General features: G+C 45.2%; 203 protein-coding genes, 26 tRNA genes, 5 rRNA genes, 2 pseudogenes, 1 riboswitch and 1 other annotated feature (2 of these 238 only partly in view). Of the genes and pseudogenes, 48 read left to right on the top strand and 188 right to left on the bottom strand.

The features are described from left to right. From urtD to gerQ, 4 genes are all read left to right on the top strand, one after another. On the top strand, positions 1–603 hold the 3' portion of the coding sequence (gene urtD, locus QFZ78_RS29885) for an urea ABC transporter ATP-binding protein UrtD (protein ID WP_307552954.1). Its footprint begins 189 nt before the window's first position; the window shows 603 of its 792 coding nt (coding positions 190–792); its start codon lies off the left edge, out of view; the stop codon is at positions 601–603. Next, positions 596–1,291, top strand: a complete 696-nt coding sequence (urtE, locus tag QFZ78_RS29880; protein ID WP_307552952.1) for an urea ABC transporter ATP-binding subunit UrtE — start codon at positions 596–598, stop codon at positions 1,289–1,291. The genes urtD and urtE overlap by 8 nt, the downstream gene beginning before the upstream one ends. A 227-nt stretch (positions 1,292–1,518) precedes the next feature. After that, a complete protein-coding gene (locus tag QFZ78_RS29875) occupies positions 1,519–2,205 on the top strand; it encodes a response regulator transcription factor (RefSeq protein ID WP_307552950.1) in 687 nt (228 codons plus the stop codon). Positions 2,206–2,374: 169 nt separating this feature from the next. Beyond that, the gene (gerQ, locus tag QFZ78_RS29870) at positions 2,375–2,923 is read left to right on the top strand and encodes a spore coat protein GerQ (protein ID WP_307552948.1); all 549 of its coding nucleotides are present in this window, start codon (positions 2,375–2,377) and stop codon (positions 2,921–2,923) included. 58 nt (positions 2,924–2,981) lie between these two features. On the opposite strand, the gene QFZ78_RS29865 is transcribed toward gerQ, so the two are convergent. Further along, positions 2,982–3,278 (bottom strand): hypothetical protein, encoded by a 297-nt coding sequence (locus tag QFZ78_RS29865; RefSeq protein WP_307552946.1) that lies wholly within the window; start codon positions 3,276–3,278, stop codon positions 2,982–2,984. Between the two features lie 157 nt (positions 3,279–3,435). Here QFZ78_RS29865 and QFZ78_RS29860 point away from each other — a divergent pair, with 157 nt between their 5' ends. Beyond that, positions 3,436–4,419, top strand: coding sequence for a metal-dependent hydrolase (locus QFZ78_RS29860; RefSeq protein ID WP_307552944.1), 984 nt, complete (start codon positions 3,436–3,438; stop codon positions 4,417–4,419). 129 nt (positions 4,420–4,548) lie between these two features. On the opposite strand, the gene QFZ78_RS29855 is transcribed toward QFZ78_RS29860, so the two are convergent. Next, entirely contained in the window at positions 4,549–4,776 is a 228-nt protein-coding gene (locus QFZ78_RS29855) for an alpha/beta-type small acid-soluble spore protein (protein ID WP_056829533.1), read from the bottom strand. A 154-nt stretch (positions 4,777–4,930) separates the two neighbouring features. Here QFZ78_RS29855 and QFZ78_RS29850 point away from each other — a divergent pair, with 154 nt between their 5' ends. Beyond that, positions 4,931–5,113: a DUF5325 family protein gene (locus tag QFZ78_RS29850; protein ID WP_029194821.1), complete on the top strand. Its 183-nt coding sequence runs from the start codon at positions 4,931–4,933 to the stop codon at positions 5,111–5,113. Positions 5,114–5,190: 77 nt separating this feature from the next. On the opposite strand, the gene trpS is transcribed toward QFZ78_RS29850, so the two are convergent. Next, positions 5,191–6,174 (bottom strand): tryptophan--tRNA ligase, encoded by a 984-nt coding sequence (trpS, locus tag QFZ78_RS29845; protein ID WP_307552941.1) that lies wholly within the window; start codon positions 6,172–6,174, stop codon positions 5,191–5,193. Between the two features lie 64 nt (positions 6,175–6,238). Continuing rightward, positions 6,239–6,504, bottom strand: a binding site (T-box leader). 159 nt (positions 6,505–6,663) lie between these two features. Here trpS and QFZ78_RS29840 point away from each other — a divergent pair. Beyond that, the gene (locus QFZ78_RS29840; protein WP_307552939.1) at positions 6,664–7,809 is read left to right on the top strand and encodes a permease; all 1,146 of its coding nucleotides are present in this window, start codon (positions 6,664–6,666) and stop codon (positions 7,807–7,809) included. Between the two features lie 373 nt (positions 7,810–8,182). Here the strand turns inward: QFZ78_RS29840 and ilvD are convergent, their stop codons facing one another. The 6 genes from ilvD to QFZ78_RS29810 form a co-directional block, all read right to left on the bottom strand. Continuing rightward, entirely contained in the window at positions 8,183–9,868 is a 1,686-nt protein-coding gene (ilvD, locus tag QFZ78_RS29835) for a dihydroxy-acid dehydratase (protein WP_173188842.1), read from the bottom strand. A 121-nt stretch (positions 9,869–9,989) separates the two neighbouring features. After that, positions 9,990–10,976, bottom strand: a complete 987-nt coding sequence (locus QFZ78_RS29830) for an ABC transporter permease (protein WP_307552935.1) — start codon at positions 10,974–10,976, stop codon at positions 9,990–9,992. A gap of 1 nt (position 10,977) precedes the next feature. Continuing rightward, positions 10,978–12,486: a sugar ABC transporter ATP-binding protein gene (locus tag QFZ78_RS29825; RefSeq protein WP_307555950.1), complete on the bottom strand. Its 1,509-nt coding sequence runs from the start codon at positions 12,484–12,486 to the stop codon at positions 10,978–10,980. 70 nt (positions 12,487–12,556) lie between these two features. Next, the gene (locus QFZ78_RS29820) at positions 12,557–13,651 is read right to left on the bottom strand and encodes a sugar ABC transporter substrate-binding protein (RefSeq protein ID WP_307552933.1); all 1,095 of its coding nucleotides are present in this window, start codon (positions 13,649–13,651) and stop codon (positions 12,557–12,559) included. Positions 13,652–13,804: 153 nt separating this feature from the next. Further along, entirely contained in the window at positions 13,805–14,452 is a 648-nt protein-coding gene (gene rnhA, locus QFZ78_RS29815; RefSeq protein ID WP_307552932.1) for a ribonuclease H, read from the bottom strand. 1 nt (position 14,453) lies between these two features. Then, a complete protein-coding gene (locus QFZ78_RS29810; RefSeq protein WP_307552930.1) occupies positions 14,454–14,951 on the bottom strand; it encodes a hypothetical protein in 498 nt (165 codons plus the stop codon). Between the two features lie 158 nt (positions 14,952–15,109). Here QFZ78_RS29810 and QFZ78_RS29805 point away from each other — a divergent pair, with 158 nt between their 5' ends. Beyond that, complete coding sequence (locus QFZ78_RS29805; RefSeq protein WP_307447511.1) at positions 15,110–15,349, top strand: alpha/beta-type small acid-soluble spore protein; 240 nt, start codon at positions 15,110–15,112, stop codon at positions 15,347–15,349. Positions 15,350–15,544: 195 nt separating this feature from the next. Here the strand turns inward: QFZ78_RS29805 and QFZ78_RS29800 are convergent, their stop codons facing one another. The 6 genes from QFZ78_RS29800 to QFZ78_RS29775 all read right to left on the bottom strand — a co-directional run bounded on the left by QFZ78_RS29800 (position 15,545) and on the right by QFZ78_RS29775 (position 22,302). After that, positions 15,545–16,705: a trans-sulfuration enzyme family protein gene (locus QFZ78_RS29800; protein ID WP_307552928.1), complete on the bottom strand. Its 1,161-nt coding sequence runs from the start codon at positions 16,703–16,705 to the stop codon at positions 15,545–15,547. A 31-nt stretch (positions 16,706–16,736) separates the two neighbouring features. Then, the gene (locus QFZ78_RS29795; RefSeq protein ID WP_307552926.1) at positions 16,737–17,570 is read right to left on the bottom strand and encodes a carbohydrate ABC transporter permease; all 834 of its coding nucleotides are present in this window, start codon (positions 17,568–17,570) and stop codon (positions 16,737–16,739) included. A gap of 2 nt (positions 17,571–17,572) precedes the next feature. Next, on the bottom strand, positions 17,573–18,454 hold the full coding sequence (locus tag QFZ78_RS29790) for a carbohydrate ABC transporter permease (RefSeq protein WP_307552924.1): 882 nt from the start codon (positions 18,452–18,454) through the stop codon (positions 17,573–17,575). Between the two features lie 69 nt (positions 18,455–18,523). Continuing rightward, positions 18,524–19,879: an ABC transporter substrate-binding protein gene (locus QFZ78_RS29785; RefSeq protein WP_307552922.1), complete on the bottom strand. Its 1,356-nt coding sequence runs from the start codon at positions 19,877–19,879 to the stop codon at positions 18,524–18,526. Between the two features lie 119 nt (positions 19,880–19,998). Next, the gene (locus tag QFZ78_RS29780) at positions 19,999–20,676 is read right to left on the bottom strand and encodes a FadR/GntR family transcriptional regulator (RefSeq protein ID WP_307552921.1); all 678 of its coding nucleotides are present in this window, start codon (positions 20,674–20,676) and stop codon (positions 19,999–20,001) included. A gap of 627 nt (positions 20,677–21,303) precedes the next feature. Further along, complete coding sequence (locus QFZ78_RS29775; RefSeq protein WP_307552920.1) at positions 21,304–22,302, bottom strand: ABC transporter substrate-binding protein; 999 nt, start codon at positions 22,300–22,302, stop codon at positions 21,304–21,306. 179 nt (positions 22,303–22,481) lie between these two features. Between QFZ78_RS29775 and QFZ78_RS29770 the strand changes: the two genes are divergently transcribed. Genes QFZ78_RS29770 through QFZ78_RS29760 form a run of 3 tightly spaced genes read left to right on the top strand, consistent with a single transcriptional unit; the run spans position 22,482 to position 25,411 of the window. Further along, positions 22,482–23,513, top strand: coding sequence for a FecCD family ABC transporter permease (locus tag QFZ78_RS29770; RefSeq protein ID WP_307552917.1), 1,032 nt, complete (start codon positions 22,482–22,484; stop codon positions 23,511–23,513). After that, on the top strand, positions 23,510–24,559 hold the full coding sequence (locus tag QFZ78_RS29765) for a FecCD family ABC transporter permease (protein WP_307552915.1): 1,050 nt from the start codon (positions 23,510–23,512) through the stop codon (positions 24,557–24,559). The genes QFZ78_RS29770 and QFZ78_RS29765 overlap by 4 nt, the downstream gene beginning before the upstream one ends. Before the next feature lie 33 nt (positions 24,560–24,592). After that, the gene (locus QFZ78_RS29760; RefSeq protein ID WP_307552914.1) at positions 24,593–25,411 is read left to right on the top strand and encodes an ABC transporter ATP-binding protein; all 819 of its coding nucleotides are present in this window, start codon (positions 24,593–24,595) and stop codon (positions 25,409–25,411) included. A gap of 55 nt (positions 25,412–25,466) precedes the next feature. Here QFZ78_RS29760 and QFZ78_RS29755 read toward each other — a convergent pair whose 3' ends face one another. Next, positions 25,467–25,835, bottom strand: coding sequence for a hypothetical protein (locus QFZ78_RS29755; protein WP_047681433.1), 369 nt, complete (start codon positions 25,833–25,835; stop codon positions 25,467–25,469). Positions 25,836–26,118: 283 nt separating this feature from the next. On the opposite strand from QFZ78_RS29755, the gene QFZ78_RS29750 reads away from it, so the two are divergent. Beyond that, positions 26,119–27,378 (top strand): methyl-accepting chemotaxis protein, encoded by a 1,260-nt coding sequence (locus QFZ78_RS29750; protein WP_307552910.1) that lies wholly within the window; start codon positions 26,119–26,121, stop codon positions 27,376–27,378. Between the two features lie 56 nt (positions 27,379–27,434). Here the strand turns inward: QFZ78_RS29750 and QFZ78_RS29745 are convergent, their stop codons facing one another. Then, positions 27,435–29,243 (bottom strand): M3 family oligoendopeptidase, encoded by a 1,809-nt coding sequence (locus QFZ78_RS29745; RefSeq protein WP_307552908.1) that lies wholly within the window; start codon positions 29,241–29,243, stop codon positions 27,435–27,437. 156 nt (positions 29,244–29,399) lie between these two features. Here QFZ78_RS29745 and QFZ78_RS29740 point away from each other — a divergent pair, with 156 nt between their 5' ends. Genes QFZ78_RS29740 through QFZ78_RS29730 form a run of 3 tightly spaced genes read left to right on the top strand, consistent with a single transcriptional unit; the run spans position 29,400 to position 30,961 of the window. Continuing rightward, on the top strand, positions 29,400–29,564 hold the full coding sequence (locus tag QFZ78_RS29740; protein ID WP_307552906.1) for a YycC family protein: 165 nt from the start codon (positions 29,400–29,402) through the stop codon (positions 29,562–29,564). A 3-nt stretch (positions 29,565–29,567) separates the two neighbouring features. Further along, positions 29,568–29,801, top strand: coding sequence for a hypothetical protein (locus tag QFZ78_RS29735; RefSeq protein WP_082562640.1), 234 nt, complete (start codon positions 29,568–29,570; stop codon positions 29,799–29,801). Positions 29,802–29,839: 38 nt separating this feature from the next. Next, positions 29,840–30,961 (top strand): diguanylate cyclase, encoded by a 1,122-nt coding sequence (locus tag QFZ78_RS29730; protein WP_307552904.1) that lies wholly within the window; start codon positions 29,840–29,842, stop codon positions 30,959–30,961. 167 nt (positions 30,962–31,128) lie between these two features. Here QFZ78_RS29730 and QFZ78_RS29725 read toward each other — a convergent pair whose 3' ends face one another. Further along, complete coding sequence (locus tag QFZ78_RS29725; protein WP_307552902.1) at positions 31,129–31,833, bottom strand: DUF2225 domain-containing protein; 705 nt, start codon at positions 31,831–31,833, stop codon at positions 31,129–31,131. A 42-nt stretch (positions 31,834–31,875) separates the two neighbouring features. Continuing rightward, on the bottom strand, positions 31,876–32,268 hold the full coding sequence (locus QFZ78_RS29720) for a globin domain-containing protein (protein WP_307552900.1): 393 nt from the start codon (positions 32,266–32,268) through the stop codon (positions 31,876–31,878). Positions 32,269–32,549: 281 nt separating this feature from the next. On the opposite strand from QFZ78_RS29720, the gene ylbJ reads away from it, so the two are divergent. From ylbJ to QFZ78_RS29700, 4 genes are all read left to right on the top strand, one after another. Then, positions 32,550–33,788: a sporulation integral membrane protein YlbJ gene (gene ylbJ, locus QFZ78_RS29715; protein WP_307552898.1), complete on the top strand. Its 1,239-nt coding sequence runs from the start codon at positions 32,550–32,552 to the stop codon at positions 33,786–33,788. Between the two features lies 1 nt (position 33,789). Next, the gene (gene glgP / locus QFZ78_RS29710) at positions 33,790–36,390 is read left to right on the top strand and encodes an alpha-glucan family phosphorylase (protein WP_307552896.1); all 2,601 of its coding nucleotides are present in this window, start codon (positions 33,790–33,792) and stop codon (positions 36,388–36,390) included. 127 nt (positions 36,391–36,517) lie between these two features. Next, complete coding sequence (locus QFZ78_RS29705) at positions 36,518–37,192, top strand: flagellar brake protein (protein WP_307552894.1); 675 nt, start codon at positions 36,518–36,520, stop codon at positions 37,190–37,192. A gap of 87 nt (positions 37,193–37,279) precedes the next feature. Beyond that, complete coding sequence (locus QFZ78_RS29700) at positions 37,280–38,092, top strand: NAD kinase (protein WP_307552892.1); 813 nt, start codon at positions 37,280–37,282, stop codon at positions 38,090–38,092. Positions 38,093–38,151: 59 nt separating this feature from the next. Here QFZ78_RS29700 and QFZ78_RS29695 read toward each other — a convergent pair whose 3' ends face one another. After that, positions 38,152–38,469, bottom strand: a complete 318-nt coding sequence (locus tag QFZ78_RS29695) for a YutD family protein (RefSeq protein ID WP_307552890.1) — start codon at positions 38,467–38,469, stop codon at positions 38,152–38,154. 40 nt (positions 38,470–38,509) lie between these two features. After that, positions 38,510–39,386 (bottom strand): annotated as a pseudogene (lipA, locus tag QFZ78_RS29690) (lipoyl synthase). A gap of 155 nt (positions 39,387–39,541) precedes the next feature. Between lipA and larE the strand changes: the two are divergent. Genes larE through larC form a run of 3 tightly spaced genes read left to right on the top strand, consistent with a single transcriptional unit; the run spans position 39,542 to position 42,021 of the window. After that, the gene (gene larE / locus QFZ78_RS29685) at positions 39,542–40,390 is read left to right on the top strand and encodes an ATP-dependent sacrificial sulfur transferase LarE (RefSeq protein WP_307552888.1); all 849 of its coding nucleotides are present in this window, start codon (positions 39,542–39,544) and stop codon (positions 40,388–40,390) included. Further along, positions 40,387–41,163, top strand: a complete 777-nt coding sequence (gene larB, locus QFZ78_RS29680) for a nickel pincer cofactor biosynthesis protein LarB (RefSeq protein WP_307552886.1) — start codon at positions 40,387–40,389, stop codon at positions 41,161–41,163. Before larE ends, larB begins: the two co-directional genes overlap by 4 nt. A 9-nt stretch (positions 41,164–41,172) precedes the next feature. Next, the gene (gene larC, locus QFZ78_RS29675) at positions 41,173–42,021 is read left to right on the top strand and encodes a nickel pincer cofactor biosynthesis protein LarC (protein ID WP_307552885.1); all 849 of its coding nucleotides are present in this window, start codon (positions 41,173–41,175) and stop codon (positions 42,019–42,021) included. A 50-nt stretch (positions 42,022–42,071) separates the two neighbouring features. Here larC and larC2 read toward each other — a convergent pair whose 3' ends face one another. Further along, complete coding sequence (larC2, locus tag QFZ78_RS29670; RefSeq protein WP_307552883.1) at positions 42,072–42,560, bottom strand: nickel pincer cofactor biosynthesis protein LarC2; 489 nt, start codon at positions 42,558–42,560, stop codon at positions 42,072–42,074. A 116-nt stretch (positions 42,561–42,676) separates the two neighbouring features. Between larC2 and QFZ78_RS29665 the strand changes: the two genes are divergently transcribed. Continuing rightward, on the top strand, positions 42,677–43,726 hold the full coding sequence (locus QFZ78_RS29665; RefSeq protein ID WP_373461077.1) for a M23 family metallopeptidase: 1,050 nt from the start codon (positions 42,677–42,679) through the stop codon (positions 43,724–43,726). Positions 43,727–43,736: 10 nt separating this feature from the next. Here the strand turns inward: QFZ78_RS29665 and yunB are convergent, their stop codons facing one another. Beyond that, positions 43,737–44,534 carry a sporulation protein YunB gene (yunB, locus tag QFZ78_RS29660; protein ID WP_307552879.1) on the bottom strand — a complete coding sequence of 266 codons (798 nt, stop codon included), beginning with the start codon at positions 44,532–44,534 and terminating at the stop codon, positions 43,737–43,739. Between the two features lie 714 nt (positions 44,535–45,248). On the opposite strand from yunB, the gene QFZ78_RS29655 reads away from it, so the two are divergent. Further along, positions 45,249–46,097: a transposase gene (locus tag QFZ78_RS29655; protein WP_307552877.1), complete on the top strand. Its 849-nt coding sequence runs from the start codon at positions 45,249–45,251 to the stop codon at positions 46,095–46,097. A gap of 352 nt (positions 46,098–46,449) precedes the next feature. Here QFZ78_RS29655 and QFZ78_RS29650 read toward each other — a convergent pair whose 3' ends face one another. From QFZ78_RS29650 to QFZ78_RS29530, 25 genes are all read right to left on the bottom strand, one after another. Next, positions 46,450–47,010, bottom strand: coding sequence for a 5' nucleotidase, NT5C type (locus QFZ78_RS29650; protein ID WP_307552875.1), 561 nt, complete (start codon positions 47,008–47,010; stop codon positions 46,450–46,452). Positions 47,011–47,074: 64 nt separating this feature from the next. Next, positions 47,075–47,719 carry a pentapeptide repeat-containing protein gene (locus QFZ78_RS29645; RefSeq protein ID WP_307552873.1) on the bottom strand — a complete coding sequence of 215 codons (645 nt, stop codon included), beginning with the start codon at positions 47,717–47,719 and terminating at the stop codon, positions 47,075–47,077. Positions 47,720–47,811: 92 nt separating this feature from the next. After that, positions 47,812–48,384 (bottom strand): hypothetical protein, encoded by a 573-nt coding sequence (locus tag QFZ78_RS29640; RefSeq protein WP_307552871.1) that lies wholly within the window; start codon positions 48,382–48,384, stop codon positions 47,812–47,814. Between the two features lie 255 nt (positions 48,385–48,639). Beyond that, positions 48,640–49,662, bottom strand: a complete 1,023-nt coding sequence (locus QFZ78_RS29635) for an ATP-grasp domain-containing protein (protein WP_307552870.1) — start codon at positions 49,660–49,662, stop codon at positions 48,640–48,642. Continuing rightward, positions 49,659–50,495, bottom strand: a complete 837-nt coding sequence (locus QFZ78_RS29630; RefSeq protein ID WP_307552868.1) for an HAD family hydrolase — start codon at positions 50,493–50,495, stop codon at positions 49,659–49,661. Before QFZ78_RS29630 ends, QFZ78_RS29635 begins: the two co-directional genes overlap by 4 nt. Then, positions 50,492–51,625: a cysteine protease StiP family protein gene (locus tag QFZ78_RS29625; protein WP_307552866.1), complete on the bottom strand. Its 1,134-nt coding sequence runs from the start codon at positions 51,623–51,625 to the stop codon at positions 50,492–50,494. Before QFZ78_RS29625 ends, QFZ78_RS29630 begins: the two co-directional genes overlap by 4 nt. Next, on the bottom strand, positions 51,598–53,013 hold the full coding sequence (locus QFZ78_RS29620) for a phosphoribosyltransferase family protein (RefSeq protein ID WP_307552864.1): 1,416 nt from the start codon (positions 53,011–53,013) through the stop codon (positions 51,598–51,600). The genes QFZ78_RS29625 and QFZ78_RS29620 overlap by 28 nt, the downstream gene beginning before the upstream one ends. Then, positions 52,958–54,061 (bottom strand): HpcH/HpaI aldolase/citrate lyase family protein, encoded by a 1,104-nt coding sequence (locus QFZ78_RS29615; protein ID WP_307552862.1) that lies wholly within the window; start codon positions 54,059–54,061, stop codon positions 52,958–52,960. The genes QFZ78_RS29620 and QFZ78_RS29615 overlap by 56 nt, the downstream gene beginning before the upstream one ends. Before the next feature lie 74 nt (positions 54,062–54,135). Continuing rightward, complete coding sequence (locus tag QFZ78_RS29610; RefSeq protein WP_307552860.1) at positions 54,136–54,879, bottom strand: TerC family protein; 744 nt, start codon at positions 54,877–54,879, stop codon at positions 54,136–54,138. A gap of 32 nt (positions 54,880–54,911) precedes the next feature. Further along, complete coding sequence (locus QFZ78_RS29605; protein WP_307552858.1) at positions 54,912–56,168, bottom strand: TerD family protein; 1,257 nt, start codon at positions 56,166–56,168, stop codon at positions 54,912–54,914. Positions 56,169–56,240: 72 nt separating this feature from the next. After that, positions 56,241–56,828, bottom strand: coding sequence for a TerD family protein (locus QFZ78_RS29600; protein ID WP_307447598.1), 588 nt, complete (start codon positions 56,826–56,828; stop codon positions 56,241–56,243). A gap of 52 nt (positions 56,829–56,880) precedes the next feature. Continuing rightward, positions 56,881–57,462, bottom strand: coding sequence for a TerD family protein (locus QFZ78_RS29595; protein WP_307552857.1), 582 nt, complete (start codon positions 57,460–57,462; stop codon positions 56,881–56,883). Positions 57,463–57,501: 39 nt separating this feature from the next. Next, complete coding sequence (locus QFZ78_RS29590; protein WP_307552855.1) at positions 57,502–58,101, bottom strand: TerD family protein; 600 nt, start codon at positions 58,099–58,101, stop codon at positions 57,502–57,504. A gap of 106 nt (positions 58,102–58,207) precedes the next feature. Further along, positions 58,208–58,654 carry a tellurite resistance TerB family protein gene (locus QFZ78_RS29585; protein WP_307552853.1) on the bottom strand — a complete coding sequence of 149 codons (447 nt, stop codon included), beginning with the start codon at positions 58,652–58,654 and terminating at the stop codon, positions 58,208–58,210. 358 nt (positions 58,655–59,012) lie between these two features. Next, complete coding sequence (locus QFZ78_RS29580) at positions 59,013–59,291, bottom strand: hypothetical protein (protein ID WP_307552852.1); 279 nt, start codon at positions 59,289–59,291, stop codon at positions 59,013–59,015. Between the two features lie 211 nt (positions 59,292–59,502). Then, positions 59,503–60,342 carry a hypothetical protein gene (locus QFZ78_RS29575; protein WP_307552850.1) on the bottom strand — a complete coding sequence of 280 codons (840 nt, stop codon included), beginning with the start codon at positions 60,340–60,342 and terminating at the stop codon, positions 59,503–59,505. A gap of 286 nt (positions 60,343–60,628) precedes the next feature. Beyond that, positions 60,629–60,799: a hypothetical protein gene (locus QFZ78_RS29570; protein ID WP_307552849.1), complete on the bottom strand. Its 171-nt coding sequence runs from the start codon at positions 60,797–60,799 to the stop codon at positions 60,629–60,631. Positions 60,800–60,824: 25 nt separating this feature from the next. After that, the gene (locus QFZ78_RS29565; protein WP_307552847.1) at positions 60,825–61,661 is read right to left on the bottom strand and encodes an AAA family ATPase; all 837 of its coding nucleotides are present in this window, start codon (positions 61,659–61,661) and stop codon (positions 60,825–60,827) included. A gap of 37 nt (positions 61,662–61,698) precedes the next feature. Next, entirely contained in the window at positions 61,699–62,163 is a 465-nt protein-coding gene (locus QFZ78_RS29560) for a hypothetical protein (RefSeq protein ID WP_307555949.1), read from the bottom strand. An 81-nt stretch (positions 62,164–62,244) separates the two neighbouring features. Then, the gene (rpmG, locus tag QFZ78_RS29555) at positions 62,245–62,394 is read right to left on the bottom strand and encodes a 50S ribosomal protein L33 (protein WP_029195131.1); all 150 of its coding nucleotides are present in this window, start codon (positions 62,392–62,394) and stop codon (positions 62,245–62,247) included. 34 nt (positions 62,395–62,428) lie between these two features. Next, a complete protein-coding gene (locus tag QFZ78_RS29550; protein WP_307552845.1) occupies positions 62,429–63,655 on the bottom strand; it encodes a GTP-binding protein in 1,227 nt (408 codons plus the stop codon). A gap of 61 nt (positions 63,656–63,716) precedes the next feature. Continuing rightward, positions 63,717–64,682 carry a metal ABC transporter substrate-binding protein gene (locus QFZ78_RS29545; RefSeq protein WP_307552843.1) on the bottom strand — a complete coding sequence of 322 codons (966 nt, stop codon included), beginning with the start codon at positions 64,680–64,682 and terminating at the stop codon, positions 63,717–63,719. 3 nt (positions 64,683–64,685) lie between these two features. Next, the gene (locus QFZ78_RS29540; RefSeq protein WP_307552842.1) at positions 64,686–65,582 is read right to left on the bottom strand and encodes a metal ABC transporter permease; all 897 of its coding nucleotides are present in this window, start codon (positions 65,580–65,582) and stop codon (positions 64,686–64,688) included. Next, a complete protein-coding gene (locus tag QFZ78_RS29535) occupies positions 65,528–66,235 on the bottom strand; it encodes a metal ABC transporter ATP-binding protein (RefSeq protein WP_307552840.1) in 708 nt (235 codons plus the stop codon). The genes QFZ78_RS29540 and QFZ78_RS29535 overlap by 55 nt, the downstream gene beginning before the upstream one ends. Before the next feature lie 276 nt (positions 66,236–66,511). Then, a complete protein-coding gene (locus QFZ78_RS29530) occupies positions 66,512–67,093 on the bottom strand; it encodes a TetR/AcrR family transcriptional regulator (protein ID WP_307552838.1) in 582 nt (193 codons plus the stop codon). A gap of 145 nt (positions 67,094–67,238) precedes the next feature. Between QFZ78_RS29530 and QFZ78_RS29525 the strand changes: the two genes are divergently transcribed. After that, the gene (locus QFZ78_RS29525) at positions 67,239–67,457 is read left to right on the top strand and encodes an alpha/beta-type small acid-soluble spore protein (RefSeq protein WP_029195127.1); all 219 of its coding nucleotides are present in this window, start codon (positions 67,239–67,241) and stop codon (positions 67,455–67,457) included. Positions 67,458–67,537: 80 nt separating this feature from the next. Here QFZ78_RS29525 and QFZ78_RS29520 read toward each other — a convergent pair whose 3' ends face one another. The 10 genes from QFZ78_RS29520 to QFZ78_RS29480 form a co-directional block, all read right to left on the bottom strand. Then, positions 67,538–68,383, bottom strand: coding sequence for an ATP-dependent DNA ligase (locus QFZ78_RS29520; protein WP_307552835.1), 846 nt, complete (start codon positions 68,381–68,383; stop codon positions 67,538–67,540). Between the two features lie 823 nt (positions 68,384–69,206). Continuing rightward, on the bottom strand, positions 69,207–70,217 hold the full coding sequence (locus QFZ78_RS29515) for an NADP-dependent oxidoreductase (RefSeq protein WP_307552833.1): 1,011 nt from the start codon (positions 70,215–70,217) through the stop codon (positions 69,207–69,209). 291 nt (positions 70,218–70,508) lie between these two features. Next, on the bottom strand, positions 70,509–71,291 hold the full coding sequence (locus QFZ78_RS29510; protein ID WP_307552831.1) for an SDR family NAD(P)-dependent oxidoreductase: 783 nt from the start codon (positions 71,289–71,291) through the stop codon (positions 70,509–70,511). 291 nt (positions 71,292–71,582) lie between these two features. Further along, positions 71,583–72,581 (bottom strand): NADP-dependent oxidoreductase, encoded by a 999-nt coding sequence (locus tag QFZ78_RS29505; protein WP_307552829.1) that lies wholly within the window; start codon positions 72,579–72,581, stop codon positions 71,583–71,585. Between the two features lie 91 nt (positions 72,582–72,672). After that, on the bottom strand, positions 72,673–73,752 hold the full coding sequence (locus QFZ78_RS29500) for an alkene reductase (protein WP_307552827.1): 1,080 nt from the start codon (positions 73,750–73,752) through the stop codon (positions 72,673–72,675). Positions 73,753–73,802: 50 nt separating this feature from the next. Next, positions 73,803–74,555, bottom strand: a complete 753-nt coding sequence (locus QFZ78_RS29495) for an SDR family NAD(P)-dependent oxidoreductase (RefSeq protein ID WP_307552824.1) — start codon at positions 74,553–74,555, stop codon at positions 73,803–73,805. Positions 74,556–74,907: 352 nt separating this feature from the next. Further along, entirely contained in the window at positions 74,908–75,480 is a 573-nt protein-coding gene (locus tag QFZ78_RS29490) for a TetR/AcrR family transcriptional regulator (RefSeq protein ID WP_307552822.1), read from the bottom strand. Between the two features lie 308 nt (positions 75,481–75,788). Beyond that, positions 75,789–75,929, bottom strand: a complete 141-nt coding sequence (locus tag QFZ78_RS38660; RefSeq protein WP_373461147.1) for a helix-turn-helix domain-containing protein — start codon at positions 75,927–75,929, stop codon at positions 75,789–75,791. A gap of 198 nt (positions 75,930–76,127) precedes the next feature. Continuing rightward, the gene (locus tag QFZ78_RS29485) at positions 76,128–76,934 is read right to left on the bottom strand and encodes a TrmH family RNA methyltransferase (protein ID WP_307552820.1); all 807 of its coding nucleotides are present in this window, start codon (positions 76,932–76,934) and stop codon (positions 76,128–76,130) included. A 10-nt stretch (positions 76,935–76,944) separates the two neighbouring features. Next, entirely contained in the window at positions 76,945–77,604 is a 660-nt protein-coding gene (locus QFZ78_RS29480) for a potassium channel family protein (RefSeq protein ID WP_307552818.1), read from the bottom strand. Between the two features lie 153 nt (positions 77,605–77,757). On the opposite strand from QFZ78_RS29480, the gene sspI reads away from it, so the two are divergent. Continuing rightward, positions 77,758–77,961 (top strand): small acid-soluble spore protein SspI, encoded by a 204-nt coding sequence (gene sspI / locus QFZ78_RS29475; RefSeq protein WP_307552816.1) that lies wholly within the window; start codon positions 77,758–77,760, stop codon positions 77,959–77,961. Positions 77,962–78,020: 59 nt separating this feature from the next. Here sspI and QFZ78_RS29470 read toward each other — a convergent pair whose 3' ends face one another. From QFZ78_RS29470 to QFZ78_RS29450, 5 genes are all read right to left on the bottom strand, one after another. Beyond that, positions 78,021–78,746 (bottom strand): MtnX-like HAD-IB family phosphatase, encoded by a 726-nt coding sequence (locus QFZ78_RS29470; RefSeq protein WP_307552814.1) that lies wholly within the window; start codon positions 78,744–78,746, stop codon positions 78,021–78,023. 84 nt (positions 78,747–78,830) lie between these two features. Continuing rightward, complete coding sequence (locus QFZ78_RS29465) at positions 78,831–79,925, bottom strand: Gfo/Idh/MocA family protein (protein WP_307552812.1); 1,095 nt, start codon at positions 79,923–79,925, stop codon at positions 78,831–78,833. A gap of 20 nt (positions 79,926–79,945) precedes the next feature. Beyond that, on the bottom strand, positions 79,946–80,575 hold the full coding sequence (locus QFZ78_RS29460; protein WP_307552810.1) for a ThuA domain-containing protein: 630 nt from the start codon (positions 80,573–80,575) through the stop codon (positions 79,946–79,948). 32 nt (positions 80,576–80,607) lie between these two features. Next, positions 80,608–81,768 (bottom strand): Gfo/Idh/MocA family protein, encoded by a 1,161-nt coding sequence (locus QFZ78_RS29455; protein ID WP_307552808.1) that lies wholly within the window; start codon positions 81,766–81,768, stop codon positions 80,608–80,610. An 85-nt stretch (positions 81,769–81,853) separates the two neighbouring features. Continuing rightward, the gene (locus QFZ78_RS29450; RefSeq protein ID WP_307552805.1) at positions 81,854–82,885 is read right to left on the bottom strand and encodes a LacI family DNA-binding transcriptional regulator; all 1,032 of its coding nucleotides are present in this window, start codon (positions 82,883–82,885) and stop codon (positions 81,854–81,856) included. A gap of 263 nt (positions 82,886–83,148) precedes the next feature. Here QFZ78_RS29450 and QFZ78_RS29445 point away from each other — a divergent pair, with 263 nt between their 5' ends. Further along, positions 83,149–84,513, top strand: a complete 1,365-nt coding sequence (locus QFZ78_RS29445) for a putative bifunctional diguanylate cyclase/phosphodiesterase (RefSeq protein ID WP_307552803.1) — start codon at positions 83,149–83,151, stop codon at positions 84,511–84,513. Here the strand turns inward: QFZ78_RS29445 and QFZ78_RS29440 are convergent. The 5 genes from QFZ78_RS29440 to zwf form a co-directional block, all read right to left on the bottom strand. Next, positions 84,508–85,296, bottom strand: coding sequence for a YheC/YheD family protein (locus tag QFZ78_RS29440; protein ID WP_307552801.1), 789 nt, complete (start codon positions 85,294–85,296; stop codon positions 84,508–84,510). The two genes, QFZ78_RS29445 and QFZ78_RS29440, sit on opposite strands and share 6 nt — an antisense overlap. Further along, positions 85,262–86,425, bottom strand: coding sequence for a glycosyltransferase family 4 protein (locus QFZ78_RS29435; protein WP_307552798.1), 1,164 nt, complete (start codon positions 86,423–86,425; stop codon positions 85,262–85,264). The genes QFZ78_RS29440 and QFZ78_RS29435 overlap by 35 nt, the downstream gene beginning before the upstream one ends. A gap of 151 nt (positions 86,426–86,576) precedes the next feature. Beyond that, positions 86,577–88,160 (bottom strand): peptide chain release factor 3, encoded by a 1,584-nt coding sequence (locus tag QFZ78_RS29430; protein ID WP_307552797.1) that lies wholly within the window; start codon positions 88,158–88,160, stop codon positions 86,577–86,579. Positions 88,161–88,206: 46 nt separating this feature from the next. Beyond that, on the bottom strand, positions 88,207–89,277 hold the full coding sequence (locus QFZ78_RS29425) for a metallophosphoesterase family protein (protein ID WP_307552795.1): 1,071 nt from the start codon (positions 89,275–89,277) through the stop codon (positions 88,207–88,209). A 196-nt stretch (positions 89,278–89,473) separates the two neighbouring features. Beyond that, positions 89,474–91,009: a glucose-6-phosphate dehydrogenase gene (gene zwf / locus QFZ78_RS29420; protein ID WP_307552793.1), complete on the bottom strand. Its 1,536-nt coding sequence runs from the start codon at positions 91,007–91,009 to the stop codon at positions 89,474–89,476. 191 nt (positions 91,010–91,200) lie between these two features. On the opposite strand from zwf, the gene QFZ78_RS29415 reads away from it, so the two are divergent. After that, positions 91,201–91,581, top strand: coding sequence for a hypothetical protein (locus QFZ78_RS29415; RefSeq protein WP_307552791.1), 381 nt, complete (start codon positions 91,201–91,203; stop codon positions 91,579–91,581). Between the two features lie 42 nt (positions 91,582–91,623). On the opposite strand, the gene QFZ78_RS29410 is transcribed toward QFZ78_RS29415, so the two are convergent. Further along, entirely contained in the window at positions 91,624–92,070 is a 447-nt protein-coding gene (locus QFZ78_RS29410; protein ID WP_307552790.1) for a GNAT family N-acetyltransferase, read from the bottom strand. 166 nt (positions 92,071–92,236) lie between these two features. Here QFZ78_RS29410 and QFZ78_RS29405 point away from each other — a divergent pair, with 166 nt between their 5' ends. After that, entirely contained in the window at positions 92,237–92,956 is a 720-nt protein-coding gene (locus QFZ78_RS29405; RefSeq protein WP_307552789.1) for a hypothetical protein, read from the top strand. 97 nt (positions 92,957–93,053) lie between these two features. On the opposite strand, the gene lepB is transcribed toward QFZ78_RS29405, so the two are convergent. The 6 genes from lepB to QFZ78_RS29375 all read right to left on the bottom strand — a co-directional run bounded on the left by lepB (position 93,054) and on the right by QFZ78_RS29375 (position 97,222). Then, positions 93,054–93,602 carry a signal peptidase I gene (lepB, locus tag QFZ78_RS29400; RefSeq protein WP_307552787.1) on the bottom strand — a complete coding sequence of 183 codons (549 nt, stop codon included), beginning with the start codon at positions 93,600–93,602 and terminating at the stop codon, positions 93,054–93,056. 26 nt (positions 93,603–93,628) lie between these two features. Further along, positions 93,629–94,276 carry a response regulator gene (locus QFZ78_RS29395; RefSeq protein WP_307552785.1) on the bottom strand — a complete coding sequence of 216 codons (648 nt, stop codon included), beginning with the start codon at positions 94,274–94,276 and terminating at the stop codon, positions 93,629–93,631. A gap of 54 nt (positions 94,277–94,330) precedes the next feature. After that, a complete protein-coding gene (locus QFZ78_RS29390) occupies positions 94,331–95,395 on the bottom strand; it encodes a sensor histidine kinase (RefSeq protein WP_307552783.1) in 1,065 nt (354 codons plus the stop codon). A 49-nt stretch (positions 95,396–95,444) separates the two neighbouring features. Beyond that, positions 95,445–96,107: a cell wall-active antibiotics response protein LiaF gene (liaF, locus tag QFZ78_RS29385; RefSeq protein ID WP_307552781.1), complete on the bottom strand. Its 663-nt coding sequence runs from the start codon at positions 96,105–96,107 to the stop codon at positions 95,445–95,447. 171 nt (positions 96,108–96,278) lie between these two features. After that, positions 96,279–96,905: a PspA/IM30 family protein gene (locus tag QFZ78_RS29380; protein WP_307552779.1), complete on the bottom strand. Its 627-nt coding sequence runs from the start codon at positions 96,903–96,905 to the stop codon at positions 96,279–96,281. 26 nt (positions 96,906–96,931) lie between these two features. Further along, entirely contained in the window at positions 96,932–97,222 is a 291-nt protein-coding gene (locus tag QFZ78_RS29375; protein WP_307552777.1) for a LiaF transmembrane domain-containing protein, read from the bottom strand. A gap of 162 nt (positions 97,223–97,384) precedes the next feature. Beyond that, a riboswitch (cyclic di-AMP (ydaO/yuaA leader) is annotated at positions 97,385–97,536 on the top strand. A gap of 4 nt (positions 97,537–97,540) precedes the next feature. On the opposite strand from QFZ78_RS29375, the gene QFZ78_RS29370 reads away from it, so the two are divergent. Further along, positions 97,541–98,332 (top strand): stalk domain-containing protein, encoded by a 792-nt coding sequence (locus tag QFZ78_RS29370; protein ID WP_307552775.1) that lies wholly within the window; start codon positions 97,541–97,543, stop codon positions 98,330–98,332. A 128-nt stretch (positions 98,333–98,460) separates the two neighbouring features. On the opposite strand, the gene QFZ78_RS29365 is transcribed toward QFZ78_RS29370, so the two are convergent. From QFZ78_RS29365 to QFZ78_RS29355, 3 genes are all read right to left on the bottom strand, one after another. Beyond that, positions 98,461–98,631: a hypothetical protein gene (locus QFZ78_RS29365; RefSeq protein ID WP_164826793.1), complete on the bottom strand. Its 171-nt coding sequence runs from the start codon at positions 98,629–98,631 to the stop codon at positions 98,461–98,463. Positions 98,632–98,713: 82 nt separating this feature from the next. Next, complete coding sequence (locus QFZ78_RS29360) at positions 98,714–99,922, bottom strand: DHH family phosphoesterase (protein ID WP_307552774.1); 1,209 nt, start codon at positions 99,920–99,922, stop codon at positions 98,714–98,716. A 147-nt stretch (positions 99,923–100,069) separates the two neighbouring features. Then, positions 100,070–101,260 (bottom strand): GNAT family N-acetyltransferase, encoded by a 1,191-nt coding sequence (locus QFZ78_RS29355; RefSeq protein ID WP_307552773.1) that lies wholly within the window; start codon positions 101,258–101,260, stop codon positions 100,070–100,072. Between the two features lie 404 nt (positions 101,261–101,664). Here QFZ78_RS29355 and QFZ78_RS29350 point away from each other — a divergent pair, with 404 nt between their 5' ends. Beyond that, on the top strand, positions 101,665–101,769 hold the full coding sequence (locus QFZ78_RS29350) for a YjcZ family sporulation protein (RefSeq protein ID WP_307552772.1): 105 nt from the start codon (positions 101,665–101,667) through the stop codon (positions 101,767–101,769). Between the two features lie 90 nt (positions 101,770–101,859). Here QFZ78_RS29350 and QFZ78_RS29345 read toward each other — a convergent pair whose 3' ends face one another. The 10 genes from QFZ78_RS29345 to QFZ78_RS29300 all read right to left on the bottom strand — a co-directional run bounded on the left by QFZ78_RS29345 (position 101,860) and on the right by QFZ78_RS29300 (position 112,285). Next, positions 101,860–103,122: a molybdopterin molybdotransferase MoeA gene (locus QFZ78_RS29345; RefSeq protein ID WP_307552771.1), complete on the bottom strand. Its 1,263-nt coding sequence runs from the start codon at positions 103,120–103,122 to the stop codon at positions 101,860–101,862. A gap of 21 nt (positions 103,123–103,143) precedes the next feature. Beyond that, a complete protein-coding gene (gene moaA / locus QFZ78_RS29340) occupies positions 103,144–104,148 on the bottom strand; it encodes a GTP 3',8-cyclase MoaA (RefSeq protein ID WP_307552770.1) in 1,005 nt (334 codons plus the stop codon). Positions 104,149–104,237: 89 nt separating this feature from the next. Then, on the bottom strand, positions 104,238–104,849 hold the full coding sequence (gene mobA / locus QFZ78_RS29335; RefSeq protein ID WP_307552769.1) for a molybdenum cofactor guanylyltransferase: 612 nt from the start codon (positions 104,847–104,849) through the stop codon (positions 104,238–104,240). After that, entirely contained in the window at positions 104,846–105,490 is a 645-nt protein-coding gene (locus tag QFZ78_RS29330) for an MOSC domain-containing protein (RefSeq protein ID WP_307552768.1), read from the bottom strand. Before QFZ78_RS29330 ends, mobA begins: the two co-directional genes overlap by 4 nt. Positions 105,491–105,585: 95 nt before the next feature. After that, positions 105,586–106,941, bottom strand: a complete 1,356-nt coding sequence (locus QFZ78_RS29325) for a molybdopterin-dependent oxidoreductase (RefSeq protein WP_307552767.1) — start codon at positions 106,939–106,941, stop codon at positions 105,586–105,588. A 212-nt stretch (positions 106,942–107,153) separates the two neighbouring features. Then, positions 107,154–107,621 (bottom strand): DUF2269 family protein, encoded by a 468-nt coding sequence (locus QFZ78_RS29320; protein ID WP_307552766.1) that lies wholly within the window; start codon positions 107,619–107,621, stop codon positions 107,154–107,156. Between the two features lie 1,057 nt (positions 107,622–108,678). After that, positions 108,679–109,722 (bottom strand): sensor histidine kinase, encoded by a 1,044-nt coding sequence (locus tag QFZ78_RS29315; RefSeq protein WP_307552765.1) that lies wholly within the window; start codon positions 109,720–109,722, stop codon positions 108,679–108,681. After that, entirely contained in the window at positions 109,719–110,441 is a 723-nt protein-coding gene (locus QFZ78_RS29310) for a response regulator transcription factor (protein WP_307552764.1), read from the bottom strand. The genes QFZ78_RS29315 and QFZ78_RS29310 overlap by 4 nt, the downstream gene beginning before the upstream one ends. 113 nt (positions 110,442–110,554) lie before the next feature. Continuing rightward, complete coding sequence (locus tag QFZ78_RS29305; protein ID WP_307552762.1) at positions 110,555–111,790, bottom strand: MDR family MFS transporter; 1,236 nt, start codon at positions 111,788–111,790, stop codon at positions 110,555–110,557. Between the two features lie 111 nt (positions 111,791–111,901). Further along, positions 111,902–112,285, bottom strand: a complete 384-nt coding sequence (locus QFZ78_RS29300) for a hypothetical protein (protein WP_307552760.1) — start codon at positions 112,283–112,285, stop codon at positions 111,902–111,904. Positions 112,286–112,521: 236 nt separating this feature from the next. Here QFZ78_RS29300 and QFZ78_RS29295 point away from each other — a divergent pair, with 236 nt between their 5' ends. Continuing rightward, complete coding sequence (locus QFZ78_RS29295) at positions 112,522–113,316, top strand: alpha/beta fold hydrolase (RefSeq protein WP_307552759.1); 795 nt, start codon at positions 112,522–112,524, stop codon at positions 113,314–113,316. Here the strand turns inward: QFZ78_RS29295 and QFZ78_RS29290 are convergent. Both QFZ78_RS29290 and QFZ78_RS29285 read right to left on the bottom strand, forming a co-directional pair. Continuing rightward, positions 113,306–114,520, bottom strand: a complete 1,215-nt coding sequence (locus QFZ78_RS29290) for an ROK family protein (protein WP_307552758.1) — start codon at positions 114,518–114,520, stop codon at positions 113,306–113,308. The genes QFZ78_RS29295 and QFZ78_RS29290 overlap by 11 nt on opposite strands. A gap of 74 nt (positions 114,521–114,594) precedes the next feature. Further along, positions 114,595–115,365 (bottom strand): class I SAM-dependent methyltransferase, encoded by a 771-nt coding sequence (locus QFZ78_RS29285; protein ID WP_307552757.1) that lies wholly within the window; start codon positions 115,363–115,365, stop codon positions 114,595–114,597. A gap of 182 nt (positions 115,366–115,547) precedes the next feature. Here QFZ78_RS29285 and QFZ78_RS29280 point away from each other — a divergent pair, with 182 nt between their 5' ends. Continuing rightward, positions 115,548–115,661, top strand: a complete 114-nt coding sequence (locus tag QFZ78_RS29280) for a YjcZ family sporulation protein (RefSeq protein ID WP_307552756.1) — start codon at positions 115,548–115,550, stop codon at positions 115,659–115,661. A gap of 117 nt (positions 115,662–115,778) precedes the next feature. Here QFZ78_RS29280 and QFZ78_RS29275 read toward each other — a convergent pair whose 3' ends face one another. From QFZ78_RS29275 to QFZ78_RS29160, 24 genes are all read right to left on the bottom strand, one after another. Further along, positions 115,779–117,308 carry an ABC transporter substrate-binding protein gene (locus QFZ78_RS29275; protein ID WP_307552754.1) on the bottom strand — a complete coding sequence of 510 codons (1,530 nt, stop codon included), beginning with the start codon at positions 117,306–117,308 and terminating at the stop codon, positions 115,779–115,781. Positions 117,309–117,358: 50 nt separating this feature from the next. Then, complete coding sequence (locus QFZ78_RS29270) at positions 117,359–118,249, bottom strand: carbohydrate ABC transporter permease (RefSeq protein ID WP_307552752.1); 891 nt, start codon at positions 118,247–118,249, stop codon at positions 117,359–117,361. A 33-nt stretch (positions 118,250–118,282) separates the two neighbouring features. Next, a complete protein-coding gene (locus QFZ78_RS29265; RefSeq protein ID WP_307552751.1) occupies positions 118,283–119,260 on the bottom strand; it encodes an ABC transporter permease in 978 nt (325 codons plus the stop codon). Positions 119,261–119,437: 177 nt separating this feature from the next. Next, entirely contained in the window at positions 119,438–120,733 is a 1,296-nt protein-coding gene (locus QFZ78_RS29260; RefSeq protein ID WP_307552748.1) for a response regulator transcription factor, read from the bottom strand. Continuing rightward, positions 120,726–122,480, bottom strand: coding sequence for a sensor histidine kinase (locus QFZ78_RS29255; RefSeq protein WP_307552747.1), 1,755 nt, complete (start codon positions 122,478–122,480; stop codon positions 120,726–120,728). Before QFZ78_RS29255 ends, QFZ78_RS29260 begins: the two co-directional genes overlap by 8 nt. A gap of 151 nt (positions 122,481–122,631) precedes the next feature. Next, positions 122,632–122,710, bottom strand: a tRNA-Leu gene (locus tag QFZ78_RS29250). A gap of 20 nt (positions 122,711–122,730) precedes the next feature. Continuing rightward, a tRNA-Leu gene (locus tag QFZ78_RS29245) sits at positions 122,731–122,819 on the bottom strand. Between the two features lie 9 nt (positions 122,820–122,828). Next, positions 122,829–122,902 (bottom strand) — tRNA-Cys (locus QFZ78_RS29240). 10 nt (positions 122,903–122,912) lie between these two features. After that, positions 122,913–122,987: transfer RNA gene (locus QFZ78_RS29235), tRNA-Gly, on the bottom strand. Positions 122,988–122,995: 8 nt separating this feature from the next. Continuing rightward, positions 122,996–123,067: transfer RNA gene (locus QFZ78_RS29230), tRNA-Gln, on the bottom strand. Between the two features lie 22 nt (positions 123,068–123,089). After that, positions 123,090–123,162 (bottom strand) — tRNA-His (locus QFZ78_RS29225). A gap of 25 nt (positions 123,163–123,187) precedes the next feature. Continuing rightward, a tRNA-Trp gene (locus tag QFZ78_RS29220) sits at positions 123,188–123,261 on the bottom strand. A gap of 12 nt (positions 123,262–123,273) precedes the next feature. After that, positions 123,274–123,355: transfer RNA gene (locus QFZ78_RS29215), tRNA-Tyr, on the bottom strand. Positions 123,356–123,364: 9 nt separating this feature from the next. Continuing rightward, a tRNA-Thr gene (locus QFZ78_RS29210) sits at positions 123,365–123,440 on the bottom strand. Positions 123,441–123,458: 18 nt separating this feature from the next. Continuing rightward, a tRNA-Phe gene (locus tag QFZ78_RS29205) sits at positions 123,459–123,534 on the bottom strand. Between the two features lie 19 nt (positions 123,535–123,553). After that, positions 123,554–123,630 (bottom strand) — tRNA-Asp (locus tag QFZ78_RS29200). A 34-nt stretch (positions 123,631–123,664) separates the two neighbouring features. Continuing rightward, positions 123,665–123,741, bottom strand: a tRNA-Met gene (locus QFZ78_RS29195). A gap of 53 nt (positions 123,742–123,794) precedes the next feature. Further along, positions 123,795–123,870 (bottom strand) — tRNA-Val (locus tag QFZ78_RS29190). Positions 123,871–123,883: 13 nt separating this feature from the next. Beyond that, a tRNA-Glu gene (locus tag QFZ78_RS29185) sits at positions 123,884–123,958 on the bottom strand. Between the two features lie 15 nt (positions 123,959–123,973). Continuing rightward, positions 123,974–124,065 (bottom strand) — tRNA-Ser (locus tag QFZ78_RS29180). A gap of 3 nt (positions 124,066–124,068) precedes the next feature. After that, a tRNA-Asn gene (locus tag QFZ78_RS29175) sits at positions 124,069–124,144 on the bottom strand. Between the two features lie 80 nt (positions 124,145–124,224). Continuing rightward, positions 124,225–127,142 (bottom strand): 23S ribosomal RNA (locus QFZ78_RS29170). A 240-nt stretch (positions 127,143–127,382) separates the two neighbouring features. Beyond that, positions 127,383–128,924 (bottom strand): 16S ribosomal RNA (locus QFZ78_RS29165). The 16S and 23S rRNA genes sit together here with 16 tRNA genes alongside, the layout of an rRNA operon. A gap of 388 nt (positions 128,925–129,312) precedes the next feature. Further along, positions 129,313–130,182: a nucleotidyltransferase-like protein gene (locus tag QFZ78_RS29160; protein ID WP_307552745.1), complete on the bottom strand. Its 870-nt coding sequence runs from the start codon at positions 130,180–130,182 to the stop codon at positions 129,313–129,315. A 124-nt stretch (positions 130,183–130,306) separates the two neighbouring features. On the opposite strand from QFZ78_RS29160, the gene QFZ78_RS29155 reads away from it, so the two are divergent. Further along, complete coding sequence (locus tag QFZ78_RS29155; protein ID WP_307552743.1) at positions 130,307–130,711, top strand: DUF2614 family zinc ribbon-containing protein; 405 nt, start codon at positions 130,307–130,309, stop codon at positions 130,709–130,711. 154 nt (positions 130,712–130,865) lie between these two features. Here QFZ78_RS29155 and QFZ78_RS29150 read toward each other — a convergent pair whose 3' ends face one another. The 15 genes from QFZ78_RS29150 to QFZ78_RS29080 all read right to left on the bottom strand — a co-directional run bounded on the left by QFZ78_RS29150 (position 130,866) and on the right by QFZ78_RS29080 (position 144,564). Next, positions 130,866–132,602: a glycosyl hydrolase family 18 protein gene (locus tag QFZ78_RS29150; RefSeq protein ID WP_307552741.1), complete on the bottom strand. Its 1,737-nt coding sequence runs from the start codon at positions 132,600–132,602 to the stop codon at positions 130,866–130,868. A 123-nt stretch (positions 132,603–132,725) separates the two neighbouring features. After that, entirely contained in the window at positions 132,726–133,160 is a 435-nt protein-coding gene (gene perR, locus QFZ78_RS29145) for a peroxide-responsive transcriptional repressor PerR (protein ID WP_307552739.1), read from the bottom strand. Positions 133,161–133,260: 100 nt separating this feature from the next. Beyond that, the gene (locus QFZ78_RS29140) at positions 133,261–133,839 is read right to left on the bottom strand and encodes a DUF6677 family protein (RefSeq protein ID WP_307552736.1); all 579 of its coding nucleotides are present in this window, start codon (positions 133,837–133,839) and stop codon (positions 133,261–133,263) included. Between the two features lie 20 nt (positions 133,840–133,859). After that, positions 133,860–134,168 (bottom strand): hypothetical protein, encoded by a 309-nt coding sequence (locus QFZ78_RS29135; RefSeq protein ID WP_307552734.1) that lies wholly within the window; start codon positions 134,166–134,168, stop codon positions 133,860–133,862. Next, positions 134,119–134,721, bottom strand: coding sequence for an RNA polymerase sigma factor (locus QFZ78_RS29130; protein ID WP_307552732.1), 603 nt, complete (start codon positions 134,719–134,721; stop codon positions 134,119–134,121). Before QFZ78_RS29130 ends, QFZ78_RS29135 begins: the two co-directional genes overlap by 50 nt. Positions 134,722–134,781: 60 nt before the next feature. After that, positions 134,782–135,489 (bottom strand): MgtC/SapB family protein, encoded by a 708-nt coding sequence (locus QFZ78_RS29125; RefSeq protein WP_307552730.1) that lies wholly within the window; start codon positions 135,487–135,489, stop codon positions 134,782–134,784. Positions 135,490–135,564: 75 nt separating this feature from the next. Next, positions 135,565–136,047, bottom strand: coding sequence for a GNAT family N-acetyltransferase (locus QFZ78_RS29120; protein WP_307552728.1), 483 nt, complete (start codon positions 136,045–136,047; stop codon positions 135,565–135,567). A gap of 86 nt (positions 136,048–136,133) precedes the next feature. Next, positions 136,134–137,585 (bottom strand): Asp-tRNA(Asn)/Glu-tRNA(Gln) amidotransferase subunit GatB, encoded by a 1,452-nt coding sequence (gene gatB / locus QFZ78_RS29115; protein WP_307555948.1) that lies wholly within the window; start codon positions 137,583–137,585, stop codon positions 136,134–136,136. A 33-nt stretch (positions 137,586–137,618) separates the two neighbouring features. Beyond that, positions 137,619–139,076, bottom strand: coding sequence for an Asp-tRNA(Asn)/Glu-tRNA(Gln) amidotransferase subunit GatA (gene gatA / locus QFZ78_RS29110; RefSeq protein ID WP_307552726.1), 1,458 nt, complete (start codon positions 139,074–139,076; stop codon positions 137,619–137,621). Positions 139,077–139,104: 28 nt separating this feature from the next. Then, the gene (gene gatC, locus QFZ78_RS29105) at positions 139,105–139,392 is read right to left on the bottom strand and encodes an Asp-tRNA(Asn)/Glu-tRNA(Gln) amidotransferase subunit GatC (protein WP_057305138.1); all 288 of its coding nucleotides are present in this window, start codon (positions 139,390–139,392) and stop codon (positions 139,105–139,107) included. Between the two features lie 172 nt (positions 139,393–139,564). Beyond that, a complete protein-coding gene (locus QFZ78_RS29100) occupies positions 139,565–140,860 on the bottom strand; it encodes a TolC family protein (protein ID WP_307552722.1) in 1,296 nt (431 codons plus the stop codon). Positions 140,861–140,884: 24 nt separating this feature from the next. After that, positions 140,885–142,102, bottom strand: coding sequence for an ABC transporter permease (locus QFZ78_RS29095; protein ID WP_307552719.1), 1,218 nt, complete (start codon positions 142,100–142,102; stop codon positions 140,885–140,887). Between the two features lie 8 nt (positions 142,103–142,110). Next, positions 142,111–143,385, bottom strand: coding sequence for an HlyD family secretion protein (locus QFZ78_RS29090; protein WP_307552717.1), 1,275 nt, complete (start codon positions 143,383–143,385; stop codon positions 142,111–142,113). A 33-nt stretch (positions 143,386–143,418) separates the two neighbouring features. After that, positions 143,419–143,994, bottom strand: coding sequence for a TetR/AcrR family transcriptional regulator (locus tag QFZ78_RS29085; protein WP_307552715.1), 576 nt, complete (start codon positions 143,992–143,994; stop codon positions 143,419–143,421). 189 nt (positions 143,995–144,183) lie between these two features. Beyond that, positions 144,184–144,564 carry an ATPase gene (locus tag QFZ78_RS29080; protein WP_307552713.1) on the bottom strand — a complete coding sequence of 127 codons (381 nt, stop codon included), beginning with the start codon at positions 144,562–144,564 and terminating at the stop codon, positions 144,184–144,186. A gap of 217 nt (positions 144,565–144,781) precedes the next feature. Here QFZ78_RS29080 and QFZ78_RS29075 point away from each other — a divergent pair, with 217 nt between their 5' ends. Continuing rightward, positions 144,782–146,173, top strand: coding sequence for an MATE family efflux transporter (locus tag QFZ78_RS29075; RefSeq protein WP_307552711.1), 1,392 nt, complete (start codon positions 144,782–144,784; stop codon positions 146,171–146,173). 60 nt (positions 146,174–146,233) lie between these two features. Here QFZ78_RS29075 and QFZ78_RS29070 read toward each other — a convergent pair whose 3' ends face one another. The 11 genes from QFZ78_RS29070 to tkt form a co-directional block, all read right to left on the bottom strand. After that, complete coding sequence (locus QFZ78_RS29070) at positions 146,234–147,487, bottom strand: alpha-L-fucosidase (protein ID WP_307552709.1); 1,254 nt, start codon at positions 147,485–147,487, stop codon at positions 146,234–146,236. Positions 147,488–147,762: 275 nt separating this feature from the next. Next, positions 147,763–150,600: a glycoside hydrolase family 3 protein gene (locus QFZ78_RS29065; RefSeq protein ID WP_307552707.1), complete on the bottom strand. Its 2,838-nt coding sequence runs from the start codon at positions 150,598–150,600 to the stop codon at positions 147,763–147,765. Positions 150,601–150,624: 24 nt separating this feature from the next. Further along, a complete protein-coding gene (locus QFZ78_RS29060; protein WP_307552705.1) occupies positions 150,625–152,322 on the bottom strand; it encodes a glycoside hydrolase family 2 protein in 1,698 nt (565 codons plus the stop codon). 69 nt (positions 152,323–152,391) lie between these two features. Beyond that, positions 152,392–154,080, bottom strand: coding sequence for an ABC transporter substrate-binding protein (locus QFZ78_RS29055; protein ID WP_307552703.1), 1,689 nt, complete (start codon positions 154,078–154,080; stop codon positions 152,392–152,394). A 69-nt stretch (positions 154,081–154,149) separates the two neighbouring features. Further along, the gene (locus QFZ78_RS29050) at positions 154,150–155,043 is read right to left on the bottom strand and encodes a carbohydrate ABC transporter permease (RefSeq protein ID WP_307552702.1); all 894 of its coding nucleotides are present in this window, start codon (positions 155,041–155,043) and stop codon (positions 154,150–154,152) included. A gap of 75 nt (positions 155,044–155,118) precedes the next feature. Continuing rightward, positions 155,119–156,006: an ABC transporter permease gene (locus QFZ78_RS29045; RefSeq protein WP_307555947.1), complete on the bottom strand. Its 888-nt coding sequence runs from the start codon at positions 156,004–156,006 to the stop codon at positions 155,119–155,121. A 346-nt stretch (positions 156,007–156,352) separates the two neighbouring features. After that, positions 156,353–157,891: a response regulator gene (locus tag QFZ78_RS29040; RefSeq protein WP_307552700.1), complete on the bottom strand. Its 1,539-nt coding sequence runs from the start codon at positions 157,889–157,891 to the stop codon at positions 156,353–156,355. A gap of 5 nt (positions 157,892–157,896) precedes the next feature. Beyond that, positions 157,897–159,681 (bottom strand): sensor histidine kinase, encoded by a 1,785-nt coding sequence (locus QFZ78_RS29035; RefSeq protein WP_307552698.1) that lies wholly within the window; start codon positions 159,679–159,681, stop codon positions 157,897–157,899. A gap of 160 nt (positions 159,682–159,841) precedes the next feature. Continuing rightward, positions 159,842–160,333 carry a NanQ anomerase/TabA/YiaL family protein gene (locus QFZ78_RS29030; protein WP_307552696.1) on the bottom strand — a complete coding sequence of 164 codons (492 nt, stop codon included), beginning with the start codon at positions 160,331–160,333 and terminating at the stop codon, positions 159,842–159,844. Positions 160,334–160,426: 93 nt separating this feature from the next. Beyond that, entirely contained in the window at positions 160,427–161,083 is a 657-nt protein-coding gene (gene fsa, locus QFZ78_RS29025) for a fructose-6-phosphate aldolase (RefSeq protein ID WP_307552695.1), read from the bottom strand. 35 nt (positions 161,084–161,118) lie between these two features. Next, on the bottom strand, positions 161,119–163,146 hold the full coding sequence (tkt, locus tag QFZ78_RS29020) for a transketolase (RefSeq protein ID WP_307552693.1): 2,028 nt from the start codon (positions 163,144–163,146) through the stop codon (positions 161,119–161,121). Positions 163,147–163,261: 115 nt separating this feature from the next. Between tkt and QFZ78_RS29015 the strand changes: the two genes are divergently transcribed. After that, positions 163,262–164,149, top strand: coding sequence for a LysR family transcriptional regulator (locus QFZ78_RS29015; RefSeq protein WP_307552692.1), 888 nt, complete (start codon positions 163,262–163,264; stop codon positions 164,147–164,149). Positions 164,150–164,324: 175 nt separating this feature from the next. Here the strand turns inward: QFZ78_RS29015 and QFZ78_RS29010 are convergent, their stop codons facing one another. Genes QFZ78_RS29010 through QFZ78_RS29000 form a run of 3 tightly spaced genes read right to left on the bottom strand, consistent with a single transcriptional unit; the run spans position 164,325 to position 167,131 of the window. Next, the gene (locus tag QFZ78_RS29010; RefSeq protein WP_307552690.1) at positions 164,325–165,338 is read right to left on the bottom strand and encodes a zinc-binding alcohol dehydrogenase family protein; all 1,014 of its coding nucleotides are present in this window, start codon (positions 165,336–165,338) and stop codon (positions 164,325–164,327) included. Positions 165,339–165,359: 21 nt separating this feature from the next. Next, positions 165,360–166,304 (bottom strand): aldo/keto reductase, encoded by a 945-nt coding sequence (locus tag QFZ78_RS29005; RefSeq protein ID WP_307552688.1) that lies wholly within the window; start codon positions 166,302–166,304, stop codon positions 165,360–165,362. Continuing rightward, complete coding sequence (locus QFZ78_RS29000; protein WP_307552686.1) at positions 166,301–167,131, bottom strand: amidohydrolase family protein; 831 nt, start codon at positions 167,129–167,131, stop codon at positions 166,301–166,303. The genes QFZ78_RS29005 and QFZ78_RS29000 overlap by 4 nt, the downstream gene beginning before the upstream one ends. 145 nt (positions 167,132–167,276) lie before the next feature. Here QFZ78_RS29000 and QFZ78_RS28995 point away from each other — a divergent pair, with 145 nt between their 5' ends. After that, positions 167,277–168,140, top strand: coding sequence for an AraC family transcriptional regulator (locus QFZ78_RS28995; protein ID WP_307552684.1), 864 nt, complete (start codon positions 167,277–167,279; stop codon positions 168,138–168,140). 44 nt (positions 168,141–168,184) lie between these two features. On the opposite strand, the gene pelG is transcribed toward QFZ78_RS28995, so the two are convergent. The 6 genes from pelG to QFZ78_RS28965 are packed head-to-tail and all read right to left on the bottom strand — an operon-like array spanning position 168,185 to position 175,570. Next, on the bottom strand, positions 168,185–169,642 hold the full coding sequence (pelG, locus tag QFZ78_RS28990) for an exopolysaccharide Pel transporter PelG (protein WP_307552682.1): 1,458 nt from the start codon (positions 169,640–169,642) through the stop codon (positions 168,185–168,187). Beyond that, positions 169,642–171,054: a GT4 family glycosyltransferase PelF gene (pelF, locus tag QFZ78_RS28985; RefSeq protein ID WP_307552681.1), complete on the bottom strand. Its 1,413-nt coding sequence runs from the start codon at positions 171,052–171,054 to the stop codon at positions 169,642–169,644. Before pelF ends, pelG begins: the two co-directional genes overlap by 1 nt. After that, positions 171,051–172,895, bottom strand: a complete 1,845-nt coding sequence (locus tag QFZ78_RS28980; protein ID WP_307552679.1) for a DUF2194 domain-containing protein — start codon at positions 172,893–172,895, stop codon at positions 171,051–171,053. Before QFZ78_RS28980 ends, pelF begins: the two co-directional genes overlap by 4 nt. Continuing rightward, the gene (locus QFZ78_RS28975; protein ID WP_307552677.1) at positions 172,855–173,919 is read right to left on the bottom strand and encodes a tetratricopeptide repeat protein; all 1,065 of its coding nucleotides are present in this window, start codon (positions 173,917–173,919) and stop codon (positions 172,855–172,857) included. Before QFZ78_RS28975 ends, QFZ78_RS28980 begins: the two co-directional genes overlap by 41 nt. Beyond that, the gene (locus QFZ78_RS28970) at positions 173,916–175,151 is read right to left on the bottom strand and encodes a hypothetical protein (protein WP_307552675.1); all 1,236 of its coding nucleotides are present in this window, start codon (positions 175,149–175,151) and stop codon (positions 173,916–173,918) included. The genes QFZ78_RS28975 and QFZ78_RS28970 overlap by 4 nt, the downstream gene beginning before the upstream one ends. Before the next feature lie 17 nt (positions 175,152–175,168). Further along, on the bottom strand, positions 175,169–175,570 hold the full coding sequence (locus QFZ78_RS28965) for a response regulator (RefSeq protein WP_307552673.1): 402 nt from the start codon (positions 175,568–175,570) through the stop codon (positions 175,169–175,171). A 139-nt stretch (positions 175,571–175,709) separates the two neighbouring features. On the opposite strand from QFZ78_RS28965, the gene QFZ78_RS28960 reads away from it, so the two are divergent. Beyond that, positions 175,710–176,540 (top strand): glycoside hydrolase family 191 protein, encoded by an 831-nt coding sequence (locus QFZ78_RS28960; RefSeq protein ID WP_307552671.1) that lies wholly within the window; start codon positions 175,710–175,712, stop codon positions 176,538–176,540. Here the strand turns inward: QFZ78_RS28960 and QFZ78_RS28955 are convergent, their stop codons facing one another. The 3 genes from QFZ78_RS28955 to QFZ78_RS28945 all read right to left on the bottom strand — a co-directional run bounded on the left by QFZ78_RS28955 (position 176,541) and on the right by QFZ78_RS28945 (position 180,390). Beyond that, positions 176,541–177,464 carry an NAD-dependent epimerase/dehydratase family protein gene (locus QFZ78_RS28955; protein ID WP_307552669.1) on the bottom strand — a complete coding sequence of 308 codons (924 nt, stop codon included), beginning with the start codon at positions 177,462–177,464 and terminating at the stop codon, positions 176,541–176,543. It abuts the gene before it with no gap. A 183-nt stretch (positions 177,465–177,647) separates the two neighbouring features. Next, positions 177,648–178,982 carry a (Fe-S)-binding protein gene (locus QFZ78_RS28950; RefSeq protein WP_373461076.1) on the bottom strand — a complete coding sequence of 445 codons (1,335 nt, stop codon included), beginning with the start codon at positions 178,980–178,982 and terminating at the stop codon, positions 177,648–177,650. Further along, on the bottom strand, positions 178,975–180,390 hold the full coding sequence (locus QFZ78_RS28945) for an FAD-linked oxidase C-terminal domain-containing protein (RefSeq protein ID WP_307552668.1): 1,416 nt from the start codon (positions 180,388–180,390) through the stop codon (positions 178,975–178,977). Before QFZ78_RS28945 ends, QFZ78_RS28950 begins: the two co-directional genes overlap by 8 nt. Before the next feature lie 119 nt (positions 180,391–180,509). Here QFZ78_RS28945 and QFZ78_RS28940 point away from each other — a divergent pair, with 119 nt between their 5' ends. Next, positions 180,510–181,223, top strand: a complete 714-nt coding sequence (locus QFZ78_RS28940) for a FadR/GntR family transcriptional regulator (protein ID WP_307552665.1) — start codon at positions 180,510–180,512, stop codon at positions 181,221–181,223. A gap of 13 nt (positions 181,224–181,236) precedes the next feature. Here the strand turns inward: QFZ78_RS28940 and QFZ78_RS28935 are convergent, their stop codons facing one another. The 19 genes from QFZ78_RS28935 to QFZ78_RS28845 all read right to left on the bottom strand — a co-directional run bounded on the left by QFZ78_RS28935 (position 181,237) and on the right by QFZ78_RS28845 (position 194,268). Then, positions 181,237–181,782 (bottom strand): D-lyxose/D-mannose family sugar isomerase, encoded by a 546-nt coding sequence (locus QFZ78_RS28935; RefSeq protein WP_307552664.1) that lies wholly within the window; start codon positions 181,780–181,782, stop codon positions 181,237–181,239. Positions 181,783–181,823: 41 nt separating this feature from the next. Continuing rightward, positions 181,824–184,664, bottom strand: a complete 2,841-nt coding sequence (locus tag QFZ78_RS28930) for an anhydro-N-acetylmuramic acid kinase (protein WP_307552662.1) — start codon at positions 184,662–184,664, stop codon at positions 181,824–181,826. 206 nt (positions 184,665–184,870) lie between these two features. Next, positions 184,871–185,191, bottom strand: coding sequence for an Hpt domain-containing protein (locus QFZ78_RS28925; protein ID WP_307552660.1), 321 nt, complete (start codon positions 185,189–185,191; stop codon positions 184,871–184,873). Continuing rightward, positions 185,178–185,438 carry a response regulator gene (locus tag QFZ78_RS28920; RefSeq protein WP_307552658.1) on the bottom strand — a complete coding sequence of 87 codons (261 nt, stop codon included), beginning with the start codon at positions 185,436–185,438 and terminating at the stop codon, positions 185,178–185,180. Before QFZ78_RS28920 ends, QFZ78_RS28925 begins: the two co-directional genes overlap by 14 nt. Positions 185,439–185,761: 323 nt before the next feature. Continuing rightward, a tRNA-Leu gene (locus QFZ78_RS28915) sits at positions 185,762–185,840 on the bottom strand. A gap of 51 nt (positions 185,841–185,891) precedes the next feature. Further along, positions 185,892–185,977, bottom strand: a tRNA-Leu gene (locus tag QFZ78_RS28910). Positions 185,978–186,036: 59 nt separating this feature from the next. After that, positions 186,037–186,116, bottom strand: a tRNA-Leu gene (locus tag QFZ78_RS28905). Between the two features lie 19 nt (positions 186,117–186,135). Continuing rightward, positions 186,136–186,208: transfer RNA gene (locus tag QFZ78_RS28900), tRNA-Lys, on the bottom strand. 27 nt (positions 186,209–186,235) lie between these two features. Continuing rightward, positions 186,236–186,308 (bottom strand) — tRNA-His (locus QFZ78_RS28895). Positions 186,309–186,379: 71 nt separating this feature from the next. After that, positions 186,380–186,455, bottom strand: a tRNA-Thr gene (locus QFZ78_RS28890). A gap of 66 nt (positions 186,456–186,521) precedes the next feature. Continuing rightward, positions 186,522–186,597 (bottom strand) — tRNA-Phe (locus tag QFZ78_RS28885). Between the two features lie 28 nt (positions 186,598–186,625). Beyond that, a tRNA-Asp gene (locus tag QFZ78_RS28880) sits at positions 186,626–186,702 on the bottom strand. Between the two features lie 15 nt (positions 186,703–186,717). After that, positions 186,718–186,793: transfer RNA gene (locus tag QFZ78_RS28875), tRNA-Val, on the bottom strand. Between the two features lie 31 nt (positions 186,794–186,824). Beyond that, positions 186,825–186,896 (bottom strand) — tRNA-Glu (locus QFZ78_RS28870). A 51-nt stretch (positions 186,897–186,947) separates the two neighbouring features. Further along, positions 186,948–187,064 (bottom strand): 5S ribosomal RNA (gene rrf / locus QFZ78_RS28865). Positions 187,065–187,132: 68 nt separating this feature from the next. Next, positions 187,133–190,050, bottom strand: a 23S ribosomal RNA gene (locus QFZ78_RS28860). A 281-nt stretch (positions 190,051–190,331) separates the two neighbouring features. Continuing rightward, positions 190,332–191,873 (bottom strand): 16S ribosomal RNA (locus QFZ78_RS28855). 389 nt (positions 191,874–192,262) lie between these two features. Beyond that, positions 192,263–193,051 carry a DUF2935 domain-containing protein gene (locus QFZ78_RS28850; protein WP_307555942.1) on the bottom strand — a complete coding sequence of 263 codons (789 nt, stop codon included), beginning with the start codon at positions 193,049–193,051 and terminating at the stop codon, positions 192,263–192,265. Between the two features lie 266 nt (positions 193,052–193,317). Continuing rightward, the gene (locus QFZ78_RS28845) at positions 193,318–194,268 is read right to left on the bottom strand and encodes a DMT family transporter (RefSeq protein ID WP_307552657.1); all 951 of its coding nucleotides are present in this window, start codon (positions 194,266–194,268) and stop codon (positions 193,318–193,320) included. Between the two features lie 148 nt (positions 194,269–194,416). Here QFZ78_RS28845 and QFZ78_RS28840 point away from each other — a divergent pair, with 148 nt between their 5' ends. Then, on the top strand, positions 194,417–195,757 hold the full coding sequence (locus QFZ78_RS28840) for an aminotransferase-like domain-containing protein (RefSeq protein ID WP_307552655.1): 1,341 nt from the start codon (positions 194,417–194,419) through the stop codon (positions 195,755–195,757). 103 nt (positions 195,758–195,860) lie between these two features. On the opposite strand, the gene QFZ78_RS28835 is transcribed toward QFZ78_RS28840, so the two are convergent. Next, positions 195,861–196,448 (bottom strand): TetR/AcrR family transcriptional regulator, encoded by a 588-nt coding sequence (locus QFZ78_RS28835; RefSeq protein WP_307552654.1) that lies wholly within the window; start codon positions 196,446–196,448, stop codon positions 195,861–195,863. Between the two features lie 374 nt (positions 196,449–196,822). On the opposite strand from QFZ78_RS28835, the gene QFZ78_RS28830 reads away from it, so the two are divergent. Next, positions 196,823–198,019, top strand: coding sequence for an asparaginase domain-containing protein (locus tag QFZ78_RS28830; RefSeq protein ID WP_307552653.1), 1,197 nt, complete (start codon positions 196,823–196,825; stop codon positions 198,017–198,019). Positions 198,020–198,084: 65 nt separating this feature from the next. Beyond that, positions 198,085–199,815 (top strand): asparaginase domain-containing protein, encoded by a 1,731-nt coding sequence (locus QFZ78_RS28825; RefSeq protein ID WP_307552651.1) that lies wholly within the window; start codon positions 198,085–198,087, stop codon positions 199,813–199,815. 56 nt (positions 199,816–199,871) lie between these two features. Here QFZ78_RS28825 and QFZ78_RS28820 read toward each other — a convergent pair whose 3' ends face one another. Continuing rightward, positions 199,872–200,921: an NAD(P)/FAD-dependent oxidoreductase gene (locus QFZ78_RS28820; RefSeq protein ID WP_307552650.1), complete on the bottom strand. Its 1,050-nt coding sequence runs from the start codon at positions 200,919–200,921 to the stop codon at positions 199,872–199,874. Positions 200,922–201,116: 195 nt separating this feature from the next. Here QFZ78_RS28820 and QFZ78_RS28815 point away from each other — a divergent pair, with 195 nt between their 5' ends. The 3 genes from QFZ78_RS28815 to QFZ78_RS28805 are packed head-to-tail and all read left to right on the top strand — an operon-like array spanning position 201,117 to position 204,096. Then, positions 201,117–202,082: an ATP-binding cassette domain-containing protein gene (locus tag QFZ78_RS28815; RefSeq protein WP_307552649.1), complete on the top strand. Its 966-nt coding sequence runs from the start codon at positions 201,117–201,119 to the stop codon at positions 202,080–202,082. Then, a complete protein-coding gene (locus QFZ78_RS28810; protein ID WP_307552648.1) occupies positions 202,079–203,086 on the top strand; it encodes a FecCD family ABC transporter permease in 1,008 nt (335 codons plus the stop codon). The genes QFZ78_RS28815 and QFZ78_RS28810 overlap by 4 nt, the downstream gene beginning before the upstream one ends. Continuing rightward, entirely contained in the window at positions 203,086–204,096 is a 1,011-nt protein-coding gene (locus QFZ78_RS28805; protein ID WP_307552646.1) for a FecCD family ABC transporter permease, read from the top strand. The genes QFZ78_RS28810 and QFZ78_RS28805 overlap by 1 nt, the downstream gene beginning before the upstream one ends. A gap of 102 nt (positions 204,097–204,198) precedes the next feature. On the opposite strand, the gene QFZ78_RS28800 is transcribed toward QFZ78_RS28805, so the two are convergent. The 13 genes from QFZ78_RS28800 to QFZ78_RS28740 form a co-directional block, all read right to left on the bottom strand. Next, positions 204,199–207,174, bottom strand: coding sequence for a galactose-binding domain-containing protein (locus QFZ78_RS28800; RefSeq protein ID WP_307552645.1), 2,976 nt, complete (start codon positions 207,172–207,174; stop codon positions 204,199–204,201). A gap of 20 nt (positions 207,175–207,194) precedes the next feature. Beyond that, complete coding sequence (locus tag QFZ78_RS28795; protein WP_307552644.1) at positions 207,195–209,030, bottom strand: hypothetical protein; 1,836 nt, start codon at positions 209,028–209,030, stop codon at positions 207,195–207,197. A gap of 176 nt (positions 209,031–209,206) precedes the next feature. Continuing rightward, positions 209,207–211,498 (bottom strand): polysaccharide lyase 6 family protein, encoded by a 2,292-nt coding sequence (locus QFZ78_RS28790; protein WP_307552642.1) that lies wholly within the window; start codon positions 211,496–211,498, stop codon positions 209,207–209,209. Positions 211,499–211,518: 20 nt separating this feature from the next. Next, positions 211,519–213,894: a helix-turn-helix domain-containing protein gene (locus QFZ78_RS28785; RefSeq protein WP_307552640.1), complete on the bottom strand. Its 2,376-nt coding sequence runs from the start codon at positions 213,892–213,894 to the stop codon at positions 211,519–211,521. A 75-nt stretch (positions 213,895–213,969) separates the two neighbouring features. Beyond that, complete coding sequence (locus tag QFZ78_RS28780) at positions 213,970–214,845, bottom strand: carbohydrate ABC transporter permease (RefSeq protein ID WP_307552638.1); 876 nt, start codon at positions 214,843–214,845, stop codon at positions 213,970–213,972. Positions 214,846–214,858: 13 nt separating this feature from the next. Then, positions 214,859–215,827 (bottom strand): ABC transporter permease, encoded by a 969-nt coding sequence (locus tag QFZ78_RS28775; protein ID WP_307552637.1) that lies wholly within the window; start codon positions 215,825–215,827, stop codon positions 214,859–214,861. Between the two features lie 30 nt (positions 215,828–215,857). After that, positions 215,858–217,480: a type 2 periplasmic-binding domain-containing protein gene (locus QFZ78_RS28770; protein ID WP_307552636.1), complete on the bottom strand. Its 1,623-nt coding sequence runs from the start codon at positions 217,478–217,480 to the stop codon at positions 215,858–215,860. A 320-nt stretch (positions 217,481–217,800) separates the two neighbouring features. Beyond that, positions 217,801–219,351: an extracellular solute-binding protein gene (locus QFZ78_RS28765; RefSeq protein WP_307552634.1), complete on the bottom strand. Its 1,551-nt coding sequence runs from the start codon at positions 219,349–219,351 to the stop codon at positions 217,801–217,803. A gap of 77 nt (positions 219,352–219,428) precedes the next feature. Then, positions 219,429–220,304 carry a carbohydrate ABC transporter permease gene (locus QFZ78_RS28760; protein ID WP_307552631.1) on the bottom strand — a complete coding sequence of 292 codons (876 nt, stop codon included), beginning with the start codon at positions 220,302–220,304 and terminating at the stop codon, positions 219,429–219,431. A 10-nt stretch (positions 220,305–220,314) separates the two neighbouring features. Then, positions 220,315–221,280, bottom strand: coding sequence for an ABC transporter permease (locus tag QFZ78_RS28755; protein WP_307552629.1), 966 nt, complete (start codon positions 221,278–221,280; stop codon positions 220,315–220,317). Between the two features lie 128 nt (positions 221,281–221,408). After that, positions 221,409–223,235 (bottom strand): sensor histidine kinase, encoded by a 1,827-nt coding sequence (locus tag QFZ78_RS28750; RefSeq protein ID WP_307552628.1) that lies wholly within the window; start codon positions 223,233–223,235, stop codon positions 221,409–221,411. A 24-nt stretch (positions 223,236–223,259) separates the two neighbouring features. Next, positions 223,260–224,876 carry a response regulator gene (locus QFZ78_RS28745; protein ID WP_307552626.1) on the bottom strand — a complete coding sequence of 539 codons (1,617 nt, stop codon included), beginning with the start codon at positions 224,874–224,876 and terminating at the stop codon, positions 223,260–223,262. Positions 224,877–224,969: 93 nt separating this feature from the next. Further along, a complete protein-coding gene (locus tag QFZ78_RS28740; RefSeq protein ID WP_307552624.1) occupies positions 224,970–226,034 on the bottom strand; it encodes a LacI family DNA-binding transcriptional regulator in 1,065 nt (354 codons plus the stop codon). A gap of 160 nt (positions 226,035–226,194) precedes the next feature. Here QFZ78_RS28740 and QFZ78_RS28735 point away from each other — a divergent pair, with 160 nt between their 5' ends. Together QFZ78_RS28735 and QFZ78_RS28730 are read left to right on the top strand one after the other, a co-directional pair. After that, positions 226,195–227,601, top strand: a complete 1,407-nt coding sequence (locus tag QFZ78_RS28735) for an FAD-dependent oxidoreductase (protein WP_307552623.1) — start codon at positions 226,195–226,197, stop codon at positions 227,599–227,601. Positions 227,602–227,618: 17 nt separating this feature from the next. Beyond that, on the top strand, positions 227,619–228,230 hold the full coding sequence (locus tag QFZ78_RS28730; RefSeq protein WP_307552621.1) for an SGNH/GDSL hydrolase family protein: 612 nt from the start codon (positions 227,619–227,621) through the stop codon (positions 228,228–228,230). A gap of 373 nt (positions 228,231–228,603) precedes the next feature. On the opposite strand, the pseudogene QFZ78_RS28725 reads toward QFZ78_RS28730, so the two are convergent. Together QFZ78_RS28725 and QFZ78_RS28720 are read right to left on the bottom strand one after the other, a co-directional pair. After that, positions 228,604–229,158: pseudogene (locus QFZ78_RS28725) on the bottom strand (cupin domain-containing protein); the annotation flags it as partial. A 198-nt stretch (positions 229,159–229,356) separates the two neighbouring features. Continuing rightward, on the bottom strand, positions 229,357–229,953 hold the full coding sequence (locus QFZ78_RS28720) for a TetR/AcrR family transcriptional regulator (RefSeq protein WP_307552619.1): 597 nt from the start codon (positions 229,951–229,953) through the stop codon (positions 229,357–229,359). Positions 229,954–230,153: 200 nt separating this feature from the next. Between QFZ78_RS28720 and QFZ78_RS28715 the strand changes: the two genes are divergently transcribed. After that, positions 230,154–230,686 carry the 5' portion of an MBL fold metallo-hydrolase gene (locus QFZ78_RS28715; protein ID WP_307552617.1) on the top strand. The gene runs 226 nt beyond the window's last position, so 533 of the gene's 759 nt are visible here — the first part of the coding sequence; the start codon lies at positions 230,154–230,156; the stop codon falls past the right edge of the window.

The following is a 230,686-nucleotide window of genomic DNA, read 5'->3' as shown; positions in this document are numbered from 1 at the left end:
GGGAAAGTGAAGCCTTCGCAAGGTCATGTTTATTTCAAAGAATCGATTGATCTCACCAAGCACCAAGAACACCAAATTGCACAGCTCGGCATTGGACGTAAGTTCCAAGCACCTTCCGTCTTCTCAACATTAACCGTTTTTGAAAATTTGGCTCTTTCTATGAAACAGCAGCGCGGCCTCCTTAGCGCACTATGGACCAAGACGACGAGTGATCAGCGAGACCGCTTGTATCTCCGACTCGAGATGATTGGCCTGCAAAGCAAAGTCAAAGAGCGCGCGGGATCACTCTCTCACGGTGAAAAACAATGGCTTGAAATCGGGATGCTCCTCATGCAGGAGCCCGATCTACTGCTGCTTGACGAGCCTGCCGCCGGCATGACAGATAGCGAAACCGAGAAAACTGGCGAGCTTCTACACGAAATAGCAGCTAATCAGACGATCATCGTAGTTGAGCACGATATGGAGTTTGTTCGCCAATTCGCTAGAACGGTCACGGTACTTCATGAAGGGACCGTACTTCGAGAAGGCACGATGCAGGATATTCAGAATGATGATAAGGTTGCTGAGGTTTATCTAGGAAGGAGAGTGGAGCGCGGTGCTTAACCTTCAGAATATAGAAGCCGGTTACGGCGAGAGTATGGTTGTACGCAGTGTGAACCTTCAGGTGAAACCAGGACAAATCGTTTGTCTAATGGGACGCAACGGTGTAGGGAAATCCACACTAATGAAGAGCATTATGGGACTCATTCAGCCGAAGTTCGGCACGATCCATTATAATAAACGGAACATAACATCATTCCCACCGGATCGACGAGCCAAATTAGGGATCGGCTACGTGCCGCAAGGCCGTGAGATTTTCCCACAGCTTACTGTCGAGGAGAATCTGCTGCTTGGTCTTGAAGCTGCGATAGATGGAAGAAAAAAGCTCCCTGATTCTCTCTTCGACACCTTCCCCGTGCTTCGTCAAATGCTTCACCGCAAAGGAGGCGACCTCAGTGGAGGGCAGCAGCAGCAATTAGCAATAGCTCGCGCCTTAGCCCCTGGCCCCAAGCTGCTGCTTCTAGATGAGCCGATGGAGGGTATCCAGCCTTCTATTGTCATGGAGATTGAAGCCATCATTGAATCTATCAAACGCAATCGAGAAATTGCCGTATTGCTGGTCGAACAAAGCTTAGAGTTCGCTACGAGCATTGCCGATTACTATTATGTATTGGACCGAGGGACAATAGCTGCCGAAGGTTATACCGAGCATTTGACCGAAGAACAAGTCCGAAAGCACTTAACGGTATGATTCTGCTTACATGGACCCACCCTACAGAAGGAAGCTGGATTACTTGACCTATGCAATTAGGCGTCAAGTACCGTCCAGCTTCTTTTTTTTCATACGAAGGAACTAATTATAAAGATAAGCTGGACGTCACAAAATGTATAATGATAACATGCATATAGAGGATCGAATGTTGCGTCCGGCATATCGAGTACCAAACCTTTTGAAGGAAAAGGAGGGGGGGAACGTTTATGTCTAAAATTTTAATTATTGAAGATGATTTAAGCATCGGTGAAATGATGTCAATTTATTTGTACGAAGAAGGTTATCAAGTCATGCGTGCGGAAACAGGACGTCAAGGCGAAGTGTTATTCCGAGATTTCGAACCTGATGTCATCGTGCTTGATATTATGCTGCCTGATGTTGACGGGATTCAGCTATGCACAGACTTCCGAAATTCGTCAACAATCCCCATTCTTATGGTATCCGCCAAAAATGAAGTCTCCGATCGCGTTAAAGGCTTGCAGACCGGCGCTGATGATTACCTATGTAAACCATTCTCAATGAGGGAACTATCAGCAAGAATACAAGCTTTACTGCGACGTTCAAATGCCTTTCCTCCGCTAGTTCAATTTACCGATTCGACTGAGCAAGTCGTTCATTTGGATCTAGAGAAGCGTTCCCTTTTTGTACATAGAAAAATAATAGAGACCACTTTCTCTGAATTTGAAATTATGAAACTTTTTTGGCAGAATCAAGGACGAGTATACAGCCGGGAGGAGCTTTTAAACCGGGTCCGTGGATTCGATTCCTATGTAACTGAACGTGCAATCGATGTACATATCGCAAACCTTCGCAAAAAAATAGAAGCTGACCCGAAAGAACCAAAATATATTAAGACGGTTTGGGGTGTCGGTTATAAATTTCTACTTACGTGAGCTCCCTATGGGGCTTTTTTTGTTTGGGATAATTAAGCAAAAAGCCAGTCACCAAATAGGCAGATGCACAATATGATGATTATGGATAATGACACGTACTAAGAATTTGTTTTACATTTCAATTATGAAGAAAGCTTTCTCAAGGAAAGCTCAAGGAGGAAATACGATCATGTTGAACAGCCCTTACAGAATCGGTAACCTAGGAAACCCTGCCATGACCACGCAAGTCCCTTACGGATATCCATATCCGGCCTATCCCGTTCCAACAACGAGTGCGAATAAACCTGCTGGAGCTGGATTTCCACCTGCTGGAACTGCTTTTCCACCTGCCGGAACTGCTTTTCCACCTGCCGGAACTGCTTTTCCACCTGCAGGCACTGCTTTTCCACCTGCTGGCCTGCAAACTGGCGGTTTGCAAACTGGTGTAAATGTGCCTGGTCAACTCCCCATGGAAGAATCCTATATCGAAAATATTCTTCGTTTGAACCTTGGCAAGATGGCTACAATCTACATGACATACGAAAATAACTCGCAATGGAATGCCAAAATTTTCAAAGGCAAACTGGAGGCAGCTGGCCGCGATCATATTATCATCAGCGATCCAGCTACCGGTATGCGTTTCTTATTGCTCATGGTGAATCTAGATTACATTACATTCGACGAGGAACTTCAGTATCTCTATCCATACTCTGGCGGCGTACCTGGCCAACAGAGATAATAACAAGATCACGTATAAAATAAAGCCGCCTGCTCTTTTATTGAGCAGCGGCTTTTTCTTATGAAGAAGTCGATTCTGTGAAATGCCACATATGCAGTTTGCGCAGGCCGCCTTCAATCCACTCTTCCCATTTGGCTTGCTGTGAAGCATTTTCGGTTTCATGCAAACGTTCTTGTTTCAAAGAAAGATACTCCTCATAGCTAACTTCCTTCCAAATTTCCACAAAAAGCCCTTCTTGATCCGTTCCCTCCAGGAGCTCAAACCGCCCTTCCCGCCGCTGCCATTCCTGCATATAGATGAGAAAAGAGTCCCGAAAAGCGGGTTTTATGGCATACTCTACAAAAACTTTGGACATTTTTAGATCTCCCTCTGATTTATTTTTTGCTCCAAAATGGTAAACTAATAAAAAGACGGATAAATGACCATGCTTATGAAGTAAGTTTTCCTAAGGAAAACTCGGCCCATGCTTACGAAGAAAATTTTCTACGGAAAATTCTTAGGAGGAAACCCATTTGGACACAGGCACTCATCTCGTAATTGGTTTAGGGTTAGCGGGACTGTCTCAAATTGACCCTAGCGTTTCTGCGGACACAGCGGCAACCACTGCGGTCTTCATAGGAACTGTTATTGGCTCACAGATTCCGGATGTGGACGGGCTGCTCCGTTTTAAAGGGAACGCCACTTACATTCGAAATCACCGCGGTCGTTCTCACTCTCTGCCAGCTTTACTTTTATGGACGCTGCTGATCACTGGAGCTCTTGCTCTTTTCTTCCATGGAATCCCCTTATTGCACCTTGGTATGTGGGTAGGAATCGCCGTTTGCTTTCACGTCTTCACAGATTGTTTCAACACATATGGTACACAAGCGTTCCGGCCATTCTCTGAAAAGTGGGTGTCATGGAACATTATACACATCTTTGATCCCTTTATCTTTTCAAGCCACATCGCAGCTATTTTCATGTGGTCTTTCAACGTCGCTAGTCCAAAACTGGTATTCCCGACTTTGTACGGGGTTATCGCCCTATATTACATCTGGCGCTCTCTTGACCATTACATCGTAGAAAAAGGGCTTTATCGCAAAGACCCAACCCATATGCCCGGGGATAAATACACACTTATTGTAACATTCAACCTCTATGTGTGGAACGTAGTGAAACGAAGAACAGACGGTACCTTCCAGTTGGGTGAACTGAAGAATTCGAAGCTTAGGTGGATCGACACCGTCAAATGTGAGGACCATCCAGCCATCGAGGTGTCCAAAAGTCACGAAGACATCCAAGCCTTACTCTACTTCTCATCCTTCACATGTGCTGAAGTGAAAGAACATCGTTGGGGCTACGAAGTAAGATGGGCTGATGTGCGTTATCGTCACCGCAAGCAGTATCCTTTCGTAGGTGTTATCCGGATGGATCACAATTTCCAAACACTCGATTCTTATGTGGGCTGGGTAAGTGAAACTAGGCTTGAAAAGAAGCTGAAAGTTGAGCTTTATTAGAAAAGAGGCGCGTTAACCAAACGCGTCTTTTTTTACATTTAAAAAAAGACAAACAAAAAGCCCAGAGGGTTTTAGGCCCCTGAGCTTTATTGTTACACAAAACGGGAAAGCTATGAACGAAGTTAGGTTCTAGCTACGGAAGCCAGATTGTCCTGCTAGCGTTTGCTCAGCAATTTGCACCAAGCGACGAGTAATGTTACCCCCGATTGCACCAGCATCGCGAGTAGCCATATAACCCATGTAACCATCTTGAGGAATTTGGATGCCCAGCTCTTGAGCTACCTCATATTTCAATTGATCTAAAGCTTGGTTGGCTTGTGGAACTACCAATGTGTTACTGCTACGATTTTGTGCCATAAGGATTCAGACTCCTTTCAGTCAGCTATAATCTTTGATGTATTTGCAAGCTTGCAAAGATAGTATGTGGAGGAAATGAATTTATATGCACAGCGATCAAAAAAGTTTAAAATAAGAAGACACTGTTCAATCTTCTAGAAAGTAGGTCACGTTCATGAGCAAACCACTAGCTCTTCTTTTCGCTGTTGTTGGCACCCTGCTGCTCGCCTCCATCAGCTTATTCATTGCCCTCAGGCAGCCTTGGATGATCCTTGCCTGTTCCATCATCTCGTTAGGCTTTATTGGATATGGATTTGCGGTTAAAGCTAAGATTCGCAAGAAAAATACGCGGTCTTAACGAAGGAATCTACAACTATTGTCAAAAAGAGAAAGAGCCCAAACAGCTATATTAGCTGTTTGAGCTCTTTTTGCTTTTTATATAACAACGAAACCCATCCGCTTCTTCACTTCGAGCAGGGTTTGATCAGCCACTTCAGCGGCTTCCTGCGCACCTTTTTTCAAGATGTCGAAAATTTCACCTGAGCTGCGAATTTCACGATAGCGTTGTTGGATCGGCTCGAGAACAGCTACGAGGTGCTCAGCTAGATCCTTTTTGAAAGGACCATAGCCTTGCCCATCGTATTTGGCTTCAATCTCAGCTACACTCATCTCAGCAAAGTGTGAGTAGATCGACATCAAATTACTGACCTCAGGCTTGTTCTGTGGATCATACTTCACCTCACGGCCTGAATCAGTGACCGCACGGCTCAGCTTCTTCCGGATTACATCCGGCTCATCCAGCATGGCGATGTAACTACCTGCATTCGGACTGCTTTTGCTCATCTTTTTGGTTGCATCATCCAAAGACATGATTCTCGCACCAATCTCAGGCATATAAGGCTGCGGCATGACGAACATTTCACCAAACCGGTTATTGAAGCGGTTCGCCAAATCGCGCGTCAGCTCCAAATGCTGCTTCTGATCATCTCCAACTGGAATAAGGTCCGCATTGTATAACAAGATGTCTGCTGCCATCAGGGATGGATACGTAAATAGGCCAGCACCGACGGAATCCTTGCCTTCGGATTTGTCCTTAAACTGTGTCATACGCTCCAGCTCTCCCATATGCGTCAGCGTCGTCATGATCCAGCCGAGCTCTGCGTGCGCATGGACATGGGATTGCAGGAAAATGGATGCCTTACTTGGATCTAGCCCCGAAGCAACATAAAGCGAAGCTATAGACTCTGTTTGCTCCTTCAGAGCTGCCGGATCCTGCGGAACCGTGATGGCGTGCATATCTACGACCATAAAATAACAGCGATGCAGATGCTGCAGCTTCACATAATTGCGAAGTGCGCCAATATAGTTGCCAATCGTCAGCTGTCCGCTGGATTGCATACCGGATAATACTCGTTTCATTGGATAATCCCTCCAGAATTCTTAACTATTTATGGTTTAAAAAACAACAAAAAGGCCTCTCCCCGCAAGGGACGAGAGACCGTGGTACCACCCTAATTTGTCCTTGAACAATTGTTCAATAAGACCTTCAGGCTCTGATAACGGGGAGCTGCCGTTTGGCATACTTAGACAGATGAGGATGTTCTCCGGCCTAGGTTCCGGCAACCTGCATGCTGTGTTCAGCCTCATGCTCAAGGATCCATTCAGTTTGCTTGTTTCACCGGTTCACACCAACCACCGGCTCTCTGAGAAACGGAAAACAAACTTACTTGTTCCTATCATCGCGAATTGATTTTATATAATTATACACCCTAACAATCGATTGTCAATCAAGGACGTTGTCCTATCTGGACCTGCATGTACATAGGATAGATCATACTAGCCTTTCCATGGATAAAATAACTCCGCGTCCTTCGGGGACGCATCAACGGACAAAGGGGTGTCATTGAATTGCCATCGACTCTATATCGCTGGAGCCTTCCTATCTCCACGATGATTTGCGCGTTTCTCCTAATCTTAATCGTGACAACGAGAGAGCTTCCTCCTATGGGTTTGGTCATTTATGAAATCAAGCACGTCTTTACAGCCTTCATGGATATTTTTCTCGACGCTTTGCCTTTTATGTTACTAGGCGTCCTTCTATCCACGGTTGTTGAAAACTTCATTCCTGAAGCGTTCATCAGACGCATGACACCGCGGCACCCGCTAGGAGGTATCTTATTTGCCTGCGTTCTTGGCATCATGTTCCCGCTCTGTGAATGCGGAATGATTCCTTTCGTTCGTCGGCTCATGCGGAAAGGAATGCCTGTGTACATAGCCGTCATCTTCATTCTCGTCGGTCCGATTCTGAATCCTATTGTCTTCGCCTCGACGTTCATGGCTTTTCGTGGGGAGCCTTCAATGGCATATTCGCGAATGGGGCTTACATTTGGCGTTGCGCTCACCGTAGGATTGCTGCTGACTCGTTTCCTGAAAAGCAGTCCTTTGCGTCATCCTATCGACAATGAGGCAAATACGCTGCACCACCACGGGGGTTCCAGCCTTGAACATCACGCTGATCACATTCACGATCATGACCATGACCATCACCATAACCATAACCATAACCATAACCATAACCATCATAATCATCATGAACATGAACACAATCACGATCATCACCACGGTCACAACCACTCGCACGGCGGTGGTCGCGCGATGACTATGTTCAGCCACGGTACGACCGAGCTGTTCGAAATGAGTAAGTACTTGATGCTAGGCGCCTTTTTGACCGCTCTTATCCAAACATTCGTTGCCCAAGACAGCTTATCTGCGATCGGTCAGGGACCTTTCATTTCACATGTGTTCATGATGGGCTTTGCCTACCTGCTCTCCCTGTGCTCCACTACAGATGCTTTCGTGGCTGCCTCCTTCGCCAATTCCTTCTCTCCAGGCTCCTTATTGGCTTTCCTTGTGTTCGGCCCGATGATCGACGTCAAAAGCACGCTGATGATGCTCTCCATCTTTAAAGCCCGCTTCGTGCTGACTCTCTCCATCGTCGTCGCTGTTACGGTATTGGGGGGCTCATTGCTTGTTATGAATTTCTTTTTTGCTTAAAAGGAGATGTTGAAGCCCCTCGACAGGAGTAGGATTTTTTGTTGGATGTAAAAAGTACAGCAAATTCCTGCCAAATCGACGTTCTCAGGCGAGACACAGACCATCCTGCGCGTTCGTTCTGAATAAGCGCGGAAAACGCGCTTATAGCGAGAGCTCTGCGAGCCGAAGCTCGTTGACAGAGTCTGAGAAGCCGGAAATCGGCTTCTCAGGCGGTCTCGCGAGCCTGTGCAGATTAAGCTCGGAAAACGAGCTTATCTGCACGCACGAATAAAAAAGAAGTAAACTTGCTTACCCCAAACCCCAAAACATATAAATTCTAGCATATAAAAAAGGAGTTCGCATCAATCGCGAGACTCCTTTTTTATATAAATAATTAAAACTTCAGAATGGCGCCTGCACTAGCATTTGTCACCATTTTTGTATAACGCGCCAGATATCCGGTTTGGATTTTCGGTTGGAACTCTGTCCAGCTCTCGCGGCGTTTCGCGAATTCTTCATCGCTGATTTGCAATTCGATTTTACGGCCGTCCATGTCCACATCAATGATGTCACCGTCGTGTACGAAAGCTAGTGGTCCGCCTTCAGCCGCTTCAGGAGAAATATGACCGATGGAGATACCACGGGATGCCCCGGAGAAACGTCCATCAGTAATCAATGCAACCTTCGCGCCAAGACCCATACCTACGATTTGGGAAGTAGGAGCCAGCATTTCCGGCATACCAGGTCCACCCTTCGGTCCTTCGTAGCGGATAACAACGACATGGCCTTCTTTAACATGACCGTTCGCAATACCGTACAAAGCTTCGTCTTGCGAGTTGAAGCAAATGGCTGGACCAACGTGACGACCGCCAACGGATTTATCAACGGCACCGACTTTAACGATACTACCCTCAGGAGCAAGGTTACCGAACAATACAGCTAGTCCGCCTCTTTCACTGTGCGGGTTCGTAATTGGACGCAGCACTTCATGGTTCACAATTTCACAGCCTGCCACATTTTCACGCAGGGTTTTAGCAGTTACTGTCATACGGTCACCGTCAAATGCACCCGGCTTTTTGAGCAGCTCGTTAATAATTGCACTCACACCACCAGCTAGATGCACATCTTCAATGTGATAATCGGAAGCTGGAGCGATTTTTGCTAAGTGAGGTACACGTTCTGCCACTTCATTAATGCGTGAAATCGGGTACTCGATGCCCGCTTCTGCCGCGATAGCCAATGTGTGAAGAACCGTGTTCGTCGAACCACCCATCGCCATGTCGAGAGCAAATGCGTTATCGATCGCTTCGATCGTAACGATATCACGAGGTTTGATGTCTTTTTCAATCAGGACCATCAATTGTTTCGCACAATCTTTCACGAATTGCTTACGCTCTTCTGCAACAGCCAGAATTGTACCGTTACCCGGCATAGCCAAACCAAGGCCTTCCGCCAAACAGTTCATGGAGTTCGCTGTAAACATACCGGAACAAGATCCACATGTCGGACAACCGTATTGCTCTAGCTCTTCTAAACCAGCTTCATCTAATTTACCAGCTTGGAAAGCACCTACGCCTTCAAATACGGAGGATAGGGAAATGGATTTACCGTTTTTATCTTTACCGGCTTTCATCGGGCCGCCACTTACTAACATCGTAGGGATGTTAACGCGGAGAGCACCCATGATCATACCGGGTGTAATTTTATCACAGTTAGGAATACAGATAAGGCCATCGAACCAGTGGGCATTAACAACCGTTTCCAAGGAATCGGCAATAATCTCACGGCTTGGCAAGGAATAACGCATTCCAATATGCCCCATTGCAATACCGTCGTCAACACCAATTGTGTTGAATTCGAAAGGAACACCGCCTGCTTCACGGATCGCTTCCTTCACGAGTTTACCGAATTCTTGCAAATGAACATGTCCAGGAATAATGTCTATATAAGAGTTACAAACCGCGATAAACGGCTTGCCGAAATCTTCCTCTTTAACGCCGGCTGCACGCAGCAAACTGCGATGCGGAGCGCGGTCGAATCCTTTTTTAATCATATCGCTGCGCTGTTTTGGATGAGCCATTCTCAATTCCTCCTAGATTTCTTTTCTTTTGAGAAAAACAATGAATCTATCATACCACACTTCTCGTAAAATTTCTGCCTTTAGTATGATAACGCGTCAAAGTAACACCAAACATTCCACCTTAGGCTTTGCGTCGATTCAAATGGACGAAAGTAATGGCTAGTGCCAGCACCAAAACCCCACCTTTTACAATATCAAATCCGAAATAAGGCACATTTAGCATCGTAAGTCCATTGAGCAATACGCCAATCAATACAGCGCCAAAGAAAGTCCCAATGACATTAGGTTTCCCTGCACCAAGCACGGAATACCCGACGAATACCGAGGCAACAGCTTCCATCAGAAGTGGAGCACCGGCATCAATTTGTCCTGAACCGACACGAGAAGCATACAGAATACCTCCGAACGCTGCGAAAATGCCGGACAGCACATAGGCCGCTAAGCGGATCTTGTTAACCGAAATCCCAGAGAGACGTGCTGCCTCCCGATTGCCTCCCGTAATATAGAGCTGGCGCCCCCAGCGAGTATACGTCAGAAAGACATGCACAGCAATAACAGCTACAATCATAAGTATAACAGGCACAGGAACGCCAAGAAGCTTGCCTTGTCCGATCCAGAGAAATTCCGGCGTAAACTTCCCTTTGGCCACTGTGCCGTCTTGGAATCTCATATTATTATAGATGGAAAAGCCTTTCGTATACGTTTTTTGCACGCCACCGATGATGTACATTACCGCTAAAGTAGCAAGTAGATCCGGAATGCGAATTTTTACGATAAGCCAAGAATTTATGAGACCGATGATAGCTCCAATAATAAGAGGAACAATGATGACCACAATGAGTGGCTGTTGGTACCACACCATCAAAGCCGCCGCAGCCACAGTGGATAATGAAACCGTTGACCCCACGGATAAATCAAAGCCGTCTACAATCTGCGATAACGTGACCCCAATAGCGACAAACATCACTATAGATATGGACCTTAAAATGTCCGCGATATTGTCATAAGTCATAAAATTCTCATTGATGATCGAAAAGACGAGAACCACCAATGCTATGATGAACAAAGCGCCGTATTTAAACGTAAAATCCAAACTTCTTTCCTTCATGCTATTCAGCCTCCCCCGCACTCGCATACGTTAAAATGAGATCCTGCGTCGCTTCCGCGCGGGAGAGCTCCTTCACTACAGAACCATAGCTCATTACTAAAATGCGATCGGCAATTCCTATAATTTCATTCAGCTCACAGGATAAATAAATAATGCCTTTACCTTCCGAGGCCAACTGACCGATCAAGCGGAAAATATCGCTTTTCGCGCCAACATCGACCCCTTTGGTCGGCTCGTCAAACAAATAGACATCAGCACCCGTCGGCAGCCATTTGCCCACGGCCACCTTCTGTTGATTCCCGCCGCTTAGATGCTTCAGGGCGCGATTCGGATCACTAGGCTGCACGCCCAGCTGCTCCACCATCTTCGCAGCGTGTGCACTCTCTGCGCCGCGCTGCACGAAGCCGAGCGAGCTCAGCTTGCGCAATATCGGAAGCGACAGATTGTGCTTCACAGTCTCCTCCACGAGGACGCCCTGCTTGCGGCGCTCCTCGGGCACGAGCGCGATGCCGGCGCGCACGGCATCCTCCGGATGGCGCAGCGCGAGCTTGCGCCCGGCGAGCCACACCTCGCCGCCGTCCGCGGCGTCGGCGCCGAAGATCAGTCGGCTCAGCTCCGTCTTCCCGGCGCCGACCAACCCCACGACGCCGAGGATTTCACCTCGGCGGAGGGCAAAGCTAACGCCGCGTACCTTGGTGCCGCGGCGCAGCCCTTTCACCTCGAGGAGGGTATCGCCGATTGGAACATCGGCTTTGGGGAACTCCTCGGTGAAGGTCTTGCCCAGCATCGCCTCAATGACCCCGGCGATGTCCATGTCTGCGGCCGCCTGCATGAGCACGTGGCGGCCGTCGCGCATGATCGTGATCCGGTCAGCGACGCGGAACACTTCCTGCAAGCGGTGGGAGATGAAGATAATCCCCACCCCTTCACGTTTCAGGCTGTCCATGATCTGGAACAGCCGCTCTGACTCCTCCAGACTGAGCGGCGCTGTCGGCTCGTCGAAAATGATGATCTTGGCCTTGTGCGCCATCGCTCTAGCGATAAGTACGAGCTGCTTCTGGGAGATGCTCAGCTCGTCCACTTTGCTGCGAACAGAGAACGCAGCCCCGATCTTTGCTAGAATCGCTTCGGCTTCGCGATGCAGCTTTCTCCAACTGACCCAAGCCCCGCCTTGAACCATTTTATCCATCATGACATTTTCGGTTACCGTAAGCCCAGCTACTAAGGCTGTGTCCACTTCTTGATAGACGCAATAGATGCCTTGGTCCATTGCTTCCTTAGGCGTCTGTATGTTGAGAGACTGGCCGTTTATAGAAATTTGCCCCTTATCAGGGGTATAAGCGCCTGATAAAATCTTCATCAAGGTACTCTTTCCAGCACCGTTAGCCCCGAGCAAGGCATGAATTTCTCTGTTTTGCAGGTCAAAATCAACCTCCTGCAGCGCCTTCACGCCGGGGAAAGATTTGGTGATGCCTCTCATATGCAGCAAAGATCCATTGTTTACCGACATCATCATTCACCTCTCATCTCAATCTGAAAGTCCCATCGCATAATGACGATGGGACCCTATTTGGATTACATTATTTTTTTTCTGCAGCTTTCAACCAGTCCGTATAGCCTTGTTGGCTTCCGCCCCAGCCTTTGACGTATTCGCTAAGCTGTGTTGTATTTATTTGCTTGTCCTTCGGCAGTTGGTCTCTGGATACATAAACAGGCTCCAATACCACTTTCTCAGGCGTTTGATCACCATGCAGCTTTTGATACAGGTAACGCACCTGCACGCGACCGATATCTTTCGGATCTACCGCTGCTGATGCCACCCAAGGGCTTTTCGGATCTTGCAGCAATTGCAAGTCTTCATCACTAAGGTCGATCCCGTATACTTTAATTTCTGTACGACCTGCTTGTTGAATCGCACGGGAAGCGCCCTTCGCAAACTCATCCCATGCTGCCCATACCGCTGTGATGTCACCTTTGTTCGGGTATTTCTTCAGAATCGCTTCCATTTGCGTTTGTGTATCTAACGCTGGATCTTTGGCTGTCCCGAATGCAGCCACTTCTTTAATGTCTGGATATTTCTTTTGGAAAGATTGGTAAGCCAATTGTCTGCGTTCCATCGGGGCAAAGCCGGCTACCCATACTTTCACGATGTTCCCTTTACCGCCGGCATCCTTCGCAAGCTGTTCTAGCGTGGCTTCAGCCATCTTCTCATCGCCCTGCTCTAAGGACGTAACGCCCGGAACTGAAAGAATCGAATCGAAACTTACAACTGGAATTTTCTTTTCTAGTGCTTTCTTCACGCCTGCTTCCAACGCTTCAGCTGTTCCGTGATCAATGAGAATACCATCGAATTTCTGATTAATCGCTGCATCCAGATTGGATGACATTTTCGCCAGGTCCGTATCAGCAACGAATACCGTTACCTTACCGCCAAGCTTCTCTACTTGTTCCTTCACACCTTCTACATACTGAGATGAAAATGTACCTGTATTGAATTGCATCACGAGTGCAATTTTCTTTCCGCTTAAATCTGCTGCTTTAGCTGCGTCAGTCGCACTCGCGCTTGCTGCAGGTGTTGCCGAAGCGCTGCTGCTCTCTTTTTGTCCGCAGGCCGCAAGCAAGCTTCCTATTAAAGCCAAGATGATAAATAAACCGCTTAATTTCGTTCTTTTCATGAGTTACCCTCCCGATCTAATGCTTTACTCTATTTCCTATCAACTCTATCGAAAATTATGCCGAGTAATTTAATAGGAATTACTGTATATTAGCATTGGGAGGATTTCCCGTCAATATGTTTGAAGATATTTTCTCTTACATTTCGACTTTTTTTATTTCCTTCCGAAATCAGCCTTGATTTCTCCCCATTTCCGCGTATCCCACTTCATAATTTTATTGGTATAGGTGTTCGTTTTGAGCCATTTCAACGCCCGATCAACTAATGTCCAAATTTCTTCTGTGGAAGCATCCCTAACTAGATTAGTGGAAACCTCTTTTTTACGTATCCAGCTCAAAGCTGTGACTGAGTCGGTATAAATGGTTTTATTACTGCCTTGCTTCTGCAAATAAGCAAGCCCGTGAACGATTGCAAGAAACTCACCTAAATTATTCGTGCCTTTGGAGATAGGGCCTTGATAGAAAATAATCTCGCCCGTCTTCGTGTCGACACCTTTGTATTCAACAATTCCTGGATTCCCGGAACAGCCAACATCCACAGAGATACTATTATAGTCAACTTCAGGAGCCGTCTCAGGGGTTGCTGACTTGCCCGTGGAAGTCACAGTTGTCCCCCCTTTTCCAGAGAAATTGAGCGACTTCTGCCACCCCTTCTCTAGTGCTTGACGTGCTTCCAGCTCCGATTCATACGATTTAAATCTAGCTTGCGGATAACCTTTGGTCTGAGCCTGACAATCAGCCCACGTACGGTAGATCCCTGGTTGATGCCCCACCCAAACCACATAATATTTCACTGCTGCCATCTTATTCACTCCGTAATTGTTGATGTATTTGATGTACAAGATCTTCGACAACTTTCACTGTATCACCGAAATAAGGCCGATAGTCCAAATCTTTAATAAACGCAAGATAAGATTCTCCTACCGCCAAAACCTTCTTGCTGTACTCCAAGCTAGGGATTATATGCGTTTCAAGCTCGCGGTACGTTCCATTAGAGCGTTCCTCAACAGATGCGAGTTCCACTTGTTCATCCGCCAAATGACGGACAACGAACGAAAAACCTCTGCATTCCGGATCTCCGCAGCCGCATACAAAGAACGGCATACGCTCCCATTCATCCGCTGGCGCAAAACGATTCGGCGCGGTATCATGCAGGGTACTGTACAAGAACGCTGGAAGCCCCACATCTACACAGAGAGGCTCTTCAATAATAATACTATCGTCCACCGCCATGAGGACATCTGCCTGAATAATTTGCAAATCCTTATCTAGGGACCAGCCCTTTATGGATATATCAAACATAACTCCTGCCTCCGCTCTCCCCTTTATTCGGTTTTCTCATTATAGCAAAGACTGTGCATTCCTGCTTTTAAGGTTTTTTTGTGGTGAAAATTTCCAATTTAAGTTATGAGTATAATTCCTAAAAAAGATTATACTACCATTACTGGAGGTGATATCAGATGGCATCAGGACAATCTCGTAGCAGCAACCAACTAGTTGTTCCACAAGCTACACAAGCTCTAGACCAATTGAAGTTTGAAGTTGCTCAAGAATTAGGCATCCAAATTCCTCAAGACGGCTACTACGGCTATATGGCTTCTCGTGATACAGGAGCAATCGGTGGTAACATCACTCGTCGTCTCGTTCAAATTGCTGAACAGCAACTTGCTGGCGGCGCAGCCGGTAAATTCAGCAGATAACAGTTCCCCCTATACTTACGTTTAAAAAGGGCTTTCTTTTAAGTAGCAAACTACTTGGAAGAAAGCTCTTCTATTTTTATGCTGACGAATAAATAAAGGAAGCCCATGCACAAGTGCTGCATAGGCCTCTTACAGAACCGTATTTGCGAGTTGCCGCATACGCTTCTCCGAGCTTATCCCCTCGGGGGATGATGTTCATACTAATGTAGCCGCAGCCGCTTCGTCTATATCCCGAATCAGATCCTGCGGATCCTCAAGGCCCACGTAAAGGCGGACAATGTGCCGCTCAGTATTTCCGCTCCGCACCACATTTACGTTGACTAGACTTTCAAAACCGCCCCAGCTAACGCCAATTTTGAAATACTGGAGCTTTGTTGCCCAAGCCTTCAGCTTCTCCAACGATTCGAACGATTCGAACGAGAATAAGCTGCTGAACCCTATTAGCTGCTGAAGGGCCAAGTCATGTTGAGGATGCGTAGAGAGTCCTGGATGGTGGACGTGAACGGCGTAAGGTTGTTTGCTAATATGCTCGGCTATGAGCATCCCACTGCGCTGATGGCGTTCCATTCTAAGAGGAAGTGTCCGCAATCCACGCATCACTAGCGCCGCTGTTTGTGGCGTCATGATCCCACCGAATAGCATATACTCCGAATTGCTAAGTCGAGTCATGAGTTCCAGTGAACCGATGACAACCCCACCCAAGCAATCACTATGTCCGGATATATATTTCGTTATAGAATGGACAACCAGATCGATACCTAACGTAATTGGCATTAGGTGACATGGTGTAGCCCATGTGTTGTCGATGATGGTCTTGATTCCCTTGCTCGCGGCAAGCTGAGCACACGCACGCAAGTCTTGAAGCTCGAACGTCATCGTTGTCGGACTTTCCAAATACATCAACTTCGTATTTGGCTTGATGGCTTCTTCCCAATTACTGAGTTCGGTCCCGTCAACGAAAGTCGTCTCTATACCAAACTTGACCAGGTATAATCCGAGAAACTCGCGTGTCGGACCGTAAGCGTGATTCACGCAGACAATATGATCGCCTTGCTGGACAACAGAAAGAACTGCCGCTGTAATGGCAGCCATCCCCGAAGCGAAGCACTTCGCGTCCTCGCCACCCTCCATTTGGGCAAGCTTCTCCTCCAGATTGCGAACGGTCGGATTGTTGCCGCGCGAATAGACATGATGCCCTAACACATTTTGCATGGCCAAATCGAATTGTTCGTGAGTTTCGAAGGCGAATAAACTGTTTTGATAGACGGGGACGTTAATCGCCCCATGGTGTCGAGTATCGTACGGGTCATGCGCCGCCTTGGTGTAAAGCGAATCCCCCGATTGATCTTTATTCATAGATGTTTCTCTCCAATCCGAAATTTGCTGCTTAGCCCTTCACTGCGCCTTGCGTGAGGCCTTCTACGATAAAACGCTGCGCGAACGCGAACAGAAAGACGGTTGGAATGACGGACAAGACGGTGCCTGCCGACATGGCGCCCCAATCGACGTCATATTTGAGAATAAGTGAGTTCAATGCCACAGGCATCGTCTTAAGTAGGTCGTGATCGATGAACATGACCGCCATAAACAACTCGTTCCAGTTCTGCACGAATGCGAAAATAAAAGTCGATGCGATCCCTGGCATCATGATTGGCACGATAATCCGGATTAGGGCAACTAGCCGTGAGCAACCGTCGATCATTGCCGCCTCTTCCAGACTGGCAGGAATGCGTTGAAAGAAGCCCCGTAAAATAATGGTCGAGAATGGTATCAACCCCACCGTGTACATGAGTACGAGAGCGATTCTGGAATTAATTAAATCCAATTGCGTCATCATGAGGTAAAGTGGCCCGAGCGAAATGAATCCTGGCAGCATCTGTGTCGCAAAAAACGCCAACATAATTTGCCGATGTCCGCGAAATTGAAAACGGGCAAGGACATAAGCGCTCAAAACGGAGATCACAATAACAATCAGTGCTGATGAGATAGCTACCAACAAGCTATTACCGATGTAGACATGAAATTTGGATATTTTAAAAATGTTGATATAATTGTCGAACGTAATATTCGTCGGCCAATATTTAAGCGGATATGTGAAAATTTCATTCTGAGGTTTTAATGAAGTAATCAAAATCCAATATAGCGGGAACACCATGATCACTAGATGAAGCGCTAGAAAAAACACCTTGAATGGACCTATGAATTGTAAGCGCGTCTTCATGGTTAGAAATCCCCCATCTTTTCAGATTTGGTTACGGATAAGTAAAACAACGTGTAAAGCAATAGAAGCACGATCATGACAACCCCGATTGCGGATGCCGCGCCGTAATCACCGGCGTAAATGATTTTATCCAGCATTAATGATGATAAAATGTGCGTACTTCCTGCTGGTCCACCGTTCGTCATGCCGTAGATGATCGTAGGATCATTAAAGATCCAGATGACCCGAAGGAGAGTAGTCGTAATGATCGTCGGCAAAATGTAGGGCAGCGTAACGCTAATCAGCTTGCGTGCCTCGCTCGCTCCATCCATCTCGGCTGCTTCGTACAGCTCGGATGGTACTGATTGCAGCGCTGCGAGCAGCATAATTGCGAAAAATGCGATACCATACCATACGTTCGCGATAATGACAGAGATCATAGCCCACTTTGGATCCGATAAGAATCCGATTCGCGTTTCGATTATTCCGGTTTTGAGCAAAAGATCGTTGATGACGCCGATTTGTGAGTTGAACATCCACTTCCAAATCATCCCAATCAGAAACCCTGAGAGCGCCCATGAGTAAAACACTAAACCTTGGTAAATCCCTCTACCCCGGAATTTTTTGTTCATTAACAGCGCAAGCGTCAGCCCGATGAGAAATTGAAATACTAAGGAAAAAAACACCCAGTACGCACTGTTCTGCAAAGCAGTCAAAAACTTTGGATCCTTGAATGCATCCCGAAAATTTTGCAGACCGACAAAATGGACATTTCTAAGATCGAACAGCTTGTATTCTTGAAACGCCATGATGCCGCCCTTTAGGAACGGATAATACGTGAAAATAAGGACCAGTAATAGAGCGGGGAGCAAACCAAATAAGATGAACGGCTGCCGACTCTTCATTAGATGCACCACCTCATATAGAAAAATGGTAATGGGCAGCGAATCGCCACCCATTACGAAGGTTAAACGCTATTTTTTCTTCGACTTTTGATCCATCCAATAAGCGTCCCATTTCTTCAGAACGTCGACGACAGTGAACTTACCGAGCAAATACGCTTGGCCAGACTCCATGCTCGCTTGATTCCATTGTCCCGTGCCTGGATATTGGAACGGCGGCTTGTAGTTCATGAATACGTCCGGCTTGTTGGACATATCCAGCAACGTTTTGTAAGGACCTGTTTTGAAGTACTCATCGTTTGCCGCTGTGGTGTGAATTGGTACTAAGCCGTACTTTTTACCAAACTCAGTATTCTGCTCGGGATTAGACAAGAAGGCGATCAACTTGAAGGCCGCTTCTTTGTTCTTGGATTGGGATGCGATACCCCAACCAGCTCCACCTGCTTGAATGAGGGCCTTGCCGTTTGGTCCCGTTGGCATCGGTGCCGTTGCCCATTGCTCCGGCTTCATTTTCTCTTGTATGGTTTGAATGACGTCCGGATCTTGCAGCAGCATGCCGGTTACACCAGAAGTGAACGCTTGTACCTGCTCTTGGAAGCCCCAGTTGACAGCATCCGAAGGTGAAGCTTCTTTATAAATTTTCATATACAATTCAATGGCTTCCTTAGCTTCTGGTGAAGAGTAAATCGTATTGCCGCTCTTTAAGAACTGCGCATCTTCCAAATTCACCTGATCCCCGTTATAAGCGAGTACCATCTGATCGGTGATGCCTGCAGACCCCATACCGCCTCGGAATGAGAACCCGTACCGGTTCTTAGCAGAATCAGTTAGCTTCTTGCCCGTTTCATATAGTTCTTGGTAGGAAACCGGCGGTTTCAAGCCTTTCTCCTCGAACCAGTCTTTACGATAGAACAATTGACGCTGGTACAAGCCGTTCGGAATGAAATAGAGTTTATTGTTATTCGTTGCTATTGACTTGGCCACAGCTGTTACTGTACTGAAGTCTTTCCAAGTACCTGTGTAAGTATCGAGCGGATCAATGTACCCGTTGTTCACGTACTCCGCGATGTTCAAATCTCTTACTTCTAGAACATCTAGTTCTTGTTTAGCTGCAAGCATAGTTCTAATCTTGTTATCCGCTTGATCGAACGGAGGCGAGATGAGATCGACCTTAATGTTCGGATTCTCTTTCTCGAATTGGGAAATCATCGCTTTGAGAATGTCGGTCCGTTTCGGGCTCGTCAAGCTCTCGATCATATGAACGGTAACCACTTTTCCAGAACTTGCTCCGGCACCTGCTTGATCGCTATTGCCTTTCGCATCACTTTTTGCAGTGTCTGTATTGCTGCCGCAAGCTGCGAGCAACCCCATTAGCATCGTAGATGCAACTACTGTTGGCCATACTTTACGCTTTTTCTTTTCCCACATAAGAAGATACCCCTCCTCGGTTGCGATTAGATTATGATGTATCATCCAGTCATCCTGTCTGATAGGTTGATCATAATTGATACCGCTTTCTCCGTCAAGTAAAAAAATCGACATTTTTTTTAGTAGGTTTTGATCAGTTTCTCGATACAATCCATCATTTGATGAAACTCGCCTGTCGCTCTTTCTGGATCATGCTGGGAAATCCCCTCGTAAATCGTATGATGGAAAGGATAGGTCTCATCAAATAAGCGCTTCTCTCCAAGCGGATCGTTGAAAAACTTTTGATAAAGGCCGCTCATAGAGTTAATGACGCTTTCCAAGATCGGATTACCTGAAGATTTAATAATGTGTTGGTGAAAAGCAAGGTCTATTTGCGAGGTATCTTTCCCGCTTTCTTTTAGCCTTTTATATTCATGTAAAATTTTTTCCAACTCTTTCAATTGATTCGCATTGATATTCCGTGCGGATAGCTCCACCGCTTTGCCCTCGAGTGCACGACGCACATCAAGAATTGAAAGTAAGAACTTCTTCTCGTTCTCCACCTTCACTTTGCCGGTGAAACGAAACGTATCAACATCACGCACAAAAATACCCTTACCGTTCTCTACACGAACAATATCAACGGCTTCCAAATAACGCAGAGCTTCCCGCAAGGACGAACGGCCAACACCAAACATCGCGGTCAGTTCTCCGGCGGAAGGCAGCTTGTCTCCCTCTTTCAAAGCATTTTCCTCAATATATCGTTGAATTTCTTGTGCTACTAGTTCATGAACATTGTATTTCTGAATTTTCGGCATCGATTTTTCCCCTTATCTTCGAACCTGTGTACCTATCAGACAGGTGAATCATAGTATGAATTCTATGCAGTTGTCAAGCCAAACGAACGAAGTTTTCACCTTTGAACGTTTAAATTCGTACTGTTTCGGGAGCACAAAATGAACGGCTTACGCAGTCCTTGGGAGAGTGATTGTATGATTGCCTACAAAGCAAGCTACGCCACAAGAAAGACGTAAAGCTTTTGCTTTCTTATCCGTGTAAAGTTGTACTTTGTACAACAATAGGTAAGCTAATCCGTGTTATCCACGACAATGTTGCAAAAAATACAACAATTTCAGCCTAAAGTAGCTCTAAAGCCTAAAAAAAAGCTAAATTGTAGTACACCATACAACATTCATAGCTTTTCAAGTAGAAATCAAGGAAATTGTTGTATGCTGTACAACTTGCCTTTCTAATTCTCCATTTCTTCAAAAAACCAGCAAACAAAAAGTTAGGCAAACACATTTACTTACCGAATGATTATCCATATCCACTCTCTCTTAGCTAACTATCTTAAGTAAGAATAGGCTTAATCATTCCCCCCCTAACCTAAGAAAAGGGGCTGTCCTCAAATAGATTTTATCTACTTTTAGGACAGCCCCTTAGATTTAAGGCTTCACTTGATATAGGTTATACAAATCATCCAGCATAATGTTAGCCGCTTTGACACCGCCGGCTGTATTCCATGTCGCATCATTCACTTTGATAAGCTTATTTTCTTTGACCACTTTAAGATTTTTCCAGAGCGGGTCATTCATCCATTCCTGTTCTTGCTTGGTCCCTTTGCCATCTCCGGTCTCATAGGTAAAATAAAACACTTTATCCGCAGCATCAAGCTCCGTTAGACGCTCCTTGGTAATGTCTTCAAATGATTTCTCATCACTCTTAGCATCCGAACGAACCATGCCGATTTGTTTAAAAATAACACCCGTGAACATGTTGCCGTAATAGTATCTAGTTTTGCCACCCATAAAACGGACGACAGCCACTTTCTCTTTCAGCTTATCACCTGCTTTGCTTTTGAAATCCTCAATGCGTTTATCGAAAGCTGCGATGATTTTATCGCCTTCGGCTTTCTTATTTAACGTATCGGCATATAAGCTGAAGTTACTTTTCCACTCACCACGCAGCGTCTCCGAATAGACCGTTGGAGCTATGGCTTTTAATTGATCGTAGACTTTCTCATGACGCATCTTATTGCCAATGATTAAATCGGGTTTAAGCGATGCAATCAACTCCAAATTCGGCTGTGATTCACCGCCGATTGTCGTCACACCCTGCATATCAGCTTTAATATGATCAAACCATGGGCTACCATAGTAAGATTCAACGGCACCTACCGGTTTAATGCCTAACGCTATAAGTGCTTCCGTTCCTTCATTGGTCAAAATGACAACACGCTTTGGATTCGCTGGTACAGCCGATTCCCCCATGGCATGTTTAATGGTTCGAGGACTATCCGCCTTCGCTGATTCTTGAGGTGCTGCAGATGCCGAAGACTGTGTACTTGGCTTATCTCCACAAGCTGTTAAAACAACCGACAAAATAAACATAAGTGCAATAAGAGCCCAAGCTCTTCCTTGTTGATGATTACTTTTTCCAAACATATAAATGAGTTCCCTCCACGCTGTCATTTGATGATAACGATTATCATTATCTATCATATATTACTAATTTATCACCTGCCTGTCAATATATATTGATAATGATTATCATATTCGTTGACTTCGCTAGTCATACTCATTAAAATAAATGAAGCAGCATTTAAGGAAGCAGGCACTCATTCATGAACAATTCAAGTTATTCAAGCAAAGTACGTCTCCACCATTTCTATAAAAGTATTGGATTACTCGCAGCTTGCTGCTTGTTGGCTGCAATGATGCTCAGCAGCGTCATGTTCGGCCTACATACGTATTCATGGGATCACATTATGACCTCCTTTGATCAAGCCGCCAAACCAACAAACGAGGCTATTATCATCCAAACCGTACGCATCCCAAGAGCCTTGATAGCTGCTCTCGTAGGAGGAAGCTTGGCTGTTGCAGGAGCTCTTATGCAAGCTATTACACGGAATCCGCTCGCTTCTCCAAGCATATTCGGCATTAATTCAGGCGCAGCCTTTGCCATTGTGTTATCCGTTGGATTTTTTAATGTTTCCAGCCTTACGCAATTTACTTGGATTGCATTTCTCGGTGCTGCATTCAGCTCTGCCCTTGTCTATGGACTCGGTTCCCTAGGCCGCGACGGTTTAACGCCTATGAAAATTACACTCGCTGGTTCAGCAATGACGGCATTTTTCGCTTCACTAACTCAAGGCATTTTGCTTGGAAACGGTAAAGCGTTTGACCAGGTCTTATACTGGCTTGTCGGATCTGTCGAAGGACGGACTATGGCCATGCTCCAATCCGTTTACCCTTATATATTAATCGCTTGGATTGGTGCGATATTTCTATCACCGCACATCAACATATTATCTATGGGGGATGATGTAGCCAAAGGGCTTGGACAACGCACCGTATACGTGAAATTCATTTCCGCAGTAGTGATTGTCATTCTTGCCGGGGGCTCTGTTGCTGTTGCGGGTCCGATTGTTTTCATAGGGATTATCATTCCGCATATCGTTCGCTTTCTTGTTGGAATCGATTATCGCTGGGTCATTCCGTATTGTGCGGTTCTAGGCGGCATTCTTTTAGTTGGAGCTGACATTATAGCTCGTTTCATTGTTATGCCTAAGGAAGTACATGTCGGTGTAGCGACAGCCATTCTCGGAGTACCCTTCTTCATCTACATCGCTCGCAAAGGGGGACTTCTGAAATGAGCCATTCCCATCGTTATGTTACCATTCGAAAAAGAGGCTTCTCTTATCTGATCAGTAAGAAATCTCTGATTGTTTCTCTTTTTCTACTCCTAGCTGTCATCGTCGTGATGATTCTGAGTACAGGAATAGGAAGCATCTATATTAAACCTGCTGAAGTCGTTCGCGCTGTTTTTGGTTACGGGACTGATCCAAGCACGATGATCGTTAGAACTTTGCGTCTACCTAGAGTCATTGTTGCTGTCTTGATTGGTGCATCGCTAGGTGTAGCCGGAGCCATCCTGCAAGGCATTGTACGAAATCCGCTAACCTCGCCGGATACGATTGGCACAACGGGCGGGGCTACACTTGGAGCAGTTTCTTTTTTCTTTTTTTTCTCAGATAAAGTCAGTATTCACTGGCTGCCAGTTGCAGCTATTATTGGTGCTTTCGTCGCTACCTTACTGGTCTATTCACTCTCATGGAAAAATGGAATCACACCTCTGCGGCTTGTTCTGATTGGGACGGGACTTACAGCTGCGATGAGCGCACTCTCCTATCTCATGCTGCTTTCCGGTCCGATTATTCTGGCTAATCAATCTCTGACCTTTATGACAGGCAGTATTTATGGAGTTTCCTGGAAAAAAGCGGTTTACCCGCTCTTACCATGGGTCGTGCTGTTAATTCCCATCATTTTCTTGTATGCGCGGCACATTACCATACAATCCTTGGGCGAAGATATCGCCCGTAGTGTTGGAAGCAACGTTCAACGTCAACGCTTCCTATTGATCATCCTAAGCGTTGCACTATCAGGGGCTGCAGTTGCCTTCGGAGGTGCGATCAATTTCATTGGTCTCATGGCTCCGCACATTTCCCGCAAGCTCGTAGGTGCTAGCTTCGGTGCGCTTATCCCTGTGTCCGCATTGACTGGTTCCCTGCTTTTGCTGTTGGCTGATTTAGCTGGACGCTTCTTGTTCAAACCGCTCGATATTCCGGCAGGTGTATTCACAGCAGCTATCGGCGCCCCTATCTTCATCTATGTGCTATATCGCAGTAGAAATCGCGGTTAACAACAGCGGTTTTACTTAAAGGAGAATCGACCTATGCCCACCCTTGAAAAAGAAAAAGCACTAGAAGCACAATCGCTTCAGTTGACATACGGAGAGACGACCATCTTTCACAGCTTGAATTTACAAATACCTAAAGGCAAAATTACCGTGTTTATTGGCAGCAATGGCTGTGGGAAATCAACACTTCTACGATCGCTTGCTAGACTGCTGAAGCCGAAATCAGGTGCAATCCTCCTGGATAGCACGGAAATCGCCAAACTCTCCACAAAAGAGGTAGCCCGGAAAATGGCCATTCTCCCACAAGGACCTTCCGCGCCCGAAGGGCTTACCGTACGACAGCTCGTGAAGCAAGGACGCTACCCTTATCAAAGTTGGCTGCAGCAGTGGTCATCTGAAGATGAGAGCAAAGTCATGCATGCTCTCCAGCTTACGAATATGCTCACTTACGCGGATCGCAGTGTGGATTCCTTATCTGGCGGGCAGCGCCAACGAGCATGGATCGCTATGACACTGGCTCAGGACACCCCTACACTGCTCCTTGATGAGCCTACTACTTATCTGGACTTAACCCATCAGATTGAGGTATTGGATTTATTGTTTGAGCTGAATGAGAACGAACAACGCACGATCGTGATGGTGCTGCATGACATCAATCTGGCCTGCCGTTATGCCCATCACATCGTCGCCATTAAGGATAGTTCTGTGTATGCAGAAGGTAAGCCGGAAGACATCGTGAACGAGCAGCTGCTTCTAGATGTGTTCGATATGAAATGCAGCGTTGCGCCCGATCCTATCTTCCGAACACCTATGTGTATCCCTTACGGAAAGGGTCGCGTTCTTCCCCATAAATAATGACAACCCCGGTCATCTAAGTGACCGGGGCTGTTTACGATTAAAGGTATAAGTGCTAAATCGTTCTTGCAAAATTAGCCATATTATAATTGCTCTCGAACATAATACTTGCAGATACCAGGTTTTGCCTAATTGTGAAATCGAACAAAATTTCACCATGGGTCCAGCTTTTCTTCCGTTTCAATGATTCAATGGCCATCTGCCGAAAGGATTGATACTGCAGCTCCGTCAAACCTTTGGTCGTAGTTGCAGGCAATACCCCGTCTTTGCTCTCAAATGGAAGGTGCTTAATGCCGAATTTACCAATTTCATTGTTGCGAATGTGAACAAACACAGTACCGGAATTCACATGTGATAATTCTTCTTTGATCTTTCTAAACACCAAATCGATTTGTCTAGCGAGTGGTATCTGATCCAAATTCATTACTTTCCTCCTTAAGTTTTATTTTTTTACTTATTATGTAATTTATGTGACTGTAGACCTATTATACTCACACTATTTACATTATTCAACAGTTTATTTACATTATTCAAACAATTCTTACTATTTTTTATGTAATGTTAATAAAATTCCCATTTCAAATGTAAGAAACGAACGATATTTGTCGAAATGATGTAGAATATTTCCAGATTCAATGTTATAATTTGCAAGCATACATCATGGATTCCAACACAAATAAACAAATTTCGCAGAGGAGTCGGTCGGATTGGATAAAGTATCAACCTTATCGTTCAGAAAGAAACTACAACTTGGTTGTTATGCACTTATTGGTTTGAATTCAATCTTCATGTTGATTGTGACATTTGCTTCAGATTGGAATCGCTTACTTGGTATCATATTCCTACTTATTATTCTTGGAGGCGGCTACCCGTTCATTCGATGGTTCGAGAATCAGCTAACGGAACCCATTGCCGATTTATCCCGAATAGCGCTCAACATTTCCAAAGGGGACTTCTCTCAAAAAGTAACCGTAACCTCAGATGATACACTTGGGCAGCTTGGCCAATCCTTTAACAAAATGATAGATAAACTACGCGAAATTCTTCGCGACACAGGAACAATTTCGAAGCAGGTTTTTCAAACAAGCCGTGATATTTATGTTAAAAATGAAAGCTTCCGTACAGTCCTAGAACAAGTGAGTATTTCGGCCCACGAGCTGGCCTCGGGTGCCGGGCAAATTTCAGAAGAAGTTTCTGGTGTTTCGATTACCTCCAAAGACATTGAAGTGAGAATCGTCAATTATGCCGGGTCTGCGAAAGAAATGAAAGATCGCTCGGATCAGATGATGACCCTTGTAGAAAAAGGACGCACGTCCGTTGAAAGCCAAGGCATCGGTATGAAACGAAATGTAGAAGTTACACAGCAGGTATCTGATACAATCGATATGCTGGCTCGTCAAGCTGAAGGCATCAGCAGCGTTACTCGTTCCATTTCCGAGATTGCTGAGCAAACGAACCTTTTGTCCCTCAACGCTTCCATCGAAGCTGCTAGAGCTGGCGAACATGGCCGGGGCTTTGCAGTCGTCGCTCAGGAAGTGCGCAAGCTAGCTGAAGAGTCAACCTCTCTTACACGTGAAGTATTCGGTTTCGTGAAAAGCATCGAGCAAGGTATTCAAGAAGCCATTCGCAGCATTCAAGTGAACGAAGATGTCGTGAAGAAACAAACCGTGTTAATCGAGCAAACCGAAATTGTTTTTGCTGAGATTGTCGGAAGCGTAGGCTTTATTTCGGAAGAAATTACCCGCTTCGCGGAAGAAAGCGAGCAAATGCTGACAAGCTCCGAACAAATCGCCGCGGCGATGGAGAACATATCGGCGATCACGGAGGAATCAGCGGCTGGCACACAAGAGGTTTCCGCTTCTATGAATGAGCAGATCACTACGGTACAAGGGATCGTTACACAAGCCGAAGAGATGACGCGTGTTGTCACACAATTACAACAGACGATTCAGGTCTTCAAGTTATAAGCTTTATTCGTACAAAAAAGGCTTTCCCACTTCGGTCATGGGAAAGCCTTTTTTGTTCACGCTTGGACTTTAGCTTCTGTCAGTTCCATGAACTGCTTCACATCTTGAACTGCCATATCGACAGCGCTTTGCCAGAAATCCGGTTCTGTAAGATCAACGCCGAGATGCTTCTGAGCAAGCTCCTCCACGTTCATGCTGCCTGTGTCTCTAAGCAAAGAGATATACTTTTCTTCAAAGGCAGCACCCTCCTGCACCGCTCTTGCGTAAATACCTGCACTAAAGAGGTAACCGAACGTGTATGGGAAATTATAAAAAGGAACATCCGTCGCATAGAAATGCAGCTTAGCCGCCCAGAAATGCGGATGATAGCTGCTTAAAGCATCTTTGTAAGCTAGCTTCTGTGCATCCACCATGAGTTCATTCAAACGTTCAACGCTAACTAAACCTTGACTTCGTGCTTCGTAAAAGTTCGTTTCGAAGATGAATCTCGCATGGATGTTCATGAAGAAAGCGATTGCCCGTTGGATCTTATCCTCGAGTAAAACGATGCGTTCTTCATCTGTTGAGGCACTCTTTACAACGGCGTCCGCTACAATCATTTCAGCGAAGGTAGAGGCTGTCTCTGCGACGTTCATCGCGTACTCCTGCGCTAACGCAGGCATATCCGTCATGACATGCTGATGGTAGCCGTGACCTAACTCATGAGCTAATGTAGAAACGTTATTTAACGTTCCGCCGTAGGTCATGAAGATACGCGTCTCACCCGCTATCGGGAAAGATGTACAGAAGCCCCCAGGCCGCTTCCCTGCTCGATCCTCAGCTTCGATCCAGCGCTTCTCAAAGGCTTCTTCCGAAAAGGCTGCCAGCTTCGGACTGAACTGTTTAAATTGATCGACAATCAGACTAGCACCATCGTCATAAGAAATTTTCTTCGAGGAATCGCCCAGTGGCGCATCCACGTCAACCCAAGCCAACTTATCAACGCCAAGCAGTTTCGCTTTTCGGTTCAAATACGCAACGAAAATGTCTTTATTGCGGTCGATCACTTCCCACATGACATTCAACGTTTTCTCTTCCATACGATTGATAGCAAGCGGCTCTTTATGTATGTTTTTCCAACCTCTGTATTTATAAACCTGAAGACGGAAACCTGCCAAATGGTTTAATGCTTCGGCACAATATTCCTCTTTATCCGTCCATGCTTGTTCCCATTTTTCAAACAGGTCCAGTCGTTCTTCACGATTCTCTGTATGTAGTTTATTAAACGCTTGACCGGCGGATAGCTCCACCTGTTCACCGTCAACCTCTACAGCCATGCGGAATTGACCAACGGTCGTATTATACAGATCTCCCCACCCATGATAGCCATCTACAGCCAAATCATTAATTAAGGCTTCCTGCTCAGGCGGCAGCTTCTCTTGGGCCAAAGCACGTCGCTCATGGAGCGGAAAAGCTACAGCTTTGAACGGCTCTTTCTGCAGTAGAGCTGACCATACATCATCTGGAATCCCCGTCAGAACTTGATCAAAATGGGTGAGCGAAGACAAATGCTCTGCAAACAAGCTTTTGACCTGTCCGCTAAGTACAGGCGCTTTCTTATCCTTCTGATTATCCGCTAGCAAGCAGCCTACGAAAGAATCCGCCTCATGGATATGCTTCAAATTATGCTGAAACAGTTCTATCAGTCTTTCTAGCGAAGCTGTATCTTCTGCCTGTTGTGGTGAGGGGGTATTTCGTACTTGTTCTTGAAAAGCAGCAATCGATGCTTGAAGCTCCTTTAGGTGCGCTGCGAATGCAGGAGACTCGCTTCCCCCAGGAAAAAAGGTTTCTAAATTCCATGTTTGATTAAGAGGTAAATTAAGCAAAGCTATCACCTTTCCTTTCCATCTTTTATTAAATCATAATCGCCACCTGATCGCCAATAATACTCATCTTGATCATTGCTTATAGGTAAAAAGTATGATTCAATTATAGATAGTTCCCACATCATATATTCGGAACAGGATGGGTGATTTTCAATTATGAAACCGTTACAAATTTCTCCAGAAACAGCCGTTAAGCTAGCTGAACAACTTAAGGTGCCTTTAGAACATCTCATGCATATGCCACAACATATTTTACTGCAAAAATTAGCGGAGCTCGCTAAAGCTTCCTCACCGGAAAATAGCGATCCAGAATCGAAGTAAGCGTTGATCCCTTTCGCTAACACTTGGCCTTATGACATTATTATGAAGGACATTTATGTGGCCCAATGTCCCTTTTGCCATAGCCCCAATGTGCTGCTGCCATTGAAAATCCACGAACTGACATCCATTCACGAAGGTAAAAAAAAGCTGCTTGTGTTTCCTTGCTGCCATAATAAGCTAACGCTCGTCGACACAGATCGCGATTATTTATTGGCGGACACCGCAATACGCAAATGAATCGTAGCTTCAAAGCGCAAGGAGTAGAAAGAGTCCCTATGAATGAGTACCTCGTTCCTTTGACAAGCGCATGTACGTTAGTTACGTTAAATTACATGGCAATGAAACTTCGCAGCAAGATGCTTATCGATTCATATGAGCACTTGCTTGCACCATTGCTCACTGGACTAGCCAGCATCATCATGATGCTGGTACCCCTACCAGAGCTATTTGGCCTGGTTGATTTACGTTCAGTCCCCATCTTTATGGCCGGTTTGCGTTATGGACTGCCTGTTGCCTTATTATCAACAATATTACCTTCGGGATTTACTTTCTTCACACAAGAAAACCAAGCATGGTTCATCATTGTACAAGAACTAATTGCCCCAGCATTGATTAGCCCCTTATTTCACAACAAAGAATACCGCAGTGGTTTCTTGGACATTCCTATTCGACATGGGCTGCAAATATGCTCATTTGTCTTCCTCCTACGGTTACTAATACAAGAGCTTCTAGAGAGCAACTTATCATGGCCATACGCCCTAGATCAGTTGTTTATGCTGGCTATCATGTCAGCTACTTTCATCATCATTATCGTCATGGTCAATGATGAGAATAAAAGTTGGCGGCTGCAGCGCCAATTAGAGTTGCAAGCCAATCAAGACGGCTTAACCAAACTACCGAATTTGCGCAGCTTTATGCCGATTGCCATCAATGCGCTACACAAACGCAGAGTATCCATCATGATGATTGATTTAGATAATTTCAAGCAATACAATGATCAGTTTGGACATTTGGAAGGTGATCAGCTGCTTCGCGAAATCAGCAGTGTTCTACGACAGCATATCCATGAACAGGATTATTTGGCTAGATACGGGGGAGAAGAATTTATTCTTCTCAGCTCAGAGATTGATCCCCTGCGGCTTAGCAAATATGCTGAGTTGCTATGCGCCATTGTTGCGGATACGTTTCTCCATAAGAACCCTACAGATTCTGTACCAATAACAATCTCAATAGGAATTTCAACCGCGGAAGAACCTCAGGTGGAACTGAAACGAGTTATCTCTGAAGCAGATCATGCGCTTTATGAATCCAAGCACCGCGGCAAAAACCGTTCTACCCTTTACAAGCATATACAACTAAAAAATGAGAAAACCTCTATCGAGGCCATTCAAAGATGAGCGACCGCGTTTAGAGGTAGGTTTTATCGCCAATAAGAAAGCGGTTTTCGGGAGCCGAAAACTTATACTTTCTTATGTGGTCAAAAAATGAACGCTTAGCCATTCAAGGGATTGAAGTCAACTCCTTGAATAGATAAGCGTTCATTTGATTTATACGGCAATATTCATTATGTAGCTTGTTTCATTTCGTCTGGCAGCTCCATACGAATCGCAAGCATATCTTCACGGGTTGCTATCCATTGTTCACGACTTGCTCTAATCATACCAGCATCCATAATCTTGCGGTCATTGATAATGCGTGAAAACCATTTGACCGCCTCATTGAAGCGGCTTAATCTGCGATTGAGCTCTCCTATTAAATACATGAGTCGTGCATTATTGAGGTCCAAACCTTCTGTTTCATACACACTGACATAAGCGTCCAAGGCAAACGTTAGGAAACGCTCCTCCTGCTCCCAGTCTCCTTTGGAACGGTACAACCATGCCAAATGGTGTAGAAGACCTGCTACAACACGTGATTTCTCATCTCTAATCTGCGCACTGAGAAGGGCCAATTTGTAACTAAGAAGTGTATCTTCCCAAGTTCTATCTCCGCAATAATTGCGCATTGACCAGTTTTGAGCCACTCTCTCGTAAAAGACTTCCCTCTGCGCTGGTTTCCATTTATCCGAAAAGTTTTCTGTATGCGCATATCCACAAAATGGACAGACCCTCACTACATAGAAGTCGGGGTTGATGTCTTTATAATGAACACAGAAATCCGTATCTGTTTTGCTAGCTTTCTTGAAACTCGGACGAACCTTCATCGTTTTGTAAGAATTCTCGCAATATGTGCACTTCACTGAAATTTCATATAAAGGTTCGACCATCATTGAAACCCCGCCTTCACTTAAGTTGTATGTAGGAAAGAAGAACTATTCTTCTTTTGATGTGTTAATAAAATGATAGGCAGAGCCTTTCAGGCGTTCAAGTAAAAAATCCCGCAAATCAGATGGTAGTCCTACTTCCACCATAGCTTCCGACATACAGCTTAACCAGGCATCTGCACGTTCTACTGTAATTGGAAATGCCATGTGTCTTGCTCTCATCATTGGATGTCCATGCGTATCTGAATACAAGGTTGGTCCACCAAAAAACTGACTTAAAAACATAAACTGTTTATCTATAACCGGTCCTATATCGGAAGGGAACAGAGGCGATAACAATGGATTCTGCTGAACTTTTGGATAAAAGGCTTCCACGAGTCGGCGTACCGTCTCCGCTCCCCCCATCAATTCGTACAACGTGCTGCGATCACTTTCTGACATTAGGGTAAACCTCGCTATTCATAATCACTTTAATAGTTTTCTAAATCCTCATCCCCTGCATGCATGAGCGTTTCTCGAATGACAAATACGAACATACATACAACCAAACCAGCAATTACACCTGTCATTTGAATCACTCCCGCTGCCTAGGATATAAGACTTTACTAGTTCTATTTTACCATAAAACCGAGCTCTGAACAGTACCAAAGTCTAAGTATTTTAGGACGGCATGTATGTCCCATCCTGTTCATATAGTTGAGTAGGAGGAGGTATCCAATCTCATGCAGAAACGAAATTTCACAGCTGCGTTACTCATGGCTTTTTCTGTTACTGCTATTATTCTATGCTTATTTGCGTTCCCTCATGACGGCCTTCAAGCAGCCTTACGCGGCGTTTCCATTTGGTGGGATGTGCTCTTTCCCGCACTTTTCCCTTTCTTCGTCATCTCCGAAATTATGCTTGGCTTTGGTATCGTTCATTTCTTCGGTATGCTGCTCGATCCGATGATGCGTCCCGTCTTCCGTATCCCTGGCATCGGTGGCTTCGTAATGGCTATGGGCTTCGCTGCAGGTTACCCGGTCGGAGCTAAGTTGACCTCCCAGCTGTGGGAGCAGAAGCTCGTCAATCGTGAGGAAGGTGAACGACTCGTTGCATTCACAACAAGCTCCGATCCGATATTCTTAATCGGAGCCGTTTCGATAGGCTTCTTTCACGATGCTTCTTTGGCTATGATCTTAGCTGTTGCTCATTACGGAGGCTCCGTGCTTATAGGTTTAATGATGCGATTTCATGGCAGGAAGAGCCTGCCCACAGAGCAGGAGATTAAGAGCAAGGGCGGGGTCTTGAAGCGTGCTTTTGAAGCGATGCACAGCGCTCGAATCAACGACGGCAGACCCATAGGCACACTACTGAGTCAATCCATCCTACAGTCGCTCAGCTTAATTTTCGTAGTAGGTGGACTAGTTGTGTTCTTCTCTGTTGTTTTAGAAGTCTTAACAGCAGCTAAGGTCATGAATGCGATCTACCTACTCATTGCCTCCCTCCTGCAAATCACAGGACTCCCCCATGAGTTATCACAAGCAGTAATGAATGGTTTGTTTGAAGTAACACTCGGGGCGAAGGCTGCCGGGAATGCTCCCGTATCGTTAGCGCTCTCCAGCAAAGTGGCTATCGGTGCTTTCATTTTGTCATGGGGCGGCATGTCCGTTCATGCTCAAATTGTTAGCCTATTAAGCCATACGAATCTGCGTTACTTGCCATTTGTCACCGCTCGCTTCATCCATGCCTTGCTCTCCGCTGCTATTGTTCTCTTTTTTTGGGAGCCTATGCAAATTTTCCGAGAATCCAAAGCCGTTTTCTTACCTCAATATGATTCGGCTTCTCCTGTTCTCAGCTATCTAAGGCTAATGCTGCCAATTAGCGGAACGGTCTTCCTTGGTGCTTTTTGTGTCATTGCCGGACTCTTTGCTGCATATTCCTTATTTAAACTCGTGTATGAAAAGGTTGGTGGAACAAGATAATATGGGTAATCACGATCATGATCATAAAGGGAGAGAACATCCAGATATGCAAGCAGCCTTCCCCCAAGAAGCTAAACATTTGCCTACTGCAATTGAGCGTTTGACTGAGCTATCATTTAACTTATGGTTCAGTTGGAACCATGACGCCTTGCAGCTTTTTACACAAATGGATCCTGTAAAATGGGATCAATCCGGCCATAATCCTGTTCGTTTACTTCACCTATTGGACAATTCACAGATCGAGGCCCTCAGCGGAAACCAAGATTTTGTAGCAAACTATCAACAAGTAATGGCCAAGTTCGATGCTTATATGAACGGCACGACTTGGTTTCAAGAGCAGCATACGGACAAGGGTTATGTACAAATTGCTTACTTCTCCGCGGAGTTCGGCTTTCATGAATCATTGCCGATTTATTCAGGAGGACTGGGAATCTTAGCTGGTGACCATACGAAATCTGCAAGTGATTTGGGTATCCCTTTAATCGGTGTTGGACTTCTTTATAAAAAAGGCTATTTCACGCAGAAAATCGATGCCTCCGGCGGTCAGCAGAGTGAATTATACCCCTATGACTTCACCAAACTTCCGATCGAACGTGTACTGCAGAATGGCCAGCAGCTCGTCGTTTCCATTGATATGCCTGGTCGCGCCATCACCTTACAGGTTTGGCGTGTGCGTGTCGGCCGTAATTCGATCTATTTGCTGGATGCCGATCATGAAGCCAACAATTCAGCGGACAAAGAGCTGACCGCTCAGCTGTATGGGGGCAATCAAGATACGCGGATTGCTCAGGAAATGGTTCTTGGCATTGGGGGCGTTAAGGCGCTTCGACGGCTTAACATCTATCCCAACGTGTACCATATCAACGAAGGTCATGCGGCTTTCCTCACGCTAGAGCGACTGAAGGAGCTTCTGCATCTAGGTCTTCCCTTTCATGTGGCAGTTGAAACCGTTCGGTCAGCCACTGTATTTACTACCCATACGCCTGTACCTGCGGGGCATGACACGTTCTCCATCGAGATGGTGGAACACTATCTCGGGCCTCTCCTAAGTGATCTATCGCGGCACAAACAGGACATTGTAGCACTAGGGCTCGATCACCATACGGGTCAATTCAATATGACCCATTTGGCTATGAATACAGCCGGACTGCGTAATGGGGTCAGTAAGCTGCACGGTCAAGTATCCCGAGAAATGTTCAAAGAATTTCACGGTCATATCGATGCGAGCGAAGTTCCCATTAGCTCCATTACGAATGGCGTACATCTGGATACGTGGACAGCGCCGCAATGGAAAGAACTTCTTGATCGTTTCCTGCCCGGTTCATGGCGGGAAGAACAAGCCAATAAGCACCAGTGGGCGCAAATCGAGGTCATTCCAGACGAATCCATCTGGAAAGTGCATCAACAACTGAAAGAAGATTTAGTTCGCTACGCCAGGCGAAATTTGTTCGAGCAGCGCAAGCGCAACGGAGAAACAGAAGAGCGGATCGAGGAAGTCAGACAGTATTTGAATCCCAAGGCATTAACCATTGGATTTGCCAGAAGATTTGCGACCTACAAGCGAGCTAATCTCATTTTTAATGATTTATACCGGCTTAAGAAGTTAATCAATGATCCCGAGAGACCCGTCCAATTTATTTTTGCCGGCAAAGCTCACCCTGCTGATTACCCTGGTCAAGAGCTTATCCGTGAAATTTACCGTGTTTCGCAGATGAAAGAATTCGTAGGCAAAATCGTTATTCTCGAGAACTATGACATGAATATGGCCCGTTACCTCGTACAAGGCGTAGACGTCTGGTTAAATAACCCCCGTAGACCTCTTGAGGCCAGTGGAACGAGCGGCCAAAAGGCCGCCATGAACGGGGTGCTTAATTTTAGTGTACTCGATGGCTGGTGGGAGGAAGGCTATAACGGTTCGAACGGCTGGGCTATCGGTTCCACAGGAGCGGCCGACTGGGCTGCGCAAGAGAAAGAAAATACACAAGCCATCTATCACATTTTAGAGAAAGAAATTATTCCACTGTACTACAATCAAGGAGCACTCCCGCATCAATGGATCAGCCGCATGAAGCGATCTATTCAATCGCTAAGCCCGGTTTATAACACGCATCGCATGGTGCAGGACTACACAGAGCTTACCTATTTGCCGACAGCTCAGCGAGCCCTGCTCTTTGTTTCTAATCACTATGATGTTGCAACGAAGGTTGCCGATTACAAACAGTTCATCCGTTCGAACTGGTATCACGTGAAAATCATTGGGATCGATGACCGCTCTGCCAAATTATCTACGGAAGTGCCGTTAAACGAGATTAAACCATCAACGAAAGAAATTACGACACAAATTCACTTCGGCCCCATTTGGCCGCAAGATACGGCAGTAGAAGTCATTTATTACGAAGAAAATGGCGAAACATGGGAGCAAAAAATTATTCCAATGGAACCAATTGGCGAACTGATTGAACAGATGCAGAGCTATAAAGCGACCATTCCATCGCATCTCATTCATGGGCCCCACTTCTCTATTCGTGTGCGCCCCATCTCATCTAACTTCGCACATTCCTTTGAACTTTCCTTAGTCACCAGCACATTATCGTGGCAGTAAATACGTGAATTCCTAGATAAAGCCCCGTTTGGGGCTTTTCTTATTTTCTTTTATAAATTATTATGAATAGAGAACTTACGGTATGTGCATGCGTTCATGAATGCAAATCTAACCACTTGGTGATGCTATGGATTGGAATAAGGCACTGGAATTGGCATATATCGGACCGAATACGGATTGTCATTTGATCATTGTCGGAGAATGTAAAGATGGGCAGCCTTTTTGCTATGAAGAAAATTTCTCCATTGATAAAATAGGTGAAGCTTCATTCACCGTTTGTTTAGAGCTATCCGGAATTTTCCCATTCGACAAATTAGAGCATATTTCTTTTATTGAGTTTTCTTTTAAAGACCGTGGTATTTTATATTACGCCTATGTCGATTTAATTCAACTTGAATTAAAGAAGACGATATGTTACCTTTCGTTATCCATTCCCGAAGAGATTCATCATCATCAGAACAGAAGGTACAGTAGAGCCAAGCTCTCCCTTCGAACACCGATCACACTGCGTATTGTAGGCATTCGCGGCTTATCCGCAAGCAAGGGAGTCGCCTTTTCCGGACAACTGCTTGATATTAGTGCGAGCGGTCTTTCTTTCGTTACGACGAATCGGCTTTTCTTTCCCTTATTTCTGGAATTCAGCTTCATTCTCCCCGGGTATCCCCATCCCATTACCGCCTATGGTGAAATTATTAGGGTGACGAATTTCAGTAATGATTCTTATCGGGTCGCCGCCGAGTTCCGACATACACCTGAATCAATACTTCAGGACATTGATAAATATTGCTCGATTACTAGCTAATCTTTACGAAGAAAGTTTTGCTAAAGCAAAACTCAGCTTATGCTTACGATGCAAGTTTTCTTACGAAAACTTTTAGGAGGAAACCAATTGAAATACAACGTCATTGAACGAGGCGATGACATCTCCAAGGGGCTGACAGAGCGGTTCCATCAACTCGCCGCACAGCAAGGCATGCCGAGGGATGAAGAAAATCCTGACATTGTCCTTTCTATTGGCGGAGATGGCACGATGCTGCAAGCTTTTCATAAATATGTGCATCAGCTTGATCACATCGCTTTCGTTGGTATCCATACAGGTCACTTAGGTTTCTTCGCAGATTGGAAACCAGATGAGCTGGACCATCTAGCTTCATTGATGTTCAGCGTCACCACCCCCGAGGAGCTGCGTGTTGTGCAGTACCCCGTCGTCGAGATTGAAATTACGACAGAAAAGGGCTCAGAGACGCATCTGGCTCTCAACGAATTTACAATACGAGGAATCGAAGTATCGCTAGTCGCTCGGCTTCACGTTAACGATGAAATGTTCGAGATGTTCCGTGGAGACGGAATCTGCATTTCCTCGCCTGCTGGCAGCACTGCTTACAACAAAAGCTTAGGCGGAGCAATGGTCCACCCTTCGCTCGAAGCGATTCAAATTGCAGAGATTGCTTCGATTAACAATAGGGTCTACCGCACACTCGGCTCTTCCATGATTTTACCGAAGCATCATCACTGTGACATTTATCCTAAAGCGCAGCAGAATATGCTTTTATCACTTGATCACTTATACTTGCAGCGAGACGACGTTATTTCTATCCGCTGCCGTGTAGCTGCCAACGTGAAAGTTAAGTTTGCCAGGTTCCGCCCATTTCCTTTCTGGAATAGAGTTCGCGAAGCTTTCGTTGGGTTAGAAGTAAAATAAACAGTAAAGACGCCTCTCACTCCGTTGGAGAATGAGAGGCGTCTTTTGGTTTCACTACATTAAGGAGTAGTTGTAATCACTTCAGAAGGCACTTGCTGCTTTGTGCCATTCACTTTTTCGATAATGAAATACGCGCAGCCGAAGTTGCAGTACTCATTCAAGTAATCTTGAAGAGCGGCAATGGATGATTCCTTTGTTGCTTTAGGATGGATTTCTTTAAAAAATCCTCTCAACCTTAGCTGGCTGTAACCCCAATCGCCGACAATATAGTCGTATCGTTCCAATACTTCGCTAAAACGTTCTTTAAACACTTCAAAATTCCAGCCATTCTTATGGTCTGTAACGAGCTCGTATGTTTTATTTGCAATATGAATCATGATGGTAGGAAGCTCTCCTTTCTATGATCCGTTCGTTAATTTAAACGTTTGATGCGGCTTGAACCTGTTCATGGGCATGGTACGAGCTGCGTACCAATGGTCCCGACTCAACGTGCTTAAAGCCACGTTTCATGCCCTCTTCTTTGAGCATACCAAACTGCTCAGGCGTATAGTACTTGGCTACAGCCAAATGCGTTGTAGACGGCTGCAGGTACTGCCCAATCGTCATAATGTCGCAGCCAACTGCACGTAAATCCTCCATCGTTTGCAGCAGCTCGTCCCACTCCTCGCCTACGCCAATCATGACGCTGGATTTGGTTGGGATGTTCGGAGCAATACGCTTCGAACGCTCCAGCAGTTCTAGAGAACGGCGATATTTCGCCTTCGAGCGGACGCGATCTGACATGCGTTCAACAGTCTCCATATTATGGTTCAAGATATCAGGCTTAGCCTCTAGAACTACGGCCAGTGACTCTTCCCTGCCCAAGAAATCCGGGATCAGCACTTCGACTGTGCACATTGGCATTTTGCGACGAATCGCTTTGATGGTCTCAGCGAATATCATCGCGCCCGCCATCTGCCAAATCATCGCGAGCAACGGAAGTGACGACACAGTGGCGCAGTCCCATTTGTAAAGCGGCATCAGCTACACGTTCTGGTTCTTCAAGATCCAGCTCGGTAGGCAGCCCTGTTTTGACTGCACAGAAACGGCATGCTCGGGTACAAATATCGCCCAAAATCATAAAAGTGGCTGTACGATTCGCCCAGCACTCATGAATGTTTGGACATTTGGCTTCTTCGCAAACCGTATGCAGCGTCTTGGAACGCATCATTGACTTTATTTCTTTGAAATTCTCATCTGTCTTGAGATTGATTTTTAACCAGTCTGGTTTTCTCTCTAATGGCTTTGGAGGCACTATAATTCCCGCCTTTTATTTGGTTTCTCGTTCTTGTTATTATAACATGAATGACTGACAAAACAATCCACTTTGCCAGTCAGTTGTGATACACTTATCAAGATGGCCAAAACAGCTTAACCTATCATGTAAAGGCTGTATGGGAGGGAAGAAACATGAGCATACAAGAAGTAACACGAGAGAAAGACCGCAAGCTTGGAGAAATTATAAGAGGTATGGGCCGAGTATTAATCGCCTTCTCCGGAGGGGTTGACAGTACATTCGTCCTTAAACGTGCGCAGCAGGAGCTAGGAGATCAAGTCTTAGCCGTCACTGCAGCATCCGAAACGTTCCCTTCTCGGGAATTCGATGCAGCCGTTGAACTAGCAGAACAAATCGGTGTCCCACTGTACAAAACAGAGGTCAAAGAATTGGAAAATGCGAATTTCGTCGCTAACAATCCAGATCGCTGTTACCATTGTAAGACGGGACTTTATTCACATTTGAAGCAACTAGCCAAAGAGTTAGGGTACCCCTACATTCTGGATGGATCGAACATGGACGATCTCGGTGACTATAGACCGGGTCTACAAGCCAAGAACGAGCAAGGCGTCCGTAGTACTTTACAGGAGTCTGGCATGACCAAGGACGAGATCAGACAGCTTTCCAAAGAGCTAGGACTGCGTACTTGGAATAAACCGTCTTTTGCTTGCTTGTCTTCTCGTATCCCTTACGGGACACAAATTGAGAAGTGGAAAATCGACCAACTGGACGAAGGCGAATACTTCTTGTCCCAGCTTGGATTGTATCAGGTGCGCGTGCGTCACCATGAAAAAATTGCCCGGATCGAGGTTATGCCGGATGAGATTCATAAAGTCGTTGAACACCGTGATGCGATCTATGAAAAGTTCAGCAAGCTCGGGTTCACTTACGTAACCCTCGATTTACAAGGTTACCGAACGGGCAGCATGAACGAAGTGCTGTCCAAGGAGACCAAAGACAAGGTGAAAGAAGCATCCTTATGATGGACTTAGAGAAGATCTTAAAGCTCGTCCAGGCGGGCGATCTGGACGTAGAAGAAGCCAAAAAGCAAATCATCAAGGAAGGCAGCGCCGCAGGCCCAGCTAACCTTGATCTTGGATTTGCTCAGCTCGACATCGATCGCGAGAAGCGTACGGGCTTCCCCGAGGTCATTTTCGGGGAAGGCAAGACCGCTGAGCAGATCGAGGCGATTTTCCGGCGGCTGATGGAGCACACCGACCGCGTGCTCGCTACGCGCGTAGACGCGGCCAAAGCCGCCCATGTTACCGCTGCCGTGGAAGGTGTCACCTACCACGAAACGGCAAGGTCGCTGACCTGGTTCAAGCGGCCCATGCTTAAAGTCCACGACGGCTATATCGCCGTCGTGTGCGCAGGCACCTCCGACCTCCCCGTGGCGGAGGAGGCGGCTCTTACGGCAGAATGCCTGGGCAGCCACGTTGAACGCGTGTTCGACGTGGGTGTAGCTGGCATTCACCGGCTCTTCCGCCGGCTGGAGCTCATTCGCGGTGCAAACGCGATTGTGGTCGTTGCCGGCATGGAAGGCGCGCTCGCCAGCGTCGTCGGCGGGCTAGTAGCCAAACCGATCGTGGCTGTGCCGACAAGCATCGGTTATGGCGCGAACCTTGCAGGTATCGCTCCCTTGTTGTCGATGCTAAATAGCTGCTCACCAGGAATCTCAGTAGTGAACATTGACAACGGCTTCGGAGCCGGTTACTATGCAGGGCTCATTAACAAAAATATGTCGAAACGAGCGTGAGATCCTACAATGCGCATTTTATATTTAGACTGCTTCTCCGGAATCAGCGGCGATATGACCCTGGGTGCTTTAGTAGATGCGGGAGCAGATCGAGCTTACATTGAAGAAGAGCTTACCAAAATCAAACTAGAGCCGTACATGTTGGAATGGAAGCGCGTCGTTAAGCGCGGTATTTCCGCCTTAAAGCTAGATGTCATTCTAGACCCACAGCATCCACCGAAACATCATCGTCATTACTCAGAAATCGTACAAGTCATTCAACAGGCAGGATTCAATGAGCGTGTAACAGCTATCAGCTTAGCTATTTTTGAAAAGATCGGTATTGCTGAAGCAAAAATCCATGGCATTCCCGTTGAAAAAGTACACTTCCACGAAGTCGGAGCCATAGACTCCATTGTCGATATCGTAGGTGTGGCCTTAGCCATTGACTCCCTACAAGTCGAGCGCATCTTTGCCTCTCCAGTACCTCTAGGTTCAGGGACTATACATATCGATCATGGTATATATCCCGTACCAGCTCCGGCAACACTGGAAATGATGCGTGGGTTACCCATTGCTTCAACCAACTATAATATAGAGATGACCACGCCAACTGGTGCCGGAATTATTTCCGGAATCGTGGACGAGTTCTCTAAAAGCTTTCCTCCTATGATCGTTGACACCATCGGTTACGGTGCAGGTACAAGAGATTTACCTAATCAACCCAATGTGCTTCGCGTCGTAGTCGGTAAAGTTGATCCTTATATTGGAAAATGGCAAGTAAGCCACGAGCACCTTGCACATGAGCATGGACATACACATGATGATCATCATCACCACCAACATGAGCATTCACATACACACCCTCACCATACATGAGTCTCCACGGAGACCATTTATAAATTGCCAAAAACGCCTCTTCCTTCAAATCAGGAGGAGACGTTTTTTTGTTTTTGCTGGATAAACTGCATCCTAACTTCCTCGTATACCTGCTTCAAAGGTACTTGATGCTCCTTAGCAATTTGTTCGCATTCTTTGAACTCTGGTGCATACTGTACCAATTTTCCCTGGTGATAACCGACTTTTACCGTTAAAAGTCCCCATCGTGTTAGCACTTGCTCGAATTCTCTAGCCAATCTATGGCAGGAAGCGTGCATGTACCTGATGCCGAGTGTCGTTGTCTCGCTAAAAATAACTTCCTCTACAACAGAGAGCCGTTCATCTTCAACCAGCACATTCAGCATAATCCCAGGTCTGCCTTTCTTCATAATTATCGGTACTACAAATACATCGTTCGCACCTACTTCAAAAAGCTTATCCATTATATAAGAAACCCACTCCGGGTTCATATCGTCTAAATTTGCCTGAATTAACAGCATACTATCGTCCACATGCTCATCCCTATGATTAAAACTCACGATCCTCACCTCATACAGGCATCATAGCAAAAATCGGATAACAACGAAAGATGCAGGGATAAACATTCGTAGAAGAGTACATCCTAAGAACTAACATTTCAGGAAGGATGATAGAGATGAAAAGCAGACCGTTTTGGTCGCGGGTTCTTGTTCTTAGCCTCCTCCTATCAGCAACCGAATCCGGGACTCTTTCAAGCAATGCTGAATCCCACGCCGCTGCATCTGACCAATTGTTTGCCGCAGCTCCGTCTAAAGTTAACCCGAACTTGAACGCTGAGCGGAAAGAGCTATTTGAAAAAACAAGCATCTTGTCAGGCATTCCATGGGCATACCTTGCCGCAGTTGATCAGTACGAAAGAACAATGAATATCGCGAAAAAAAGACCCGTACATCAAGGAATTACCAGCATTTACTTCCCTGAAACAGATTGGGTCGGCTTATTGAATCCAGACCAGCAAGATACGAATCCAAGAAGCATCTCCTTCTTTCATGGTTACGGGCGAGATGGTTCAGGTGACGGCATTGCCGATCGAAACAACGATTTAGACGTACTGGCGGCTATGGCCACACTAATGAGTAATAATGGCAACCAAGAAGAAAATTTACAAATCAACTTATGGAATTATTATCAAAACTCGCGCAGTGTTGAACGTATCAAACAATTCGCTACAATCTATGCCACACTAGGTACCCTTGATGTTAGTGAGCATGCTTTTCCACTGCCGGTGAACGCAGACTACTCCTACCGCAGCACATGGGGGGACAGTCGCGGATGGGGCGGGCATCGTTCCCATGAAGGAACAGACTTATTTGCGGGTTATGGTGTTCCTGTACGAAGCACTTGCTATGGCATTGTGGAAATTAAAGGCTGGAATCCCTACGGAGGCTGGCGGATTGGTATTCGAGATGTGAACAATATATATCACTACTACGCGCACCTTTCTGGTTTTCAAAAAGGAATCAAAGAAAACGATATTGTAAAACCTGGACAAACCATCGGCTGGGTGGGTAGTTCAGGTTATGGTAAGCCGGGAACATCAGGTAAATTTCCACCGCATCTCCATTTTGGACTTTATCGTGATAATGGGCTGACCGAATGGAGCTTCGATCCTTACCCCTCCCTTCGCAAATGGGAACGTGAAGATCGGATGAAAAAGAAAAAATAAAACCGCTCCATTATTGGGGCGGTTCTTTTTGTGTATTGCTTTCTTGCGTTGAAACTCCCTCTGACTTTGGTGTTGTTGTAGTTCCGGCATTCGGTATACTAGGCAGCGATAAACTCGGTGGACTCGCATCCTTATTACTGCCCACAGGTTTACCCTTGTTATCATAATAATACGTAGGGACATCCCCAACAACGAGTGAATAGGAAATAGGAATTTCGGTTTCCACAATTTCAGTATCGGAATCAAAGGGAATAATCACAGATACTTCTGCAATAATACGGACATACACTTCAAACATAACCATATTGATTCCCGCATTTTGAGAACGTGTATTTAGATCAACCTTCACATTACCTACTGGCAGCAGACGAATCGGAATATCAGGGCCAAATGAGGAGAGAATCGCACTATTCATCGCTTGCCCTACCGGAATATGCTCTGATATACTTTGCAAATCCTTCAGTTCACCTTGCACTGTTTTAATCGTATCTGCAGTTATACGCATATGTTCATTATAATTAAGCATAAATCCTGTTATTTTACCGTTTTTATCCATCTTCCAATCAATTAATTGCTCCGCACTCGTACTTCCAGCCACATGATCCGCAATGGCACTATTAATCGCTTGTGTTGCTATCTGCTTTATGCGTACTTTTGCCAAATTCATCAGTGGAGGTCTAAGATTACGTTCTACGAAAATAAAAAACTGCACGCTAAATAGGACAAAGATGAGAAGACCGATCAACAGCACCTTTTTGCGGTTTGTTTTACCTGTAGGTCTGCTTCTCCAGCGTCGCCTTAGCAGCATCCCATTCCCTCCCCTAGCCACTCAAATCAATTAGTACTACCTTATGCGGACATGGAGTGAAAAAGAAGACACGTTCCCCACAGCAAGTCCACTCAACCGGTCATACATTCATCTCCATTGTTATTCTAACTTTCCCCATTCCCATTCCATTTGTATCCCGTCTTATTCGTTATCGAGTCTGAACCCAATGGGTCTAACTGGATTACGCCTGCAGATTTCCCCATCCCTTCTGTAACCTCTCTCGTCTGGGTTCCTACGTATACGTTCTTCTCACTAAGACACAACCCATCCGTACATCCGTATCTTCTCGCTTCTGCGTCCCATCATCAATGCAACTTCCTACGTGAGTCTCATCCATTCAGGGCAACTCATGTCAGCACCATATCGACCCCGCATTACCTTGACTATGCCACCACATCCTTCAGCCGACACAATTTGTCCCATCCTATCCTGTCCTATCCTATCCTGTCCTGTCCTGTCCTGTCCACGTACCTGTATCTCATCCCATTGACATCTTCCATCCAACGTCACCTCACTTTGCGTCCAACCCAACTTTTCACCACCTCTATGGACACTATCCCCATCACTCAGAAATTAGAAAAACATTCGATTTCTAATTAAATTTTTCCATTTTCCCTTGAAATAAGATCATATGTTTGGTATATTATTAATAGGAACATATATTCTCATTTCTGGACAAACGGAGAGATGCATATGAATTTTGCAAGTATGTCACTTGAGCAATTTCAAAATCATTTTTCCACTGACAGTGCTTGCATTGAGTATATTTTTCATACTAAGTGGCCTGAAGGTTTTAGCTGCCCGCGTTGTAAACATAGCCATGCTTATGTGACAACTACCCGTCGTCTTCCGCTTTACGAATGCAGTCACTGTTGCCATCAAACGTCTCTTATATCCGGGACAATTATGGAGGGAAGTCGAACTGGACTGAGTAAATGGATGCTGGCTCTTTTTCTTTTCTCCCGTACAAATAAAGGTACGACCGCAATCGAACTTTCTAAATTTATCAAGGTTACTTATAAAACAGCTTGGCTAATCTTGTATAAAATCCGTTCTATGATTCATAGCTCCGATGATCAAACTCCGCTTTCGGGCTCAGTTTGTATTAATTCGGCTATCTACGGACGACCTTATAATCCTTCTGTTCACAAACACCAGCAAGAGCATCTTCTTCTTATAGGCTCATCAGTTAATGAATGGAATGAATCTACCTACCTCAAAATCAAGCATGTTCTTCTTACGAATCCAAAAGAAAGACATATTCCTCGATTTGAAACAAAAGCCTTTCAACAACTGCACATAGAATCAGATATCCAAAATATTGAGATAGTTACAGGTTTTTATACCCACACACGACTTCGACCATTGCTCGTATTCGCTAAACAAGCTAGTAAATGGATAAATAACACCTTCCATGGCCTCGGACCCAAACATTTACAAAAGTACTTAGACGAATTTAGTTATCGACTAAACCTTTCTTCAAAAAACAAACCTATTTTTGCCCATTTAGTTCAACTCTGCTTCAAACCCGCTAGCTACTAATAAGACAAATAGTAGTATTAAATTTGGTCATTCAATTTTCAATTTCTGTAATTATAGAAATAAAACTAATGATCAATTGACGAAAAACTTGATCACGTATACATACATTCATACATTCATACATTCATTCATTCTTTCGTTCGTATATTCATTCGTTCATTCTTAATGAATTCTTTCATTCTGAGTTAAAGGGATAGTGGACATAGGGGATTGGAAGTGAAAGACCATCTTTGTTGAAAGCTTGGTCAAGTATTGGATTCATAGTTTGGAGTTGGGTGCTTGGTGCTTGGTTCTGGGTTCTTAAATGGAGTAAAAAGCTGAACCCCTTAACATCTAGGAGTTCAGCTTTGTTTCATTTTATAATTTCTCGGAGTTCGTCCCAAGATACAATCCTAGGTAGGTTCAAGTGCTGATTATACGATCTATCTTTCACATATAAGTTCAATGGGAGGTGGGTCAAGGTTTCCAGAACGGCCGGTTTATCATCGAAATAATAATCCAAGTTCAGTTTTTCAATAATATGTACTTTCTCGGAATCACTCATCCCACAATAAAAATGTCCCTCAACTACCGGGAAACCGTTGGCAATTAACCAGTTTTTTGTTCGTTCTGTATGCTCTTGGGCTCTTGCCGTAATATAGTAGACCTCATGACCTTGTTGTACTAATTCCTGCAAGATATCTACGGCATAAGGAAAAGAAGGACACTGCGAATAATAAATGTCGTCGCGGAGGCTAAACCAGAGCTTGCCTCCTTCTTCTTTCGTCAAACCGAAGGCACTGTGAATTTCCATCGTCGTTAAGGCATGGAACGCATCCAACCCAATATTTTGCTTTAGCTTCTGGTTATAAATATGAAAGGCATGTTCTCTTAAATTAATAAGTGTATCATCGATATCAAAGCCGAATTTCAAGGTTAACTCCTCATTTCACGGATATACTAGGCTGCCGGAGCATTTTCCTTTTTATATTTCCCCCTTATTCCTTCAATATAAGTCCGAAAAGACTTGCAAAAACAGAGGCTTGTCCCCTCGAAATGATGCAGCCGCGCAAATCCTCTATACTCACACCTAAACTTGTAAATTCACAGCTGCTGATATCAATACCCGCAAGCTTAACACCCGTGAATTGTGCCCTGTCCAGCTGACAATTATCGAAATACACTTTTTGCAGCATGGATTCGTAGAAATCGGCATTTAAAAGCGAGCACTCCTGAAAAACAGTCTGCTTGAAATTAGCCATTCGAAAGGTCGTATAATCGGCTAAGCATGTATGAAATAAGACATTTCGGACGGTTGCTTCTGTCAGGTCAATGCCAATGATTTTGCAATTTCTAAATTCAGTCCGATGGATTGTAGCTTGACCAAAATCAACGTTGGATAGATCGCATTTCTCGAAAATAACATCTGTTAGCTCTATGTCTTTCATCGATATCCGAGTGAAGGTGACATTACGAAATATCACTTTATCAAACGCGACTTTATATGCGGACTGATTGTCAATGATACAATCACTTATAATACCCGTATGAAAGCTATCTTCTGGCTGCATTTCCTCGTTGGGCAGTGTAATGGCTGGTATTTCTTTGGGGATTTTCGGTGTTTCAATTTTGGGAATGCTCATCTGGTACTCCTTTATAATCAAATGATAGGCAAAAAAATAAGCCTTACGGCTTTTTGAACATTTACTCTTTGGTATTTAAATCTCCCTTTATATTACCATCTCTTCTTCCCACCGGACAAATCTTGATCGCTTAACCCGTTCAATTTCTCATACGATTCTTTCCACATCACATAGATGGATTGAATCTGGATAAATTCCTGGTCCTTCGGTCCCGCTCCTTGCATGAACATGGCCTCTAACATTTGTTTGTAAAAAGTCATTCGTTTATGAATAATTTGTTTCTCCATATCAATAATTTCATCCAAGGTATGATAATCCATAAATGACTTTATATCGTCGGGAAGCTCTTCATCCAGTTCTTCTCTAGGTGAAGGAGTAGGTCTAGATGTAGACATGCTCGTTCTATTACTTAAATCAACAGTCGTCCGCAGCTCTGACAATTGGATATTCTCTTTCGCGCACATGACATGAAAATATTTATTTTTGAGCAGCTCATTAATCACAAGCTGACACATATCTTTATTCCGTATTAACATACCATCAAAGGGATGAAGTGTCCAAACATGATCTTTCTCATATATGTTGAAAGTGAACCATTCGTTGGCATACAAAATTCTGGTATTAATTGTAGACTCGTCAACAATCTCAAATGTAAAATCCAGCAACGTACAGCCCCCTCCCCAGCCTCACAGATCTTTTCTTATATTCTACCAAATCATAGCAAAAAAAAGAAACCTTTTCAGGTTTCATAGATGACTATTTTTCAATGAATTTGGACACATATTCTGCTTTTTCAGCGCTAGCTACGACAATGAGCACAATGATTATTCCTGAAAGTATAATCCCGCTTATTATCATCCTGTGCACCTTCTTTGACAGATTTGTTCATCTATATTCAAAGATATGATGCACGGTTTCTTTTATTCACCTAAATCCATAATAATGTATTTCTCAATATGACTGGCCAGAATGCCATAATTAGGCTTTTGGTTGTCCACATGTTTACCCAAAATTGATTTCACTGCTAAATAAGGGAAATTAATGCCAGATAGACAAGTCACATGCAGTCCGCCAGACATTCTCGGATTAATCTCAAGTAATTTAGGCACACCTTGATTGTACTTCACTTGAATGTTGTAATTAAACGGGATTTTGTAGGTGGCAGCCACCTGATGTGCGATTTCGATTAGCTCAGGCACTTCCTCAAGCAGTCTTAGCCGTCCGTCCGCTTTACGACGCGGCACAGCGGCAAGTAATTCCCCAGAAGCCGATGCTAAGCAATCGATGCTGTACTCAAAGCCGTTTAATAATTCCATCACCATCAAGTCCTCGAAACGATCTACGGATGATAAGGTCTTGTATACCTGTTCCGTAGAGAGATATGGAGTAACTGTGCCGAACAGGTCACTTAATGTATCCCGCTCATTGCTGATGATTCTGAAGCCCATACCGCCCTCGGCATTCGTTGGCTTCATACAAACCTGATGACCTTCACTTATGAGCGCCTCATAGGCCGTCATAAATTCATCTGCCGTATTGACCACATGATAATCAGGAATTGAAATAATGTTCGTTCCTCTGATGGCTTCATAAAACTTTTGTTTCTCCAGTAAGTTCTCTAATAGCTCAAGGTCACGACAAACCGTTACTTTCGTACCTACCTTTTCGAACGAATCAATATGCTTCGCTATCGCGTACATATGTAATCTGGGAATGAAGACATCAATGCCATGCTTTTTACAGAAATCCAAGGCAAACTCCACATAATCATCATCACCTAAAACAGGTTCGGTATCCGCGTAATCAGCCGCCTGTAGAGCCATATGGGTACGGTCCGGATGTGTGGCGTACATTTTGAATTGGACGCCATCCTCATTATTGCGAATGCTATTCATGTAATGAAAGGCTACTGAAAACCAGCGGTTAAACCATACTTTTTTCATGAGGACTCCTTTATGATACATAGATTCGTTTGCTCGATGTTTACGGATTCAACATACTTAAGTATTTCGTCCGAAGCGAAAATCCCGGATTCCTCGGTAAATGAGTAGTTCCCCGTCGATTGAAGCTGCTCTTGTCGAAATAATTCTCCGTGCCTAGGAGCGATCGAGAAATCAGCGAAATCAATTAAAATCTGATCCAAGAGGGAATCTCCAGATGCCACAACTTGGCGCTCCTCTGTTAACTGTTTGAGATGCTGAACGGCATCTCTTTTATTAACCACTTGGGGAACGACATAGACTTTTCTTCCCTGAATGGAAGTGCTCCAACCCATGCGCTGAAGTTCTGCACTCATCTGAGCAACTTCCTCAAGCGGTATCTTTGCCCGGTCAATGATATGTGAAAAAAATAGCTCGTCGCAGTAGCTGGAACTGAGGACCCATTCCGGACTAAGGACACGATCTAGCAGTATCCTGACATCCTGCACATGCTCACTTGTTTCACTAACGCGAGCAACTACAGAGGCTTGCCATTCCAAGTCGGTATGTCCATCTATCAGAATATTCCCGCCGTTGCTCGTAACGGCATAGGCGGGCTTCAACATTTGACTAATTAAATGGATACGATTGTACTGCTGCATGGTTCGTGTCGTTACTGGGATGAAAATGAGCTCCGTCATCAACTTCTGAAGCAGCTGGTAGGAACTAGAGGACATATATGATCTCACTTTACCGTCAATGAGCTCTGCTGTAATAATCCGATCGCCTAATTCTTCGGCACGCTCTAAAGGCTGGGAGTAGATTAACGTTTGATCTAAATCGCTTGCAAATATCATTCGGCATCTCCTTTCACGGATTTTATAATACCACAACAGGAATAAGTGAGACCTGGGTACACTTCTATTGGTACTTCCCTAGCTTTAGCTAAAAGGAGGATATGACGAATATTTGGATTATCTAATCGGTCTACTAATATCCGCCATGGCACTCTACGGAGCAGTACACGGGTCGTTTCTCCAACACCGGGTTTAATCAAGTTAATATCCGCAATCTGATACTCACTCTGAATCGCCTGGATATCTCGCAAACCTTTCCATGAAATCGTCGGAGGATGTTGGAGTAATTCCCGGGCACTATGCTGTGCTTCTTTCACTACCTCACCAAAAAAGGGCACAATCTCCGCAATAAAATGATTGGAGAGATCCTGGTCCAACCACTCCTTATAATATTTGGAACCATGAAAGTCATGCGGCCTAATGAGATCCTCGCGCAGCACCGTTCGACTCATTAAACCGGATACCACCGCATTCAAGCAGGCACTCGGAATCAAGAAGTCTTCCCTTGTTCCAAACATATCCGTACAATGGCCAGGATCAGCAAGTACAGCTAGATCGTCGTCCAGCTTGATCCCGTAATCTCGTTCCAGCTTGCTGCAAGCCTCTATAAGCACTTTACGGATTGCTCCCTTGCCGGTCCACCCGTCGACAAATTGTAGATTCGCTTCTGGATGCTTTTGCTTGATATAAAACAAAGCGTTCTCGTCAATCCCTTTACCTCGAATTATCGAGATGCTGTAATGGGGTATGTCCAACTGATGCACGTCTTGCAGGTAACGTCTTATTAGTATACCGACCGGCGTGCCCGCTCTCGCAAGAGAGACCAGCACCGTGTTCGGTCCTTTTTTATTTCGAATAAGCTCTGCCGTAGTACCGACTGCTAATGCAACCTTCTTGGCTGACATCTGCAGTGTCTCTCGGTACAATTTTAAATAATCAGACGTTGGTAGATGCTCTTGCGGTAGCATTTCTGAATAATGAGTTCCCGATTGAATGGCTAGTTCTCTCGCATCCATCGACTTTTCCAGCTTAACCTCGCTCAAATCTTTAAGCAGGAATGTCACATCGGAAGCTGGATAGCTGCCCAAGTGCACAGGCTCCTCTATTGGTTTGACTCGCCAATCTTCCATACTGCATTCTCCTTCCATTCAACCGTTTGAGGAGAGAAAATGACAATATGAATCCTTTTCAGCTCTCGCGTTTGAAGAATTTGAAGTAATGGCTGCATCGAAGCTGGATCTGCTTCTCGTTCCATAAATAAATAGAGATCGTCATACATGCCTACCGGTACATTATATAAGAAATGAGTGACATCTGGATCCTCCGGAGATGAGTACGGATAACCTACCTTGACGGCGTAATCCTCTTTATCAATGGTATGAATTGGACTCCTCGTCGTCGATTGGTAAGACAAACCTTCTCCCATTTCAGCGGCAATTCGCATGGGGATATACATAAACTCACCTGTGCCTACGCACAACGTCTTCTTACCTATACGAGTAAGTTTCAACAGCTTGGCGGCTTGAGATATCGAATGACCAGATTGTTCGCTTTCCTCCGGTGTAAGACCAAATCTTCCACTATGCTGTAAATAAGGATGTTGGCTCACATAAGGAGCATGAGCGAATAGATGATCTATATACATGAAGTGAATGGGTCCCATTTGATTTGGAATAGGAAGGACAGGCACTTGGGGGGTCAAGCTTTCAGATGAACCAGTTACTTTTACCTCACCTTTGACTAAGGAAAGCACGTGGATGGAGATACCTAACTCCAGTTCTAGCTTCAAAAACTGCTGCTGATCCTCTGGGGTTCTCCAATCAAGCAGAGCAAGGATGTAGTAGGTTTTCTTTGGAAATTTCCCCTGCATATCTCGAATAATGTTCAACGAGGTCTTACCTGTCGTAATTTCATCATCAACAAGGACAACAATCTCAGGATTTGTAAGCATTTGAGGATCCTTCGCGTAACAATAATGTGCCACCGCATGGGAATGCTCCTCACTGAAATTAATGATGGATGCCGATCCTTCGATCACTTCTCGCGTGGTATGAATATAGCTGCCCCCCTGACCAAAGGTTTCATAAACAGCATGTCCGATGGCTGTGGCAGTTTCAGCAAACCCTATAAAAGCAACTGATTGCGGCAAGCTTAAACGATAGGACATAATTTCTTTATAGGCCGTTTCGGCCTGAGAAGGATCTATAATGCCCTGAATGGCTTGAGGGATTAACTTCTGTGGCAAAGTACCTTTTAAGGCTTGTTGTAAAAGTAGTGCCAATGAAGCCCCGCTTAATAAGGAGGAATACGGATTCACAGGGATATGTTTCCCCAGCACTTTGCTAACAAACAGGAACGATCGTTTCTTATTGATTCTTGCCGCCATGGCGAACAGAGAGTCGAGGGGAATCTCAAATGGATTAGAGGTCAATGTCACTTGAAGCTCTAAATCACCTGCGATCTTATACGTATGCTCGATTATGCTTGAGCAATAATCCTTCATATTGTTGTTGTTCATGCAGCACCCCATAAATTTGTGATCGTAAGAGAATACGTCTAGCCCAGCTTAAATGAGGTTTGATTTCATTCATTTTATTGGCATATGCGCTCTTAATAACGCCATGATCGCCATTATTGTTCTTAATAATGCTTGTAGCATCCGTATACTCTTCATGAGTCACCGCGTATATCGATTGAACGGGTTTAATATGAGTAGGATGAATAATCGTCTTACCAATCATGCCGTTCTCTTTATCCATTATCACTTCGCGAACCAAACCTTTTTGGGGAAAATATTCCCATACAGGTCCGGAAATAACGTAAGATGCATCAACACGTCCAAATATATTAATAATGTCAGCAACACAATCTCGAATCGGTGTTATGTCATAAATGGTCATCTCTGGACTGCGTCTCAAACCAAATAAGCTGGAGAAATCCGTAGCCCCAATTCTTACATTAAGGACCAAATCCTTATACTTCTCTAGGATTTCTTTAATCATTTGAAGCGTATAGGTACGGCTTTCCTTATAAATCACAGGTCCAGACTCTAGAATTGGCAGACCATATAGCATAGGTGCAGAAGACGGTTTCTCGTCATTATAATTTTCTAGTATTTGAAAATAAGCCTCGCCATTGTCTGCAGTAAATTTCGGGAATACAAATCCCGTTAAAAGGGCTACGTTCTCTTCTAATCTTTCGATCAAATAGTTTAACTGATTCACACTTCTTACACGTACGAATAAAAGCGGAAGATTGTCCGTATGAAGAATTCCGACTTCAATGAAGGTGGCTAGCTGATTCATTTGATTCACCAATGATTCTTCTGCGGCATGAACCTCATTTTCACCAACGGCATCTTCCAAATCAAGAATAACAGAAACAAGACCTTCAATTTTACCAAAAGCGATATCTTCCGCGAACGTGGGACGTGTAGCAGGCATATAAAGTGCAGCACCAATGGAATAAGCTAGGATTTCTTTGCGCGAATGATTATGGAAGGAAGTCGGAGGTAAATAAAATAGAGCTTTCTCTTCATCCGCTGTTAAATAATTAAAATATCTCAATCCCGATTCCTCCCTCTTTCGTTTAAGAAACAATCCCCCCGTAAAGGAGGGATTGTCATTGTATAGTCGGTATATTAGCTAGCTGATTCCTGCTTGTCCTTTTTGCGAAGCAAGCTAAGAACAATCGTGCCTCCAAATAGAGCAATGATGACTGAGAAGAAGAGAATATGTGAGATATGGTAACCAAATGCACCTGCAATCATCTTAATACCGATAACGATAATAAGTATGAACGCTGTTTTCTCCAATTCCGGTATCTTGTCAATGAGCTTTAAGAAGACTTGAGCTACACCTCTCATCATAAGAACTCCCAAGATGCCTCCAAGGAATAACACCCATACCTTTTCACTGACGCCAAATGCAGCTAGAACACTATCGACACTAAAAGCAATATCCATAACTTCTACTGCTAATACCGTACGCCAGAAGGAAAGTCCTTTATTCTTAACTTCACCTTCACCATCCACTTCATGTTTCTTGAAGAAGAGATTACTGATGGCAATCCAGAGAAGATACGCACCGCCAAGCACTTTAATCCACGTAATTTGAACTAGGAAAGTACCTACCCCAATAGCTATAAATCTGAAAACGTAGGCACCTAGAAGCCCATAGAATAAGGCTCTTTTCTGCTGTTCCTTAGGTAAATGCTTAACCATAACAGCGAGTACTAATGCGTTATCAGCAGATAGTAAACCCTCTAGAAGAACAAGTGTACCGATAATTCCCCAGTTAACGGGATCGGTAAGTGTTTCTGAGAGCACTTCCCAACTAAAAAAGTTAAGAAAATTGTTAACAAAGCTTTGAAAAAAATCTGACATCCCTTGACCCTCCTGTATATTTCGCTAATTGTTTACTTATTTCCTGCAACCCATCTCATTCCCCATCCAAAGGCTTCATCTAGCACCTTATGACCGGAGAAATATTGAACAAGCCGCTCAATGCTAAATGTTTCATTATTTTGGTTACGAATTAATGCAATGGCACACATGCCCTGACGATTATCATGCTCGTTCAATTTCACTTCGATATCGGGTCCGCCATCCTGCTTAATGGAGACTACGCCATCAGCTTCAGACCAAGTTGTTGCACCCTCGTAGATAAAAGTGAAAATAAGGATGCGTTCAAATTCAGAGAGCTTATTTCCATTGATTCGAATGTTCTCACCTGTCGTTACGGATCCTGTACGATCATCACCGTCTAAGGCGATATATGGTTCTCTATGAAGTGAACCAAACCGGTTACCAAGCGCTTGAATAACGCCCTTCTCACCATTCTTTAATTCATATAAACAAGCTAGATCCAGATCGATCCCTTTGGTTTTACCGAAAAATCCACTGGGTTTCTTCTTCTGATTCCAGTTTAAATTAATGACAATTTCCCCGAGATTGCCTGTTGTCTTCTTCTCAAGACTAATGCGATCGCCCTTCTTCTTCAATTCAATCTTATTCAGATTAATTGGAGACGGAGGGATAAGAGGTGGTTTACTTGTTGGAGCTGGAGTTGAGACTGGGGGAGGCGTCGGTGTTGGATTAGGTACTGGGTTAGGTGTAGGTTCATCCTTAACCTCGATTCCGAAATTACCACACAGCGCTTTCAGCCCACCGGAAAAGCCAGATCCAATCGCACTGAATTTCCATTCCGTTCCATATCTATATAGTTCCCCTACAACAATAGCTGTCTCAACGGAGAATTGATTTCCTAATTCATATCGCAACATATCTTGCCCTGTGCTAGGATGAAAAATCCGTAAATAAGCTTGAGTTACTTGGCTGAATTGCTGCTTTAACTTCTCACCCTCATGAATGGTTAGTGTGATAGCAACTTTCTCAACATTGGCTGGAACGTTGGAAAATTGAATAGAAAATTGCTTCTTATCGGTCCCTTGAGAGGGCCGATCGATAAAATTCACACCGCTTTTTGTTGGATTGTTGTAGAATACCAGCTGTTCGTCATTGTCTACCTTCCCATTAGCGCCTAACAAGAATGCTGAGGTATCCAGATCTATGTTCGCAGGAGAGTTCCATCCGAGTCCAATACCAATCTGTGAGAGCCCCGGATTTGTTTTTGTAACATCCGTCTTTTGGCCTTTGACAAGAGATATATGCATAAGGGCTGTCCCTTCCGTACTCAATAATTGAAGGGTGATGCCTTGCTCGCACCACCCCACCTGTTTCTGAATTTACTGGGCATCAAGTCCGTAGTTTTTACAAAGGGCTTGAAGACCACCTTGAAAGCCACTTCCTACTGCTTGGAACTTCCATTCTTGACCTTGGCTGTCTCGGTACAATTCACAAATGACAACGGCAGTTTCTACTGAAAAGTCCTCGCCCAAGTCATAACGTAAAATCTCCCGATTCGTTACCTCATCAACAAGACGAACGAACGCATTCGATACTTGTCCGAAATTTTGGTTGCGATTCGATCCATCATGAATCGTAACAGCTATTCCTACTCGGTGAATATGCGCAGGGATTTTGGAGAAATCAACTCGGATTTGCTCGTCATCCCCATCACCATCACCTGTACGATTATCGCCGGTGTGCTCAACGCAGCCATTGACACCAACCAAGTTGTTGTAAAAAATGAAGTCCTCAAGCCCTTTGGCTTTACCTTCAGCATGAAGCAGAAAGGCTGACGCATCCAAATCGAATGAATGCCCACCACTATATTTGTTCGTATCCCAACCTAATCCGATAATCGCCTTACTCAGGCCAGGGTTCGTCTTGGTTAAGTCAATTCTTTGACCTTTGGACAAGCTGATTGTCATTGCTGCATCTCCTTAGAGTTTTCGCAAGAAAACTAGCATGATAAGTAAAATCTTAGGAAGTTTGCAAGCCGTAATCGCGAGCTAAACCTGCAAGACCGTCTTTGTAGCCACTACCGATTGCGCTGAATTTCCATTCGCCAGCGTTACGGTACAATTCACCGATAACTACGCCTGTTTCAATGGAGAAGTCTTCTCCTAGATCAAAACGAATCAATTCTGCGCCTGAACCTTCGTTAAGAATACGAACGTAAGCATTGGAAACTTGTCCAAAGTTTTGCGCTCTTGCTTCAGCATCATGAATTGTGATGCAGAAAGCAATCTTCTCAGTTTCAGCTGGTACTGCGCTTAGATCAACACTTACTTGCTCATCGTCGCCATCGCCAGCACCTGTACGGTTGTCGCCGTTATGTACGATGGACCCATTCGAATTCTTCGGGTTGTTGTAGAAGATGAAATCTGAATCAGATCCTACTTTACCGGAAGCATTTACAGCGAAAATGGAAGCGTCTAGATCGAAGTCTTTACCGCCATCATATTTGTTCGTGTCCCAACCTAAACCAACAACAACTTTAGTTAGACCTGGGTTTGTTTTCGTTAAATCTACTTTTTGACCTTTGGATAGTGAAATTGCCATTGAATATGACCTCGCTTTATAGGGGATTTGGTGTTGCTATTATTGATAACGTTTAACTAATTGTCCAACCGTTGTATCCGTGCTGCCTTCACCAATCGCGTTGAATTTCCATTCGCCGCTATGACGATAAATTTCACCAACAATCAGGGATGTTTTACCTGAATAATCTTCGGTCAGATTAAACTTGATCAATTCTTGTTTATTCGAATCATTCACCAACCGGATGTAGGCGGATTGAACGAGACCGAAATCTTGCTTTCTATTCACGCAGTCGTAGATATTAACAACGAAAACGATCTTACTAACATCCGCAGGAACTTGTCCTAAATTAACAGATACTTGCTCATCATCGCCATCGCCTTCCCCTGTGCGGTTATCACCGGAGTGAACAACTGAACCATCAGGGCTTTGCAAGTTAGCGAAGAAAACAACATTCTTCTCTTTAGTTAATTTCCCATTCTCATCTAATAAGATGACGGAAGCGTCGCAATCAATTTCAACAGCTGTTTTCTTGGATCCGAAGAAACCTTTCTTCTCCACAACCGCAGGATCCCAACCTAGTCCAACTACAACTTTGGAAAGACCCGCATTACCTTTTGTTAAATCAATTTTCTGACCTTTGACCAAACTAATTGTCAACGAGGTCACCTCCCTTCATATCCTGTATTAGTACACTCTTTCATTTGATACGGATAAAGTTCAAACACGTTTCATTTTTTCAATTAAATTATTTGTAAATTGACGATCACAGACTAAATTCGCTAGGATTGAGGTTCAGCGCTGTACAAATATCTTTGACAACCTTCTTCTCTTGATCATCAAAATCTCCGTCTGCAGCACCAATTGCGCAGCATACCGCAATGATGATTCGTCCAACTTCCGGCTTATTGTTAAACTTGGAAATAACTTTAAGCGCCTCTTGCTTGCCTACAATGCCTGAGAACTCAAAGTTGCCAGCAAAGTGGTTAAAGCGAGCGATGACATTACTGACATCAAATACTTTAAGTTCTTCGCTGCGGCTGATGTAACCAATCATCTTTTCTTTTTCTGAATTACCAATGCTGCCATCCGCGGCTGCTACAATCGCACAACCTGCTACAACGGCATCCAGAAAATCTTTGTTCTGAAATTTTTTGACTTGCTCTGACAAGCCCGTTTTCGCGCTTGAAAACCATGATTTAAACGTACTCATTTCAGCACCACCTATATGATTTAGTAACACATTTTGACTATAGGCTACATTTTTCTCCACAATAGTCTATGTTCACAGTTTATACGATTACACATTTGTTTTCAAATATTGGAATTTCGAAGCGGCTATGGGGAATAATTCAACCTAAACGTCATAAAACCGCCCAAAGCGGACGGTTAATTAGACTAAGTAAATGAAATAGAAATGAGTACCAACAAAAACTGACTTTTAGATAGCAGCCTCTACTTTCGTGTAGCGATTTGCAGGATTCGGTACACCTAGGTTTCCCCGCAATGTGTCAGATTCATACTCTTTTCGGTATATACCGCGCAGACGAACGCTTCTATATTCTCAATATTCATAGCAGTGCCCCTCCTAGCTCATGCCGCATATTATTACGGGTGATCCAATTCCGCCCTTTTCCTTTGGCAAAATAGAGCGCTTGATCCGCATGCTCAAGCACTTCATGTGCCGACATTCCGTCTAGTGGGAATGAGGAGACTCCCAATGTATTCACGATTTTCTCCTTGCCGCTTTGACCACTAATGAGCTTAGCTACTACTGGATTAGCACTCACATTCTGACCTAAACGATTGTGCTCTGGATTATAAATAAGATTACCGGCTCCATCGACCACATAGATATATGAACCCGATGGAGAGTAGCTGTTAGAACCGAATATATCATTTAATACATTGTTTTCTCGTAAATAAATAGTGCCCCCTAAAGAGCCCAGATACTGGCTTGTTGAATTAAATAGGGGGTTTGTCAAAACCTAAACAATGAAAAGCACGAAATTCGTGAATGCGGCCTTCCGCCAATTAGTAAATTAAAAGGTTTCGTGGTAACTAAACCTTCCAGTTCAATACGGTTTCCAGCATGGATTTCAGATGTTTCACTCGGTGCAGCTCAGGTTTTGCTTTTACTATATTAAATTCATCCCTTATATGCTGGATGAAATCAATCCGTAAGTGTTCTAGCTGCTCCCCTGTTAAGACGTACGAATAATCTACGACTGATTCGTAGGTATGGTACCATTCGCTATTTTCCAAGAACGTAAAGGATGAACGTTCGTACCATTCTTTTACATGACTCTTCAATGCAGCTGTAATGGTAACATCGTTCCCCGACATTGCGTAGAGTCTATCAGAAGAAATTAGGTTTCTGTACTTGATCATGTTGTCATCCGGGAACGAATTGGGAAGTGCATAAAACTGGATGACAGAGTCCAAAATCTCCATATAGGCTTGTGGTCCAGCCTGTTTCGGATTAAATTGACACTTAACCGCGGCATGGGCGATGCTCTTAAGCAAACTTAGAGCTTCTGCGGCTTCCTTTTTATCAGGCGAACCTTGAAAAAACAACCCTTGCTTTCCCGCACGAATTTCAGCCCGGTCAATCGCATCATGGATCGCATCTTCAAATTGATCTTTGCTGTACGGTGCCCACTGATCGATATGATCGGTAAGTTCCACGCTCATGCCAAACTCCCTACGGATAATGCTCAGCAGGTTAATCCCGCCACTGCCGTTTACTACAGCAAATATATCGTGTAAAAACCTTTCCATGTTTTTTGCCTTTTTCGTGGCCCCCATAATTTCACTAGGAATTGTATAAATGGTCTCAGCCTTTTTTTGTTCGAGATCGGTAATAAGCTGCTTCAATTCTGAGAGTAATGGATGCTCCATTCTTCAATCCTCCACGTCTTTTTACTACTAGATAGTTCCCCCTCCAACTCGTTTTTATCAAGTTCAGACCATTTATGAAAAACAAAAAAGGCTTGCTCCGACATGTAGGAGAAAACCTAATTTCCTTTCCAGGGCATGATCTGGATGGTTCATTAGAATGCACTCGGTACAATAACCATAGACATCAAGCTTGTAGCTAATGGGCTTGAAACTGTTGGTTAGTGTGGGGAGCCCGAAACGCTCCGTCACTAAATCAAGAAATCGTGCCGTAACTCAGTCCTATAAATTATTTTTCCATCTTCTGATAGATATCGATGGCAGATAATGGCTTTGCGGAATTTAGAATAAGATCTATCATGGCTTTGCGCTGTTCAGTTAATCGCATGCCCTTGCTAGCTAATTTCTTAAACTGTTCCTGCAAGTCATGATGGTCATCTATTGGATGCTGTCCCTTCATTCGAAGTGCTCTCCTTCTACTTCAGCTATGATACAGCTCCAGCTGGTGCTGCATCTCTAGGTAAGGTTCTTGGATTGTAAGCTGCATAACCGTGAGCGATTTTCTCGTAACTCATTTCACTATCTTCAATGATCATTTTGCGCTTGGCCTTCAAAATAATTTGTTCAATGTCAGCAAAGCTGCAGCCTTGCAGCAGTTCCTTCGACTGCTCGATGAGCTTCCTATTTTCCTGCGAATCCCCAAGTAATTTAGTCAAAAACACATCAAGCTCCGCTTTGCCAGGCAATTCATACGTCATTCGCGTATCAAACCGACGCCACACGGCCGTATCCAATTCTTCTTCCAAATTCGTCGCGGCAATAAATGTGCTATTACTATGGAATTCATCTAGACATTGCAGCAAAGTATTGACCACTCGCGCCATCTCTTTCACTTCATCAATAGAATCTCTAGCCCTTGCAATAGCATCGAATTCATCGAGAAACAGCACACATGGTGCAAGCTTGGCGAATTCGAATATTTTTCGAATATTCGATCCCGTTTCACCGAGATGACTATGAATAATCGCATCCAATCGAACGACAATGAGTGGAAGCTCCAAACGAGACGCCAGATAATAGGCCGTTAATGTTTTCCCCGTTCCCGGCGGGCCAAACATAACGATTTTATTCGGAACAGACACTTCGGCTTCTTCGAACTTTTGTTTCATATTCTGAATGGTTATAAATTCTTCCACGATTTGCTGATTATTTTCTTGCAGGACGATATGTTTGATTTTCTTCAGACACTCATCAGGTGTATAAACAGTTGCCGTTTCAATCCCTTTGGATTTGGGCAGCCTGATATTCTTTTTAGTGGTCATATCTTTAATTGCTCCTCATTTTGTACGTATTCGCTGCCTAAACCTCATTCTCAAAGGATTCAGCGCATTGCTGGATCATCTGACAAAAGGAACGGTTGTGGCCTATGTAAAAGGATGAAAGATCGTATCGGTTCCTCGCGGGTTCAAAGGAAATCAACAAGCGATGTCTCATGCGCTTCATGGTCAATTGGACAAATTTCTCAGCTCGCTCAGAGGCTATGATCGTGAGATAAGCATACAGGGAATGGTCTTCTGGTTCGTCAAGTGGGCTTACACCTGCACAAGAGAATTCAGTCGCTATTTGCTTCTGCTGAAGTAATATCAAGGCTGGAAACAATTCCGTATCCACGTGGATATGTCCGAGAAGTGTAGTCTTCTTAGCATGCTTGCGCTGTTTCTCACGTGCCGCCCATTGCAATAATTCTTGCTCGCGGCGACGCCACTGAGCATTCGTGTGATGACTTAGAATGACTTCTTTTTCCTCATTGGTATTCAAACTCATCAAGCCCATCAGCCTCCTCTTGGATAATCCCCTTCACAAAGCAGAAAACCCGGACAAGTAAGCCCGGACTTTCTTGGTTTATTACCGTGTTTCGCGATGAAGAGTGTGACGCTTCAGACGTGGACAATACTTTTTCAGCTCCAAACGAGAGGTTTGTGTTCTTTTATTCTTCGTCGTTGTATAGTTTCTGTCACCTGTTTCCGTACACGCCAATGTAATAATGACTCTCATGCTGTTCACCTCCTATCATACATCATTGCTGAATTTATTGTGGCAAAGGGCAGGATTCTTCCAACTCCATCATGGAATTCGGCAGCTCATCCTCGAAACGATTCCAATCGCTAAGCATTTCAGCATCTGTTAACAAGCAGGCATCCAAAGAAGCGACGATATTAACTCGGTCTATCTCCATGCCGATAAATACAACCTTGTTAATGCGATCTCCATAGGTATCATCCCAATGCTTGATTTGATCCGCGTCTTCTTCAAGAACAGCTTCTCTTTCACCATCTGGCAGCGCCGACACCCAATACCCAGCTGGACCGAAGCGAATAGAAGGACCCGCTTGACTTAAGTTCTGAGCGTGATCGTTGCGCGTTGCAAGCCACATGATCCCTTTAGCTCGGATGATCTCCGCTGGCCAATCTTCCATCCAACTCATTAGCCGCGAAGGTTCGAACGGACGAATTCTTTCATAGACGAAAGAGGAAATGCCATATTCTTCGGTTTCTGGTGTATGTGTTTCCTTCTCCATCTCCCGCATCCAACCTGCGGACGTACTTGCTTCATCAAAATTAAATAAATGGGTGTTCAAAATATCTGTTGGAGCAACCTTCCCGTGAACTGAGCGAATGAATTTGGCTCTAGGTTGTAATGCGCGTAGTACTTCCTCTAGCTCAATCAGCTCATCTTCTTCCAGCATGTCACATTTGTTCAAGATCAGGACATCACAAAACTCAATTTGATCAATCAGAAGATCTACAACTTCGCGTGTATCGTCTTCACCCACAGCTTGACTGCGTTCAAGGAGCGTTTCTCCAGAGGAATAATCCGTCCAGAAACGGTAGGCGTCTACGACAGTTACCATCGTGTCGAGACGGCAAAATTGCGTAAGATCAATCCCCTGCTCTTCATCCATATAAGTGAATGTTTGCGCAACCGGTAAAGGTTCACCTACACCCGTAGATTCAATAAGGATATAGTCAAATTTATTCACTTTAGCAAGCCGCTCTACTTCCTTCAAAAGGTCGTCACGTAGTGTACAGCAGATGCAGCCATTCGACATTTCTACCAGGCTCTCATTCGTGCGGGAAAGTCCGTTGCCTTCTCTAATCAGATCAGCATCGATGTTGACCTCACTTAAATCGTTCACAATAACCGCAACTTTTAAGCCATCGCGATTATGCAGCACGTGGTTTAATAGCGTTGTTTTGCCTGCTCCCAAATAACCGCTTAAGACGGTCACAGGTATTTTATGATCCACCAATGTCATAACCTCTTTTTATTCGTAATATTTACGTATTTACATCAAAAAAAACAATCTCAACTTCGATTTATTCATTTAACGCTTTTTTCAATGCTTCTAGGTTATTCGTCATAACACCGATGTAATCAAGGTTTTTCTTTTTTTCATCATCCGTTAATCCCTCTAATGGATTCAGCACATCCGTTTTCGCACCGACTTCTTTTGCAATTGTATTCGCCACCTTTGGATCTACAAGCGTTTCAAAGAAAATCGTTTGTACGTTATTATCTTTCGCAAATTTAATAATTTCTGCCATTTTATCTGGGGCTGGCTCTTCCTCAGGGGAAAGTCCGGCAATAGGAACCTGTGTCAGCCCGTATTCTTTGGCCAAATAGCCAAAAGCAGCATGCTGCGTAACGAATTCTTTACGCTTTACATTTTTAAGGCCCGTTTTGAATGACTCGTCCAAAGCTTTAAGCTTTCCGATATAGGCATCCGCATTTTTACGATAATCTTCTTTGTGAGCTGGATCAGCTTGCGTTAATCCTATTACAATGGCCTCAATCTCTTTTTGAGCAAGAACCGGTGTTAACCAAACATGAGGATCTAGGATTTCGTCCCCATGCGCTTCTTCTTTATGATCTTTATCTTCTTCCTTGTGATCTTCTGCATGCTCGTCTTCCGGTAAGCCTTCCATCAATTCAATTCCTTTAATAGCTTCAACAACAACACGATTCTTATTTTCAGCGCTCTTAAGTGCCTGCTCCGCCCATCCTTCTACGATACCGTTGTAAACGAACAGATTGGCGTTCTTCAATTGTGTCATATCTTTCGCACTAGGCTCCCAATCATGGGGTTCAGTCCCCGACGGGACTAGAGAGATAACATTGGCATGATCACCTGCAACCTGTTTCGTGAATTCATACATGGGATAGAAGCTTGTAACGACATTTAATTTGCCATCGCTTGAAGCGGTGTTGGATGCACAGCCCGATAAGAGAGCAGCTGATAGTACGGTAAATGTAAGTGATTTTGTTACCCCTATTTTTTTCATTGGTTATTCCTCCTGATATTTGTTAAATGATGAAATTGTCGTTTCTTTGGACATCCGAGGGATGGTGTCAACTGAATTTCTTGCTTTGCTTTTGCTAAATGTCAGAACGACCTTTTTCAAACCCATGCCAGCAATAAGAATAACTAAGAGAAGCAGTGCTATCGTTCCTCCCGGAGGTGTACTAAGCTGATAAGAAGCGGTGAGTCCGGAAATGACACCAAGTAAACCAATGCTCATAGCTATAAAAAGTGCGGATGTAAAACTAGGTGCAATCCGAATGGCAAGTGCCGCGGGCAGTACAATTAGTGCCGATACGAGAAGAACGCCCACGATAGGCATAGCCGCGGAAACTATCATTCCTGTTATAACGCTAAATCCAAGTGAGATCCATTTCACAGGGAGCCCATTCGTCTTAGCCGTATCTTCGTCGAATGTTATCTGATAAAGCGGACGACGGAATATATAGAAAAAGATACCCCCCATCATCGCTACCGCAAACATTAGCAGAAGCTCGGTTTCATTCACAGCAACTATAGAGCCGAATAAATAAGCGGAGAAGCCTTTATTAAGACTTTGATTAAGACTCATAATGATCACTGTTGTAGATAATCCACCCACCATGATGATGGCAACCGAAATTTCACTATAGGTTTTATATGACCTCCTTACATATTCAACAACTATGGCTCCCAGCGTAGCTACGACGAATCCAGTCAAGGTTGGATTAATTTTTAGATATGCACCTCCTGCAACCCCTGCCAAAGAAACATGGGAGAGCATGTCAGCCATCAGAGCTTGTCTGCGAAGCATGAGATAGACACCCAGAATCGAAGCTAGGATCGCAATTAACCCACCGGCACAAAATGCCCGCTGCATGAAGTCGTAGTGCAGCATTTCCATCCGCCATCCTCCTTCCTCTCCAGCTCAATAATACGATCCAGATAGGGAGCGACCTCGGATAAGCCATGGGTCACTATAACAACGGTTCGCCCGAGAGCTTTCACTTGATGGTGCATCATCTCATAGAAGCCAAAGCGGCTATCCTGATCCATCCCTGTCGTCGGTTCATCGAGAACAAGCATATCGGGCTCCTGTGCAAGCGCTCTGGCAATGCAAATACGCTGCTTTTGGCCGCCAGAGAGTTCACCGATCTTGCGCTTGCGCAAATCCCACATCCCAACCTGACGAAGTGCTTTCTCCGTCTGCACCTCATCTTCTTTGTCGAGTTTACGAAACCATGAGCGGCTTGCATACCTGCCTGATTGGACAAACTCCAATATCGTGCTAGGGAATCCACTGTTGAAGGCGGAGATTTGCTGAGACACGTAGCCCACTTTCAGCCTTTTTCCTTCTTTATTAATAGAAGACAAGAAAATGGTCCCTTTCCAAGGATCAAGCAAGCCAAGAAGCAATTTCAGCAAGGTCGACTTGGCTGCACCATTGGGGCCCGTTATTGCTACAAATTCACCCGATTGGATCTCTACACTTGCGTCTTGAATACATGGGACGTCATTGTAGCCGAATTCTACCTCATCCATGGAGGCTACCAGCATAAGAACAAATCCTTTCCGACTTTATATGTAATAATTACGATTTTACATGATGACTATCCTTCATTTATATGTCGAAGCCCAAGCTATAAGTCATTTATTTGGTTACGGCCGATAAATCGTAATAATTACTTATTACACTGAAGAATATATCTTTTTCCAGAGGTTGTGTCAACAAGAAATCTTTGCTGGTGATATGCGCTGCTTGAGGTACCACATAGAAAAACGACGTTCCCCCATGGAGAGAACGCCGTAAATGATATCGAAAAGTGCACGGTATTATTTTTTTATTAAACCAAACGAGGTATTTAGAATGGTTTCGATTTGTTCCACAGGTACCCCTGTTTTCTCAAGAATACGGGTACCACGCAAGGCATTCGCCAAGAAGGCTCCTAATTCTTTGCTTGTGAAATGAGTCGTAATCTCTCCAGTGGCTTGCCCTCTACTAATCACTTCCTCAAGCACAAGCTGGACGTCACTAAACATTCTTTCAACTTCATTGGTTACTTCCTCATCGCTCATTCCAAATTCCAACGCTGTGTTGACCATCAGACATCCGTTGCGGCTATCCTCTTTTTTCGAACAAAGTGAAGCGGATTTAACGGCGTCTAGAATTTCCGTTGGCGAACTGCCTTGATCGACCATTTCTTGAAGTGAATCGAGATTTTGCGCTCGATACAGGGCAAGTGCTTTTAGAAAGAGTGAGCGTTTGTCTTCAAAGACGCCATACAGACTTTGTTTTTTGACCTGAGTCTTCGTGGTGAGATCTTCGAATGAGGTTGCTTTGTAACCTTTTGCCCAAAAAACTTCCATCGACTGATTCAATACTTTATCAACATCAAATTCTCTTGGTCTGCTCATAAGTGGATCATACACATAGTTGACTATGAAGTCAAGAATACGAGGGGATGATTTTCTGAGTTTCGCGAAAATAATTTTAGTAAGATGAATAAAAATCCATTTAATCCACAAAATACTCCTACACCACAAAAAAGGAGTGAATCAAATGGCTAGAAGAAACAGCAATACATTAGTCGTGCAACAAGCAAGAGCAGCTCTTGACCAAATGAAATATGAAGTCGCGCAAGAATTAGGTATTCAAATTCCGCAAGATGGTTATTACGGCTACATGGCTACTCGTGATACTGGCGCAATCGGTGGTAACATAACAAGAAGATTAGTTCAACTTGCCGAACAACAACTAACCGGCGGAATTAGACGTTAATTCCTTTGGCGATGTGCAAGCAAAACGAAAAGACTGTAACCACCACTTCCTCCTTTGGTGATTTCAGTCTTTTTTTATGCTCAGGTAACGAATTCCATGAATACTGGGGACCGAAGTTTTCCGTTTCGGGTCCAATTTCTCGTCTTAATCCTCGCCATAATGCGTGGTTCCATATAGGCAAAATTCTTGTCTTCCTTGAATACTAAGCGATTCTTCACACTGACTAAGGCTTTCTGGTGAATTGGTGTTACACCTGACTCTATAACCCCGACTGGGAACTTAGAGCCATCAGCTGCATCAATAGACGCCAATAAGGCAAAATTATTTTTTCTGTAACCGGATATGTATACATCCGCATAAGTCCAATTAATCACCTTTTGCCACTGTTTGGAGCGTTTTTCTACTTCATATCTGGAATTCGCTTTTTTAGATTTAATGATGATGCCCTCAAGTCCCCGCCCACGAACCTGCTCAAAATATTCAACTGCATTTCCCTCAAACACTTTAACCTTTTTATAATTCTCATTTTCAATGAAAGCCTTGTCCAACAGTTCTTTGCGCCGCAGTAAAGTTAGACCCGTGACGTCAATTCCTTTGTATCTCAAGATGTCAAATGCGCAGAATATCACAGGTGTTTTGTTTTTACTTGATAAAAACCTAACCGACATGGCTTCAAAGTCTGATTTCCCTTGATCATCAATAACCATTAATTCACCATCAAGTATGGTTCCTTCAGGCAGGGGGCAATTATACAATTCGGGAAATTTATTTGTAATCAGTTGATTATGCCTCGTATAAATATAGAGTTTATCCATATTAGAAATAATACACCTTAAACCATCTAATTTTAATTCCGCTATATGATTTTTACTGTAAAATGGCTTATTATCTTTTGCGTCGTACGCTAGCATAGGAGAAACGAACATTTTTTTATCACCCTAAGCTAAATGATACTGCACCGTTATTCATCTGCCTAATGGAACTTGGAGGAAAAATGGATGTGATGATCTCCACTCAAATGGGCGGATCTTTTCGACGCGAATAACAGCACTTTTCTTCGGTTGGCATCCAACGATCTGTTTTGTGATTTGATAGGAGGAACGAACCTTCTGCATCGGCTTGGGAGAAGATCGTGGGTTGGTATGGGCACGTCAATGGGGACTTGATTTGATAAAGCTGGGATGGGATTTTGCTAGCTGGCTCCGATAGAAACAAAGAAAAAAATTGGTGATCTAAGCCTAGACAAGTCTATAGCTTTAAAAATGTTATATCTAGGTCAATCAAAGAGCAAAGCGTATAAGTTTAACGAAATAAATTTTTTAACAAGAACAGAAGTAAAAAAGCTAAAGAGAGTTGTTAGAGGCGAAAACTTCAATAAGCTATCTATATCAATCAACTTTACAGATTTTCCTTTTACATATTCAATGGCTGTTGTTGTAAAAAATGCCGTCTATTATGAATTATTAGATTAAGCAAATCTGCCCGTTAGCCGTCCGTGCATCCCCTGCAATGCACCACAAAGCATGAAAGTTAACCCGTTCTTTCATGGTAGTTGAGCGAATCGGTTTGGCAGTGTTATCAGTTGTTGTCCTTCTGGTTAACAGCCGTCATGCAGTCCGCTCCGCGCTGTTGCTGTCGAGAATGGGATAATGTTCATATCAATATCGGGAATGGGATAATACAAAAAAGCCGCGATTTACGCGGCGATTAATAAGATAATATTCGTCCCAGTGTTCAAAAAAATGTTATTCATTCTTCATCATCTACTATCAATATAACTTTCCCTAGGCTATGCCCCGTCGCAATCTTAGCAATCGCGGCATTCACTTCGTTAAAGGAGTACTCGGAATCAATCACTGGATTAATGTTGGTTTTTTCAAAATACTGTGTGATTGCAGCTAGTTGTTGTCCATTCGGCTGCACGTATATGAAGTCATAACTTTTCCTTTGCCATTTAGCGATACCATCAAAAGGTGCTCCCAGTAGACTGAATAGAATTTTTTTCGTCGTTGCTAGTTCTGGGATTTGATTAGCATAGCGGGCGTTGGGGCCTGCGTTTAACGACACTAATTTTCCACCAGGCTTCAGTATCTTCATTTGTTTATGAATTTCGCTGGCTCCTCGGGTATCAATAACGTAATCATAATCTGTCAGCATGTAAACATAGTCTTGTGTTGTATAGTCGACAAACTCATCTGCCCCGAGTCTTTGAGCCAAGGCATGTGCGGACCCGCTACCACTAATGGTGACGAACAGCCCTAGTGACTTTGCATAAGGAACGGCAATCTGACCAAAGCCTCCCGTACCACCAGAGATAAATAATTTCCCCCCTTGTTTAGCATCTAGAATAGCTAGAGACTGAACGATCGTTAGAGCAGACAGTGGCACGGCCGCCGCTTCTTTAAATGAGAGATTGGCTGGCATTTTAGCCACGATCGCAGCATCTACGGCTACATATTCAGCAAAAGCTCCCATCGTATCTAGCGGTGGCATGGTGTAAACCTTATCACCAACTCTCAAATCCATGACATCGGAACCAACTTCAACCACAACGCCGGCCAACTCGTTGCCCAGCGTCAACGGAAAGGCATAACGATCAAACAACTTAACTTTGCCGGTAATCGCCAAGATAAGGTGTGGATCAACCCCAGCTACCTTAGTCTTAATCAAAATCTGCGTTGATTTGATTGTTGGAATAGAAATTGTATTGATCTGTGCAGTTAATTTTTTGGAATACCGAGAGATTTGTACAGCCCTCATTGGGTATGCTCCTTTACCTTTGATGATCTGGACTGTTTTGTGTACTGATTGAAGTAGACATAAAATTAATACTTTTATATCTACTTTACGAAAATTCCTTTTAAAAATTTCTCTGCAAATGTCACGGGCAAAGCCCTTCCATTTTAAAACAATTACTTTTTTTTCCTCATTCCATGAAACGGTTGCTAGAGGGGAATCATACGTTGATTCAGCTCCTTTAGGATATCTAAATCGTATAACAGAGAATCAATATCGATTTACTCGTTCATTGTTTAACGTTTCCCGTTCGAATCAATGCTCCGTCCTGTCCTGTGAGCTTCTAATTAAACGGGTCATCATCATACGAGGCAGCAACCGCGGCATAAACGCAATGAAACGGTTGCGGGCACCGGGCATTATTAATGTCTTGCCACGCAAGAAGCCTCGATACCCTTCTTCAGCCACCTGTCCAGCTTCCATGATCGCGCCCTTCAACATTTTCGAGGCGCCCATTCCCGAACGATCAACAAATCCGGTTGACGTCAGCCCCGGGCATAATGCGGTTACAGTCACGCCTGTTCCGCTCACTTCGTTCGCCAAAGCTTCGGTGAACGACAACACGTACGCCTTCGTTGCATAGTAAACAGACATCATCGGTCCTGGGAAGAAACCCACCAAGGAAGCTACATTCATCACTCCACCTTGCCCGCGTTTGATCATATCCGGTAAGAATAGCTTCGTCATAACCGTCAGAGCCTTGATATTAACGTCAATCATATTCACTTCTTGCTCCATATCTGTTTCCATAAATGTCCCAAACAAACCGAAGCCGGCATTGTTGACCAAATAGTCAACGGTAATCCCCTTCTCCTTGAGCTCCGTGAAGATTTCCTCGGGTACCCCTGGTGCCGCCACATCCTTGGCGATGACCGTTGCCTGAATGCCGTATTTTTTTCGATATTCCTGTGCGAGTTCCACTATTTTACTCTCGCTGCGAGCCACCAGCACTATATTATGTCCGCCCTTGGCAAACCGATCAGCTAATTCTTTACCGATCCCTCCGGAAACCCCTGTGATAAGAACCGTCTTTCTCATTCTGGTATCCCACCTCATATTTAAATGTTATGTTTAAATCATATTGTAACGTTTCCAGCTACCTGGATTTGTAAACTAAACGAAACGAGTTCATTTACACGTGCTCAGCTGCGAAGACTTCGAGCTAAGTTGTAATTGCTTGATATAGCCGTTTCTTGTTTTCTTGGGCCAGGGCACGCACGGAGAGACTGAAAATTCGGGAATGATCATTCTAATAAAACAAAAAAAATATGTCGCTTTTCTAAAAGGTATATGTCTCTGTCATCGGAAATCCAGCTACGAGAGCTCGGCTTAGAACGTTACAATTACTTTGCCTTGCGAATGGCCAGTAGAGACTTTAACCAATGCCTTGTTAATGTCATTAAAATGATAAACGGAGTCTATTGAGGGCTTGATGTTTTCTTGTTCAACAAGATTAGTGACCTCTTGTAACTGACTGCCATTGGCCTGCACGAATATAAAACGATATTCAATTTGATGCTTGCGTGCCAAAGAATCGATGCGGGACCCAACTAAGCCAAACAATAGTCTTTTCCATAATGGAAAATTCCGATCAGCCGCAAAGTGATAATTTGGCGCAGCTTTCAAGGATACCAATTTTCCTTGGGGTTTTAAAATCCCCATTTCGGCTTTGATCTCTTTGGTTCCCAAGGTGTCGATCACATAATCAATGTCGGATAGAACGTCTGCATAGTTCTCTTCTTTATAATTGATGAATTGGTCTGCGCCAATCGACAGGGTACGTGATCTGCCTCTTTCACTGCCGCTTGTAATGACATACAAACCCATGGATTTGGCGATAGGAATTGCCATTGCACCAAAGCCTCCGGTTCCTCCAGGAATAAACAGCTTTTTATTGGGCTGAGCATGAAGTATATCATGTAATGCTTGATATGCCGTCAAAGCAGTCAGGGGTACAGCCGCTGCTTCAGTAAACGAAAGATTTTCAGGCATGATGGCTATAGCCTCTTCCTTCACCGCTGCGTATTCCGCAAAAGCTCCAATTTGGTTTATCGGCAATCGCGTATAAACATGATCACCCACACGGAAATTCACAACCTCTTTTCCTACGGCTTCAATAATGCCGGATAGTTCATTTCCTAAAGTTAATGGGAACTCATAATCAGAAATCATCCGAACACTGCCATTTATAATTAGAATATCTAATGGATTTACCCCCGCAGCTTTTACGTTAATGAGAACCTCATCGCTATTGATTACCGGTATTTCCACCTCATTCAGTTCCAGTTGAATTTTTTTTGAATACTTGTGCATTTGCGCTGCTCTCATGTCTTATCCTCTTTCTATGCATAATCAGTGCTCGCGGAAGATGTATGGCGAACAATTTTCAGTTGTACGCCATTTTTACCTATACCTATTGTTACCTTTCTTTAGAAGCTAATTCAGTCATCGTAGGGTAATCCGTATATCCCTTGCTTCCGTGACCAAAGAATGTTGCCGGATCCGCTTCATTCAATGGCGCACCTTTTTGAAGTCGTTCCACTAAATCTGGATTAGCTAATGACCATATACCGACGGGTACGAGATCAGCAAGACCACTATCTATGTCAGCGCTAAGATCTACCAGTGCCCGTCCAGCCCGATTAACTAACAATGGATTCGTCCAGAGGGAACGAATGTCTCGGAGCAGTTCTTCATTTCCGAGGTGCATAATATGAAGGTAAGCTAAATCCAATTGAGCTAATTCTTGCACCAGGTAACGGTAAAGTTCAGGACCTTGTTCACCATCTTGAATTCCCCCAAGAGGGGTCCCAGGCGATATGCGGAAGCCAGTTCTTTCGGCTCCAATCTCATCGACGATGGCTCTTGCTACTTCAATGGCGAAGCGAGCACGATTTTCTATAGATCCGCCATATTCATCCGTCCGCGTATTCGAACTTTCCGCGATAAATTGATTAATCAGATAACCGTTAGCTCCATGAATTTCAACACCATCAGCTCCTGCTGCAATAGCTGCCGCAGCCGCTTTGCGGAAGTCTTTAATGGTCGTTTGAATATCTTCTTTACTTAACTCACGTGGTACGGGGATATCCTGCATGCCTGTAACAGTAAACATTTCTACACCTGGCGCGATGGGGGAAGGTGCAACGGGTTGTCGATGATGGGGTGTATTGTCGGGGTGCGACATACGACCGGCATGCATCAATTGGATATACATATACCCACCTGCTCCATGCACTGCATCTGTAACTTTTCTCCACCCTTCAATATGCTTTTCCGTATAGATCCCGGGAGTCCACAAGTAACCTTGACCATCATCTGAAGGTTGCGCACCTTCTGTAATAATAAGTCCCATGGATGCGCGCTGGGCGTAATAAAGGGAAGCCTCCTCTCCAGGCGTACCGTCTTGTTGAGCTCTACTACGTGTCATTGGTGCCATCGCTAACCGATGAGGCAATTCCATTTTTCCGATTTTCGTTTTACTCCACAACTTTTCCATTCTTCCATATTCCCCTTTTCAAATGATTTATCCCATCAATCGAATAAATATTACAGCCCTTCAAAGATCGGATAGATTGGCCCTCTCAAATTGAAATCATAATTCTGGTCTACGATCCCTACCACTTCGTTGCTATCAAAAAGATCCAGCATGAAGCTCGCCATTTGCTTGGCAGTATGGTACTTAGGCAAGTTGGCTTTGTAATCAAAATCTTCGACATCGATTGATTTTTTCACGAATTCCGTTTCCGTTATGGCTGGTGCTAGAATTTTTGCCTTTGTTTTCGCGCCTTTCAGTTCGAGTTCTTTTGCAAGCCCTTCTGTGAAGGCACTCACATAATATTTAGATGCAGAGTAAGCAACACTACCGACAGCAATGATATATCCGAGTGCTGATGACACGTTAATTAACTGAGTACCTTCTACGTCAGCATAATCTCGCACATATAGTGTTGAAAGAATGGTCAAGGATTCGATGTTAACGCGTAACATGGTTTCGACTTTTTGTAGTTTCTGTTCGGCTACGAAGGAGCCTTCACCAAGCCCTGCATTATTAATCCATGTCTCGATTTGATATTCCTTTAAATCGTTATACAGTGTATAGGCTTGATCCGTAACCGACAGGTCGCTTGTACGAATCACAACATCCACGTCAGGATGGTTATTTTGGATCGTCGATTTAAGCTCTTCTAATTTGTCCAATCTTCTGGCTACCAAAATCAAGTTTTTGCCACGTGCAGCGAACGCCAATGCTGTCTCATATCCAATGCCGGAGCTTGCTCCTGTGATCACGGTGTACTTCATATTAATCTCTCCTCCAGATTCATGTGTGTAATATAATTAAAGAATGATCGTTCTAATTAGAATAAAAAAAATTAGTTATAAATCTAACTTGCTTTTACTATATCATTTCTAGAACGAACGGTAAAGAATTTTTTTGAAGGATTAAATCCTACCTATGCCTAGAAAGTGATCCCGTTGGTCATTATACCCAAAGTTCTTCTCTTTTACGGTCAGGATACTAGTTCTTTTCTCGGAGAAAGACAAGAACTTGTATCATTGCAACAAATAAGGGTGTTCAGTTGCCCCTTCAGCTCTATCTGCTATTCGCCCGTATTGTTATGCTATTCAAAAATGACACTGGTTGTAGTCACGTTCAATCTAATACAGCCAGCGTCGTATCAACAATATCCTTTAGCTTTTGTTGATCCGTCGTGGTCTTAACCAATGTGCGTAGTCCCAACCAGGCATTCATTAAAAAGCGAGACATAACTTTAGCTTCAAGGTTAGCCCTGATTTCACCGGTTTGCTGCCCTTCCTGAAGAAGTTGAGTCAAAAACGCTTCAGTCTTGGAATAACTTTCCTCAACCAAGGAGGCAACTTCCGGATCCAATACGCCCAATTCCACACCCGAATTCACAAGTAAACATCCCAGAGGCTCTCCTTCATTTCTCAATGTCAATTGGAACATTTCCCGGATTAATTCCTTGACCGACTTTTGCTTTTCAACGAGAAATCTCATTTTTTGGGTTTGCTTAGCTTCATACCGTTCGAGAGCTTTCATAAACAAGGCATGCTTATCCCCAAACGTATCATAGATACTTCTCCGATGAATGCCCATAAAATCAACTAATTCCTGCATTGAAGTTTTCTCATATCCTTGTGTCCAAAACAGTTGTATTGCTTTATCCAATACTTCATTAATTTCAAATTCTTTGGATCTTGCCATTGTTATCACCTCAGACAATCATTATACATTTAAGTGAACAATCAGCAAACTGGATGTGAAAAAAACAAAAATAAAATCAAGCGTGGCGCTCGATTTTATTCTTTATAATGCAGTACACGATGATTCAGCTCGGTTTAACGAAGGATTCTTCGTTTGTCCGTATTCACCAAACATTTTGGTTCCTTTATGCTTCCGTTTTATATAACCTTCAGGAACCATCAGCCATTAAATACTCGTGTTCTATTGCTATTTAGTTTAATTTTTACTATTTCAAAGGCTTTTTACTCTCAGTTCCATTCAACAACCATTCAAGTGAACATCCGAATTTTAAATTGAATAGAAACGACCGTTTCTACGGAAGGCTTACTTTTTCCGGACTCTATATCACTTAAACTCCCTTGGGAAACTCCTATTAACTTAGCAAATTCAATTTGATTAAGGTTATGTATTTTTCTGAAATCGTCTTACGTTGTCTCTAATGACATTCAAAAAACTCACTCCACAAATGGTTATAAAAAATCCCGATGTATCAAGGCTTTGAGCCACATCGGGACTGACTTAGTTGTGACAAATGTACGTTCCAAATCGATGACAAACTATATTACAAACGATGACAAAGTGAAAAACAAACTCACATAACCTTTTCTCTATTGCAGTGGAACCAACCGCTGCCGCGATGCTTCAAACAGCAGCACCGTCGCGGCCATCGCGACGTTCAGTGATTCCGCTTTGCCCTGCATCGGAATAATCACCTGAACATCCGACTGTGCAGCGACCTCTGGCGACACGCCCTTGGCTTCGTTGCCGAGGATCAGCCACGTCGGCTGCCGCAGGTCCGTATCGTAACACGAGCGCTGCGCCTGCAGGCTCGTGGTCACAAGCCGCACGCCGCGCTCGCGCGCTCGCGGCAGCAGCTCAAGAAGATCTGCCTCCACAATCGGCAGATGATACATCGATCCCATCGTTGAGCGGATCGTTTTGGGATTGTACAGATCGACCGTGCCGCGGCCGAGCACAACAGCCTTAGCCCCGACGGCATCCGCGCTGCGAATGATCGTGCCAAGGTTGCCCGGATCCTGAACGCCGTCCAGGACCACCACAAGATCATGCTCGCCGGCGAGCAGCTCTTCCATGCCAAGCTGCGGCCGAGCCACAACGGCCAAAACCCCCTGTGGCGTCTGCGTATCTGAGCATTTTTCCAGCACAGCCTGGCTGACGCCAACCCACTCCACAGACCCTACGACCTGCTCAGGTAATCCAGCAGGAACCCCTTTTTCCAAGCTATAGATAATGGTCTCCACCGGAACTCCCGCACGCAATGCTTCCTCTACGAGATGGTAACCCTCAATGATATATTTCCCTTGTTTGTCCCTGCCCCGGCGATCTAAAAGCTGGGCCCATTCTTTGGCTCTGGCATTCTGAACAGACATAATTTCTGTATGTGAACTTGTCATTTATCATTACCTACTCTGCAAAAGTCACTTCAAAAGTTTGAAGATTTGAATTTTTACCTACAATAACCAGAATATCATCTTGTTTAAGCGGCTCTTCCCCACTTGGCGGAATGACCAGCTGTTCATTTTGTTTGATCGCAATGACATTACAGCCATATTTAGCCCGGATATCGAGCTGTCTGAGGCTTTTACCAATTATTTGTGGAGACACCTTAATCTCAACGATACTGTAATCGGCAGATAGCTCTATGTAATCGATAATATTGGATGAAATAAGATGGTGCGCCACTCGTTGTCCCATATCTCTTTCTGGATAAACGACTTTGTCTGCTCCAATCTTTTTTAACACTTTTCCATGCAGATCATTTACAGCTTTCACTACAGTCGTAGGTATGCCCATTTCTTTGAGGATTAATGTAGTCAGAATACTCGCTTGAATATCCTCTCCAATAGCCACAACCACAACGTCAAAATTACGAATACCTAGAGCTCGCAGCGCTTCTTCATCCGTAGAATCTGCTTGAACGGCATGTGTGACGAAAGCGGAAACCTCTTGAACCGTCTCTTCACGATGATCAATAGCAAGGACCTCAAACCCTAATTGTGACAATGTTTTAGCGACGCTAGACCCGAATCTTCCCATCCCAATAATCGCAAATTGTTTTCTCACTGTTGGCGTGTCCTCCAAACTCCTAAGATAATAAAGATTATAACATACTCATAGCCCGTATCTCACTATGAAAGGTGGCGAAGTATGGAAGGATGAACGGCTTGATACTTGCGCATATTAATAACGATAACGACATGGAAGCGAGGTCCACAAATGAACATCACCCTAAGACAGGCCATTGTCCAGAGAGTCCAGAATAAATCGAATAATGAGCTTCAGGAAGTGATTGAGGATTCCATCGGCGGAGAAGAACGGGTTCTGCCCGGACTTGGTGTGCTTTTCGAAATCATATGGCAGCATAGTGAAGCAAATATCCAAAACCAACTCGTAGAAACACTCAAAGAATATCTCGAATAACTCTACAATATCTGGCCAGCTAGCGGGTTGCCTGTGGCATTCCCTTAGCTGGTTTTATCCTAATCAGGGAACTTACAGGCAGTCGGAAATCTTCCTTGAAGACGGCGAATCGCAGTGCCACTCCTAAAAGAATCCCAAGCTGGTCTCAGTATGTTTAAAATATCATGAAACGTCTCGAATGGATAATAGGCCGTTCCTTCCTCTTTCAAATACCTAGCAAGACTCGCTCGCGCAAAAATCCAATCGGCAAAGCCGGAGCCATAATAGTCACTGCTGCCATCACCGATATAAATGACAAGCCATCCTTCCTCTTTTAGCTGCTTAACAACACTTGCCTTGCAGCACCCGCACCATTTGCATGCTGGATTCGTATTCTGAACCCCGAACTGAAATTCACCATCCTCCAAATAGGTAATCGGATTCCCGATAACATGGTTCACTTTCACTTGTTGTCGATTTAATATTTGCTCGATATAGTAAAGCATACCGTCACTTAAAACCGTAACCGGCACATCCTTCTGCCCACAAAAACCAATAAAATCCCGCGCTCCGTCCCGCAAATTTACACTCTCTAGCAATCGGTCCACGTGCTCCTGCCGATCAGCAAGCAATGGATACGCCGCTTCAATCCAAGCCAAAGAACCCACCTTTTTCTCTCGAAAAAGTCTCGATGCTTCAATAACCTTAGGTTCTTTTAGCACATCTAATCCTTCCATCAAAACATCGCCAACATCCTGTTCCATCAGTGTTCCGTCAAAGTCTGTTACGACCGCAATCTTTTGCATGTCTTACTAACCTCCAATAGCTTTGAATCAGTCCAATCAAAAAAATCCCCCTCTTACTTAAGAGGAGGATGCAGTTAACTCTTATTATAGCACGGAGTAAGGTGACAGAGGGGCTGGTTTCTCACAGCTGCTTTGCATCACATAATGCTTCCCTGAGTCGGACGCATCATGGAAGCCATGCATCGCCTCTAGCACGTGGTACGCCAGCTCACCATTCGCGCGGTGTGCATCACTTTGGCCGCTTATCAGAGCCTCAGCCATGGCCGCAACACCTAAACCGCGGTGGTTTTCTTTGTAGCCATGTGACAAAGGAATCGGCTCCCAATCTGAACCGCCTCTGCGAATAAGCACCTGACCTCCGAATGTATTCGGATCCGGAACACGTAAAGAACCTTGACTGCCGTAGATTTCAATGTTCGGCAGCTGAGTTCCACCCATAATATCAAAGCTTGTTACAAGCGTAGCAATCGCACCGCTGTGGAAATCCAGCACACCTGCAATATGAGTTGGGGTATCTACTGTAATTTTTTGTCCACGTTTCTTCTCACTAGAAATGGTGCGCTCTGGGAAACTAGCGGCAGCCGAACCGGTTACTCGGCGAATTGGGCCAAGTAAAGCCACAAGCGCTGTTAGGTAGTATGGACCCATATCGAACATAGGGCCGCCACCTTTTGCGTAATAAAACTCAGGATCCGGATGCCAGTGCTCATGACCTTTACCCATCATGAATGCCGTTGCAGCGATCGGGGTGCCAATCCAGCCGTCATTAATCAGCTTCAAACACGTTTGAATACCTCCTCCAAGGAACGTATCCGGTGCACTGCCAACCAGTAATCCCTTGCGGCGCGCAACTTCTAGGATCTGCAAACCTTCTTCACGGGTTACAGCTAGCGGCTTCTCCACATACACGTGTTTGCCCGCTTCCAACACTTGAATACAGACTTCGGCATGCGCTGCCGGAATCGTCAAATTAATCACAATATCAATATTCGGATCATTCAATAGCTCTTGAACCGTATACGCATGAGGAATGCTGAATTCCCCCGCCCGAGCCTTTGCTCTATCCAAGTCGATATCGGCACACGCGAGCAGCTCCAAATGCTCAAAGTTAGGGATATTTTTCATATAGGCCGCACTAATATTCCCGCAACCGATAATACCAACTTTCTTCTTACTCATCGCTTACTTCCCCCTAATCGTTATCGTGTTGCCCACAGCAAGCCGCGGCGCATTAATTCAAGTGTTTCTGGCATACGAACGATGTTAGCTTGATGACCCAACGAGTTATAATACACCTTGCCCGCTCCATACGTTTTGGTCCAAACAACCGGCATCTCCACATCGCCAAAGTCTGTAACCGCATGTACGTGAATGGCTGGGTCCACATGCATGTAATACTTTTCCGAGACAACAACGAAATCATCCATGCCCTCCGTCAATTGATGCCCCCGATCCTTGATTCGAACCGTATACGTCACGCCGTCATTTCCAGGATGGGCTACCCACTGACCGCCAACCATGTATTGATATTCCACTTCATTACGGAAGGAATCTCCCATACCGCCGTGACAACCGGCGATTCCAGTTCCGCCTTCTTTGACCGCTGTGATTAACGGTTTCAACTGCTCACTTTCGATTTTACCCATGGTCCATACTGGAACGATAAGATCAACGCCCGCCAAGCGCTCCGCATCTTTGAAGCTATCCAATGTATCCGATACTTCCACGCCAAAGCCTTCCTCACGCAATAACCCTGCGAAAATGCCAGCCACCTCTTCAGGTTGATGACCGTCCCAGCCACCCCACACAATTAATGCTTGTTTACTCATTGCCAAAAGCCCCTCTCCATGCTTATCTATCCTTAGACTTCACTAATACTCACCCAACGACGCTGCGCAATGGATTGATCCACCGCTTCCAGCACCTCTTGACACTTCACACCATCTAGGAAATTTGGGACCGGCAGACGGTCTTCCGAAAGTGCGTTCATCAGCTCAACGACCTCGTGTACAAATGTGTGCTCATAGCCAATCGTATGTCCTGCAGGCCACCAAGCATCCATGTAAGCATGTGACGAATCTGTCGCCAGAACACGTCTGAAACCTTGTACATCCTCATCATCGCTTGTAAAATAAACCTGCAATTCATTTAAACGCTCAAAATCAAACTTCACACTGCCCTTACTACCGTTAATTTCAAAAGAATTCGTGCACCGGTGCCCTGGTGCAAAACGAGTGGCCTCAAAGCTGCCGAGCGCCCCGTTCGCGAAGCGTGCCATGAACAGCGTCGCATCATCAACCGTTACCGGTCCGTGCGGTGCATCCTTGCTGCCTTTGGCGCTAAGCCCTGTCATCGAAGACGGCAGTGGCCGCTCCTTAATGAACGTCTCACTCATGCCGATAACCTCCGTCATGTCACCGACTAAGAAGTGCGCCAAATCGATCAGATGCGCACCTAAGTCGCCGTGCGACCCGGAACCAGCAATCTCCTTCTGTAAGCGCCAGACCAGCGGGAACGTTGGATCTACGATCCAGTCCTGCAGGAACCAGGCGCGGAAGTGATAGATGTCTCCGAGTCGGCCGCTCTCGACTAGCTTCTTCGCGAGCTGAACCGCAGGAGCAAACCTATAGTTGAAGCCTACCATGTGCTTCACCCCGGCTGTTTCAGCCGCCTCCAGCATTTCCCTTGCATCAGCAAGGGTTAATGCCAGCGGCTTCTCGCAGAACAGATGCTTGCCGGCCTTCGCCGCAGCAAGCGCGATTTCCTTGTGCGCATCGCTGGGCGCATTGATATCGACGATGTCGACATCGCGATGCGTAACCAGGTCGCGCCAGTCGGTGACATACCCGTCCCAGCCGAATTGTTCGGCTGCGCTGCTGACACCGCTTTCATCTCTACCGCAGATGAGCTTCATCTTCGGTACCGCTGTCTGCGGGAAAAACATATGCAAATCCTTATACGCATGACTATGTGCTTTGCCCATAAACTTATAGCCAACCATACCAATATTGAAAGATTTCATAAAAGTGCGCCTCCCTAGAGTTTTACCTTGGCAAAACTAGCTTCGTTAGCATTTACTTGAGTTCTTTCATCCATATAACCATTACTCATTTATGATGACTGCTCTTCGATGATTGTCGCACAACCAATCTGGTCGGCAGCTTGATTCGCGTATCCTTCGTGCCTTCCCCACGCAGTAAACCCGCCAGCACACTACGTGCTGCTTCTTTGCCCATCTCATAGAAAGGCACATTGATGCTGCTTAGCGGTGGATCGCTGAGCTTAGCAGCATCCGAATCATCGCAGCCAATAATAGCGAAATCACGCCCGGCGATCCATCCTCGCTCACGGAGCCCTTGCATCAAACCGATCGCCATGCGATCATTAGCCGCAAATACCGCTTCCACCTGATCCCGATGTTCCCATAGCCCTGATGACGCTTCATAACCGCTTTTACGGCTGTAATTACCTTCAAGCAGCAACTCAGGCGGAACTTCTAAATCGGCTTCACTCATTGCTTTCAAATAACCTTGAAGTCTATCGCCAGAGTTCGAATACTGCGGCGAACCGTTCAGAAAAGCAATCTTGCGATAGCCTTCTTCCTGTAAATGCCGAACAGCCTGATAACTGCCCTTTACATGATCCGCATCTACCTCATGAAAGGATAACCCCTCGAAGCTTTGATTGACCAAGCAAAAAGGCAGTCCCTGAGCCTGCAGCTGCATTAGTGATTCCCGCTGCTGCGGAGTATCCCTTGAACCCAGGATGACACAAGCATCCACCTTCTGAGAGCGATAAAGTCGGGTGTAATCCAAACTTTCATCCGGTGTTAATAGCGACAGCAGCATATCGTAGCCTTGCTCCCTTACTTGTTCCCCTATGCCGCTTAATATTTCCGCGAAATAAAAGGCAGAGAAGAGATGCACTTTGGGCATATAGGGCAGCACGACGCCAAGATTACCACTGCGTCTCCGAGCGAAGCTTTGCGCAATAGCATTTGGATGATAGTTGAGCTGTTTGGCAGATTCAAGTACACGCTCTTTCGTAGCAGGCTTCATGGGGCCTAGCCCATTGAATACACGGGATACGGTCGCCTCTGAAACCCCTGCTAGTTCAGCAACCTCTTTTCTCGTCACCATGCATAAGCCTCCGATAATTCATTCATTAAACTAACAATGTACACGCGTACATTTTCTCATCCAAAAGCCATTCATGTCAATACAAAATTATTGAATATTTTATTCAACATTATTCGACATTTTCATCAAGGTTACATAAAGTCAAACGAGAAAATTTCCATTATTTGTATAAATAACTAATTTATAATCTTGTCTACAGTTCGCCTTTCGACTTATGATAGGGGGTACAGTGGACAACTATGATGTGGGAATGAGTGATAGCAATGAAAGCAGTCCGGCGCCTTTTTCACTTCGCCGCATCGACAACATTAGGTACTCCTAGGAGTAAGAAAATAATCACTCGCATTCACCATCGACAGCAGCTTCTATCTTTGTTAAAGCAGGCTATTGGAAATCAAACTCATGATAAGCGCACGACCCTATTACGTTCCCTTCTCATCCTTGATATTGACCGGTTTCGCCAAGTTAATTTCTCGCTCGGGTACATGTCTGGCGATCTCATTTTGGTAGAATTGGCCAATCGTTTGCGGGCCATACATGGCTGTGACCTTGTTGTTCAATCAGGAGATGATGAATTTGTTCTCCTTATATATGCTAATACCCATGATCAGCTTTCCCAAACCATTCAAAGTATCCAGCACGTCTTTGTTACGTCCTTCATTGTAATGGATCAAGAATGTTTTATTACAGCGAGTATGGGTGTGAGTGCTGTCGACATATCGCTAGCTACGATAGAACAAGCCTTGCATCAAGCTGATCAAGCTCTCCTAGCCGCTAAGCGTTCAGGTAAGAACAAGCTTGTCACCTATAATTCCTCACACGTGCAGCGGTTTTCTAATCAAGTTCAGATGGAAACTGAACTGCGGATGGCTATACTTGAAAATCAACTCATCCTATACTATCAGCCACGTCTTGAACTCTCCACCGGAAACATTATTTGTCTGGAAGCGTTAGTGCGCTGGAATCACCCGAAGCACGGCCTGATTGCTCCTAACGAGTTTATTCCGCTTGCAGAAGAGAGCGGTTTGATTTTGTCACTTGGTGAATGGGTGCTCCGCGAGGCTTGTCTCCAAAAAGCGAGATGGCTGGAAGCCGGCATTTTAAACTATCAAATTGCTGTTAATATTTCACCTTGTCAATTTCAAGATGAGTCTTTTTCCGATAAGGCCATTCAGATTATTGAGCAAACCGGTATCGACCCTGCCTTTTTGGAATTTGAAATTACGGAAAGCTCCATTATGCAAAATATGGATATAACCGTCGCGGTGCTGGATAAGTTATGTAATAAAGGGATTTCGATCTCGATCGATGACTTCGGTATTGGCTACTCATCACTTAATTATTTGAAACAATTCCCTATCCATTGTCTGAAAATAGACCGTTCTTTCGTGAAAAATATACATAGCAATAAAGATGATCGGGCCATTACGAATGCCATTATCCATCTTGGCCATGCACTTGAGGTACAAGTGGTTGCAGAAGGCGTAGAAGAATGGAGCCAACTTGAAATATTGAAAGAAACAACCTGTACGACGATTCAAGGCTATTTATTAAGTCCTCCTGTTTCCGCTTTCGACATTGAGCAAACCTTTCATAGGAACAACAACAGGCCGGTTATGATTTCATAACCGGCCGTAAGCTTTGGCATAGCGTCTCATTTTGGCAAAAATACGTTTATCGCTCAATCTTCGAAAAATATAGGGATCAGGACTCGTATTTACCTCGAGAATCCATGGATGCAGCTTATCGTCCAAGGCGACATCGACACCGATCTCCTTAACCCCTCTATAACGTTTATTGATTGCCTTCGCAACCCGTAACCCCAGAACATGCAGCTTCTTGACATACCTCTTCCGTTTACTTGCAGGCAAATACGTGTGGAGCAGCGTATCCACCGGCTTCAATGTTCCCCCATTGTGGAAATTAGTAACCACTTTTTTCGGATGGGCCACTCTGCCAATGACACCTGTTGTCTCCCACTTCTGAAGAGGCGTTTGTTGAACCATGACACGAAGATCGAACCGGTTTCCTTTGTATTTGAGCAGATGAATCCCTTTCTGTACTAAATAATTCCGTTTTTTCGTCTTTTTACTGATGGATGCATACATCTCATCAAATGTTTTAAACTGTCTCAATCGAACACCAGACTGGTACGAATAAGGCAGTTCAGCCCCCTCCTCCGCTAGTTCCACTCGGATAACACCGTTTCCAAACATACCTACATTCGGCTTAACATACACCATCTTATATTGGTTAAGCATTTCCCTTAGTGTTTCTTGATTCATTCGTTTGGTGGTCGGAACATATTTACGCAGCTTGTGCTTAGATTCAATTGCTTTCGTTTTCCCAATTTTGCTAGTGACGTACCTAGCTCTACTAAGACGGACCGGTTTCTTTGAAGTATTTTTCATGTTTTGCCTCCAGCTTCAGTCTATAGAAGTCAGCCAAAGATTGTGCTGTGGCCTGCCAGCTGAATTGCTTTATGACATCTTGCCGCGCCTGTTTAGCTAAACCCTCTGCCCATTCTTTCCGTTTGGCCACTGCCACAATACTTCGCGCGAATGCGCGAGGATCTCGGAATTCTTCGATCAGAACCCCGTTATGTTCATGCTGAATAACCTCTTTAATTCCCCCAATATTCGATGCGATAACCGGAAGTCCAGAAGCCATCGCTTCCACATTCACCAATCCGAATGCCTCATGCTTTTGTGAAGGACATACGAAGCAATTCGCAAGTCCATATACTTCATGTATCTTACGATGCGGTATATTGCCTAGAAATTTCGTTGGCACTCCACGCGTATTAGCCTTCCTTTTAAGCAGCGCCTTAAAGCCTTTACCTTGCTCGCCCCCAGCAATCAACAACTTCATCCCAGGGATCGATTTTCTGGCCAGATGAACAGCACGAATTAAATGAGGGATGCCTTTGCGTTTGATAAGTCGGCCGACATAAAGGACTTGAAAACCTTTACTGCTAACCCGATACTTTCTTCTTAAACGTCTCCTTGCTTTCTCCGACATAGGGCTAAATCTAGCTACATCGGTCCCGAGGTAAATCTTGTGAAGCTGATTTCTCTGTTTAGGATACAGTCTTGTGAGCTCCTGTTCGAGTGAGCTGCTATTAACTACAATCCAGTCCACTTTGTTCAAATGCTCGGAGCATCTGCGAATAGATGCATAGGGCGGCTTCACGAACGTTAAGGAATGTAAGAATAGAGATACTGGTGTTTTCGGAAAATGGCGTTTGATGACGGCAGCATAATGGGGTCTGTTATCGACTTGAATCCAATCAAATTTCTTTCCTTTGGTTGCCTTAAGCACTTCCTTCAAGTACGTACGAGAGCTGCCCGTTGGTACTCTTATTATCGTAAGTTGACCTCGGTGTGAAATATTGCTGTACCTAGGATGATGCCTCGAAATAACGGTAACTTGATGCTTTTTGGCAAGCTCGCGTGCAATGGAATGAATGCAAATTTCGACGGAACCACCTAGGATTGGCGGTACTGGAATTTGTTCAGGAGCAATGATTAAGAGGTGCACGTCTCTAATTCACTTCCTTAGGGCTAGCTTAATGACTACTTATTAACCCGTACCTATTGTATGAAGCAAACCGTTCATTGGCGACAAAATTGAAAGAAGAGGCTGTTCCCAGATTAAGATCCGGAGACAGCCTCTTCTTCCATTACAACACTTATGGAGCGCTAGTTAAAAATTTAGCATTTGGGTTTTTCTCGATCGAAGATCGCAGCGCATACTCACTCTCGAACAAGCCTACGTAATTCCCTTTTTTATCTTTTACCAGCTGTGAATTAATGCGGAATTTACTTGGATCCAGCTTCTCGTCTACAATCCAACGCGCGAACTGGTAGTTCTGGCGCTGTAATAAAATATCTACGCCATATTCGGATTTCATCCGATGTTCAAGCACTTCGAATTGCAGTTGACCGACCACGCCAAGAATCATGTCCTCGAAACCAATCGTAGTAAATACTTGAATCATACCTTCTTCAGTCAATTGATCAATCCCTTTGAGGAACTGCTTTTGCTTCAAAGCATTCTTGATCGACACTTTGCTGAACAGCTCCGGAGAGAAAGTAGGCAGCTCGTCAAAGATGACCTCTTCCCCTTCGCTTAGGGAATCGCCGATACGGAAAATACCGGGATCAAACAAGCCAATGATATCGCCTGGGAATGCCTCTTCGACGATGTCACGGTCTTGCGCCAAAAATTGCTGCGGCTGAGCTAACTTAATGTCTTTGCCGAGTCGCACATGTTTCACGGACATACCACGCTCAAACTTTCCAGAAACGATACGCAGGAAAGCCACACGGTCGCGGTGAGCTGGATTCATGTTCGCTTGAATCTTGAATACATAGCCTGAGAATTTCTCTTTAGTAGGCTCTATGACGCCTGCTGTGCTGTTGCGCGGCTCAGGAGGTGGCGCAAGCTGTAGGAAGTTCTCTAGAAACGTTTGAACACCGAAGTTGTTCACAGCACTGCCGAAGAAAACAGGTGTGAGCTCGCCTTGCAGCACTTTCTCCATATCAAACGGATCACCGGCTATATCGAGAAGCTCGATATCCTGGCTTAATTGTTTGTGCAAGAATTCACCTGCAATTTGCTTCACTAATGGATCATCAACACCATCCACTTTGCGCACTTGAATATCTTTGTGATCTTCACCTTGGTACAGCTCCAATTGTGATTTCCCGCGATCGTAAACCCCACAGAACTGCTTACCCGAGCCAATCGGCCAGTTCATTGGATAGGAACGAATGCCGAGAACTTCTTCTAACTCTTCTAGGAGTTCAAATGGGTCGCGACCCTCGCGGTCCATTTTGTTAATAAACGTAAAGATCGGTATTCCGCGCATTCTGCACACCTGAAATAGCTTCTTCGTCTGCATCTCGACCCCTTTGGCTACGTCGATCAGCATCACCGCGCTATCTGCAGCGGTAAGTGTTCGGTACGTATCCTCACTGAAGTCTTGGTGACCAGGTGTATCTAGAATGTTCACGCGATGCCCTTCGTAATCGAACTGCATAACGCTGGACGTTACTGAAATACCACGCTGCTTCTCAATTTCCATCCAGTCGGATGTCGCGTGCTTGCTAGCCTTACGCCCTTTGACCGTTCCGGCTAAGCGAATCGCGCCTCCGAATAACAGCAGTTTCTCGGTTAATGTTGTTTTACCCGCATCCGGGTGAGAAATAATCGCGAACGTACGTCGCTTAGCGACTTCCGTTGCGAGAAGTTTATTGAGTTGCGTTGTCATCTGTTAGATTATTCCCTTCTTGTTTTACATATAGGCTTACTATGAATCAGGCTTGAACTTTCTGCAAATCAATACTCCAATTCGCTTCATCTAGGAAAGTTCGATTGCTAAACTCTCGGCCGCGTACGACGACCTTATCGGCAAATACTTGCACATAGATGCCCTGTACTTTATGCTTGGCTTCTTGCTGGTAGGCACGGTTAAGCGTTCTTCCAACAGAAGCATTGTGGAAATAATGGAATGTCTCCTGCACATAATGCGGCGTCCCATTCTGGAAATCTTGGTGGCGATGTCCGCAAAACACGAATACATTCTTATAAGGCTTTAGCGTCTCGCGGAATTGAATCGCACGGATTAATTGATGCGATTTACCGTCTGTGCCATTCGGCGGAAGCGGTTGATGCGTCATCACGAATAGTGGTCTTCCTGGTTGATAGAGGCTTTTCACCCGTTCTTTGAACCATTCCAGCTGTTCATCGGAATACCAGGCTCCTTCACCGACCTCCGGCTTCTCTTGCACATAAGCTTCTTGTGAAAGCAGCAAGATGGAGTGACCCTTGGTCGTAAAATCATTATAAAGTGACTTGTAGCCAAAAAACTTCTTGAACGACTCTCGGCTCATCGCATCACTTTTGCCATTGGGAACGGTTGCTTGATCCCAGTTATTCGCCTTATTAATCCAGATCGAGTAATAATCGTGATTTCCCATGTTCGCATGAACGGGTGGAAGTTTGTATTCACTTACAATGGTACGCAGCTCCTTATAATCTCGTTCCGTTCCTGTGTCCGTCAGATCGCCTGTTAACATGATAGCATCAACAGGACCGTCGAAGTGTGTAATATCATCAAGCGCTTGCCTTAATTTCTTACCCGTAAGTGCATCACCTATACTGATATGAAGGTCGCTTAATATAAAATAGGACATAAGGGGACCTGAAGGCAAGGGTTCTTCCGAAGATGGTGTCACGGATTGAGAAGGCTCTGGTTTCACAGATGTTAAGGAGGGCTGAGCATCTGGAATAAACTTTTTCTTAACCATTTGACTAAAAATCGCACTTAATCCAACGAGCGCAGCCCCTATTGCCAGCAGCCATCTGATAAAAGCTCTTCGTGACATATAAACACCTCATGTAATGAATAATAAGATTTACTCCGTAATATTTATTATACCACAAAAAAAATCCAACAGGCAGAGTCGCCAGTTGGATGTTACGCTTGTTACCTCAAGGATAAACGGCTTACGCCGTCCATAACGAGCGCGTTTGACAAGGTTGATGGGAAGCTAGGTTAATCCCTAAACTTATGCTTATCAACTATGTTAAAACCGTTGTTTTTTGAACGGCTTCCCAATCAACTTCACCTTCATTTTGACCGTTAATCGGCCACCACTTGAAGCCGTCATCGCTTAGAAGCTTCGTTGCTTCTTCAGGCCCCCAAGATCCGGCTGGATAGTGTTTCAGATCTTCCGTCTTCTCACTCCATGCTGCTGCAATACGATCCACATAGGACCAAGCAAGCGCCACTTCATCCCAACGGGTAAAGTACGTGGAATCTCCACGCGTTGCATCATACAGCAAGCGTTCGTAAGCTTCCGGCGTATTGATACCGATCTGGCAGCTTTGACAGAAATCCATCGCTACTGGCACGATGACGCCTTCCGAGCCCGGCTGCTTTGCATTCATTTTCAGATAGATGCCTTCCATCGGATTCACACGGAAGACAAGCAAATTCGGCTCCAACTCATGCTTTTTGGCCAAATACACATTATTCGGAATATTCTTAAATTCTACAACAACCTCCGTCGTTTTGACTGGCAGCCTTTTACCTGTCCGAATGTAGAAAGGTACACCTGCCCAGCGGAAATTATCCACGTGAACTCTGGCCGCGAAATAAGTCTCTGTTGTTGATTGCGGATTCACCGAATCTTCTTCGCGGTAAGCTGGCAATGCTTTGCCTTTGGACGAACCACTCGCATATTGACCACGAACCACATTCACACGAACATCGTCGCCGGATTCGAATAAGCGGAGGGAACGCAGGACCTTCACCTTCTCATCTCGGATATCTTCAGGATGCAGACGGCTAGGCGGTTCCATTGCCATCATCATCAGCATTTGCAGCATATGATTCTGACCCATGTCGCGCAGGGCGCCAGAGTGATCATAATAACCGCCGCGTTCTTCAACGCCGACAGTTTCGCTTAACGTAATTTGAATGTTTGCTATGTATTTGTTATTCCAAAGTGGTTCAAAGAAAGCATTCGCGAAACGAACGAACTCAATATTTTGCACCATTTCTTTGCCTAAATAGTGATCAATGCGGTAAATATCTTGCTCTTCAAATACTTGACGAAGTTGTCCATTCAATCGCTCTGCTGAAGGCAGGTCGTAACCGAACGGCTTCTCAATCACAAGACGGTGCCAGCCTTTGGTTTTGAGCAATCCGCCTTCACTTAAGTTATACGATACGTTACCGAAAAGCTCTGGAGCCAGCGCCAGGTAGAACAATCGGTTCCCGCCGGTCTGATATTTCTCATCCAGTTTGGCTGTCAGTGTATTAAGTTCATGGAAACCATCGACATTATTGATATCCAGTGACATGTATTCAAAACGCTGTGCGAATCGATCCCATTCAGCCTCATCCGCCACTTTATAACGGGCAAAATCCTCAATCGAATGCTTTACATCATCACGAAATTGTTCATTCGTACGAGGTCTTCTAGCCAAACCAACTACCGCAAAATTTTCCCCTAACTTTCCTTCACGATATAAGCTATAAAAAGCAGGAAACAGCTTTCTTTTCGCCAAATCGCCCGTTGCTCCGAAAATATAAAACACAGCTCCACTCATCTATGCATCATTCTTTCTCTATTAGGATTAGTTAATATGCTTAGCATACCTAAAATAGTCAAGCTATTCAACTTTTCTGAGAACTTTCTGTCATAACTTTTTCTTATGAGTAAATAGACATTCGTCTATACCGAACCGCCCGGCTATGAATAGGCTGAAAGTACACAATAACACGGAGGTGCTAAGATACAATGCAGCCTATTCATCCGATTACTGATAAAACCTGTCGAAGCTTATACGGAAAGCCTGTTCTTATTTTTTTAAACGATGGCTCCGAAGTCTATGGCGTATTAAGTCGTATTGAAAAAAACAAGCTGATCCTGAACGATGATGCCACATCAAAGCTAAATTCGTCTACAAAGAAAACAAAAAAAACCATTTCCAAATCAAAAACAGTTAAAACGAAGACGAAGCAAGCAAAGCCACTAGATCAAACTTCATTCTCGGGTACAGTAGATGAGGGGTATTCTTCCTTTGGCCTTCCTCTCTTAAGTTTCGGTGGCGTTGCCCCTGGCTATCAAGGTGCGATCGACATTCAACTGGAAAACATTGCAGCTATGTTCAGTGAATGATGAAAGGGCTGTGGATGAAACCATCATCTGCAGCCCTTAGTCTTATCTTCTCAATTTCTTACTCATTTTATAGCAGCTAAGCTCAGGAATAAACGACTGGATTTCGTAACCTTTGCCTAAGTAAAATCGAATCGCTTTAGGGTTGCTTTCATCAACAAAAAGTTCAGCCGTCAAACAGCGTTCACTTTTCCCGTACTCCTCAGCGACCTTCATAAGTTCATGCCCCCAACCTCTCCCTTGCTCACGAGAATCGATGGCTAACATATCAATGAACAGCACACGCGATTTGCGAATCATTGTGATGAATCCGAACGGCTGTTTGTACCCTTTGGCAGTAACAAACGTTTTATTCTGATTCAGTCTCTTCCGTATTTCTGAAAATGTTACAGAACTACCTGTGTCATACAGTCTAGAAAAGGGTACTAACTGTTCAACGACTAATCGATGAATAGCTCGATCGTCAATGGAAGCCAATCGTTTGCGTATCACTTGGCACCGCCTCCACAAGAAGCAATAATGCTATCTTATGTTGGCAAGGCAGCAAATGACTCAGCTTGATTTGGCAGCTTTTTTACTGTTCTAACAAAGCAAGTACCAATTTACCCCAGTCCCTACGAATGCTATACTATAATTAAGCGAAAATGAGGTGATCTCCATGATTTATGCGTATCCCCCAATCATGGCTTTGAACAGCTATCAAACCCATAAAGACTACTACCGAGTAAGCGCGGTAAGCGGTATTACCGGCGGTAAATCAAATACCATTCGTCGACAACTTGACATGCCCTTTGAAGAATTAGCCTACAAACAACACGCTCAGTCTGCCGCGAAAGGCGTAGCCGAATTTGTTCAATCTTCGCAGAACGTTAAACAATCGGCACAATCCTTGGTGGAGTCTAGACTTCCTGCGATTGCCTACAAGGCAACAACCCTTTCGTCAGAAAACGATAGCGAGTCCATCATTGAACCTATACGTCAATTCGTACATACATATAATGAATTTCAGGACAGTTTGCGGGATTCTCCCGAGTATTTGAATCGCTCACTTCTCATAGGACTAGAGCAAGCCGCTAAGCCCTATTCTCTGAAAGAGATTGGGATAACAAAGCTGGATAACGGAAGTTTAAAGCTCCAAGAAGATGAACTTCAAGATCAGATTAAGAACCATTCTAGTTCTACGTTAAAAAGTCTTGGCAGCCTAACAAACTTCGCCGTCACACTTTCGAATTCAATTGGACAATTACAGCAATTGCCTTCGGAATCGTTGTTCCAAATGTCACGTTCACAGCTTAAGCCTTACGGCCAATATCGATCTCATCTCCAATCTTATCTGCCGGTTCCGATGAGTGGACTTCTGCTAGATGTTCAGATGTGATTGAAAATTCAACATGTCTACATTTGCATCGTGAATACAAAAAACGACCCTCGAGTGAGCTCATGCACATGCATGCCCACCCAGAGGGTCGCTTTCTTTAGAATAGCTTCTTACCTAATACATGATCAAGCGGGATATATCCGATCACTCTACTATCCATACTATTATTTCGGTTATCTCCCATCACGAAAATATGATCGGCAGGTACCGTCCATTTCTTGTTTCCATTAGCTTTCATTGCCTCGTTAATGTAAGGCTCGTCAAGAAGCGCGCCGTTACGGTACATCTTGTCGTCCTTGAGCTCCAATTGATCTCCCGGCTTACCAATTACCCGTTTGATCCAGACATGTCTATCATCGCCCTTGGTAAATAAACTGATCAATGGGCTGTCTAACAGATCGTTCTTGAATGTTCTCTTAAGATCGACTCTGGAGTCGATAATAACAATATCCTCATATTTCGGTTCATAATTAAACGTATGAGAAAGCTTTGATACATACACGCGTTGACTGTCATGCAGCGTCGGATCCATGGAATGTCCCATAACCTTCGTTGATTGGAACACGAAAACACCAAGAAATACGACTAAAATAAACGAAATGGCAATGGAGCCAAACCAACTCCAAACTTGCTTTAATAGATTCATTCCTATCGCTCCCTTGTGACTAAATGCTATTCAGCCAAACCATGTTTAAAGGCATAGATGGCGGCTTGTGTTCGATCTTCCACACCTAGCTTGGCCAGAACATTGGTGACGTGAAACTTTACCGTCTTCACACCGATAAACAAATCATCGGCTAGCTCTTGATTGGATTTACCTTTAGCAATCAAGCGTAGCACTTCCATTTCACGATCGGTTAACTCCTCATGCGGCTCTGCTGCCGGCTTAGGCTGACGAAAGCGATTCATGATCTTGGAGGCGACCTGAGACTCCAGAATGGACTGCCCTTTAGCGGCCGCTCTTATCGCTTGAGCGATCTCGGAGGCGCGGGACGTTTTGAGCAAATAGCTGAAAGCCCCAGCTTCAATCACTGGATACATTTTCTCATCATCTAAGAAGCTCGTCAACACAATGACTTTGCAATCCGGGTAAAGTTGCAGCAGCTTCCTTGTCGTTTCGATACCGTCCATGCCTTCCATGACCAAATCCATGAGTACGACATCCGGTCGATATTCCTGTGCAAGCCGAATGCCATCTTGACCATTGCTGGCTTCCCCGACCACTTCAATACCATCCTCTGTGCCTAGAACAGCTGCTAGTCCGATCCTGACCATTTCGTGGTCATCGACAAGTAAAACCTTAATCAACGCGTCTTCCATTTGCTACTCCTCTCGTTAGAAAACTATTTTTGCCCTGCCATCTATGGTTAAAAGTTAATTTTCCACAACATATTCAGTGGTAGCGAGGATAGGCACACGAATCTCAATGCGTGTACCTCGATCAGGCGCCGTAATGATATCCACAGAGCCGCCGATTTCATTAACCCGCTCCTTCATGGACACTATACCATACGATGTAAGCTTTTTAGCATCTAATTCAAAACCGACTCCGTCATCGCGTATCGCAAGACGAACACCGTCATGACGGTGCAGCAGCTTCACTTCCAGCTTGTTCGCCTTAGAATGGCGCAGAGCATTAGAAAGCGCCTCTTGTACGATACGGAACAAATGATCCTCAATCCCCTTATTCAAGCGGATATCTTCGTCCATATCCCAAGTAATCGCCATGGGCACTTTTGCCGCAAGCTCCTTCAGAAGCTCAACAAGTCCTTCGGACAGTCGTTTCCCTTCCAGATGAATAGGTCTTAGATGCAGCAGCAAGGCTCTCATTTCCGATTGGGCAACAGATGCCATCTCCTCGATGAGATGAATTTGCCGTTTAGCCTTCTCGAAATCCTTATCCAAAGTCCGCCCTACTGCTGTTGCCGTCATCGATATCGCGAATAATTGCTGGCTCACCGCATCATGAAGCTCTCGCGCTAATCGCTGTCTTTCTTCAATAACCGCAGACAGCTTTGCTTTCTCCGCAAGCTCCGCATTATCATTAGATAAGCGCTGTAGGGAAGTAACCTGCTCTTCCCACCGCTTCATAATACGGCCTAACTGATCACCCAGTCGCCCGATTTCATCTTCACCGTGTTGGAAGCCACCGCGGGCAAACGTTCCTTTTTCCAGCAAAATCATCGTTTCCATCATCGGTTCAAGCCTCCGAGTAATTCGGTTGCTATTCCAGAAGCCATACACAGCGCCAATGCCGCCTATAACCAAAATCGCCATAAATGTAAATTTAACGCCCTCTTGCCAGCTCGTAAATGGCACAATCAGATTGCGCGAATTCAAAAAATAAATGATCGCGCCAAACACAACGAAACTAAAGATGATCGATTCACTCATGCTGCGCCATATCATATTCGTTAATCGTCGTTTATAGCCGTCCAATTGGTAATGAACCTCCTCGAGATCTTTACGCGTGCCCAAGCGCACATTCTCACAATACTTTAATCTTGATATCTCCTACGATGTAAGAAAGCACAAGTTTCACGCGGTGATCGCAATGTTCATAGTTAGGGGACTGCCAAATCAGCTTATTCATAACCCCGGACTCACGCTCATTCGCAACTTGAATCTGCCCAAACGAGATGGAAGCCGTCACAGCGACACCGATATCCTCCGGCACTTTGATATCTACATCTCCTACTACGCCTTGCAGGATGACCGTGGTTTCCTTTTGCTCCAAAATCGCAAGTGAAAGATCAATGTAGGTTTCTCCAATAATGTACCAAGTTGAACTGTTGCGTAAAATCCAAGGCTCACGGCCTAAACGGACGCTATCCACCAATTTCTGCTTCTGCATATACGTGTCGTCTTTGTGTACTTGCTTCGATCGTATGAAAAACAAACCTAGCGAAATTAAAACAATAGAGAACACAATGGTAATGTGATCTCCGAATAAAATCACTGCCCCTATGCCGATCAGTACATAACCTTTGCGCTCTTTGCGTGAACGGACCCGATGAATGCCTAGCAAGATGAGGATAATGGCAAGAATGGGGAAAAAGCCTATCGTATGATCTAGAAGCAAAAAAAGACCGGCTCCAATCAGCACTAGTGCTGTATTGCGGTTACGGTTGCTTTTAGTTTCTTCTCCCATCGCTGCACCTCCTCTGGCTGACTTTTAAATTAGTTCATATAGATTCCTAGCATACCATAAGAATGGACGACCTCCAAGATGCAAATCCTTGCGCGGCAAGGCTTCCGCATGAATCATGGAGGTCAAGAGCTCCTGCGCCTAGTTATTAGGCGCTTGAGGGATAACACGCGACTATTTCTTGTCGCGTGGGTCGGTGTCACCGCTGGAGCGATGCTGCTGCCAATCCTGCTGGAACTTGCCGCGCAGCGTGCGCAGCTCCTGCTGAAGGTTGCCGCCGGCTTCCTTCAGCGTCTCTTGCGACAGGCGGCCCGCTTCGCGGAGCCCCTGCAGCGCTTCCCGGCCGAGCTCGCGGCCGGTCACTTCCAGCTCGCGCCAAGTGTCGCGAGCCTCTTTCTCGTGCAGACCGCTGCTCGGCGGCTGCACCCCCTCGGCTGCGTGCCCCGCACGCAGCCCGCGCAGTTCATCCGCGAGCGCCAGGCACACGTCCTGGCTGCTCGCGTACTGCGCGCGGTAGTGCTCGCAAGCGGCTTCCTCGCGCTGCTTCTCTTGCAGCGCGAGCCGCGCGAGCTCTTCATCGCCGGCGCGCATTGCCAGCTCGGCTTGCTCGCCGCGCAGCTGCGCCATCTCCTCTGCGTTCACACTGTGGCGTCGCAGCTCAATAGTTCGCTGCAGCGCCTCCTGATAGCGCTGTTCCAGCTTTTCTATCACGCTGCTACCCTGTTCATGATGATCGAGCTTGCCGGCCGTTTCTTGCCATGCAGCTTCTGCTATTTTGCCAATCCGATTCAATATGCTCATGAATTACACCCCCATTTTCTTATGTTTTAAAATTCATTTCGTTTCTTCAATAGATGAATACCGTACACCACTAAACATACAGCGAAAGCAATGGCGATGAAGCCCGATAGTTTAATGGTCAGTATCAAGCCGCCTAAGCCGGCGAAAAACCAACCAATTTTCTTCCCATTCTTAATGCCTACATAGCCTAATCCAAGCATAGCTGCCGGGAATAAAAATCCCATAAAATGAATATGACTGCCAAATTGATGCAGGCAAATAAGTATACCTGCTGTGATTAAAACCAAAGCCAACCCTTTCGATCGATCCATACTCATTCTGCTTACCGCCCCTCACGTGTTCTTCATGCTTCTATCGTACCTGAAACAGCTAAACCTCAAAACGGACTCGCGACTGTTTTTGTACCTAGACCTAAGTCCAGTACCCTCTAAGACCTCCATCCATATTTTGGCCGTTGTCCCACAAGGCCTCAAGTGCTAAACTATTTGAAGCCGAGTCCGGTGCACAGACAAAGTGCCGGTACGGGGGACGATTTACATGGGGTGAATATTTGCTCTTCATCGGAGCAGACTAGGGAGAACCTTCTTCCCGAACCCGTCAACTAACCTCGAAGGCTCATGAAGGAGGATTACCAATTGCATACAATTACTAAAGGGTTAACTAGCCTTGCTGTGTCTTTAACAGTGTTGGCAGGAGGCTTTCTTTCCCCATTTACGGCGAATGCCGCAGAGATGGATGTGAAAGTGCAAGTCAATGATAAACTGGTTCAATTTCCGGATGCTCAGCCTTTTTTGGATGAGAATCATGCTACCCAAGTACCGATTCGTTTCGTAACGGAGAAGCTTGGTTATGAAGTAAAGTGGCAAAAAGAAGGCGATGAGATCAAGGTCACGCTAAATAACAGCAAACATTCAATCACCTTAGTATCTGGACAAAAAGAAGCTGAAATCGATAGCCACCGTGTCGAGATGGACACACATGCGGAATTCCAAAATGGACGCGTATACGTGCCTCTTCGTTTTCTAAGCAAAGTATCCGATATTCCCGTTCAGTGGGACGCTAGCAGCAAATTAGCTATTCTAAGTAAAGATGGCAATAAGTATGCGCCAGATTATGAATTGTTTAAATCCACTGCCTATTCAGCAGATCCATCTGAGAATGGCGGCTACGGAGCTTTTGATTATATGGGTAATCCACTAAGTATTGGAACCGTTGCTGTAGATCCCACCGTGATTCCTCTAGGATCTAAGCTCTATATAGAAGGTTATAATTTCAACGGCTTACCTGTAGGCGGCATGTATGCTTACGCGACAGATACTGGCGGTGCAATCAAAGGCAAGCGTCTTGATATCTTTATCCCAGGATCCAAGCAATCTGTGAAGAAGTTTGGTATCCAAACCATTAAAGTGTACAAATTATCCAATTAAAACGGCTGAAAAAAAAGCTGGTTTCTGAGATTTACTTCTCAAGAAATCAGCTTTTTTTATTTAAGGTGGAAAAATCAGAAAAGCTGCTCTCCCATCATATAGTGACGAGAAGAGCAGCCTGCAGTTACTTAAACTTGATTTTTAGGGATACCATTTAAACTTGGGACGTAATCAGGTGCCTCGTTGCTCGATAGCGTTTGAGCTTCTTCCATAAAATTAGCGTTATTCTGCTGATTATTTTTCTTATCTGCTTTGTTATCTTCGCGGTCATGCTTGGGATCGGCGTCATTTTTGGGCATAGCGTTCACCTCCATTGTCTCATAGTTAGTATGAGAAGGTGACTTGCATTTTATCCCAGTTATCTGAAACTAGCGTTGCTCTTTATATGACTGAACTACCTTCGAGGTTTTTTGTTTTTCTTGCCGCCATATGCTCCATTAGGAATGCCACATACGTTTCGTCCCGAACTAACCAAGCGGCATAATCCCTTTTGACATAACGCTCTGCCTCTTCGAAAGTAGAAAAATGTTGGTTGGATTCGACCCCATCCACATCGACTTCCCATCTGTCTCCCGAAGGAAAAATAAACACTTGTTGTTCATTTCTATTCTCATAAAGTGATCCATAAACAGAATTTTTCATGTTAAATGTATTTTTATTCGCATCCGCGCGAATGGGTTCCATCGGGAATGGCTTCGCTACGTACCACTGATAGGCTTCTTCTGTCATAGAGCAACCGGAAGCTTTAGCATGGCCTCCTCCTCCATAAAGACCCGCAATTTCCGAGACATCGATGTGATCGTGAATCGTTCGAAAGCTTATCTTTTTACCGCCCATATTCATGATTGCGATGTAATCCAGATGAGGATTTTCTTTGCCTAGAGCGTTTCCAAGTTCAGAATGATAGGATTCCGCATGAACGATGCCTACATGATGATCATCGATTCGGGAGTGGATGATTTCCCTCTTTTTTCTGCGCACATAGCGTTCAATTTTTTCTTCTTCCATATCCAAAATTTTTTCTTCAAAGGGATCGAATGCAAAGTTCTCGCTTTGCTGAATGCGAGCCACCATTTTTTCCTCAAATTCTTCAATGGAAATTAAATAAAAGAGATCGTTTAATCGCTTAGCCTTGATATAGTCATTCTGTTCCCATTCCCAGGTATCATACTGACGGACCAATTCGACGAATTCATCTAATCCCTTCATTGGCTTCAACAATCCGTTCTGGATCAGATACTCATAAAATAGAGAAGTTGCAGAAGCAAGTTTTCCATTTTCATACGCAATCTGAACCATTCCCCACGAATATTTGTTTAAATGAAGCGAGGTTTTATGATGATCAATAAGTTTTACTTTTCCACCCGATTTCGCAAACTCGTTTAGTCCTAGTTCATTCGTTTCATCCACGGATAAGTCGGTGATAAACAAATAGTTCTTTTTTCTTGATTTTTCTAAAAAGCGTTTTACTTGTAAATTTAACCCTCCGACAGAGTTATATCGAATTTCTACCTTTTCACCAAATGTTAATCGAGCTATTATACCGCAACCTACTCCATCCAGATCATTATGAGTATACAAATGATACAAGGGCACACCCTCCTGTTAATGATTTCCATTAAGGTACCCTTGATCAAGTCACTTTATTCGGTGTTAATGGACAGAGAAATACTCGAAATGGTCCCATAACTGAAAACGGCCCTATGGTTTTACCAAAGGTACCGTCTGTTTTTATCTTTAAAAGAAATCCGCTAAATAAGTAGTCCGTCGCGGAATGGCATCTTCCAACCGGCTAATAAGTTCATCAGTCCCTTGAAGACGCTCGATTCGGGCCATGAATCCGGCTTTCTGATAACCCATGAACAAAGCCGTCAACGTCTGTATGTTACAGCTAAGTAGTTGGTCCCCTGAAGGTATTTCATCTTCAGATAACTTCGCTACGGTGGCCGCTTTCCCATTGTCTGTGAACTGTAACCGATAAATGCCTTGGTTCCAATCCGCATGCTTGTCTGTAATGTGTAGATATATGGATTCCGCCCCATCGCGAGCTTCATACACATACTGCGTCAGAAAAGCTTCTACATCTACAATTCTTGCCGAGAAATAAGTAATCTTTTCTTGTTTGAACTTTGGATCATGCACTAGAAACGGAAGTTGGTCATCTACTGGTGCATTCACTTCCACCTTGGTTATCATCGAATCATGATCAGCAATGAACTTCCATATGCCACGTCTTGCTTCCTCGTCAAGGAAAACCAACTCATGGATGGTCGCTACCGTGTCCTTTACCTGGTAAAATACATAACCCCGCTGTTCCCCTTGAGCGTTCTTGTAGACGGCAGCTGTGCCCTTTTTAAATTTCAAATAGCGATTATTCCACCAGTCCTCATCCCGCTCCATCATGCCGTTGTATGCTTTTGCAAACTTAGCGTAGATTGGATTCAGGATTTCTCCGCTTTTGGCTACACGTAAGATCGAACTGCCCTCAGCGGCTTGGAACTTGGGAAGCTTATCTACAGGGATTTCATATTTCAAATAATCCACGTATGTTTCCCAGCCATATTTACGATAAAATTCAAACTTAAACGGCGCGAGAAAGGAAATGGTCTGCCCCTGCTCTCTCATCGCTTTAAGCGCTTGAACCAGAAGCTGTCCAACCATTCCATTACGACGGTACTCAGGCCATGTTGCTACGCCCGCTATACCGCCCATCGCAAAGCTCTTCCCATTTAACCAAGTCCGGAAGTTAAGTACCGTGAGCTTTGCAGCCATAGCGCCGTCAACGAAATAGCCCCACACTTGATTAGGATCTGTAGAGGCTATCCGCTCTGCCTTTTCCTCTGCGGTAAGCTCATATTGAAAAGCAAATTCAGATAGAGAAAAGCTCTCCAGAAGCTCCTCTTGTCGTAAAGTACGAATTTCATTCATCTCAAATCACCTCATTTAGAATAGATGAGCTTTTAACAAAGTTGCTGTTAGAACTGGCTTTCCTCGGGGCGTAACACCATGAGCATCGGGCTCTAACGTAATGGCAATCGTATCATAATTATTCGGATTAAATGTGTAATATAACCCGCCTGTACCGTTATCGGTGCTCTTGCCTGTATCTGGAATGCGGTTTAACTATTCAGTCTCAGCTGTTTGACCCGAGGTACGATTTTGCTTTTTGCGCAGCAAGTCGATGACGATATTTCGTGTTAATGATGCTGACTGGTATATCACTTTAACCAAAGTAGTGGCGTGTAGGGCAAATGTCCAATCAACGAATGCCCCCCGGTCATATGCTGTTGTATAGGGATACATCCTACAAAATATACACCGGAGGGGATACTATGTCATATGCAGCTGATTGTGGAACTCCAGGATACGGAAGTTCAGTAGGAGTCGTTCTTGTCCTGTATGTTTTACTTGTCATCATCCTTGCCACGTTCTACTAATGGAGTGAATTGCCTCACACATTGATCTAGTATAAAATGGCCTACCATCAATGACTTCTTACCGGAAGTTCAGCGATAGGTAGGCCATCTTTATTGTATAGGATAAATAATTACGCGTTCGTCTTTTAAGAACCCCTTACCTCCGGCAGGTAAGTAAATCAAACAATCCGCATCTTTGATAGAAACCATAATACTGGACTTATCAATACCTGATGGCTTAACCTTCAAACAACCGTTGTCCACATGAGTCGTTCCTCTGACATAACGCGGATAAGCAGAGCCTTTATTATAATCAACATCCAACTGAGCCGTGATCGCTTCCGGATAAGGTGAGTGACACCCTGCCATCGCTTTAATCAGCGGTTTGGCAAACAGCTCAAACCCGACGAATGAGGCGCCCGGATTACCGGACAAAGCTAACAGCAATTTATTGTTCCATAGAGCCGCACTCGTTGGAGTGCCCGGCCGCATGGCTACTTTGTTGAACAACAGCTTGCCCTCAAATCGTTCAAAGACATCAACAAGAACGTCGTAATCACCAACGGAAACACCGCCGGATGTGAGGACTAAGTCGACTTTTGGGAAAGTTTCCTGCAGCGCCGCTTCCACCTCTGTCACATCATCCGAAAGCGCCTGCATGATAACCGCAGATCCACCAGCAGCTTCCACCTGCGCCGCCAGCATGTAGCTGTTACTGTTGCGAATTCGTCCCGGCTTTAGCGCTTCTGCCACATTCAGCAACTCAGAACCTGTTGAGAAAATGGCGACCTTCGGCTGTCGATATACGGATACATCCGAGTAGCCGAAAGTGGCCAAAATCGCCGCTTCGCCAGGCCCAATCCGTGTACCTTGCTGAAGTAATATATCCCCTAAACCGATTTCACCGGCTATTGGGGTTATATTGCTTGCAGCGGTTATGTTTTTTTTGATACTCACATGATAGGAGCTTGTTCCCGCATCTTCAAGGGAATCCGTCATCTCCAGCATAACGACAGCATCCGCACCACCAGGTACAGGGGCTCCCGTCATAATACGAGCAGCCATACCAGATTGGATGGTTAGCTGAGGAACCGTTCCGCTAGGAATTCGCTCTATCACCCGCAAAACAACAGGAGCATCTGGTGTGGCCTGTTCAATATCTTTTGAACATACGGCATACCCATCAACACCTGATCTGCGAAAATGGGGCACCGGATGATCGGCAACTATGTCCACGGCCAGCCTTCTACCGAAAGCGGAAGATAGCGGAACGGATTCTATTGGTGTGTGTTTAACATATTCGAAAAGTAGGCTTCGGGCTTCCTCAACCGAAATCACTTTGCGCCCAAACTTAAGCTTACTATCACTGCTCACTAGCGTCTGTTCCTCCTAAGCTTAACCGCCAATTTGCGACATCCGGCGAAGTGTTGGTGTATGGGACTGCTCTTCATTCATTAGTGCCTGGGCCATCTCATGATTTTGTGGTTTGATATCCAAAGCGCGGAAGAACAAATCTTCCATCGCAGAGTCATCTCCGATATATTTTCGCACATTAAATTCATCCGACCAGTATAGACATGGCTTCACATTGCCATCCGCTGTTAGTCGCAGACGATTGCAGGTCTCACAGAAGTGATCGCTAATCGGATGTATGAGGCCAAATGAGCCTAACGCTCCATCAATTCGAAAGTTCTGAGAGGGACCATTTCCATAAACCGCGTCCGAGGCAGACGCATTCCACCCCTTCGATTTACAGCGATCTAAAACCGTGGTCAGGGATAAATAGCGGCTTTTCCAATCTTCGTCTTGATGACCAATTGGCATATATTCGATGAACCTAACCTGAATAGGACGGTCAATCGTCATTTGCAAAAAGTCTTCAATTTCGTCATCATTAATGCCTTTCATCAAGACCACATTGAGCTTAATCGGGGTGATGCCCACGCGGTAAGCTTCTTCAATGCTAGCCAGTACACGATGAATATCCCCGCCTCTAGTTATCAAAGAGAACCGATCCGCTTTCAAAGAATCCAAGCTAATATTAACACGGGTTAACCCTGCTGCACGAAGCTTTTCAGCCCTCGAGGCAAAGTAAATCCCATTCGTAGTCAGGGCAATATCTTCAATGCCAGGAATTTGAGAAAGCATACCGATCAATTGCTCCAAGTTTTTGCGCACAAGGGGCTCACCACCGGTTAATCTCAGCTTACGAACACCAAGTCCTGCCAGCACACGGACAACTTCCGTAATTTCCTCGAAAGTTAACAGCTTTTCATCCGGTTCAAATTCCATTCCTTCTTCAGGCATGCAGTATACACATCGCAGATTACAACGATCTGTAACAGAAATTCGCAAGTAATCGTGCATCCGTCCGAATCGATCCATAAGCAGCTTCGGCATAGGAGTTCACCTTCTCTCTATGTACATTATGGCATAAATTATAACAAAATCCTAGATTACTTATCGAGAACTATCTGGAAAAACAACTTCTATGGTAGATTAGCTAACATTTGCTCGTATTCTTCCGGAGTATTCACATTAGTTACGAAATGGGTAGGGATATTTTGCTGTTCAAAGAAATCATTCTCTACAGGCTTCCAATTCATATCATCGAGCAGCGCCATTAAACGATACTGCTTTTGTTCCAATAACACCTCGGCTTCGGAACCAACCAATCTTGAATATATGCCATGGAGTGGATGAACGCGACCGTCCAACACAGGGATAACAGCATCCAAATTAGCTTCTTGGCATAAAATCACCATTGCCTTTGCCGCTTCGGCAGAAATAAAAGGCATATCACAGCCCACAATCCACAGATGCTGCTCTGATGCGATCAGAGAGGCGGCATGGATGCCGCTTAAGGGCCCTTTTTGTACATATTCGTCCGTGATACATTGTACGTCAATATCGGGAACCGAAGACAAGTGAGGCAGCAAAACCTCAGGTTCATTGGTTACGACAATGACTTGCTTGCAGATGCTCGACATTTCCTTCAACTGCTTATGAAGCAAGGGCTGTCCTTGCACGGGGAGAAGCGCCTTTAACCTTCCTCCCATACGGCGATTAAGCCCCCCGGCAAGAATAACGCCAGTGATCATACTGCAAGCTCCGCTAACCGTTTAAGGAAGGATTGTTTCCAACTTGCCGATAATGCTTGTAAGGCTGCAATATGCTGTGCAGCTTCTATATTCGTTTTTTCGTGATACTTGATTTGGTTGGCATAGGCGACAGTCACACCCGCTTCATCTTTGGAGATAAGTCTCACTCGAGAGTTCTTAGAAATCACGCCTTCTGTAAGTACCCTCAAATAATAACCAGTATAGCCGGTTTCCTGGACTTGGAGGACGGCGTCCACCCAATCCAAACGTTTCGCTAGTTTATGACAAGGTTGACGAGGCTGCGACACCTGAACGATTACGTCACCAATGGCGTAGGTGTCACCAATGCAGACCTGATCTTCGAGCAGACCGCGTACCGTTAGATTCTCACCGAACGCACCTGCTTCCATCTTCTGACCCAGCACTTGCTCCCAGTGTGCGTAATGCTCTTCCGGGTACACACATAGCGCTTTGTCAGCTCCGCCATGCACCGTTAAATCCGCTTGCCCATCTCCATCCAACTGTGTCTTCGATACATACAAAGATGAGCTGACCGGATATTTATAAATACCCGTGACCAGCTCTTTCCCTTGATAAACGATTGTTTGTGGTAAACCAATGTTAACCGATACGATTTCCATCGCAATCCTCCTCATTTCCGAGCAAGTTTCTTAGTATTCACTATACCAAAAACCTCCTGGAAAGTCAGTTGCCAGCTTACGTAGGTACAAGTAAATCACGCCTTTGATCTATCTACCCATGCATCGTTATCGTAGCCTCTTACTTCCCAGTAGCCCATGTGCTCCTTCTCGATGAGCTCGATCCCTTGAAGCCATTTGACGGATTTGTAGGCATACATTTGAGGAACGATTAGTCGTACTGGGCCTCCTAATTTTTGTGGAATGGGCTTACCGTCCATGAGCACAGCGACCATAATATCATCCCCGTTTGCCTGGCTTAGGGACAACGCATCTGTATATACCTTGTCGCCTGAATAAAACTTCACATATTTCCCTGTGGCTTGAACACCAGCAGCAGCTAATAACTGCTTAAGCGGGATGCCCTCCCATGTACATTTGTAAACGGACCAGCCGGTCACACAGTGGAAATCACTAACCTGCACAGTCCGCTTCAGCTTCAAGAACTCTTCCCAGCTCCATGCACTGGGGTTATCAACCAGACCGGATATCGCGAATTTCCACGTATCCGAGGAAAAAGCCGGAATTTCCGTCACCGTGTATATACGGAAATTCCCTTGTGCTCCTCCGCCTACAACAGCAGCGGAGTCTGGTAGTGGCGTCGGCGGCGGAAGCATCCGGTTGCCGTCGGTTGCGATATATTCGGCGGTCGTAGAGCCGCCGGTATCGAATGCGCCTTTTACCCAGCGGTAAAAGGCGGGACCGATCGCGATCACGAGCAGCAGTCCTGCGGCTATCCGCAGGAACGATGCGCGTGTGATCGGCGACTCCTTCAGCGCGGCGATGACCGCCTGCGCTGCTGTGCGCCTAGCCGTGGCGTCCTCTGCCGCCACGGGGGCTGGGTTCGGCGCCGCTGCGATAGCGCTGGCGGCGGCTGGGGTTTGGACCGCCTGCGCGGCGGGCGGTCTTGCCGTGGTAGCGGCTTGATCGAGCCGCTGCTGGCGCTTGAGCCATCTGCTGCGCGAGATGGCGTGATACAAGGCATACGGCACTCCGACCCAGGTGAGCAGGTCATGCACGAAGAGTGCCGAGTTGTTCAAAGCCGGTGGCAGATTGCGGAACTGCCACAAGACCACCCCTGATCCGGCCCAGCCGATCAGGAGCGCCAGGACGAACACCAGATTCGCGCGTTGATTGCGGCGCGCGCGAATCTGGTGCCAATGCTTTCGAATCATCGGCGCGTAAAGCGCGATGAGCAGAATCGATGCGACACCCAAGTAAATGTGAAGCTGCTTGATCGTCACACGGAAGCTCCCTAGATCTCCCCTAATCGCACCTATACTCAGCATGATGCCCGTCACAGTTAGCAGTAACAAAATCCACGCATTCCAGCTATGAATAGCATTCAGTCGCTTCCCAAAAGATTGCTTCAGCCAACCTCTTTTTGAATCCATACCCTCACCACCTTCATTCATTTACGATCTTTACGTTATTCCTATCATAACGTATAAATATTAAAAAAAGCTTACAAATTCGCTAATATTCTCATTGTTATCAACCTAAAGAAATCCCCAAACTCCACTTACATCGTGGCGATGGGGGCTAATTATACATAATAGACTACCTAATTAAATACTTATAGACTAACAAAAAAAGCCCTGCACCATTACATGCCAGGCTTCCAAATCATTAAAATTAGCGAAATCAGAGGCAAAATTGTACCTATTGTCCCGTAGATATCCCATTTCCTCGATACCTGCCGATACGCTGCCGTTTGCTCCCCTAACCGCAGTGATTCTTCACTATAACGGATCATTCTTCTTTGCAAAGGCAGTAAAATAGCCAACCACAATACCCCTGACAGCGAGAATAAAACTAATGATGCCGTCACCCAATTCCATTCTCCAAGAGAATAACCTAATTGAAAGGCCATCATATGCCCCGGAATCAGAAGCAGCAGAATTCCTGGCACAGTGAACACATAGTCTGCTAACATAATATTTTTAACCGTCAAATGAATGGTCATTAGATCTTGCTTCCCATAATGAGCACGAACCTTCCAAAAAGCAGCGGTAACAATATTACCCAGAAACAATACAGCCCCTAAAACGTGTAAGAACAACAACATTCCCATCCACATCTTCATCTCCCATTTAACATAATACTAACCTCTCGTTCGTTCCTCACTATTTAATACTCTTTTTCTTTCTTTCTTTCTTTCTTTCTTCTCTTTACTCTTACTTTCTTCTACTTACTCTTACTTTCTTCTACTTACTCTTCCTTACTCATCCTTACTCTTCCTTACTCTTATTTTCTTCTACTTACTTTTACTTCTTCTTAGCTCTTGTCTTCATTCCAGCCTATCGTACCCTTGTTCTTCCGTTTCGCCTAATTCTAGGTCACCTCTCACTTCCTCCATCCTCCTTGACTCATGCTAGCCCTTCATTACCTTAATCTTCCTTCAACATCCCAGCCTCCTACCTCCGCCTTCCTTCTCGCTTAATTCTACCCTCTCGCTTTCTTCATCCTCCTTGCCTCATTCTAGCCCCTCAGTTCCCTCATCTTCCTTGCCTCCAGCTCTGCCATCCTTCTTCTTCCTTCTTACCTTCATTCTAGCCTGTCGCAAAAGGATTGTAAGGTGAGCAAGGTCATGACCCATTGGTGACCTAAGTCACGATGATAAATCCCCTCTCTTACAAACGGTACCCAGGACTAACAAGCAAAGTTGTATTAAGTACCACAATAATCAATCAAATCAAGCGTTATCTCTGCGATTGTTGCATAAAATACAACAATTCTATAAAGCCAAAGTGGCCGGTTAGTATGAATTAAGCCAGAATTGTTGTACAACATATACAACATACAACATCTCTGGCTAAGAAGTTAGTATCCAAGGAAATTGTTGTACGCCGTACAACTTAACGGCTTACAAGCAGAAAAAAGCAATCATACAGGCATCCTAATCTTCCCCGCCTCTCCCTCTCGCCTAGAACCAAAAGAATACCCCACCCGCGAAAAAAACCACAAGAAAGGAAAATCCCTCTTGCGGTCCATATGCGTTTCACTTGCATCTATATGCGGTTTATATGCGGTTTACCTGTTTTATAGACTACTTGAGGTCTAATAACGCTCTACTTGCGGTCCTTTTCAAAAATGCTCTATCTCTTGTATCCTCTTTCAACCATACCCCACTAATATATCGGCAGCGTAAACCAGAATCGGCTGCCATTCCCTTTATCACCTACATGGCTATCAACGCCAATCGTTCCTCCATGCAGATGAACAATCGATTTGGCAATCGCAAGTCCGAGGCCCGCTCCGCCGCTTGCTCGAGTTCTTGACGGATCGGCACGATAGAAGCGATCGAAGACCTTACTTCTATCCTCTTCATCGATCCCTTGACCATGATCCTGAATATAAAGCTGCACATACTGCTCAGAGATCTGTTCAACTTTAATTTCAATTGTCCCACCAACAGGAGAATGCCGTATAGCATTATCCAAAATATTGGAAAGGACCCGCTTCATTTCCTGGGGCATGATAGCCACCGGAGGCAATCGATCAGGCAAGTCGACGTCGACTTGCAGCTGTTTTTCCTCCAACTGAAAAGCCAAGCTTTGCAAGCCGTCTAGCAGCAAATGATCGACATGATACCGTTCAGGAACAAATTCAGTTCCTCCCGCATCCAGTTGTGATAACTTGAATAATTCTTGAATAAGTCCGTTTAATCGTCCTGTTTCAAGGCGAATGGTTTGTAGATAACGCGCAAACGTTTCTTTATCTTGAATGACATCATCCTGCAAAGCTTCAACGAATGCTTGAATAGATGCCATTGGGGTCCTCAAATCGTGTGAAACATTCGCTACGAGTTCTTTACGGGATGCCTCAGCTGTTCGTAATTTCTGAAAGCTTTCATTCAACTTGCCCGTCATTCGATTGAACTGGTCTGCAAGTCTTTGGAACTCAGCAGGTCCAATCTGAGGCACTTGTCCCTCAAAATGCCCTTCCGAAATGCGCGTCGTTTCCTCCGTAATCGCATGGATGGCTTTCTCCAGGGGTCGCGTCATGAAGTAATGTATGAGCATCGACACACCCGCTGCGCCAAGAGTTACCGTCGTCAACAGGATGACGTCTTTCCATCTCAATAACATATATTGATAGCATATAAACAAGGAGAGCAAAATAATACTCGTGCTCACCCCACTCGCAATGAGCAAATAAACACGAAGCTTCATGATGGCTGCCTACCCTCAAATTTATAGCCAATACCCCATACGGTTTTAATGTATCGCGGCTGAGAAGGATTTGGCTCAATCTTCTCTCGCAGTCGGCGAATGTGGACAGTAACTGTTGTTGTATCGCCGTAATAATCGATATCCCACACTTTACTCAGCAGCTGATTGCGTGAAAATACTTGCTCCGGGTGTCCCGCAAACAGGTGCAGCAGCTCAAATTCCTTCACGGTAAGCTCGATTTCCTTCCCGTTCACCCTAACACTCCGGTGCAGCACATTAACCTCGAGCCCCGGAAACTTCATGATATGCGCAGGTGGCACAATGCCTGCCCCGTTAAGCGCTTCCGCTTGGCCGCGCTGCTGTCTACGCAAAATCGCTTTCGCTCGCAGCACCAGCTCGCGCGGCGAAAATGGCTTCGTCAAGTAGTCGTCTGCCCCCATTGTTAACCCCATAAGGCGATCCATTTCATCGCCTCGAGCCGTCAACATGATGATGGGCACATCCTGCTCGTTGCGAATTTCTTCGCACACTTGCCAGCCGTTCTTACCCGGCATCATGAGGTCAAGAACAATCAGCTGCGGGCTGTGGAGCCGCCATAAGCGGATGGCTTCGTCGCCACTCACCGCCGAAATAACCTGGTACCCCTCTCTTTGCAAATAGACGGTGCACACATCAATAATATTCGTTTCATCATCCACCACGAGAACGAGTGAACCCATACGGCATACCTCCTCAAGCATTCATTCTATTATACCGCAGAGCATTGAAATGAAGCTTACGTATGTATTACAAAAGTATTAAAGCTCCCCAAATTGCGGGGAGCTTCATTCCTTTACGTTTGCAAAGCAGCCTCTATAATAGGCTCCTCTTTTTTGTGATTAAGCCTTCGAATATATCGCGTCTGAGCAATACCGGCTATGAGAATGATGGCAGCTAAAACAGCGAACATCATCTTCCCGCCATAGTGACTGAATAACAAGCCACCCAGAATAGGCCCAATGGCGCGCGATAGCTGCCAATTCATACCGAACACGGAGAAATACCAACCTCTATGCTCCTCTGGCGCTATAACGGAGATCACCTTCTGAATGTGGGGACCATTCAACATTTCACCAATGGTAAATAAAAATTCAACAACAAGTAGTATAGCGAAGAAAGGAACAAATCCATAACCTAGTGACACAATGGCAAACAACAGATAGGATGCAGCGACTACCAAATAGGCCGAAACGTGCTCTGTACGCTTTGCGATCCATATTTGCAGTGCAATAACAATACAGCCATTGAAGGTAATAATCGCAGCAAAAACAGTCTTATAATTCTCAAAATTCTGCTGCAAATGCAGTGGGAACGTTGACTCCACCTGTGCATATAACAACGATACCGGCATCGCTAGAAGTGTTATCCAAAGGAGCGGCTTATGATCCCGCCATCTGATTTTTGGCTTTGTCTTAGACAATTCCTGCTCCGCGGCGCTCTTCATAGGCAATGTCTCTGGAACCTTCAAGACGACCAACCCTGCGTAAGCAAAGAGAGCTATCGCGCAAGTCAAGAATATAATTGTTGGATTCCAGGTGAATAAAAGCAGTCCAAGCAGCGGTCCAAATGCTGAACCCATATTTAATGCTGTGTGGAGCAGAGCAAATACTTCGGCTCGTTTCTCCTGTGGGACAACATCCGCAATCTGTGCATTGGCAGCTGGTCCAAACATAGCATGGCCAATGCCGTTAATGATCGAAATGACAGCGAATTCCCAAACGTGACTGGCAAACATATAACCGCCAATGGCAAAGGCTTGAATAATGAGAGCAGCCAGCATCATCGGCTTCCGTCCATAACGATCGCTCAAGCTGCCTGCATACAGATTCACGAAAATTCCGCATAACGGCTGCAATCCGATAATCAACATGGATAAGAAAATAGAACCATCAAGCTTGTCATACAAATAATAAACCAAATAGGGTCTCATCATAAATCCAGCTAATGAAGTTAGAATCGTCCCAACGACTCGAACCCATATCGCTGTATCATACTTGCTAATCAATGAAAACAAAGGGATCCTGTGCATATAACCTCCTAGATGTTATTGGTCTTCTCAGTTTAGGGGTATTTGGACAAAAGAAAAAGGTAAAATCTCGTTATATCGGATTTCACCTTTTATGAATAATTACCTATATAGTTATCCGCCAATACGAATTTTGCGGTATGTATCGATAAACGAGAGGACATCAACTCTTTTCCCCCTCTTTTTCGCGACTCTGGCCATTTTCACGAGTGTTGTCCAGAATTCATCTAGAACAGGAGATTCGAATTCATTTTCTTTAGTCGCTTGTGTAAGGTTATGTTTATTTTTATACGTCGTGCCCTCATCCGAAATGAGGTACTGAATTTGACTTTTTTTCCATTGCTCCCCGGTTACATAACTTACTCCAATTTCGCGCATTTTTTTGCGTACAGAAGTTACAGGACGAGATAGTTCTCTGGCAATTACAACTGGAGGACACTCAGAGGAAAGGCGAATCAACTTGTCCAATTCCTGTGTGGACCAAGGTTTTTTAGTCATTAGAATAACCCCACTTCGTAAAATGAATGTTTCGTTTTGCCTATTAATGGTTACTAACAAAAGGTATAATAAGAGAATACCAACGAAATGTTAAAGAAGTATGAGTTAACCATAATGAAAGTATGAAGACATAACTTTTTCGATAATTTTCCCTATTTTATGCCCTTTGAACTACGATTGGGTGACAAATTAGGACTTTATGCATGGTAAACTTATCTAATGGAGAGTGAAGGACTATGAAACATCATATTAACGGAGCCGAACAGTTCGTCGAAGAAAAAGGGCATGGAGCACCGGTTATTTTATTGCACGGCTTTCCATTGGATCATCGCATGTGGCAATCGCAGATAGATGCTTTGTCAGGGAACTATCGCGTCATTACACCAGATTTACGTGGCATGGGCAAGTCTGATGTACCCGTATCGAATATATCGATAAACCAATATGCCAATGACATTTTAACTTTAATGGATAAAATGGGCATAGAAAAAGCCGCACTTGGCGGCTTCTCCATGGGAGGTTATGTGGCGTTTGCACTTCTACGCAAAGCTCCAAAACGTTTCACAGGTCTTATATTGGCTAATACTCGTCCTGAAGCAGATGGACAAGAGGCTCGTAAGAATCGTTTAAACATGGCCGTCTCGCTATATGAAAAAGGGTCCGTGGTGGCAAGAGATGCTATGCTGCCTAAACTTATTACCGAACCATCAAAGCAAGAACATCCTAAGCTCGTCGATACCTTGAGTATGGTGATGGAATCGATGCCAGCAGAGGGACTTGTCCATGCTTGTCTTGCCATGGCATTCCGCGAGGACTCCGTCGACCTGCTTAGGTCTATCTCGGTACCAACTCTAGTTATCGCCGGTGAACAAGACCCGATCGCACCTCCGGATGTCATGAAGAAAATGGCCGACCAGATTACAGGCGCCAGCTATCATGTCATACCAGCTGCCTCACATTTGACGCCAATGGAAAAACCGGAAGCATTTAATGCGCTGCTGATTGATTTTCTGAAGGGCATTAAAGCCTAACCAGCTGGTCCATGACCATCACGGCTGCACCAATCGCTAAAGCTTCCTCACCAAGCTGCCCTTTGCTGAAGACAACTTGATAAGCGGGGTAGTAGTAGGTCTTCCGAATCGCTACCTGCGTAGCGGTTTGGAAAAATAACTCCCCTCCCGCAATTAACGGCCCCCCTAAGATTACCTTTTCGGGGTGTAATATATTTAGCAAGTTAGCTAGCCCAATGCCAAAATAGGTGGCAGCCTCCGTGATGATCTCCACAACAAGGGGATCATTTTTTTTGAGCGCCTCCAATACATGCAGGTATGTGACCTGCTCGGGGTCATCAACCAAATGGGACAACACCGTGGATCGCCCCTGCTTTAATGCAGATCGAGCCGCCTTCTCGATGGCATACAAAGAAGCATACGACTCCAATGCTCCATAATTGCCTGACGTATTCCGATGGGGAACACCATCCGTTTGAATAATCATTTGACCTACAGAGCCTTCCATATCGACGGCACCATAAATAACCTTTCCTTCCGAAACCATGGAGGAGCGCAAACCAATTCCAGCATGAATATAGAGCAGATGCCTAAAGCTCTGCGTACGTTGATGCCATGATTCCGCTAGGATGGCCGTGTTAGCTCCATTATCCAGCAGTGCAGGAATACCTAGCTCCCCTGTTAGCTGCCTGCAGATCTCAACATTTCTCCATCCTTTTGCTGGAAAATAAGACGGCTCTAAGATGGTACCTGACAAGCGATCTACAGGACCAACGGCACCAATCCCTATTCCCAGCACTGATGAAGAATTTATGTGGTGTGCGGCTATTATCCTTTTTACTTCTTCCACGATAAGACGAATCAGCACATCCGGCGTCATCTCAGCCGTCATCGTCCAGCTCTTAGCGTCCAATTTCTTCATTCCCAGATCAACAAGAACGAGCTTGGACAATGTTCTGGATATTTCCAAACCAAATACATAAGCATAGGCCGGATTCTTTTCATACAGAATCGGCCTACGCCCACCTGTTGAAGCACCGAAACCAGATTCAAGGATAAGTCCTTGAACCGTCAGTTCCTCCAAAAGCCGCGTCAACGTAGATACTGTCATCCCACTTTGCTCTAACAACTCCGTTTTGGAAACTGTTGTTTGACGACAAATTCGCTCATAGATTTCTTTGGCCTTACGATTCGGAATTCGTTCCGTTATAACATCTACGTTCAAAGAAGCAGCCCCCAATGATAATCTTTCTCATATATTTCGCCATTGGGAAGCCAAAATCCTTCCTTGTCTTCCCCTTATTCCTTCGATCCAATCATGAGGGTATAGCCCATATATGGATGATATTTATTGACGAGCTCATCGTATTTTGCAGTGATTTGCCAAATGCGTGGATCCATAAACGATTGCTTATCAGACAAGTGAACAGGATCTGGATGTTGAACTTGATCTTCGAACATCGTTAGCGGAAAAGGATGTACCCCTGAGAAGTCCACGGGGTCAAACCTGCTCTTTTCTAACAGCTGCCGCCATTCATCCATACTATATATTTTATTTACCCCATAGAAGCTGCACAAGGCCCTATGAACTCCTGGTGACATCTCTTTGATTCGGATGACTTCTCGATCATAAAGCTTACCTTCAGATTTAAGCACCCTATAATACTCAGATACTGCTTTCTGAGCATCTGCAAAATTCGTCACTGACTCCACTAACACAACATCAAAAGTATGATCTTCAAAGGGTAATTGGCATACATCCCCAACCATGAATTCCACCTGTACCCCCTGCTTCTCAGCTCTTATGTTCGCTTTCGCAATCATTTCCGGACGAATATCGATCGCTGTTACTTCGCATCCTTGCTCGGCCAGGAAACATGCCGTTCTTCCAGTCCCGCATCCGACCTCAAGCACACGCTTCCCTTTCTCAATGGGATACTTCTTCAATTGCTCAATCGTTTCTCCGAAACCCCCGGGATGCGCATTGCCCACTCCTAATTTGGCTAACATATCTAAGTACTCGATAGCACTTACACCTCCACAATGGCAAATCATTCTCTTTTCTACCATATGGAGGGCTGCCACCTCATGTTCAGATTCTTGAAGTATTTTCGGAAAAAAAGGCGCTCGCCTAAAAGCGCTTGTTTCAATTTCTTTTAGGCTAAAAACCCAATCAATTTATAAGCTCTCCCCATACGATAATATTGTCTCTCCTTCACAGAGAGCATTCCTTGAGATGGGGGGTGACATAAATGGGTGTTGCTGCTGGTGCTGGTGCTGGATATGGCGGTGGATATACTTCCGCTGCTGCTGTTCTCGTATTGTTCATTTTGCTTGTAATCGTAACTATGACTTACGCTTGGTAATCATGAAACATGTGGCATAATACCAAAAAATAAGGAGCTTAGGTTCATTTAAACCTAGCTCCTTCTACATAGAAAAAGAACGGCCGCTAAATCCAGCCGTCTTTACATTTTATCAAATTATTTTTTGTTTGCTGCCAAGAAAGCATCGAATTGTTTTTGTTTTTCTGCAATAATCTTATCGACGCCGGCTGCTTTTTGTTTCGCCAAATACTCGGCAATTTTTTCATCTGGATCGACTGAACCTGTTCTTATTGCTGCTTCGTATTGCTTGCTTACGTTAGTTACAGCAGCGATTTCGGTTTTTACCGGTTCCGCATCAAATGAGAATCCTAGACCAGGAGATTTAACGCCTTTGGCATTAAACTCTTTAAATAAATCCCATTTCTTCGGATTTTCATTAGACATTAGGTAGTTCAAGAATTGGTTACCAAGTTCCCATTGCGCACCTGGGTTATAAGGATGATTTTTAGGATCTATTCCAGGCGCTGCATCAATGATATTGTCTGATTTTTTGACATAATGTTTACCTTCGATACCAAAGTTGATTAAGTTGTTCAAGTATTTATCGCTGTGTAAAAGTCCAATTACTTTCATTGCTTTATCAGGATTTTTAGATGATTTTGAAATGGCCAACATCGCGCCGGAAGCATCGCCTGTCGTAATCGTAGGTACTGTCAAATCGATTTGTCCAAGCTTAAAGCCGACATAACCTTCCATTTCGGCAGCTTTACCTGGCTTCAGACCTTCAGCCCACATAAATACTTTTCCTGCTTTTGCTTGATCGGCAACGGTTACCGTACTTGTAGCCGCATCTTTATTCACATAACCCGCCTTAAACCACGAACGAGTAAGCTTCATAATGTCTACATATTGAGGAGTCTCCAATTGATTCAGAACTTTCGTGGACTTATCCGTTTTACTAATCACGCCCGGAATAGCTCCATCGCCCAAAGCATCCCAATCCAAGCCGTCAAAAACACCATTACTTGTAGCCGTCATAAAGAAAGGAGTAATCGCAGGCTCTTTTTCTTTAATCACTTTTAACAACGGTTCTAAATCAGCCCATGTTTTTACTTTAGAAACATCTAATTGATATTTATCGACCAAATCTTGACGGTAGACAACGCCGCGTGTTGCAGCCAGTTCCTTGTTTGTTGGAATTCCGTAGTTTTTACCATTAATTTTGGAACCATCAAAGAAAGCAGGATCAAGCTCTTTCTTAAGTTCAGGAGCATTTTTATCAACTAGCGGTCCAAGATCTAGGAAAGCGCCCTTTGCTACATTGATTGCATATCTTTGCCATGCAGCTGTGAAAACAATATCGGACGGTTCACCTGAGGCGATCATCAAGTTTAATTTATTATCCCATTGTCCCCAATCAACTGCGTTAATTTTGAGGGTAACGTTCAGTTTATCTTTTAAGTATTTGTTAGCCTCGGCTTCAACCAATGCAACATCTTTCTGTGGGGTTCCAGGAAACATAAGCTGTATTTCAGCCGTTGGTTCATTTGCTTTTGCTGTTGCTGTTGCAGCGGCAGATGCTGCCGGCGCTGGCGTAGAAGTCGTGCTTTCCTTCCCACAACCCGCGGCTACCATACTAAGTGCTAACAAAGAAACCAAACTTATAGAACCTAAATTCTTTTTCACTAGTAAACCCTCCCAATTTTTTTATATATACTAACCGGAGTTATCCGGAATTAGCCTTTCACAGCACCGATGGTCAATCCTTTAACAAAATATTTTTGGAAGAAAGGATAAGCGAATATGATAGGTCCAATACCCACTACTGCCATTGCCATCCGCAGTGTTTGCGAAGGGAGATTAACTACAGCACCCATTTTCGATAATTGGTTGGCAGCATTCTCATTCGTAGTTAAATATTGAATATTAAGCAGCGTTTTATACATTAAATATTGCAAACTTATTCCGTTGCCTTTCGTGATAAAGATCAAGCTGAGAAACCAGTCGTTCCAGTAGTTCAAAGTATTAAATAATCCGATTGTTGCGAGCACCGGTAGTGATAAGGGAAGGATAATTTTATAAAATATCTTCACTTCACTCGCACCGTCAATGGTTGCGGATTCAATGATAGATTCAGGAATGGTCGTTTGAAAAAATGTCCGCATGATAATCACAAAAAATGGCTGAAGAAACAAAGGGATAATAAGTGACCAAACCGAATCCTTAAGATGCAATAAATTCACATATACCAGATACCAAGGAACCAAACCGCCGTTAAAGATCATTGTTAAAAATATGAAAAGTGCAAATTTATTCCGATGTCGGAGTTCCCTTCTAGATAAGGGATACGCATAAAGTGCAATTAACAGCAGGCTAAGCAAAGTTCCTACAACGGTTACAAATATCGTCACCCCATAAGCCGTAATAATTTGAGATAATTGATTATAAAGAAAACTGTAGGCATCCAGACTGAACTTCTCCGGGTAGAATTTAAAACCGTTCGCAATCACCGTATTCTCATCCGAGAAAGAAATGCTAATGACCAGAAGTACCGGAAGTAGACAAGCTAAGGATAAACAGATAAAAAACAGATGCAGCAATAACTGCGATATTTTGTATTTCGCCATTTTGATCCCCCTAAAAGTTACCGATTTCTTATTCTAAAAGAGTGCGTTCTCTCGGCTAAATTTTCTCACGAGAACGTTAGTCGTTAATACTAAAATCATCCCGACAACAGCTTGATAAAGCCCTGCAGCAGAAGACATTCCGATATCACCATTCGTTTGGAACGTTCTATACACATAGGTGTCAATCACGTTAGTCGTTGGGAAAATCGATCCTGAATTTAATGGAACTTGGAAGAACAGCCCGAAATCCGAATAGAAAATTCTACCGATAGCAAGCAAAGTCGTAATGATAATTATTGGATATAATAACGGAATCGTTATATAGCGTACTTGATGCCACCTGGATGCCCCGTCAATCGTTGCAGCTTCATAGTAATCACTGTCAAAACCGATAATCGCAGCAAGATAAATGAGTGAGAAATAACCTATGCTTTTCCATGTATTCACAAGAGGAAGTATATACGGCCAGTATTTGTTTTCCGAGTACCAATCGATGGCTTCAAATCCTAGTGGAGTCAAGATCGATTTATTGATAAATCCATTTTCCACCCCTAAGAAAGCAAGAACGATATAACTAACAATGACCATTGATAAGAAATAAGGTAAGAAAATAATCGACTGATACATTTTTCCTGCAATTCGACTTTTAACTTCATTAAACAAAATAGCAAGACCGACACCGAACACAAGATTCAACAAAATAAACAATGCGTTATAGAGCAGTGTATTGCGGGTAATAACCCAAGCATCTGAGGTGCTGAATAAAAATTTAAAATTTGTCCATCCCACCCATGGACTATGCAAAATTCCATCGGTATAGTTCACGTTTTTAAAAGCAATAATTACGCCAAACATCGGAAAGTAATTGTTAATGAGAAGAAATATAACACCTGGCATAAACATAAGATAAAGCGCTTTATATTGCAAAATATGACGAAGGCCATCGTTCTTTTTACGAATACTTCGTTTTACAGGTTTTGCAGGTACTGTTATACTAGCCTCCTGGTTCATTTGAAAACCCTCCTATTATCCGGCAAGCTTTACATCTTGCATCTTCTATTGCTTATTATAAGGTGCAGAATCTATCTACTCTACTGGTAACAGTGACTTATCAACTTGTGTTATTGTGACATAAATAAAAAACTCTTTGGCTATAAAACCAAGAGTCTTCCTTTTTATTAATTATACTTAAGATTTACTCTTTCGAAATTCCTGTGGAGTTAATCCGACATATCTTTTAAACATTTTAGTAAAATGAGGGATATCACCATAGCCAACCAAAGAGGAAACGTCACTTATTTTAATATTTGTGGAGATCAAAAGTAACTTTGCTTTGTTCATTCTTTTCTCCAGAATGTAGTCCGTTAACGAAGTGTTTGTTTCTTTTCGAAACAACCGAGATAAATACGCTGAATTAAAGTGTACATATTCTGCAATTTGCTCTCTACTAAGTTCATCTTGCAAATGCTCATCTATATAATCGTATATTTTTTGGATGACGGAAGCTTGTTCTCTATCCTCTACTTGTAGGATGTCTTTTCCTAGTGTGACAATGCGTTGAGACCACTGATTAAATTGCGCTAACACTTTGTTGGATTGGGTAACATTGCTGCGTTCCATTTCCAAAAGTGATACATACGTTTTGTGCAGATTAGGGAACTTTGAGACTGTGCCGACATAGCAGGACAAATGACAATAAAAGTATTGATTGCAAGCCGATAAGTAGCTTTCACACCGACGTGTAAGTTCCTCCATATCCATACTCTCGCCATGTTTTTCATAAAGTATAACGATATTATGTCCTCTTCGATCTTGAATGACGCAGCCCTGATCTCCTTTTACAATTAATTCCGAAGCTGCATTTCGCAGCGCATATTCCAGTATTTCTTCTTCACGAACTGTCAACTCCTTTTGCCACAATTCTACACTTATTAAAATAGGCAGTATTGAACATTGGGATGAAATATTCAATTGATATTTTGTAATAAGCTGTTCTAATTGCGTTTCCGAAGGGGATATTCGATTCGCAAAAAATTCCTGCCAAAATCTTTCCTCCATAAGAGGTTTATGGGATTCAAACAATGAAGAGTATTTTTTGTAAGTTCGATCTATCATAAGTTTTTGTATGACACGGCTAACAACAGCCTTTAATTCTTCATAATTAACAGGCTTCAACAAATAATCAAAACTGCCTAGGTGAATCGCTCTGCGTGCATAACTAAAGTCAGCATGACCTGTGACAAAAATCGTTTCTGTTTGGGGATAATTTTCTTTTATCCATTCTAATAGTTCTAAGCCATTACATGAAGGCATTTCTATGTCACAAATTACGATATCTACTGCGGATAAAGCAAACCGCTCTTTGGCCTCCTCCGCATTGAATGCCTCAAATACTTCTGATATGTCCATCTGTGACCAATCAATGCCTTGAGTGATACCTTTGACGGCATATAACTCATCATCCACAACCAACAAGTTATACATCTTCATCCTCCTCGCTTACAGAATAACTCATCGGAATACCTAATTTAACTTCAGCGCCTCTAACTTTACCATTGTTAAACAACAATTTTGCTTTTCCTTTATATCTGATACGCTGCCTTTTTATTACATTTTGAATACCTAGATGGCCTTCTGCAAATAACTCATCTTCGTAACTGACTTCTTTCAAATTTTTCAATAAAGTCTCAGAAAATCCCACTCCGCTATCACTGACTTCTATCCATAAGAAATCATCCGGCATTTGTTCATCTGCTGTCACGATGATTTGAACCGTAAAGAGTTCTCTTCGATCCGCAAATCCATGGATGATGCTATTTTCAACAAATGTTTGAATCGTTAAAGGTAGGATATCACATTTCCGATATTGATCCGGCAGTTCAATCTCATAAACGAGTTGGTTAGGAAACCGCAGCTTTTGGATCTCCAAATAATTTTGAGTGTGTCTGATTTCAGCTTCTAATGTCACGGTCCCTTGTTTAGTCTGCGTAATAAAACGAAAGTATTCTGCCAAATGCTGTGTCATTTTTTGGATCAAAGCATATTCCTTAATAGCTGCTAAACTATAAATAATATTCAATGAATTTAAATAAAAATGCGGTCGGATTTGCACTTGCAGAAGTCCAAATTCAGCCTCCTGCGTACGAATTTTCTCCTCATAAACATTTATTTTCAACTTTGAAATCTCTGTAACCATATTGTTAAACGTGCCTATCAAAAAAGAAAATTCACTCGAGTGATCTTCATTCAATCGAATGTTTAAATCACCTCGCATAATACGTTTCATCCCAAGCATCAATGTATTCATTGGCTTCAATAAGACACTTCGCAGAAAGTATAAGTAAAAAAGCAGAATCAATATCCCACACAAAGGGATAAAATATACCGCTATCTGAAAGAATGGAAGATGTTTCAGCATAGTCCCTTCGGGAATCATTACGGTGTAATTAATGTTTGCAATTTCAGAAAAAACACTAATCAACAAATATTTATTATTATCCTTCGGATCAGTTACAATTTGGTACGTATTATTAAGATGAGGTACTGCTTCAACGGCTTCCTTTAGTTCCGAAGCTCCAAGCGTCGTATGTGATGCGACATCCCCATTTTTGGAAAGTATGACTGCACCGCCGGTTGTCCCCATATCCAAAAACTGTAACGAAGCGACCAAGCTGTCTGTATTTACGATTGCCCCCGCGATGAGATTGTTCGTCAGGCGCGTAGTTTTCATCAAGACTGTTCGATTTTCAAATTGAATTAACTGCCATACCGGCGAGTCCATGTTTTTCTGATCAGTTATTTCTATTGGAACTGATTCCGTAATTAGCCGCTGCTGAAAATAATAATCCTTTTTAGTTACAAAGGTCACATCCTGTGTCCGGTCATTAAAAAGAAATATGGTATCCAGCAGAAAAAAATAATTGAGGTTCGTTTGAAAGCGATTGACTATTCTTTTTTTAGTTAGCAAATACTCGTCCGTACCAAATGTGAGATCATTTAGCTGATTAATGTCAATTTCGTTATCCCATAAATCATACAGATAGGTGTTAGTTTCAGCAAATATCTGATTGATTTGCTTTACATGCTGCGCAAGTAAGTTGCTATTTGTTGTGGAGACTTGCTCTCGTACGACATTTATTGCATACAAATTATTAAATAATAGAAAAAATACAAGCGGAATAATAATGATTAGAAAGCCAGTAATGAATTTGAAACGCAAGGAATTTCTCATATCCATCCTCCTTTCAGTCAGAAAAATAAATGAAGTATTTTCTCGATTTCACAGCCATTTGTATATGATTCAAACGCATTAAATTTTATATCCATACAATATAAAAAATAGGACATGAAATCAAATGATTTCATGTCCTATTTTTGCTTCATACCGGCAAGAGGACTCGAACCTCCACCCTTTCGGACTCGATTTTGAGTCGAGCGCGTCTGCCATTCCGCCATGCCGGCATATGAAGTTGTAAAGATAATGGTGCCGAAGACCAGACTTGAACTGGTACGGTAGTCACCTACCGCAGGATTTTAAGTCCTGTGCGTCTGCCGATTCCGCCACTCCGGCTAATAAATGTGGAGGCGCCACCCAGATTCGAACTGGGGGTAAAGCTTTTGCAGAGCTCTGCCTTACCACTTGGCTATGGCGCCTTAGTAATAATGGAGCGGAAGACGGGGATCGAACCCGCGACCCTCGCCTTGGCAAGGCGATGCTCTACCGCTGAGCCACTTCCGCATATAAAACTGGGGATCAAGGATTTGAACCTTGGCATGACGGAGTCAAAGTCCGTTGCCTTACCGCTTGGCTAATCCCCATTATGTTACTTGGGTAATAATGGGCGGACGACGGGACTTGAACCCGCGAATGCTGGATCCACAAACCAGTGCGTTAACCCCTTCGCCACGACCGCCACAATATTAAGTTTCTTACTTTTTTGGCAGGGGCAGCAGGAATTGAACCCACACCAAAGGTTTTGGAGACCTTTGTTCTACCCTTAAACTATGCCCCTAGAAAAAGTAAATGGAGGCTGATGGATTCGAACCACCGAACTCGAAGAGAGCAGATTTACAGTCTGCCGTGTTTAGCCACTTCACTAAGCCTCCACAAAGCAATGGTGCCGTCGAGAGGACTTGAACCCCCAACCTACTGATTACAAGTCAGTTGCTCTACCAGTTGAGCTACAACGGCATATTAAGTTTGTAAAAATGGTGGCTCGGGACGGAATCGAACCGCCGACACGAGGATTTTCAGTCCTCTGCTCTACCGACTGAGCTACCGAGCCTTACTTGATTTTGAAAAAATGGCGGAGCTGACGGGATTCGAACCCGCGGTCTCCTGCGTGACAGGCAGGCATGTTAGGCCACTACACCACAGCTCCATGCTAAGTACAATATCTTCTTCTATAAGAAGATTGGTTGCGGGGGCAGGATTTGAACCTGCGGCCTTCGGGTTATGAGCCCGACGAGCTACCGGGCTGCTCCACCCCGCGTCATTAAGCATATATGATGAATCCTAGTAAAGCAAGTCTTACTAAAGGAATCATGGTGGAGGCTGACGGGATCGAACCGCCGACCCTCTGCTTGTAAGGCAGATGCTCTCCCAGCTGAGCTAAGCCTCCATGGAAGTAAGAATGGTGACCCGTAGGGGACTCGAACCCCTGTTACCTCCGTGAAAGGGAGGTGTCTTAACCACTTGACCAACGGGCCTTGCTAGAAAGATAGTGGCGGAGAGAGAGGGATTCGAACCCTCGAGACGCTTGTGACGCCTACACGATTTCCAATCGTGCTCCTTCGGCCAGCTCGGACACCTCTCCATATGGCTCCCCGAACAGGACTCGAACCTGTGACAACTCGATTAACAGTCGAGTGCTCTACCAACTGAGCTATCAGGGAATAGAAACAATGTTCACTTCAAGGATTTATTCCTTGAAAACTAGATACGAAACTTGCGTAAAGTTAGAATTTTAGGTTTATTGGTTAAGCCCTCGACCGATTAGTATTCGTCAGCTGCATGCATTGCTGCACTTCCACCTCGAACCTATCAACCTCGTCGTCTACAAGGGGTCTTACATACTGGGAAATCTCATCTTGAGGGGGGCTTCGCGCTTAGATGCTTTCAGCGCTTATCCCCTCCGTACATAGCTACCCAGCGATGCCTCTGGCGAGACAACTGGTACACCAGCGGTACGTCCATCCCGGTCCTCTCGTACTAAGGACAGCTCCTCTCAAATTTCCTACGCCCGCGACAGATAGGGACCGAACTGTCTCACGACGTTCTGAACCCAGCTCGCGTACCGCTTTAATGGGCGAACAGCCCAACCCTTGGGACCTACTTCAGCCCCAGGATGCGATGAGCCGACATCGAGGTGCCAAACCTCCCCGTCGATGTGGACTCTTGGGGGAGATAAGCCTGTTATCCCCAGGGTAGCTTTTATCCGTTGAGCGATGGCCCTTCCATTCGGTACCACCGGATCACTAAGTCCGACTTTCGTCCCTGCTCGACTTGTAGGTCTCGCAGTCAAGCTCCCTTATGCCTTTGCACTCTGCGAATGATTTCCAACCATTCTGAGGGAACCTTTAAACGCCTCCGTTACATTTTAGGAGGCGACCGCCCCAGTCAAACTGCCCACCTGACACTGTCCCCATACCGGATCACGGTACCAGGTTAGAACTCCGATACGATCAGGGTGGTATCCCAACGATGCCTCCACCCAAGCTGGCGCTCAGGCTTCAAAGGCTCCCACCTATCCTGTACAGATCGTACCAAAGTCCAATATCAAGCTGCAGTAAAGCTCCATGGGGTCTTTCCGTCTTGTCGCGGGTAACCTGCATCTTCACAGGTATTAAAATTTCACCGGATCTCTCGTTGAGACAGCGCCCAAGTCGTTACGCCATTCGTGCGGGTCAGAATTTACCTGACAAGGAATTTCGCTACCTTAGGACCGTTATAGTTACGGCCGCCGTTTACTGGGGCTTCAATTCATAGCTTCGGAACCGAGGTCCCTAACCACTCCTCTTAACCTTCCAGCACCGGGCAGGCGTCAGCCCGTATACTTCGCCTTGCGGCTTCGCACAGACCTGTGTTTTTGCTAAACAGTCGCTTGGGCCTTTTCACTGCGGCCCCCTCGGGCTATTCACCCTACCGAGGCACCCCTTCTCCCGAAGTTACGGGGTCATTTTGCCGAGTTCCTTAACGAGAGTTCTTCCGCGCGCCTTAGAATTCTCTTCTCACCCACCTGTGTCGGTTTGCGGTACGGGCACCTTCGCCTGGCTAGAAGCTTTTCTTGGCAGTGTGAACTCATGACCTTCGGTACTTAAATTTCCCTCCCCATCACAGCCCAGCCTTACGATGTGCGGATTTGCCTACACATCAGCCTCACTGCTTGGACGAGCATCCATCAGCTCGCGTCACTATCCTTCTGCGTCACTCCATTGCTCATAACGGCTACGGTGGTACAGGAATTTCCACCTGTTGTCCATCGACTACGCCTTTCGGCCTCGCCTTAGGTCCCGACTTACCCTGAGCGGACGAGCCTTCCTCAGGAACCCTTAGGTTTTCGGCGGATCAGATTCTCACTGATCTTTTCGTTACTTATACCGGCATTCTCACTTGTATGCGCTCCACCTGTCCTTACGGTCAGAATTCTACGTACATACAACGCTCCCCTACCCATGCACATTGTGCAAGCCATAGCTTCGGTGGCGTGTTTAGCCCCGTTACATTTTCGGCGCAGAGTCACTCGACCAGTGAGCTATTACGCACTCTTTCAATGGTGGCTGCTTCTAAGCCAACATCCTGGTTGTCTGTGCAACTCCACATCCTTTCCCACTTAACACACACTTGGGGACCTTAGCTGATGGTCTGGGCTGTTTCCCTTTTGACAATGGATCTTAGCACTCACTGTCTGACTCCCGGATTTAAGTTTGTGGCATTCAGAGTTTGACTGGACTTGGTAACCCTTGGCGGGCCCCGCACCCAATCAGTGCTTTACCTCCACAACTCAACATCCGAGGCTAGCCCTAAAGCTATTTCGGGGAGAACCAGCTATCTCCGAGTTCGATTGGAATTTCTCCGCTACCCCCACCTCATCCCCGCATTTTTCAACATGCGTGGGTTCGGGCCTCCAGTGAGTGTTACCTCACCTTCACCCTGGACAGGGGTAGATCACACGGTTTCGGGTCTACGTCCACGTACTAAAGCGCCCTATTCAGACTCGCTTTCGCTGCGGCTCCGTCTTTTCAACTTAACCTCGCACGGGAACGTAACTCGCCGGTTCATTCTACAAAAGGCACGCCATCACCCATATAGAGGGCTCTGACTTCTTGTAAGCACACGGTTTCAGGTTCTTTTTCACTCCGCTTCCGCGGTGCTTTTCACCTTTCCCTCACGGTACTGCTTCACTATCGGTCACTAGGGAGTATTTAGCCTTGGCAGATGGTCCTGCCGGATTCCGACGGGGTTTCACGTGACCCGCCGTACTCAGGATACCTCTAGGGGTTTCGTTCGATTTTGGCTACGGGGCTTTTACCCTCTATGCCGGACCTTTCCAGATCACTTCGCCTACCGAACTAACCCCATAACGAGGTCCTACAACCCCAAGGAGCAAGCTCCTTGGTTTGGGCTATTCCGCTTTCGCTCGCCGCTACTGACGGAATCACTTTTGTTTTCTTTTCCTCCAGGTACTTAGATGTTTCAGTTCCCTGGGTATGCCTCCAATGCAGCTATGTATTCACTGCATGGTAACTGCGCATTACCACAGCTGGGTTCCCCCATTCGGACATCCCCGGATCAAAGCCTGCTTACGGCTCCCCGAGGCATTTCGTCGTTCGCCACGTCCTTCTTCGGCTCCTAGTGCCTAGGCATCCTCCGTGTGCTCTTTCTAGCTTAACCATTTATAGGGATCTTTTGCGCTAAGCAAAAGTCTCTCCTATTGAAAGAGTTAAAGATTTTTGTGTAACCCGAAGGTTAACACAACCTAAGTTCTTACTTTACGTTTTGTTTCGTTATCTAGTTTTCAAGGAACAAAAGTAAAACTTGTTGAAAGATTGCTCTTTCAAAACTGAACACGAGTGAGTAAGCTTGTTTGTGCTTTCGCACTTGACTGGATCTATCAGATCCGAGTCTCCATAGAAAGGAGGTGATCCAGCCGCACCTTCCGATACGGCTACCTTGTTACGACTTCACCCCAATCATCTACCCCACCTTCGGCGGCTGGCTCCCTTGCGGGTTACCCCACCGACTTCGGGTGTTGTAAACTCTCGTGGTGTGACGGGCGGTGTGTACAAGACCCGGGAACGTATTCACCGCGGCATGCTGATCCGCGATTACTAGCAATTCCGACTTCATGCAGGCGAGTTGCAGCCTGCAATCCGAACTGAGATCGGCTTATAAGGATTGGCTCCACCTCGCGGCTTCGCTTCCCGTTGTACCGACCATTGTAGTACGTGTGTAGCCCAGGTCATAAGGGGCATGATGATTTGACGTCATCCCCACCTTCCTCCGGTTTGTCACCGGCAGTCATCTTAGAGTGCCCACCCAAAGTGCTGGCAACTAAGATCAAGGGTTGCGCTCGTTGCGGGACTTAACCCAACATCTCACGACACGAGCTGACGACAACCATGCACCACCTGTCTCCAATGCTCCGAAGAGGGCACCTATCTCTAGGTGTTACATCGGGATGTCAAGACCTGGTAAGGTTCTTCGCGTTGCTTCGAATTAAACCACATACTCCACTGCTTGTGCGGGTCCCCGTCAATTCCTTTGAGTTTCACTCTTGCGAGCGTACTCCCCAGGCGGCATACTTACTGTGTTAACTTCGGCACCGAGGAATCGAATCCCCAACACCTAGTATGCATCGTTTACGGCGTGGACTACCAGGGTATCTAATCCTGTTTGCTCCCCACGCTTTCGCGCCTCAGCGTCAGTTATAGGCCAGAAAGTCGCCTTCGCCACTGGTGTTCCTCCACATCTCTACGCATTTCACCGCTACACGTGGAATTCCACTTTCCTCTCCTACACTCAAGTCAACCAGTTTTGGATGCGAACCGGGGTTGAGCCCCGGGCTTAAACACCCAACTTAATTGACCGCCTGCGCGCGCTTTACGCCCAATAATTCCGGACAACGCTTGCCCCCTACGTATTACCGCGGCTGCTGGCACGTAGTTAGCCGGGGCTTTCTTCTCCTATACCGTCACACAAAAGGCAGTTACTCCTCTTGCTGTTCGTCTAGGGCAACAGAGCTTTACGATCCGAAAACCTTCATCACTCACGCGGCGTTGCTCCGTCAGACTTGCGTCCATTGCGGAAGATTCCCTACTGCTGCCTCCCGTAGGAGTCTGGGCCGTGTCTCAGTCCCAGTGTGGCCGTTCACCCTCTCAGGTCGGCTACGCATCGTCGCCTTGGTAGGCCGTTACCCTACCAACTAGCTAATGCGCCGCAGGCCCATCTATAAGCCACAGATTGCTCCGTGTTTCATGATTCTCTCATGCGAGAAAACCAATTATCCGGTCTTAGCTATCGTTTCCGATAGTTATCCCGATCTTATAGGCAGGTTACCTACGTGTTACTCACCCGTCCGCCGCTAACTTATCCCGAAGGATAAGTCCGCTCGACTTGCATGTATTAGGCACGCCGCCAGCGTTCGTCCTGAGCCAGGATCAAACTCTCCATAATAGTGGACGATTGCTCGTCCGTATATCTGAAAGCTGAAATGCTCATTGACTTGCTAGCGAGATTTTGCAATCTCTTTTTTGAACGATTTCTCGTTCGTGCTTACTCACTCGTTGTTCAGTTTTCAAAGATCAATTTCTTTCGCGTTTCTTCGCCATCCGTTTAGCGGCGACTTTTATAATATATCACATCTAGGCTACTCAATGCAAGCTTTTTTTATTTTTCTTTTTTCTTACTTCGCTTACATCTTGGTACTGCGTTGGCTTTCGAATGCGAACCGTTTTTAGCGGCGAGAGTTAATTTATCATAGAATTGCAATCAAAGTCAAGCAATAAAATAAGAATAAAAAAAGAACCAGAATAACATCTGATTCTTCATGGGTTTGGCTCGGTTAAATACTCGTATATCTTAATTCTATTTCTGAATTCTCTTCATCAATGAGAACGGCCACTTCTTTAATTAATCCTTTTTTGACAAGCTTATTTAACAGTAAGGGAAGCTCAGCCCTAAGCTCAACTAACTGAGAATGCTGCTGCAGTTCATCCGTACTTAATGGCTGTTCATTTTCTCTAAGTACTTGAATAAACGCCTCACAGCAACGCTCCATTTTCGACATAACCGAAAATTCACAGGCGAGTAAAACAAGCTGAACTCTCTGTTTCAACGTTTCCTTACTCATTGTCAGTTCCTCATATAACTTATACACGCCAGGATTAATCGCACGAATCTGCCTCCATACGGTTATTTCCGGGTGATAACCATCTTCGATAATAACAATGCGAGCCCAATGATGAAGCGCTTCTAGAATATTATTATACGCATCCAGCAAATGCTCATCTAAAATGTATTCCTTGCTCTGAAGGTATTTACGTAGAAATAGGGAAAATTCAACAAGTAGTTTGTGCTCACGTAAGTCCCCCGGAAACTCGAGTATTCGATGACGCAAGCCTTCTAAATAAGTGTTCTGATCCAGAAGTATCTCCCCTTTTAGCAGCCAGTGAAGGATATTTCGGTTGACGCCATGACGTATCCATTGCTCTATGGAAGATGGATCCACCCATCTTTCTTGTATCCTCGAATCGTCTCTTATATAATTAGTCGTATGATTGTTCAGGCTCAGGTCGTTCGTTACTATTAGAAGTAGCGTATCAAAACCATCTGTCAGTGAAGGAAGTTGCTTAGGATTATCTACCGCCATGACACTAATGATCCTCTCGTCATTTCGGAACTTAAGCAAAAACTGCTCTTTATCGATTCCCATGGGTATCCGAAGCTCCTGTCTCCAAATTGTTTATATCTATTTCTACATCGTAGAAGGAGTTTCCTGCTGATTTCTGTGACAATTCATACAAACATGATAGCAATTGAATGGGGAGGAACAACGCGTGCGTTTCAGATCAAGTAAAGTAAATGAATTCCGCTTATGGGGTCTCGCCATGACCATGGGTGGAATGCTGCTTATGATTATAGGACTAGCTGGCATCGTTTTTGATTGGGGGAAAGCAGGGCGAATCATCGCTGTGGTCTTCATGATCATTGGTATGATAAGTATGATGGTTAGCATGGGTATATACTTCTGGGCAGGTATGCTCTCCACATCGGCGACCGTCATTGATTGTCCGGAATGCGGAAGAAGAACGAAGATGCTGGGGAAAACGGATCGCTGCATGTTTTGCAAAACGATCTTAACAGTTGATCCACAATACGAGCCAACGACCGAAAACGAAACAGCCGCCACACAAACAGTTCAAGTCGAATTGGACAGAGCTCATGAGCATAAGCCTCATTGATTGTGAGAAAACCTCTATCGATGCCGTTCGAAGATAAGCGACCGCGTTTAACGAGGAAAGGCTTTGGTCTACGACCAAAGATCCCTATATTAAATTTTATCGCCAATAACAAAACAAAAAGCCGCAACCCTCTTGGGTTCGGCTTTTTGTTTTGTTATTGCTTAGCTTGTTGTAAAGCATCCTGAATGACTTTCCACGTTGCCGGCTGTTCAAAGCCTCTTCTCCATGAGGCCACTCCAGCTAGATCGTACTTCTTAACGAGTTCGAGCCTTGCTTTCATTGATGTTTCATCTTCTAACCAAATACGTATGAGTTTCTCTCCTTCTTTGTACTCCACATAGTTCTGACCTGTTTCCGTTAAGAAAGTAGGGGTTAGTTTCTTATCTTTAATAATCGTCTGGGCAGCTTCCATTGTTAAAGTTTTGGAGGTAGCTGTCGTTTTGCCATTTTTCGTCTCTTCGGTCCACTGGCGCGTATAGAATGGCACACCTAGGACAAGCTTAGATGGTGGTACCTTCTCGCTCCCCAAGAGCTGGGTAATAGAACGCTCTGTCCATGGCAGCGATGAAACGGAGCCAGATTTGGGGCTAGTAGCCCAGTACTCGTCATAAGCCATCAGCATCATGTAATCAACAACTTCGGCAAGAGCGGGTCTGTCATAGAACATGGACCACATCTCATTCGTTGATTTCGGTGTAACATCAATGGAAACAGCTAGACCTTGTTCATGCATAAAAGGTGTCATTTCGCGGACGAATTGGACCAAATTTTCTTTATCTTTGAGATGCACATTTTCAAAATCAATATTGATGCCCTGCAAATTGTACGTTTGTGCAAAGCCGAGCAACTGTTTAATCATTTTCATACGACGATCATAGGACGACAACGCTTGAGACGTTCGATCGGGTTCAAAGCCGTTGCTAAACAACGCCCAGACTTGATAATTGCGCGTTTGCGCCCATTTTACATAGGCAGCGTCGGCCAAGTTCTTAATGCGCCCCTCACCGTCAGCCAGAGAGAACCAGGTAGGGCTAACAACATGTAAGCCGGGCATATCGCCAAGCTTGGTAGTATCGGGATTCTTCGTAATGACGTGCTCCCATGTCAGATTCAGTTTGCCGTTAAGAGGCTTCCAAGCTTCATACGCTGACGCCTTCTCCTGAGCTGGTATAGTTTCTTCATGATCCTCCATAATATCTGCTTTGCGTACAAAGCCTATAGGACCACTCTGCTGCTGTACGCGATACCATTCTCCCTCTACGGCTACTATCATAACTTGTTCATTGTTTGCGATCGTGGAGACTATCGGCGCTTTTATAGAAGCAAATGTCCGCAGCTGGGCATCTTCGGTACCCACATGCTTCCCCCACTTGACGAGGTCACCCTTTTTGAATAAAAGAATGGCACCTGACTGCTCGGACTCTCTTATTTCAAAAGGATACAGCTGCCGAAGGGGCTCAATAGGCACATAAATGTCATTCCCTTTCTTTTCAACAGGAAAAGATAAGGTGATTGGTTTCTCGTTCATTAGTGCTGTAAGCTCCGTAGTCTTTAACTGCAATACTTTATCTTTCGTTGTGATAATAACGGAATCAGTGCTTTTTTCATATATAATAGATGGGTCCATCCACTCCTGGATGAGTTCCAGTGGTAGCTTCAATCCCTCTTTCTCCCCAATCGCACTTGTCTTAAAATAATTTCCTTGATAAAAAACCGGCTTACTTAACTCGTGATATTCAGGTTCTACTTTCTCACGATTCGGTGCTAACTGCTGCCATAAGAACGAAGCTGCACCCGCGGCAAACATTCCAATAAAAAGACCAAATAACAAGAGAATTCTCTTCGTTGATCTTCTGCGTTTCGGTTGCAGATCTGTAGGTGTTGAATGCAAGGTTTCACTTCCTTTATGCGATATATAAAAAGAAAAAACGTGTTCTTACCTCTCTACATCCGAAAGGTAGGATCACGTTTCATTATACATCATAGGAACAGATAATGAGGAATTCTGCTTAAGTTAATGCTTGGTAATCCCTGTACAATCCGGGCAAACGCCATAAACCTCTAGTCGATAACCGCCAACTCGGAAACCTGTTTGCTGAGCAGCGGTAGTCTCTATATCCGAAAGTGGCGGATACTCAAAATCCGAAATTTTCCCACACAACTCACAAACAGCATGATAATGGTCCGTCATATCCGCATCAAAGCGACTCGAGCTGTCTCCATAAGTCAGTTCCCGAACGAGTCCCGATTCAATAAATACTTTGAGATTATTGTAAACAGTCGCAACGCTCATGTTAGGAAATTTCGATTCAAGAGATTTATAAATGTCATCTGCTGTCGGATGAGTCATGGAGTCCAGCAAAAAGGATAGAATAGCATGCCGCTGCGGCGTCATCCGAACACCTGTTGTTTTCAACTTAGCTAAAGCCTGTTCTAATTGTGCTGCCATGGTACTCACCACCTGATGTTAGTCATTAAAACCTTACATTATATTGTACGTGTGTTAATTGACTTTTGTCAATGATGGTTGCGCATATAGCACCATTTGGTTATTTATTTTTGCGGGAATCTAGTACATACATAGCCAAACCAGCAAGGACGAGGATAACCGATCCAATATACGAACCCATAAGATCAAAGAGCCCAGTAAACCAACGAGGTTTGTTGCTGAGAAGAAAAAATAATACACCAGCCGCAACAAGAATAACACCTAAGTTTGTCCCTTTGATTAGTTTCTGTAAAGGATCTTCATTGGTATAAAGTTCAGCTCCAAATTCTCCAAGCTCATTGCGACGATTCACATTATCTGTACTTTGAAGAGCATCGAATAGATTATAGAAGTAAATGACCGGAATGAACAATGCAAAAAGCGTAACCATAGGTACACTTGTTTCGGACCGAGACGATAAAGACGTGATAATAAAAATATCGAGAATGAGAAGCATCATAATAAATAGACCGCGTTGCATAAGGCCTAAATAAAAGTGTCCAGTTCCCGGGACGATGAACGATAAAACCCCTGCGACCCATTTGCGCTTCCTTGGAGCTTGATAATAAGGAGCATAGTGTTGAAAAGAAGGATTGGCCGAATACTCCGGAATGTGCGGATTATCGTTTGGTAGATTCATTTAAATACCTCCTAGATGATTTACAAAATTCGGGATAATTGTTGGATATACGATGTTATCTGAGTGATCCCCGAATCAATATTCATTATTTTGTTGATAATTCCTGATTGCATGAGGAGTACAGTCGCGGCTATCGCAACAAAACTATTCACCCATTGTTTTCTTCTGCCAACTTGATGAATCTTTGGAATTTCAGGAGTTTCAGCAGATTGTACCCTGCGCATCACACGCTCCGTCAGCATTGGGCTTGGTTCACTTAGCGGCATCTCGTCCAGCATCTTATTTAGGTATTGCGTGAGCCGAGTGTCTTCCTGATGTTTGGGAATCACGTGAATTCACCTCCAACCATTTTTCTTTTAGCATCGCTTTTCCCCGATAGAGTCTAGTTTCCAACGTTTTCATGGGCAGCCCGGTCACCTCAGACATTTCTTGGTACGAGAGCTGCTTATAATGAAACAAATACATAATTAATCTATACTTGTCTGGAAGTTCGGAAAGCAGAGCCTGCATACGCTCCTGCTCATCCTTGCGCATAGCCATTTCCTCAGGCTGTTCACGAGCATCCGTAAACCAACCCTTCATTTTATCGAGAAGCGCTTCATAGGGCTTACGTTTCTGCGAACGCCGAAAGTCAGTCACGAGATTCGTCGTCATGCGATAAAGCCAAGTTGTGAACTTCGCGTCGCCGCGAAAATGAGCTAATGAACGAAACAGCTTAACGAACACTTCTTGGGTTAAGTCTTCAGCAGTTTCCTTATGCCCGACCATGCGGTATACCAATGTATAGATGTAGCTTTTATGACGTTCTACTAATACACGGTAAGCATCGGAGTAACCTTGACGGACCCGGTCGATCAGCTGCTCATCCGTCATTTTGTCCATGCCTGACTTCCCCCTTTCTGTTCGTCCAAAAGCTTAGACGCTCCCTATGGTCAGACCCCTTCAATTTTTACTTTTTTCGAGAGTAACGCCGGTAACCCCTTTCATTTGATTGATTTCTTCAAGAACCGTCCCGATAATAGACGGCTTAGGAATGGTGACGTGGAATGTAATTTGAACATGATTCGGTTTACTGTCGATCTCTTGTTCTTCCATTGAGATCTTACGGATGTCAACTTTCTGTTTACCGAGAAGGGTCGTAATAAGTCCAAGCGTCCCCGGTTGATCATTCGCCAGTATTTTGAGAATACGAATTTTCTTCCCATTAAAATATTTATGCTCCACTTTATTCAAAATCCATAGGGAGATGAGTACCATGAAACAAGCAAGGACAGCTGCATAATAGAAGCCAGCCCCAATGGCAAGGCCAATCCCCGCAACTACCCAAAGGGAAGCCGCTGTCGTAAGACCCGTAATGGATCTCCCATTAAAGATAATCGTTCCAGCACCTAAGAATCCGATACCGCTGATCACTTGCGCAGCTAAACGCGAAGGATCAATACGGACATTCACTTCGTTCACAAAGGCACTAAACCCATACATGGAGAGCAACATAACTAGGGCAGAGCCAACACAAACTAAAATATGCGTACGAAGGCCAGCTGCATGACTGCTGACCTCCCTCTCAAAACCGATTAAGCCGCCTAGAAAAAGCGCCATAACTAACCTTATAGTGATATGGAGTTGATCAATAACCCAAGGATTGCTCATCGTGTAACCGCTCCCTTTTTTCATACTGATAGTGCCTTGTATCACACATGATAGTGAGAACCACTGAACATATATTTAGGAGATGATGGCCGGCCGTTCGAAAGTGGTTAAGCTTATTCCCGGAGGAACTGTGAATACTCGGCGTACGGCAAAACCAAAACTCTCGTATAACTGAATAGCAGGTAAATTCTCCGTTCCGGTGGATACAATAAAACGCGTTGCCCCATTTAACTGTTGATCCATTAGTATATGTTGTAAAAGTGACCTAGCAATCCCGCGGCGAAAAAAATTCGGATGTACCATCATACGGCAGATCGTGACTATGCAGCCTTCTCGGGAGTAGGAGATGGCCCCAGCTAGTGTGCGCTCATCATTCTCATGAACGAAAAAGCCATAAAATGTTTCCACCGCTTCGCGTATAGAGTGGATGCCATCCTTCAGCGGCGGGATGTCATCGAAGCCAATAAGGTCTGCTTCCACGCGATAGGAAGCCATCTGTAGAGATAACAGGACCAAGATATCCTCGTTAGTTTCCAATAGAAGTTGTTGAATAGACAATCTGATCCCTCCTCTCTAGAACTTACACGCTAATTAACTGAAAAAAGTGGCGTCCATAAAACATCGGATCACCACTTCAACCATCATCATTTACTGTTCAGGCACTCCACAATTAATTTGTTGACGAGTCCTGGATTTGCTTTACCTTTGGTTTCTTTCATAACTTGCCCGACTAAGAAGCCCACGGCTTTTTCCTTGCCGGCTTTGAAATCCGCTACCGATTGTGGGCTGTTCTCCACAACCTGCTCAACAATGGCCTTGATAGCACCTTCATCGCTGATTTGTACAAGCCCCTGCTCTTCAACGATCTTTTGCGGCTCTTTGCCGGATTCGATCATTTCCTTGAACACCGTTTTGGCGATTTTGGTGGAGATTGTACCTTTCTCAATCAGACCAATCATCTCGCCTAAGCCCTTACCTGTGATTTTCACATCGGCCAGTTCCAGGCTATTCGCGTTCAAATACCCGAGCAGATCGCCCATGATCCAGTTCGAGACTGCTTTGGCATCTTGGGTATATTGTAAACTCTCCTCGAAGAAATTCGCCAGTTTCATGGATGAAGTGATTACATCAGCATCATAACTTGGCAGTCCGTACTCACTGCTGTATCTCGCTTTACGCGCATCAGGCAATTCAGGGATAGCAGCTTTGACACTAGCTTTCCAAGCATCGTCGATATATAAGCTAACGAGATCCGGATCCGGGAAATAGCGGTAGTCATGCGCGTCTTCTTTGCCGCGCATTGCCAAAGTCATTCCTTTTGCTTCATCCCAGCGGCGGGTTGCTTGTTCGACTTCACCGCCACTGCGAAGAATTTCCGCTTGGCGATATTCCTCGTACTCGAGTCCTTTTTGGACACCGCGGAACGAGTTCATGTTCTTCAGTTCGGCTCTCGTGCCGAACTTCTCTTGCCCGAAAGGACGCAAGCTGATGTTGGCGTCGCAGCGCAGCGAGCCTTCCTCCATTTTTACATCGGAAACATCACAATAGATCATGATCGCTCTGAGCTTCTCTAAATAAGCCCGCGCTTCCTCCGGCGAACGCAGATCAGGCTCGGATACGATTTCAATCAGAGGTGTTCCCGCACGGTTCAAGTCCACAAGCGAGGTGTAACCACCATCAACATGTGTCAGCTTGCCTGCATCTTCCTCAAGATGAACGCGAGTCACACCAATACGCTTGCTTACTCCATTCACTTCGATATCGATCCAACCGTTCAAGCCGATCGGCTGATCATATTGCGAAGTTTGATAGGCGTCCGGTGAATCCGGGTAAAAATAGTTTTTACGGTCAAATTTACTATGTGTCGAAATCGTACAATTGAGCGCCATTGCGGCTTTCATCGCATATTCGACCGCTTGACGGTTAAGTACCGGCAGTACGCCCGGGTGACCTAAACAAACCGGACATGTATTCGTATTCGGAGGTGCTCCGAATGAGGTTGCACAACCACAAAATATTTTGGAAGCGGTATGAAGTTCTACGTGAACTTCAAGACCGACTACAGTTTCAAATTGGATATCTGTTGCCGACAAAATGAATACCTCCTTCGTTACTCATGAACTATTAACCTACAATTGCGGGCGCTGCTTATGATGATCTGTATGCTGCTCGAAAGCGTGGGCTACACGCAGAAGGGTAGCTTCATCCAACGCTTTGCCGATGACTTGCAGGCCAACGGGAAGTTCGTTCACGAATCCGCAAGGTACGCTAATTGCAGGAATGCCCGCCAAACTGACCGGAATAGTCATAATATCGTTCAAATACATCGTGAGTGGATCACTGCTTTGCTCACCGATTTTGAAAGCAGGTGTCGGAGCCGTTGGTCCGATGATGATATCGAATTTCTCGAACACTTGATCAAAATCTTGCTTGATCAGGGTGCGGACTTGTTGTGCTTTCAAGTAGTAAGCATCATAGTAGCCTGAGCTTAACGCATAGGTTCCAAGCATGATACGGCGTTTGACCTCGGGGCCAAAGCCTTCGCTGCGCGACATATGGTACAAGTCCAGCAAATTGCGAGCGTTGTCCGAACGCACACCGTAGCGCACGCCGTCAAAGCGCGCAAGGTTCGAGGACGCTTCGGAAGAAGCGAGCAAGTAGTAAGCCGCTACTGCATACTCAGAATGAGGCAGTGTCACTTCTTCCCATACAGCGCCTAAGCCTTCCAGGACTCTGAGCGCTTCAAGCACTTTCTCTTTGACGGCAGGGTCGATACCATTGCCCATGTATTCTTTGGGTACGCCGATGCGCAGACCTTTGATATCACCGGTCAATGCGCTGAGGTAATCAGGGATATCCACTTTCGCAGACGTGGAATCCTTCGGGTCGTAGCCGGCGATGGCTTGCAGCAGATAGGCAGAGTCTTCAACGTTCTTCGTCAGCGGCCCGATCTGGTCGAGTGAGGACGCGAACGCGACTAAGCCATAGCGGGACACGAGTCCGTACGTCGGCTTCAGCCCGACGATACCGCAATAAGCGGCAGGCTGGCGAATTGAGCCGCCTGTGTCTGAGCCCAGCGCGAAGTACACTTCGCCTGCAGCTACTGCTGCAGCGGAGCCACCGCTGGAGCCGCCTGGCACGTAATCCGTGTTCCACGGATTGTGGGACGGATGGAAAGCGGAGTTCTCGTTGGAGCCGCCCATGGCGAATTCATCCATGTTAAGCTTACCGATCGTAACGGTTTGAGCATCCTTGAGCTTGCTAACCACTGTTGCATCATAGATCGGCGTGAAATTGGATAAGATTTTGCTTGCACAGGTCGTTTTCAAGCCTTCGGTGACCATGTTATCTTTGATCCCGATCGGAAGGCCGAATAAATGGCCGCGTTCACTGCTGCTCGCGAGCTGCTCGTCCAACTTGGCGGCAGCTTGTCTGGCGTTCTCTTCATCTAATGTAAGAAAGGCGCGAACCTTGCTTTCTACTTGCTGAATTCTTGTATAGGATTGATCCACGAGATCGGCAACTTTAAGTTCTTTGCCTTGAAGCTTCGCGTGAATTTGTTGTAGGTTTAAATCAAACAAAGACAACGACAGGCACTTCCTTTCATAATGGTTCTTATTCTAAAACAGCTGGGACTTTGAATTGCCCATCTTCGTGATCGGGTGCGTTCAGCATCACTTTCTCAATAGGGAGAGATGGCTTCGTAACATCTTCACGCATGACGTTGACTAACGGCATGGCATGGCTTGTCGGAATAACACCTTCGGTATTCAGCTCATTCAGCTGCTCGGCATATTTTAAAATGGCATTTAGCTGTTCGGTAAAAAGTTCCTTCTCATTATCACTCAGGTCGAGTCTAGCCAACTTCGCAACGTGCTCGACATCTGTTTTAGTTATGCTCAAGTTTTCTACACCCCTTTAATTAATCAGCATTTAGTCATTCTTTTCATTATATCCCAGATATTTTACGAACTCAATCCAGAAAAAACCACAAATCAAAAACCACAGCTTTCTTCTTAGCTTGGCTTAAAAGCCAGCACCAAAAAGAAGCTATGGTTGAGTTAGCGGTTAATCATTATTGGATAAAACCCGTATCCATCGCTTTCGCTTTTTCTTTTAACACGTAATACTTGAACTTAGAAGCGGCTAAGGCTGTTTCGTTCTGACGGACTTTGATTTCAAATTTATTCAGATCATGCTTGGAGATGACGCCAACGCTATAGCGAAACTTCATTTTAGTCAAATCGACCTGCACATCATTCAAGTTCCGCTGATCTGTGAGAACGGCTTGATACGCATTCTTGGCATCGTTATACGTCGCTTGAATTTTTTTAGTTAGTTCAAGCTTGGTTTGCTCATTTTTCTGCCCGCTGATGGCCAGATTAACGCCTTGATACGTTTCACCATATGTGTTCTGGGTAACCGTGTGACCCGTTTCCCATACAGCTTCGTCGATGTTATTGCCGGAGGCTTTCATTTGGTAGGATGCTTTCAGTAGCGTTGTTGTGTCTGTCTCCGTGATAGGATCTACTGAAATGGGCTCGATATCCTTGACGATCAGGTTAGGATCATAGGAAATCCCAATGTCTGTCGAAAGCTGTACTAGCCCCAACCGATAGTTATTAAGCAGCGTTGCGATATCGTCCTTATGCTTATTGATGGCTTTCTGAACTGTCTGCACATCGTCAGGTGATGCTAACCCTTGCTGCGCGAAAAGCGTAGCTTTCAGCAGGTCTTTCTCTATCACAACTTCGTATTCCTTCATGAAATCAAGCTGCTTCATTTGGGCTAATAGCTGCACATATTGCGCGATGGTTTGCAGACGGATACCTGCCTTAGCTTCATCTGACTGCAGCAGCGAATTCCGCCCATCCGTCCCGAGCTGATGTGCTGCTATACTCATTTGTGAGCGTTGGGAGGATATGATTTTATTCATGCCGCCAGCGAGAGCCCCCATTCCCTGCATCATCTGGTTCATCGCATTATTTTGCATGACGGTCCAGGCAATATCGGTTGGGTTGGTTAGGTTAGGGAGCTGTGGATTTCCCGTGTTGGTCACCTCTACCGGAGTACTCGGTAAATGTCCGGGCGTCATCGAGGCTGAACCCATTTCGTTCATTTGCTGTTCCAGATCGGCCTTTTTACTGCCTTGAGCCGCGTATTTTAGCGTTAGCAGGGCAAGGTTATGGGAATCTTTCAGCGCTTTGTCCAGCACGTATGTCAAATCCACGGAAGATATGGTTTCCAGAACGTCCGCATTGACGTATACATTTTGATTTGGATCTTGGGCATTATCGGCGAATACGAGAGTTTGCGTTGTACTTGAAAGGAGTAACAGGGCTGTAGATAAACTTATGAGCGTTTTTTTCATAAAAATCGCTTCCTTCCCATTCGGTTATAACGTGATATTCGATCCGGATCGCAGCGCAGTTCGCGTGCCTGCAGCGGTATCCGACTTCTTTTTAGAGAAGATAATGAAACGAGTTAACAACATAGCAATGAAATAAGTGAGTGCACCGGTCAAAATCAAAGAAACGCAATCATGCCAAATGACGGAAAAGTCATTTCCTTTAACAAATACATTGCGCACGCCATCTAAAAAATAAGTGAGCGGAAGCATATGCCCGAGCACCTGCAGCACTTTAGGCATGGCTTCGAATGGCCAAGTGAACCCCGATAGCATGAAGGAAGGCACCGCAATTAACATGGCAGTCTGCGTCGCTCCGAGCTGATTGCTCGAGAACAAGCTGATTAGATAACCGATACCGCTGACCGCAAAGGTAAAGCTCACAACGATGGCCAAGCCGACAAGCAAACTGCCGCTCATAGGTGCACCAAAGGCATACAAAGCGATAACAAAGGTAACGGATGTATTAAAGAAATTGATTAAGAAGTACGGAGCTGTCTTCGCGTAAGCAATGCGCCACGGATTTCTTCTCCATGCCTCGAACCGCTGCCACGTCCCAGCATCTTTCTCGCGAGTAATGGTTAAGGCAATGCCAAGAAACAGAACTTGCTGTAAAATCGCGCCAACAAGCCCGTACAGCATAAAGTCGCTGTAATTGAAAGCTGAATTGTACATAATGCGATACCGGAATGGTATTGGTGAAAGTGTGTTCATCACTTCTTCATTCTGAAGTCCTTGCTTTAGTTGGAGCTTTTTTTGTGAGTACCCCATGCTGAAGGTTGTGATCACTTCGTTAGCCCCTTTGGTAGCGGAGTTCGAAATCATCATGTTGCTGCCGTCGATCAGTGTAAGCAGCGGCAGCGTTTCGCCATGCTTCAGCTTCGCTTCGAAATTAGAGGGAATGACGAGGCCAACCTTGGCCTCTCCCGATGATAGCGCCCGCTTCACATCATCCTCTGAGTGATATTCCTTCTTGATCTGGAACGTTTCACTTTGCTCGAAGGCTTGAATAATTTGACGACTTAGAGGACTTTGGTCTTCATCGATAACAACAGTGGCCATTTCGGTCACTTTATGGTGTAAGTAAATCGATCCGAACAGCACCGTATACAAGATCGGAACGAAGAACAAGATCAGAAAAAGACGTCGATCCTTCAGAATGTGCTTCCATTCTTCTGTAATTAGCTTGCCAATCTGAAGATCCATCTCCTTCATCATCCTTCCGTTTTACCGTTCCATTGCAAGGTCATCCCTGTTGTTGCTGCGTCTGGCAATGTATTCAGTTCGATTTTGATCCCAAACGAACGAATGTCCGTTTCGCCTGAGGTTTGTGTCGCTTTCTTGATTGCGAAATCAGGAGCAGCCGCTACGGTTTTAACGGTACCAACGACTTTCTCGCCCGTTGACAACAATGTCATACTGATGTTGTTGCCTACCTTCAGTCCTGCTATAGATGTCTCCGGCATATAAAACTTAGCCCAACGTTTCTCCGTCGACTCGATCGAGAGTACAGGGAATCCGGACCCTACAAGCTCGCCAACCTGTGCGGATTGCATAAGAATGACCCCATCGATTGGTGCGATCAATTCTGTGTAGCTCAAGTAAGTCTCCGCTTCCAACTGAGCCGCTTTGGCTTGCTGTTCACCGGATTGCGCTGATTGAATGGCACCTTGAGCTTGCTGTACAGCCGCTGCAGCCGCCGCTACATCGCCCTGTCTCACCTGCACGTTTCCACGATTGGCTTCAGCCAGCTTCAAGGACGCTTGCGCTTGGGCTAGCAAAGCTTCCGCTCCGCGAATTTCTTCCTCACGTGGTCCTTGATTCGCCATGTTTAGCTGCTGCTGTGCCAGATCGCGTTTCGTTTTCGCTTCTTCGTAGCTAACCTTCACTTTATCCACGTCAGCTTGAGCAACAAGCCCTTGCTCCAGCATCGCTTTCATCCGATTCAGGTTTTGCTCAGCAATGGTGTATACTTCGGAAGCCGCTTGGAACTGAATCTCAGCTTGCTTCTTCTCTTCCGGACGCGCCCCATTATGCAGCCCATCAACTTTGGCTTGAGCCGCGCTAACAGCCGCTTTGGCCTGTGCCACTTGCTGCTCGGCTGTACCAGCCGTCACGTTGACACCGGCAATGCCCTGCTGCTTCTTCGCTTGAGCGGTCGCGGTAGCTCCTTGCGCCTCAGCGATCTTGCCTTGTGCGAGCGCGACAGCCGCTTTGGCCTGCTCGACTTTAGCTTCAATCTCTGTGCTTTGCAGGCGGGCCAGTACTTGCCCTTTTTTCACATCATCCCCTTCCTTCACGAGGATTTCCGTGACTCTACCGCCCACTTTGAAGCTGGCGCTTACTTCGTTCGATTCAATATAAGCCGTAGGATGCAGTTGGTTAACTGTATCTGTTTGGCTAGTTGCCTGTTTGGTTGTTAAAAGAAATGTACTCGTTCCGATGACAATCGCCATCACGGAATAAACCAATGGTCTAATAAAACGCATAATTACCCCTCCATGAAAAAAAATTAAAAAAAATTACTGATTCAGAAAATTACCAAAATACAACTGCAGCGTGTTCAAAATCCGCTCGTCGGTTAATGGCTCGTTCTGTTTCTGCTTTTCCCAATCAAAAACTAAAGCGACATACAGCTTGAATAAAATAAAGGCCGTCATCTTTGGGTCACAGCTCTTCATTGTGCCGTTATGCATCGCGCGTTCCATATGTTCACTCATGAACTGGATCACTTCTGTTTCGATACTGGCCATCGCCTCGATCGTTACCGGACTGCCAAATTGTTGAACCTCGTGAGCCAATTGGATCAGCAGCTCATGCTCTTTGCGAAAGACGAGAACCCCATAAATCGCACTATGAATTTTCTCGAAAGGTGTTGCCCCTTCTGCAATTGCTTTCTCGGCGACTGCTTTCATCTCGGCAATTAACGACTGTACAATTTCATGCAAAAGATCTTCCTTATTTGCGAAAAACGTATAAATCGTCGCTTTGCCGACACCGGCTATTTTGGCGATTTGATCCATCGTTGTACCTTTGTACCCAAAAAGTGAAAAAGATTTCTTCGCTGCTTCCATGATCAACAATTTTTTGGCATCCATTCGCGCACCTCAGAACTAGAATACTAAATCAGTTTTATGTTCGGATATTAATGTACCACCATTTCTTGATTTTAGCAACCCAAAAACCATGATTCTCAAGGAGCCTCTTTTGTATACGTAATCACACTAATAAAACAAAACCCGCACTAGTGAGCACTAGGCGGGTTTTGGTGTTTGATGATACATGTATTAAATCCAGGCCTTCAGGCCGATTTGTTTAATGAAGTCTTCGGTTGATTGAACATCTTTGTCTCGTTCTACTTCCTGTTGTTCACTTGGCTCACCATTCATAATTTTACGAAACAGCTCTTCGTTCTTCGTTGCAAGCGCGAAATCAATTAACGCTTCTCTCTCGACTTGGTCCGCCTGCTGATGGAGAAGAACTTCTTCAAGCTCGATATCTGACGCAGGAACGTAATAGTGTTTATTATCCTTGGGGACACGAACAACGTAATCGAAAATATTATCGTTATTGCGGTCGTAAGCAATAATATATCCATACCCGCCTATAGGCAGATTCTGTTCTAAACTATCGGCAATTACTATTATTTTCTCACCAAGACGTAGCATCTGAATTCCCCCCACCTATATAAAACAACAATTATAAAACCACAATCTATAAGTCAACCGGACTTACCCTCTACTCTACTAAAAAAAATAGTTTGTGTCCAATTGATAGAGGGATCATTCGTAAATTACGCATTTTTTTTGGAATCAGATGGAAAAAGGTATAATGAATGAAGAACTTTAAATGCAATTATCTGAATGAAGAACAAGGAGATTCCACATGAGCGAGAATACCACTAAGAAGCCACGCCCGTCTTTAACGGAAGGCCCGATTGCCAAGACGTTGATCTTATTTTCTCTACCTATTCTGCTAGGTAATGTGCTCCAGACGCTTAATGGTTCTATTAATGCCATATGGATTGGCAAGTACCTCGGTGAAGGTGGGCTTGCGGCGACATCCAATGCCAACATTATCATGTTCTTCTTAATAAGCTCTATCTTCGGCTTTGCGATGGCCGCCGTTATCATGATTGGCCAAAATCTGGGTGGACAAAAGGTAGAAGAAGCTAAAAAAGTTGTCGGCACCAGTGCGGTCTTTTTCCTCATTCTTTCCATCGTCGTTGCCTTATTCGGGCTGCTTTTCTCCCATACCATTTTGGACTGGATGAATACACCTGCGGATGTTAAGGATCTTGCCGTGACGTACACGCGAATCATTTTCGCTGGCGTCCCATTTATGTTCGGTTTTAATCTCATCATGGCCATATTACGGGGTTCAGGCGACGCCAAGACTCCTTTCTACTTCCTGCTTTTGTCTGCCGTTTTGGACATTGTGCTTAATCCATTGCTAATTCAAGGCATGGGACCTTTTCCAAAAATGGGGATAGCCGGCTCGGCTGTCGCAACCTTTGTGGCACAGCTGATAAGCTTCGTGCTGTTGATCGTGTATTTGTATCAGAAAAAGTATTTTCTGCGGATTACGAAAAAGGATATTCCCCTGCTTCGCATTAATTGGATGATCATACGGACTCTGATTCAAAAAGGACTGCCGATGGGATTGAATATGGTCGTGGTTTCCCTAAGCAACTTAATTCTCATCCATCTCGTGAACTCCTATGGTTCTGAATCAACCGCTGCCTTCGGCGTTGCGATGCAAATATCCAGCTATGTGCAAATGCCCGCAATGGCGATTGGCGGTGCTGTGACTTCCATGGCCGCGCAGAACATTGGTGCTGGGAGATGGGACAGGGTGAATCGAATTACGTGGACCGGTGTTGGGTTTAACATCATGATGACGGGACTTATTGTCGTTATTCTTCATTTGTTCAACCGTGAGGTCGTCAGTTTCTTCCTTCCTCCTGAGGGCAAAGCGATCGAAATTGGGGTACATATTAATAATTTAACGCTATGGTCGTTTATTATTTTTGGCGTTTTCAACGTCGTTGCGGGCGTAGTTCGTTCTGCTGGGGCTGTTGTGTTCCCGCTTATTGTTGCCTTTGTTGCTTTGCTGCTTGTACGTATTCCTCTTGCCACTATATTAGCGAACAAGTATGGATTTGATGTAATTTGGTGGAGTTTCCCTATTAGTTTCAGTGTAGCAGCTGCGATGAACTTGCTTTATTATCGCTTTGGGAAATGGAAGCAGGCTAGGATGATTCCAAGTAAAACGTAGAAAAAAATCTGCTTAGTCCGTAATTAGGACTGGACAGATTTTTTTATCTCAACGTATGTGTTAAGTTAATTCCGCTTCCGCTACCCGCACGACAAAATCCATACCGTAGGGATAACCGGAGGCATAAAAACTGAACAAGTCCGCTTCCTGGTTTTGAACAAACGGCAAAGATTCCCCATTGTCCAACCACTTTACGGAACGAATCGGAACCTTTAATCCCGTAAACGCCCTCGGGCCAATACCGCCTCCGCCAAGTGTGACATTAGAATGTCCATTCGATCCCAAGTCGTGAACAAAGAAGTATAACTTCCCTTTATCTCCCTTCAAGGCAAAATCAGCACCTACACCTTGGATGCCGGACGGAGTTACGCTATAAATGGCTTCCTCATACATGTGTACCCAAATTCCCATGGTTTCCAATAAAAATTTTTGCAACGAATCTACCATTCCCGAACCGGTAGGACCAATGTTCAGCAGATAATTTGCTCCTACTTTCCTGCAAACGCAAATGGTTTCGATTAACTGCTTTACGGACTTGGTCTGAAAGTCTTTTAACCCATACCCCCAATGATTATTAATGGTTTGGCTCATTTCCGCAGCGACGTACTTGCTTCTGCCGCGACGATCGAGCGGGGTTGGCCGTCCTTGTTCGAAAGTCACACTGTCAATCTCCGGATGACCGTATTCCCCACGATGATGCAGCCCGGAATTATTGACAATTATCGCCTCGGGCTGATACTTGCGAATCATGCCGTACAGCTCATCCTCCCTCCAATCAGCCAAAGGTTTGTCCCAATTGCCATCAAACCAAAATCCACCAATTTTCCCATAATGCTTGCATAGAACCTCTACAGATTTTATTAAATAGTCCAAATAGGCATTAAAATCTTCCTGATAACTTTCCTGATACCAGTCGATTGTCGTATGGTAGAAAAATGGAACAATTCCTTCCTCTCGGCATCCGTCCACAAATTCAGCAATGAGATCGCGTCCTGCCAGACTGTGAGGGGCATCATAGGTAGAGAGCCCCCTTGTATCGTACAAGGAGAAGCCGTCATGATGTCGAGTCGTGAGCACGATATACTTCATACCGGCTTTTTTCGCTAGACTCGCAATCATTTTTGCATCAAAATTCTCTGCTGAGAACGTATCTGTCAGCTTCCGGTACTCTTCCTTGGCGATTCGATCAATGTTCATGACCCATTCCCCTCGACCCAACTGTGAATATAATCCCCAGTGAATAAACATGCCGAAGCCCATACGTTCGAAAGCGGCCACATGCTGTGAAGGCTCGGGAATTCGGTTTAAATCCATATTACTTATCTCCCCCTATTTGAAAGCGCTAACAAAATATACTGAATACTATCAACTTAAAGTGCGAATCATTTATTCTTACTCCTAGTACATATTTTACCTGCTGCATTTTTTGAAAAATACCCTCATTCTTCTGTTAAAAATCATTCTATAATTAAGGTTTTTGCGATTTTGCCATACAAGGATAACGGCTCCGTCGCCTTCAGCAACTAATGAAAAAAAAAGATTGCCCAGGACCTCTGGTCCAGATGCAATCTTTTTTCAGTAGCTTGCGCTTAACTGTCTGTGTGCAACCGGAACCAACTAATCTGCACAGTTCCGTCAAAGCGCAGATAAACATCACGAATTCCAGCAGCACCTGACAGATCAGCCTTGACCGTCGTCCAAGCCTGCCAACCGCCCGTAGGCGGCACGGTGCAGATACCTACAAGCAGTCCATCCGCCGCGTCGAGACGAATTTCGATCTTCGCACCCGCTTCCGCTTGGGCAACGCGGGCTTCAAATGCATCCACTCCACTGCCCAGGTCGGCGCCACGAAAGGCAATCCAGCCTGCCGCACCTTGATTGCGTAGGCTCGTTCCTCCGCCTTCGCGGCATGCGTCTAAGTACACGCCTTCATAGTCGTCATAGTTAGCGGCGCGAACAGGACCAATCAACTTACGAGGCGGAATCGTTTCTCCGTGCACGGAGAAAGATGCTTCCGCGTGCAAACTGCCTGAAGAAGAGCCAACCATTATCGTGTAAGCACCGCTTTCCACACAATACCGGTCACGCGTTACATCCCAAAAAGCAAGCTCCGTTACTGGAAGCGTAAATGTCACAGATTCGCTTTGACTAGGCACCAGATGCACGCGCTGAAATCCTTTCAATGTCTTAAGCGGACGTTGAACGCGAGACTCGTTAGCACGAACATATAGCTGGACAACCTCATCTCCAGCCAGGTTTCCGATGTTTTCAATGCGGATGGAGACCTTCAACTGTTCATCGGCATCGAGGTCTACAGAGCTAAGCCGCAGATCACTATATTGAAAATCAGTGAAAGAACGCCCATGACCGAACGGGTAAAGAACTTCACCATCAAAGTACTGATACGTTCGTTTCCCTTTGATGATGTCATAATCCATCAAATCCGGGAGCTGGTCCGTAGAACGGTACCAGGTCATGTTCAGTCGGCCCGCCGGATTATAATCGCCGAACAACACATCTGCAACGGCGTGACCAAGTTCTTGTCCGGCGTGGGAGCTGTAGAGCATAGCAGGGATATGCTCATCTTCCCAGTTAACGGCAAACGGGTAGCTGCCGACGATAACCACAACCGTGTTCGGATTTGCTTCGAACACGGCGCGAATGAGCGCTTCCTGCGCAGGCGGAAGCGTCAGGTCTTGGCGATCAACGCATTCCTTACCGTTGATGAATGGGTTGTTGCCGACGAAAACGACGGCGGCGTCGGCAGATTTAGCGGCATCCACCGCTGCGCGGATGCCGTCCTTCACGACGTCGATCTCGAAGCAATCGACGTCACCTGGCTGACCGGCTCCGCCGCTGACGGTCAGCAGCCCGCCCTCTCCGGCCCTCACCTGCTGGCCGGCCCATGACTTCATCACGGCATCGGCGCCTTCCAGCGCCTCGAAGCCGAAGGCTTCCTTGACGAACCAGCCGCGGGCTTCGTCGGCAGTTGCCGCGAGACAGCCGTCGTCCGTCTCGGTGACGAACTTGCCGCTGTCGGCGGCGCGCAGCGTTACGCTGCCCCAGCCCCAGTCATCGCGGTCGAACAGGACCGCGTCGGCCGCGTCCGTGCAATCGGCAGCGAGCAGCTGCTGCGCATCATCGCTAAGCCCAACGTACGCGCCTGTAGCTTTGTTACGAAGCCTTATCCGATCGCAAGCCTCTTCGAAGAGGACCGTCTTCCCAGCCATCTTCTCCTGAATCCCTTGCAGCGGTGTGATTCGATATGGAGGTGTACCGCTGTACCAATCCGTATAAACGTTATTCGCGAGTGGACCTATAACAGCAATCCGCTCCAACCCACTTTTCAAAGGCAAAGCCCCATCGTTCTTTAGCAATACGATCGATTCGCGCGCAGCACGTAGGGATAACTCCGCATGCTCGGGTGCGCACAGTTTGGATTCTGGTGTATGGGCATAAGGGTTACCTTCCTCAGGATCAAATTCCCCTAGTCTAAAGCGGACACGGAACGTGTTCCTTAGCGCTTGGTCCAAGTCCTCTTCATTCAGTAATCCTTGATCTAGTGCGTCGTGAATGGCGCGAATCGAAATCTCCTGATCATCTGTTATGCTGTCAATACCGTTCTTTATCGATTCCGCAACCGCTTCAGCGTAAGAATGCATGTGTTTATGCTCGCGCACCGTGCCTATAACATCGCCTGCATCGCTAACAACAAAACCATTCATCCCCCATTCACCCTTCACAATCTCGTTCACATCTGGATTCAGATTGCAGAGCGTGCCGTTGACGGCATTGTAAGCCGTCATCATCGAAAGAGCACCACCCTCTGTGAAGGCTGCCTCAAAAGCTTTCAGATAATATTCCCGCATATTGCGCGGATCGATGCTGACCGAACACTCACCTCGGTCAACCTCATTGTTATTCCCAAGGAAATGCTTTAACGTGGCAACTGCCTTCAAATAGAACGGGTGCGGCCCTTGCATACCTTTCACCAGCTCCGTAGAAATCCTCCCTGTCAGATAAGGATCTTCTCCATAGGCCTCCTCCGTACGCCCCCAACGAGGGTCGCGTTCCATATCAACGGTAGGCGCCCATATCGTAAGTCCATTAATTGCAGGATTTCTCTGAAAATATACCCTTGCCTCATCAGCAATGGCTGAGCCAATTTCACGGAGCAATTCCGGATTCCATGTACATGCTAGACCGATATTTTGCGGGAACACTGTCGCTTCGCCCAACCATGCAATTCCATGTGCCCCTTCCGTCCCATGCTTATATGGTTTTACATCAAGGCGGGGGATTTCCGCCTGATACTGACACATTAGGTTTATTTTTTCTTCTAGCGTGAAACGGGAAACCAAATCAATAACACGCTCTTCGAGCGGTAATTCCGTGTTTTGAAACTGAAAAGTAGTATTTGTGTTCATTGCTAGCTCCCCCCTCTAATTTCATCAGCCATCTTTACGGTAAAAATCGCGCACCGTCTCATACGTTAGCTTGGGCCTGCGATACGCATCCACGATCCCTTTACTGTTCTGTGTCATCGCTCTTGTCAGCAACCATCCGGTTCCTTCCGTGACCCGGCAATCGCAGAATTGCCAGATGAACATGCCAGATATGTAAGGACGCTTCAGAAAGTGTTCCAATGCTTTACCAACAATATCTGCCTGGCGCTCTTCTGTGCCTTTCACTCGTGGGGGTGCGCGGAATCCATAGTAGCCATCCGCGCCGAACTCACTCATAATGAATGGCTTATCTGTTCCGCCTGCTTGATCCGCCCATTTCTTTATTCGGTCACTTAAGTGTCCTGGCTCATCATCTACGTACCATCCCGGATATACGTTGAATGCGACGATATCAGCCAAATCCAAGCATATGTCGCTGAAGTGATGATGCGACGCGTAGCTAAGAGGTCTGCTCGCATCCATATGGCGAAGTTGTCTCAACTGCCGTTCATAGTGCACTCTCCCTTCATCCGTATCGCTCGAGCACTCGTTAAGAATCCCCCAAATGATAATCGAAGGGTGATTATAATGATTTTCAACCATTTCACGGTTGCAGTTCTCACATTGCTCGGCAAAGAGTGGGTGGCGCATTTGTTCCAGCGACAAACCGCGTGCATGATTTTCCTCCCACACATAGATCCCGCGCTCATCACACAGATCAAGAAACCGCTGATCGTACGGGTAATGGGTTGTACGAATTGCGTTCGCACCCATATCTTCGATCAGGTCTAAATCAGCCACCATCAGCTGCAGCGGTAATGCAGCTCCAACCAGAGGGTGATCTTCATGTCGGCAGACTCCCTTTAACTTGATCTCCTGCCCATTTAAACGGATTTGTCCATCTTCCGTCCTTATAATACGAAAGCCGACACGTTCAATTAAGTCATCAATGGGTTCAGCGATACCTTGATCATATAACCGCGTTTCCAGCAAATACAGCTGGGGAGATTCATGCGACCAAGGGGTTACACCAGGAAAAGCCAAAGTTCGGGAAATCTCTATCGATGACTCTGCTTCAATTTCGACAGTGCCAACAACGAAATCGACATCCGCGAGTTGTCCTTTAATTTCAATAACTCTTATTGTACTTGAAACATTCCGCACCAAAACGTTTATGGCCCCGCTCCACTCCCCATCTTCATATATCGGGGTAACATGTACCCTCTCTACAAACACTTCCGCAATCTCCTCAAAAACAGCAGGACGAATGATTCCCCCATAGGTATAGTAGTCATTAGGAACATGTAAAGCCGATGCTTCAGAGAACGAATTATCTACCCTAATGACCAACTCATGCATGCCTTCCGGAGCATCAGGGATAACAATAGAAAATGGTGTATAGGCATTGTAATGATGCGCAACAAGTCGGCCGTCGAAATAAACATCAGCTGTATGACTTACACCGTGAAACTCGAATCGTATAGGTCCTGATCTCGAGACCGTAACCTTCCGTCGATACCATCCGTGTCCACGATACGTCTGAAATCGGGGATGCGTTTCCCAACACCCTGGCACGGGTAAGCTGAAATCGTATGTCGTTGGGAAAACCGAGTCCTCAACATCTTCTGAAGTGGTTGTGAACTCCCACATTCCCTCTAACTCATCTATTCGGCGAATTCGATGCGTTTGGAACAGCCTGATCATGAGTACCGACTCCTTTCTTGAAAAAGAGCCCGTGAGACACGGACCCTTTCACTCATTCGTGCCATACGTCTATTCGTTCCAGAGCTTCACTCTATCTTTAACCATCTGGGTAAACTGTTCACCCATTTTCTTCACGCCGACTTTATCCAGGTCTGCCATGAAAGCATCCCACACTTTATCAAAGTTTTCAGGCTTCGCCAGAATCGCTTCTGGAATCCGTTTTTTCATAATATCTTCGGATTTTTGAAAGGTTACTTGCAGATCTGAGCCTGTTGGATGATTAATTGTCCAGGCTGCGCCGTATTTTCTAACTGGAAACTCTTCCGGCTTCGGCCACAGATCCAAATACGTTGTAGCATTGTAAGCTTTTAAAGTATCTTTGTCTGCTTGTGTATAGTTTTTTTGGATTTGTTCAGGGAAAACAGGATTATAATAGTTTCCGGACGGATCTTTAACACCATCTCCATAGCGCGCGGACAACCAGTAGTTTGCTATACCATTTTCTTTCTTATAGGCGCTCGGATTGTTTGTCTTCTTGTCCTGCGCCTCAGGTGTAATGACACGTTTTCCATTTTCCACCTTATAATCGACGCCTTCAATTCCCCAGTTTACCAATACTTGGCCTTCATCTGAAGCAAGCCAATCCAAGAACTTGATCGCACGAACGGGATCCTTGGCTTTTGTTGTTATACCGATTCCATTACCAGCTAAATAACCTGTATCTTGAAAGGCGTGATCTTTGATATTCTCATTCATTGTTACCGGGAAATGAGCATAGGTTTGATCAAATTTGCCATCTTTCTTCAAGACGTTTTCACCTTCGCCATACTCCCATTTTTGGTCTATCAAACCAAGCACTCGACCGCTGGCAATTTTGGCTTTATATTGATCGTATTTTTGCACAAAGCTTTCCGGATCAAGTAGTCCGATACTATTCATATGATTGAGCCATCTGAAATACTCTTTTTCTTCCGGACGCAGGAAATGGTACTTGCTTTCATACGTATTCTGATCGATATAGAATTCTCCGTCATCCGGTGCTCCTGTGGTGTAGAAAGCCGGATTCGTCACAGATATAAGGATACGCCAGTCGTCTGCGAGCAGCGAAAGTCCAATTGTTGGTTTCCCATCAATGGTTGGGTGTTTCTCTTTGTATGCTTTAATAGCGTTCTCATAATCTTGCAAGGTCTTGATTTTCGGATAGCCAAGTTCCTTGAGAACCTGATGTTGAAGTTCAAAGCCGCCTTCCGAATCAAAATACTTTTGGTTCACCTGTGCGGTTGGAAGCTGATAAATAGCATGATCTTCATTACTCAGACGAAGTCTTTTAAAATAATCGCCATATACTTTTTTGATATTAGGACCATACTTATCGATGAGTGGCGTAAGATCCAGCATGGCACCGGCATCAATCAGCTTTTGTGTATCGCCTTTCGCCATAACTAGATCGGGGTACTCGCCGCTGGAGGCCATGAGCCCTACTTTTTGATCGGATGGGCCGACCGGGAATTCTATTTTAAGCGTAACACCTGTTATTTCTTTAATTTTCTTGCCGACTCCGGATTGCATATCGTCCCAGTCTTGGTTCGGATCTGCGCTATATATCGAGAAAGTGATTGGCGTTGTATCGTTAGAACTTGTTGCATTTGTACTGTTTGGCGTTGCCGATGGTTGTGCAGCGTCTTTGGTGCAGCCCGTTGCTGTAACAATTGCTGTAATAAGCAAGACTGCCGTCATTGTTGCCGTCTTCTTTTTCATGCGGTGTTGCCCTCCCCTTATCATGTACATGCTATTGTAAACAGAAAAACCTGTAATTACTAAATACAATTAACTCTTCACAGCACCAAGCGTAATCCCTTTAACAAAATATTTTTGCAAAAATGGGTAAACAAGCAGAATCGGTACAGATACAACCATTGTAATCGCCATTTTGATGGACTCAGGCGATACTTTTGCTACATTTTGCACAATATTGGAATTGTGCGCTTCGTTGCCGCTTTGTGTACTCTGCAGCACCTTCATTAATTCATATTGCAGCGTCGTCAACTTTTCATTCGAGCTATTATATAGAAAAGTATCGAACCAAGAGTTCCAATGCCCAACCGCAATGAACAAGGCAATCGTTGCCAACACTGGCTTGCAGAGCGGCAGTATCACCCTCCAATAAATCGTAAAATCACTGGCTCCATCGATTTTTGCCGATTCTTGCAAGGCGTAGGGCAGTCCGTCAATATAAGAACGAATAATGAATACGTTCCATACTCCGAGCATGCCGGGAATAATATAGACCCAGAATGTATTGATCATGTGCAGATCGCGCATCAGCATGTAGCTGGGAATTAATCCGCCTGAGAAATATAGGGTAAGCGCGAATAACATGGAAAACGGTTTTCGTGCTTGGAAATCTCTGCGTGCCAAGACAAACGCGACCATCGAAGCACTAATTACTCCTAAAATTGAACCGATTACTGTACGCAGAACTGAATTTTGGAAACCTTTGATCAGACCGGGAAAACGAAATATCGATTCATAATTTTCCAATGTAAATGCGCGAGGCCAAATGTGAATGCCGCCCCTTACCGTATCTACAGATTCGTTAAAAGAAATGGCTAACACGTTCAGAAAGGGATATAAGGTAGCAATCGCTGCGATAGTCATGACGATATAGAGAAACAGGTCGAAACCAATGTCGATATTACTTCTCTTGAATTGTGTCTGCATGTTTTCACCTCCTAAGAGTTTTGCTTTCTAATGATTTTCGCTTCAGGAAAACTTGCATCATAATCACGGGCTCTACTAGATAATGGTCTCTTTGGTGACTTTCTTATAAATGGTATTTGCAGTTAACACAAGCATAATGCTTACAACTGAACTGAAAATGCCAACTGCCGTACCAAATGAGAATCGTCCTAATTGAATCCCGTATTTGAGCGCGTACAATTCAAGAACTTCCGAATAATCGGTCACCAGCGAGTTTTGCAGCTGAAACTGCTTTTCAAAGCCGATACTGATTAAACTACCAATCGATAAAATGAATACGACCATGAAAGTTGTCCGAATACCTGGCAGCGTAATGTACCAAATGCGACGAAATCGGCCTGCTCCATCCACAGTAGCCGCTTCGTATTGCTCCTGATCGATGCCCGCCATAGCAGCCAAGAAAATGATCGAGTTCCAGCCTGTTTCCTTCCACATATCGGAAAAGGTTACAATCCCCCAAAACCAACTGCCCTTGGCCATAAACTGCATAGGTTGATCGATAATATGCAGCTTCAGCAGAAGCTCATTAATTCCTCCATCAATTGAAAGCATCTTCGTTACCAAGCTGGCTACGACTACCCAGGATACGAAATGGGGTAAATAAGAGATTGTTTGGATGGAGCGTTTGAATAACTGTCCTCTCAACTCATTCATCAGAACTGCAAATACGATAGGCACTGTAAAACTAACAATAAGCCCCAAGATACTCATAGCGAGCGTATTGCGCAATACAAGGTAAAATCTCTCATCCATGAACAATTGTTTGAAATTATCAAGCCCCACCCACTGCTGGTTCAGTATCGATTTCCCTGGTTTGAATTTCTGGAATGCCATGAGCCAACCCCAGACGGGAAGGTAACTGAAAATAATAACCCATATGACAAAAGGGATAGACATCATGTAGAGATACCGCTGCTGAATCATCGTTCTCCAAAACCGCTTTGACTCTTTTCTCTCCGTCAGGAGGGTGTGTTTGTCAGTAGCTAGCGTTTTCATTAAATCCCTCCTAAGAGCTTTCCAGAGAAAAGCTTTCTGCATAAGTGATACCTGCGTTTTGCGGAACATACTGGTTTCGTAAACACCAGTCATTGGCCTATGTTTTTATAATACTGGACGGGCGCTGTTTAAAAAACCACGCAAATTCATCATTAAATCATGTCAAAATAGCGCTTACACAATGATGGGCTTCACTTGCAATCAACAGAAAACAAAAAAATGAGAAGGCAAGAGTAACCCTGCCACCTCATTTTTTTTCTGTTCCTCTAAGTTCTCAGCTTTTTAGCGACTTTCCTTTAAAAGAGGAGGGTGATTCCCCTACATACTTTTTAAACTTGCTGTGAAAATAGTCCGCATTTGGGTATCCGACACGGAGTGCGACTTGATGAACTTTGAGGCCTTCTCCCAGCAGCTCGATCGCTTTTTGAATGCGAATTTGGTCAAGGTAGGTATGAAAGTGCGATCCTGTGTAATTTTTGAAAATTTTGCCCAAATACCCGCTTGTATAGTTAAATAACTCGGCCAAAGTATCCAGCTTCAGATTCTCATTATAATGCCGTTCGATGAAATCGAGGATCTGTTTGAGCACCGGTTCATTGCTGGAGCCGCTGATTTGAGTTGTTAATTCGTGCAATTGACTGCTGATCCGCTGTTGCATGGTTTCAAAGTTCGGCTGTTCAAAAATGTCAGTGATCATCGGCATCGAATTTTGCACGACCGTATACGTCTTATCGCTAAGTCCAGCTAATTTATTCAGTACAATAGAAATAAGCTGAGCGTAGTGGGTTTTGATCCCATGTTCGCTGCGTTCATAGGCGATAATTTCATAGCTTGCCCGCTTAAGACACTGCTCCAAGCTTTCTTTATTTCCCATATCCATGGCATAGTACATCTTCTCAGCAAGTGAGGCAATATCCAGCGAATCAAGCTTTTCACGCGGTTCTTCTTCAGACTGCCTAACAATAAGTTCGTTGTTAAAAAGAAAATGCTCCTTCAACAAATCGGCAGCTTCTGAATAGGAAGCGCTAACATTTGTAATCTGCTTAACAATAGATCCAATGGCGGCAAAAAAGAGTGTATCGTTCAGGATGGATTTGATGTCTTCATAGATTATTTTCCGTTTTCGTTCATCCGTGACTGGATCTACAAGTAAGACCCCAACGTAGGAATTTGCTGTGAATACAAATCCCCGTCCTTTCTCCTCAAAGAGTTGGGCCAGCTTTCCCTTTACCAGCTGTTGGCCATGCGAATCCGTCACTTGCAGGCTTGGTAATTGAAGCAGCAGCACTTGATAACGGTCTAAATTTGGCCCCATACGAGAAGCTATGTCCGGAGGCAGGATCTCTTGCTTTTCATCATTTTCTACCAATAAGGCTTGTATCCAATCTTCTCTTCGTTTCGTATCTTGCACAGATGTAAGCCGAACCATTTCTGCTTGTTTCTGTAAATGGAAACGGATGCGAGTCAACTCTATAATCATTTCTTCTTCGTCCACAGGTTTGAGGATATAGCCATCCACTTGCCCCACGATCGCCCTCTTTGCATATTCGAAATCTGCGTAACCGCTCAAAATGAGAAATCGGCACAAGGAATCCGTTTTACGAATTTCTTCAATAACCTGCAGACCATCCATCACGGGCATGCGAATGTCGATAATGATTAAGTCTGGCGCCAATTCAGCGTACTTGCTCATCGCTTCTTTACCATTCATAGCAGCGCCTACAATTTTGAAACCATACTGCTCCCAATCAATTAAAGTTTGCAGGCCGGCGCGAATCATTGGTTCATCATCTACAATTAATATAGAAAACATCCTATTCACTCCTTGATCGGTATGGAGAAGGTAATCCTCGTTCCCTTGCCTTCGTTGGTGTTGATCGATAGGCCATATGCCTCCCCGTACATTAAATTCAATCTTTGATGTACATTGCGCATGCCAATTCTATGCTCTTCTTTATCTTCCGTATCTTGCATCGTTTGTTCTATTTCCAGCAGTCTCTGGCTACTCATCCCCATCCCATTATCGGTGACTTCGATTTGCAAGTGAGCCTCCCTAACGCTCGCATAGATTCGAACAACTCCGTTATTCTCGATAGACTCCAAACCATGAACCACCGCATTTTCTACAATCGGTTGGATAATTAATGGTGTAATCTTGATCATGCTTGCCTCTGGTGCCATATGGATTTCATAATTCAGCCGATCACCAAAGCGGAATTTCTGAATGTCCAAATAGCCGCGTACCATTTCCAACTCGTCCTTCAGGGGAATCAGGCTTCCCATAATCTCAAGCTTTTTCCTCATCAACTTCCCAAGTGTTCTGACAATCCCCGAGATTTCGGTTTCTCCTTTAAGATGAGCTTTCATCCGAATGGATTCCAATGCATTAAATAAAAAATGGGGATTAATCTGGCTGGCCATCATTTTCAGCTTAATCTCTTTCTGCCTTAGCTCTAACTGGTTATTGACCCGATTCGAATGGTGAACTTCGTCCATAAGCTCGTTAATGCTTCTGACCATATTATTAAATTGTCTGGATAACATCCCAATCTCATCCTGACCATCGATTTCCGACGTTGCGTTAAGATCCCCTAAAGCCACTTTATTGATCTGCCGATTCAAATGAAGCATCCGTGATGTCAACATTTTCGAAAGGAAAAAGATGAGCACGAATACAATAACCAGACTTATTAACGTGATGGACAAACCCATATAACTGATTTGGTTTGCTTTACCAACAATACTCGCCACAGTGAAAACGGATACAATACGTAATCCACTATCACTTAGTGCAGGGATCAAGTCTTGAATAAGCATTTTGGAATCCTGTCCATTAAATCGCGTCTGGTAGGTCCCTTCCGGTTTATTCAAAAAATCTTTGGCAAAGTCTAATTCACTAACGTTTTTACCTACCCAATCCGTGTTCTTGGCTGCCACAATGCTGCCTCTACTGTCAAAAATCATCGTGTCAAACAGTTCTTTGCTTACAATGGACTGAAGTTCACCCGGATTCACATTGACCACCAAGACCCCACTTGAACGGTAGTTAGGAAAATAAATTTTTCGTACGAGGCTTAAATAGGTAACGTTATTTTTGGTTTCATCCTCGATTGCGTACCAACTGTTCCTGTCCATTTTCTTGTTCATCGCTTCTTGATACCAAAAAGATTGGATAATAGTATCTGTAGGTTGAATAAAGTTCCAGTTGTTTAAAGTCGTCGGATTGGTCGTATAAAATCGGATATTAGTAACCTCTTTATACAACTTGGTAAAATCATCGAAATCCGAAAAATCTTTATAAGCGCTTACAACATCATAAACAGAGTGATATTCCGTATTCACAATACGTTCCAATCGTTGATTGATGACCAATTTATTGGAAATCTCAATCGGTACCCTGAGAATATCCGAAGCCCGGTTGCTGATTTTCTCAACGTTGTTAGACGTTTGGCCGATAGCATCATTCAGAACCGTTTGTCTGAACTCTCGGGTTAAATACACACTAACAATCAGCACCGGAATGATACCAACCAAAATAAACGCCAGAATGATTTTATTTTTAATGCGAATATTGTTCGTCTTTTTTATCAAGGTTTGGAGCACTGTTATCACCACTCTGGACTACAAAATATAGTACTGATCATTATAATACAGTTCCAACCTAAAGGTATACATGATGAATTTGCCAGCTTTTCATGTCTAAATTGAAAAAACTTTCCGCAGCTATGCGTAATGCTGGGGAAAGTTCGGAGTAATGCTGGAGCTACAGCGCCAGAAGGTCTTTATGAATTTTAATGACGATCTTTTTGTTGCTCTTAGCCTCAGTAATGGAACAGTTCGGACGGTGGATGTCAGATGGGAAGCAAACCGCAAACATGCCGGGCTTCAGAAGAATTTCTGTTTCTTGCTGTACCGGATCTGACTCATAGAAGGCGATATCATGGGTATCGAACTTATCATCGACCACTTTCGCGTTTGGATGCAGCTTGTAGAAACTAAGCCTTTCCTCCCCGCTTACTAGAAACTGAATATCTGTATACACCATATGGGACTCAGGCATCTGCTCGTCAAAGGGACGGGTTACAACTTCCTGCACATTGGCAAACATCAAATGGCCATTATCACCTTCAAGGTCATATCTCCCAACTTCCGCCTCACCTAACTTGCGATTCAAAATGTAATCGATCCCTCGCGCTACAGCCTGCGGCCAGAGATGACGTTCCTGCTCAAAATGCTCAACATCGCTAATAATCAAGGTCATGGCTCCTTTTATGACTACGAATAAAAACTTACCTAAAACAGAAAAAGCAGAAAAAAGACCCGCTTCTTACAGCGAGTCTTCCTACGCTTAAAACTTTTCTTGTTTAGCGCCTTCCCAATCGGCCAAAAACTTCTCGATCCCCGCATCTGTTAGCGGGTGCTTGCTCATGGACTCGATAACTTTGTAAGGCACTGTAGCAATATGCGACCCTGCAAGCGCAGCTTCAATCACATGAGCGGAGTGACGAACGCTGGCAGAGATGATTTCTGATTTGATACCGTGTACTTGGAAGATTTGGCTGATTTCTTTAATCAGATTCATACCCACTTGGTTGATATCATCCAAACGTCCGATAAATGGTGATACGTAAGTTGCTCCTGCGCGTGCAGCCAGTAAAGCTTGCGTCGAGCTGAAGATCAAGGTTACGTTCGTTGGGATGTCAAGTGATCTGAACACGCTAGTCGCTTGAAGTCCATCCAACGTCATTGGAAGCTTAATGACAACATTTGGGCTTAGTTTAGCAAGCTTCTTGCCCTGCTCAACCATTTCATCTGCTTTCAGTGAAACGACTTCTGCACTAATCGGTACATCGCCGACGATGGAGATGATTTCTTTCACTGTTTCGAAGAAGTCTCTACCTTCTTTAGCAATCAGTGAAGGGTTGGTTGTTACTCCTGCTACAACACCTAACGCGTGAGCTTTGCGAATTTCGTCTACATTGGCTGTGTCGATAAACAATTTCATCCTGTATCCCTACCTTTTCTCCCTTTTGTGGGCTCTTATTGGAAATACTTCTGTCTGATTTGTTGAACGATTGCATCTGCTGTAAAGCCGTATTCACGAATTACTCGATCCGCCTTCGCTGATGCACCAAATTTACGGATGCCAACAACGAAGCCATCGCCTCCCGTAATCTCTTCCCATCCAGCAGGATAAGCCATCTCAATAACAACATTCGCTTTTACTTGTGGTAAAAGGATGTCATTCCGCACCTCTTCTGGCTGCTGCTCGAACAATTCACGGCTTGGCATAGAAATAACACGAGCCCCAATACCATATTGCGCCAACTGCTTCTTCACGTCAAGTGCTAAGGTTACTTCAGAGCCCGTTGCGATGAGTTGAACGTCAGGGGTTGCTGATGCGTCAACATCGGATAAAATATAAGCTCCTTGGTGAATATGAGCAAAAGCAAGCTGATCCGTGCCCGGAAGCACTGGCAAATTCTGACGCGAGAGCGCGAATACAAACGGACCTTCCTTCGCTTGGAGAACATACTCCCAAGCTGCTGCAGTTTCGTTAGCGTCCGCAGGACGAAACAGCGTCAGATCCGGAATCATCCGCAAGGATGGGATCTGTTCGATCGGCTGATGCGTCGGACCGTCTTCGCCGACAGCGATGCTGTCATGCGTGAACACGTACGCAACAGGGAGCTTCATGAGCGCGGACAAGCGAATCGCGCCGCGCAAATAGTCGCTGAACACGAGGAACGTTCCGCCGAAAGCTCGCAATCCGCCGTGCAGTAGCATGCCGTTCAGTGCTGCGCCCATGGCGAACTCGCGGACGCCGAACCAGAAGTTGCGGCCGCTGTAATCGGCGGCGCTGAATGCCGCGGCGTCGTTAATCATGGTGAAGTTGGAGCTCGCTAGGTCGGCGGAGCCTCCTACTAGCTGAGGTACCCGCTTCGCCAAGCCGTTAATCACTTTGCCAGAAGCTGTACGTGTTGATATAGCGCCGCTCTCGGGGGTAAAGCGCGGCACATCGGCATTCCAGTCCGCTGGAAGGTCGCCGCTGTTGGCGAGCTCGAATTGCTGAGCAAGCTCGGGGTACGCAGCCTGGTAGCTGTTCCACAGCTGCTCCCAGCTTGTTTGGGCTTGTGCGCCCAGTTCCTTGTGCTGGGCGAAGTGCTTGTAGACCTCGGCCGGGACGTAGAAGTCCGGCTCAAGCGGCCAGCCCAGAGCCTGCTTCGTCAGCAGCAGCTCTTCTTTGCCAAGCGGCGAACCGTGCGTGCCGCCGTGGCCGCCTTTGCCGGCTTTGTTCGGACTGCCGAAGCCGATCGTTGTTTTGATCTCAATCAGGGTTGGACGACCCAGATCCGCCTTGCCTTCTTCGATCGCAGCGGAAATCGCTGCGACGTTGTTTTGTTCTTCCACACGTAAGTATTGCCAACCATAGGATTCAATACGCGTCCGGATATTTTCAGAGAACGACATGTTCAACTCGCCGTCGAGCGAAATATCATTTGAATCGTAGAGCACAATTAGCTTGCCCAATTTCAAATGACCAGCCAATGAAGCAGCTTCGGAGGAGACACCTTCCATCAAATCGCCATCTCCGCAAATGGCATACGTGAAGTGATCAACGATTGGGAAGTTCGGTTTATTGTAGACAGAAGCCTGATGAGCTTCGGCCATCGCCATTCCGACAGCCATAGCGACTCCTTGGCCAAGAGGTCCCGTCGTTGCTTCAACACCTGCCGTATGACCATATTCCGGATGCCCTGGTGTGCGGCTTCCCCATTGACGGAATTCCTTGATGTCATCAATGGTTACATCATAGCCACTTAGGTGCAGCAAGCTATAAAGCAGCATCGAACCGTGTCCTGCCGAAAGAACAAATCGATCACGATCTACCCATTTGGGATTCGTAGGATTGTGCTTCAAGTGCCGCGTCCATAGTGCATACGCCATAGGCGCCGCGCCCATCGGCATACCAGGATGACCCATAGCCGCTTTCTCTACTGCATCGATTGTAAGCGTTCTAATTGTATTGATGCTTAACTCTTCAATGCCAACAGTTGTCTGATTCAAAAGAGATTCGCCTCCATCAATTTGGTTGTATTAATTCCATCTACTCTTTATTATAAGGATAGATGAAGCATTCAAATAATTGATAGTTTCGATACTCGCTATAGAAGGTGTCTATATGGTGAATTTTGAGCTTTATAAAGTATTTTATCTGACTGCCAAAACTGGCAGCTTATCTAAAGCAGCAAAAGAGCTGTACATTACCCAGCCCAGTGTCTCCCACTCGATCAAATTGTTGGAGGATACTCTGGGACTGCAGCTGTTTGCAAGGACGTCCAAAGGAGTCGAGCTTACAAAGGAAGGCGCTGTGCTTTTTTCCTACATCGAGCAGGCGTACAACTTTATTTCACTTGCGGAGGAGAAATTAAGTGAGCTTCGTAATTTCTCTAGCGGAGAAATCAAAATTGGCGGCAGCGACTCCTTGTGCAAACACTATCTGCTCCCTTTCTTGGAGTCATTCCATGTGCAATATCCGCATGTGCAGATTAACTTAGTCCACGGAACGACACCGGAAATTGTGAAGCATCTGAAGGAAGGCAAAATTGATATTGGAATTGTCAGGACGCCTATTCTTGATGACCAATTGCAGGTGCGAGAAGGCATTACCATTCAGGATTGCTTCGTAACGGGACCAAAATACCGAGAGCTATCATTGGGAAAAGTCTCCCTTGCTAAGCTTTTAACCTACCCGATCATCTTATTTTCGAGTAATAGCTCATCACGGAAATTCGTTACCCGACTGTTCAGTGAAAATGGCCTGCTGCTGGAACCGGAAATTGAGCTCGGCAGCGTGGATTTACTCATTGAATTCGCAAAGATCGGCTTTGGCGTTTCCTTCGTAACCAAAGAATTTGTAGCGAAGGAGTTGGTAGACGGTAGCTTGTTTGAGGTGAATATTGACGCTACCATTCCGTCGACTAAGATCGGCATTATCACTTTGAAAAATATGCCGCTATCGACCGCTGCCTCTGCTTTCGTTGCAGAATTGGAGAGTCCTGAAAGTTGAGCCGAGGTGAGAATAACTTGGAGTCATGCACAAAAACTCCAAACCTACTGCTTTAAGCGCCTTTTCGGCGCTCCAGAACTTGATGGACCTCCCTCTCCCTATGAGAGGGGGGCTGCCGTGGAAACCCCATCGGAACGCAAAAAAAGCACGCCCAGCAACACTGAGCGCGCCATTTTCACAAACTAACGATCGCTTTAATGACCTTCGACTCTGGCTTCAGCCAAGTCTCGAATTGATCAATCATGTCCTCGAATGTCGCACGGTGCGTGATGTAGCGCTCGATGTCGATGATGCCGTCTTGCATGGTGGCACGTACGTTGTCGAAATCCTCCATGGTTGCATTGCGGCTGCTCATTAAAGTCAGCTCCCGTTTATGAAAGTCGGGATCATGAAAGGTAATATCGGCCTTAACAAGTCCGACATACACGAGTTTGCCGCCATGTGCGACTAATCCGAACGACTCGGTCATCGACCTAGCGTTCCCTGTTGCGTCGAATACGACAGTAGGGAATTCGCCGTTCGTAAGAGCGGCTAGCTGCTCCTTCGGCTGCTGCAGGGCATTTATTGTATGGTCGATGCCTGCCCAATCACGGCAAAAGGCCAACCGCTCATCATTAACGTCCATCGCAATAACGTTTGCTCCGCGCTGACTAGCCAGAATCATGACGCCGAGTCCGATTGGACCAGCCCCAATTACGAGTACGTTTTCACCAGCTCGAACTTCGGATCTTCTCACTGCATGAGCTCCGATGCTGAGCGGCTCTAACATAGCTGCTTGGTCTAGCGTCAGCCCATCGGTCTTAATGAGATGGCTGGCCGGCAAGGAGATCAGCTCTCTCATACCCCCGTCGATATGTACGCCAAGTACCCTCATATCCGTGCAGCAGTTCGTCTTGCCATTACGGCAAGCAATACAAGCCCCGCAGTGCATGTAAGGAACGATGCTCACTTGATCACCGACTTGTAGTCCTGTGACTCCCTCACTGATCTGTTCAATATAACCAGCCAGTTCATGCCCGAGAATACGAGGATAGCTAAAAAACGGCTGATTCCCCTTATAAGCGTGCAAATCAGTCCCGCATATGCCAATCCTTTTGATGCGAACAATAGCTTCGCCAGCTCTTAGGCTGGGCTCCTGCACTTCTGCAAGCTTAAACTTCTCGATCTGTTCACATACAATTGCTCTCATATCTGATTTCCCCCATTCTTATTACACATAGGTCTTCTCGTTATATTCCGTTCTTCCACTAATCCAAGACTTATTGTGAATGGGCGTCAGAATCTCCAGCACTTCTTGAAGTAACTCGATATCGGTAGGCTCATCCGTCCATTCGATATTTTTGCGTATGTTTTCCGGGTTTGCTGTACTGACCAGAGTCGTTGGGATGCGTTCATTCGCTGTTGCATACTGCACAGCCAATTTGGCAATGTCAGTCCCCTTACTTGCACAGTGTTCAGCAGCCTGTTTACATAGACGCTGAATTTCGCCTGAGGCTGGATGCCATTCTGCTGCTGGTCTAGTGCTCAGAAGCCCCATTGACAGCGGTGATGCATTCACCAAACCGACCCCATGCTTTTCCAGAAGCGGAACTATATCCAACAAGGAAGTATCGTTCAAACTATAGTGACAGTAGGACAAGACGGAATCCAGTTCTTTGTGAGCCAATGCCTTTTCAAATATAGCTACCGGTAAACCGGATACCCCAAAATAACGAATCTTGCCTGATTGCTTCAATGCATCTAGCGCAGGGAAAGCGCCTTCCAGAATCTCATTAAATGGTGCAAACTCAATATCGTGTAAATATAAGATATCGATATAATCCGTTTGAAGCCGTTGTAAGCTCTCATCAACACTTTCCAGAATTCGCTGCTTCGAGAAATCGAAATCTTCCGCTCCGTACCGTCCCGCCTTCGTCGTCAGGATGAAACGATCCCGCTCCAATTGGGCTATCGCTTTACCTAGTACTGTCTCAGCTTTGGTTAACCCATAAAAAGGTGACACATCAATCAGATTAATGCCCATATCAATCGCTGTATGAACGGTTCGGATGCTTTCTTCTTCGTTTGTTTCACGGAATACAGATCCAAGTGAGGATGCACCAAAGCTCAGCACTGAGACGTCAAGCCCGGTTTTGCCTAATTTACGATATCTCATAATTTATAAAATTCCTTTGCATTTAGTCCGAATAAGCGAACTTTATCGGCTTCCGACCAATTTCCTGGCAAGGCTTGAGTAAGCACCTCGACGACATCATCGTAGTCTGCAGCGAGCAAACAAACCGGCCAATCACTGCCAAATAAAACGCGTTCCGTTCCGAATATATCTAGTACATGCTGGATATAACCAGTAAAATCCTCACGCTTCCACTCCGTATGATTGGCTTCTGTTACCATACCGGATAGCTTACAATATATATTTGGATGCTTCGCAATAGCCGCCATTTGGCTTTTCCAAGGCTCCATAACGCCATCCGCAATTCGCGGTTTAGCTATATGATCAATAACTGCGCGTAAACCCGGAACCAAATTCAAGAGTTGAACCACTGGTTCTAATTGGTGGGAAACGACAAGCAGATCAATGGGTACATCTTTTTCAGCAAAATATCGGAGCGCATCTATAAAATGATGCTCGAGTATAACACTCGCATCCGGCATTTCTTGAATCATGACCCTAAAGCCTACATATTTGGGGTGCTGGCTAAACCTTTCGTAATGGACTTGATAGTCAGGATCATTCAGATTGAGCCATCCTACTACACCGGCAATCGTATCTGATTCCTCACATAGTGATAATAGATAATCCGTTTCTTCTAATGTGGGCGCCGCTTGAACCACTATCGTTTGATCCAAGTTGTGCTGGTGCAGGTGGGGTATTAAGTCGTTCGGCAGAAAATCACGATATAATAACGACAGCTCCGGTGTAAGCCACCCATAGTCACCCCGATCCATCTTCCAATAATGCTGGTGTGCATCGATCCGCATAGAGATTCTCCTCTTCATCATCCATATTTGGTACCGCTTTCTTCTATTGTATCACCAAATAAATCATATGAAATAACGATATCTAGCATCTTTATACGGTTTTTTGATATCATGAGATTACGAGTTATCTTGAAGGAGGAATCTTATGCATCCCGTCCGTAAAGTTTTCAATGGGAACGATGCCTTCCCGTTTTCATTTGCCTATAAAAACACAAAGAGCTCGCAAAGCGAGCTTCCTGATCATTTCCACGATTGGTATGAAATTGTATATGTGTATCGAGGAAAAGGAACCTTCTTTATCGATCACACGTTTTATGAAATGAAACAAGGCGATCTCTTTCTCATCCCTGGCAATACGATTCACCGGGCAACTCCGGATAAAGAGACGCCTGTAACGTCCACAGCGATTTATTTCAGCCCCAACATCGTACAGACTCCTAACTTGGGTGACTATTTCTCTTATTTGCATTGCTTCGAGCAAGCTGCAGGACATCACAATTACAAGTTTGAAACTTTACTCGCACAGCGTCAACACCTAGATTCATGGTTGGAATCCATTCAATATGAATTCAAACATCCGAATTTGGGTCACCGGCAAGCTATCTTGCTGCAGCTTCTTCAACTCCTGCTTTTTTTGAATCGTGATCTGAGTTCCGGCACGAAACCTAGCACTGGGGATTCTATCGCTCCCCCTATTTGGATGAGGGAAATTTTACTCTATATCGATCAGCATTTCTGTGAGGACATTGGCCTTAAGACGCTTTCGAAGCAAGCTTCCGTCACACCTGCCCATTTTAGCCGAGTATTTAAGCAGCTAATTGGGATGAATATTACCGCCTATATCATGACCAAACGAATTATCCGAGCGAAGCAGCTGCTTAGCGAAAACGACCTCAACATTAGCATCATCGCAGAAATGTGCGGCTTCGAGAGCTTACCTCATTTTCATGCCATGTTCAAAAGAGTTCTGGGAATGACTCCCGCGGCTGCCAGAAAGTCGGCTAGATAGCTGAGCTGTACTAGTTATTTGGAGGCGCTCAATCGAGCAATTTTTTAGAATCGCCAGTAAGCTTTTTCACTTAATCGGGTGAAGAATCCTCGAACTTCCTTATTAATAATGCTTTGCGAGATAAAGGTATGAACCTCGATCCGCTTCAAAAAGTTCAGTAATCGATAGCCGCTCCAGCTATAAGCAGCAAGCCCTGCCATAAAGTAGCTAAACCCATAATAATCGAAGCCCAGAGGCAGCAGTGCGAAAGTTAATATTACATTTAAGGTGAAATAGATTCCCCCGGTAATGACGGCCCCTTTGCGATCTTCGAAATACAGCATGATTAAGATATTAATGAGCATAATGGCATTCATCAGTGCTCCTAGCGCACACATCTTAAATATGTCGATTACGATTTCTTGTAAACCAAGCCTTTCTAAAAGCATATCACTGATTAAAATGATAAATAGCGTCAATATGCCTTGCAGCTTCGTCAGACGATACAATTCACGCCAGAGCACCTCGACCATTCGCTTCTTCGCCTTGGTGATCATCTCCAGGGTTCCGCCATGGGTCACATAGCCGTAGAACGTTTTGTATTTATCATAAAATTGCGTCTCCACGGAAACGACGAACAGAACGAGTGACGGAATAATTGTAAGATTTGCCAGAAAGACAGGGGTATCGTAGATGGGGCTATACATAAACGTCTCCTCGATCCGGACACCGGATGGTCCTAACCAAACGATAATGTTAGGCATCCATACGCCTGCGTTATAAAGAAATCCGACCCAAAGGAGCGAAGGATATTTATCGACATAATGTAAAAAACCATATGGATTAGACGCTTCTTTAGCCGGAAACGAACGCAGCAGCACAAATACTAGCATGCTCATGGTAAGTAGAATACCACAGCTAAAACCTATTAAAATGTTGGTCGCCTGCTCATGTTGCTCGAAAGCAATGGGGTACCTCATCAGAATAATCACACCGATGATCGAGACCAGTCCACCTGCCAAAAACGAATAGGATATAATCTTATAATCCTTAGCCGCTGTTAAAAAGACCATGGCCAGCCAAATTTGTCCTATCATGAAAAATAACAATACGCTCGTCACTTTATAAACCATTGATACTGGGGACGACCAATAAAAAATCACTGCAATAATGAGCGAAATACCGAGTATGATCCTACTAATACCAACATAGGTAGGTGTGACGACCTCTAGTCGATTTTGAAAGAAATGATCTGCCAAATACCTTGTAACACTTAGCTGCCAGCCTCCGGAAAGTATTTGCGAGAAAATGAAACAATACGATACCGTAACAATAAACAATTGACGCTGAGCGTCATCTACATGCCCGAATTGAACAAGCATAAAGTTAATCAGAGCAATACTACCGACAGATAGCATCCAAGGACCAGCAGCGATGAAAGAAGCGTAGGCATAAGCCCGAACTCTTAGTGAAAGATAGTCATCGCGGAACAACTTCTGCAGGGTAAATCCGATTCCCGCCATTAGGTAACCACCTCATCATATAACTGCCGATAAGCATCAATAAAATGATCAATCTGATAATAGGCCTCCACACGATTGCGTCCTACTTGTCCCATATATGCTCGCTCTTCCGGGAGTGTATACATTTTCACCATAGCCTCAGACATGGCTTTTGGATTAACAGGAGGAACGACATAGCCGGCTATTCCGACATCGTGCTCATCCTTCCCCTCCAGCAGCTCGCGGCAGCTGCCTACCTCCGTACAGATCCACGGTATTCCTGCGGCCATTCCTTCCAGAACTGACAGGGGCTGACCTTCACTAATCGAGCTCAGTATGAGCGCATCAATCTTGGGTAAATAGTCGTCAATCGCTACCCTTCCCATAAAAGTAACAATCTCCTCCATATGGAGATTTCGGGTTAAGGCTACGCATTCTTGATAGTAATCAGGATCTTCGTCCGTTGGCCCCATAATCCAAAGACGCATGTCAGGGATGTCATGACTGGCGAGCCGAACAGCGTAGAGCATCGTCTTAATATCCTTAATGGGTACGAGACGTACTAAGGCCCCGAAGACTATCCCTTTAGCGGAGGTACTCGGATGTCTTGGAAGCACTGACAATCTGTGGTAATCAATGCCATTGGGGATAATCATAGCTTTCTCAGCATGAAGTCCGAGCTCAAGCTGAATTTGCTGCGTACCTTGATAAAGAGAAATGGTTCGGTTAGCCGTCTGATAAGCACCTTGGGACATATGGTAGAAATATGCGATCCATCTTTTTTTGAAAGGAGGATCTACCCACACTGATTTCAAAATCTCTTCTTCCCGTTCACGTGCGTAAACGCCATGCTCTGTAAGCAGGAATGGCTTCTTATGCTTCATTCGCAGATAAGTGGCGATCAAACCAGCATATCCGGTCGAAACAGCATGATACACATCGGCTACCGGATAGGACTGCTGCAGTAGATAAATGGCAGGGAGGTACATGGATCTCCACGTCCAGAAATAGCTATTAAACGAATGATTCGGCATTTCTTGCTCATAGGAAGCAACCAGGAAATCCCAAAATATTTCACTTTTCATAAAGCTAATCGGATTTCCCAGCTTATTAGGATCAGCAATGCAGGGAATAGATTGCTCGGAATTTTTTTGAAAAGCAAACCACTCCAGACAGGATGCAGCCTCTTTCTTGGTTAATCGTGGAGGCTTACCCTCTTCTTGATTCAGGTAATCCATCATGAAAACATCATGAATGCCTGAAATATTGGGCGGAAGCTTGTATTTATAGCTTGAGGCCTCTTTACGAGATGAAGAAATCGCGATGATTTCAAATTCATGCTCTGGCATTGCTGAGACCAACATCTGAATCCAATTGGCTACCCCACCTGACACGTAAGGGTAACTTCCTTCCACTAACAATGCGATTTTCATGGCTTCATTTCCTTCAATTGTAGGGTCACAGTAGGTTGATGAGCCTCCAAATGCCAAAGTCCGTCCGCATGCTCCATACGTGTCAGTACGCCAGCTTCCTTGGAAATCTCTGGTATCCGGTTATCTGGCACGCGAACGGTGTAATGCATAGGGACCAGTTCATCCTTGGTCGTAATTGTAATTACGTCTTGACTGTAATGAACGTCGACCTTTCCGGCCGAGTAAATACGAAGTTTTTTCACGGCGTCCCTAACAGTTAAAGGTTCCAGATAACCATAGTTTTTATTTAGTGATGCTAGCCAGGCTTCAAATTGCTCGCTCAAGTATTTCCAGCCTTTACCCCCGGAACGTTGAATATCCAGCGCATCATCCGGATGAACAAAATGATTCACCATTCCAAAATTAGCAATGACATCATTGGCAAAAAATTTAGCGCCATCATCTAGTAGGTAGCCTGAGGATATACGAGGAAAATTCGTAAACCGTGGAAATTCACGATCCACACCAAATTCTTGTTCGAGAAAGCCCTCTTCTTCTCCTACGTAGTAAAGGGACGCAATAATCTCAATGGAAGGTACGGCTTCAGCCAGCGCTTCCTTACCCGTCTTGTTCAGCACGTTGGAAGGAGGCACATACGTTTTAAACTCATGTCCAGGAAATAAGCCTTTCGAGAGCTCTACCATACGCTGAAGACTTTCAACCATGGAAGCCTTATCAGGCCAAGGAACATAGCCCAGATTAGGGTCGATTGGCTCCTTGGCAGTGACAAGAGATTGGTGATTATAGCCATGCAGACCAATCTCACCACCTAGACCTAACAATTTAGAGCCAAAATACGGCAGAATCTTTGGGGAGTTGTCCAGTAGTGAAGGAAAGGGGGCACTCGTCTGATTTTGATAATCCCCAATCATATGTCCCGTATACTTCCACCTATAGATCTTAGCGAAACGCGTCATATCTGCCCACCAAATGCGTTGATAGAAGTCTGATGTGCTTAGTCCGTATTCCTGATGAATAAGCGGATTATCGACTTCTGGTACGGGAGATGGAAAATCGTCAATATGTAAGCTTCGGATGGCCGCTTGTGAAGTAACAAGGCTGTCTAACGCAAGACCAATGGACTGCACCATGAGTCCTCTGCCCTCCTTCTGAACGCTGCTTGTAGCATTCCAGAAGACTACACGTCCTTGCCCATAAGCAACCTTCCACAGCAGTGGGATTCCCTCAGAGGATAGATAGATCTGCGCCTCCGGCTTCAGTTTAATATCCAACATATTATTCGAAAATAGCACATTGCTGGCTGGTAAATCTGGATAACCTGGAAAGACGACTCGATTCGTCGAAATACCGTGGTTAGTCCCTTCTAAGTATCCGTTATTACTAGTGATCCCGAGCATGTCATTCCATTCCGGAGCATAAAACCGCGTATAGGCAAGTAGTCGGCCGCCCTCATTCAAATAGGACTGGATAACAGTCTGATCCAGCTCGCTTATATCTTCGCCGGTAAGTAGAATCACAGTCCACGGGCTTGGTCTAATTGTCCTCAATTCGTCTGCCGTTATGGTTTCCGCAGGCAATTTAGCAAGCTCCAATGCTGTCTGTAGGTTGACTTTGACCTTATTGCCTTCAGAATCTTTAGGATTTGTATACATATACAGATTGAGTTTATCACCTGTTACGGATGATGGGGCCGAGCTTTTCACCGGAAACTGCGCCTCTTGATAACTATTTCTTGCTGAAGATAAAGGAAACAAGTTGACAGTTCGTAAGGTTTGCAGCCCGACACCGAGCAGCAATACACTAACGATAACGCATGTAAAGATGATCAGCTTGCGGGACACCTTGTTCCTTCAGCTCCTTCCAAAATTGGATCGCAGGCAGATGCTCGTCAGGAACCTCAATGCTGCTGTCCAACCATTGCTGTGCAAATTGACGAAGTTCGTTCAGTTTTCCTTCTGCATACATTTTCTCTGCTTGAGTTAAATAAATCATATAGCGATATTCACCCACATTGGAAAGCTGCTCAGCGTAGCGAATGGCCGTCTTGTAATCCTTTTCCATTCGTGCCAGATTACATAGCTCTGCAATAAATCGGGGCTCATCGGGAAATTGAGAAAGTCCCTGTCCGATCCATTGTTTGAACGTCTGTCTTACTTCCAGAGCGAGCTCTTCCGTCAATAAATGGCTTCCCAAATAAAGTCGGTAGGTTTCCAATAGTTCTTTCCATGTCTCCCAGCTTTTATCGTCCTGCTGCAGAAGTAAGGTCCATTTCTTGATACTTCGTATATATTGCTCATTTAAATAGTTCAAGCTAGTCGCTGCATAATGAACAACTTCGGGATCATCATTGCGCAGGGCTTCGTTAAACAATTGCACTTTATTGTTGCCTTCATATTGGAGGAGAGAAAATAAAGCCTCCTTCTTGCCCACAGGCTCGCCTGACATCAGGATTTCCCGGAATGGCAAACGGTTCGCTTCTGCTTCCACATTAATGTTATAGCTTTCCATCGATTGCGGAGAATAATAGACGTAGTTCTCATATTCCTCGTAAAAGTCGTGCCGAAAGCGAAAAAGCAACAATCCTAAGAAGACAAATGATCCAACCAGAAATCCAACCCCAGGAAAGAAAAGAATAATGGTTTGCACCCACCCGGCACTTAGTCGATCTTCGATTCGGAAGGAGATGATATGGAGCAGCCTATTATAAATGAGCACAAGGACGAGATGGAGCAGCAAGCTAAACCAATGAAAAGAAAGCGCAATGATCTGCAGTGCGTCTATCACAGCAAATAGTAGACTGACTGCCACGGCAAGCCATGCGTGAGGAGAAACATCAAAATGCCGGACATTCCTAGAGACTCTCATTCTGAGGCCCCCCTATTGAAACGATCCCTAATCCTGTCTTCAATACGTGATGCCAGCTCTGGAGACGTGGCGGGAAGTAAAAATAACAGCTCTCCGCGGAATGAGTCGTAGGCCATCGCATCTTCATCACGCAGCATCTGCTGTGTCAAGCCATTGATTTCTATCAGCGCATCTGTCTCATCCATTTGGCTAAACTCGATTGGAATCTGCAGCAGTAGGAAATTTTGGGCAAAATCAGTTGCCCGTATCGTTTCTTCATTTAGTTTGGCGTAGAAATAATCCGGCTTCATTACCCGGGTATTGGGAAAATAACGCTGTTCATTCAACTTCTGTTCCTTCTGGAACGCTTTCACGCAGCTCTCGCCCATCCAAGTGAGAATAAGTCGAAACAGGTCTATCGTATGCTTGTTCAAGGCAACAAAATCAAGCCCGTTCAAACCTATAATACCTATAATTTGCTTGTTCTCATCCAGAAGAGGTCCTGCAAGTATAGGGATATCTGCCGATTCTCCCTCCGGTCTCATTTGAATCGTTTTCTCCGTACATACTTGGTAATACAAGGATGGTTGATCTAGGAATACGGTGGACGGATAATGTGTTTCTGCACCGTAATAGACTTTCAGCCTCAGCACATCGCCGCCTGGACTCATTCGATAGATGACGATGGATCCCGCCTGAATTAAATCTTTGCATAAGCGCACAGCATCCGTGAAAATAATTTCCGGATCTTCGGAATCTAATGCCTTGGCAATTTTATAGAGGGTATACATGCTTTCTTGAGCACCGACTACCTTCGTTTCCAAGGCTTTCTTAACAAAGAGAAGATCATGATAACTGCTATCCATTTTCGCTAGCTGCTGCTTATTGTCCTCAAATTCATCCGCCAGAATGGCATATCGAAAACGTAAATCGGAGGAAACGTGACCTACGAATAAAGCGATTCCCCAATAACACACGAACCATTTCGCCTGATCCCATCGGTCAAACAGACCATATAAATCACCGTTAATCTGGTGGTACGTTAAGATATGCAGCAAGCTTGCTCCAACCGCCGAGGCTGCACCTATGCGTGTTCCATAGCGGAGCGAAAAGTAAAGAATAACAAATAAAAATGGATTGGGTGACCAATTCAACCAATCAACGTTGTATACCATATGGATAATACATAGAACGGCCAGAAAAAAAGCCAGTTCACACCAGGCTAACCAGCTTCGGTTTTGTCGAAAAATCAATACGTATCCTCCAAACTTTAACTATCCAAAGGTTTGATAATGATGGGGTTATTTTTCTTCCTATAAAATTGTTTCAAATGCTCATAGATATCATCTATTTGAAAAGGCTTAATAATATACTCATCGGCTCCAGCCATCATTGACTTCGATAATTCACCGATGGAATGCTTCGCACTCATTAGAAAGATGGGGGTTTTTGCAAATGATTTGTCCGAGCGAAGCTCTCGACATAGTTCAAATCCAGTTAAATTCGGCATAAGAACATCAGACAGAACAGCATCCGGTTTTAATTCCTTTATCGATTTTAAAGCAGCAATAGGGTCATTGAAGGCAGATACCTGAAGACCTCTCACTTCGAATAAATCCTGTAAAATGTGTAGTAGGACATTATCGTCGTCCACGATAGCTAGGCGATTCATGGCTGTCAACTCCTTACATTTATCTAGCTACAGATTTTCATAAATCTACGTATGTTAAACGATAAGTTTGAATGTTTATAGGTTGTATTTTATCATATAATGAAGCTAATCCAAATTTCAGAAAGGTCCGTGAAAAGCGATGAAGACATCTCAGGTAACAGCTGCCATTATCGTCTCCATGGTCTTTTTTTCTTTCCCATTCAAGAAGCAAGTCCAAGCTTCTGGTCCTTTTCAAAATGTGAAAGACTACTCCCTCTACTATGGTGCACCTACTGAACAAGCAATCATTCATTTAAAGACCAAGGATCTTATTATTATTGAACCTCAATTGTTCTCAAAGGTGCAGATACAAGACATTCAATCCAAGGGCACTATCGTTATAGGTTATATAAGCGTTATGGAAACCCCTGCCTGGAACAAGCTTCGTGTGAAAGAGCTTCTGTCCTCGGACTATTTATTGAAGCATGGCGAACGTATCTATTTCAAGCAATGGGACTCTTATTTGATGGACTTGCGGCAATCTCATTACCGCCAACTGCTATTGTCAGAAATCAAAACTTCTATCTCAGACAAAGGTTTGGACGGAATGTTCCTGGATACAGTTGGGGATATCGATGACTGGATTCAAGATGCAAATACTCAAACCCTAACAAGAGAAGCTTACCGTTCTTTCCTTCAAGACGTGAGCGACCAATACCCCGAGCTTTCCATGATTCAGAATCGCGGCTTTGATTCACTCGACTATGCGCTGCCTTATATTGATGGTTTGTTATGGGAGGACTGGAGGGCGAATTGGAAAGAGGATTTGTGGATGAAAACAAGAGTGGACAGACTTCGAAAGGAACAAAAGAAGGGCTTGACCGTATTTTCCATCCATTTAAATAAAGAGAGCTCCCCTGGTAGAGAAGCCCGTAAACTAAAGTTTTTACATATAGACGCACCTAATGGTTATACGGAAATAGTCAACTAGTTATAACGAATTTTGTTCTTTGTAATAGTCAAAGGTCTCTTGCAAGCCACTTCTTAATGTATATACCGGACTCCAATCCAAACCGGCAAGCGCAGCGCGATTATCCAATCGGCTGTGAACGATATCTCCTGCTCGAGAAGGTGCGTAGGTGGGATTGAAGCTCATCCCGCTGATGTCACACATTTCCTTAAGAAGGGCGTTAACACTCGTCTGCTCGTTCCAACTGATATTGTATATCCCTCTGCTGCCCTTACTCAGTGCGGCCATATTTGCGTGAACGATATCTTTCACATAAATAAAATCTCTGGTTTGCTCCCCATCACCAAAAATCAATGGTTGTTTACCCGCTAGAAGCTTATCTACGAAAATGGAGACTACGCCTCCCTCACCTTTTGGATCCTGTCTAATCCCATATACGTTCGCATAACGCAAAATCGTATAATCCAGCTCGTAAAGAGAAGAAAAGCTCTCTATATAGTGTTCTGGTGTATGTTTAGAAATGCCATAGAAGGATAGCGGCTTGATCGGATGATTCTCATCAACACCTAAATATTGTGGGGTTCCATATACAGCTGCGGATGAAGCGTAAATCAGCTTTCGAACACCATGCTCCCTGCATTGTTCCAAGACGGCAAGGGTTCCGAGAATGTTGATCTTAGCGTCTAGTAATGGATTAGAAAGCGAGGTCTGAACATCGATTTGTGCAGCATGATGAATCACGACTTCTGGGCGTGCAGCGGTGAATGCCTCTGTTAATCCGTTATCTAACAAATCTCCATGATGGAAGACAGCAAGGGGATTCAAATTCTCTTTACGACCTGTAGATAAATTATCAAAAATATGTACGTGATGCCCCGAAATGATCAGTTGATCGACAATATGTGAAGCAATAAAACCCGCTCCCCCAGTAACTAAAATATTCATAAGCGCACGCCCCCATCATGATAACGTAAAAAAGCTGCAAGATAGATCACTCGACTTGAGTTTTATTATATTATAGATCTCCTCCGTGTAGTTAGAATGAAACAATAACAAATAAAAAGAGCCATTATTTCGAACTAGATGAACTAGCTCAAGTTAATGGCTCAATTTGTGTTTAACTTGGACTTACTTCTTCACGACTCTATCATATAAAAAGTCGGCAATATGGACGGCCTCCATGCGGTCTTTTTGCCCGTGCTTTTCAATACCCAGCTTCATTTGCAGCAAGCAGCCAGGGTTGCTTGTAACCAGATACTGAGCGGCAGTAGCGTTCACATTTTCCATTTTATGTTCAAGAATTTGATTCGCCATAACGGGCTGAGTGACATTATAGATACCGGCTGAACCACAGCAGGAGCCTGCATCTTTCATTTCAATAAAGGCAACGTTGCCTACCTCTTTCAGAAGCTGTCTGGAAGGATTGCTGCCTTTCATGACATTGCGTAGATGACAAGAGTCCTGATACGTAATGCGAGTGGAAGCTCCATCATCAATAGTTTCTGCGAACTGAAGTGGACGTCCTTGCTCTACAAGAATCGTGCTGATGTCCTTCACTCTCGCAGCGAACCAAGATGAGGATTCCTTCCACTCCGGCTCTTCATGAAGCAAATGATCATACTCCACTAGAATGGCACCGCAGCCACCCGCATTGGACACGATATAATCGACACCGGCCTCTTGGAAAGCGCGAATGTTATTCTTGGCCATAGCTTTGGCTTGATCACTCTCACCGCTGTGTGCATGAAGGGCCCCGCAGCAATTCTGCGTCTCTGGAATGACAACGTCAAATCCCGCTTCGGAAAGCAGTTTTACCGTTTTGATATTCGTTTCGGTAAACAAAACATCCATTAAACAGCCGCGGAACATGCCAACCGTAGCAATCTTTTCCCCTTTTGCCGGAATGTAGGTACCCAATTGCTCTACGATCCCTTTGCTGGAGGCGTCAGGGAGTATCTTTTCCATATCGGACAAGTGCTTGGAAAATGCTTTTATAGCGCCCGTTTTCCTAACGATCGTTTGCAACCCTGATTTCTTATAGAAATGAAGGCCTGATCCCAACAAACTCATCCTTTTTTGATGAGGGAATAGCTCTTTGAACACGATCTTGCGTACACCGCTTACCCACCATCTGTGCTGCTTCGTGTGCATCTCAATCGCATCTCGTGCCTGCTCAATTAACTGTCCATATTTCACATCTGCCGGACAGGCTGGTTCACAAGCGCGGCATCCCAGACAATGGTTCATTTGGTCTTCGAAGCTGATACCTGGCTCCATAATGCCATCCACGGCCGCTTTCATAAGTGAAATTCGTCCACGAGGAGATTCGGCTTCCACGCCGGTCTCCTTGAATGTGGGACAAGCAGGCAGACAAAAACCACAGCGCATACAATTGGTTAACTGTTCATAGTCCAGCTTCTGTATCAGTGTTTCTTGAAGTGTTGCTGCTGGAAGCTTAGCCACGATCAATCACCACCCTGCGTCTGGACTCTTTGGCGAACATTTTACCTGGATTTAAAAGATGGTGAGGATCGAAGACTTCCTTAATCCCTTTCATCATGGCGATTCCGGCACTTCCTACTTTCCATTCCAAGAAAGGTGCTTTCACTAAACCAACGCCATGCTCACCAGTAATCGTCCCTCCCATCCCGATAGCCGCTTCAAATATTTCTTCGAAAGCGAGTTCAACACGATGTATTTCTTCGTGATCCCTGGCATCTGTCGTTGCGGTTGGATGAAGATTGCCATCTCCTGCATGTCCAAAGGTACAAATTTGGACGCGATGCTTCTCGGCTATGCGATTGATTTCTAGGACCATATCAGCAATCTTAGAGCGTGGAACCGTCGCATCCTCTAATATCGTTGTTGGGCGTAAACGAGCGAGTGCGGTAAAGGCGCTTCTCCTTGCTGTTAACAGCCTAAGGGCTTCCTCTTGATTGCTCGCAATGCTGACTTCATCCGCCAGCTCCTCGCGGCAAATTTCCGAGATCCGTTCGATATCCCGCTCAACGGTTTCCATATCTCCATCCTGTTCAATTAACAAAATAGCTGCCATATCGAGCGGAAGTCCCAATTTGGCGAAATCGTCTACTACACGAATCGTTGGGTTATCCATGAATTCTAAGGTAGCCGGAATGATGCGATTTTCTATGATTTTGGATACCGTACGAGCTGCTCCATATAAGTCTTTGTACATGGCAAGCATCGTTTTCTTATATTTGGGAGGCGGTATTAGCTTAAGCGTTGCTTCGGTAATGACGGCTAATGTACCCTCAGAGCCAATGAGCAGCTTCGTTAAATCATAGCCGGCCACGTCCTTCATCAATTTCCCGCCAGTACGCATAATTTCGCCTGAGGCTAGGACACATTCTAATCCGATCACATAATCTTTGGTGGTACCGTATTTTAAGCCGCGAAGACCTCCGGAGCATTCTGCTATATTTCCACCTATCGTCGAGATCGACATACTGCTTGGATCTGGTGGATAAAATAAGCCAAGATTTTCAATATGCTCTATGAATTGCTTCGTAATGATACCCGGCTGAACCGTTGCCGTTAAGTTTTGCAAATCAATGTCGAGTATCGCATTCATGCGATGCATGACCATCACGATGCCCCCTTGAACGGGGACCGTTCCGCCGCAAAGATTCGTGCCTGAACCTCTGCTGACCAGCGGAATGCGATGCTCATTTAACACCTTCATAATCGCAGATACCTGCGCCGTATCTTTGGGATAGATCACACCTTCAGGCAGTGCTTGGAGCATAGGTGTTCCATCGTAAGAATGCGTAACAAGAGATTCCATATCATCTTTGAAAAGTGCCTCGCCTACAATATCCTGCAGTTTTTGTCTTACTCGGCTATCAAGCATAACTACCTCCCATGGGACAAATCATTTATTTCAACACGATTGATCATGTGATCAGATGACTTTTTTTCTATTTTAACTTATGATTGAATAGATGTATAGATACTTTATGGGGGAATTATATGACATTTCAGCAGATTCGACCGCAAAAGGGCTCGGAAATCGTGCTTCAGCAAATAAAAATGCAAATCGAAACAGGTACTTATGCACCAGGTTCGAAACTTCCAACTGTTGTTGAACTTGCAGCCAGCTTTCAGGTTGGGCGTTCGACGATTAGAGAAGCGCTTAGCGGATTAAAGGCAATCGGGTGGGTAGATATTCGACATGGCGGAGGCACCTTCGTTACGAACCCTTTGCCAATAGACAGCAGCAGCCTGTTCGATCAAGGCCAAACGCTGCAGGAAGTGCAGGAGGTGCGGAGATTCATAGAGGCGGGTTGTGCTTCGTTAGCTGCAAGTCGCCGTACCGAAGAAAATTTGACGGCACTTAGACAAATCCTCAGCACGATGGAAGCTTCACTTGAAAATGAAGAAGAAAGCGAGCAAGCCGATATTCGCTTTCACCTAGAAATCGCCAATGCCTCCCACAATTCCCTCATGATCGGGATGATGGAGTCATTAACCGAGCGGTTGCAGCAAAGTATGAAGGCTTCTCGCCGTCTATGGTTTTTTGCTGAACGTGCTTCCGCTGAGAAGCTCCTTCATGAACATCGTGACATCGTTGATGCCATCGAGACGAAAGATGAGCAGCTTGCAGCGGAGAAGATGTCGCAGCATATTCATAAAGTGGACCAGATTATTCAAAAGCTTGCCAAAATCTCTACGGATGCATTCTGAGAAACTTCACTGCTTACTCTTCTTCAATAACGGGTATCCGCTCGATTCGGGGGTCGGTAAAGATGTCATACTCATCCCGGCTAGTGCTGGAAAATTCAGAAACAACTGCGCCTTGATCCCCTGCTTGAAACCAGTGTTTAATGCCAGGTTCGATCGTATATTGTTCACCAGGATGTAATTCAATCTCGTGAAAAACGGTATAATAAGCCTCACTCCCAGCAGGAATTATTGCTTTGAGGTTAGAAGCCGCTTCTCCCTCTACATAAAGTAAGACGCTTCCTGAACGGCAGCGAAAAGTCTCCATTTTACCAGGATCGCCGACGATTGGCGGATGTAAATGCTCCGGGCATGTTTGACCTGGGAACAGAACTAATTCTTTGGCACAATAACGATCCGTGTTCACATAGGTAATTAATTCAAGCCCTTGAACTTCCAGTTGATCCAGCCCAAAACCAGCCACTTCAATGTTCCTAATTTCGTTGTCTGTCAGCACAATACCGCTGAGCTTCAGCACTTCTGCTGTGCGCTCTTGAGCCCTCGTGATCTCGCTTCTATTCATCTCTTCACGCCCTCCCAAAAGTACCATCGGAAATTGCACATCTAAGGCAAGGCTAACTTGCCCATGATCGTAGGCCGCTCAGCTCCGGTAGCAGACGGCAGATTATTAGGCACGCCGTGAATCCAATCGTTGCCAAGCAAGGCAAAGAGGACAGCTTCTTTGGCATCACCCGATAAGCCAAGTTCATCCGATGTAAGAATGGATTGCTCCGGAAGCAGCTTTCGGAGCATTCCGAGCAGCGTTTGATTGTGCGCACCGCCACCGCTTACAATCACTTCCGCAATGGTATACTCTGGGAAAACGAAGTCGTTATAAGCACGGGCGATGGAATGCGCAGTAAATGAAGTCGCAGTCGCCACAATATCTTCTGGAGGTAATCCTCGCTCAAGGGCAGTCGATAAATAAGAAGAGGCATATGCTTTACCAAAGAGCTCACGCCCCGTAGTTTTGGGTGGAGGGAGTTTGAAGTAAGAATGTGCCAACATGCTATTAAGCAGTTCTTCATCTACAAAGCCAATAGAGGCCCACGCGCCATTCGCATCATAAGTCAACCGGCCTTGTGAAAGCTCAAAAACAACTTGGTCCATGATCATATTGCCTGGCCCCGTATCAAAGGCGATAAGACGATGAGCATCGGTCGATGCGGAAGCTGGAATGGCTGTGCAATTGCCAATCCCGCCGATATTTTGGAGAATACGCCCCTTTTCCTCGTGCCGGAACATAATAAAGTCCCCGTAAGGCGCAAGCGGTGCACCTTGACCGCCAACCGCCATATCCGCTGTACGGAAATCGCCAACAACAGGTCTACCAGTCCGCTTAGCAAGGACGGATAAATCACCGATTTGCAGGGTTGATTTCGGCAGAAATGGATTTGATTCATCCGCTACAGGAATGTGCCAAACCGTCTGACCATGAGAGCTGATGAGATCAATTTGTTCCATGGGGATATTAGCCGCTGCCGCCGCACGTAACATTGCATCGGCAAAGTGTTCCGCTATCGCGAAGTTCATCCCGCATAGCAAAGACACATTGGAATGTTCGATGGAACATAATTCTTTGAGCTTTTCCCGTAATTCATCTTCATAGGCAAAGCTCTCAAAGTGGAGCACCTCGACCTTCGCGTCAACGCCGCAGCCATCAATTCGAACAAGCGCGACGTCAATGCCGTCGAGGGAAGTACCTGACATGATTCCAGCAACCGTCAGAGACGTTTGATTCAATAAGGAACGAAGCATCACAAACCACCTTCCCATTTCCCATCCTGCAGGATAGTCTAGACCAAGCGAAACCGGCAGCCGGCCTTGCGGAGTAAGATGACCTAGTAGACACTTGGCCGCACTTTGCATTGCTAGCGGCCGGCTCTCATATGCCGCGACGAAGGTTGAAATTTCCGGCAGCTCCAGCAAATCGTAAGGCACTCGCAGAGCGACGACGACAAGCGGCTTGCCGAGCGCCTGCAGGGCACGCACCAGCTCGACCTGCGCCGGATGGAATCGGGCGTTGTACGTCCCGATGACGATCTGCTCCGCCTGCTGCGCCTCGGCGAGCAGCCCATCGCTGCTCGCTGCCACCTCCGGCAGCGGCAGCACGCGATCGAGCACGACCAGGCCGTGCTCGGCCAGCGCAGCCCCCAAGCTCGCGGGGCCCGCATATGTTTCGTCGACACCCGACGAAACAGCTGCGGCCACGGTGATCGCGAGCGTCTTCACCCGCTTCAGCGGGAGCAGCTTCTGCTCGTCTTTGACGAGCGTGATGCTCGCCTCGCTGAGGCGCTGGGCGACCGCGCGGTGCGCCGCGGTCCCAACCTCATCCGCGGCCGCCGCACTCGGCCGCGCTTCAAACAAGCCGCGCCGCTCCTTGAGCGCGAGTAAACGGGCGACCGAAGCGTCAATACGCGCTTCGGTAATCCGCCCTTCTTGCACCGCGCGCTCCAGCGCGGTGATGGCCGCGAGCTGGCGGTCGCGGCTGTGGCTGATCAGCACGAGATCAGCCCCCGCTTCGACCGCCATGACAGCCGCCGGCGCTGTGCCGTAATGCTCGGAGATCGCGTTCATTTCCATGCAATCGGTCATGATAACTCCCTCAAAGCCGAGCTCTTCACGGAGCAATCCAGTAAGTACCGACTTCGAAAGAGTAACAGGCAGCTTAGCCGATTCCAAAGCGGGGAAATAAATGTGCGCTGACATAATAGCATCCACGCCGTTCTTAATCGATTCAACGAAAGGCACTATTTCAACCGCACGAATACGCGCTTCCGAATGCTCGACCGTTGGTAAATCCAGATGTGAATCCACGTTCGTATCACCATGACCCGGGAAATGCTTGGCTGTTGCAACGACCCCAGCATCCTGATAACCTTGCATCGACTGACGACCAAATTTAGCGACAAGTTCCGGAGACTCCCCGAATGATCGAACGCCGATAACGGGATTATCCGGATTATTATTCACATCCAGAACAGGTGCGAAGTTCATATTAACGCCCAGCGTTCGAAGTTCCTGCCCTGAAATGAAGGACGACTCATAAGCAGATTTTGAACCGTCAGTTGCTTCAAGAGCTCCCGCAGCTATTGCCATCTGCCCTGGCATTAGCGCCACGCCCTCAGTCAAGCGAGCCACCATGCCGCCCTCTTGATCGATCGATATCCATAACGGTAGATTCTGAGATCTCTTTGCAACTTGCTGGAGCTGCTCGGATAACTGAGCAACTTGCTGGGTATCCTTTACATTACGAGCGAAGTAAATGACCCCGCCTATATGGTTTTGTTCAATAAAGCTCTCCAAGTCTTCCGTCATACCCGTGCCTTCAAAACCACAGAGGATCATCTGACCGATTTTTTGCCGAAGTGTCAATGCATTAAGGTCTATCTGGCTCCCGCTCATATTCATATCGTTTACTAACTCCCCTCGTAAAGCTATCAAATTTATTAATGTAAGTGTTTACAAAGCTAACTGAATACCTATTATTATAGGAATAACAAAATAATATTTCAATATAAATTTAAAATATGAAATTTTATTTTAAAATTAGAACCGAGAAACATGAAAAAAGGCAAACGAATGTAACCCCACTCGCTGCCTCTTTTATGCTACCTCATATAGTTATCTATCGCTGCTAAAACCCCTTCTAATTTGCGATTAACTTCTGTCAGCTTAGATTCCAGCTGTTCATAGTTACTTTGTGAATCAAGAATTGTTTCATCCATTGCAACCTGCAAGACATAGGCCGAGCTGGAAAGATCTATCGCCCCAATATTAGAAGCAATCCCTTTCAGCGTATGAACCAGCAATATAGCTTTCTTGATGTCGTCTGCTTGAAGCGGCTCTCGAATTTCTACAGCTGTTTCTGCATGATTTTGCACAAATAGCCGTAAAATTCGATGATATAATTCCGTTTTATTTCCCCACACTGAACAGCTCAATGGGTTCAAAGGGCTTTGTTATATAAGCCTTACTTCCTGCTTCAAGCACTTGCTCCTTAACGCCCTTCACCGCATCAGCCGTCATAGCGATAATGGGTGGAACTTTGTAGCCTATCTTTATGATTTGATGCGTAGCCTCATATCCGTCCATCACAGGCATTTGCAAGTCCATTAAAATGGCGTCATACCGCTTATATCCGACCATGTTTATATCTACCGCACCATTCTCCGCCATATCGACAAACACATCCCCTTCTCACTTAGAAATTCTTTGGCTACCATCTGATTGATCTCATTATGAGTTAGCAGAAGCACTCCATTTCCACATCAATTATATTGCCTTATGTATGAAAAAAACGTTCGGCTATACGGGCACTAAGCCAAAACTTTTCAGAATGCAGTACCACCAAGTGACGCACCTGCAAAAATAGACAGTCACCTAAGGCTCCTCGTGATCAAAGGGACTGCCCTTGTCGAAATCCTATTTAGTGATTAAACGACAAAAAAAGTGGATGATCAGGAAAGCTTCCTGTTCAACCACTTTACTTTATAATGCGATACCGGCGAGAGGACTCGAACCTCCACTCGTTAGAACTCGATTTTGAGTCGAGCGCGTCTGCCATTCCGCCACGCCGGCTTATACGGCGCACCTTGATGTGTTAAGGCGCGCCTGCAGTTAAGATGATAATGCCGAAGACCGGACTTGAACCGGTACGGTAGTCACCTACCGCAGGATTTTAAGTCCTGTGCGTCTGCCGATTCCGCCACTCCGGCTTAATTGAAAGCTCCGAACTGGAAGTAACTATACTACAATCCAGTTCGTCACTTTGGAATGCGCGTAGAGGGACTTGAACCCCCACGGTCGCCCGCTAGATCCTAAGTCTAGTGCGTCTGCCAATTCCGCCATACGCGCATGCTGTAAATAAGGCAAGTGAGTCATGTAGGATTCGAACCTACGACACCCTGATTAAAAGTCAGGTGCTCTACCAACTGAGCTAATGACTCATGTAAGACATGAGTTTTGAAAAAATGGGCGGACGACGGGACTTGAACCCGCGAATGCTGGATCCACAAACCAGTGCGTTAACCCCTTCGCCACGACCGCCATATGAATAAGTCTTGCTGAGTCCGAAAAGTACTCGGCGTTATTACAACGCTTCGCTTTTTTGGGTACTGTGGTGCCGTCGAGAGGACTTGAACCCCCAACCTACTGATTACAAGTCAGTTGCTCTACCAGTTGAGCTACAACGGCTTATTTAGTTATGGGGTCCCCGAAAAGTAATCGGAAACCTACTATACTTCACTTTTTGGGGTAAAGTGGTGGCTCGGGACGGAATCGAACCGCCGACACGAGGATTTTCAGTCCTCTGCTCTACCGACTGAGCTACCGAGCCATGCTTGATGATCACTTTTTGGTGTAAATGGCGGAGCTGACGGGATTCGAACCCGCGGTCTCCTGCGTGACAGGCAGGCATGTTAGGCCACTACACCACAGCTCCAGAATGTACATGATATGGTGAACGCTGACGGGATCGAACCGCCGACCCCTACCCTGTCAAGGTAGTGCTCTCCCAGCTGAGCTAAGCGTTCATGAGAAATATGCCCTTGTGGGGATTATTAATGACCCGTAGGGGACTCGAACCCCTGTTACCTCCGTGAAAGGGAGGTGTCTTAACCACTTGACCAACGGGCCTTACTTCCACGCAAAAGAGGCGGCAAAAAAAATACCCAACTAGTGGGTACTGCTTGGCAACGTTCTACTCTCCCAGAACCCTGCGGTTCAAGTACCATCGACGCTGGAGGGCTTAACGGTCGTGTTCGAGATGGGAACGCGTGGGTCCCCTCCGCCATCATCACCAAACAGTCAAAGCGTGTTTGCGCCTTGAAAACTAGATACGAAACTTGCGTAAAGTTAGAATTTTAGGTTTATTGGTTAAGCCCTCGACCGATTAGTATTCGTCAGCTGCATGCATTGCTGCACTTCCACCTCGAACCTATCAACCTCGTCGTCTACAAGGGGTCTTACATACTGGGAAATCTCATCTTGAGGGGGGCTTCGCGCTTAGATGCTTTCAGCGCTTATCCCCTCCGTACATAGCTACCCAGCGATGCCTCTGGCGAGACAACTGGTACACCAGCGGTACGTCCATCCCGGTCCTCTCGTACTAAGGACAGCTCCTCTCAAATTTCCTACGCCCGCGACAGATAGGGACCGAACTGTCTCACGACGTTCTGAACCCAGCTCGCGTACCGCTTTAATGGGCGAACAGCCCAACCCTTGGGACCTACTTCAGCCCCAGGATGCGATGAGCCGACATCGAGGTGCCAAACCTCCCCGTCGATGTGGACTCTTGGGGGAGATAAGCCTGTTATCCCCAGGGTAGCTTTTATCCGTTGAGCGATGGCCCTTCCATTCGGTACCACCGGATCACTAAGTCCGACTTTCGTCCCTGCTCGACTTGTAGGTCTCGCAGTCAAGCTCCCTTATGCCTTTGCACTCTGCGAATGATTTCCAACCATTCTGAGGGAACCTTTAAACGCCTCCGTTACATTTTAGGAGGCGACCGCCCCAGTCAAACTGCCCACCTGACACTGTCCCCATACCGGATCACGGTACCAGGTTAGAACTCCGATACGATCAGGGTGGTATCCCAACGATGCCTCCACCCAAGCTGGCGCTCAGGCTTCAAAGGCTCCCACCTATCCTGTACAGATCGTACCAAAGTCCAATATCAAGCTGCAGTAAAGCTCCATGGGGTCTTTCCGTCTTGTCGCGGGTAACCTGCATCTTCACAGGTATTAAAATTTCACCGGATCTCTCGTTGAGACAGCGCCCAAGTCGTTACGCCATTCGTGCGGGTCAGAATTTACCTGACAAGGAATTTCGCTACCTTAGGACCGTTATAGTTACGGCCGCCGTTTACTGGGGCTTCAATTCATAGCTTCGGAACCGAGGTCCCTAACCACTCCTCTTAACCTTCCAGCACCGGGCAGGCGTCAGCCCGTATACTTCGCCTTGCGGCTTCGCACAGACCTGTGTTTTTGCTAAACAGTCGCTTGGGCCTTTTCACTGCGGCCCCCTCGGGCTATTCACCCTACCGAGGCACCCCTTCTCCCGAAGTTACGGGGTCATTTTGCCGAGTTCCTTAACGAGAGTTCTTCCGCGCGCCTTAGAATTCTCTTCTCACCCACCTGTGTCGGTTTGCGGTACGGGCACCTTCGCCTGGCTAGAAGCTTTTCTTGGCAGTGTGAACTCATGACCTTCGGTACTTAAATTTCCCTCCCCATCACAGCCCAGCCTTACGATGTGCGGATTTGCCTACACATCAGCCTCACTGCTTGGACGAGCATCCATCAGCTCGCGTCACTATCCTTCTGCGTCACTCCATTGCTCATAACGGCTACGGTGGTACAGGAATTTCCACCTGTTGTCCATCGACTACGCCTTTCGGCCTCGCCTTAGGTCCCGACTTACCCTGAGCGGACGAGCCTTCCTCAGGAACCCTTAGGTTTTCGGCGGATCAGATTCTCACTGATCTTTTCGTTACTTATACCGGCATTCTCACTTGTATGCGCTCCACCTGTCCTTACGGTCAGAATTCTACGTACATACAACGCTCCCCTACCCATGCACATTGTGCAAGCCATAGCTTCGGTGGCGTGTTTAGCCCCGTTACATTTTCGGCGCAGAGTCACTCGACCAGTGAGCTATTACGCACTCTTTCAATGGTGGCTGCTTCTAAGCCAACATCCTGGTTGTCTGTGCAACTCCACATCCTTTCCCACTTAACACACACTTGGGGACCTTAGCTGATGGTCTGGGCTGTTTCCCTTTTGACAATGGATCTTAGCACTCACTGTCTGACTCCCGGATTTAAGTTTGTGGCATTCAGAGTTTGACTGGACTTGGTAACCCTTGGCGGGCCCCGCACCCAATCAGTGCTTTACCTCCACAACTCAACATCCGAGGCTAGCCCTAAAGCTATTTCGGGGAGAACCAGCTATCTCCGAGTTCGATTGGAATTTCTCCGCTACCCCCACCTCATCCCCGCATTTTTCAACATGCGTGGGTTCGGGCCTCCAGTGAGTGTTACCTCACCTTCACCCTGGACAGGGGTAGATCACACGGTTTCGGGTCTACGTCCACGTACTAAAGCGCCCTATTCAGACTCGCTTTCGCTGCGGCTCCGTCTTTTCAACTTAACCTCGCACGGGAACGTAACTCGCCGGTTCATTCTACAAAAGGCACGCCATCACCCATATAGAGGGCTCTGACTTCTTGTAAGCACACGGTTTCAGGTTCTTTTTCACTCCGCTTCCGCGGTGCTTTTCACCTTTCCCTCACGGTACTGCTTCACTATCGGTCACTAGGGAGTATTTAGCCTTGGCAGATGGTCCTGCCGGATTCCGACGGGGTTTCACGTGACCCGCCGTACTCAGGATACCTCTAGGGGTTTCGTTCGATTTTGGCTACAGGGCTTTTACCTTCTATGCCGGACCTTTCCAGATCTCTTCGCCTACCGAACTAACCCCACAACGAGGTCCTACAACCCCAAGGAGCAAGCTCCTTGGTTTGGGCTATTCCGCTTTCGCTCGCCGCTACTGACGGAATCACTTTTGTTTTCTTTTCCTCCAGGTACTTAGATGTTTCAGTTCCCTGGGTATGCCTCCAATGCAGCTATGTATTCACTGCATGGTAACTGCGCATTACCACAGCTGGGTTCCCCCATTCGGACATCCCCGGATCAAAGCCTGCTTACGGCTCCCCGAGGCATTTCGTCGTTCGCCACGTCCTTCTTCGGCTCCTAGTGCCTAGGCATCCTCCGTGTGCTCTTTCTAGCTTAACCATTTATAGGGACCTTTAGCGTTAGCTAAAGTCTCTCCTAAGCTGAAAAAACTTTAAAGATTTTTGCAAGATTCGTTAGAATCAAGCAACCTAAGTTCTTACTTTACGTTTTGTTTCGTTATCTAGTTTTCAAGGAACAACTGTAATGCTTTTGAAAGATTGCTCTTTCAAAACTGAACACGAGTGAATAAGCGATTTGTGTGAACAATGAGAGACTTTGATCTACGATCAAAGATCCCTATATATCACTTGACTGGTCTTATCAAGACCGAGTCTCCATAGAAAGGAGGTGATCCAGCCGCACCTTCCGATACGGCTACCTTGTTACGACTTCACCCCAATCATCTACCCCACCTTCGGCGGCTGGCTCCCTTGCGGGTTACCCCACCGACTTCGGGTGTTGTAAACTCTCGTGGTGTGACGGGCGGTGTGTACAAGACCCGGGAACGTATTCACCGCGGCATGCTGATCCGCGATTACTAGCAATTCCGACTTCATGCAGGCGAGTTGCAGCCTGCAATCCGAACTGAGATCGGCTTATAAGGATTGGCTCCACCTCGCGGCTTCGCTTCCCGTTGTACCGACCATTGTAGTACGTGTGTAGCCCAGGTCATAAGGGGCATGATGATTTGACGTCATCCCCACCTTCCTCCGGTTTGTCACCGGCAGTCATCTTAGAGTGCCCACCCAAAGTGCTGGCAACTAAGATCAAGGGTTGCGCTCGTTGCGGGACTTAACCCAACATCTCACGACACGAGCTGACGACAACCATGCACCACCTGTCTCCAATGCTCCGAAGAGGGCGCCTATCTCTAGGCGTTACATCGGGATGTCAAGACCTGGTAAGGTTCTTCGCGTTGCTTCGAATTAAACCACATACTCCACTGCTTGTGCGGGTCCCCGTCAATTCCTTTGAGTTTCACTCTTGCGAGCGTACTCCCCAGGCGGCATACTTACTGTGTTAACTTCGGCACCGAGGAATCGAATCCCCAACACCTAGTATGCATCGTTTACGGCGTGGACTACCAGGGTATCTAATCCTGTTTGCTCCCCACGCTTTCGCGCCTCAGCGTCAGTTATAGGCCAGAAAGTCGCCTTCGCCACTGGTGTTCCTCCACATCTCTACGCATTTCACCGCTACACGTGGAATTCCACTTTCCTCTCCTACACTCAAGTCAACCAGTTTTGGATGCGAACCGGGGTTGAGCCCCGGGCTTAAACACCCAACTTAATTGACCGCCTGCGCGCGCTTTACGCCCAATAATTCCGGACAACGCTTGCCCCCTACGTATTACCGCGGCTGCTGGCACGTAGTTAGCCGGGGCTTTCTTCTCCTATACCGTCACACAAAAGGCAGTTACTCCTCTTGCTGTTCGTCTAGGGCAACAGAGCTTTACGATCCGAAAACCTTCATCACTCACGCGGCGTTGCTCCGTCAGACTTGCGTCCATTGCGGAAGATTCCCTACTGCTGCCTCCCGTAGGAGTCTGGGCCGTGTCTCAGTCCCAGTGTGGCCGTTCACCCTCTCAGGTCGGCTACGCATCGTCGCCTTGGTAGGCCGTTACCCTACCAACTAGCTAATGCGCCGCAGGCCCATCTATAAGCCACAGATTGCTCCGTGTTTCATGATTCTCTCATGCGAGAAAACCAGTTATCCGGTCTTAGCTATCGTTTCCGATAGTTATCCCGATCTTATAGGCAGGTTACCTACGTGTTACTCACCCGTCCGCCGCTAACTTATCCCGAAGGATAAGTCCGCTCGACTTGCATGTATTAGGCACGCCGCCAGCGTTCGTCCTGAGCCAGGATCAAACTCTCCATAATAGTAAAACTATATGAAAGCTGAAATGCTCATTGACTTGCTAGCGAGATTTTGCAATCTCTTTTTTTGAACGATTTCTCGTTCGTGCTTACTCACTCGTTGTTCAGTTTTCAAAGATCAATTTCTTTCGCTCACTGCCGTGTTACCGAAGCAGCGAGAAGTAATATACCATACTGATTTTTATTTTGCAACTAGTTTTTTTCTAGTTACTTTCACCAGCCTGTCTTGCGGCCGGAGTGATAATATAACATGGATTACAAACACATAGCAATGTTTTATTTTTCCAATTATAATGTTTTTTAAATATAAAAGAAAAAGGCAGATTCCAATTAGGAACAGCCCTTTTTTATCAACTTCTTATCGTCTTCTTAATGGAGATTCTTTTTAGGAACTACATTACCCTAGGTTTTGTGGGATCGCAATTCTGCGGGGGAACAACGCCGCTTTGAGACAACTTCAATAAATAGTAGCATTCTTCGCGATACATATGATCAGGCACGAGAGGGTTAATACGCGATAACAGCTCTGCACTTAGCCCAAGCTCCTCGACTTCTTTCAAGAAAGCCATGAATATAGACATTTCCATATTAATATCGGAATGGAATTTGTTAATTGAAGGGTAACTAGCTCGCAACGTACGTAAATAACCTGCAAGTTCAATCGCTTTTAAATAAAACTCATTGAAATTCTTCTCAAATTGCTCGCTTTTCTTGATTAATCTCTTCTCTACCGCATCCAAGTCCATTGCAATAGCTGACGCATGACCAGCAGCGTCACTTAGCCAAAGCAAATCATGATGCAAAGGAGCATACTTCGGGACCGGCTTACCCTCCAGGAGCACAATAAGTATTTTGAAGTACTCTTCAAGCTCATTCAACATATGATTGAGAAAGGTCGGTGTTAATCCAAGCTTTATTTGCCCGAGTAAAAGACGATCTAAAAGATTCAATTTATACTCGCGTAAATTTGCCGTTAAATCGTAAGCTTGTTTGTTTAATTGAGCCAAATTGGCAGCTTCCTTCATTCGCGCTTGACCAAGGAGCTGATCATATTGGTTTATGAAGGAATGGGCGATAGCAATATCTTTGATCTCCCCAGGAGCAAGGGCATTATATATAAACCTCGCGTGATCCCCTAAAATTTGCAGCCAAAATCGATGCTCAAACAATGTTTGTTCCATCATCTCATACCCCTTCCCACTAATACTTTACCTAATTGATTGTATGTAACGATCTAGTTATAAAAAACCAATCCCCGTTACTTTTTAGATAAAACAAAAAAAGACGCCGAGTAGCGTCTTAGTGGGAAGCAACTATCTAGCTTATATAGAAGCTTCTCCAGAATCTCATCATAGTTAGGAATGAAATGAATTCCTAGAACTCGAATGATTCTACTTCAGCGCGGGCATTAATAACATAACTGCGATCTCCCATATCCATTCACTTCTCACCCTCTTACACGATCAGCTTTAACCTTTGGCAAAGTCACTTTATATCGGCCCAAATATTGCGTCCCGATCACCCCTGTTAGAATCATCACAGAGCCGATCAAGTAATACATTGTCACTTTTTCCCCAAGAAAAAGGGCCCCAGCCGCTATGGAGACGATGGTTGATAAATTAGTGAATACGCTCATTTTGGAAGCTTCTATCTTGGACAAGACATAGTTACCTGTCAAAGCCGTCACCAGTGAGGAGAACAAGCCTAGGAAGAGTATCGCCACAATAAATGAAGGGTTAGACAGCGGTGAAAGAAAGATCTCAAGTGTCCCCGCACTAGCATGACTCGAAAGCGAAACAACAAGAAAGGTAGCAAATCCTATTCCGAGCATAAAATAACTGATCTCCGCTGGGCTAAACTGCTTCGAAAGCGAACGAGCCAGAACACTGTATCCAGCAAAAGCCACACAAGTAAGAACCAACAGAATGATCCCTGTCATGTTTGACAAATCTAGCGTGCTCCCCTTCATGATGAAAATAAACAAAACGCCGGATACAGAGAGGAAAATCGATAGTTTCTGCAAGACGTTTGTGGTTTCCTTCAGAAACAAGGAAGCAAACACCATCGTTACGATCGGCGTGAATGCGTACAGGATGCCTCCCTCAGCCGAAGAGGTATGCAGCAGCCCATAAGCTTGAAGCGTAAAGAAGCCTAGCGGATATGTCGTGGCCAGCAGCAGCGCTTTGATTATCGGTTTTCCACGGTAATTCAGCTTAACCAAGCCAAGTGCAACCGGGATGGAGAAGACTGCGAACGAAACGGTAAAACGAAAGGTAAGCGTATCGAGCGGGTTAGCATGATCAAGAGCTATTTTGGCAAACAAGAAAGAAAATCCAATGATCACCGCATTTAGTATGGCAAATATATAAGCAAGTTTGATTCCTTTTCGGTTATTCATAATTCCCCCACTTCCTAACGAATTTATGGTACTTTATTGGTAATGGTGCCGGCCAGCTGTTGGTTATAGCATAGAACGAATACTGTCGTACTTCAATCTATTTACCAACCAACTGTACCGGTACAATTATGGGACGGGGGACATATCTATGCATAAATATTCTCTTATTTTCAATGACATCGAACGGCGAATTGAGGATGGACAAATACGATCCGGACAAAAGCTGCCGTCAATAAGGGAGCTGTCCATCACCTATTCTTGCAATAAGAGCACGGTCATTCGCGCCTATACAGAGCTTGAGAATCGCCATCTCATTTACTCCATCCCTCAAAGCGGGTATTATGCGGTACAGAAGAGAACAGATGGCATCCATCCTACGGAACAAGCAGTCTATGATTTCTCTTCGGGAGCTCCAGACCCTGAGCTGTTTCCTTATCTCGATTTTAAACATTGTATAAATAAAGCGATTGATACTTATAAGAATGAACTGTTCGTGTACGGAACCCCACAAGGATTGCCTTCGTTATTAAAGGTGTTAACCAAGCATTTGGCCAACTATCAGGTGTTCACGAATCCAAGCAACCTACATATTACATCAGGTGTTCAGCAAGCCTTATCCGTCTTGGCTTTGATGCCTTTTCCGAATGGAAAACGAGGGGTATTGCTTGAACAACCGAGTTATTATTTGTTTATACGCCTTTTAGAACTTTATCAAATCCCTACTTTTGGCATCGCAAGAACAGTCAGCGGCATCGATCTAGATGAATTAGAGCGCTTATTCCGTACAGAAGATATTAAGTTCTTCTATACAATGCCCCGCTTCCATAATCCTCTCGGTAGCTCTTATTCGGAACAAACGAAGAAAGCAATTGCCCAACTAGCCAAACGCTATGACGTCTACATCGTCGAAGATGATTATCTGGCTGATTTGGAGAACGATACGAAATCTGACCCCATCTTCGCTTATGCTTCAACCCATGTTGTTTATTTAAAAAGTTACTCCAAGATCTTGTTTCCAGGATTACGAGTAGGCGCAGCCGTCCTCCCTTCGGACCTTACGCCCACATTCAACAATTACAAGAAATTATCGGACATCGACAGTTCCATTCTCTCGCAAGCAGCATTAGAAATTTATATTCAGAGTGGTATGTTTGAACGGCGCAAGCGAAAAATCAGAGATTCTTATTCGCGTAGATTAATGCATCTGAATAAATCCTTGCTATCAAACAGTGACACCGCATTCCTATCTCCATCTGAGGTGATCTCGGGTGTGTACACCCATATCAACGTCCCAGCTCAACTGCACATCCCAACCCTGTTGGATAGATTGCGTAAGAAGCGTGTTATTCTGCAGGACCTCCAACCTTATTACTTACCTGCGTTTAAGCCTGAGCATTTGTTAAGTCTTAGCGTAACGCAAGTATCCGAGGAGCGGATCGAAGCCGGCGTACGACTTATTGCGGTTGAGATCAAGCGGATGCTTGGGTGAAACGGGGTTCCTTCGAGTCCCGGAAAATATCAACACTTCCTATTCAAAGCAAAAGCCCTTCTGATTATTTTCATCAGAAGGGCTTTATTTACACATTCATCTGCTAAGAGATTCCAGAAAGTAGCAAAACCCAAACCGATGCAAATTCTTGATCAATCGTATCTGAGGACCACTCATGCGCATGTGCAGGATGATGGAAACGCGAAGTAGCAATAAAAATAGCCCTCGCAGTAGCGTTTGATTCAACGAGTTTGAATTCTTTAGACTTTATTCCTTCTTCAATAATCCGGGCAATCTGATCGATTAATTGATTGACATGCGTAGTTATCATTTCAACGGCATCTAATGTAACAGCCGCGTACATGGCAAACATTTCGGAATCATTGATTGCATAGGTCCTCTTCGTATGGACCAAGGTTTCAAGCCACGAGCGCAAACGCTCTTTAGCACTACCTCCAGACTGAACGGCAATAGTTTCTAAAGGATCTAAAATAATATTGTGCAGCCATCGCTCGGTTACCGCCTCTCTTAATGAGGCTTTACTTGCAAAGTGTCGATAAAGAGTCCCATGGCTAACTTGAAGCGCCCGAGCCACATCGACAACGGAAGTTTTGTCAGGTCCATAACGCCTAAGCACCTGTTCAGCCGCGTCTAGTATGGCTTCCTTCGTTAGTGGAAGATCATTGGACATGTTGGTCCCCCTCTCTATTAGTAGTTCCATGATAGCACAGTAAGTATCAAAAACAAAATGACAATATCGTTATTTTGTTTTATGTTTATTACTTTTGAAATCTCCATGACACCGACATTAAGCTATAAATTTATTTCATGTAATGTTATCTAACATTAATATATTGTTTTTCTATAATTATATTGCTTTGTAAAATCATTGGAAATAAAAAACAAGCTTAAAAACATAGAATAACAGAGTATAAGATAGATTATTGAATGTACGGCATGGTTGTTATCGCTTTCTAAGAGTTTGATGAATTTGTCAGTTTATCTAACACGATATAAGATTATCTTGTCTTACATACCAACACCATTCACGGGAGGTAATATTTCATGACATTAGAACGAAGCAAAAAAGTTTTCAAGCGTGTCCTTTTCTCTTTACTTACTATTACCATGTTGGGGAGCGGATCTTCACTAGCTTTCGCAGCGGATGCTCCAGTTCAACCAGCTAGCATTCCGATTCCTGCGCTTTCTGACTCATTTAAGCAATCATCACTCTCTAACGTGATCGTCATCGGAACTGGCGGCACCCTTGCCGGTAAAGCTGAAGATAGCACAAGCTTCCAGAACTATAGAGCAGGTACATATTTAATTGAAGACATGGTGAAACAATTGCCGGGTAAACAAAAAATCGCTGATGTGACAACCTACCAATTCGGTAACAAAGGATCAGGCGGCTACACCATCGCTGATCTTTACGATCTTTCGCTTACTGTGGATCAAGCGCTTCAGGTGTATGATAGTGCCGTAGTTACAACTGGAACCGATACCATGGAAGAGATTGCCTACTTCCTTGATCTGACCGTTCGCAGTGAAAAGCCAGTCGTCGTAACCGGCGCTATGCGGCCATGGGACGTTATCGGTACTGATGCTCCAGCTAACCTGTACAATGCGATTAAGCTGGCTGGCAGCGGCAAGACGAAATGGTTTGGCACTGTGCTTATGTTGAACGATGTCGTTCATGCAGCTAGAGAAGTGACGAAGTCCAACGCGCACCGTATGGACACTTTTGAGACACCTATGCTTGGTGCACTGGGGTACATTGACGATAGTATCCGCATTTACCGCGCTCCTGCTCGAGCAGTGAAAGCTGGTACAACGGATTGGGCTACACCTTTCGATTTGAAGACGATCACGAAAGATAAATTGCCTGCCGTTGAAATCGTCTATAGCTATCAAGAAGCAGGCGGAGGGGCTATTAAAGGTCTGGTTGCTGATGGTGCGAAAGGGATTGTAACAGCTGGAACCGGCGCAGGCGGTATTTCTGCCAAAATGAGTGCAGCCCGTACCGAAGCAATTAAACAAGGCGTACTCTTCGTTACAACGACTAGAACAGGTTCAGGCACGATGTATCCTGGAACTACGGATGGCATTATTGCAGGTGACAACCTCAATGCGCAGCATGCTCGTCTCATGCTTCTACTTTCACTAGCATTCTCTAACGATCAAGCCAAGATCAAAGGCTGGTTCGCTAATTATGGTACGCAGGATGTCAAAATCGATGCGCAGCTACCTACCACTCCTTAAGTCCTCCGAGACCACAGAAGAGATGCCAGTATTGGCCATCCACATAACAAGGAGGTAAACCATTGATGACATGGACTAAACATAGCCAAAATAGCCGTATCAAAAAGCTGTTCACTCTTCCCCTTATCGTGTCTTTGTTAGGCACCATGTTGGCATTCGGTGGAGTGGCAACAACCGCCTTCGCGGAAGAAGTTGCTCCCAAGTCTTCCAGCTTTCCGATACCTGCCCTCTCCGATACGTTTAAGCAATCATCGCTTTCAAACGTGATTGTTATCGGGACCGGCGGTACCTTAGCCGGCAAAGCCGAGGATAGCACGAGCTTTCAAAACTATAAAGCGGGCACGTATTTAATTGAAGACCTCGTCAAACAATTGCCTGACAAGCAAAAAATTGCCGATGTAACGACCTACCAATTCGGTAACAAAGGCTCGGGCGGCTACACCATCGCTGATCTATACGATCTTTCTCTAGCTGTCGATCAAGCGCTTGAGGTTTACGATAGCGCCGTAGTTACGACAGGTACGGACACTATGGAGGAAATCGCCTATTTCCTCGATCTAACCGTGAGAAGTCCTAAACCGGTTGTTGTAACTGGCGCTATGCGCCCTTGGGACGTTATAGGAACCGACGGTCCAGCTAACCTGTACAATGCCATCAAGCTGGCCGGAAGCGGCAAGACGAAGTGGTATGGCACAGTGATCATGCTGAACGATGTCATCCAAGCGGCCAGAGAAGTTACCAAATCGAACGCACACCGGATGGATACATTTGCAACTCCGATGCTGGGCTCACTTGGATATATCGACGAGAACAATATTCGTATGTATCGCTTGAATGGACGCGCCATGAAAGCTGGTAAGGCCGATTGGGCAACCCCATTCGACTTAAAGACAATCACCAAGGAAAAGCTGCCGATCGTTGAGATCGTCTCTAGCTACCAAGAAGCAAGCAGCGGAGCCATTAACGGCTTTGTTGCAGACGGTGCAAAAGGGATAGTTACTTCAGGTACAGGCGCAGGCGGTATTTCTGCCAAAATGAGTGCAGCCCGTGCAGAAGCTATTAAAAAAGGAGTCGTCTTCGTTACAACGACGAGAACTGGCTCAGGCACGATGTATCCAGGAACGACGGATGGCATCTTTGCCGGTGATAGCCTGAATGCCCAGCATGCCCGCCTTATGCTTCTTCTTTCACTAGCGTTCTCGAGTGATTACGACACGATCAAAGGCTGGTTTGCGACGTACGGTACACAGAGTATTGGCGTGGATCCGTCCGATATCGCGAAGCATTGGGCAGAGATAACCATCGTGAAAGCGATCAAAGACAGCATCGTATCAGGCTACCCTGATACTTCGTTTAAACCGAACAAGAATGTTACTCGCGCGGAATTTGCAGTTATGCTGATGAATGGTTTGAAACCAGTTGGCGAAGGAGCGAAGCTCGCTTTTACCGATGAGCATGAGATTGGCACTTGGGCTAAGAATGCCGTTGCGCAAGCTGTCAAAGTGGGCTTCATCCAAGGCTACGACGATGGTACATTCCGACCGAATGAACCGATTACCCGCACGGAAATGGCGTCCATGATTGCAGGTGCGATGAATCTGAAAGCTGATCCTTCTGAAGCTACAGGATTTACCGATGATCAGGATATCCCATCATGGGGTAAAGGGGCCGTCACTGCACTTAAGCAAGCAGGTGTCGTTAGCGGCAACGAAAACAATCAGTATGCTCCGAGCGGCTCTACGACAAGAGCTGAAGCTGTAACGGTCATTATTAACATGCTGAACAAGAAATATTAGTAAGCGCTGATCCCCCCCTCTTTGTATGATTTTCATACAAGAGGGGGTTTTAATTTCTAGGTCATCATGCGTTTAACTAATTCTCGATTGCGCTTTTTAAAGACTTCATTATGCGAAGACACCATGGCCACCTTATTAGCATCCGGCTGGATATATTGCTTTGCTTTATTTACTGCGTTTGCAGCATCTTGGAATGCACCGGCTATTAAATGCAGCTTTCCATCGTAATGTAAAATGTCTCCAGCCGCATAAAGTCCATCTATCGAAGATTCGCTAGCCGCATTACCAGCAATGTAATAGTTATCTGCAATCGCAATATTCACTTCACTATTTTTAAGTAGTGTCGTATCACGTTCATAACCATGATTAATAATCACTTCATCAATGGGCAAATACGATACCTCACCTGTTTCATGGTTGGTAAGTTCGACACGTTCTATGACTTCATGATTACTGCTAGCAACTAGTTTGGTTATGGACGTATGGAAGAAACAAACAACGGAGCTCTCCGAGAGCTGCTTTACTTGCGCTTCATGACCTGTTAAAGCCTCTTTTCGATAGGTTAAGTAAACGTTTTTGGCGATAGGCTCTAGTTCATTTGCCCAATCTATTGCAGAATTGCCTCCACCCGAAATGATCACCGTCTTGTTTCTGAAATGCTGCAAAGACTTCACGGTATAGTTCAAATTAGACACTTCATACCTCTCCGCGCCTTCGATCTCCAGCCTCTGCGGATTCAATATTCCCCCTCCAACAGCAACGATAACTGTTTTCGAGTAATGCATTTGACCAGAAGCAGCTTGTAAGACAAAGATACCTTCTTCATTAAGTGTGATCGACTCTACCTTTTCATTCAACACCACTTCCGGATGAAACGTTAATCCTTGTTCTACAAGATTCTCAATGAGCTTTGCACCTGGAATTGGCTTGTGTCCTCCAACATCCCAGATCATTTTCTCCGGATAAATATGTATTTTTCCACCTAGTTGGGTTTGGTACTCAATAAGCTTGGTCTTCATTTCTCTAAGTCCACTATAAAAAGCAGAGTAAAGCCCTGCTGGCCCTCCTCCAATGACAGTCACATCATACAATTCCTGTTCTTCCATCCCCGATCACTCCTTGGTTTAAGTAATGTAAATGATTATCATTCTCAATTAAATATACGTCTATTCTTCTCATTTGACAACAAAAAAAGTTATTGACAAATAAATTTGTTCGCATTATTGTGTGTATTGTAGTGAAATTGATAATCATTATCAGTTAATGGGTGGTACCTATTTGAAATAAATGGAGGTTATCTTATGGTTCGCCTGTATACAGATCAGCTAAACATTGGTTATGGTGAACGTTTAATTGTAAAAAATCTCAGTGTAGAGATTCCAGACAAGAAAATCACCACCATTATCGGAGCGAATGGCTGTGGAAAGTCTACCCTTTTGAAAGCAGCCACGCGGATTATTTCCCATCAATCTGGTTCAATCGTTCTAGATGGCGAACATATTGCAAAGGAACATACAAAGATACTCGCTAGAAAAATGGCCATCCTTCCACAAGCACCCGAGAGTGCAAGTGGTTTAACCGTCGGTGAGTTAGTATCCTATGGTCGCTTTCCTTATCAAACGGGCTTTGGACGCTTATCAAAAAAGGACTATGAAGTGATAGACTGGGCGCTTGAAGTTACAGGTACCATTGACTTTAAGTTCCGTCCTGTAGATGCACTTTCTGGAGGACAACGCCAACGCGTTTGGATTGCCATGGCGCTTGCGCAAGAAACGGAGATCATCTTCCTAGACGAACCCACCACCTATTTAGATTTGGCGCATCAATTAGAGGTTCTAGAGCTTCTGCAAAAACTAAATAGGGAACAGGAACGCACGATAGTCATGGGTGCGGACAAAACGATTTCTGTTGTTGAAAATTTCGATAAACAGCTTTACGTCTTCGGGAATAACTGGGGTCGTGGCACCGAAATTCTTTACCAAGAAATGAAGCTAGAAATGCCTAAAAAAGTCAAAGAAATGGCTTTAAAAGCCGGTTATTACGCCTTGTCTTTGGAAGTACTTCCGGAATATGCAGGCGACTACGTTATCTTCAGCAAGAACACTGATACAGATAATTCGTTTCAACAAACCGATACCTACAAAAACATTCCAGCGGTTAAAAACAAACAAGTTTTTGAAGTCAATGCGAAAGAGTTCTACTTCAATGATCCACAGACATTAGAATACCAACTCGATTTCTTCGTTAAAAACTTAGGTAGTAAATGATTACGGAACATCAACGGTTCGTCCCATTCGTATATAAACTGCTTGCTGGACTAGTCGTCTTTGTGGGTATGTTTATTGTTTCCATGGCATTTGGGGCCGCAGATGTTACCGTCAAAGATGTCTGGCTGGCCCTTACTTCTCATGCTGCTGGGGATAAAATTTCAATCATCCGTGAAATCCGTCTACCGCGTGAAATTGCAGGGATATTTGTTGGTGCTGCGCTGGCCGTTTCCGGTGCCATCATGCAAGGAATGACCAGAAACCCGCTTGCTGATCCCGGTTTACTTGGCTTGACCGCTGGAGCAAACGCGGCACTGGCGTTTACGATTGCTTTTATCCCATCAGCCAATTACTTCGGGATTACGATTGCTTGTTTTATTGGAGCAGCCGTAGGTGCATGCATCGTCTTCGGTATTGGCGCAGTGAAAAAGGGCGGCTTCTCCCCTCTGCGAATTGTATTAGCCGGAGCTGCTGTATCTGCGTTCCTATACGCGATCTCGGAAGGTATCGGTATTTATTTTAAAATTTCAAAAGATGTATCCATGTGGACAGCAGGAGGGTTGATCGGCACTTCATGGGGCCAACTCCAAATCATTGCACCATTTATTACGATCGGTACACTGATTTCCTTGTTCCTCTCCAGGCAGCTTACCATTCTAAGTTTAAGTGAAGAAGTCGCTGTTGGATTAGGACAGAAGACGACACAAATCAAAACCATGCTTTTTATCATCATCATCTTACTCGCGGGTGCCTCTGTTGCGCTTGTTGGGAATATGGCGTTCATTGGTTTGATGATTCCTCATATTGTTCGCGCTATTGTTGGAACCGATTATCGTTTTATTGTGCCAATGTCGGCAATTATAGGAGCCGTATTTATGCTTTTTGCGGATACCCTTGGACGTACGATCAATTCTCCCTATGAAACACCAGTCGCGGCTATTGTGGCGATGATGGGTTTACCCTTCTTCTTGTTCATCATACGTAAAGGAGGAAAGGCGTTCTAATGATTCATCCTCCCGCTTTAATAAAAAAACAACGGTTGCTATTATATGGTTCACTTGCACTTATTACAATGACGATCGTTCTCGGGATGGGAATGGGATACTCCTCTATATCCTATGATAGGCTGATTCCCACCCTTCTCGGTCAAGGCACATTCAAAGAAGAGTTTGTTATATTTTCGATTCGATTACCACGGATGGTCATTACATTGCTAGCAGGCATGGCACTCGCCTTATCGGGTGCTATTTTACAAGGAATCACTCGAAATGATCTAGCTGATCCGGGCATTATTGGCATTAACTCTGGGGCTGGTATTGCTATTGCCGTATTCTTTTTATTTTTTCCTATCAAGGCGGGTTCGTTTATTTATCTGCTCCCCCTTGTCGCTTTCATTGGTGCTTTACTTACGGCATGCTTCATCTATCTGCTTTCGTATAATAAAAAGGTAGGTCTTCAACCCGTCAGGTTAATGCTAATTGGAGTCGGTTTTTCAATGGCGCTATCTGGGGTCATGATTGTCATTATTTCCTCTGCTGAACGGGCTAAAGTCGATTTTATCGCAAAATGGTTAGCCGGAAGTATTTGGGGTTCTGACTGGCCCTTTATTTGGGCAATCCTTCCCTGGTTAGCCATTCTCATTCCATTTACGCTATACAAAGCAAATCGTTTGAATCTCTTGGGACTTGGCGAACCTGTGGCCATCGGCGTAGGCGTATCTGTTGAAAAGGAACGTATTATCTTACTTTTAACAGCGGTTGCCCTGACCGCTTCGGCCGTTTCGGTCACTGGAGGAATTGCCTTCATTGGACTCATGGCTCCTCACATGGCCAAAGCTTTGGTAGGACCTAGAAATCAATTATTTATTCCAGTCGCCATTCTGATTGGTGGTTGGCTGTTATTAATAGCCGACACCGTTGGACGTAATGTGATTGAACCTGATGGTATTCCCGCCGGCATTATGGTTGCTTTAATTGAGGCGCCGTATTTTATGTATTTATTATTGAAAAAATAAGCATATATATAACAAAAAAACTGAGCTCCATTGCATCATGGGTTCAGTTTTTTTGTTATACATTTATGGGCCTATGGCCCGCTTTCAACTTCTCATAATCGATTATTCACTCGGAGTTGATAGAGTGAACCGTACATTGTATCTAACCGATTGAAGCGGATTCTTCTTATCTCTAACGATCAAAATCGTTTTCCCGAATAGGGTTGAGGCTTGGATGACTTCTACATCATCCCGGTTATCATGAGGTCTGATCGATGGAATGTCCGTTGTACCAAGCGGCAACTCCACCGTGTAATCAAATATGTTCGGTGAAAATACATTCAAATGCTTGTTGTTTATCTGAATACCCTTTAATAAAGGGAGACCTTGGGGTAATTGCGGGATATCAAGTGTGCCTCCGCCTACCGGAGCTTGCAGAATATTTAGTATCCCCCGCTCGCTAAGCCGATCCCGCAACTGCTGCAAATATAAGCTGCTTGGGTTTACACGGCTTCCAGCATGATCCCAATAGGCATCACTGCGCGGCCTTTTATCATCCGAATTAGGCAAGTAGCCCTTCACTTTCGTTCCAACATGACCGATTGCATAGTTTTGCGCAGTTGGAGGCTGCTGGGAAACCAAGTCACCTTCCGTATTCCAAGTGACATAATTGGCCCCAGACCAGCCGTGTCCGCTGCCTAGCAATCCACGGTCTTGAATAGCGATATCTGCCTTCACGTTGTCAAATAATCCGCCGACCGACCAGCGGTGATGTGGCTCACTTGTTGCGAATTCATTGACGGATTGGCTGTCTAGGAAAACGTTAGGCCCCATAACACGACTATCCACTACAAATGCGTGTCTCGCTGTCTCCGCATAATTACGCTGCATCAACGTCAGCTCTCCGCTCATTTTATATGGGTACCTGTTGCCACCTGTAATCACGCTTACCATGTCTAAGGATTGGTTATCTTGAACGGTAACCCATTTCGCATTGCGACTGACGTGAACCAAGGCATGATTCAGATGGAGACCCGTTACTTCCCTCACCCATGCATTTTTCACATTGCTCAATACAACAAAACTAACCGCATGATTTTCATCAGAGAAATATATTTTCCCCCCATTGGTTGCGGTCACATTAGGATTAAACTCCGAATCAACACGAAGGTTCTCGACTCCGACTTGGTCAAGACGATCTGGATCCTCATATTTAATGATTTCTCCACCGCCCCATTGGCGTTCAATGGCATTAGCAATAGGTGCATCAATCGTGACGAGGTTGTTGTTAACTGCCGTGATGACGCGATCGAAATCCAAATCGAATGGTGCCCATTGTGTAGTTCCGTCTCGTTCAAAAATGGTATCCATCTTAATTTCATGGATCCATCTTGCATTCCCGTATCGGCGTACCTTGACCTTGTCGCCAACTTGGAATCCGCTTGGATTATCTACATGGAACGTGCTGGACCCGGCTGGCACATATAAATCAGAAACTTTGGTTGCCGTATCGGTTAGCAGATTCACTGCTTGGCCTTGTATTTCTAGAATATTTCGTTTAGCTGTACCTGTGGCAAACAAAATGGAACCGTCTTCCCCTTGACCTTCGCCGCGAAGCACAACACCGCTGGATCGAATATATAAGGTTCCGCTAATCTCATACGTACCTTTCTTCAATAAGACCGCTCCACGGAAGCCGTCTGCGGATTGAGGCATCAACGAAACCTCATCAATTGCTGCCTGAATACGCGCCATATCATCCCCATCTCCTGGTTCTACAGCAATCCTTGCCTGTACATCCGGAAGTTTAACACCGCCGCCCATATAGCCGGCATTTGAGAAATCGATGATGCGGTTTCCGCGGTAATCTGGGGCATAAACCATTTTTCCATCTGGACCGAGATAGGCAATGTTGCTTTCATCTGGGCCAATATCTGCCTGATTCTGAGCGGTAAACGTGAAGGTATCATAGATCGGATTTTTCCCTGGTACTTGGTATTGAAGACGAAGTTCATATGATCCTATCCCCTGTACGGTTCCTGGGATCGTAATCACCTGTTCCACTCCTGCATTCATTGTGCTAGATGGAAGCGTTGTAATGAAATTCCCGGTAGATACGGAAACTAGAGAAGCCGTTATGGAACCCTCCACATAGGGACGAAGGCGTACGGAAGGATACACATCCCCGATCTGGAGCAGCGCTGGCTGACCTATTTGGCTTGTCATCGTAGGATGATCGATCTGGGCGTTAACCAACAGTGTGCTTGGGTCATAAACATCCACCCAAACACTGGATTCTTTCGTTACTTTTTCTAATGTTGCCCGTGCGGTAACTTTGGCAACTCCTTCTTGGAGAGTGGTTACATTTCCGTAAACATTCACAGTCACTGCACCCGTATTCGTGCTCTCCCAAGCCACTGCGCCACTAGACAAGTTGGCCGGTGTGCCGTCACTCATTTTGCCAGCAAGGATGAGTTGAAATGGAGATCCTTTGGTCATACTCACAGTGTCGTACTCGCCCAGCGTCCGCCCTTGAGCATCCGTGATATCCACGCTGTCCAAAAATGCCGGGACTGGAGCTGAGCTATACAGCTCAAACTCTTTCAACTGGAAATTAGTTCCGGGATTTGCAATTGAAATAAGCAATTTCACATAGCGGCCGCTTACATCTGGAAAATTGGCCGTTTCTACTTTGCCTGTAACGGAGCCTACCGTTTTAACAATCGCATCTTGCCAATCACTCTGGTTGGAAGAAGTCTGAATCGTGTAACCGCCAATACCGCTAGCTGCTGCAAAGTTAAGAACGGCTTCATTGATGGAATAAACACCACCCAGATCCACCTGAATCCATACCTGTCCGTCATTTCTGTCAGAGCTTAGAGGCTGCCAATAGGTGGTTGCTGAGCCGTCAACGGCTGATACAGCTTTCCCGCATGTCGAACACTCGGAACTCTTGGATATCGCTTTATTTAAAGCTAAATTCTCTTTTGGCACATCAGCTGACGTATGAACTGGTACGCTTAGTATGGCGGGCATTAGCAGGGATAAGAAAAGTACAATGGCTAACCAACGGCTGACAGTTCTTTTCACTAGAAACATTAGATCTCCACCTTTTCGTTTTAAGTGTTAAGTCGGTCGTTCAACTGCTGCATATACAAGCTGCGCGGTAAAACATGCTTGCCTAGTACATTCAAATACCCATCGCTTCTCGGGCGGGGATCGTGGTCATTTGGTGCGCGCCCTTTCTTCATCTCGCCAACGTGACCAATCGCATAATTCTGCGCTGTCGGCGGCTGCTGCAGCGTCAAATCTCCCTCGGTGTTCCAGGTGACATAATTCGCACCCGCCCAACCGTGCCCGCTGCCTAGCCAAATGCGGTCTTGAATAGCGATTGGCGCCTTCACATTGTCGTACAAACCGCCTACTGACCACCGATGATGCGGTTCACTTGTGTTATAGTCGGTGGTGGACTTACAGTCGAGAAATACGTTCGGTCCCGTCACCCACTTGTCGACAACGAACGCATGCCTCGCCGTTTCCGTGTAAGCCCGCTGGACTAGAATCAATTGTCCGCAAACATGAAAACTGTAGCGGCGACCGCCGGTTACGATGCTGACCATATCCAAAACCGTACAATCTTGAATCGTCACCCACTTACTCCCGTAGTCGGCAAGAACAAGGCTATGATCAAGATGGTACCCTGTAATGTCACGTATCCAGGCATGCTTCACATGATTCAGGACGGCAAAGTTAGTTGTGTGGTTTTCGTCAGCATAATACGGATCAAGAGCGCCCTTCCGATCATCAATTTGTGTATCCGCCACAGAAGGATCGAATTCGACGTCAACCCGCATATTCTCTACACCAACATGCTCGATTCGATGTGGATCCTCATATTTGAGCACCTGCGCTCCGCCCCAACGCAGTTCAACTGAATTAGTTAACGGCGCGTCTACGGTTATCTTGTTGCCTTCCATTTGGAGAATGATACGGTCAAAATCAAGTTTAAATGGGCTCCACATCTTGGTTCCACCTGTTATCGGTCGCTGGACTATCGTATCCATCCCGATTTCACGAATCCAAGCATCGTTCCCATAACGACGTATGATTATCGAATCCCCTATTCGGAGATGACGAACATCCTCCACATGGAAAGAGTGGGATCCTGATGGAACATATAGATCAGATACAGTCGCACTTGTGTCTTCCAAAAGCTCGATTCCTCTAGCGCCGCCAATTTCTAACATATTTTTCTTCGTTGCACCTTTCGCATACAAGAGTGTGCCGTCTTCCCCTTGTCCTTCTCCACGAAGGACAACCCCGCTAGCTGCTATTTTCAGCGTTCCGGCCAAGTGGTACGTTCCCCGTCTCAACAAGACAGCACCTCGTAATCCTTCTGGCGTAGGCGGCAGCAGGGACACAGCATCAATGGCTTCCTGAATGCGTGCTGTAGCATCCCCTTCTCCAGGCTCGAGGGTCATTTGGGTTTGCACATCTGGAAGCTGTACACCGCCGCCCATGTAACCTGCATAGGAAAAATCTGCCATCCGATTTCCTTTGTAGTCCGGTATGTAAATAAGCTTACCGCCTGTCCCTATATAAGCAATGTCAGATTGGTCGTTTCTATTTACCGACGGGTCCTCTACATAAAAGTGGAAGGCATCGTGCAGATCCGGATAACCAGGACGCGAGAATGTTAGTCGCAAGATGTGCATCCCAAACCGCCCAACCGTACCCGGGATCGCGATATCCTTCTCTTCCCCGGTTTGAAGAGTTTGGGATGGAAGAGGAATAGCATCTCCTTTCTCTAACTCTACTAATGCGCTAATCGTCATCGCTGCGTACGTATGAACGCGTACAATCGGAAATAAGTCTCCTAGCTGAAGTAGCGCCGGTTGGCCGATCTCCATGACGAGGGTTGGATGTTCCAACCATGTTTTAACGACTTCCATCATTTCCTCCCCTTGATTCAAGTTCGTGTTCTCTACGACTTATCCATCATTTCAAGCTCATTGGAACTTATATGTATATAACCAAAAACAGTCCAAAAATTAGACTGCTCTTGGTTTTTCAAGATTAATTTCGTTGACGACCCATTGGCTAATGGACTATCCTTTTCGAAACTAGACGTTTACTGCTTCATGTGAGCAATCAACGCTTCTGTATATGCGGTTAATGAATTCTTAGCTGCGGAAGAAATATAGCTTTCCTTAGACGGATCTTGTAAAACTTCTACGAATTTAACAAGGAACTTGACGTTTTGTTCGATGGATGATGCATCTTTGTGATAATGATGCAGAGCCTGCTTTAAGCTGTTGGTTAATTGCGCTTCAAGAGGTCCTCTAATATCGCCCGAGACGATATATGGTTGGAGCATTGAGAGCAGCGTCTCCAGTGTCGGAGTTACCAGAACTCGATGAATGGATTCCCTCGTGTTACCAGCATTGTCTACTATCCTTACAATGATCTCTAGTTCGCCTAATTTCCCGGCTAAAGGAAGGACAGTCTGCGATTCATAAGTGGCCCCGGAAACAGTAAAGGTTGCTCTGTCTAATCCAGATATGTCGTCTTGCGCCTCAAGCTTCAGAGTGAGAGTTTCAGAGTCAGAGAAAGTGGCCTGATCGATCAGAGGCGACCCATTCGCCAGTATCCGATATTCGGGAGACGTTTTGTCGATGTTGATCTCAAGTAGTTTCTCCGGCTCTGCTGCTCCTTCCAGAACATAACGATACCGGATCCTATGTGTCCCTTCAGCGGAAAGATTAATCGTGTCTGTGTACACTGTCTGCCATACCGTATTGGAGTGCTGGTACTCTAACCGACCAACTCCTTCTTCCACATTGAGGGCACCTAGCTTAACCCTAACATCAGATGAAAACCAGCCTGTACCCCGCGTTATTCCTTCCACCTGTGCCTGAATGGCCGTCAATGCGTTCGGGCCGACTTCGGCTGGTGAAAGCGGCTGTCTATATGGAAGTCCTGAGTGGTATTCATCTGCTCCGACATCGATGTTTACCCGGGGCTGTCCGTCGATATCATCAACAATCGGGTAGTTGCCTACAGCAGCATCAATAACAGGGCTCATAGCTGACAGCTTATATACCCCACCAACAACCGTATGCAAAGGATCAGCTTCTTTAATTTCCGTGGAGTTTCTAGTCATGTTCGAAAGTACTCCTCCAAAGCCGAAATTGCCCTCAAACAAGGTATTCGTTGCCTTCATCTCGTTATATAACGGTCCCTCTGCTCCCACAACAATATTATTGGCTACAATACTGTCGACCGGCGTGTATGTATAGCTTTTGCTAACGACAATGCCAGACGAACTGCCTACGATCGTATTGTTGAAAACCTGAGCACGGTACACTCGCCAATGCTTGGTCAATACGGAGGAATCAAATTGGCTGCCATCGGGACCTGCGTCGTAATCGCCACCATCGATATGAATAGTACCCGGTATATTTTCAAAGTAGTTATTATAAATTTTGTGATCATTACCGTAGATTCGAAAGCCACCTACACCGGCTTTATCGATCGTCTTGTAGAAGTAGTTTCCGTAATAGCTGTTTCCGTGGCCATGTCGCGCCGTTACTTGACCTTTATTGTTGATAAAGGTGTTGTAGCGCACGGTATTCTGCCCGCTTTTGACGGAGATAACCTCAGGATCGCTGTCTAAATTAACAAATAGATTATATTGAATCGTTGTGAAGCCGCTGGACATAGATGACCCAGACAAACCGACGCGAATCGTCTCTCCTCCATTTTGCGACTGAAATGCAGCATCATGGAAATAGTTATACTCAATAACATCATATTGAGACATGACGTTGCCTTGGAAAGCGATCATTTGCCCCAGATCCACTCTCGGTCCGAACTTGTTATGGTCGATCCGATTATGATGACTTCTGGATCCTCCAAATTGTACCCATTTGATACCGCTTGGATTTCCGGAATCAGCTAGTGCGAAGGTATTCTTTGTAACCCGTATATGATTGGAATTGTTCATGTTTACAGCTGTCGCTGTTCCCGTGAACTTCATCCCTTGGATTACGACATAAGAAGAGTTGTTGATAGAGAATCCTGCGCGTCCAGTTAGAATAGCCTGACCTTGATTAGCGGCCTTAATCGTAATCGGATTGGTCTCGGTTCCATTCTTGTCAGTGATAGCGAAGGAACCGTTCTGACTATAGGTTCCATCGGCAAGGAGAATCGTAGTTCCGGCTGCTGCATTACTGATAGCGCTTGCAAGCTCTGCATTTGTAGTGACGGTTACAACATTTGCGGAGAGTGCTGCAGCATCTGTTAAACCCGCTTCCGCGGTGATAACCGGACTCTCTACTGCCGCATAACCTACGGTTGGAAGACATAAAGCGAATAAACAAAGACATGGAATGATTCTGGTAACCAGTTTACGCTTTAACATAAGCTCATCCTTCTTTCTAGTCACAGGCTCTCGCGGTATTTCCCTGGCGTGACACCTTCGGTTTTTTTGAATACGCGTATAAAAGCCAAATCGTTCGAGTAGCCGACCATTTGCGCAATTTGTAGATTGGTTAATGCTTTGTTTTCCATCAGCATTTTGGCCTGATCGATGCGGATTTTTGCAATATAGTCCGTTATATTTTCCCCGCTTGCTTTTTTGAAAAAGGTGGAGAGATACTGTGGCGTTTTCCCGCAGTGGTCGGCAATCAATGCGAGACCGAGATTTGGATCCGTGCGTTGACAGTGGATAAATCGCTTGATGTCAGATAGCAGCTGATCGCTGTGATCACTTCGTTCAGACTGCAGCAGCCCAGTAAGACGCTCGTAAAACCGCTTCGTCTTGGCGTGCATCTCCTGAGCTGTATGGCAACCCTGCAGCTGCTTGATCGGATCGAAAGCTCCTTCCTCCTCCATCGCTTCGTAACCGGCATTCGTGGCATTCATAATTTTCAGCAGTGTACTTACCATGTTGAAAAAAATACAAGTTCCAAGTTCAGGCGTCAATTGATTCGATGAGAAATTGAGTTCGTAAATGGTGTCGAGCAGCTTCTCCACACTATCATAATCGCCGCTCTTTACCAGGTTCATCAGTTGTACTTCCGTTTCGATCGGATAATGATAGTGCCGCTCCACTTCCTTGATGTCATCGAAGCAAATGATCACGCTTTGGCCCTTGATCATTTTGTAATCTAGCGCTGCCAGAGCCTCTACATAGCCTTCGCCGATCCCCTCGAGACTATCATGAACGTTACTGACAGCCACTGTAAGAATGAGCTTGAACCGGGTTTCGATGACCTCCTTAAGCGAGCTGGCAATGAACTTGACGTCAGTGGCAGCTTGCTCGTGCCGATCATTATCAAGGTTAATCAGCACCGCCAACCGGTCACGGTCCAGATCGACGGCGTATCCCATGCAGCTTTCGTTGACCAGTTCTGTGCTGATGTTGGAAATGATAAACCGAATGAGTGCCCATTGCTTTTCGGACCGGTCGTCGGTAAACCGGGATGCATCGTCCACTTGGATGACAAGAACCGCATAAGAGTTGTATATAAATGGTGATATGTTCATGAATCCGAGCGATTCCTCCGAATTATTCTGGCTGAAATCGACATGTCCTCGAATCAAACGGGATAGGAAATTAGCTCGTATGACAGGAGCCTGTTGAGTGAGAATGCCCCGCAGCTGTTGTTCTTCAACAAGCGAGCCTACAATGGATTCGCGAATAAATTCATATTCATCTCCCAGAGGGCGATTCTGTGTCCGTTTGCTTTGCATAATAGCATTGACCATATGTTTGACCGGGCTGTAATTTCGGTAGGCAGCCAAATAAGCGAATCCGGCTCCCGCTACGAGGCACAAGACAAAGAGCCAAAACGCAGTCATCTTAATGGCATTAACCGGCTTCATATACAAATCCTTCGGCATCACCGAGATATATTTCCATCCCGCCTGACCCGTGGTCGTATAGGAAATCATCATGTCTTTCCCATTTAACGAATAGTCGAACAAACCTGTCCCGCTCGTCAATTTGGCATAGAAATCACCTGATAGCTTATATTCCTCAGAGGTGCTCAAGATCACTTTTTGTTTATCATTGACAATATATAGAGCGCTTTGGTTGGCTGCCTCGATCTGTTTTAGCCTATCTTTAATCTGGCGCTCGTCGATGAGCACAACTAGACTGCCTCGGATATCTGAAATTTCGCGGGCGGGTAGCGACTGCACGTATGTGATAACGTTGATCGGCGTTCTGTCTAGATTGTTCATCATGCCCATGCCGCCGTCACGCAGAAGCTTTGCGGTTGGGAGATATTGCATGTTGTGATAGCTTTGCAGCAGCCCCTTAATCCACTGCTCGTAATTCATGTCTTCATATTTGTAATAATGATCATAAAAGGTTTTGGAATCTGTTCGAATGGAAGGCGAGAGGATGGAGTCGCTGCCTTTAAAGTACACGTAAAAGTCTTTGATAAATCCGCTGTCTATTTTCTGATAAGGTTTTAGGTAATTACGTATAAATTCGATTTCATTATACGTGTTGTCCCCCGAGCTTTCGTTGTTCACCAACAAATCAAGCTTCGGGTTAAATATGATTTGTTGGGCTAATTGGTCAACTTCTTTAAAGTGATTGTCCATCGTTAACCGAAGCTGTTCCAACATGGCTAAATTGGAGCGACTGGCGTTGTGGATCATGATTTGCTCCACCTTCGCATACAGAACGAATCCGATCACGAGAGGCAGCAGCAGTAGGAGTATATTGGAAATAAGCATGCCAATAAACACACTGCGGTTATTCCGTTTTTTGTTTCTAAGGAGCTCTTTTACATAAGGCAGCATAGAAAATAACCTCCACGAAATAGTAATCCATACTATTCGTACATGCCCTGACGATTTCCTTGTACCTCGTTACATTCATTCTTTAATGGCTCCGATCATAACCCCTTTGACGAAATACTTTTGCAGAAAGGGGTAGAGAACCAGGATGGGCAGCGTGGAGACAATGATCGTGGCGTACTTAATCGTTTCCCCCACATCCATTTTGTCCAGCGTAGATGCCCCGGTCATCATGCTGTCCGTGTTGTTGTTGACCAAGATCTCCCGCAGAATCAGTTGGAGCGGATACAGCTCGCGATCACGCAAATAGATTAATGCGCTGAAATAGGAATTCCAGTGACCAACGGTATACCACAGAATCATAACTGCGATAACCGGCATGGATAGCGGGATAATCACACGGAATAAAATCGTGAAATCATTCGCACCATCCATTCTCGCCGATTCCTCTAGGCTGATCGGCACCTGCTGAAAGGCGGTACGCATAATAATCAGGTTAAAGGTGCTGATGGCACCCGGGACGATTAAAGCCCAAGGTGTGTTCAGCAGGCCCAAGTTGCCAACGACTAAGTAAGTCGGAATCAAGCCGCCGTGAAACACCATCGTGAAGACGATCGCAAACATGAAAAAATCCTTGAAATACACATTTCTTCTAGAAAGAGCGTAGGCACCCAATGCCGTCATAAACAAGTTGAGCGCCGTCCCAGCAACTACGTAAAATATCGTATTTCGATATCCTGTGCTGATCATAGGGTTATCTAAAACCGCTTTATACGCGTCCAGCGTGAAGCCGAGCGGGATAAGCAGTAATCCCCGGTGTTTAGCAACACTCGCGGGATCGCTGAGTGAAGCGAATAGGACATAAAGAAAAGGATACATAGTGATAAAACAAAGAATAACCATCAACAGGGCATTGAAACCGCCGAATACCCTTTCACTTGTACTGATTCTCATGATGACTCCTCCCTCACCAAAGCTTATTTTCGCTAACGCGTTTGCTAATGCTATTGGCGCTAACGATTAAGATGAAGGAGATGACCGAGTTAAACAAGCCGACTGCGGCGGTATAGCTGTAGCTCGCCTCCAAAATCCCTTTACGATAAACATAAGTAGAAATGACATCAGCGGTGGAATAGGTTGATGCATTGTACATTAACAGCACTTTTTCACTGCCCACGCTTAGCATTGAACCCATATTCATGATCAGCAAAATGACAATCGTTGGCATAATGCCGGGAAGTGTAATGTGCAGAGTCTGTTTCCACCTTCCGGCCCCATCCATTTTGGCCGCTTCGTATAGGGTGGGATCGATGGTGGCCATTGCTGCCAAATAAATGATCGATCCCCAACCGATCCCTTGCCAGATGCCCGAGGAAATGAAGAGAAAACGGAACCATTCCGGCTGGCGTAGGAACGCGATAGACTCAAAACCAAACATGACGAGCAATTGATTAATCAGACCATCGCGGGCGAGAAAGTCAACCATCATTCCCACTACAACAACAATGGATATAAAGTGTGGCAAATACGAAATGGTCTGAACAACCCTTTTGAACATATTGCTGCGAATCTCATTCAGAAGTAATGCCAGAACAATCGCAGCAGGGAAGGCAAACAGGAGCTCATAGATGTTGATCAGCAGTGTATTTTTGATAAGCCTCCAGAAATAAAATCCATTGAAAAATTCGGTGAAATGCTGAAATCCGACCCATTCGCTCCCCCAGATTCCGAGGGCTGGGCTGAAATCCTTGAATGCGATCTGCAGTCCATACATAGGGCCATAGTGAAAGATGCCATAATAGGCAAGTACCGGTAGCAGCATGATATAAATGAACTTATTTCGATTTAGGTCCTTTATAATAAACGCTAATTTGCTTTCCTTCTCATAGGACTTTGCCCGGTTACGAACGGGAAGCTCATTCTCCATCATCGCCATAACGATCACTTCCTTTCTCTACAACTGCTGTTATCTCTTGTTGTATCTTTCGAGCGCAGCCTGCTGAATTTTGATGGCATCGTCAATCCCCATGCTTTTCAGTGTTTTTACATATTTATCAAAGTTCTCTAGAGGTTCGGCACCCATAACAAACTTGTTGTACATCTCATCTCTGTACGTATTGATGTCCGTCATAACTACCGCATATCTCGTGCTTTCATCTTTATTTGGAGTAACCGGAGGCATTTCCTTCTCGTTGGTTGGCAGCGACCATACCTTGATGGACTCCAATTGCTCCGGAATTTGGCTTTGATACTGCTCGGAATAACGCTTATCTTGTACCATGATTCCATCCCAGGTAGCTCGGTTATGCTTAGCCATAGCCTGACTCATTGGCATGCCTTCAGGATTTTTCGTAATGATGTCCGTATATTTCGGGTAGCCGTTCTCCAGTTTGTAGCTTACGCCTTCTTTACCGAAATTAAAGAGCATATGTCCTTGTTCACTGTAGCCCATATCCAGCCATTTCACAGTTTCCACAATATTCTTATTGCTTGTCGTGATCGCAGCAGATTTACCCGGTACCGGAGCATCCAGGTGTCCATAAAGCGGCTTGTCGCCGGCTTTCAGCACGGGATACGGCACACCCGCCAGCTTAAAGTTTTTATCCTTCGGGGACATCAGGGTCATATATTTACCCAGACCTCCGCCTGCGTTTCCAATCAAAGCACCGAGTTGGTTACCAGTGACTTTGGCGTCAAGCAACTTAGCGTCGGTTGCTGCAAAATCTTTATCAATCAGGCCTTCTTTGTACCATTTGCTCATGGTAGTCAAAAATTCTTTGTAGTTCGGTTCAATAGGACCGTATTTAACTGTATTTCCTTCCCTATAAAAGTTGTTTGGCACGCCGTAAGCTCCAATGAACGCATGAGAATTCTTCAACTCGGAGAGAGTTAAGAGAAGGGGGATTTCATCTGCTTTACCATTTCCGTTCGGATCCTTCTCCTTAAACGCTTTCAACACGGTGTACCACTCGTCAATTGTAGTAGGCTGCTTCAGCCCCAATTTATCCAGCCAGTCCTGCCGAATAATAGGTCCTTTGAATACCTGCAAAGAACGGTCGCCACGAATAAAGTGAAACCCGATAATACTGCCGTCATCCGTGGTAACTTGCTTTTTCCATTCCGGATTGGAAGCGATCGCTTTTTTGTAATTAGGAGCGTATTTGTCAATGTAGTCGTTCAGCTTGATAATCCGATTGTCCTTGATCGCTTTCTCCGGTCCGCCCGGGTACGTGTTCCAATTGTATTCGATCACATCCGGAAGACTTCCGGACGTAAGCATCAGATTGAATTGCTCCTTCTCTGCTGTCGCGCCCTGAGGGGGATGCTGGAATTCTACCTTGGTCCCGGTAATCCGCTCCATTTCCTTATAAGCTTCCATTTCACTGTAGCTCTTCATTGTAGCCGCAGCCGATGGGTTAAATGCCGACCAATAAGATAATGAAGTCAATTTAGACGCCGCTTCGCTCGCTTTGGGAGCTGAATTCTGGCTGGCTTTGTTACTTCCCGGCACACACCCGGATACTACGGATAGTGCTAGAGTTACCGATAACGCTGCTGTGCCTACTTTAGCAGGTTTTGCCTTGAACAATAAAAACGCCTCCCTATATAAAATGCTTAATCTAAGCTAATCGTAATGAAAGCGCATTCGAAATTAAACCTCGAAATTTTCACAAAGACTGGGGATTCTAAATATGGAAGGACATGCAATTTTTAATGCGAACCATTAAATATAAAGAAAACGGTCACTTTGATCATACAATGGTTGAACCATGCACTCCATGGTGAAACTTTAAAGCGTACTGTGTTTTTTTATGATTCGGGAATCACAAAAAACAAAAAAATGAGGTGGCAAAGTTCTTGCCATCCCATTTTTTTGTTTTGTCTTCTGTCGATTGCAAGCAGCCATGCTTATTTCTTTGCAGTCGCATACCAATCGTTGACTTCTTTAACACTTGCATCTCCGCCAGACGATTTATATTTAGCGATGAATGCGTCCAAACCGCTTAATGGCTCAGCGCCGAAAATCAGCTTCGTTGTATAGTCTCCCACCATCACGTTCAACTGTTGGAAGTTTTTCGAGAACTCTGGCAAGTAAGGAGCAAAGCCCAATGGATCAAGCACTCTTACATTTTCTTCCGTCACATTCATAAACTTCCAAGCTTCAAACAAGCGTAAATCCTTACGCACACGTGCTTGCCAATAAGTCGGATAATTTTTGTCATCAGTGCCCATTAAGAAATTATTCGCTCTATTGCGCTCATCTGTAAAGATAGGTTGAATCGGTGTATACGCGCCATCCTTGAACGTAAAGTGCTTATTCTCTTCACCAATGGCCATCCCTTTAAACGTATCCTTTTCAAGTTTAGCGTTCATCCATTTGATGGCATCCTCAGGATGCTTGGATGCTTTAGGAATGAAGGAGATACGGTCAAAGCCTTGGTTTGCAGATAGGCCTATTTTGCCATCCTTGCCTTTTAATGCTGGAAGATAGTTCGCCTTAGCTGTAGGTACGTTTTTTACTAATGCATCTATAATAACAGGCACATCAGACCAGTTCAGCATAATGATTCCTGCTCTTCCGCTTGTGAATTTTTCTTTAGCGGTAGCATCTTTATTGGCGGCAAACTCTTTATCAATCAAGCCTTGTTTAAAGAGATCTTGGGCAAAATTTACGTAATCTTTGTAAGCAGGATCTTGAATCCGTGGCGTCAGCTTACCATTCACATTATTCCAGAAGTTCGGCATACCGAAGGCTCCGACAATGTTATCAATGAAAGGTGCATCACCTCTCACCGTTAATGGAATATTTTTATCGGCGTTTCCACCTGGGTCCTTCTCTTTGAAAGCTTTGAGAACAGCAACCAATTCATCTAACGTAGTAGGCGTTTTCATTCCTACTTTGTCAAGCCAATCCTGCCGAATATATAAGCTGCTAGAGGTGGTCGGGATACTTTTGGTAGGGATCGCGTACAATTTTCCGTCCACTTTAGCGGCTTCCAGAGCTTCGGGGTCTACAGCTGATTTAATGTTGGGTCCAAATTTATCGATCAGCGGCCCTAAATCTACTAAAGCGCCCTTTTTCGCATAGTCTGCATATAATGCTTTGAAATCCGTCCCACCGACTGAAGTGATCACATCATAAGGCTCTCCGGAGGCAATGAGAATGTTCATTTTATCTTGGGGCTTATCTTGGGGTAGCATATCATATTTCACTTTGTAGCCCGTTTTCTGTTCTAGAAACTTAGCTACCGGATACGTATTGTAATCCTCTTGCTGCCAAATTTGCAAGGATCTTAACTCTGGCTTCGGTCCAGTAGTTGTCGCAACTGCCGCTGTTGTGCTAGCTGGAGATGTACTGCCGCCTGTGGTCGTATTTTTGGAAGAGCAGGCGACAAGAGACGAAACGGACAAGCATGCTGCAACCGTTAGAAGCATGGCTTTGTTATACTTTTTGAGCATGTGTAGACCTCCCTAAATGTATGTGTTTACTATATCACTAAACCCCGGATGCTGAAATCCAGAGCGTTAATGCACAATTACCCTTTCACAGAGCCAATGAGTACGCCTTTAACAAAATGCTTTTGCAAATAAGGATAGACGAGTAGCATCGGAATAATCGAGGCAATTACGGTTGCGGAACGAACCCCCTCAGGTGATGTATTCATCAAGTCGTCCGTACTTTTGTTCAAAGCATTGGAACTGTCGGCATTCAAAACAATGTCGCGTAAATATAACTGCAAAGGCTTAAGCCCTGCGTCATTAATATAGAGCATCGGGTGAAAATAGTCGTTCCAGAAGTAAACCGCATAGAAAAGAGCAATCGTTGCTATAACGGGTACACTTAACGGGAGAATGATACGAAATAGAATCGTAAAGTTACGAGCGCCATCCATTTTGGCAGATTCTTCAAGAGCCTCAGGCAAGGATTCATAGTAGCTTTTGATCACAAGCATATTGAATACACTAATGAGGGCAGGAAGCATTAACGACCATAAGCTATTAATTAAATGCAGCTGTTTCATTAGCAAGTAATTTGGAATAATACCGCCGTTAAACATCATCGTGAAAATAAACAGCAGCATAATAAATGAAATACCTGGAAGATGCCTTTTGGACAATGGATAAGCCGTTATTGCAGTTACCAGAATTGCAAGCACTGTACCTACAACTGTAATGAGCAGCGAAATTCCTATCGAGTGAAGAAATTGGCTGGAGGACACCACATATTTCATCGTTTCTAGCTGGAAGCCTACTGGAAAAATCCCTACCTTACCAGAAACCACAGACGATTCATCACTAACGGCTTTGGAAAGAATATTGGCTAGTGGCAGCAGTGTGGCTAAGCCGCAAAGTAGCAGTGCAAGATAAATGCAGAAGTCTAATGACCAATCACTAAGCGTTTTTTTATGCATGTTTCCACCCCTACCATATACTTCGCTTGATTAGTTTTTTGCTAAGTTCATTACCTGCTACGATCAGGATGAACCCAACGAGGGAGTTGAACAACCCGACCGCTGTACTAAAGCTATAATCCTGTTGACCAAGACCTTGACGATAAACGAATGTACCGATGACGTCGCCGGACTGATACACGACAGAATTGTACATGGTCAAAATTTGCTCCGTACCCGCTTCAAGCAAGTACCCCATGCGTAAAATTAAGATGAGAATGATCGTTGGCAAAATACCTGGCAAGGTAATGTGGAGCATTTGTCTAATACGTCCTGCTCCGTCAATAGAAGCGGCTTCATATTGCTCTTGCTCAATACCTGCAATAGCTGCGATAAAGATAATCGCATTCCAGCCTGATTCCTTCCAACCTGCTGTAAATACCACTACACTTCGGAAGAACTGGTTGTCCAGAAAGAAGGAAATTGGCGTCCCACCGAACCACTGAATCATATTGTTCACTAGACCGCCTGATGGGGACAAGATATTAATAAACAACCCTGAAATAATCACCCACGATAAGAAATGCGGTAGAAAAATAATCGTTTGAATCGTCTTCTTGAAAAAGGCCTTTCGAACCTCATTCAAGAAAAGCGCGATGATGATCGGTATCGGAAAAAGAAGCACAATCTTGTAAACGCTGATCAGTAAGGTATTCACGAAAACCTGATAAAACTCTTCGGAATGTACGAGCTTCTCGAATTGATCCAGCCCCACCCATTTACTTCCGGCAAAACCATCAAAAATGTTAAAGTCTTGAAAAGCGATAATAATCCCATACATAGGCGCATATTTGAATAAAAACAGAACTAACAATCCCGGCACTAATAACAGGTATAAATCATAATTGGTTAGAATTAGCTTCCAACGGCCACTACCTCTTGTTTTGGGCTTGGCGTGAGCTTTTTTTCGTTCAAGCTCTGTTAGCGTAACACTCATGAATGGCTCACCTCCGTGTTCTTATAAGTTAATTATATAGGCGCCATGAAATGACTTGTAGATGGTAATATTTCTGTTTCTGGTGCAATCTTATGGTATTTAAGCAAACAAAAAAGCCAACCTCTTTCCTATAGAGGCGGCTTATCAGATGAATATTTCGTTGTCATTCGAACCGTGACGGTTGTCCCCTGTCCGAGCGTGGAGTGAAGTTCCAGCCCATAGGCGTCTCCTGCGAACAGCTTGATCCTTTCATTCACATTGTACAACCCATACGAGCTTCCGGAACCGTCTGATTTCATGGTAGGACGCGGCTTCGTCAGAAGACTTTGCATAAGCTCTGGCTCCATGCCAATGCCATCATCCGTGACGGATATGATCAGAATCCCCTCTTCTTGTCTCGCCTTGATCAAAATAGCCCCTGTCTTGCCCTTTGATTTTCTTATCCCGTGCAAAAGGGCATTTTCCACAATTGGCTGGAGTGTCAGCTTAGGCATTTCAACATCATCCATACCATCTTCGATGTCAAAATGAACCTCAAAGCTCTTTGGAAATCGGGTTTGCTGAATCTCCAAGTAAACCTTGGCTAAATTAAGCTCATCGATCACACTGACCAAATCTCTGCCCTTGTTTAAGCTTAGCCTGAAATATTTGGCCAACCCATCGATCATCTGGCTAATATCGTGAGCGTTGTGTCCAATAGCAATCCAATTGATCGTATCCAAGGTATTGTATAAGAAATGAGGATTAACCTGTGCTTGCAAAGCCCGAAGCTGTGCTTCACGCTCCTGCACCTTCGATTTATACGTCTCTTCCATTAAATCCCGGACCCTATGGATCAGATGATCGACGCTCTTTTCTAGCAAGTTAAAGTCGCCATCCGACGTTCCGCTATGTTCATCTAGCCCCTCCATGCCTTCTCGTTTAATGGCTCTTATCACCGTCTGTACGCGACGATTCATTCCGCGCACGATAAAAGCAATCAGTATAAAAACAAGGATGAGGAACAGAATTGTAATTCCTGACAAGGTGGCCACACTGGAAAATTGATTCAATGTAGCCGCACGCGAGCTAATGACATTCTTAGGCACTTCCGCAACCAGCTTCCAGCCTGTGGAGCCAATCGTCGTATAGACGACATATTGCTGGGTGTTGTCCTCAGTGATTGCAGATACGCCCTCATTGTGCTGCTCGATAGCACTCAGCACGGAATTAGACATAAGCTTCGTCCCGAGCAAAGATTTGTCTTTATGCAAGACGATGTTGCCATCCGGTGCGACCATGAATACATTTTGCTCTTTGTTCAACTCAATATTGGATAAGATATTTTCAAATGTCTTAGCTGCAACATCAATGGACAAGAAACCTGACATACGATCATAATGATCAGGATCCCGCAGCACTCTAATGCCCGATAGAATATAAGCGCTCTCTCTATCAATAAAGTTTTCCAAGTAAGCTCCCGACCATATAAGATTGCCATTAGCGTTTACTACACTTGAGTACCAAGGACGATTAATAATACTTTCCCACGGAAAAAAATTGACCCTCTCATGTGAAAAAAGCTTGGAGTCGTCGACATACAATCGAACGCGGAATACAATCGGGTTCGTCTCTGCATTATCAATTAAATAACGTAATTCCTTCATGGCATCAAGTTGATCACCGTAAGATATTGAATTGCTTAAGTAATCATGCAGCTTACGATTCATGAGGATCGCATTCGAAATATCACGTGCGGAATCCAATTGGTGATTCAAATTGATTTCAGCCTGCTTCAGCGTCTGAAGCATCGTTCGCGTTACCTCTTCTTCCAAAATGCGGGAGTATCTCTGCGAGTAAGCATACAGCAATACAGAAGCCGGAATTAGGATCAATACCATGTAGGCGACCAGCCATACCCTTGCAGCAACAATGCCCTTGAAGATCATCGATATGAAGTTCCAACCTCTACTCATGTGATGCTTCATTCCCCTCTATCTTTACATGAAATGATCACGAAATGAGCTCGGCGTATGTCCGGTGTACTTCTTAAAGATTTTGCTGAAATAACTAGGATCCGAGTAACCAACGGCATAGCAAACCTCATAAAACTTGTTGCTTGGATCTTTCAAGAGCTCTTTCGCTTTGTCTACCCGAACTTTCGTCATATATTCGTTGATGGTTTCACCTGTTTCCTGTTTGAAGAGCAGGCAAAGATAGGTTGTAGATAAGAACACTTCCTTCGCAATGTCCCCCACCTGCAGGTTTTCCGCGAATCGTTTATCGATTAGGGAGCGAATACGTTCAATGACATTTTTGGCTTTTCCGCTGCGCTTTTCACCGATTCGCTCACATACCTCGATAAGATGGGACTCCACAAGCTTCCTTAAATCGCCTAACGTTTCTTGGTGAAAAACCTCAGCCAGAAGCTCATTCTCTTTTTCTTCCAGCCCCTGCTTCTGAACATTTAGCTCCAGCAAGATTCGGCTTGCAAGCAGCAGCAGCTGCAAGCTTAAGTTGCGCCCATACTGCATACCTTCTGCACGATTGCGGGAAAGAGCGCTATAAATAATGTGAAGCTCCTCCTGCACCTTGCCAGCTTCCGCAGCTTTCAGAGAAAAGATCAATCTCTCATTCTGCGCTGGATCAAAGCGGTACATACTGTCCTTACCCTGTTCCAAATTATCTATGGAGATAACCTGATTCTTACCGAGATACCATCTTTGATCAGCAGCTTCTCTTGCTTGTGAATACGACTGCGGTAAGCCCGCTAGCCTCGATATTCGTTCGCCCACTCCGATGGTCACACTAATTTTCAAATAGTTGTAGAGACTTTCGCGGACTTCCTCGGCTAATGTAAACAAAAGACTTTCCTGATCTTCCTGCTCCACCAACCGAAGAATGCCTACGAACTCGCCTATTTGATTTTCAAAGACGTATCCACCAATCTCTTTCTCAATAAGCTCTTGCACGATATTAAGGACAGAGTAGGATAATAACTGCTGATCCCTCTCGGAACGGTTCTGTGCAACCTCAGACGCATTATCTATGCGAATCGCAATCACCCAGTATGTCGCTTCAAGCGGAAGCTCGAGCCCGAGGAATTCTATGCGATCCTGTATACGTGCAGGAGAAGTGATCCCTTCCTTAATTAATGACATGAGGAATTTCTCCCGCAGCAAGGGCATGCTCTGAATGAGCTTGACCTGCATGTCCTCAATCAGTTTTCGTTCCTGCTTTTCTGTCTGCAAGGTACGAACCAAGCGTTCAACCACCACACTCAGCTCCCCCAAATTGACGGGCTTAAATATATAATCGACCGCTTTGACTTGAAGCGCGGATTTCAAATATTCGGCATCATCATGGCCGCTCACAAAAACAATTTTGATATGAGGAAATCGCTCACTAAGTCTATTCGACATCTGAATGCCATCCATATTGGGCATACGCACATCCGTTAACACTAAATCCGGCTTCACTCGCTCAATAACCTCTAACGCAACGTCGCCGTCATCCGCATCACCCACCACTTCAATCCCATAAGCATTCCAGTCAAAATAGGTACTTAGTCCAAAACGAACTGTCGGCTCGTCATCCACAATGACTAATTTATACATCTTGTGTGGCCTCCCTTTAGCTGCAGATCTACTTATTATATCTTGCAAAAAAGCCAAGGACATATGAGAATCTTATGATTTCTGGTTCTATATTTACTTGATTTCAGAAAAAACACGGCCGTTCGCAGGCACTGACGTTGTACTCCCAACAAAAAAATCACCTTGAATACGAATGTGTTCAAATGGCAGCGTCGGATTGGCAATACGCCACAGCATCCGGTCTGCAGCGCGATAACCGGTCTCTCGGATCGAAAGCAGCGGTCGGGTTAACAATGGCAATGAATCGGATTGTTCATTCAGAAATCCAACCAAGGAAACATCCTCAGGCACTCGCCACTGCAGCTCGTTACACAACTCATATACAACCGCAACTTCATGATCAATTCCGCAGATGATGGCGCTTGGTGTAAAATGTTCCATTCGTTGCAGCAGCTCTTCACGCCACTGCGCTTGGTTGGTCCGTTCACCGATGGAATGCTTAGAAGGGTCGATCTCGACACCGAGCATATTCATCGCGTGACAGAAGGCTTGCCAGCGCAAAATAAATCCACGCTGCAAATGGATATCTCCCACGTACATAATTCGCTCATGCCCAAGGCTTCGCAGATAGGTTACCGCTTGAAAAGTAGCTTCGTAAATATCCCAAATCACACTGTCAATCTTCACTCCTGGAGGAGGAAAGCTGAGCAATATTCGTGGCAGCTGCAGCCCAAACAGAGCAGGCTCCCACGCTTTAGGCACAATGCTTGGAGCGATGAAAATGCCGTCCGCATAGGCCATTCCGCTTTCTTCGATCCAATTGTCCATATGTTCCTTCTTGATCTTTTGCGGCAGCATGAGCAGCTCGATTCGATGGCCGAAGGAAAAGAATCGATCTTGGAGTCCTTGAAGCAATAGCCGATTGTAGGCCACGGATTCAGCTGTTTGCACCAAAAGGAAGCGCTTTCGTTCGCTCGGATAAGGAGCGATGCGATCGAGCCTCAGGCTGCGAATCTGATCCATTGTATAATAACCCCGCTTCTCGGCCGTGTGGACGATAAGCTGTCTGGTAGCTTCCGACATCCCAGGTTTACCTTTTAGCGCTTTAGACACGGTCTGTACAGTCAACCCAAGCTCCTTGGCAATCGTTTTTAACGTAACTTGCTTGCGGGTAGGCATATAGGGCTGCACCTCGATATATAGTAGTCAGGATTTGTTATTCGTTCAGTTATCATATCATGTCCTCTTTTTAGATTAAACTAAAATTAAACTAGTTCCTCCATGCTAGGAATCTATAATGAAAGCAATGACACTTAACACTTAGGAGGAATATATCAGCATGACGAAGAAAAACATTCAAACCGTTACGATACCATCGCAGAGCCTTCCAGTTAGTTACACCCCCGATGTGGTTGTCGTTGGAGGCGGCGCATCAGGCATTGCAGCAGCTATTGCAGCAGCCCGCAATGGCGCTAATACGCTATTAATTGAGCAAAGAGGCTACTTAGGCGGGATGGGGACCGCTGCGCTAGTTCCTGCCTTCTGCCCTTATACCGATGGGGAGAAGCCTGTCATTCGCGGCATCGGACTTGATCTGCTCGAGAAGATGAAGCACGCTGCCGGTGATGACTTTATGCGACGTTACAAGGAACAGTTGGACTGGGTTCCAATCGATGTGGAAACGCTTAAACGCGTATATGACGCAGAAGTACAGTCTAGCGGAGCAAAGGTATTGTTCCATACGGTAGCGGATCAGGTACTGCTGGATGGCGATCGGATATCCGGGCTAGTCATAAGCAATAAATCCGGACGATCCGTCGTCCAAGCTAAACTATACATCGATGCTTCGGGCGATGCGGATCTCGCCGCGCTGGCAGGCGTTCCTTTTCAAGTTGGAGGAGAGCAAGGGGAGCTGCAGCCTGGTACCATGTGCTATGTGGTTACCGGTGCCGACAAAACACGCTTTGAGCAATTCCTTCAGGAGACAGGAGCGCATAAGCAGCTGGAAAACATCGTTATTGAAGCGCAGCTAAACGGCGACCTCCCAGAGGGACGTAAGCGGATATCGGGCATGGCTTGGATTTCCGATTCCGTTGTTGGTTTTAATTTCGGTCATATCTTCGACATTGACGGCACGAAAGCGGAGGATTTGACCCGTGCCGCGATCGAGGGCCGGAAGCTAATCGACACGCAGATCCGGTTTTTACGCAAATATGTGCCTGGTTTTGAGCATATCTTCCTCGTTCACTCCGGCGACCAGATCGGCATCCGCGAAACACGCCGAATCCAGGGGGACTATACCCTCGTAGTCGAGGACTTCTTATCGATGCGGACGTTCGAAGATGATATCGCACGCAATTCGTACTTTATCGATATCCATCTGGCAAACGCCAACAGCACGATGACGATCAAGCATCTGCCTAAAGGCAAATCCCATGGCGTACCTTATCGCTGCATGCTCCCACAAGGCAAATCGAATCTAATCGTAGCCGGACGATCCGTCTCGTCCGACCGCCCTGTTCAAGGCTCGCTTCGCGTTATGCCTAACTGCTTTGCCATGGGAGAGGCCGCAGGTATCGCGGCAGCTATGGCAAGCTTCGCTGGCATTGGTTTCCGCGAGGTTCCGATCTTAGAACTGCAGAACAAGCTGGTCGCGCAGGGTGCATGGCTTGGGGAACGGCCGGGTAAACCCGATGTGGATCAAACTGTTGCCGTAGGTGCCGTTTTATTTGATGAAGAATGTTAGTATAGGGAGTGTTCAAAGTGCAAAGTAAGTGGGTAGGAAAAACTTGGGGAACACTCGGTGACAGCATTACGGAGGCAGGGGGATATCAGCCTCTCATTCAGTCTGCTCTAGGCTTTTCGAGCGTCATCAATTATGGGAAAAGCGGCTGTCCGATGACTGCCGGAGGCGACCGCGATTACGGAGCTACGACGCATGTCGGCAAAAAGATAGATGCTTCCTTGGATTGCATCACCGTCTTCGCAGGAGTGAATGATTTTCGTTTGGATAAACCAATTGGCGACATCGGTACGACCGATATTTATACATTTTACGGAGCCTATACGACCCTTATCGAAGATATTTTGGTGAAAAATCCACGCTGCCGCCTAAGCTTGTGGACGCCGCTGCAGCGGGATAAAGATGGTTATGACATCTTCTATATCAACGCTGTCGGGCACCGTTTATCCGATTATGTTGAAGCCATTCAACATATTGGTCGTCTGTATGCGCTCCCTGTCCTTAATCTCTATGAACAAAGCGGGATTAATAAGCTGACGCTGCCCTGCTTTACTTCAGATGGCTTGCATCCGAACGAGACTGGGCATCGACGCATTGCGGATATGGCGATTCCCTTTTTATTAAGTTTGTGAATAAAGCCGTTCTCAGGTATATATTGTTATAAGATGGCTCCTGTATTCGGTATTCACCGGGAGTCATCTTTTTTTAATGTCCATTGATACGATCGCTAATTCGATACATAACTCCAAAATTCGATTTTAGAGTCGTTCAGCAGCTTTGAGAAGGTAGATCGGTATCGTGGTTACACATGTTGTATTTTCTACAACAATACACACGTCAAAAGACTATTTTGCAAGTTAAAGTTGCGGTTCGTACAACATTTTGAGCCCATTGGTCGCGAAATGGCCTGTATGGGGCTAAATTGTTGCAACATCGAGGGGAAATAGGCGAGATCTTGGCAGAATTGTTGCACTTTCTACAACATCATTCAACCGAGAAGATGGATTCATTCGGCGTGTGTGCAAACCAATCGGAAATCGATAAAGTGTTTAGGTCAGAAAAGTTACCATCATCGAAGACGAGCAGGAATTCGCAGTGTTCTAACCCCTGAATGGAATGTGGCAGTCCCGGAGGAAAGTACCATAGATCGCCCGGGCCAACGTCGGCAATGAAATTTCGCCCTTCTGAGTCGATTGACGTAATTCGCGCCCGTCCCAAAATCATATATGCCCATTCTGCTTGTTGATGCCAATGCAATTCCCGGACACCACCGGGCGTCAAGCTCATATTTACACCTGCAAGTGTGGTCGCAATGGGTAGTTCCCTAACAGTAATTTCCCGTGACCACCCTCCGTGATTTAACGTCATAGAAGTGTCAGAGAATGAAAATTTCATGTTAGGGAGCAAGCCAGAATCCGTTACAGGCGGAACCAGCATATCAGGGTTTTCAATATCCCTCATAACATCTCGGGGACCGGTATCCATCCCTCCGGCACCGTCATTTCGGATGGGCTGAGGCACATTTCCGTACGAACCTTGATGCCGTCTCGGAATTTCCATTTCATTGACTCCTCTCATGGATGGCGTTCTTTAATACTCATTCTAAAAGATATATGATACAGAAACTGTGTAAATGACTTTCGTACCTCTAACAAAAGTCTGCTCTAATAGATGAACAAAATAGGGACCTGCTGCAGCAGGCCCCTGTTTTTGTTTAGATGATTATTCAACCGCAGTGTTTGAAGCTGTTTACACACTTTACTTGATCAGCATTCGATCATCGATATATTGCCTAACATTACTCGCGCAATGTCGAATGTACTTGCTATCATCAAATAATTTACTCAGCATAACGCCGCCTTCTACCACAGCAATAATATAGCTGCAAACCTCTTCAGTATCTATATCTTTTCTAAATTCTTGATGCTCAATGCCATTGTCAATGATCAAGGTTAGCTTCTCAATAAAAATTTTCATCGCATGTTGAGCCCGTTCTTTGAGATGAGGGTGTCCATCGTCGCTTTCAATCGCTGTATTTAATATGGGACATCCTCCTTCCAAGGAATTAGTTTCAATGATATCGATATACACCTTGCATATGGCCAACAGTCTCTCTTTGGAGTTGGATGCATTCTCTAGTGCCTTGGTGAGAAACCCTAGAATTTGCGAGAATGAATAATCAAAGACAGCAAGAGCAATTTCATCTTTATTTTCAAAATGATTATAAATCCCGCCTTTGCGTATACCGCAACGATCTATTATTTCAGATAGGGAAGCACCTGTATATCCCTTTGTATTAAAAAGACCAGCAGATTCACGAATGATATGTTCTTTCGTTAGTTGACCCTTACGCATGGTACAACCTCCAATCAAAAAAGTACCGTTTGGTCTTAAAATAGCATACTACTTTTTGAAAAACAATCAAAATTACATAAGATTCTCTCAACTAGGTGGAAAAAATTTCTTGCAGAATATCGATCGCTGTGTTAATTTATAAAACAGACCGGTCGGTATTATTTAGGGTACAATATTTCAATAATTAGGAGATGATAGCCATGTCTTTTTCTATTCAACATATCCGTAATGCAACCTCACTTGTTACAATGAACGGCAAAAGAATTCTTGTCGATCCTATGTTAAGTGATGTGGGACAGCTCCCTCCAGTTCCTTTTACAAGGACTTTACGCAGAAACCCATCCGTACCTCTCCCCGTAACATTGGATACTTTTGATAATATCGATGCTATACTATTAACTCATTTACACTTTGACCACTTCGATAAAACAGCAAAGACCGTTCTAAACAAGAAGGTCCCCGTCTTTTGCCAACCTGCTGATCAAAAATATATTAAATCCTGTGGTTTCTATAACGTTTATCCAATAGATGATACCCATCAATGGTGCGGAATTGATTTCAGGAGAATTAGTGGCCAGCACGCAAAGGGAATCGTATCTAAACTGCTTGGTCCAGTATCCGGATATATTCTGAGTACTTCAGATGAGGGCTCCTTATACATTGTAGGAGATTGCATTTTCACCGATCAAATCAACCAAGTTTTTGAGCAGTATCAACCTCGGGTTTGTATCTT

The sequence above is a fragment of the Paenibacillus sp. V4I5 genome, assembly GCF_030817255.1.
Taxonomy (GTDB): domain Bacteria; phylum Bacillota; class Bacilli; order Paenibacillales; family NBRC-103111; genus Paenibacillus_E.
This window is presented reverse-complemented; position numbering and strand designations above follow the sequence as displayed.

What these genes read in the sequence shown, in the direction of transcription:
- QFZ78_RS29875 (WP_307552950.1), top strand. Translation starts at nt 1,519, where the DNA reads ATGTCTAAAATTTTAATTATTGAAGATGATTTAAGCATCGGTGAAATG.
- gerQ (WP_307552948.1), top strand. Translation starts at nt 2,375, where the DNA reads ATGTTGAACAGCCCTTACAGAATCGGTAACCTAGGAAACCCTGCCATG.
- QFZ78_RS29865 (WP_307552946.1), bottom strand. Translation starts at nt 3,278, where the DNA reads ATGTCCAAAGTTTTTGTAGAGTATGCCATAAAACCCGCTTTTCGGGAC.
- QFZ78_RS29855 (WP_056829533.1), bottom strand. Translation starts at nt 4,776, where the DNA reads ATGGCACAAAATCGTAGCAGTAACACATTGGTAGTTCCACAAGCCAAC.
- QFZ78_RS29850 (WP_029194821.1), top strand. Translation starts at nt 4,931, where the DNA reads ATGAGCAAACCACTAGCTCTTCTTTTCGCTGTTGTTGGCACCCTGCTG.
- trpS (WP_307552941.1), bottom strand. Translation starts at nt 6,174, where the DNA reads ATGAAACGAGTATTATCCGGTATGCAATCCAGCGGACAGCTGACGATT.
- ilvD (WP_173188842.1), bottom strand. Translation starts at nt 9,868, where the DNA reads ATGGCTCATCCAAAACAGCGCAGCGATATGATTAAAAAAGGATTCGAC.
- QFZ78_RS29830 (WP_307552935.1), bottom strand. Translation starts at nt 10,976, where the DNA reads ATGAAGGAAAGAAGTTTGGATTTTACGTTTAAATACGGCGCTTTGTTC.
- QFZ78_RS29825 (WP_307555950.1), bottom strand. Translation starts at nt 12,486, where the DNA reads ATGTCGGTAAACAATGGATCTTTGCTGCATATGAGAGGCATCACCAAA.
- QFZ78_RS29820 (WP_307552933.1), bottom strand. Translation starts at nt 13,651, where the DNA reads ATGAAAAGAACGAAATTAAGCGGTTTATTTATCATCTTGGCTTTAATA.
- rnhA (WP_307552932.1), bottom strand. Translation starts at nt 14,452, where the DNA reads ATGGCAGCAGTGAAATATTATGTGGTTTGGGTGGGGCATCAACCAGGG.
- QFZ78_RS29810 (WP_307552930.1), bottom strand. Translation starts at nt 14,951, where the DNA reads ATGTTTGATATATCCATAAAGGGCTGGTCCCTAGATAAGGATTTGCAA.
- QFZ78_RS29805 (WP_307447511.1), top strand. Translation starts at nt 15,110, where the DNA reads ATGGCATCAGGACAATCTCGTAGCAGCAACCAACTAGTTGTTCCACAA.
- QFZ78_RS29800 (WP_307552928.1), bottom strand. Translation starts at nt 16,705, where the DNA reads ATGAATAAAGATCAATCGGGGGATTCGCTTTACACCAAGGCGGCGCAT.
- QFZ78_RS29795 (WP_307552926.1), bottom strand. Translation starts at nt 17,570, where the DNA reads ATGAAGACGCGCTTACAATTCATAGGTCCATTCAAGGTGTTTTTTCTA.
- QFZ78_RS29790 (WP_307552924.1), bottom strand. Translation starts at nt 18,454, where the DNA reads ATGAAGAGTCGGCAGCCGTTCATCTTATTTGGTTTGCTCCCCGCTCTA.
- QFZ78_RS29785 (WP_307552922.1), bottom strand. Translation starts at nt 19,879, where the DNA reads ATGTGGGAAAAGAAAAAGCGTAAAGTATGGCCAACAGTAGTTGCATCT.
- QFZ78_RS29780 (WP_307552921.1), bottom strand. Translation starts at nt 20,676, where the DNA reads ATGCCGAAAATTCAGAAATACAATGTTCATGAACTAGTAGCACAAGAA.
- QFZ78_RS29775 (WP_307552920.1), bottom strand. Translation starts at nt 22,302, where the DNA reads ATGTTTGGAAAAAGTAATCATCAACAAGGAAGAGCTTGGGCTCTTATT.
- QFZ78_RS29770 (WP_307552917.1), top strand. Translation starts at nt 22,482, where the DNA reads ATGAACAATTCAAGTTATTCAAGCAAAGTACGTCTCCACCATTTCTAT.
- QFZ78_RS29765 (WP_307552915.1), top strand. Translation starts at nt 23,510, where the DNA reads ATGAGCCATTCCCATCGTTATGTTACCATTCGAAAAAGAGGCTTCTCT.
- QFZ78_RS29760 (WP_307552914.1), top strand. Translation starts at nt 24,593, where the DNA reads ATGCCCACCCTTGAAAAAGAAAAAGCACTAGAAGCACAATCGCTTCAG.
- QFZ78_RS29755 (WP_047681433.1), bottom strand. Translation starts at nt 25,835, where the DNA reads ATGAATTTGGATCAGATACCACTCGCTAGACAAATCGATTTGGTGTTT.
- QFZ78_RS29740 (WP_307552906.1), top strand. Translation starts at nt 29,400, where the DNA reads ATGAAACCGTTACAAATTTCTCCAGAAACAGCCGTTAAGCTAGCTGAA.
- QFZ78_RS29730 (WP_307552904.1), top strand. Translation starts at nt 29,840, where the DNA reads ATGAATGAGTACCTCGTTCCTTTGACAAGCGCATGTACGTTAGTTACG.
- QFZ78_RS29725 (WP_307552902.1), bottom strand. Translation starts at nt 31,833, where the DNA reads ATGATGGTCGAACCTTTATATGAAATTTCAGTGAAGTGCACATATTGC.
- QFZ78_RS29720 (WP_307552900.1), bottom strand. Translation starts at nt 32,268, where the DNA reads ATGTCAGAAAGTGATCGCAGCACGTTGTACGAATTGATGGGGGGAGCG.
- ylbJ (WP_307552898.1), top strand. Translation starts at nt 32,550, where the DNA reads ATGCAGAAACGAAATTTCACAGCTGCGTTACTCATGGCTTTTTCTGTT.
- glgP (WP_307552896.1), top strand. Translation starts at nt 33,790, where the DNA reads ATGGGTAATCACGATCATGATCATAAAGGGAGAGAACATCCAGATATG.
- QFZ78_RS29705 (WP_307552894.1), top strand. Translation starts at nt 36,518, where the DNA reads ATGGATTGGAATAAGGCACTGGAATTGGCATATATCGGACCGAATACG.
- QFZ78_RS29695 (WP_307552890.1), bottom strand. Translation starts at nt 38,469, where the DNA reads ATGATTCATATTGCAAATAAAACATACGAGCTCGTTACAGACCATAAG.
- larE (WP_307552888.1), top strand. Translation starts at nt 39,542, where the DNA reads ATGAGCATACAAGAAGTAACACGAGAGAAAGACCGCAAGCTTGGAGAA.
- larB (WP_307552886.1), top strand. Translation starts at nt 40,387, where the DNA reads ATGATGGACTTAGAGAAGATCTTAAAGCTCGTCCAGGCGGGCGATCTG.
- larC (WP_307552885.1), top strand. Translation starts at nt 41,173, where the DNA reads ATGCGCATTTTATATTTAGACTGCTTCTCCGGAATCAGCGGCGATATG.
- QFZ78_RS29665 (WP_373461077.1), top strand. Translation starts at nt 42,677, where the DNA reads ATGAAAAGCAGACCGTTTTGGTCGCGGGTTCTTGTTCTTAGCCTCCTC.
- yunB (WP_307552879.1), bottom strand. Translation starts at nt 44,534, where the DNA reads ATGCTGCTAAGGCGACGCTGGAGAAGCAGACCTACAGGTAAAACAAAC.
- QFZ78_RS29655 (WP_307552877.1), top strand. Translation starts at nt 45,249, where the DNA reads ATGAATTTTGCAAGTATGTCACTTGAGCAATTTCAAAATCATTTTTCC.
- QFZ78_RS29645 (WP_307552873.1), bottom strand. Translation starts at nt 47,719, where the DNA reads ATGAGCATTCCCAAAATTGAAACACCGAAAATCCCCAAAGAAATACCA.
- QFZ78_RS29635 (WP_307552870.1), bottom strand. Translation starts at nt 49,662, where the DNA reads ATGAAAAAAGTATGGTTTAACCGCTGGTTTTCAGTAGCCTTTCATTAC.
- QFZ78_RS29630 (WP_307552868.1), bottom strand. Translation starts at nt 50,495, where the DNA reads ATGATATTTGCAAGCGATTTAGATCAAACGTTAATCTACTCCCAGCCT.
- QFZ78_RS29625 (WP_307552866.1), bottom strand. Translation starts at nt 51,625, where the DNA reads ATGGAAGATTGGCGAGTCAAACCAATAGAGGAGCCTGTGCACTTGGGC.
- QFZ78_RS29620 (WP_307552864.1), bottom strand. Translation starts at nt 53,013, where the DNA reads ATGAACAACAACAATATGAAGGATTATTGCTCAAGCATAATCGAGCAT.
- QFZ78_RS29610 (WP_307552860.1), bottom strand. Translation starts at nt 54,879, where the DNA reads ATGTCAGATTTTTTTCAAAGCTTTGTTAACAATTTTCTTAACTTTTTT.
- QFZ78_RS29605 (WP_307552858.1), bottom strand. Translation starts at nt 56,168, where the DNA reads ATGCATATATCTCTTGTCAAAGGCCAAAAGACGGATGTTACAAAAACA.
- QFZ78_RS29600 (WP_307447598.1), bottom strand. Translation starts at nt 56,828, where the DNA reads ATGACAATCAGCTTGTCCAAAGGTCAAAGAATTGACTTAACCAAGACG.
- QFZ78_RS29595 (WP_307552857.1), bottom strand. Translation starts at nt 57,462, where the DNA reads ATGGCAATTTCACTATCCAAAGGTCAAAAAGTAGATTTAACGAAAACA.
- QFZ78_RS29585 (WP_307552853.1), bottom strand. Translation starts at nt 58,654, where the DNA reads ATGAGTACGTTTAAATCATGGTTTTCAAGCGCGAAAACGGGCTTGTCA.
- QFZ78_RS29575 (WP_307552850.1), bottom strand. Translation starts at nt 60,342, where the DNA reads ATGGAGCATCCATTACTCTCAGAATTGAAGCAGCTTATTACCGATCTC.
- QFZ78_RS29570 (WP_307552849.1), bottom strand. Translation starts at nt 60,799, where the DNA reads ATGAAGGGACAGCATCCAATAGATGACCATCATGACTTGCAGGAACAG.
- QFZ78_RS29565 (WP_307552847.1), bottom strand. Translation starts at nt 61,661, where the DNA reads ATGACCACTAAAAAGAATATCAGGCTGCCCAAATCCAAAGGGATTGAA.
- QFZ78_RS29560 (WP_307555949.1), bottom strand. Translation starts at nt 62,163, where the DNA reads ATGAGTTTGAATACCAATGAGGAAAAAGAAGTCATTCTAAGTCATCAC.
- rpmG (WP_029195131.1), bottom strand. Translation starts at nt 62,394, where the DNA reads ATGAGAGTCATTATTACATTGGCGTGTACGGAAACAGGTGACAGAAAC.
- QFZ78_RS29550 (WP_307552845.1), bottom strand. Translation starts at nt 63,655, where the DNA reads ATGACATTGGTGGATCATAAAATACCTGTGACCGTCTTAAGCGGTTAT.
- QFZ78_RS29545 (WP_307552843.1), bottom strand. Translation starts at nt 64,682, where the DNA reads ATGAAAAAAATAGGGGTAACAAAATCACTTACATTTACCGTACTATCA.
- QFZ78_RS29540 (WP_307552842.1), bottom strand. Translation starts at nt 65,582, where the DNA reads ATGGAAATGCTGCACTACGACTTCATGCAGCGGGCATTTTGTGCCGGT.
- QFZ78_RS29535 (WP_307552840.1), bottom strand. Translation starts at nt 66,235, where the DNA reads ATGCTGGTAGCCTCCATGGATGAGGTAGAATTCGGCTACAATGACGTC.
- QFZ78_RS29530 (WP_307552838.1), bottom strand. Translation starts at nt 67,093, where the DNA reads ATGAGCAGACCAAGAGAATTTGATGTTGATAAAGTATTGAATCAGTCG.
- QFZ78_RS29525 (WP_029195127.1), top strand. Translation starts at nt 67,239, where the DNA reads ATGGCTAGAAGAAACAGCAATACATTAGTCGTGCAACAAGCAAGAGCA.
- QFZ78_RS29520 (WP_307552835.1), bottom strand. Translation starts at nt 68,383, where the DNA reads ATGTTCGTTTCTCCTATGCTAGCGTACGACGCAAAAGATAATAAGCCA.
- QFZ78_RS29515 (WP_307552833.1), bottom strand. Translation starts at nt 70,217, where the DNA reads ATGAGGGCTGTACAAATCTCTCGGTATTCCAAAAAATTAACTGCACAG.
- QFZ78_RS29510 (WP_307552831.1), bottom strand. Translation starts at nt 71,291, where the DNA reads ATGAGAAAGACGGTTCTTATCACAGGGGTTTCCGGAGGGATCGGTAAA.
- QFZ78_RS29505 (WP_307552829.1), bottom strand. Translation starts at nt 72,581, where the DNA reads ATGAGAGCAGCGCAAATGCACAAGTATTCAAAAAAAATTCAACTGGAA.
- QFZ78_RS29500 (WP_307552827.1), bottom strand. Translation starts at nt 73,752, where the DNA reads ATGGAAAAGTTGTGGAGTAAAACGAAAATCGGAAAAATGGAATTGCCT.
- QFZ78_RS29495 (WP_307552824.1), bottom strand. Translation starts at nt 74,555, where the DNA reads ATGAAGTACACCGTGATCACAGGAGCAAGCTCCGGCATTGGATATGAG.
- QFZ78_RS29490 (WP_307552822.1), bottom strand. Translation starts at nt 75,480, where the DNA reads ATGGCAAGATCCAAAGAATTTGAAATTAATGAAGTATTGGATAAAGCA.
- QFZ78_RS29485 (WP_307552820.1), bottom strand. Translation starts at nt 76,934, where the DNA reads ATGACAAGTTCACATACAGAAATTATGTCTGTTCAGAATGCCAGAGCC.
- sspI (WP_307552816.1), top strand. Translation starts at nt 77,758, where the DNA reads ATGAACATCACCCTAAGACAGGCCATTGTCCAGAGAGTCCAGAATAAA.
- QFZ78_RS29470 (WP_307552814.1), bottom strand. Translation starts at nt 78,746, where the DNA reads ATGCAAAAGATTGCGGTCGTAACAGACTTTGACGGAACACTGATGGAA.
- QFZ78_RS29465 (WP_307552812.1), bottom strand. Translation starts at nt 79,925, where the DNA reads ATGAGTAAGAAGAAAGTTGGTATTATCGGTTGCGGGAATATTAGTGCG.
- QFZ78_RS29460 (WP_307552810.1), bottom strand. Translation starts at nt 80,575, where the DNA reads ATGAGTAAACAAGCATTAATTGTGTGGGGTGGCTGGGACGGTCATCAA.
- QFZ78_RS29455 (WP_307552808.1), bottom strand. Translation starts at nt 81,768, where the DNA reads ATGAAATCTTTCAATATTGGTATGGTTGGCTATAAGTTTATGGGCAAA.
- QFZ78_RS29450 (WP_307552805.1), bottom strand. Translation starts at nt 82,885, where the DNA reads ATGGTGACGAGAAAAGAGGTTGCTGAACTAGCAGGGGTTTCAGAGGCG.
- QFZ78_RS29445 (WP_307552803.1), top strand. Translation starts at nt 83,149, where the DNA reads ATGAAAGCAGTCCGGCGCCTTTTTCACTTCGCCGCATCGACAACATTA.
- QFZ78_RS29440 (WP_307552801.1), bottom strand. Translation starts at nt 85,296, where the DNA reads ATGAAAAATACTTCAAAGAAACCGGTCCGTCTTAGTAGAGCTAGGTAC.
- QFZ78_RS29430 (WP_307552797.1), bottom strand. Translation starts at nt 88,160, where the DNA reads ATGACAACGCAACTCAATAAACTTCTCGCAACGGAAGTCGCTAAGCGA.
- QFZ78_RS29425 (WP_307552795.1), bottom strand. Translation starts at nt 89,277, where the DNA reads ATGTCACGAAGAGCTTTTATCAGATGGCTGCTGGCAATAGGGGCTGCG.
- zwf (WP_307552793.1), bottom strand. Translation starts at nt 91,009, where the DNA reads ATGAGTGGAGCTGTGTTTTATATTTTCGGAGCAACGGGCGATTTGGCG.
- QFZ78_RS29415 (WP_307552791.1), top strand. Translation starts at nt 91,201, where the DNA reads ATGCAGCCTATTCATCCGATTACTGATAAAACCTGTCGAAGCTTATAC.
- QFZ78_RS29405 (WP_307552789.1), top strand. Translation starts at nt 92,237, where the DNA reads ATGATTTATGCGTATCCCCCAATCATGGCTTTGAACAGCTATCAAACC.
- lepB (WP_307552787.1), bottom strand. Translation starts at nt 93,602, where the DNA reads ATGAATCTATTAAAGCAAGTTTGGAGTTGGTTTGGCTCCATTGCCATT.
- QFZ78_RS29395 (WP_307552785.1), bottom strand. Translation starts at nt 94,276, where the DNA reads ATGGAAGACGCGTTGATTAAGGTTTTACTTGTCGATGACCACGAAATG.
- liaF (WP_307552781.1), bottom strand. Translation starts at nt 96,107, where the DNA reads ATGGGAGAAGAAACTAAAAGCAACCGTAACCGCAATACAGCACTAGTG.
- QFZ78_RS29380 (WP_307552779.1), bottom strand. Translation starts at nt 96,905, where the DNA reads ATGAGCATATTGAATCGGATTGGCAAAATAGCAGAAGCTGCATGGCAA.
- QFZ78_RS29375 (WP_307552777.1), bottom strand. Translation starts at nt 97,222, where the DNA reads ATGAGTATGGATCGATCGAAAGGGTTGGCTTTGGTTTTAATCACAGCA.
- QFZ78_RS29365 (WP_164826793.1), bottom strand. Translation starts at nt 98,631, where the DNA reads ATGCCCAAAAATGACGCCGATCCCAAGCATGACCGCGAAGATAACAAA.
- QFZ78_RS29355 (WP_307552773.1), bottom strand. Translation starts at nt 101,260, where the DNA reads ATGAATGAAATTCGTACTTTACGACAAGAGGAGCTTCTGGAGAGCTTT.
- QFZ78_RS29350 (WP_307552772.1), top strand. Translation starts at nt 101,665, where the DNA reads ATGTCATATGCAGCTGATTGTGGAACTCCAGGATACGGAAGTTCAGTA.
- moaA (WP_307552770.1), bottom strand. Translation starts at nt 104,148, where the DNA reads ATGCCGAAGCTGCTTATGGATCGATTCGGACGGATGCACGATTACTTG.
- mobA (WP_307552769.1), bottom strand. Translation starts at nt 104,849, where the DNA reads ATGATCACTGGCGTTATTCTTGCCGGGGGGCTTAATCGCCGTATGGGA.
- QFZ78_RS29330 (WP_307552768.1), bottom strand. Translation starts at nt 105,490, where the DNA reads ATGGAAATCGTATCGGTTAACATTGGTTTACCACAAACAATCGTTTAT.
- QFZ78_RS29325 (WP_307552767.1), bottom strand. Translation starts at nt 106,941, where the DNA reads ATGGATTCAAAAAGAGGTTGGCTGAAGCAATCTTTTGGGAAGCGACTG.
- QFZ78_RS29320 (WP_307552766.1), bottom strand. Translation starts at nt 107,621, where the DNA reads ATGGGAATGTTGTTGTTCTTACACGTTTTAGGGGCTGTATTGTTTCTG.
- QFZ78_RS29315 (WP_307552765.1), bottom strand. Translation starts at nt 109,722, where the DNA reads ATGAAGCTTCGTGTTTATTTGCTCATTGCGAGTGGGGTGAGCACGAGT.
- QFZ78_RS29310 (WP_307552764.1), bottom strand. Translation starts at nt 110,441, where the DNA reads ATGGGTTCACTCGTTCTCGTGGTGGATGATGAAACGAATATTATTGAT.
- QFZ78_RS29305 (WP_307552762.1), bottom strand. Translation starts at nt 111,790, where the DNA reads ATGCACAGGATCCCTTTGTTTTCATTGATTAGCAAGTATGATACAGCG.
- QFZ78_RS29300 (WP_307552760.1), bottom strand. Translation starts at nt 112,285, where the DNA reads ATGACTAAAAAACCTTGGTCCACACAGGAATTGGACAAGTTGATTCGC.
- QFZ78_RS29295 (WP_307552759.1), top strand. Translation starts at nt 112,522, where the DNA reads ATGAAACATCATATTAACGGAGCCGAACAGTTCGTCGAAGAAAAAGGG.
- QFZ78_RS29285 (WP_307552757.1), bottom strand. Translation starts at nt 115,365, where the DNA reads ATGGTAGAAAAGAGAATGATTTGCCATTGTGGAGGTGTAAGTGCTATC.
- QFZ78_RS29280 (WP_307552756.1), top strand. Translation starts at nt 115,548, where the DNA reads ATGGGTGTTGCTGCTGGTGCTGGTGCTGGATATGGCGGTGGATATACT.
- QFZ78_RS29270 (WP_307552752.1), bottom strand. Translation starts at nt 118,249, where the DNA reads ATGGCGAAATACAAAATATCGCAGTTATTGCTGCATCTGTTTTTTATC.
- QFZ78_RS29265 (WP_307552751.1), bottom strand. Translation starts at nt 119,260, where the DNA reads ATGAACCAGGAGGCTAGTATAACAGTACCTGCAAAACCTGTAAAACGA.
- QFZ78_RS29260 (WP_307552748.1), bottom strand. Translation starts at nt 120,733, where the DNA reads ATGTATAACTTGTTGGTTGTGGATGATGAGTTATATGCCGTCAAAGGT.
- QFZ78_RS29255 (WP_307552747.1), bottom strand. Translation starts at nt 122,480, where the DNA reads ATGAGAAATTCCTTGCGTTTCAAATTCATTACTGGCTTTCTAATCATT.
- QFZ78_RS29160 (WP_307552745.1), bottom strand. Translation starts at nt 130,182, where the DNA reads ATGGGAATCGATAAAGAGCAGTTTTTGCTTAAGTTCCGAAATGACGAG.
- perR (WP_307552739.1), bottom strand. Translation starts at nt 133,160, where the DNA reads ATGGCAGCACAATTAGAACAGGCTTTAGCTAAGTTGAAAACAACAGGT.
- QFZ78_RS29140 (WP_307552736.1), bottom strand. Translation starts at nt 133,839, where the DNA reads ATGAATCTACCAAACGATAATCCGCACATTCCGGAGTATTCGGCCAAT.
- QFZ78_RS29130 (WP_307552732.1), bottom strand. Translation starts at nt 134,721, where the DNA reads ATGGACAAAATGACGGATGAGCAGCTGATCGACCGGGTCCGTCAAGGT.
- QFZ78_RS29125 (WP_307552730.1), bottom strand. Translation starts at nt 135,489, where the DNA reads ATGAGCAATCCTTGGGTTATTGATCAACTCCATATCACTATAAGGTTA.
- QFZ78_RS29100 (WP_307552722.1), bottom strand. Translation starts at nt 140,860, where the DNA reads ATGAAAAAAACGCTCATAAGTTTATCTACAGCCCTGTTACTCCTTTCA.
- QFZ78_RS29095 (WP_307552719.1), bottom strand. Translation starts at nt 142,102, where the DNA reads ATGGATCTTCAGATTGGCAAGCTAATTACAGAAGAATGGAAGCACATT.
- QFZ78_RS29090 (WP_307552717.1), bottom strand. Translation starts at nt 143,385, where the DNA reads ATGCGTTTTATTAGACCATTGGTTTATTCCGTGATGGCGATTGTCATC.
- QFZ78_RS29085 (WP_307552715.1), bottom strand. Translation starts at nt 143,994, where the DNA reads ATGGATGCCAAAAAATTGTTGATCATGGAAGCAGCGAAGAAATCTTTT.
- QFZ78_RS29080 (WP_307552713.1), bottom strand. Translation starts at nt 144,564, where the DNA reads ATGCTACGTCTTGGTGAGAAAATAATAGTAATTGCCGATAGTTTAGAA.
- QFZ78_RS29075 (WP_307552711.1), top strand. Translation starts at nt 144,782, where the DNA reads ATGAGCGAGAATACCACTAAGAAGCCACGCCCGTCTTTAACGGAAGGC.
- QFZ78_RS29070 (WP_307552709.1), bottom strand. Translation starts at nt 147,487, where the DNA reads ATGGATTTAAACCGAATTCCCGAGCCTTCACAGCATGTGGCCGCTTTC.
- QFZ78_RS29065 (WP_307552707.1), bottom strand. Translation starts at nt 150,600, where the DNA reads ATGAACACAAATACTACTTTTCAGTTTCAAAACACGGAATTACCGCTC.
- QFZ78_RS29060 (WP_307552705.1), bottom strand. Translation starts at nt 152,322, where the DNA reads ATGATCAGGCTGTTCCAAACGCATCGAATTCGCCGAATAGATGAGTTA.
- QFZ78_RS29055 (WP_307552703.1), bottom strand. Translation starts at nt 154,080, where the DNA reads ATGAAAAAGAAGACGGCAACAATGACGGCAGTCTTGCTTATTACAGCA.
- QFZ78_RS29050 (WP_307552702.1), bottom strand. Translation starts at nt 155,043, where the DNA reads ATGCAGACACAATTCAAGAGAAGTAATATCGACATTGGTTTCGACCTG.
- QFZ78_RS29045 (WP_307555947.1), bottom strand. Translation starts at nt 156,006, where the DNA reads ATGATTCAGCAGCGGTATCTCTACATGATGTCTATCCCTTTTGTCATA.
- QFZ78_RS29040 (WP_307552700.1), bottom strand. Translation starts at nt 157,891, where the DNA reads ATGTTTTCTATATTAATTGTAGATGATGAACCAATGATTCGCGCCGGC.
- fsa (WP_307552695.1), bottom strand. Translation starts at nt 161,083, where the DNA reads ATGAAATTGTTTATCGACACAGCCAATGTAGACGAAATTCGCAAAGCT.
- QFZ78_RS29015 (WP_307552692.1), top strand. Translation starts at nt 163,262, where the DNA reads ATGGTGAATTTTGAGCTTTATAAAGTATTTTATCTGACTGCCAAAACT.
- QFZ78_RS29010 (WP_307552690.1), bottom strand. Translation starts at nt 165,338, where the DNA reads ATGAGAGCAATTGTATGTGAACAGATCGAGAAGTTTAAGCTTGCAGAA.
- QFZ78_RS29005 (WP_307552688.1), bottom strand. Translation starts at nt 166,304, where the DNA reads ATGAGATATCGTAAATTAGGCAAAACCGGGCTTGACGTCTCAGTGCTG.
- QFZ78_RS29000 (WP_307552686.1), bottom strand. Translation starts at nt 167,131, where the DNA reads ATGCGGATCGATGCACACCAGCATTATTGGAAGATGGATCGGGGTGAC.
- QFZ78_RS28995 (WP_307552684.1), top strand. Translation starts at nt 167,277, where the DNA reads ATGCATCCCGTCCGTAAAGTTTTCAATGGGAACGATGCCTTCCCGTTT.
- pelG (WP_307552682.1), bottom strand. Translation starts at nt 169,642, where the DNA reads ATGGCGGGAATCGGATTTACCCTGCAGAAGTTGTTCCGCGATGACTAT.
- pelF (WP_307552681.1), bottom strand. Translation starts at nt 171,054, where the DNA reads ATGAAAATCGCATTGTTAGTGGAAGGAAGTTACCCTTACGTGTCAGGT.
- QFZ78_RS28975 (WP_307552677.1), bottom strand. Translation starts at nt 173,919, where the DNA reads ATGAGAGTCTCTAGGAATGTCCGGCATTTTGATGTTTCTCCTCACGCA.
- QFZ78_RS28965 (WP_307552673.1), bottom strand. Translation starts at nt 175,570, where the DNA reads ATGAATCGCCTAGCTATCGTGGACGACGATAATGTCCTACTACACATT.
- QFZ78_RS28960 (WP_307552671.1), top strand. Translation starts at nt 175,710, where the DNA reads ATGAAGACATCTCAGGTAACAGCTGCCATTATCGTCTCCATGGTCTTT.
- QFZ78_RS28955 (WP_307552669.1), bottom strand. Translation starts at nt 177,464, where the DNA reads ATGAATATTTTAGTTACTGGGGGAGCGGGTTTTATTGCTTCACATATT.
- QFZ78_RS28945 (WP_307552668.1), bottom strand. Translation starts at nt 180,390, where the DNA reads ATGCTTGATAGCCGAGTAAGACAAAAACTGCAGGATATTGTAGGCGAG.
- QFZ78_RS28940 (WP_307552665.1), top strand. Translation starts at nt 180,510, where the DNA reads ATGACATTTCAGCAGATTCGACCGCAAAAGGGCTCGGAAATCGTGCTT.
- QFZ78_RS28935 (WP_307552664.1), bottom strand. Translation starts at nt 181,782, where the DNA reads ATGAATAGAAGCGAGATCACGAGGGCTCAAGAGCGCACAGCAGAAGTG.
- QFZ78_RS28930 (WP_307552662.1), bottom strand. Translation starts at nt 184,664, where the DNA reads ATGAGCGGGAGCCAGATAGACCTTAATGCATTGACACTTCGGCAAAAA.
- QFZ78_RS28920 (WP_307552658.1), bottom strand. Translation starts at nt 185,438, where the DNA reads ATGGCGGAGAATGGTGCGGTAGATATAAACATGGTCGGATATAAGCGG.
- QFZ78_RS28850 (WP_307555942.1), bottom strand. Translation starts at nt 193,051, where the DNA reads ATGGAACAAACATTGTTTGAGCATCGATTTTGGCTGCAAATTTTAGGG.
- QFZ78_RS28845 (WP_307552657.1), bottom strand. Translation starts at nt 194,268, where the DNA reads ATGAATAACCGAAAAGGAATCAAACTTGCTTATATATTTGCCATACTA.
- QFZ78_RS28840 (WP_307552655.1), top strand. Translation starts at nt 194,417, where the DNA reads ATGCATAAATATTCTCTTATTTTCAATGACATCGAACGGCGAATTGAG.
- QFZ78_RS28835 (WP_307552654.1), bottom strand. Translation starts at nt 196,448, where the DNA reads ATGTCCAATGATCTTCCACTAACGAAGGAAGCCATACTAGACGCGGCT.
- QFZ78_RS28830 (WP_307552653.1), top strand. Translation starts at nt 196,823, where the DNA reads ATGACATTAGAACGAAGCAAAAAAGTTTTCAAGCGTGTCCTTTTCTCT.
- QFZ78_RS28825 (WP_307552651.1), top strand. Translation starts at nt 198,085, where the DNA reads ATGACATGGACTAAACATAGCCAAAATAGCCGTATCAAAAAGCTGTTC.
- QFZ78_RS28820 (WP_307552650.1), bottom strand. Translation starts at nt 200,921, where the DNA reads ATGGAAGAACAGGAATTGTATGATGTGACTGTCATTGGAGGAGGGCCA.
- QFZ78_RS28815 (WP_307552649.1), top strand. Translation starts at nt 201,117, where the DNA reads ATGGTTCGCCTGTATACAGATCAGCTAAACATTGGTTATGGTGAACGT.
- QFZ78_RS28810 (WP_307552648.1), top strand. Translation starts at nt 202,079, where the DNA reads ATGATTACGGAACATCAACGGTTCGTCCCATTCGTATATAAACTGCTT.
- QFZ78_RS28805 (WP_307552646.1), top strand. Translation starts at nt 203,086, where the DNA reads ATGATTCATCCTCCCGCTTTAATAAAAAAACAACGGTTGCTATTATAT.
- QFZ78_RS28800 (WP_307552645.1), bottom strand. Translation starts at nt 207,174, where the DNA reads ATGTTTCTAGTGAAAAGAACTGTCAGCCGTTGGTTAGCCATTGTACTT.
- QFZ78_RS28795 (WP_307552644.1), bottom strand. Translation starts at nt 209,030, where the DNA reads ATGATGGAAGTCGTTAAAACATGGTTGGAACATCCAACCCTCGTCATG.
- QFZ78_RS28790 (WP_307552642.1), bottom strand. Translation starts at nt 211,498, where the DNA reads ATGTTAAAGCGTAAACTGGTTACCAGAATCATTCCATGTCTTTGTTTA.
- QFZ78_RS28785 (WP_307552640.1), bottom strand. Translation starts at nt 213,894, where the DNA reads ATGCTGCCTTATGTAAAAGAGCTCCTTAGAAACAAAAAACGGAATAAC.
- QFZ78_RS28780 (WP_307552638.1), bottom strand. Translation starts at nt 214,845, where the DNA reads ATGAGAATCAGTACAAGTGAAAGGGTATTCGGCGGTTTCAATGCCCTG.
- QFZ78_RS28775 (WP_307552637.1), bottom strand. Translation starts at nt 215,827, where the DNA reads ATGGCGATGATGGAGAATGAGCTTCCCGTTCGTAACCGGGCAAAGTCC.
- QFZ78_RS28765 (WP_307552634.1), bottom strand. Translation starts at nt 219,351, where the DNA reads ATGCTCAAAAAGTATAACAAAGCCATGCTTCTAACGGTTGCAGCATGC.
- QFZ78_RS28760 (WP_307552631.1), bottom strand. Translation starts at nt 220,304, where the DNA reads ATGCATAAAAAAACGCTTAGTGATTGGTCATTAGACTTCTGCATTTAT.
- QFZ78_RS28755 (WP_307552629.1), bottom strand. Translation starts at nt 221,280, where the DNA reads ATGAGTGTTACGCTAACAGAGCTTGAACGAAAAAAAGCTCACGCCAAG.
- QFZ78_RS28750 (WP_307552628.1), bottom strand. Translation starts at nt 223,235, where the DNA reads ATGAGTAGAGGTTGGAACTTCATATCGATGATCTTCAAGGGCATTGTT.
- QFZ78_RS28745 (WP_307552626.1), bottom strand. Translation starts at nt 224,876, where the DNA reads ATGTATAAATTAGTCATTGTGGATGACGAGCCGACAGTTCGTTTTGGA.
- QFZ78_RS28740 (WP_307552624.1), bottom strand. Translation starts at nt 226,034, where the DNA reads ATGCCTACCCGCAAGCAAGTTACGTTAAAAACGATTGCCAAGGAGCTT.
- QFZ78_RS28735 (WP_307552623.1), top strand. Translation starts at nt 226,195, where the DNA reads ATGACGAAGAAAAACATTCAAACCGTTACGATACCATCGCAGAGCCTT.
- QFZ78_RS28720 (WP_307552619.1), bottom strand. Translation starts at nt 229,953, where the DNA reads ATGCGTAAGGGTCAACTAACGAAAGAACATATCATTCGTGAATCTGCT.